Annotated in this window: 171 protein-coding genes, 3 tRNA genes and 3 pseudogenes (1 of these 177 cut by a window edge); 93 read left to right on the forward strand and 84 right to left on the reverse strand. The window is 49.2% G+C overall.

Features of this window, described 5'->3' with window-relative positions:
* From T433_RS0103985 to T433_RS0104035, 9 genes are all read right to left on the reverse strand, one after another.
* A partial coding sequence (locus T433_RS0103985) for an MBG domain-containing protein (protein ID WP_162164164.1) occupies positions 1-2569 on the reverse strand: 2569 nt, incomplete at its 3' end.
* 94 nt (positions 2570-2663) lie between these two features.
* The gene (locus T433_RS0103990; protein WP_155808347.1) at positions 2664-3077 is read right to left on the reverse strand and encodes a hypothetical protein; all 414 of its coding nucleotides are present in this window, start codon (positions 3075-3077) and stop codon (positions 2664-2666) included.
* 49 nt (positions 3078-3126) lie between these two features.
* Complete coding sequence (locus T433_RS15805) at positions 3127-4812, reverse strand: leucine-rich repeat domain-containing protein (RefSeq protein WP_081778352.1); 1686 nt, start codon at positions 4810-4812, stop codon at positions 3127-3129.
* A gap of 94 nt (positions 4813-4906) precedes the next feature.
* On the reverse strand, positions 4907-6346 hold the full coding sequence (locus T433_RS0104000) for a hypothetical protein (protein WP_027454944.1): 1440 nt from the start codon (positions 6344-6346) through the stop codon (positions 4907-4909).
* Between the two features lie 149 nt (positions 6347-6495).
* A complete protein-coding gene (locus T433_RS16140) occupies positions 6496-8007 on the reverse strand; it encodes a ubiquitin-like protein (RefSeq protein ID WP_248616478.1) in 1512 nt (503 codons plus the stop codon).
* A 149-nt stretch (positions 8008-8156) separates the two neighbouring features.
* On the reverse strand, positions 8157-10901 hold the full coding sequence (locus T433_RS0104010) for an InlB B-repeat-containing protein (protein ID WP_155808349.1): 2745 nt from the start codon (positions 10899-10901) through the stop codon (positions 8157-8159).
* A gap of 59 nt (positions 10902-10960) precedes the next feature.
* Entirely contained in the window at positions 10961-12997 is a 2037-nt protein-coding gene (locus T433_RS15810) for an autotransporter outer membrane beta-barrel domain-containing protein (RefSeq protein ID WP_155808351.1), read from the reverse strand.
* A gap of 778 nt (positions 12998-13775) precedes the next feature.
* Positions 13776-13979, reverse strand: coding sequence for a hypothetical protein (locus T433_RS0104030; RefSeq protein ID WP_027454948.1), 204 nt, complete (start codon positions 13977-13979; stop codon positions 13776-13778).
* Between the two features lie 127 nt (positions 13980-14106).
* Positions 14107-15507, reverse strand: a complete 1401-nt coding sequence (locus T433_RS0104035; RefSeq protein WP_027450586.1) for an aspartate ammonia-lyase — start codon at positions 15505-15507, stop codon at positions 14107-14109.
* A gap of 521 nt (positions 15508-16028) precedes the next feature.
* On the opposite strand from T433_RS0104035, the gene T433_RS0104040 reads away from it, so the two are divergent.
* On the forward strand, positions 16029-17801 hold the full coding sequence (locus T433_RS0104040) for an AsmA family protein (protein WP_027454949.1): 1773 nt from the start codon (positions 16029-16031) through the stop codon (positions 17799-17801).
* A 7-nt stretch (positions 17802-17808) separates the two neighbouring features.
* On the opposite strand, the gene T433_RS16405 is transcribed toward T433_RS0104040, so the two are convergent.
* Genes T433_RS16405 through T433_RS0104060 form a run of 4 tightly spaced genes read right to left on the reverse strand, consistent with a single transcriptional unit; the run spans position 17809 to position 29184 of the window.
* Entirely contained in the window at positions 17809-17952 is a 144-nt protein-coding gene (locus T433_RS16405; RefSeq protein WP_155808353.1) for a hypothetical protein, read from the reverse strand.
* A 5-nt stretch (positions 17953-17957) separates the two neighbouring features.
* Positions 17958-18809 (reverse strand): fimbrillin family protein, encoded by an 852-nt coding sequence (locus T433_RS0104050; protein WP_081778353.1) that lies wholly within the window; start codon positions 18807-18809, stop codon positions 17958-17960.
* A 16-nt stretch (positions 18810-18825) separates the two neighbouring features.
* On the reverse strand, positions 18826-19605 hold the full coding sequence (locus tag T433_RS0104055; protein ID WP_155808355.1) for a hypothetical protein: 780 nt from the start codon (positions 19603-19605) through the stop codon (positions 18826-18828).
* A 12-nt stretch (positions 19606-19617) separates the two neighbouring features.
* Positions 19618-29184 carry a LamG-like jellyroll fold domain-containing protein gene (locus T433_RS0104060; protein ID WP_081778354.1) on the reverse strand — a complete coding sequence of 3189 codons (9567 nt, stop codon included), beginning with the start codon at positions 29182-29184 and terminating at the stop codon, positions 19618-19620.
* 409 nt (positions 29185-29593) lie between these two features.
* On the opposite strand from T433_RS0104060, the gene T433_RS0104065 reads away from it, so the two are divergent.
* The gene (locus tag T433_RS0104065; protein WP_027454953.1) at positions 29594-30250 is read left to right on the forward strand and encodes an AraC family transcriptional regulator; all 657 of its coding nucleotides are present in this window, start codon (positions 29594-29596) and stop codon (positions 30248-30250) included.
* A gap of 60 nt (positions 30251-30310) precedes the next feature.
* On the opposite strand, the gene T433_RS0104070 is transcribed toward T433_RS0104065, so the two are convergent.
* On the reverse strand, positions 30311-32344 hold the full coding sequence (locus tag T433_RS0104070; RefSeq protein WP_027454954.1) for an alpha-L-arabinofuranosidase C-terminal domain-containing protein: 2034 nt from the start codon (positions 32342-32344) through the stop codon (positions 30311-30313).
* 149 nt (positions 32345-32493) lie between these two features.
* Here T433_RS0104070 and T433_RS0104075 point away from each other — a divergent pair, with 149 nt between their 5' ends.
* Positions 32494-32844: a response regulator gene (locus T433_RS0104075; RefSeq protein WP_027449952.1), complete on the forward strand. Its 351-nt coding sequence runs from the start codon at positions 32494-32496 to the stop codon at positions 32842-32844.
* Here T433_RS0104075 and T433_RS0104080 read toward each other — a convergent pair.
* The 7 genes from T433_RS0104080 to T433_RS0104110 form a co-directional block, all read right to left on the reverse strand.
* A complete protein-coding gene (locus tag T433_RS0104080) occupies positions 32841-33992 on the reverse strand; it encodes an MFS transporter (RefSeq protein WP_027454955.1) in 1152 nt (383 codons plus the stop codon). The two genes, T433_RS0104075 and T433_RS0104080, sit on opposite strands and share 4 nt — an antisense overlap.
* A gap of 74 nt (positions 33993-34066) precedes the next feature.
* Positions 34067-36460, reverse strand: a complete 2394-nt coding sequence (locus T433_RS14575; RefSeq protein ID WP_044109198.1) for a GH92 family glycosyl hydrolase — start codon at positions 36458-36460, stop codon at positions 34067-34069.
* A gap of 42 nt (positions 36461-36502) precedes the next feature.
* Positions 36503-37696 (reverse strand): glycoside hydrolase family 76 protein, encoded by a 1194-nt coding sequence (locus T433_RS0104090; protein WP_231478014.1) that lies wholly within the window; start codon positions 37694-37696, stop codon positions 36503-36505.
* Between the two features lie 48 nt (positions 37697-37744).
* Positions 37745-38872: a SusE domain-containing protein gene (locus tag T433_RS0104095; protein WP_027454956.1), complete on the reverse strand. Its 1128-nt coding sequence runs from the start codon at positions 38870-38872 to the stop codon at positions 37745-37747.
* A gap of 48 nt (positions 38873-38920) precedes the next feature.
* The gene (locus T433_RS0104100; protein WP_027454957.1) at positions 38921-40522 is read right to left on the reverse strand and encodes a RagB/SusD family nutrient uptake outer membrane protein; all 1602 of its coding nucleotides are present in this window, start codon (positions 40520-40522) and stop codon (positions 38921-38923) included.
* A 13-nt stretch (positions 40523-40535) separates the two neighbouring features.
* The gene (locus T433_RS0104105) at positions 40536-43484 is read right to left on the reverse strand and encodes a SusC/RagA family TonB-linked outer membrane protein (protein ID WP_428837371.1); all 2949 of its coding nucleotides are present in this window, start codon (positions 43482-43484) and stop codon (positions 40536-40538) included.
* Between the two features lie 284 nt (positions 43485-43768).
* Positions 43769-45490 carry a class I mannose-6-phosphate isomerase gene (locus T433_RS0104110; protein ID WP_027454959.1) on the reverse strand — a complete coding sequence of 574 codons (1722 nt, stop codon included), beginning with the start codon at positions 45488-45490 and terminating at the stop codon, positions 43769-43771.
* A gap of 167 nt (positions 45491-45657) precedes the next feature.
* Here T433_RS0104110 and T433_RS0104115 point away from each other — a divergent pair, with 167 nt between their 5' ends.
* Entirely contained in the window at positions 45658-46386 is a 729-nt protein-coding gene (locus T433_RS0104115; protein WP_027454960.1) for a GntR family transcriptional regulator, read from the forward strand.
* A gap of 433 nt (positions 46387-46819) precedes the next feature.
* On the opposite strand, the gene T433_RS0104120 is transcribed toward T433_RS0104115, so the two are convergent.
* A complete protein-coding gene (locus T433_RS0104120; RefSeq protein ID WP_211249743.1) occupies positions 46820-47821 on the reverse strand; it encodes a DUF3667 domain-containing protein in 1002 nt (333 codons plus the stop codon).
* A 166-nt stretch (positions 47822-47987) separates the two neighbouring features.
* On the opposite strand from T433_RS0104120, the gene T433_RS0104125 reads away from it, so the two are divergent.
* From T433_RS0104125 to T433_RS0104155, 7 genes are all read left to right on the forward strand, one after another.
* The gene (locus T433_RS0104125) at positions 47988-49487 is read left to right on the forward strand and encodes a tyrosine-type recombinase/integrase (protein WP_027454962.1); all 1500 of its coding nucleotides are present in this window, start codon (positions 47988-47990) and stop codon (positions 49485-49487) included.
* Between the two features lie 74 nt (positions 49488-49561).
* Positions 49562-50725: a PDDEXK nuclease domain-containing protein gene (locus T433_RS0104130; RefSeq protein WP_027454963.1), complete on the forward strand. Its 1164-nt coding sequence runs from the start codon at positions 49562-49564 to the stop codon at positions 50723-50725.
* An 11-nt stretch (positions 50726-50736) separates the two neighbouring features.
* A complete protein-coding gene (locus T433_RS0104135) occupies positions 50737-51690 on the forward strand; it encodes a DUF6043 family protein (RefSeq protein ID WP_027454964.1) in 954 nt (317 codons plus the stop codon).
* 268 nt (positions 51691-51958) lie between these two features.
* Positions 51959-52231 carry a helix-turn-helix domain-containing protein gene (locus tag T433_RS0104140; RefSeq protein WP_027454965.1) on the forward strand — a complete coding sequence of 91 codons (273 nt, stop codon included), beginning with the start codon at positions 51959-51961 and terminating at the stop codon, positions 52229-52231.
* Positions 52232-52236: 5 nt separating this feature from the next.
* A complete protein-coding gene (locus tag T433_RS0104145) occupies positions 52237-53178 on the forward strand; it encodes an AAA family ATPase (protein WP_044109200.1) in 942 nt (313 codons plus the stop codon).
* Between the two features lie 70 nt (positions 53179-53248).
* Positions 53249-53929: a DUF6371 domain-containing protein gene (locus T433_RS0104150; protein WP_027454967.1), complete on the forward strand. Its 681-nt coding sequence runs from the start codon at positions 53249-53251 to the stop codon at positions 53927-53929.
* Positions 53930-54263: 334 nt separating this feature from the next.
* Positions 54264-55586, forward strand: a complete 1323-nt coding sequence (locus T433_RS0104155) for a plasmid recombination protein (protein WP_044109201.1) — start codon at positions 54264-54266, stop codon at positions 55584-55586.
* Positions 55587-55640: 54 nt separating this feature from the next.
* Here the strand turns inward: T433_RS0104155 and T433_RS0104160 are convergent, their stop codons facing one another.
* The 7 genes from T433_RS0104160 to T433_RS0104195 form a co-directional block, all read right to left on the reverse strand.
* Positions 55641-56303: a glycoside hydrolase family 25 protein gene (locus tag T433_RS0104160; protein WP_044109202.1), complete on the reverse strand. Its 663-nt coding sequence runs from the start codon at positions 56301-56303 to the stop codon at positions 55641-55643.
* Entirely contained in the window at positions 56300-57109 is an 810-nt protein-coding gene (locus T433_RS0104165; protein WP_027454970.1) for a tetratricopeptide repeat protein, read from the reverse strand. The genes T433_RS0104160 and T433_RS0104165 overlap by 4 nt, the downstream gene beginning before the upstream one ends.
* Before the next feature lie 14 nt (positions 57110-57123).
* Complete coding sequence (locus T433_RS0104170; RefSeq protein WP_027454971.1) at positions 57124-57519, reverse strand: DUF3127 domain-containing protein; 396 nt, start codon at positions 57517-57519, stop codon at positions 57124-57126.
* Between the two features lie 313 nt (positions 57520-57832).
* A complete protein-coding gene (locus tag T433_RS0104175; protein WP_027454972.1) occupies positions 57833-58366 on the reverse strand; it encodes a hypothetical protein in 534 nt (177 codons plus the stop codon).
* Between the two features lie 274 nt (positions 58367-58640).
* On the reverse strand, positions 58641-60290 hold the full coding sequence (locus tag T433_RS0104185) for a leucine-rich repeat protein (RefSeq protein ID WP_027454973.1): 1650 nt from the start codon (positions 60288-60290) through the stop codon (positions 58641-58643).
* 45 nt (positions 60291-60335) lie between these two features.
* Positions 60336-61820, reverse strand: coding sequence for a hypothetical protein (locus T433_RS15815; RefSeq protein ID WP_052356978.1), 1485 nt, complete (start codon positions 61818-61820; stop codon positions 60336-60338).
* A gap of 245 nt (positions 61821-62065) precedes the next feature.
* A tRNA-Met gene (locus tag T433_RS0104195) sits at positions 62066-62139 on the reverse strand.
* 199 nt (positions 62140-62338) lie between these two features.
* On the opposite strand from T433_RS0104195, the gene T433_RS0104200 reads away from it, so the two are divergent.
* From T433_RS0104200 to T433_RS16790, 17 genes and pseudogenes are all read left to right on the forward strand, one after another.
* A complete protein-coding gene (locus T433_RS0104200; protein WP_027454974.1) occupies positions 62339-62737 on the forward strand; it encodes an START-like domain-containing protein in 399 nt (132 codons plus the stop codon).
* 120 nt (positions 62738-62857) lie between these two features.
* Positions 62858-64765, forward strand: coding sequence for an LptF/LptG family permease (locus tag T433_RS0104205; RefSeq protein ID WP_027449942.1), 1908 nt, complete (start codon positions 62858-62860; stop codon positions 64763-64765).
* Positions 64752-65960: a bifunctional 3,4-dihydroxy-2-butanone-4-phosphate synthase/GTP cyclohydrolase II gene (locus tag T433_RS0104210; RefSeq protein WP_027449941.1), complete on the forward strand. Its 1209-nt coding sequence runs from the start codon at positions 64752-64754 to the stop codon at positions 65958-65960. The genes T433_RS0104205 and T433_RS0104210 overlap by 14 nt, the downstream gene beginning before the upstream one ends.
* 128 nt (positions 65961-66088) lie before the next feature.
* Complete coding sequence (locus T433_RS0104215; protein ID WP_027454975.1) at positions 66089-67282, forward strand: pyridoxal phosphate-dependent aminotransferase; 1194 nt, start codon at positions 66089-66091, stop codon at positions 67280-67282.
* A gap of 180 nt (positions 67283-67462) precedes the next feature.
* Positions 67463-68293, forward strand: a complete 831-nt coding sequence (locus tag T433_RS0104220; protein WP_027454976.1) for a MotA/TolQ/ExbB proton channel family protein — start codon at positions 67463-67465, stop codon at positions 68291-68293.
* 31 nt (positions 68294-68324) lie between these two features.
* Complete coding sequence (locus T433_RS0104225; RefSeq protein ID WP_027454977.1) at positions 68325-68936, forward strand: ExbD/TolR family protein; 612 nt, start codon at positions 68325-68327, stop codon at positions 68934-68936.
* 3 nt (positions 68937-68939) lie between these two features.
* The gene (locus T433_RS0104230) at positions 68940-69587 is read left to right on the forward strand and encodes an ExbD/TolR family protein (protein ID WP_027454978.1); all 648 of its coding nucleotides are present in this window, start codon (positions 68940-68942) and stop codon (positions 69585-69587) included.
* Positions 69588-69621: 34 nt separating this feature from the next.
* Complete coding sequence (locus tag T433_RS0104235; protein WP_027454979.1) at positions 69622-70443, forward strand: energy transducer TonB; 822 nt, start codon at positions 69622-69624, stop codon at positions 70441-70443.
* 15 nt (positions 70444-70458) lie between these two features.
* Complete coding sequence (locus tag T433_RS0104240; protein WP_027454980.1) at positions 70459-71403, forward strand: PstS family phosphate ABC transporter substrate-binding protein; 945 nt, start codon at positions 70459-70461, stop codon at positions 71401-71403.
* A 67-nt stretch (positions 71404-71470) separates the two neighbouring features.
* Positions 71471-72898: a tetratricopeptide repeat protein gene (locus tag T433_RS0104245; RefSeq protein WP_027449934.1), complete on the forward strand. Its 1428-nt coding sequence runs from the start codon at positions 71471-71473 to the stop codon at positions 72896-72898.
* A gap of 402 nt (positions 72899-73300) precedes the next feature.
* Positions 73301-76615: a beta-L-arabinofuranosidase domain-containing protein gene (locus T433_RS15820; RefSeq protein ID WP_052356980.1), complete on the forward strand. Its 3315-nt coding sequence runs from the start codon at positions 73301-73303 to the stop codon at positions 76613-76615.
* A gap of 71 nt (positions 76616-76686) precedes the next feature.
* A complete protein-coding gene (locus T433_RS15825) occupies positions 76687-80526 on the forward strand; it encodes a glycosyl hydrolase 115 family protein (protein ID WP_081778356.1) in 3840 nt (1279 codons plus the stop codon).
* A gap of 461 nt (positions 80527-80987) precedes the next feature.
* Positions 80988-81398, forward strand: coding sequence for a hypothetical protein (locus T433_RS0104260; protein ID WP_027454981.1), 411 nt, complete (start codon positions 80988-80990; stop codon positions 81396-81398).
* Positions 81399-81539: 141 nt separating this feature from the next.
* Positions 81540-82514: a DUF362 domain-containing protein gene (locus T433_RS0104265; RefSeq protein WP_027454982.1), complete on the forward strand. Its 975-nt coding sequence runs from the start codon at positions 81540-81542 to the stop codon at positions 82512-82514.
* Positions 82514-84379, forward strand: a complete 1866-nt coding sequence (locus tag T433_RS0104270) for a TonB-dependent receptor plug domain-containing protein (protein WP_027454983.1) — start codon at positions 82514-82516, stop codon at positions 84377-84379. The genes T433_RS0104265 and T433_RS0104270 overlap by 1 nt, the downstream gene beginning before the upstream one ends.
* Before the next feature lie 246 nt (positions 84380-84625).
* Positions 84626-86986, forward strand: a pseudogene (locus T433_RS14595) (GH92 family glycosyl hydrolase); the annotation flags it as partial.
* A gap of 105 nt (positions 86987-87091) precedes the next feature.
* On the forward strand, positions 87092-87745 hold the full coding sequence (locus tag T433_RS16790; protein ID WP_248616483.1) for a basic secretory family protein: 654 nt from the start codon (positions 87092-87094) through the stop codon (positions 87743-87745).
* 115 nt (positions 87746-87860) lie between these two features.
* Here the strand turns inward: T433_RS16790 and T433_RS0104280 are convergent, their stop codons facing one another.
* Both T433_RS0104280 and T433_RS0104285 read right to left on the reverse strand, forming a co-directional pair.
* Complete coding sequence (locus T433_RS0104280) at positions 87861-88940, reverse strand: DUF4831 family protein (protein ID WP_027454984.1); 1080 nt, start codon at positions 88938-88940, stop codon at positions 87861-87863.
* An 18-nt stretch (positions 88941-88958) separates the two neighbouring features.
* A complete protein-coding gene (locus tag T433_RS0104285) occupies positions 88959-90473 on the reverse strand; it encodes a bifunctional ADP-dependent NAD(P)H-hydrate dehydratase/NAD(P)H-hydrate epimerase (protein ID WP_027449931.1) in 1515 nt (504 codons plus the stop codon).
* A 92-nt stretch (positions 90474-90565) separates the two neighbouring features.
* Between T433_RS0104285 and hpt the strand changes: the two genes are divergently transcribed.
* From hpt to T433_RS0104315, 6 genes are all read left to right on the forward strand, one after another.
* Positions 90566-91105: a hypoxanthine phosphoribosyltransferase gene (gene hpt / locus T433_RS0104290; protein WP_027454985.1), complete on the forward strand. Its 540-nt coding sequence runs from the start codon at positions 90566-90568 to the stop codon at positions 91103-91105.
* Between the two features lie 42 nt (positions 91106-91147).
* A complete protein-coding gene (locus T433_RS0104295; protein ID WP_027449929.1) occupies positions 91148-91720 on the forward strand; it encodes an adenylate kinase in 573 nt (190 codons plus the stop codon).
* On the forward strand, positions 91710-92876 hold the full coding sequence (obgE, locus tag T433_RS0104300; RefSeq protein WP_027454986.1) for a GTPase ObgE: 1167 nt from the start codon (positions 91710-91712) through the stop codon (positions 92874-92876). Before T433_RS0104295 ends, obgE begins: the two co-directional genes overlap by 11 nt.
* A 20-nt stretch (positions 92877-92896) precedes the next feature.
* Positions 92897-96226 (forward strand): TonB-dependent receptor, encoded by a 3330-nt coding sequence (locus tag T433_RS0104305; protein ID WP_027454987.1) that lies wholly within the window; start codon positions 92897-92899, stop codon positions 96224-96226.
* Positions 96227-96359: 133 nt separating this feature from the next.
* The gene (locus T433_RS16900) at positions 96360-96491 is read left to right on the forward strand and encodes a hypothetical protein (protein WP_282706087.1); all 132 of its coding nucleotides are present in this window, start codon (positions 96360-96362) and stop codon (positions 96489-96491) included.
* Entirely contained in the window at positions 96488-98323 is a 1836-nt protein-coding gene (locus T433_RS0104315; RefSeq protein WP_027454988.1) for a heavy metal translocating P-type ATPase, read from the forward strand. Before T433_RS16900 ends, T433_RS0104315 begins: the two co-directional genes overlap by 4 nt.
* Here the strand turns inward: T433_RS0104315 and T433_RS0104320 are convergent.
* The 6 genes from T433_RS0104320 to T433_RS0104350 form a co-directional block, all read right to left on the reverse strand.
* Positions 98320-98916 carry a hypothetical protein gene (locus T433_RS0104320; RefSeq protein WP_027454989.1) on the reverse strand — a complete coding sequence of 199 codons (597 nt, stop codon included), beginning with the start codon at positions 98914-98916 and terminating at the stop codon, positions 98320-98322. The two genes, T433_RS0104315 and T433_RS0104320, sit on opposite strands and share 4 nt — an antisense overlap.
* A gap of 26 nt (positions 98917-98942) precedes the next feature.
* Complete coding sequence (folE, locus tag T433_RS0104325) at positions 98943-99509, reverse strand: GTP cyclohydrolase I FolE (protein WP_044109203.1); 567 nt, start codon at positions 99507-99509, stop codon at positions 98943-98945.
* A 10-nt stretch (positions 99510-99519) separates the two neighbouring features.
* Complete coding sequence (locus T433_RS0104330) at positions 99520-100131, reverse strand: SPOR domain-containing protein (RefSeq protein ID WP_052356983.1); 612 nt, start codon at positions 100129-100131, stop codon at positions 99520-99522.
* Positions 100132-100142: 11 nt separating this feature from the next.
* On the reverse strand, positions 100143-102059 hold the full coding sequence (gene tpiA / locus T433_RS16145; RefSeq protein WP_345938758.1) for a triose-phosphate isomerase: 1917 nt from the start codon (positions 102057-102059) through the stop codon (positions 100143-100145).
* Positions 102056-102601, reverse strand: coding sequence for a DUF1599 domain-containing protein (locus T433_RS0104345; protein ID WP_027454991.1), 546 nt, complete (start codon positions 102599-102601; stop codon positions 102056-102058). Before T433_RS0104345 ends, tpiA begins: the two co-directional genes overlap by 4 nt.
* A 77-nt stretch (positions 102602-102678) precedes the next feature.
* Positions 102679-103035 (reverse strand): hypothetical protein, encoded by a 357-nt coding sequence (locus T433_RS0104350; protein WP_027454992.1) that lies wholly within the window; start codon positions 103033-103035, stop codon positions 102679-102681.
* Between the two features lie 148 nt (positions 103036-103183).
* On the opposite strand from T433_RS0104350, the gene T433_RS0104355 reads away from it, so the two are divergent.
* The 5 genes from T433_RS0104355 to T433_RS16730 all read left to right on the forward strand — a co-directional run bounded on the left by T433_RS0104355 (position 103184) and on the right by T433_RS16730 (position 110691).
* Complete coding sequence (locus T433_RS0104355) at positions 103184-104740, forward strand: CCA tRNA nucleotidyltransferase (RefSeq protein WP_027454993.1); 1557 nt, start codon at positions 103184-103186, stop codon at positions 104738-104740.
* A 483-nt stretch (positions 104741-105223) separates the two neighbouring features.
* Entirely contained in the window at positions 105224-108304 is a 3081-nt protein-coding gene (locus T433_RS0104360; RefSeq protein ID WP_155808359.1) for a SusC/RagA family TonB-linked outer membrane protein, read from the forward strand.
* 32 nt (positions 108305-108336) lie between these two features.
* Positions 108337-109737 (forward strand): RagB/SusD family nutrient uptake outer membrane protein, encoded by a 1401-nt coding sequence (locus tag T433_RS0104365; RefSeq protein WP_027454995.1) that lies wholly within the window; start codon positions 108337-108339, stop codon positions 109735-109737.
* A 182-nt stretch (positions 109738-109919) separates the two neighbouring features.
* On the forward strand, positions 109920-110366 hold the full coding sequence (locus T433_RS0104370) for a hypothetical protein (RefSeq protein ID WP_027454996.1): 447 nt from the start codon (positions 109920-109922) through the stop codon (positions 110364-110366).
* A gap of 94 nt (positions 110367-110460) precedes the next feature.
* Positions 110461-110691, forward strand: coding sequence for a hypothetical protein (locus T433_RS16730; protein WP_155808361.1), 231 nt, complete (start codon positions 110461-110463; stop codon positions 110689-110691).
* A gap of 110 nt (positions 110692-110801) precedes the next feature.
* Here T433_RS16730 and T433_RS0104380 read toward each other — a convergent pair whose 3' ends face one another.
* Complete coding sequence (locus T433_RS0104380) at positions 110802-111224, reverse strand: hypothetical protein (RefSeq protein WP_155808363.1); 423 nt, start codon at positions 111222-111224, stop codon at positions 110802-110804.
* A 194-nt stretch (positions 111225-111418) separates the two neighbouring features.
* Between T433_RS0104380 and T433_RS0104385 the strand changes: the two genes are divergently transcribed.
* From T433_RS0104385 to T433_RS0104470, 16 genes are all read left to right on the forward strand, one after another.
* On the forward strand, positions 111419-111913 hold the full coding sequence (locus T433_RS0104385; RefSeq protein WP_248616479.1) for an RNA polymerase sigma factor: 495 nt from the start codon (positions 111419-111421) through the stop codon (positions 111911-111913).
* Positions 111910-113085: an outer membrane beta-barrel protein gene (locus T433_RS0104390; RefSeq protein ID WP_027454999.1), complete on the forward strand. Its 1176-nt coding sequence runs from the start codon at positions 111910-111912 to the stop codon at positions 113083-113085. Before T433_RS0104385 ends, T433_RS0104390 begins: the two co-directional genes overlap by 4 nt.
* Positions 113086-113536: 451 nt before the next feature.
* The gene (locus tag T433_RS0104395) at positions 113537-114715 is read left to right on the forward strand and encodes an efflux RND transporter periplasmic adaptor subunit (protein WP_027449912.1); all 1179 of its coding nucleotides are present in this window, start codon (positions 113537-113539) and stop codon (positions 114713-114715) included.
* A gap of 178 nt (positions 114716-114893) precedes the next feature.
* Positions 114894-118151 carry an efflux RND transporter permease subunit gene (locus T433_RS0104400; RefSeq protein WP_027455000.1) on the forward strand — a complete coding sequence of 1086 codons (3258 nt, stop codon included), beginning with the start codon at positions 114894-114896 and terminating at the stop codon, positions 118149-118151.
* 68 nt (positions 118152-118219) lie between these two features.
* Positions 118220-119653: a TolC family protein gene (locus tag T433_RS0104405; RefSeq protein WP_248616480.1), complete on the forward strand. Its 1434-nt coding sequence runs from the start codon at positions 118220-118222 to the stop codon at positions 119651-119653.
* A gap of 130 nt (positions 119654-119783) precedes the next feature.
* Entirely contained in the window at positions 119784-120563 is a 780-nt protein-coding gene (gene lpxA / locus T433_RS0104410) for an acyl-ACP--UDP-N-acetylglucosamine O-acyltransferase (RefSeq protein ID WP_027455002.1), read from the forward strand.
* Between the two features lie 191 nt (positions 120564-120754).
* The gene (locus T433_RS0104415; protein WP_027455003.1) at positions 120755-121408 is read left to right on the forward strand and encodes an HU family DNA-binding protein; all 654 of its coding nucleotides are present in this window, start codon (positions 120755-120757) and stop codon (positions 121406-121408) included.
* Positions 121409-122913: 1505 nt separating this feature from the next.
* A complete protein-coding gene (locus tag T433_RS0104430; protein ID WP_155808365.1) occupies positions 122914-124440 on the forward strand; it encodes a hypothetical protein in 1527 nt (508 codons plus the stop codon).
* 90 nt (positions 124441-124530) lie between these two features.
* Positions 124531-125328 carry a hypothetical protein gene (locus T433_RS0104435; RefSeq protein ID WP_027455006.1) on the forward strand — a complete coding sequence of 266 codons (798 nt, stop codon included), beginning with the start codon at positions 124531-124533 and terminating at the stop codon, positions 125326-125328.
* Positions 125329-125549: 221 nt separating this feature from the next.
* Positions 125550-126899, forward strand: a complete 1350-nt coding sequence (locus T433_RS0104440) for a hypothetical protein (RefSeq protein ID WP_155808367.1) — start codon at positions 125550-125552, stop codon at positions 126897-126899.
* A 136-nt stretch (positions 126900-127035) separates the two neighbouring features.
* Positions 127036-127734, forward strand: a complete 699-nt coding sequence (locus T433_RS16150; RefSeq protein ID WP_162164168.1) for a C40 family peptidase — start codon at positions 127036-127038, stop codon at positions 127732-127734.
* Between the two features lie 7 nt (positions 127735-127741).
* Entirely contained in the window at positions 127742-128734 is a 993-nt protein-coding gene (locus T433_RS0104450) for a hypothetical protein (RefSeq protein WP_027455008.1), read from the forward strand.
* A 59-nt stretch (positions 128735-128793) separates the two neighbouring features.
* Positions 128794-130200 carry a DUF4419 domain-containing protein gene (locus T433_RS14605; RefSeq protein WP_162164169.1) on the forward strand — a complete coding sequence of 469 codons (1407 nt, stop codon included), beginning with the start codon at positions 128794-128796 and terminating at the stop codon, positions 130198-130200.
* A gap of 37 nt (positions 130201-130237) precedes the next feature.
* Entirely contained in the window at positions 130238-131158 is a 921-nt protein-coding gene (locus T433_RS0104460) for a tetratricopeptide repeat protein (protein WP_155808369.1), read from the forward strand.
* A 140-nt stretch (positions 131159-131298) separates the two neighbouring features.
* Positions 131299-134043, forward strand: a complete 2745-nt coding sequence (locus T433_RS0104465; RefSeq protein WP_027455010.1) for a M16 family metallopeptidase — start codon at positions 131299-131301, stop codon at positions 134041-134043.
* Between the two features lie 45 nt (positions 134044-134088).
* A complete protein-coding gene (locus tag T433_RS0104470) occupies positions 134089-134619 on the forward strand; it encodes a hypothetical protein (RefSeq protein WP_155808371.1) in 531 nt (176 codons plus the stop codon).
* 140 nt (positions 134620-134759) lie between these two features.
* Here the strand turns inward: T433_RS0104470 and T433_RS0104475 are convergent, their stop codons facing one another.
* A complete protein-coding gene (locus T433_RS0104475; protein ID WP_027449896.1) occupies positions 134760-134927 on the reverse strand; it encodes a DUF362 domain-containing protein in 168 nt (55 codons plus the stop codon).
* 175 nt (positions 134928-135102) lie between these two features.
* Between T433_RS0104475 and porT the strand changes: the two genes are divergently transcribed.
* Both porT and T433_RS0104485 read left to right on the forward strand, forming a co-directional pair.
* Complete coding sequence (gene porT / locus T433_RS0104480) at positions 135103-135849, forward strand: type IX secretion/gliding motility protein PorT/SprT (protein WP_027455012.1); 747 nt, start codon at positions 135103-135105, stop codon at positions 135847-135849.
* A 164-nt stretch (positions 135850-136013) separates the two neighbouring features.
* Positions 136014-138302 carry a GH92 family glycosyl hydrolase gene (locus T433_RS0104485; RefSeq protein ID WP_044109205.1) on the forward strand — a complete coding sequence of 763 codons (2289 nt, stop codon included), beginning with the start codon at positions 136014-136016 and terminating at the stop codon, positions 138300-138302.
* Between the two features lie 132 nt (positions 138303-138434).
* On the opposite strand, the gene T433_RS0104495 is transcribed toward T433_RS0104485, so the two are convergent.
* The 8 genes and pseudogenes from T433_RS0104495 to T433_RS14620 all read right to left on the reverse strand — a co-directional run bounded on the left by T433_RS0104495 (position 138435) and on the right by T433_RS14620 (position 157297).
* On the reverse strand, positions 138435-139595 hold the full coding sequence (locus tag T433_RS0104495; RefSeq protein WP_027455014.1) for an AAA family ATPase: 1161 nt from the start codon (positions 139593-139595) through the stop codon (positions 138435-138437).
* A gap of 198 nt (positions 139596-139793) precedes the next feature.
* Entirely contained in the window at positions 139794-142631 is a 2838-nt protein-coding gene (locus T433_RS0104505) for an AraC family transcriptional regulator (protein WP_081778361.1), read from the reverse strand.
* 270 nt (positions 142632-142901) lie between these two features.
* A complete protein-coding gene (locus T433_RS0104510) occupies positions 142902-144989 on the reverse strand; it encodes a RagB/SusD family nutrient uptake outer membrane protein (protein ID WP_044109206.1) in 2088 nt (695 codons plus the stop codon).
* A 19-nt stretch (positions 144990-145008) separates the two neighbouring features.
* Positions 145009-148293: a SusC/RagA family TonB-linked outer membrane protein gene (locus T433_RS0104515; protein ID WP_052356985.1), complete on the reverse strand. Its 3285-nt coding sequence runs from the start codon at positions 148291-148293 to the stop codon at positions 145009-145011.
* Between the two features lie 30 nt (positions 148294-148323).
* Positions 148324-151902: a M26 family metallopeptidase gene (locus T433_RS14610; RefSeq protein WP_044109209.1), complete on the reverse strand. Its 3579-nt coding sequence runs from the start codon at positions 151900-151902 to the stop codon at positions 148324-148326.
* A 21-nt stretch (positions 151903-151923) separates the two neighbouring features.
* On the reverse strand, positions 151924-155892 hold the full coding sequence (locus T433_RS0104525) for a glycoside hydrolase family 38 N-terminal domain-containing protein (protein WP_155808373.1): 3969 nt from the start codon (positions 155890-155892) through the stop codon (positions 151924-151926).
* A gap of 547 nt (positions 155893-156439) precedes the next feature.
* A pseudogene (locus T433_RS14615) lies at positions 156440-156835 on the reverse strand (virulence RhuM family protein); the annotation flags it as partial.
* A gap of 45 nt (positions 156836-156880) precedes the next feature.
* Positions 156881-157297 carry a DUF1016 N-terminal domain-containing protein gene (locus tag T433_RS14620; RefSeq protein ID WP_027455020.1) on the reverse strand — a complete coding sequence of 139 codons (417 nt, stop codon included), beginning with the start codon at positions 157295-157297 and terminating at the stop codon, positions 156881-156883.
* Positions 157298-157847: 550 nt separating this feature from the next.
* On the opposite strand from T433_RS14620, the gene T433_RS0104545 reads away from it, so the two are divergent.
* The 20 genes from T433_RS0104545 to T433_RS0104640 all read left to right on the forward strand — a co-directional run bounded on the left by T433_RS0104545 (position 157848) and on the right by T433_RS0104640 (position 176169).
* Positions 157848-158744 carry an Abi family protein gene (locus tag T433_RS0104545; protein WP_027455021.1) on the forward strand — a complete coding sequence of 299 codons (897 nt, stop codon included), beginning with the start codon at positions 157848-157850 and terminating at the stop codon, positions 158742-158744.
* 718 nt (positions 158745-159462) lie between these two features.
* Complete coding sequence (locus T433_RS0104550) at positions 159463-159975, forward strand: hypothetical protein (protein WP_027455022.1); 513 nt, start codon at positions 159463-159465, stop codon at positions 159973-159975.
* Positions 159976-159997: 22 nt separating this feature from the next.
* The gene (locus T433_RS0104555) at positions 159998-163078 is read left to right on the forward strand and encodes a tubulin-like doman-containing protein (RefSeq protein WP_027455023.1); all 3081 of its coding nucleotides are present in this window, start codon (positions 159998-160000) and stop codon (positions 163076-163078) included.
* A gap of 38 nt (positions 163079-163116) precedes the next feature.
* Complete coding sequence (locus T433_RS0104560) at positions 163117-163800, forward strand: flagellar basal body-associated FliL family protein (protein WP_027455024.1); 684 nt, start codon at positions 163117-163119, stop codon at positions 163798-163800.
* A gap of 40 nt (positions 163801-163840) precedes the next feature.
* The gene (locus tag T433_RS0104565; RefSeq protein WP_027455025.1) at positions 163841-164776 is read left to right on the forward strand and encodes a hypothetical protein; all 936 of its coding nucleotides are present in this window, start codon (positions 163841-163843) and stop codon (positions 164774-164776) included.
* Entirely contained in the window at positions 164773-165513 is a 741-nt protein-coding gene (locus T433_RS0104570; protein WP_027455026.1) for a hypothetical protein, read from the forward strand. The genes T433_RS0104565 and T433_RS0104570 overlap by 4 nt, the downstream gene beginning before the upstream one ends.
* 7 nt (positions 165514-165520) lie before the next feature.
* Complete coding sequence (locus tag T433_RS0104575; RefSeq protein WP_027455027.1) at positions 165521-166486, forward strand: Cif family virulence factor; 966 nt, start codon at positions 165521-165523, stop codon at positions 166484-166486.
* Positions 166487-166497: 11 nt separating this feature from the next.
* On the forward strand, positions 166498-167916 hold the full coding sequence (locus T433_RS0104580; protein WP_027455028.1) for a PEGA domain-containing protein: 1419 nt from the start codon (positions 166498-166500) through the stop codon (positions 167914-167916).
* Between the two features lie 4 nt (positions 167917-167920).
* Positions 167921-168949: a PEGA domain-containing protein gene (locus tag T433_RS0104585; protein ID WP_081778363.1), complete on the forward strand. Its 1029-nt coding sequence runs from the start codon at positions 167921-167923 to the stop codon at positions 168947-168949.
* 119 nt (positions 168950-169068) lie between these two features.
* Positions 169069-169275, forward strand: coding sequence for a hypothetical protein (locus T433_RS0104590; protein WP_027455030.1), 207 nt, complete (start codon positions 169069-169071; stop codon positions 169273-169275).
* Positions 169272-169835: a hypothetical protein gene (locus T433_RS0104595; RefSeq protein WP_027455031.1), complete on the forward strand. Its 564-nt coding sequence runs from the start codon at positions 169272-169274 to the stop codon at positions 169833-169835. The genes T433_RS0104590 and T433_RS0104595 overlap by 4 nt, the downstream gene beginning before the upstream one ends.
* 44 nt (positions 169836-169879) lie before the next feature.
* The gene (locus tag T433_RS16415; protein ID WP_155808377.1) at positions 169880-170047 is read left to right on the forward strand and encodes a hypothetical protein; all 168 of its coding nucleotides are present in this window, start codon (positions 169880-169882) and stop codon (positions 170045-170047) included.
* A 74-nt stretch (positions 170048-170121) separates the two neighbouring features.
* Complete coding sequence (locus T433_RS0104605; RefSeq protein ID WP_052356988.1) at positions 170122-170490, forward strand: 5-fold beta-flower protein; 369 nt, start codon at positions 170122-170124, stop codon at positions 170488-170490.
* 42 nt (positions 170491-170532) lie between these two features.
* On the forward strand, positions 170533-170808 hold the full coding sequence (locus tag T433_RS0104610; protein ID WP_155808378.1) for a hypothetical protein: 276 nt from the start codon (positions 170533-170535) through the stop codon (positions 170806-170808).
* 13 nt (positions 170809-170821) lie between these two features.
* Complete coding sequence (locus T433_RS0104615) at positions 170822-171349, forward strand: hypothetical protein (RefSeq protein WP_155808379.1); 528 nt, start codon at positions 170822-170824, stop codon at positions 171347-171349.
* Positions 171336-171890: a leucine-rich repeat protein gene (locus T433_RS0104620; RefSeq protein WP_027455035.1), complete on the forward strand. Its 555-nt coding sequence runs from the start codon at positions 171336-171338 to the stop codon at positions 171888-171890. The genes T433_RS0104615 and T433_RS0104620 overlap by 14 nt, the downstream gene beginning before the upstream one ends.
* A gap of 602 nt (positions 171891-172492) precedes the next feature.
* On the forward strand, positions 172493-173449 hold the full coding sequence (metF, locus tag T433_RS0104625) for a methylenetetrahydrofolate reductase [NAD(P)H] (RefSeq protein WP_027455036.1): 957 nt from the start codon (positions 172493-172495) through the stop codon (positions 173447-173449).
* Positions 173449-174576 carry a DNA polymerase III subunit gene (locus tag T433_RS0104630; RefSeq protein WP_027455037.1) on the forward strand — a complete coding sequence of 376 codons (1128 nt, stop codon included), beginning with the start codon at positions 173449-173451 and terminating at the stop codon, positions 174574-174576. The genes metF and T433_RS0104630 overlap by 1 nt, the downstream gene beginning before the upstream one ends.
* Before the next feature lie 8 nt (positions 174577-174584).
* Positions 174585-175718: a PSP1 domain-containing protein gene (locus T433_RS14625; protein ID WP_044109212.1), complete on the forward strand. Its 1134-nt coding sequence runs from the start codon at positions 174585-174587 to the stop codon at positions 175716-175718.
* Positions 175702-176169: a gliding motility lipoprotein GldH gene (locus T433_RS0104640; RefSeq protein WP_081778364.1), complete on the forward strand. Its 468-nt coding sequence runs from the start codon at positions 175702-175704 to the stop codon at positions 176167-176169. Before T433_RS14625 ends, T433_RS0104640 begins: the two co-directional genes overlap by 17 nt.
* A 2-nt stretch (positions 176170-176171) precedes the next feature.
* On the opposite strand, the gene rodA is transcribed toward T433_RS0104640, so the two are convergent.
* From rodA to T433_RS0104675, 7 genes are all read right to left on the reverse strand, one after another.
* On the reverse strand, positions 176172-177641 hold the full coding sequence (gene rodA, locus T433_RS0104645) for a rod shape-determining protein RodA (RefSeq protein ID WP_027455038.1): 1470 nt from the start codon (positions 177639-177641) through the stop codon (positions 176172-176174).
* Positions 177622-179472, reverse strand: a complete 1851-nt coding sequence (gene mrdA / locus T433_RS0104650; RefSeq protein WP_027455039.1) for a penicillin-binding protein 2 — start codon at positions 179470-179472, stop codon at positions 177622-177624. Before mrdA ends, rodA begins: the two co-directional genes overlap by 20 nt.
* 12 nt (positions 179473-179484) lie before the next feature.
* A complete protein-coding gene (gene mreD / locus T433_RS0104655; protein ID WP_027449882.1) occupies positions 179485-179985 on the reverse strand; it encodes a rod shape-determining protein MreD in 501 nt (166 codons plus the stop codon).
* Positions 179986-179988: 3 nt separating this feature from the next.
* Positions 179989-180849: a rod shape-determining protein MreC gene (gene mreC / locus T433_RS0104660; protein WP_027455040.1), complete on the reverse strand. Its 861-nt coding sequence runs from the start codon at positions 180847-180849 to the stop codon at positions 179989-179991.
* A complete protein-coding gene (locus T433_RS0104665; RefSeq protein WP_027449880.1) occupies positions 180849-181871 on the reverse strand; it encodes a rod shape-determining protein in 1023 nt (340 codons plus the stop codon). Before T433_RS0104665 ends, mreC begins: the two co-directional genes overlap by 1 nt.
* A gap of 19 nt (positions 181872-181890) precedes the next feature.
* On the reverse strand, positions 181891-182484 hold the full coding sequence (locus tag T433_RS0104670) for an IMP cyclohydrolase (RefSeq protein ID WP_027449879.1): 594 nt from the start codon (positions 182482-182484) through the stop codon (positions 181891-181893).
* Positions 182485-182595: 111 nt separating this feature from the next.
* Positions 182596-183534, reverse strand: coding sequence for a UDP-glucuronic acid decarboxylase family protein (locus tag T433_RS0104675; protein ID WP_027449878.1), 939 nt, complete (start codon positions 183532-183534; stop codon positions 182596-182598).
* 190 nt (positions 183535-183724) lie between these two features.
* Here T433_RS0104675 and T433_RS0104680 point away from each other — a divergent pair, with 190 nt between their 5' ends.
* Positions 183725-185230, forward strand: a complete 1506-nt coding sequence (locus tag T433_RS0104680) for an SLC13 family permease (protein ID WP_081778365.1) — start codon at positions 183725-183727, stop codon at positions 185228-185230.
* A gap of 104 nt (positions 185231-185334) precedes the next feature.
* Here the strand turns inward: T433_RS0104680 and T433_RS0104685 are convergent, their stop codons facing one another.
* The 4 genes from T433_RS0104685 to T433_RS0104700 form a co-directional block, all read right to left on the reverse strand.
* Positions 185335-186276: a nucleotidyltransferase family protein gene (locus T433_RS0104685; protein WP_027449876.1), complete on the reverse strand. Its 942-nt coding sequence runs from the start codon at positions 186274-186276 to the stop codon at positions 185335-185337.
* 115 nt (positions 186277-186391) lie between these two features.
* Complete coding sequence (tamL, locus tag T433_RS0104690) at positions 186392-188785, reverse strand: translocation and assembly module lipoprotein TamL (protein WP_027455042.1); 2394 nt, start codon at positions 188783-188785, stop codon at positions 186392-186394.
* Positions 188769-193310, reverse strand: a complete 4542-nt coding sequence (locus tag T433_RS0104695; protein WP_162164171.1) for a translocation/assembly module TamB domain-containing protein — start codon at positions 193308-193310, stop codon at positions 188769-188771. Before T433_RS0104695 ends, tamL begins: the two co-directional genes overlap by 17 nt.
* Positions 193311-193985: 675 nt before the next feature.
* Positions 193986-194058: transfer RNA gene (locus T433_RS0104700), tRNA-Met, on the reverse strand.
* A 178-nt stretch (positions 194059-194236) separates the two neighbouring features.
* On the opposite strand from T433_RS0104700, the gene T433_RS0104710 reads away from it, so the two are divergent.
* From T433_RS0104710 to T433_RS0104720, 3 genes are all read left to right on the forward strand, one after another.
* On the forward strand, positions 194237-194830 hold the full coding sequence (locus tag T433_RS0104710) for a TetR/AcrR family transcriptional regulator (RefSeq protein ID WP_027449873.1): 594 nt from the start codon (positions 194237-194239) through the stop codon (positions 194828-194830).
* 24 nt (positions 194831-194854) lie between these two features.
* Positions 194855-195592 (forward strand): 3-oxoacyl-[acyl-carrier-protein] reductase, encoded by a 738-nt coding sequence (gene fabG, locus T433_RS0104715; RefSeq protein WP_027449872.1) that lies wholly within the window; start codon positions 194855-194857, stop codon positions 195590-195592.
* A 61-nt stretch (positions 195593-195653) separates the two neighbouring features.
* Complete coding sequence (locus tag T433_RS0104720) at positions 195654-196316, forward strand: RluA family pseudouridine synthase (protein WP_027449871.1); 663 nt, start codon at positions 195654-195656, stop codon at positions 196314-196316.
* A 120-nt stretch (positions 196317-196436) separates the two neighbouring features.
* Here the strand turns inward: T433_RS0104720 and T433_RS14630 are convergent.
* The 4 genes and pseudogenes from T433_RS14630 to T433_RS0104740 form a co-directional block, all read right to left on the reverse strand.
* A pseudogene (locus T433_RS14630) lies at positions 196437-197597 on the reverse strand (cyclodeaminase/cyclohydrolase family protein); the annotation flags it as partial.
* Positions 197598-197900: 303 nt separating this feature from the next.
* Entirely contained in the window at positions 197901-198335 is a 435-nt protein-coding gene (locus T433_RS0104730; protein ID WP_027449870.1) for a transglycosylase SLT domain-containing protein, read from the reverse strand.
* Positions 198336-198663: 328 nt separating this feature from the next.
* The gene (locus T433_RS0104735; protein WP_027449869.1) at positions 198664-199098 is read right to left on the reverse strand and encodes a transglycosylase SLT domain-containing protein; all 435 of its coding nucleotides are present in this window, start codon (positions 199096-199098) and stop codon (positions 198664-198666) included.
* A 187-nt stretch (positions 199099-199285) separates the two neighbouring features.
* Positions 199286-201874: an endonuclease MutS2 gene (locus T433_RS0104740; protein ID WP_027455044.1), complete on the reverse strand. Its 2589-nt coding sequence runs from the start codon at positions 201872-201874 to the stop codon at positions 199286-199288.
* Between the two features lie 109 nt (positions 201875-201983).
* Here T433_RS0104740 and T433_RS0104745 point away from each other — a divergent pair.
* A tRNA-Ser gene (locus T433_RS0104745) sits at positions 201984-202068 on the forward strand.
* Positions 202069-202509: 441 nt separating this feature from the next.
* Here T433_RS0104745 and T433_RS0104755 read toward each other — a convergent pair.
* The 16 genes from T433_RS0104755 to pfkA form a co-directional block, all read right to left on the reverse strand.
* Positions 202510-202854: a winged helix-turn-helix domain-containing protein gene (locus tag T433_RS0104755; RefSeq protein WP_027455046.1), complete on the reverse strand. Its 345-nt coding sequence runs from the start codon at positions 202852-202854 to the stop codon at positions 202510-202512.
* Between the two features lie 64 nt (positions 202855-202918).
* Positions 202919-203224 (reverse strand): DeoR family transcriptional regulator, encoded by a 306-nt coding sequence (locus T433_RS16155; protein ID WP_345938760.1) that lies wholly within the window; start codon positions 203222-203224, stop codon positions 202919-202921.
* The gene (locus T433_RS0104765) at positions 203221-203553 is read right to left on the reverse strand and encodes an Lrp/AsnC family transcriptional regulator (RefSeq protein ID WP_027455047.1); all 333 of its coding nucleotides are present in this window, start codon (positions 203551-203553) and stop codon (positions 203221-203223) included. Before T433_RS0104765 ends, T433_RS16155 begins: the two co-directional genes overlap by 4 nt.
* 64 nt (positions 203554-203617) lie before the next feature.
* Complete coding sequence (locus T433_RS16795) at positions 203618-203818, reverse strand: DeoR family transcriptional regulator (protein ID WP_282706089.1); 201 nt, start codon at positions 203816-203818, stop codon at positions 203618-203620.
* 21 nt (positions 203819-203839) lie between these two features.
* Positions 203840-204112 carry a hypothetical protein gene (locus T433_RS16800; RefSeq protein WP_248616482.1) on the reverse strand — a complete coding sequence of 91 codons (273 nt, stop codon included), beginning with the start codon at positions 204110-204112 and terminating at the stop codon, positions 203840-203842.
* Positions 204113-204148: 36 nt separating this feature from the next.
* On the reverse strand, positions 204149-205087 hold the full coding sequence (locus T433_RS0104780) for a hypothetical protein (RefSeq protein ID WP_155808380.1): 939 nt from the start codon (positions 205085-205087) through the stop codon (positions 204149-204151).
* A gap of 4 nt (positions 205088-205091) precedes the next feature.
* A complete protein-coding gene (locus T433_RS16625) occupies positions 205092-205325 on the reverse strand; it encodes a DUF3298 domain-containing protein (RefSeq protein WP_027455050.1) in 234 nt (77 codons plus the stop codon).
* 174 nt (positions 205326-205499) lie between these two features.
* Positions 205500-206483 carry a hypothetical protein gene (locus T433_RS0104790; protein ID WP_027455051.1) on the reverse strand — a complete coding sequence of 328 codons (984 nt, stop codon included), beginning with the start codon at positions 206481-206483 and terminating at the stop codon, positions 205500-205502.
* A 1-nt stretch (position 206484) separates the two neighbouring features.
* Positions 206485-207588, reverse strand: coding sequence for an SHOCT domain-containing protein (locus tag T433_RS0104795; RefSeq protein ID WP_027455052.1), 1104 nt, complete (start codon positions 207586-207588; stop codon positions 206485-206487).
* A gap of 5 nt (positions 207589-207593) precedes the next feature.
* A complete protein-coding gene (locus T433_RS15830) occupies positions 207594-208040 on the reverse strand; it encodes an NINE protein (protein WP_052356991.1) in 447 nt (148 codons plus the stop codon).
* A 508-nt stretch (positions 208041-208548) separates the two neighbouring features.
* Positions 208549-208977, reverse strand: a complete 429-nt coding sequence (locus T433_RS14640) for a hypothetical protein (RefSeq protein ID WP_052356992.1) — start codon at positions 208975-208977, stop codon at positions 208549-208551.
* Between the two features lie 104 nt (positions 208978-209081).
* Positions 209082-209885 carry an MBL fold metallo-hydrolase gene (locus T433_RS0104810; protein ID WP_027455053.1) on the reverse strand — a complete coding sequence of 268 codons (804 nt, stop codon included), beginning with the start codon at positions 209883-209885 and terminating at the stop codon, positions 209082-209084.
* 13 nt (positions 209886-209898) lie between these two features.
* Positions 209899-210300 carry a NifB/NifX family molybdenum-iron cluster-binding protein gene (locus T433_RS0104815; protein ID WP_044109214.1) on the reverse strand — a complete coding sequence of 134 codons (402 nt, stop codon included), beginning with the start codon at positions 210298-210300 and terminating at the stop codon, positions 209899-209901.
* Between the two features lie 437 nt (positions 210301-210737).
* The gene (locus T433_RS0104820) at positions 210738-212825 is read right to left on the reverse strand and encodes a tetratricopeptide repeat-containing sensor histidine kinase (protein WP_027455055.1); all 2088 of its coding nucleotides are present in this window, start codon (positions 212823-212825) and stop codon (positions 210738-210740) included.
* A 21-nt stretch (positions 212826-212846) separates the two neighbouring features.
* The gene (gene greA / locus T433_RS0104825; protein ID WP_027449865.1) at positions 212847-213311 is read right to left on the reverse strand and encodes a transcription elongation factor GreA; all 465 of its coding nucleotides are present in this window, start codon (positions 213309-213311) and stop codon (positions 212847-212849) included.
* Positions 213312-213334: 23 nt separating this feature from the next.
* Positions 213335-214312 (reverse strand): 6-phosphofructokinase, encoded by a 978-nt coding sequence (gene pfkA / locus T433_RS0104830; RefSeq protein ID WP_027449864.1) that lies wholly within the window; start codon positions 214310-214312, stop codon positions 213335-213337.
* A 164-nt stretch (positions 214313-214476) separates the two neighbouring features.
* Here pfkA and T433_RS16165 point away from each other — a divergent pair, with 164 nt between their 5' ends.
* The 4 genes from T433_RS16165 (at position 214477) to T433_RS0104850 (ending at position 219722) form a co-directional block, all read left to right on the forward strand.
* Entirely contained in the window at positions 214477-217155 is a 2679-nt protein-coding gene (locus tag T433_RS16165; protein ID WP_081778369.1) for an alpha-galactosidase D, read from the forward strand.
* Between the two features lie 81 nt (positions 217156-217236).
* Positions 217237-218013 carry a M15 family metallopeptidase gene (locus tag T433_RS0104840; protein ID WP_052356993.1) on the forward strand — a complete coding sequence of 259 codons (777 nt, stop codon included), beginning with the start codon at positions 217237-217239 and terminating at the stop codon, positions 218011-218013.
* Positions 218014-218709, forward strand: a complete 696-nt coding sequence (locus tag T433_RS0104845; RefSeq protein ID WP_027455057.1) for a DUF5020 family protein — start codon at positions 218014-218016, stop codon at positions 218707-218709.
* A complete protein-coding gene (locus tag T433_RS0104850) occupies positions 218697-219722 on the forward strand; it encodes a glycoside hydrolase family 53 protein (RefSeq protein ID WP_027455058.1) in 1026 nt (341 codons plus the stop codon). The genes T433_RS0104845 and T433_RS0104850 overlap by 13 nt, the downstream gene beginning before the upstream one ends.
* 104 nt (positions 219723-219826) lie before the next feature.
* Here T433_RS0104850 and T433_RS0104855 read toward each other — a convergent pair whose 3' ends face one another.
* Positions 219827-220591: a radical SAM protein gene (locus tag T433_RS0104855; RefSeq protein ID WP_027455059.1), complete on the reverse strand. Its 765-nt coding sequence runs from the start codon at positions 220589-220591 to the stop codon at positions 219827-219829.
* A gap of 142 nt (positions 220592-220733) precedes the next feature.
* Between T433_RS0104855 and T433_RS0104860 the strand changes: the two genes are divergently transcribed.
* The 6 genes from T433_RS0104860 to folK are packed head-to-tail and all read left to right on the forward strand — an operon-like array spanning position 220734 to position 225099.
* The gene (locus T433_RS0104860; protein ID WP_027455060.1) at positions 220734-221612 is read left to right on the forward strand and encodes a cell division protein FtsX; all 879 of its coding nucleotides are present in this window, start codon (positions 220734-220736) and stop codon (positions 221610-221612) included.
* 28 nt (positions 221613-221640) lie between these two features.
* Complete coding sequence (locus T433_RS0104865; RefSeq protein ID WP_027449858.1) at positions 221641-221883, forward strand: DUF3098 domain-containing protein; 243 nt, start codon at positions 221641-221643, stop codon at positions 221881-221883.
* On the forward strand, positions 221880-222755 hold the full coding sequence (locus T433_RS0104870; RefSeq protein WP_027455061.1) for an undecaprenyl-diphosphate phosphatase: 876 nt from the start codon (positions 221880-221882) through the stop codon (positions 222753-222755). Before T433_RS0104865 ends, T433_RS0104870 begins: the two co-directional genes overlap by 4 nt.
* Position 222756: 1 nt before the next feature.
* Complete coding sequence (truB, locus tag T433_RS0104875) at positions 222757-223470, forward strand: tRNA pseudouridine(55) synthase TruB (RefSeq protein ID WP_027449856.1); 714 nt, start codon at positions 222757-222759, stop codon at positions 223468-223470.
* A 26-nt stretch (positions 223471-223496) separates the two neighbouring features.
* Complete coding sequence (gene queA / locus T433_RS0104880) at positions 223497-224639, forward strand: tRNA preQ1(34) S-adenosylmethionine ribosyltransferase-isomerase QueA (protein ID WP_027455062.1); 1143 nt, start codon at positions 223497-223499, stop codon at positions 224637-224639.
* The gene (gene folK, locus T433_RS14650) at positions 224632-225099 is read left to right on the forward strand and encodes a 2-amino-4-hydroxy-6-hydroxymethyldihydropteridine diphosphokinase (protein WP_345938759.1); all 468 of its coding nucleotides are present in this window, start codon (positions 224632-224634) and stop codon (positions 225097-225099) included. The genes queA and folK overlap by 8 nt, the downstream gene beginning before the upstream one ends.
* Here folK and rpsO read toward each other — a convergent pair.
* Positions 225068-225337, reverse strand: coding sequence for a 30S ribosomal protein S15 (gene rpsO / locus T433_RS0104890; protein WP_027449853.1), 270 nt, complete (start codon positions 225335-225337; stop codon positions 225068-225070). The genes folK and rpsO overlap by 32 nt on opposite strands.
* A 216-nt stretch (positions 225338-225553) precedes the next feature.
* Here rpsO and typA point away from each other — a divergent pair, with 216 nt between their 5' ends.
* Complete coding sequence (gene typA, locus T433_RS0104895; RefSeq protein WP_027455063.1) at positions 225554-227356, forward strand: translational GTPase TypA; 1803 nt, start codon at positions 225554-225556, stop codon at positions 227354-227356.
* A gap of 177 nt (positions 227357-227533) precedes the next feature.
* Here the strand turns inward: typA and T433_RS14655 are convergent, their stop codons facing one another.
* From T433_RS14655 to mtnN, 4 genes are all read right to left on the reverse strand, one after another.
* Positions 227534-228220 (reverse strand): DUF6563 family protein, encoded by a 687-nt coding sequence (locus T433_RS14655; protein WP_155808382.1) that lies wholly within the window; start codon positions 228218-228220, stop codon positions 227534-227536.
* A 32-nt stretch (positions 228221-228252) separates the two neighbouring features.
* Positions 228253-229380, reverse strand: coding sequence for a porin family protein (locus tag T433_RS0104905; protein WP_027455064.1), 1128 nt, complete (start codon positions 229378-229380; stop codon positions 228253-228255).
* A 175-nt stretch (positions 229381-229555) separates the two neighbouring features.
* The gene (locus T433_RS0104910) at positions 229556-230050 is read right to left on the reverse strand and encodes an S-ribosylhomocysteine lyase (protein WP_027455065.1); all 495 of its coding nucleotides are present in this window, start codon (positions 230048-230050) and stop codon (positions 229556-229558) included.
* Positions 230051-230179: 129 nt separating this feature from the next.
* Positions 230180-230686 carry the 3' portion of a 5'-methylthioadenosine/S-adenosylhomocysteine nucleosidase gene (mtnN, locus tag T433_RS0104915; RefSeq protein WP_027455066.1) on the reverse strand. 138 nt of this gene lie beyond the right edge of the window, so 507 of the gene's 645 nt are visible here — the last part of the coding sequence; the start codon falls outside the window, past its right edge; it ends in the stop codon at positions 230180-230182.

The following is a 230686-nucleotide window of genomic DNA, read 5'->3' on the forward strand; positions in this document are numbered from 1 at the left end:
CGATGCCCTGGAAGTTGTTCTTACCTGTGACGGTCAGCTGGTAGTCTCCCAGGTCGGTCTGCGTATCATCGCTTACGGTGTAGTCGGTGGCGGGAACGATCAGTTCGCCAGCCTTCACCACGTCAACCTCAGCCGTCTGCGGCTCCGGACCGAAGGGGTTGAAGATGAACAGCGTATCCTTCAGTGTAGCCTCCGTCAGCGGGGCGGGATTGATGGTGAACGTCTTCTGTGCCTGTCCGCTGTAGTTACCCTGACCGGTGCAGGTCACGGTGGCGGTGCCAGCGTTCGTGTTGTTGCTGTAAGCCACGGTGTAGTCGGTGCCGGCTACGAGCGTCATCTCGTGGAATGTCAGTACGGGAGCAGGGGTCTGAGCCTCGCTGGTGTATGTCAGCGCGTCGATGTCGGCGATGAAGCCGTTCTCCAGCGCCTTCTCACCTACGGTCAGTGTGCCGTTGGCGAAGGTGATGGCATAGTTGTCAGAGGTGTATCCGCTGGGCGTGATGGTGTAATTACCCACGCCGCTCTGGTCCTTCACATAGTCGCAGGCCAGTGCCAGCTCGCCGCCCAGGACAGCGTTCGTCTCGTTGTTCACGAAGCCGTCGTAAGAAACGGTGTACTGAGGAGCATCGTCGCCATAGGTCACCTGCTTATTGTCGGCAGTGACGGTCAGCGGCTTCTTCGTGATGCTGAAGGTCTTCGATGCCGTGTCGCTATACTTCGTGCTGTTGGCAAGCGCGGTGACGGTAGCGGTGGCAGTGCCCACGTTCACGTTGTTCTCGTAGCTCACGCTGTAGTCCGTGCCCTTCACGAGCGTCATGCCGTTGAAGGTCACCACGGGAGCGGGCTCCTGTGCCACGCCGTTATAAACCAGCGATGCGATGTTAGCGATGAAGCCGTCCTCCAGGGCCTTCTTGCCCACGGTCAGCGTACCCTTCGTAAAGGTGATGTCGTAGTTGCTTGAGGTTAGTCCGCTGGGCGTGATGTCGTAGTTGCCGGCGCCGCTCTGGTTCTTCACGTAGCTGCAGGCCAGAGCCAGCGTGCCACCCAGGACAGCCTTCGTCTCGTTGTTCACGAAGCCGTCGTAGCTCTCGGTGTAGGTGGGAGCATCGTCGCCGAAGGTCACGCTCTTGTTGTCGGCAGTGACGGTCAGTGCCTTCTTGTTGATGGTGAACTTCTTCGTGGTCTCGCCGCTGTACTTCTCGCTGGTGCTGACGGCGGTGATGGTCACGGTCGGAGCATTCTCAGTAGCGGTAGCGAGGGCAGCGTTGGTGTTGTTGCTGTAAGCCACGGTGTAATCCACATCCTTGGTAAGAACGGTCTGACCGTCCTTCACAGTGACGACGGGCTCCTGTGCCTGGCCGGTATAGGTCAGGGCGGTGATGTCCTCGATGGTGATGTCCTGATTGGTGAGCAGCTTCTTGTACGTCACGCTGATCTCAGCGTTGGCGCGCTGCATGACGAACGACCAGGTGTTGTCCTGGCCCAGCAGCTTGGTGAGCTCGAAGTCCTGCAGCAGGCCGATGCCGGCCTGTGCGCGGCGGGGAGCCTTGGCAATGGCTGCGCCCCACTGTCCGCTGGTCTGGTTGACCACCCAGCCCGTGTTGGGCGTAACGACGACAGTGACGGTCTCGCCTTCCTTGGCCTTTGTCACCTCGTTCTCGCCCACGTAGAACTTCACGCTACCCTGAGCGTTCGTGCCTACACTCAGCGCATAGTTCACACCGTCGCCAGTGGGAGCGGCAGGTTCATCTCCACCGGTGCAGACAACATGCAGGTACTTCTGACCTTCATACTTAGAAACGTCCGTAGCTGATGCTTCATTGTCGCCGGCTTTGAACAATGTAGGAGTCACGCCTTCGGCAAAAACCAGTGCATCGCCACCAGAGTTCTTTATGCCTTTCGAATATCCATACGCTTCGAGTTCTCCGCTTTTGATTGTTACATTATTCTTGACATTAACGCCGCGACTTTCACTTGTCGTGCTACCGGAAGCCTTCAGCGTACAACCGTCAATGGTTAATGTGCCCTGCGGAACCGATACACCTAAACTTTTAAATTCAGCTCCTGCACTGCCTGCATTCGCTGTCACAGTTCCACCGGCTAATACGAGATCGGCCTGCTGAACAAAAATGCCATTCGATAAATTGCCATCTCCCACTGTAACAGTCAGGCTGCCAGAGCCAGTGATGGTGAAAACATGATCACCATTACCGCCATATAAAAAGAGGCCGTAAAGAGATTTATCTGTGCCACCGGGTAATGTAATTTCGTTGTCACCTTCTATCTTGATGATAAGAGGGGTGTTTCCGTTTGCATCACTTTGATAATAAATGCCACTGTCGTTATAGCCGCAACCATTAAACTTGAAGTTGTTCAGCGTGAGCACCATGCTACCGTTTTCAATGGCTACCGATGCCGTACCTTCAGTGGCACCTGTGCCAGTAATAGTGCCTTCGCTCGTTACTTCTTCAGAGTTGCCGACCCAGAGCTTAGCAATCGTGGCATCGGCCCACGCGCCCGTCACTGCGGTTAGCAGCAGCACAAGCAAACTAAATAATTTCCTTTTCATATTCATAGTTTCTTTATTGTTATTTCTCATTAACTGTTTTCTGTAACAAAAACCTTGAAAACCCCTTGCTGAGAAAGATACTCTTGTCAGCGTATTAACGCCATCTGTCGTAATTCTGCTTGTGTGCAAGGGTTTCACCCCCTCCGTCGCAAATGGTGATTTGCTCCCCTTTGTGGGGCCGTAGACACATTTGGTGTCTACTCTGAAGACCCCAGTCGCCCAGCAGCCTTCCACCAAATACCGTTATCCCTTTCAGGGACTCTTTTCTCATCAAGGAAAAACCGAGAAAACCGGCTGCGCAACCACTCATAACAGCAATGTACTGAGAAAAATGGTTTTTCAGCGAAGCGGGGTTTTTCCACTCGTGATGACCAAGTTTGGGAACCAAACCGTGGTGGGCTTCCACGTTGTGCGAGAGCTCGCTCTCAGGCACAAACGCGGAAGGACAACACGTAAGGTCGAAGACCGTGGTCATCATGAGTGGGGTTTTTCTTGTTTTTGTTTTCATCTTTCTAATTACTCCCCTCCCTCCACAGGGAGGGGTTGGGGGTGGGTCTTTACTTAACCACGACCTTTTTACCATTGAAGAGGTAAACGCCCTTCTTGGTCGGAACACTCTGCAGCTTACGTCCGTTCAGGTCGTACCACTCGCCATTCGTGAGATTCGTGAGATTCGTGTTCGCAATCTTCGTTGCATCCTCGAATACGAGCGTGATTCGTGCGCTGGGCTCGCCAGTGTTGACGCTCAGCCATGCCTTGTTGGCACCGATGGCGAGGTCGTTCTTCACGAATACGAAGGCCTTGCCGTTGAAGGCGTAGTTGGTCTGGCCCTCGGTGCTGGCGGCGATGGTGGTGGCGGTGAGGGTGCCCTGGAACTCAGGTGCTACGGTGATAGCCATGTCGGGCTCGGCGCATGGGATGAGGAGGATGACCTTCGTCTCATTGCTCTTGTTATAAACCAGCATTGGAGTGTTGCTTGGCATGGCGTCGCTCCTGTCGCTGAGCACGGCCTGGTCGCCGTTTACGCTGCTGATGGTGTAGAGCTCGGCGGCCTCGTCCTCCACGTAGAGGGGCTCGTCCTTATAGTAGGTGATGAACTCCTTGGCGGCCACTTCTACCTCGTAGCCCATGAAGAGCTTAAAGGTGTTGCTGAAGGCGGTCTCGCCGGCGTAGTCGCTGTCGTCCTGGGCGAAGGCCTTGAGGGCGTAGAGGCCGGGGGCGAAGTCGAAGTCGTAGAGCATGACGCCGTCGCCTTCGGGCTGGAGTGTCTGCTCGTCGAGCTTATAGATGCGGCAGTAGTAGTCCTGATCCTGTGTGAGGGCTTTCTGCTCGATGCCGTCGTTCACGGCTACGAGTGCCAGCACCTGCATCATGTCCAGGCCGGCGGGCTCATAGCCGCCGCCCTGCTGTGCCTTCTTCACGCGGTAGCGCACGCCGTCGGTGCCGTCGCCCATGGTGGCGGTCATCTGGATGCTCATGTCGCGCACCAGCTCGTACTCGGCCGTGGCGTCGAAGGCGGGCATGTTGAACCAAGCCTCGGTGAAGACGGTATCGTTCTCAGCCTTGTTGGTGGTCACCTCGATGGTGGAGGTAGCCAGCGGCTGCAGGTCGCCCACGAAGGTGACGTTGGCGCTGCTGAATTTGTTCTGATAGGTGCTCAGGTGCTCGGCGAGCACGTGGCACTGGGTGGCCTTGCCTGACTTGAAGTCCATGCCGGAATCGCCCCAAGTCAGGTTGTCCGGGTTGGCGTAGAGATTGACGTCCGATATGGCTGAGCAGAACAAGAAGGCATTATTGCCGATGCTCGTCACCGTCGAGGGGATGGTGACTGATGTCAGGCTGCTGCAGCTTATGAAGGCACCAGCGCCGATGGCCGTCAAACCTGAGGGCAGGGTGATTGATGGCAGGCTGCTGCAGTAGCTGAAGGCAATACCGCCGATGGCCGTCAAACCTTCGGGCAGGGTGACGGAGGTCATGGTTGAGAAGCTGCTGAAGGCATTAAAGCCCAAGGATGTTACGCCGCTCTCCACCACCACGCTGGTGATGTCTCCACTGTTGCCGTCCCATGGCCGGTCGGAATTGTCAAGGTAGTCCGCCATGGTACCGTTGCCGCTGACGGTCATCGTGCCGTTGTTGAGTGTTACGGTGCAGTCGCCGCTTTCCCACTGCGTCTGCGCCCATGCGCCCGTGACTGCCGTGATGAGCAGTGCGAGCGTCATTATATATCTTGATATTGTTTTCATATATTGTATTTCTTTATGTTGTTTATACCTTTTATATTATATACGCGCGAGAGAGGGCGCTCTGACGAATCAGAGAGCCGTCGCCTGATCAGCGCTAAATGCTGCCATTGCTGTATGACGCGTTGGGGTCAATCTTAGCGGTGCCGAGAACAAAATCATCGTTTTGGAACAGGTATCCTAAGTTTTCATGGGTCACATCGCCATCGAATATCTCCCAGCCCTGGTTCTCGGTGGGGTGGTTCTGGATGGCCTCGGCCCATGTCTCGCCCTCGGCGTAGTAGATGGTCTTGCCGCAGACGGTGAGGGTCTTCAGTGCTGACCCCTTCTTCACCTCCACCTTGCGGAACTTGTAGCCGGTGTTGGCCTTGACCTTCACCTCGCTGCCCATCTTCACGCCCTGGAGCTTGCCCTCGGTGACGGTGGCGGCTGTGCCACCTACAGTGACGGTGGCCTTGCCGGCCTCGATGGTGTTGGCGTTGGCAGCGTTGAACTGGATGTCGAACTTGTTGGTGAGCACGGTGACCTTGATTGGGGTCTCGCAGATTTCCGAGTCGTTAAAGGTGTTCTCGGCAGTAGCCTCCTGGCCGTCGGGAGTACCAGCACCCTTGATGTAGTACCATATCAGGACGTCTGCGCCCTCGTCAGCGATATCCTTAGCTGTGGGCACTGTGGCGCTGAAGGCGGTGAGTGCGGGGGCCTCGGTGGCTGAGGTGCCGATGGCGTACATCAGCGTGCCCTGCGTAACCTCGGTGCTCGTTCCGGCGAAGGCCACGATGCCGGTGCCCTCGGCGATGAGCGATGCGTCGGTGCCGGCGATGACGCCTTCAGCGGCTTCGGGCAGCAGCGTCTTCACTTCGGGCTCGGTGCCCGTGGTGGCGAATGCGGCTGCCTTGGCGTAGATGGGTGTCAGCACGACGTCGCTGCCGGGCATTGTGAAGGTTGCAGTCTTCGTTGCTGCGTCCCATTTCACCTCAGGGGCGGCAGAGGCTATGTTGAATTCGAGGCAGGCACGAACATAACAACTACTGTTGTTAGTCTTAGGGTCAGTGCTAAAACCAAATTGGCTTCCACTGTAGGGTATGTAGTAATATGCGTTATTGGAATCGTACTCGTCCTCCGTATTTACCCAATAGCGTTGGGTCAAGTTCGCCATATTTTTAAAGGTACTGTGGCCATTATGTTCGTCGTTTTGATAGTTTTTCGCTGCTTCTCTCATATTGGTCCACTCGTCCATGGTGGCCAACTTCCATGTGCCACCGGTGACGGCCGGAGTGTGAGCGGCTGCGGTTGTTTTGGCCGTACTCCAATCCATAGCGCCTGATTCATCTGCCAGCGCCAGGGCGAGGCCTTTCTTATTCACATTGTCGATGAAAAATATCTTGGCCGCAGCGGTCTTGCTGGCTGCAGTTGCTTCACCTTCCGTAGCGTAGATACTGCCGTCGGTGCAGATCACCTTTCCGAAGTCTTCAGTGGTGACGGAAATGCCGTCCGCCCACGCGCCCGTGACTGCCGTGAGTAGCAGCGCGAGTGTCATTATTATCTTATATTTGGCTTGCAGCCGAAAATTCTTCCGTTCGGCAAAGTTCAAGCAAGCTTGACTTTGCTCTCTCTTAATCGAATTTTTCATATATTGTATTTCTTTATGTTGTTTATACCTTTTATATTATATACGCGCGAGAGGGGTTAGAACGCGAGGCAGGCACGGACATAGTCAGTGGTATAGTCGTCCGCATAGTCGTCAGTCCAATTGCCGGTGGAGAAAGTGCAGCTCCACGCGCAGTCATAACCAGTTGTCGTAGACGACCAGTAGTAATTCGACCCCGACAGCATATTCGTGCCGCCGACACTGCTGAATCCATCGCGCAGGGCGCTGAAACCGCCTGCAGCGTTAATCATATTATTCCACTCGTCCTTGGTGGCCAGTTTCCATGTGCAGCCAGTAACGGCCGGTGTCTTGCCAGAGCATGTGGAATTGGCTGATTTCCAAGTCATTTTTTCACTCTCGTCGGCCAGAGCGAGTGCTAGGCCGTGACCGTCACTAACGTAGCATACCAAAGCCACGGCGGTCACGCCTTCGGGCAGGTTGTTCTTGTCGGCGGCTGCGTAAGTCTTGCCGTCGGAGCCTACTAACATGCCAACCGTTGCCTCGGCCAGGGTCTTGCCTTCAGTAACAGACTTCTTCTTCTCGGCCTTCACGCCGATGACTTTCTTCGTGCCGGTGTAGGTGACGGTGACGTTGGTGCCCATCTTGGCCTTTTCGGCAGGAGTGGTGCTCCAGAGTTCGAGCTCGGGAGTTTCATCAGAGAAGCGAACGCCGTAGATGTTCTTCAGCACGGTGACTTCGATGCACTGGGGCTCGCTGTCGGCATAACCTTCGCCAGCCTGGATGTAGTACCATACATAAACGGTGAAGTCCTCTGTGTCGGCATAGCCGGCTGCGGTGGGCACGGTAGCGGTCCATCCCTCAGCGGTGGTGGCAGGAGCCTGCTCGAGCTGAGCGGTGGTAGCGAAATACTTCACGGTGCCCTGCTCGGTCTGACCGGCAGTGACGATGGCCTTGTCCTCGCCAGCGATGATGCCTTCAGCGGCTGCGGGAGCTGTAGCGAACTGTGCCACGGGGATATAGTTGGCGCTGATCTTTGCACTGGATGCAGGCATGGTGAAGGTCCATGTGTTAGCGGCCTGACCAGCTGTCAACTCGATGCCGTTGACCACAGGGATGCTGCTGGGAGCCCTTTTTGAGGCTGCCGACCATGTGGTGTAAGCCTTGGCAGCAACGCCGTTAACAGCCCAGCCATCCTGTGGGGTGACGATGACGGTTATCACGTCGCCCTCTTCGGCACGGGTCGCGGTGTTCTCGCCTTTCTTGAAGGCTATGTCACCATGAGCGTTGTCGCCGACGGTAAGGTCGAAAAAGGTTTTCAATACCAGATGGAGTGTTGACTCCTTCTGGATGTTGTAGTCGGCCAGTGTCTTGTTGTCCTCGAGGACTTGGCTTGCAAAGATGAGTTTCTGCATTTCTACAGGGATGCCTTCCTTGTCCTCGATCTTGGCTTTGACGTTCTCGAAGCTGTCACTGGGTTCCACCTCAACGGTGATGGTCTTTCCCGTCACTGTCTTGACGAATATCTGCATGGCGCTCATGCTCATGGCAATCATGAGTAGGGTGAGCAATGAAAATATCTTTTGTTTCATATTCATATATAAATTTTAAGGACCCACCCCGTCCCTCCCTGTTGAGGGAGGGGGAAGTCACTCTGTACGTATTTTATTTACTATCAATCACGCATTATTCTTTTCTAATTACTCCCCTCCCTCAACAGGGAGGGGTTGGGGGTGGGTCTTTACTTCACCACGACCTTACGTCCGTTGTTCATGTAGATGCCCTTCTTCGTAGGCATGCCATTGATCTTGCGACCGTTCAGGTCATACCAGTTGCCATTCAATTCTTCAATTCTTGAATTCTTCAATTTTTCAACAGCGGTTGTCTCGTCGTCGAACACGAGGTTGATGCTGCGGGCACCTGACGTCAGCTCGTGGTTGAACTGCAGCCAGCACTGGTTAGCGGCAAGTGTGCCCTCGTCCTCTACCTGTACGAAGATCTTGCCGCCAGAGAGAGCGTAGAAGTCGGCAGCTTCCATGTCGGCAGCGGTGAACTCCTTGTCGATGGCGGTGCCACGGAACTGCTCAGCGAATGAAGGAGTAGCCTCTGCAGTCTCTGTAGTAGGAACGATGGTCACCAGCAGTACTGTTTCGGTGCCGTTGTAAACCAGCAGAGGAGTCTGACCAGCCACAACGCCCTCGAGAGCTGTGCTCAGCACGGCGGTCTCGCCGCTAACGCTGGCGATGGTGTAGAAGTTCACACCCTCAGGCGTGTCCTCGTCGAGCTTCACGTTCCAGTCCTCATAGAAGGTAGCGAACTCGCCGGCGCCGATAACTAACTGGTATGTGTTAGGCATGAAGGAAGCGACGAGGATCTTGTTCTCGGCAGTCATGGTGAAGGTGTTAGTGTTCTGCTCGTTAAGCTCGGCACCATCGCTCCAAGACTGCAGATGACATTTCTCTGCAGGTGTTGCAGTTACGGTCACTTCGGTGCCGGGAGCCACAGTGTAGATGCCAGCCTCTGCGTTAATTGCTACAACGCCATCAGGCAGCACTGTGCCGTTGCCGTAGATCTCGATGCGTGTCACGCCGCCCTTCCACAGCAGCTGGGTGCAATTCCCGTCTCTGTAGGTGTTGCCATCCTTGAGATAGACTCTGCCGCCCATGGCAGATATTCTGCGGGGAGCCGCCTGGGGTTCCATCGTGCGTGAGGTATACATATCGTTGTCACACTTCGAAACATAGCGGCCGTTGCGACCGTAGAAGACGACGCTAGAAACCTTTTGGTCCTTGATTGAGATTTGATCTGGATAATCAGTGGCACCGATTGTCCATTCCGTTTGTTCAGCTGCAATGTAGGGCGCATGTATGTCGATACCTTCTACATTAACAGATCCTTCCACGTTGGCAGCCACGACTTCTGCTATCAGGCCTTCGCCCTCAACAGTCTGTATGCTTACGGTACCCATCTCAGCACTGTTTGGGGCAATGGTGAGCACTGGGTTAGCCACGAAGCTGGCGGTGAGGATCGTTGTCTCGTTGACGGTCAGTTCAAAGGCAGCCTTCGTCTCGCTGTTGCTCCAACCGCTGAAACTATATTGTACGAAAGGAGCAGCCTCTACAGGCACCTTCGAACCGGGAACGACGTAGTATGAGCCAGGTGTGGTTGTCTCGCTCACGCCTTCTGGAAGAGCATACTCAGTAGCATAGACATCGAGCTTGCGAACGCCACCCGTCCACAGCAGCTCGGTGCAATCCCTGTCCTTATAGGTATTGCCGTTCTTGAGATAAATCATTACTTCATAGCCACTGACACTGGCCTCGTAGCTGTTATCGCCAGAGCCATAGAATATGACACGGCTCACATTTAAGTTATTACTCTTACAATAAACACCAATATAATTATAATTATCATTGTTGTTGACCCAGTAACCATTAACAATGTCGTTATAATTATCGAAATAAGTCACAGTTCCATTGGTATGTTCAGTATCGAACGTATCAACGAGCTTTTCTTGTGCGTTGACAATATAAGCCACACCCATGCTGGCGTCGTTGGCAGCGATGGTCAGGACGGCACAATTATCGAAGATGGCTGTGAGCGTTGTGTCGCTTTCCATAGTGATGGTGCGGATGGCCTCATTGTTGGTCTCGTCGTCGCTCCAGTTCTTCAGGTAGTAGCCCTCGGCAGGAGTAGCCTTGACTGTAATCTGTGCGCCGGGTTCCACCTCATACGTGCCGTCGCCATTGTCCTTGATATTAGGATCGTCATAGGCGAAGGTGACCTTAGGCAGGAATCCCTGCTTATTATAATTGTCACCATGGCCTCCCATCGAAGCATTTTCTGCTTCGATGCCAAAGAAGCTTAAACCGATATAGTTACCTTTTTCAAGGTTCTCAAGACCCACGAGCAGGTTGCCGCCGTTGTAGGTGTAGGGCGTAGCGAAGGTGATAATCGCCTCGCCGTTAGCAACCGTCAGCTTGCCGGTATAGAGCGTGGTGCAGTTGGCCTTGTCCTCCAAGGCTGTCATCGTGGTATAGTCCACCTCTTTCACATAGACGTCGATGTCCTTTTCAGAAGTCCAACTGCGGTTTTCGCTGACATAGTACTTCATGCTCTTGATTTTGCAGCCGTTAAGCGTGCTCAACTTAGCAGCGGGAATGACATATTGCGATTTGGTCATTGCATCGAACCAGCCAGTGTAGGCAGGAACAACATTGTTGACAATTGTTCCGTCGTTGACGGTCAGCTCATTGATGACCTCCACGGTACCCTTCTCGTTAGCATTTGCACCCAGGGTCAGGGCAAAGGTGTTGAAGTATTCCACCTGCAGCTCGATGTCAGAGCCGGGCATCGCAGCCAGCGTCCATATCTTACCCGTTGCGTCGGGGGTGAGGTCGATTGGAGTTGGGTCTTGTGCCCACGCTCCCGTGACTGCTGTGAGCAGCAGTGCGAGCGTCATTATATATCTTGATATTGTTTTCATATATTGTATTTCTTTATGTTGTTTATACCTTTTGTATTATATACGCGCGCGAGGGGGCGTTAGTTGCTCGGCTGGTAGGTGTATGGGCTAGTGGTAATAGCACCCACATTGCCGCCGATGGTTACTGTGCCGCAAGTGCCGTAATAGCCTGCGCCGATACTGTTGGTAGCATCACTTCCTTTTGTAGCAGTCACTTCGGTTACGCCTGTAGTAATCGTGATGTCGCCGCAACTGCTAAAGTTTTTGTTATTGTTACCTCTACCTCCGCCAATACCGGCCGCATTATCACCGCCTGTAGCAGTGACGGTTCCACCGCTGATGATAATATTACCACAAGAGAAACTCGCTGGACCTCTTTTACCGCCTCCGATTCCAGCACCATATTGTCCGCCTGTAGCAGTGACGGTTCCACCGCTGATGGTAATATTGCCCCAACTAGCGTTGTATCCGCCACCGATGCCAGCACTATTATTTCCGCCTGTAGCAATGACGGTTCCACCGCTGATGGTAATATTGCCGCAACTAGCGTTGTATCCGCCACCGATGCCGGCACCAAGTCCTCCACTAGTTGCGGTGATTGTGCCGCCCTGGATCTCAATATCGCCGCAAGCAACACCACTTCCGCCACCGATGGCGGTAGCGTAGCCGTAGCTGCTGGCCGTGAGAGAACCTGTGCCATTGATGATGAGCGTCTTGCCAGCAGCAGCCTGGATGCCAGGATAATCCTCATAGAATCCCTTCACAGTATTCGTACCGCTGAGGATAATGGTGGCATCGCCAAGACAAGTGATGCCGGCCCACTCGTAGTTGATGTCGTTCACGCCGTTGATGGTCACGCCGTCCAGTGTCACGGTGGCTCCGTCGGCAATCGAAATCTTGTAGTTGCCAGCGAGCGTGCCCGTCAGCACTTCGCCGTTCTGCGCCTCGTAGTTGCCCGTCAGCGTCGACAGGTCAACGATGTTGCCAGTCGGAGCCGACTGCTCGACGGTGAACGCGAGGCAGGCACGAACTCGGAATGCGTTGCCCTCGTTGGGGGCGTAGAATTCAGCATTGCCGCCGCCATAAATGTACACGCCCCAGGCGTGGGAGCCGGGATTGCTCTCCGTAGACGACCAGTAGTAGCATTCAGCCTGCAAGGCATCACCCTGAGCCGTAGTGAGCTTAGATGCCAACCCACTGTAGCTCTTCTTCATACCTTCTGTCGGAGCACTGTATGATTCGCTTGATCCACAGCCGATGAATATATACTGCCAATCTTTCTCGGACGGCAAGCGCCATGTGCCACCTGTAACGGCTTCCTTGCCGCTGCAAGCTGTACCTGCATCCCCATATTTTTTCGTGTCACTCTCGTCGGCCAGTGCGATAGCCAGACCGTGGGTGCAGTCGCTTGCTGTGCCAACGTAGGCAATCATGGCCACGGCATTTCCTGTAGCCACAGCCTCGGCATCGGCCTTCGTGGCGTAGATTTTGCCGTCCTTTCCGACTATCTTGCCAATATCACCTGCAGTAACCTCAGCAAGAGTTTTAGCAGCACTCTTCTTCACAGCCTTCACGCTCTTCACTCTCCTGGTGCCGCTGTAGGTGGCGGTGACGGTCTGACCTTCCGCAGCAGGATTAGGATTGATGGTCCACTTGTCGGCATCCTCGGTGCCTTCCTTCATGGAAACGGTGTAGCCGGCAGAGGCGGAAGAGGCTGAGCCAGGTGCGAAGACGTAAGGATCGGCCAGTGTTCCGCTGCCGCTTGCTACATGCACTACGGTTGCATCTCCGGTGCTTTCGCCGACACAAGGAATAGCCCCTGCAGAACCTCCTGTTGCAACACCATCAGGCAGATAATACACGGCGTCATCACCGTTAAATTCAAAGGAATCGTCGAATATCATAGAGATTGTCAGCGGCTGTGTGCTGGTAATCTTGACACCCATCTTTTTGAGAGTGCCTGATTGTTCACCATAGTAGACGTAAACATCAGTGGTGCTGGTAATCTCGTCGCCAACTTCATACTCCACGTTCAGGCCGATTGGCTTCGACTCTGCCCACGCGCCCGTCACCGCCGTCATCAGCAGCACGAGCATGGTTAGAATTCTTTTTTTCATAAGCAATTGATTTAATTATGTTATTATTGTTGTTGTTTCGTTTTTGTTTGGTCGCCTCCGGCGATGCGGTGACGATACGTGAGACAGTGACGGAGCAGAGTAATCGACGAAGTCGCTTGCCAAAGCAAGAAGGTTTAGCTCGACGACCCGCAGGGGGAAGTCCGCTCGGCTCTGCCGCTTGCCTAAAGCAAGAGCCGTCCACGGATTCTTTTGTTATACGATTTTTATGATGTTTTGCTTGATTTTTGTGATTTGTTGTAATACAAATACAATAATCAGGACTGTCATCCCGATAAATGGGATGGCAGTCCTGAGAAAGTTATTCATTGGTGAAACATTCATAGGAAGTGGTTAAAATGATAAAGATAAAAACTATGTTATATATTTGTTTCCTCAGCAGAATCTCAGGTTTTGTCTAAGATGTCAGCATCGGTTAGTTACGCTATTCATGATTCTGCTGCAAATATAAATAACATTTTTTAAATATGCAACATTTTATTTAGTTTTTTTTAGATTTAACCAAAAAAGTTATTTCACCATAGAAACAGGCTCTACCTGAGGCGCATCTATCTGGACTTCAGCATGTTCTTGGGATCGAGTGCCTCGTTGAGCGCCTCTTGGGTCATCAGGCCCCCTTTGTCTTTCGTTCGTTGAGACCAAACGGATATCGCCCCGCCGCTCCGCGCGCCGGGTAGAATACGCAATCCGCCGAGTTCATCTTTCGATGTCTCGGCGGATATTCGGCATAGCTCAAGCAAGATTGGCTCTGCTCTCGCTGCTACCTCATGTTTTGAGCATGGCATGCATCGACCACCTTGATAGTGTCGCCCTCAATGATGTAGGCGTAGATAGCCTTGATGTCCTTCATCGTCAGTTCGTAGGCCTCCTCGGGTGTGTACAGTTCCTTGTCCATGTCCTTCAACAAGTTGCGGTAGTAGCTCATGGGGTGCGCACTGCGTCTTCTTGCGGTTGTTGTTGCCATATTCGTTATTATTTATATTGCTTCACGGCTACAAAGATACAACTTTTTCCGAAATTAACGCAAATTCCCTCGGTTTTTTGATATCCGTTCGTCTCAGTAAGTCAAAGAACGATGGGGCGATATACATCTATCTGGACTTCAGCATGTTCTTGGGATCGAGTGCCTCGTTGAGCGCCTCTTGGGTCATCAGGCCCTTCTCCAGCACGATGTCATAGACGGAGCGGTTGGTTTCAAGTGCCTCCTTGGCCACCTTTGTCGATGTCTTGTAGCCGATGTAGGGGTTCAGGGCTGTGACGATGCCAATGGAGTTCTTCACCATCTCCATGCAGCGCTCCTTGTTCACCGTGATGCCCAGCACGCACTCTTCGGTCAGGGTCTCGATGGCGTTCTTCAGCCATATCAGACTCTCGAAGAGCGACTCGGTGATGATGGGCTCCATGACGTTGAGCTGCAGCTGACCGGCTTCGGCGGCAAACGATACGGTGGTGTCGTTGCCGATGACCTTGAAGCACACCTGGTTGACCACCTCGGGGATGACGGGGTTCACCTTGCCAGGCATGATGCTGGAACCAGGCGCCTTGGGCGGCAGGTTGATTTCGTTGAGGCCGCAGCGCGGACCCGATGCCATGAGGCGCAGGTCGTTGCAAATCTTAGACAGCTTCACGGCCAAGCGCTTCAGGGCTGATGAGTAGCTGACATAGGCGCCCGTGTCGGGGGTGGCCTCTACGAGGTCGGCAGCTGATACGAAGGCCTCGCCCGTGAGCTTCGACAGGTTGGCAGCACAGAGCTTGGCAAAGCCCGGCACGGCATTCAGACCTGTGCCGATGGCGGTGCCGCCCATGTTGATCTCGTGCAGCAGCTTCACGTTGCGCTCCAGGTTCAGTATCTCTTCCTCCAGATTGTTGGCATAGGCATTGAACTCCTGGCCGCTGGTCATGGGCACGGCATCCTGCAGCTGCGTGCGACCCATCTTGATGCAGTCGCTGAACTCGTCGCCCTTGTAGCGGAAGGCGCTTATGAGGCCCGTCAGTGCACCTATCAGACTCTTGTTCATATGGATCAGTGCCAGACGGATGGTGGTGGGATAGACATCGTTGGTGGATTGACCGCAGTTGCAGTGGTCGTTGGGCAAACAGTACTGGTAGTCGCCCTTCTCGTGGCCCATGATCTCGAGCGCCCGGTTGGCTATCACCTCGTTGGCATTCATGTTGACCGATGTGCCGGCACCGCCCTGCACCATGTCGATGGGGAAGTTGTCGTGGTGCTGGCCGTCGATCAGTTCGCGACAGGCTTGCGAGATGGCTCCCGCTATCTCGTCGTTGATGACGCCCAACGTATGGTTAGTCTCTACGGCAGCCAGCTTGACGTAGGCAATGGCCTTGATGAAGTCGGGATACATAGACATGGTCTTGCGCGAGATGTGATAGTTGTTGATGCCGCGCTGTGTCTGTACGCCATACAAAGCATTGGCAGGTACGTTGAGTTCGCCTAAGAGGTCAGACTCGGTTCTGAATTTCTGGTTAGTCATAAGTATTTTCGTTTTGAGTTAATAATTTAAGTTCGGCGTGTGTAAAGCCAAGATGTTGGCAGTCTTCATTTCACAAAGATACAATGATTATCTGACACGCTGGCTGTTGGACAACAGGCATTTTTGTACATGGTATAGGCATTTTTGCACAGAGACGATGAATTATGGACGGTTTTTCCTATCTTTGCAGCAAACTTTTCGAATAGACGAAAGCAGACATGAATAATAACAATACTGCCCCCCCCCCCTGCCCCTCCCCTACAAGGGAGGGGAGAACCTCAGAGGAAGCCGCCTCTCTCCCCTCCCTTCAAGGGGAGAACCGCAGAGGAAGCCGCCTCTCTCCCCTCCCTTCCGCTCGAGCTCTGCTCGCTTGCTACCGAAGGGACGCAAGAAGGGGAGAACCGCAGAGGAAGCCGCCTCTCTCCCCTCCCTTGTAGGGGAGGGGCAGGGGGTGGGGTCAGTAACCTTAGTTATATAGAAGTCAACAATCTATTAATACGCAAATAAAAAAACGGAACCTGATGCGCAAGACGATTTTCAAGATACTGGCATGGAGCATTGCGCTGGTTGTGGCTTTGGTGCTGACGGCAGTGCTGCTGCTCAACACCCGTGCTGTGCAACAACACATCTGCCGACGCGCCACTGCTATGCTGAGCGAGCGGCTGCAGGCTCGCGTCGGCATTGACAGCATCGACGTGAGTCTGGCGCACCAGAACCTGCGATTGTTCGGACTGCACATCGACGACCAGCAGCAGCGCCCGCTGCTGATCATCGCCGAGGCTGGCGTCAGCATGGACCTGTGGGCTTTGTTGAAGAACAGGGTGGTGGTGCATGGACTGGACATGAGAGGCGCCCACGCACAGCTCTTGAAACCTGGGAAGGACGAGCCTGCCAACTTCCAGTTCCTGATAGATGCCTTCAAGCCTGGGAAGCCACAGACGGATGCCGAGAAGGACAGCCTGAAGAAGAAAGAAAAGCTGGCGTTCGATGTCCGCCGGTTGACCATGAGCGACATCTTGGTGCGTTATAACAACGCCACGCTACAGCTGGCCTCGCTCAGCGCCAGCGGCAGCAATCGGCACTACCAGGCCAAGGCCCAGCTGCACATCAAGACCGACAACCACCGCCCGCGGAAAAATACGGGTAAGCCGCACCGCGGCTACTTCGACGTAGGCCATTTCGACGTGAGCACGCAACTGCAGCTGCAACTGGACCTGAGCCATCCTGACACCATCTGTGCCGACCTGGTCAGACTGAATGCCACCGACTCGGTCATGGGCATCGACATCGACACCGTGCGCGCATATATTAAATATGTGGATCATAGGCTGCTGCTGAGCAACATACGCATCAAGCAGAAACGCACCGTGCTCGACATTGACAGTGCCACCATGGTGCTGCCACGGAAAAAGGGCAGGGGAGGGAATGCCGATGAAAAACAACAGTTTGGTTTTCAGACGGGCACCATCGTTGGTACGGCCTATCTGCAAGACATCTCGCGAGCCTTTGCACCTGTGCTGAGCCGCTTCTCGATGCCGCTGCAGCTGACCTGCACCATGAGTGGCAACGACAGCACCATGGCATTTCGCAACGTCAGGGTGAACACACGAGACAAGCGACTGACCATTGCCGCTAAGGGCGACATGGTGGGACTGAAACACAAGGAGACCTTCAACCTGACCTTTCGCGTGGGCAGTATGAAGGCGCGAAACGGCGTCGCGGAAGAAATCATCAGGCAGTTTCCTGTGAAGAAGATGATGATGAAACAGCTGCGCAACCTGGGCGACATCAGCTATAAGGGACATTTCCGCGTGGTGAGGAAAAAGCAACGGTTCTGGGGACGACTCAACACGGCGGCCGGCGCACTGGACTTCGACTTTTGGCTGGATGGCCGCCAGAAATATGTGGAGGGAACGGCTTCTGCCGACAGCCTGCTGTTTGGACAGGTGATGGACTTGCCACACTTCGGACCCCTGAAAGCACGGGCCGAGTTCAAAATAGACATCAGCAAGCCTCGCACACGGGCCATGCGCCAGAAACTGGGTGGCAAGTTGCCCATAGGAAAAATAGAAGCCACCGTCGTTGACTGCAAATATCGCGGTGTGCGACTGCGCAATTTGTCAACAACGGTGGCAAGCAACGGTGCCGTGGCCACTGGTAAGCTGTTTCATCATGGTAAGCGTCATGAGCTATTTTTCTCGTACTCGTTTACCAATACCGACGAAATGCGGAAAATGAAAATCACCAAGCCTGGCTTCCGATTCCGTAAGAAGAAAGACGATTACTCTTCATAGACGTCGCCTATGGTATGGGTATGTCTTCATCATCGCCGCCTACGGTCTGGGTCTCACCCACTTTGTATTCGGTGACGCTGTAAGACAACAGATGGGCATTGCTCTCGCAGGCGATGACCACTACTGCTGGGGCGATATATGTTTTCTTCATAACTGTTATTTGATGTTGCTTGTTCCTAATTTAATGTCGATGGTGTAGGATACGCCTGCCTCCCAATTGATGTTGAGTGGAATCACGGCAGTCTTGCTTTCGCCATTGTTGTAGTTGACCTCCAGATGGACGTTATCGGTGCCGTTGGCTAGGTGTGTCTGAGGAATCATGAAGAGGTAGCCACACGACAGCGGTTGGGGGGTGGTGGTGACATTGATAGCGCTATTGCTCAGAGCGTAGGCTTCAGAGCCGCTCACACCAGACCAAGAGTGGGTGTTATAATTGTAGTTGCCCTGGTTGTTGACATTCTTGAGCTGAATGCCGGTGACGGTCAGTGAACCTTTCAGTTGGGCGTACAGCGTGTTCGACAGGTAAACGTTGAAGCGTACGGCAGCACAGGCATGGTCGAAGCGCAGGCTGACGTGACCAGCAGCATCGCTGTAGGAGATGTTCTGATGCTCGGCCACCAGCAGGTCGTGATGGTAGGTGGGATTGCTCTCAACGGTGAATGATACACAGGGGTCGTCGTTGTCGTTGTAGTAGAACGTGCCACGCGTGTAGGCATAGAAGTCTATGGGCTCGTTGTTGACCCCCGATGGCCATTCGTTGGTGTTCCAGACATTATTAGTCTTCGTGAAGTCGTACTTGTAAGCGCCAAGACAGTTCATCGAGAAACTGCTCAGTGAGGATGTTGTGGTCACGGCAGCAGCACGGCTGTTGGCTGTGGGGGCGTCCATGGGGTTCTCTGTCACGTCAACGATCATCATTCTGGGAGCCTCGCTCTCTGTCTCTTCGTCTGATGAGCATCCTGCCAGACAGGCTACCACCAGTAAGAAAATTAATTTTAATGGTTTCATTTCTTTTGTTTATAAATTAAAAGGATATATACACTTCTTGCGGTTTGCCCGTCAGCTGGATGCTTTCCTGGATGACAAAGATGCCACGCTTCTCGGCACTATAATAGTGGATGTGGGCCGTCTCGCCAGTCTCAACTCCGCAGGCGGTGATGGTCCACTGGTCGGGATTGTCGGCATCACGTTGCCCCACACCGCGACACTCGTTATCAACGAATACGGCCATCATGTCGTGGCTATCGACGGTGAATGGCAACTGACGAGGGAGCGAGACGGTGAGCGGACTGACAACGGGATACTTCGTGCTGCCATCGCAGATGGCGAGGTCTTGCTTGTAGGGCTGGAAAAAGTTGTTGGGCGTGAAGGGTACCTCCAACTGCATCTTGTTCAAGTGGTGAATTCCGCCGCAGTAGTAGCGCAGCTCCATGGGTTGGCCGTTCTCCTCGCTGGTGGCCTTGACGTGAAGCAGGAAGGCCGCACGGCCATTGGAGAGCAGGTTGCGCGAACTGGCACCACGACATTCGTCGCCGATGAATACGGCCATCTGGTCGTCGTCGGTGGAGTGGGCAGACAACTCCTCGCTGAGTCTTATCAGCAGGTACATGCTACACTCGAACATGGTGGGGTCGGGGGACTGCCAGTTGGGCTTGCCCACATCCGATGACCAGTCTATTGACCACGTGGGTTTGACAGACTGTGTGAAGACCGAACCAGTCCACTTGTTGTCGTCACTGTCGGATGAGCAGCCCCACGCCAGGGTGAGGGCTGCCATCAGTATCATTGTCTTGAATGTTTTCATATCGCTTGTCATTTACTTAATCACCTGTTTACGACCATTAAAGATATACACGCCAGCGCGCGTTGGCTTGGTGCTGAGCTTGATGCCCTGCACGGTGTACCAACCATGCTGTGGCCACTGCTCGGCAGCGACGAAGCCAATCTTGGTGGGCTCGTTGTAAGAGCCACTGATGGCGTTCACTTCGAAGTTCATCACCTGTCCTGTGGCGGCAATGATCTCGCCATCACGCTCGACGGCAAACGAGAGAGGCATTCGGCGGTCGCCTGCAATGGTCATGTAGATGCGGTCGCCCTGAATGGTGGCCTCGCCCACATTCTCAGCATCGGCATAAGCTATCAGCTTGTCGCCCTCCTGCAGCTCGATGCCCTCGGCAACGGCTGTCAGCGACATGTTGCTGCTGTAGGCATACTGCCTGCTGCTTGTCTCTTCGAAGAACGTGGTGTTGGGTTCGAAGTAGGGATAGATGAACGTAGCCTCGCCAGCACGTTTGCGATAGAGCATGTAGCCCTCGCCGGGAATCATGTACTGCAGGTCGCCCTTCCATTTCCTTGAACCGTTGGCATCCACGGTGAACATGGCAAAGGCGGTCTTGCTCTTCACCACATCGCCATCCTCGGCCTCGTCCAGATAGTCGGCAAGAGCCGTGGCTACGGGCAGGTTGAGAACGGGCGTGTAGCCAATGGAGTTCCAGCCATGCTTGACGGTGATGGTGCGGTCGCCCTCGTTCTTCAAGATGGCACCCGTGATATCGAAGGATGCTGGACGGCTTACCTTGATGCGGTAGCTCTCGCTCACAGAGGCCTTCATGTTGTCGAACGATGCTGTGCCCTTGTTCGACAGCCATTCGCCATACTTATAGAGCAGCGAGGTGCTGCTGTTCTCGTTGGTCAGCATGTCGCCCTCCTGCCAATTGAAACTGTTCAGCAGGGTTTTCACATCGCGGAAGCTATCGTTCAGCACGTTCAGTGATACCCAGTTCCAACCTCCCATCAGGTTGATACGCTGGATATACAGGTCGCCAGCTTGCAGGACGAGTGGCTCCTTGGTGGTGCCTACCGAGCCCTCGGGATGGAAGGCCACATCCTGCAGTGACTTCAGGGCCATGATCTTGCCCGTCTCGTGGTGCCATAGGCGGAACGAGAGTGGCGTGGATACCGTGGTGCTGTCATAGACCGACATAAACACCAGGCTCTCGGAAGAGTTCTGGTCGTAGGTGATGTTGCTGACACCCATGCAGCGTCCCTTCGCATCGAAGGCTGCAACCTTGTCTTCCGTGTCGGTCACAATGTCGTCGTCGATCTCTACGCGCGCCACGATGCTCATGGAGAATTGCTTCATGTTGTTGGGAACCGTCCATAGAGGTTGTGTTCCCTCCACACTGATGTCCAGAGCCAGAGGTTCGGTCAGACCATTCTCGTCGGTGAGATAGATGACGTTGTCGTAGGTGCCGACGTTGGTGTCGCGACTGATGGTGAACGTCAGCGTCTTCTCGCTTCTGGCATCGATGACACCAGTCCCGTTGTTGACGACGAGCCACTTAGGCAGGTTCTCCACGGTGTAGGTGTGAGACACACCGCTATTGTTGACAATGTTGACGTCGAACGTGACATCTACGACAGAACTGCTGCGGATGGTCTTCTTGAAAGTCTTCTTGGCCCAGCGCAGAGGATTGAGGTCAACGAAGACGGCCACCGTGGCAGGCGAAGCCATGAAGTTGCCGTTCAGGTCGGGAATGTCGCGAACGGTGGCATAGACGGTGCGCTTGTTGATGCGCTTCTGCAGCTCGTCAATGTTGATGAGGATGCGGTTGTCGCGGCCAACGAAGCTGAAGTTCAGGTTGCGCAGTTCCTCGTAGGCATGTACGGGCGCACCCATATTGAGGTCGATGCGGCTGATGATGTCCAGTACGGGGTTGACGAAGACACTGTCGGCCTGTTCGCGTGGGTTGCCCTTGTCATCGTGCGTGATCGTCTTGTTCATGGCGTAAGGCTGCAGCTCGATGGCATTGTTCTGCTGGCGTTCCTGACGCTCAAAGTCAATATAGGTGAGGAGGCCCATCTCAGAACCACCAAGTGCCTTGCTTGCATAGCGCTTGATGAGGCTGAAGGGCAGTGCCTGCTCAAAGAGTGTCAGACCGTCGATATGGCCAGAGAAGGCATTCTCCTGATGAATCTTGTCGTTCTCCTTGCCCGTTTCTTTCCATACCATGTTGCCCATGTAGAAGTCGCCGGTCATGCCTCCCAATGAGTCGGTGGCAAACTGTGCCTTCATTTCTTCATCCACATAGATGCTGGCCACCTGTGACGAGCGGTTCACGGTCATCACATAGTGGTGCCAACGGTCGTCGCTATAGTCATCGCCCAGACTGAACTCCTGTCCGTAGGAGCGGTATTTCAGCGTGGGGCCTTCGAAACCGATGAAGAACTTGTTGATGGCAGCGACGTCGGTCTTACGGCCTGAGCCATTGCTGAGCAGGGCACCACGACCGCTCTCGTTGGTCTTGAACCAGAACATCAGCGTGTAGTCTTGCTCTGCGGTGCGCATAAGAGCTTTCTCCAACAGCTGCAGACCCTTGATGGGTTTCTCTTCGTTCTTGTCGAGTTTCAGCGACATGCTGTTGGGGTGTGACCAGTCAACGCCCTTGAGCGTCAGGTGGGCACCCTGTGCCAGGTCGGTGGCGTAGTCGCCCTTGCCCTCGTTCATGGGATAGTAGTCGGCCAGTCCCATCTCGTAGCCCGTCAACATCTGTTCGCTATAGCTATTGAGGGTGACGATATCCATGGCGCGATTCCATATGCGACCTTGGATCATACGGCCTTTGAAGAAAGACCGCTTGCTGATGTCGATCTGATTGGTGGCACCGAAGATGAGTGGGCCGTAGCCGCTATATGTCACGTTGCTCAGAGAGCCCTCTTCCTTGTTGGTGTAGAGGGTCAGCTTCTGGCGGTCGTTGTCGAGCACGAATGCCACACGCTGGAAGGACTTGCAGTCGAGCACACTCGTTCCGAGCAGTTCGCGGCCGTCAATCAGCATGCGCAGACGCCTGTCGGCCGTCAGCCACAGTTGCAGCTGCTTGCCGTCGCGGCCATGCGAGAAGATAGGCATGGCTTGCGCGGTGGAGTCGGGCTGGATCATCACTTCAACGGTGATGTTCTTGTCGGTGAAGTTGCGACGAGCTTCACTCTGGGCGTAGCCTTGACCATTGAACTGCAGTGAGGATGCCTCCTGGAGGTTGGTCTCGTTGGTCTCGCCTTTCACCTCGAAGTTGGTGGCCTCGCGCAGGTAGTTGTGCTCGATAGCCTCTGAGAAGTGGAAGATGATGTTGTCGCCCATCACCAGTACACCGTCTTTCGGATCGGGATTGCCGAACAGTTGAGGACGGCGCGTATCCTTGACGCCTGAGAGCACCTTCGACTCGTGTGTCAGGAAGGCGTTGCCGTTGCGGCAGAAGAGCACGGCTCTAAGGTCGTAGGCCTTCTCCATGATATCGCTTTCACCGAAGAAGCGAGTGGTGATGTTGCCGTTCTCAGGTATCATCTCCTTGGTGCCGCTGGCAGCGGCATAGAGTGTAGAGTCGGCATAATAGCCGCAGAGGTTCGTCCAGTAGTCGTCGCCACGCGTCGTCTCCTTATACTGGAACTCGATGTGGTCGAAGTTATGCTGGTTCTTGTCGAAACCGGCGATGACGACAGGCAGATACCAGCCCTTGTCGCCATCCTGCGGAGCATCGCAGTTCATGATCCACTTGTCGCCAGGCGTCGTGATGGAGACGGGGCCTGCCGTTTGCAGATAGTGAACATCGAAGGAAACCTCCTGGTACACCGTCATGTCGCCCACCGAGATGATGCCTATCTTCATATCCTGATAGTCGAACTTCTCACTGGCATATACCTCCAGGGTCTTCTCAGTGATCTGGCCCGGACGAACCTCTACCGTACGGCCGTCGCCTGTCAGAGGAACGCCGTCCACCACCAACTTGGCACCGTCGGGATTGGACATCTCCGACTGGTAGATCTTGAAGTAGTTGTAGGCAGCCTCGGGCGCCTCGCTCTCGTTGGCAAGATAGAGCTTGAAGCGGGCGGCCTCGCCGAAGGGCACACCGCTGACGCTCTGCTTGTCCATCTTGATGATGGGATTCTCAATCTTCTTCGTGCGTTCGTCGATGACGGTTTCGGGATTATAGAACAGCGACTTGCGCTCATCCTCGTAAGGACGGCAGGTGGCTCCGCCGCGGGTGCGATAGACAAAGCTACGTGGCTGACGGTAATTCTTCAGGTCCAGGTCGCGCTTCAGATAGTTGTAGTCGTGGGCTGCCTGTTCGTTGAAGTTGCTGCCTACAAAGACGTCGAGCACGTCGTTGCAGGTCACATCGTCGGTGCTGGTCTCCACACGATAGACATCGAAGTTCAGATGACTCTTGCGGTCCATGCCGATGGCGAAACTCTCTTTGCGGCTGAATGCCTTGCTCTCCGTGTCTCGGGGCTTCACGTTGAAGCTGATGGCTGGCTTGAGGTCAATTTTCGTCTCAAAGCCGGGAGCCTTGATTTCGACGGTGGTACCCTTGCCTTCCTGGCTTCCTTTATCTTCGCCAGTTTTTTTGGAGAGTATTTGGGAAAGAATCTTAGCCACCATAGGTCCAACAGTGCCTGCAAGACCTGCCAGTCCGCTACCGGCCTCGCTGTCGAAGTAGCCTTCGGTTAATGGGGTCATGGGATTGACAAACGAGTTGGTGTTGGAATAGTCGCTAGTGAACGTCTCGCCATAGTTAATAGCGGAGCCACCGTCCACGTCGAAGTTCTGCACCAGGTCGCGGGCAGTCAGCTTCTCGCGCTCGTTCTGGGCTATCATCTCCATCCACTTCACGATGTTTTCGTGATAGTGGGCCACCTCGTCGATCTTATTGCCCGTGTATCCGTCGGGCGCTACCAATTCGTATTCTGCGCCAAAAGTCTTGGCTTCCTTTTCCACCTTCGACCAGTACACCAGTTCGCCCGTAGCGTTGGCACGCTCCTTGGCCTGCTCTTTGCTGCCAGTGAACATCATCGATCGACATTGATCTTCCAACGACGGGATCAGTTGTTTGACGATGTAGTATTGAGAGTGTACGAAATTAGAGTTGATGACAGGTCCATAGGTCACCACCTCATCGCGTACCAGGTGCAGCAGTTTGCCCTCACCATCGCTGCCCTGAGCAATCTCTACCATGCGTCCAGCCATCTGCTGACCGCCCATCTGCTGGAATATGCTGTCGGGGATGACACGGATGGCGGTGGCGGGCTTGACGACGATGTTCTGGTCGATACCAATATACAAGTCGGCATCGGCACCTACCATGGTGGCTGCAGAACTGGTCGAGATATCCTCGGTGGCAGTCATCGTGTAGTTGAAGGCACGGTTGCCGCTACCTGAGAACATCAGGTCGATAGAGAAAGACAGATCGTTCTTGGAACTGAAGTTGAAACCGCCCACGCCACCGGCGCCCATCGGCGCTGCCACGACACCGGTGAAGGTAGCCATCTGGCCACCCATGGTGATACCGATATCCATTCCAAAGTTCCAGGTCATGTCCATCTGGTAGCTATACTTCAGCGTGGAGCCCTTGCTCAGCGTAGCCTTTGAGGCACCTCCAGGCGGGTCGCGCAGTACATCGACCAACAACGGAGTGGAGTAGTTCAGAATGTCCTTGGCACCCTTCAGCTGCTGTATATTTAATATGTATGCGCGAAGTGGCTGTGCCTCGTAGTGCGTGCCGTCCAGCAACAGCGTCATCGTCACCGTGCGCAGGGCGTCTTTGCTTGTCAGCAAGTAGGGCACCTGTGCGGCTTCCAGGTTGTAGGTAGCCTCGCCCACACTGTCAAGTTCGACAACGTCACGATGCGTCGAACTTACCATGCCGTTGTGGATGGTTACCTCGCCACCCGACAGACGGATGATATCGATGGTGTCGCTCTTGATATTGTTATTATAGTAGTAGCGCTCTGTGGCCGAGATCTTCACGGGGTACTTGCGCTCAATACTGAAGACGGGATAACCGAAGGTATAAAGGGTCTCCAGCGAGTCACGCTTGCCCTGCGGCCAGTTCTTCTTCTTCACGCCATAGGCCAGCGTCAACTTTTGTTTGCCGCCGCTGACGTCCTTGTAGCTGTAGTACTGGTCGCCGAAGAAGTCAAACTTATCGTAACCTATCTGCTTGTAGTCGATAATCACCGGTGAGTGATAGATGCGGCTGTACTGGGCGTTATACTCTACAACAGCTTCGTGTATCGGCGCCTTTTCGGCGTTCATCCACGAACCCTCGATGGTGTCGGTGTGCAGGGTCAGCGAGTCGGTGAGGTCTAGCACGTCGCCCACCTGTCCGCTCTGGAACAGCGTAGCATAACCCTTGGCGGTGATCTGCTGTATCTTCCACTTCACGGGTGGCAGTAGCACTTCGTACTCGCCGGTATGGACATCGGGCGTCACCACCATGCGGTTCAGCGTGGTGTGTACGGTGGTCTGGTATTCATACCTCGTGTCGTGGGCTTTGTGGGTGAAGACCTCATTGCGCTCCTTCAGGTCCGTATTCTGAACATCCCATACCAGGCGTGAGGCATTGTCACCCTCCAAAGCGAAGACCAACTGCAGGTTGTCACCCAGGTTGTTGCGTGACAGCGAGTTGCCCAGAGGAATAGCCCCCTGCTCCTTACCACCGGCCACACGGCCGATGAGCTTCACGCGGGTCTCGTCGTAGAAGTAGATGCCTGCCTGGTCGCTGGTAAAGTTGTATTCAATAGCCTGATCCTTGTCTTTGTGGTAGAAGCCATCCTGAGAGAACACGTGTCCGTCCTTGACGGCCTGGATGGTATGTTTATCCGCCAGCATGCGGAAGGAATACTTACCATCGTGGTCGGTCACCACCTTGCTGCTGCCGTTGTGCACCTCGCGACCGTCAACCAGGAACGACACACCCTGCACGGGGATACTCGTGCCTTTATATAGCACCAAACCTGAGAATTTGACGCTCTCCTTGGCGGTAAATATCACGCCCGTCACGACGTTGCCGCCTGGCGTGGTCTTGAGGGTGGCTGGCTGCACATCGCTGAAATTCTTCAGTTGGGGCGCCACATTAAAGGTCGTCTCTGTGCCATCCACGTAGGGCAGGTCACTGATGCGGAAGAAGCCACTCTCGTCGGTAGTGGTCTTCCACGAGTTGTTGTCTGCCGAGGTGATGTTGATGTCAATACCTGGGATGCCCGTGCCGTCGTCAAAGCGCAGATAGCCTTCTATGCTACCGGTTTGAGTACAGTTGGCGGCAACGGTCTTCGTGTCCTCGAACTTCAGACCCTCACAGCTGTTCACGCCGCGTACATAGTATTTATATTGGTGGACAGGACTGGTGGTCTTGTCCTCAAACTGCATCTCCGTCAGTTCGCCGGCAATGAGTTCGAATGTATTACTATTGGCATCGCATCTCCATACCTCGTAATAGTCAACGGGCTCTTCGTCCACGTTAGACCACGTCAGCAGGACGGAGCTCTGCAGTTCGCGGGCCACCAGCGACTCCTGGTCGATGCGACCCATATTCTCGTGGTAGAACTTGTCGGCAGGCACCTGAACATCGATGTGTGTGGTGTCCTTGCCTAGTGCCGTCTTGCTGGCATCGACAAGCAGTGTGATCTGGTAATCGACACACGAGCGGTTTAACAGCAACTCTGCCTCTCCAGCACGCAGCTGTTCGGCCGTGATAGCCGTCATCGTGTTGTCCACAGACTTCTTGTCGCGGTTGTAGGTATTCACCTGGAGCATCATGCTGACGCGGTCGTCCCACACATAGCGATGGCTGTCGTCGTTCTCCTTATAGCTCCATGTCACCTTGGCCAGATGTTCCTCCTGGTTGCTCCAGGTGGCCTTCACGTCCGTAGGCTGCACCAGGGCAAGCTTATCCAGCGTGGGCTGAACGGTAGCCACCGTGGGGTTCTTGCTGGCATCCAATCCCCATAGCTGCTGGGCGGAAGCACGTACCACCCAATAGGCCACCTGTGCCGTACCCGTCGCGAGGTCTATCTGCTCAGCCGTGAGGGTGCTCATCAGCGTGGAGTCCTTATATTCATAGTTCGTCACCTCGCCGTCGAACATCACAGCACCGATAGATGACGCGTCTTCCAACTTGCCCGTCAGTGAGCGCAGCACCACAAACTGGTCGCCCTCCACTGCGTCGTTAAAGGCAGGATCCTTGGTCTCCCATTGCAGGCGCACGGCACCGGCATCCGTCAGACTCTGTTTCGAGTGGGTCAGCACGTCGCACTTCAGGTTGCGCGGATTGTGTAACACGGCATCGTTCTTAGCATCATGGTCGTAGATGATGATGTCGGGCGTCAGCCTGACAACCATCCGCAGATCGCGGTGAATCTCGCTCGCTGGTAGCTTTAGGAAGCCCGAATAGCTATTGTCGGGCAGCGTCAGCCGCGGCAAGTCTTTCCGGTTGCCGTTCTCGTCTGTGTACCACATATCTATCCATTTCACCATCTGGTCGCACGAGAACGGAATCTTCAACATGCCTTCCTCGCCGCTCTCCGTGCCAGGAACGATGTCGTAGCACTCAAAGGTGGGGTTGGCCGTAATAACAGGCACCGCCTTACCATCGACAAGCTGCCATGAACCGTTTTCGTTTTCATTCATTTTGTTCATCAAAGCAGCCTGGTCAGTGAAATTCTTATGGTCTCCACACTCGCTCCAGTCGTGAATGGTGTAAATGCAAGGATGGTCATAGCCTCCCCAGGCATCGCCATCGTAGTAGCAAATGCTGTAACGGTCTATCTTTTCTCTGGAACCTTTCTCGTAAAGGCGACTAAGATCGAATGAGGCCCCTTTTTCACCCCATCCGACAAAGGCACCCGCAAAACTTTCTTTTTTCTTGTTTTTAGGGGCATAGACAATCTTACCATCAAACAGACAGTCTCTCATCACAATCGCGTTCTGACGCGCATGTCCGATGAAACCGCCGAGAATCTCACCTGTAGTAACGATTTTTCCGCCTTCTTCTTTATCATAGCCTGTGATGGTAGCGGAAACCCACACCCTCTCTACGGTGAGGCTATAGTCCTTATATTCTTTTCCGACAAAGCCCACCAGTCCGGCAGAGTGCTTTCCGCCAGATATATTACCCGTGACGTGCAGGTTGCGGATGGTGGCGTTGGACGCAAAGACGAATGGCGCCATGTAGTTATCATTGTAGGGATTGGCAATCTCTGCATTCAGCGTATGTCCATTACCGTTGAATGTTCCATGGAAAGGTGCATCCAAGTTCAGGCCTACCCAGTTTGTCACCGTGAAGTCAGCATCCATAATGGCATTGACCTCCTGACCACCGGCCTGGTCAACCAGCAGTCTGAAGCGCTCCCAGTCGCTCTCATTACGCAATACGTGGTAGCTGACTCCATCTACGATGATAACATCGTCATTAGGATTGTCTGCCCATGTCGATGTAGGTGACACCCACATGATGGCGGACAACAAGGCTGCCAACAGGAAAGACAGGCGTCTTCCCTTCATGATCTGGCGCAACTTGTTGCACATCTGTTCTTTCTGAAATTGTTTCATAATGATTGTTATTTATTAGGTTTTCTTTTCTCGTTTTTAGTCAGTCAATCGTTGATAGGAGTGTTAATAGTTCTCTAGACATGTATATTTTTTCTTTTTTTAAGATTGCTTTTAATTTGCAAAGTTATATAAATAATGTGTATGTTGTATATTGTTGTATAGGCATTTTTGCACCGCGTATGGGCATTTTTGCACATACAGATGCCTGTTTTGTCAACTTCCTGTGATGCGAAGAAATGCAGAACTTGCTCTGTTTCAGTAAAAAAAGTGATGAGTTTGCTTGTTCGTATGGTAATTTTTTGTAATTTTGCGACGGAAAGTTATAGTGACAACTTCGCAGAAGTAAATAGAATGGAAATTTTGTTTTATACTTGGCTTTCTGTGTCTTTACCGTTAAAAGAAATTTGAAATGAAACTACGCTACCAACAGATATTAACCGCCGTCATTGTTGTACTGACGACTACGGCCTGTGAGAATCAGATGTCTGATAGACAGATTGTCCTGCGGCATAGTCATATCGTCTTGCAATGGCTCGTGCTGGTGCTGTTTCTTAGTGTTATAGCTATATTGATCTTTTTTCTTTGTCGGATTCAAAAGCAAAACTATCAACTGCATCGTGCCATCAAATCGTTGAAGCAGTTGCAGCCACTGTCAGATATAAAGACAGCTTCGGCAACTGAACCACAGCAGCTCACTGACGATGAGGACCTGCAGAACTATCTGAAGATGGAAAGCCTGATAAACGAACAAAAGGTGTTTCTCAACCCGTTGGCAAACATCGATATGGTGATGGAGAAAGCAGGCTATAGCCGTAGGACTTCAACAAGACTTATTCAGCAGTTTGGCAATAGCAACACACGTTTGGACTACTTGAACCAAAAGCGCGTGGTATATGCCGCGCAACAACTGTTGGCAGACCTGTCGGCATCGACGAAGGAAGTGGGCGCTCGCTCGGGGTTCTATGATGACAGCACGTTTCGTCGTAATTTTAAGAAGTACTACGGCGTGACGCCGGCTGCCTTTCGGACCTTGCATGGCGCTGGCGGTGCAGAGGCACCTGACTGAAGAAAAAAAAGCTATCACCGTTGAGATGATAGCTTTTTTTATGTTGTATCGAAACAATACTTATTTCTTGATTCTGTAGAGACGGAACGACATGGCGGGAAGCTGGTCGTTAAGCAGTACGGACTTCTTGGCAGCTTCGCACTGCACACTGCCTGCCACCGGTGTGATCTTGGTGGGGTTGTCCAGTGTGTTCTCATCGTCCATCGAACCATTGTGGCTCAGCGTCAGTGTGGTGGCTACGGGGGCGCCCGTCATGCCCTGCAGGTTGAGGGTGATGTCCTGCGCCTGCTTGGCGGTGTTGATGACCTTCACGATGACCTCGCCAGTGGTCTTGTCGAAGACAGATGAAGCAAACAGGCCGTCCTGACCGTCAAGACCTGCCACGGGCTGTGTCTTCTTGCCCTTGGCATCGCTGGGATCCTTCATGGTGAGCTTCAGCACGTTGGTGCCTTTGTTCATGGCATACATCTGCTGCACGTAGTAGCTTACCGACTTGAACGAACGCAGGTTGTCGTACCAGATCATGTCGGGACGCCACTGCCAACCGTCAACGTGGGCGAAGAGGGGAGCGTAGGTGGCCATCTCTACGATGTCGGCATTGCGCTCGATGCCCGTCATGAAGGCTGCCTCGTAGAGCGATGTCTCGTAGTGGTTCCACTTCTTTCCCTTGCCGTGGCAGGCATATTCGCCAGCAAACACCTTGGGACCCTTGCGGTCGTAGCTGTCGTAGCGCATGGCACCGCAGTTGCCATATTTCTTCTTTGCTTCGGGGGTGGCCAGGAACCACTCCTCGGGACGATAGAAGTGCTCATCGACCAGGTCGGCCTTCTGGGCTTTCATAGCCTCCCAGCCCTTCTCAAACATCTTGCCCTCGGAGTCGGGACCACTGGTGCCGATGATCTTGATATTGGGATATTTGGCTCGGATGGCCTCTACGAAGGGCTTCAGACGCTCGAAGTAGGGCGTGTCCCACTGTTCATTGCCCACACCGATATATTTCATGTTGAATGGTGCGGGGTGGCCCATCTCGGCGCGAATCTTTGCCCACTTAGAAGTGGCGGGGTCGCCATTGGCAAACTCGATGAGATCCAGACAATCATCAATGAAAGGCTGCAGCTCGTCCATCTTGGCATGAGCCTCCAAGCGATTCTGGAACTGACAAGCCAGACCAACGCTGAGCACGGGCAGTGGCTCAGCACCAATGTCCTCGCAGAGCTGGAAGAACTCGAAGAAGCCAAGGCCATAGCTCTGGTAGTAGTCAGCATAATAGCGGTAGTCGAAGGTGTCCTCCCAACGGTTGCGGTTCAGCGGACGGTTCTCAACGGGACCGATGGTGTTCTTCCACTGGTAGCGGGTGTCCAGTGTGGTGCCCTCGACGATGCAACCGCCAGGGAAGCGGAATACGCCGGGATGCATGTCCTGAAGTGCCTCGGCCAGGTCGCGGCGCATGCCGTTCGTACGACCTTTATAGGTGTCAACGGGGAATAGTGAGATGTGCTCCAGCGCTACGGGGTTACCGTTGCTCAGGAAAATGCGCAACTGGGCCTTGGCATTGGTGCGCGTTGACTTCAGAACGATTTCGTATTTCTGCCACTCGGATGAGGTGATGTCCAGCTTCTGTTCAACAAACTGCTGGCGCTCCTCCATGGTGTTCTGGTCTATCAGCTGTACGCGAATCTGCGACTTGCCCTTGGGTGCCTTGGCCCACACGCTGAAACGGTATTCCTTGTCCTTCTCCACGCCGATGCCAAAGAAGCCTTCGTTCTGCAGACCGGTGCGGCGCTCGCGGTGACCAGGGTCAGAGAGTACGACGTAGTGTGGACAACGCTCGAAGGGACCATCGTCCTTCAGAGCCACATTGCCAAACACGCGCCAGCCCATGAACGACTGCGGAAATTCGAACGAACGGTTTTTTACCAGTTCGCCATACAGGCCGCCGTCGGCAGCAAAGTTGATGTCTTCAAAGAAGATGCCGTACATGGTCGGCGACACAGAAGCACCCATTTTCTTGGTGTTTACGTCCATCACATGGCCCGCATGGGCAGCCAGCGATGCAGCAAGCAGCATGGTGCAGGAGATTAGTTTTAGTTTCATATAAATAGTTAGTTGTATGAATAGTTCGATTGTCTTTTGGCCATTTTAGGCCCTTTATCGTGCAAAATTAGTTAAAAAAAGACAAAGAAACAAATCATTTACGGAAAAATGACTACTTTTGTAACACTTTAACGAACACACTAACGAATATGAAAACAATTCTCGTAGCTGAAGACAACGACAGTAACTACCTTCTGATGACTTATATCCTGAAAAGAGACTATCAGGTTGTACGTGCAGCCAACGGACTGGAGGCCGTAGAGAAGGTGAATGCTGGTGGCATCGATCTGGTGCTGATGGACATTAAGATGCCTGTGATGGATGGATTGGAGGCTACCAAGAAAATTAAGGAAACGCATCCAGAACTTCCTGTTATTGCACTGACGGCAAATGCTTTCGAAACCGATAAGCAGCTGGCACTTGACGCGGGAAGCAATGACTTCCTGACGAAGCCTGTCAACAGCAGGAAGTGTCTGGATACGATTGCAAAGTTTATTTAATCAGAAGAAGCACTCTTGACAAAGAATGCGCAGTAGGTGAGATAGAGCACGCAGCACAGTGTGACCATGATGCCACCTACAATACCTACCGTACCTATAGCGAAGCCTATGGCAGGGGTGACAACGCCACCGCCTGCTACTGCTGTAATCATAAGGCCGGAAATCTGATTGGCCTTATCGGGCTTTGCTTGTAATGCCATGGAATAAATAATCGAGAAAACGGATGAGGCGAAAAAGCCTACAGTACCGATGCACACCATGTTGACCGTGGCATGGTGCCAGAAGGTCATGACCAGTAGTGAGGCGATGCAGCAAAGAATGTTGACTCTGAAATAGCGGATGCTGGACATGCGCGCCAGGGCGAACACGCCAATGAAGGCACCAACGGTGCGACAGAAGAAGTAGATCTGGGGCGCAAACTTCACCTGACTCTCGCTCCAACCGAAACGTATGGCCATCAGTTTGGAACTAATGAAATTGGTGGCTACATCGACACCCACAATAAAGAAGATGCCAAGGAAGAGCAGCAGGATGGTGTTGTCCTTTAGCAGCGCAAACGAGCTGGACAGCGAAACCTGCTGTTCGGTGCTTGGTGTCTCGCGCTGAATGGGCGTGAGCATCAGCCATAGGGCCGACAATAGTGTGATGAGTCCCAACAGGGGGAAACAGTAGTACCACTTGTCTTCGCCGCCATAGTTGACTGCAAGCAAAACAATCTCTGGACCTACCAACGACGAGAGGGCCTTGATAACCTGGCCAGCAGTCAGACTACTGGTCAGGAGTCTGCCATCGCTCACAACATTGTTTAATAATGGATTTAAAGACACTTGAAGGATGGCATTACCAATGCCCAGCAGGGCGTAGGCCAGCATACAGGTGATGCTATTGTAGGTGAGCAGTGGCAACAGCATGCCTACCACGGTGATGCCCATACTGAGCAGTACGGTGTTCTTGCGGCCCCATTTGTTCATCTGGTTGCCAATGGGGATGCCGAGGAACAAGAACCAGATGAATACCAGCGAGGGCACAAAGCCTGTCATGACGGGCGACCAGCCGAAGCTGCGCTGCACGTAGTCGGACGAGATGCCGACAATGTCGCAAAAACCCATCACGAAGAAGGCAAATAATACGGGGAGGGATTTTTTCATCTTTTATTCTACTGAAAGTTAAAATGGGAGTTCTTGGACAAGCCAAGCAACTCCCAATTCTTTTTTTTGTTCTGTTATTTTAACTGAGGACATGGCACGGGTGCCGCGGTGCCCCATGTCTGATTGGGCTTTGATCCCATTTGGAACTTCAGGGTGCCTCCCTTGTAGAGTTCGTCGCGGAACAGCCAGCACTGGTTCAGGGGCTTGCCGTTTAGTTGAGCCGACTGTACATAGTAGGCATCGCTGCCGTTGCCCTCGGTCTCGATGACGAAGGTCTTGCCCGAGGCATAGCGGTCGCTGAGCTGTATCTCGATGCGGTCGAACAGCGGACTGCCCAACTGATAGGTGGGACGCTGACAGGCACCGCCTTGCACGTCGAACAGGCCCATGGATGACATGACGAACCATGCACCCAACTGTCCCTGGTCTTCGTCCTGACCATAGCCATAGCCATGTTCGCCGGTGGTGCCGTAGAACTCCTCGCAGATGAGGCGTGTCCACTTCTGGGTGAGGTAGGGCTTACCCGAGAAGTTGAACAACCAAGGGATGTGTAGGCTGGGCTGGTTGCCATGGTTGTAGGGACTCGATACGCCCGAGAAGGCGTTGGTCACCTTACCGCCACCAAAGACGGTCTTGCGGGCCACGGTGAAAATAGAGTCAAGACGATGGTTGAACATGTCCTTGCCTACACGGGTCACCAGCCCTTCGGGGTTCTGGGGTACAAAGAAGGTGTACTGGAAGGCGTTGCCCTCCTGGAAACCGCGCCATGACTCTAGCGGATTGAAATGGTCGATAAAGTCGCCATTTGCCACGCGTGGACGAACCATCTTCAGATCATCGTCGAACACCTTGGCCCAACCGTCAGACAGTGACATCAGCTTCTGGTAGTCGGCCTCCTTGCCTAGTGCCTTGGCCAGTTGTGCCACGGCATAGGCGCTGAAACTATATTCAAGCGTGTGAGACACAGAGAACTGTGAGCCACCGGCGTGGGTGCCATAGAAGACACTGTCGTCGAAAGGCACATAACCTTTGGCCACAAACTGGCCTACGTCCATCTTGCCTGCACCCTCGATACGGTGGTCGGCACCCAACTCGTTTTTCAAGGCTGCCTCATAGGCCGTGGCAATGTCGAAGTCGCGGATGCCGCTATTATAAGCACCGGCAATGGCAATGCTGGTCATGTTGGTTCCTACGCCAGAGACGTACTTGCTGTTGGCAACGCCGTCGCCCAACCAGCCGGCATCCTGATAGATGCGCAACTGACTGTTCACCCAGTCGTTGTAGTACTCGGGAAAGACCATCGCCCACAGTGGTGTGAGGTTCCAGTAGCCACCCCAGATGGCGTCGGTATTATAAAAGTTGAAGGCAGGTTTGCCGTTTTTGTCCTTGGGAAGGGTGCCCACGGTGCCGTCGTTCTTGGGATAGGCACCATTGACGTCGTTGGCCAGACCGCGACCCAGCAATACGTGGTAGAGACCAGTATAGAACTTGACTTTGTTCTCTTCGCTGCCGCCCGACACCTTGATGCGGTTCAGAGCCTGATGCCACTTCTTGGTGGTGGCGGCCAGCGCTTGGTCGAAGGTCAGCTGCTTTGCCTCGGTCTGCAGGTTCAGTTTGGCATTGGCGATAGAGGTATAGGAAAGACCTATCTTCACAGTCACCTGCTCGTTCTGCTTGGTGGCGTAGTTCAGACTCATGATGGCACCTGGACCGTGTATTTCGGTGCCACTCTGAAGCTGACCTCCCTGGTGGAATACTTCTACCGAGGCAGGGGCTTTGTCGAGCACGGCATAGAAATACATCGACACAGTGGCACCAGCCTGATACTTCTTAACATATTCGGGCTCGGTGATGACAAAGCCCTCGATGGTCTTGTCGTCCACCTGACGGATATAGGCATCCTTGACGGCTCCGCTCTCACCTTGGCGGTTGCCGATGTTGAACAGGATGTGCGACTGCTCGGAAGCTGGGAACGTGTAGCGCTGGAAGCCCACACGGGCGGTGGCAGTGAGCTCGGCACGTACTTGATAGTCTTTCAACAAGACGGAGTAGTAGCCGGGATGGGCGCTCTCGTCAACCTTGTCGAAACGTGAACGGAAACCTTCGTCGGGCGTTTCCATCTTGCCTGGAATGGTCTTGACCGTACCCGTGACGGGCATCAGTGCGATGCCGCCCACCTGAAACTCGTGCAGACAGGGAAAACCGTCGATAGAGGTGTGCCCGTCCTCATAGCCCACGGCCTCCCAGCCCTGATTGTTGCCGTAGGTGCCATTGGTTGAGGCACTCAGCTTGGCCAAGCCGAAGGGTTCGGCAGCGGGGGTGTAGAAGAACCAACGGCTGTGGACGGTGCCCAGGTTGGGTTTGACGTAGCCTAACAAGGTGGTGTCGAGTTGCGACTTCTGCTGTGTAGAACAGCCTGTCAGACAGGCAATCGACAGAATGCCAAAGATGAATCTGATTTTTCTCATTATTACTATACTATATATACTTATATCGGTTTTTCGATGTCTTTATTGTCCTACCACCTCACCTTTGTAGAGTGCGATGAGGCTCAGACCGTCGAGCGCAGCAGCCTGCATGAGCAGACTCTCAATGCGCTTGGGCGAACCGCCGGTCCAGTCTTCGTAGAAGAAGCCTGTCTGGTTGCGTGCCTTCTCGTAGGCATGGTCGGTGAAGTTGATAAAGGTGTCGATATAGTTCTGAGCGGTCTTGTAATAGGGACGGATATCGACGAATGCGTTGATGAGCTTGATGGTGAACCAAGGGTCGTTGGCAGGATAGGCCAGTGCCATACCATTGGCTGGACGTACGAAGTAATTATAGGCCCCCTCGGCCGATGCTTTGGCATGGTTGAGGTACTTCTCGTCGCCAGTGATCTGGTAGAGGCGCACGCCATTAGAGATCATGGCACCGGTGTTGTAGGTCCACTTGGTCTTGTTGATAGCCCCCGTGGCCTGTTTGTCGTTCCAGTAGTTGTTGTCCTCAGGGTCGCGCAGGTTTGTGTAGAGCCAATTGTAGAGTCGTTTGGCAAAGCTCAAAACGTCGGCTTTCTCTTCTGACGTGCAAACACTGTAGTATTCCAACAAGAACAGTGTGCCGAAGCCATTGGCACAGGCCGGCTTGTTGGAGTCGCCCACACCAGCCTGGTTCTTCTGTGATTCGTTCCACCACATGGCACCTCCATGGACATTGTCCTCGCCCGACTTCAGGAAACTGACGATGCGCTTGGCGCGCTCCAGATAGATCTTGTCGCCCGTCAACTTATAGGCATGTACCAAGTCGATACCCACAATAGAGTTGTCGTCGTAGTAGCGCGTGCCGCCACCGCTCACGCCATTGGTCTGAGAGCCGTAGCCGCCGATGTTGACATCGCCAGAGGTGCGCCAGTAGCATTCAAACTTGTCAACCATGCTCTTGTAGTCGATGTCGTAGCCCAAAGCATAGAGGTTGGCTGCAGCCGAAACCAGTCCGTCGTAGGGCCAGAGGAACGAGGCCGACAGGTCGCCAGCGGCCTTGGGATAGTTCTCGTTGTAGAGTCCACTGGTGGGACCGTTCTTCACCTGATAATACTGGTTGATGAGGTCGAACAGCTCTTTGGCACGTTCGTGATAGACAATCTTCTCTGCGGGCTCGTCGGGAACGGATGGAGAGGCGGGAGGAGTGAACTCCTCCACGCCTGATCCACCGCAGGAAACTAATACCATTGTTAAAGTCACTAACAGGACCTTGATTCTCAACATATTGCTGCGTGTTTAGATAGATGTGATGTTTGTAAATGTGTGCATAAACAGGTTATCCTTGTTGGTCTCGATGGTGATGGTGGCATGCTTGTAGTCCAGGCTGCCAGACATCTTCCACAGGTGATCCCACTGACTCCAGCCGAACTCATAGAGTGAGTAGAACGAGGGATCCTCGCCACCAACGGGACGTTCGGGGCTGACGCTGTCATGACGCCCCCAGCACATATCGCCGCCATTGACGTTGGCAATGAAGTAGTAGCGCTCTTCGGTCCAGCTCAACCAGCTTGGTGGATTGGTGTCGGGACGCGACTGGTCGATGAAGACAATGTCGCCTTCGCCCTGGAAGCGGCCGTTGCCGATATAGTCGAGCACGGCGATGTTGTTGAACGTAGCACCCCAGATGCAGCGCACCTGCGAACCGATGGCGTCCACCTTCATGCTCATGGTGTTGAAGTCCACTGTGATGCGCGAAACCCCGGTAGAGGCATTGGCTGCGGTGGTAGAGGAACCTTCTTTCAGTTTGCCGGTGGTGTCGATGTAGTAGGCAAAGGCATCATCCGTAGTGCCCGACTTGAAGTAGATGGCACCATCCTTCAGTTGGGTGAAGATCTGGTAAACACCCTCTTCGACGGTGCGGAAAGCCTGACCCTCAGCCTCGGCAGCAGAGCCATAGAGGTACAGTTTGGTGGGGATGTTGTCGATGCCTTCACCACGTGTCACGGTGAGATGTCCCACCTGCTGACAGGTCTTGACGTTGCCACCCTTAGACGCTCTGACGGTCCAGAGTAGGGTGCCGGTGGCTTCAGGCTTGATGCCGGCGTTGCGTGCCATCGTGTTGATGGCAGCCTGTGTCAGCGTGAGGGTGGGCAGGGCGCCTTGGTCGCTCTTCATGACGGCCAAAGGATTGGTGAAGTCGCCTCCCTGCTTGTCGAAAAGCACCTCGTAGAGCACGATGCCGCCATCGGCAGCGCCGCCACCCGTCCACGACAGTTCGACGGGGGTAGGTGAAGTGACATCTAATACGAGGTCGGAAGGACCACTGAGTTCGGTGGGAACCGTGAAGTCGGTGTTCAGCTCGTAGGATTCCTGACAGCTCACCAAGGCAAGCAGGAGAGCGCCAGCAAGAAATATCTTTTTCATAGATTTTTTATTTTATTCTTCCTTTTAAAAATTCCAGTTAATTAATCACTACCAATTAGGATTCTGATCCAGGTTTTTGTTCAGGTCTCTCTCTTTCTGTGGGATGGGCCATAGGTAGTGCTTCTTGGCGTCGAACTTACGCTGTTCTACGCGGATGAAACCATTGTCGGCACCCACAATGTCGCCTGTCTGAAGACCGTGGCACCAGCCGTTGAGCACGTTCTCGGCAATCTTCCAGCGGATAATGTCCTTATAGCGGAGACCCTCCATGGCCAATTCAGATCGACGCTCTTGGCGCACGATGTTGATCAGCTCGTCCTTGGAGGCAGTGGGGAAGGCTGTACCATCAGCAGTGAAACCAGCACGGCTGCGGATTGCACCGATGGTGTTGTTCCATACGGTCTCGTTGAGTGTGCCAAGTTCTGCGTGAGCCTCGGCATTCATCAACAGGATGTCGGCATAGCGAATCAGGATGGTGTTGAGGCTTGATGTGCCTACTGAAGAGCGATACTGGTTGTCCCAATACTTCTTGACGTAGAAACCAGTGGCAGAGCAGTCGGAACTGAAGCCGTAGCCGTCTTTGTCGGCTCCTTTCTCGCAATTGATGGTGACCTCTGAGCCATCGGCCATCTTGTAGCTGTTGCCAGTGTACATGACCGTGGCAGCCAGGCGGGGATCACGGTTCTCATAGGGCTTGGCGGGATTAAAGCCCGAGCCAGCCTCGTCGGTGGCCTTACCGTTGTTCATGAGGTAGCTGTCAACCAGTTCCTGCAGGGGCGAAAGCTGTGAATATCCACCGAGGCTGGGAGGCAGAAAACTGTACTGCGTGCCCTGTTCACGGGTAGAAGGAGCATATTGCACGTCGAGGATCACCTCGCAGTTGCCTTCGTTGGCTACCTCAAACAGACCTGCATAGCTGGGGAACAACTGGTAGGTCTTCGTATTGATGATGTCCTGAGTGAGTTGTTCCACCTTGTCCCACTGACCTTCGAACAGATAGACTTTGGCCAGGATGGCTTTGGCAGCGCCGCTGGTGATGCGACCTTTGTTGTCGGCATCGTAGCTGGCGGGCAGGCTGTTGCTCTCGATAACCTCCTTGAGGTCAGTCACGATGTTGTTGACAACGGTCTCGCGTGGAGTGCGCTTCATGGTCTGACTCTCAGCGATACTGATGACGTGCTCGGGGTAAGGAATAGCGCCAAAACGCGTGTAGAGCTCGTAGAAGTGATAGGCACGGATGGTCTTGGCCTCGGCAATATAGCGCTGCTTCAGTTCGGGTGTCAAGGATGACACCTTGTCGATGTTGTCCAACAGTTGGTTGCAACTGCGGATGGCAGAGTAGCGCCCGTCCCAGATGGCAGCCACATAGCGGTCGGCGGTAGAGAACGAGCCATTGCCGATGTTCTGCGTGTAGTCGTTGGGCTGCTTGGTATAGGCATTATCCGACATGCACTCGGCGTAAAGTTGCTCATCCATGCTGGAAAGTTGCGTGTAGCAGGTGTTGAGCGCGGCGATGGCCGCATTCTTGTTGTCTTTCCAGAAAGTCAGGTCTGTCTCTCTGTCGTATGGTGCAGTGTCCAAGTCAATGCACGAGGCATTAACCATGGCTATGGACGCCATGAACACGATATGTTTGATGGTGTATTTCATTGTTTTACGGATTTTAGAATTTAACATTAAGACCAAATGAGTAAACGCGGGCAACGGGATAAGCACGACCACTGCCGTCGGCGTTGTATTCGGGATCCCAACCGCCCTTCATCTTGGTGAAGGTCAATGGGTTCTGAACGGTGGCAAACACTCTGAGGTGGTTGATGAAGGTGTGCTTCAACAGTTTGTCAGAGAAGGTATAGCCGATCTGCACGTTCTTCAGACGCAGGTACTTGGTGTCCTGAATCCAGAAGTCAGACTTAGCGGCGTTGTTGGCCGACTCGGCACCCATGGTCAGACGGGGATAAGAGGCGTTGGTGTTGGTGGGCGTCCAGCGGTCCAGATGGAAGTTCATCACAGGACCCTCGTTGTTGTTGTGGAAAGCCTCTACCGACTCACCGCGCATCCAGTGGTTGCGCTTGCCCACACCCTGCCACATCATAGAGAAGTCAAAACCTTTATACGTGGCACCATAGGTGAAGCCGAAGGTGTAGCGGGGGAAGCTGTTGCCTACCACGAAACGGTCATCATCGGGCTTGATCACATTATCACCATTCTTATCTACATAACGGATGTCACCGGGTTTAGGCGTGATGCCCTCGAGGTGAGGACCTTTGGCGCACTCCTCCTCGTTCTGGAAGAAACCGTCCGACTTGTAGGCATAGTAAGAATACAGGGGATAACCCTCCTTGATGATGGTGTTTACATCATATCCGCCGATGATCTCTTCGCCATGGGTGTTGACCACCTCATTGTAGCTGTCGGAGATGTTGCCGGCGATGTGATGCTGCACGGGACCGGTAGCGAAGTGATAGTCCAGCGAGAGTTCCCAACCACGGGTCTCAACCTCGCCGGCATTCTGGATAGGAGCACCATTGCCAAACAATCCGGGCACGGGCAGGTTAACCAGGATATCCTTCGTGCGGTTGTTGAAGATATCGAACGTCAGTTTCAGGTTGTCGTTGAGAATGCCCATCTCAATACCAAGGTTCAGCATGCGGGTGGTCTCCCACTTGATGTCGGGGTTGGCAGATGCGAAATAGGCCGTCTGTGCCAGTTTATTGCCAAAAGAGATGCCGTTGGTCACCGACACGGTCTGCATGTACTGGTAGGCACCGATGCGGTTGTTGCCCACCAGACCCCAAGAACCGCGCACCTTCATGGACTGCACGTAGGGTTTTACGTAGTCCCAGAACTTCTCCTCAGACAGGCGCCAGCCAGCAGAGAATGAAGGGAAGAGACCCGAGCGGTTGCCCTTGGCAAAGTAGGAAGAGTAGTCGTTACGCATATTGAACTCGAAGAGGTACTTCTCATCGTAGTTGTAGGTGGCACGTCCGAAGACAGAATAGATAGACCAGTCGCCGGCACCACCGCTGTTGCTGACGTCGTTGCCGCTCTGACCGCCTACGAAGATGTCGTACTTGCTGTCGGGCGTGATGCGGGCCGTGTTGAAGCTATGATCCGAAAACCCTTCATAGGTATAACCCAGCAGGGCACCGATGGCGTGCTTGCCAATCTGGGTGTTGTAGGTGCTCATCACGTTGGTGGTGATGTTCTTCGAGCGGTAGAAGTTCTCGGTGAGCTTGTTCTCTGCATCACCAGTGCCCTCGAAGGCCTTGCGGTTCTCGTGCATGTGGTTGTTCCACACACGTCCGCCCACGCTACCGATGAGTTTCAAGCCTTTGATAATCTCCCATTCGGCCTGCAGGGTGCCCAACAACTCCTCGTTGGCGTTCTTGCGATAGCCTCCTTCTTCCAGGCGCTGCAGAGAGTTAGAGTTACTGCCCGAGGGATAGGTGTAGGTGCCATCCTCGTTCTTGATATTATAGATTGGTGGCATACGGTTGGCCTGCTCAATGATCCAGTCTGTCCAGTAGGCGTGCTCTTTGATATCGTTGCGGGCATACTGTGAGGTGAGGTTCAGGGTGAAGTTGTTGCTCAGCTTATGGCTCACGTTCAGACGGGCGTTGTAGCGCTGGTAACCATAGTCAGGGCCCTTGAACATGCTTTCCTGGTCGGTATATCCCAGTGAAGCCAGATAAGATAACTGCGCATTGCCGCCAGTGACCGACAGGTTGTGAGAGCTCTGAGGAGCAGACTCCTTATACAGCTCGTCCATCCAGTTGACATTGGGACCCTCGCTTCTGAATCTGGCGATGTCCTCGGCGGTGAACTTAGTAGAGCGGCCCGAGTTGACAGCAGCCTCGTTGTACATCTCAGCATACTTCCACGAGTCGGCAATGTCGGCCAACTGTGTGGGCTGCTGAACACCCATCAGGAAGTCGTAGGCCACCTCTACACGACCGGCCTTACCCTTCTTAGTGGTGACCAGCACAACACCATTAGAAGCACGCGAACCGTAGATGGCGGTAGAAGAGGCGTCCTTCAGGATGGAGATCTGCTCGATGTCGTTAGGGTTGAGGTTGGCCAGCGAACCCTCGATACCATCGATGATGACCAGAGGGTCGTTGTTGTTCATGGTGTTCAGACCACGGATGTTGATAGAAGGTGCACTACCAGGAGTGGAAGAACCCTGCTGGATGATAAGACCGGCGGCGGTACCCTGCATAGCCTCCAGAACATTGGATACGGGCTTACCGGCCAAGTCATCGGTGGATACGGAAGAAACAGCACCGGTGAGGTTGATTTTCTTCTGGACGCCATAGCCCACAACCACAACATCCTTCAGCAGGATGCCCGACTGCATGGTGACGTCGATCTGGCGCTGGTTGCTGATCTTTACTTCCTGCGTCTCGTAACCTACATACGAGAAAACAAGAGTACTGCCCGTTGGGGCTTGCAGAGAGTAGTTGCCGTCAAGATCGGTGACGGTACCGTTGCTGGTGCCCTTCACCAATACGGTGACACCAATCACGGGTTCGCCTTCGGCTGTCACATGGCCAGTCACAGTTCTCGTCTGTGCAAATGCCGTCATGCCAACCAGATTCATTACTACAATCATGATGGCTGCTAATAGATGTGATGCAAACGGGTGTTTGCCTACAAGCAAGTTACATAATTGTTCTTTTGTTTGCTTGGTCCTTTTCATAAAATAAGGTTTTTAAGTTATTAATAAGTTAATATCAAAGAGGTTATGCTAAAGCTTAGGGGGCATCTTGGAAAAAGATGCTGTGCGCGGGTTCTTCACCTTGGATGCAGAAAGAAGCGATCGGCCTCTCCTGCATCCTGGGTTACTTATAATTAACTGTAATGATGAAACTATTTTTTAGGTGGAGAACGACATCACTAACAACGCACGTAGGCCTTGATAGTGACACACTGCTGGTGCTCGGCTAGTCCGTAGGGGCGAATGGTGTATTCACCTACGCAGGCCGGGATGATAAAGGTCTCGGCATAGTGCACCACGAAGGGCTCAAAGGCGTTGGTGGGACTCTCGATGATGGCTTCCTCGCCTTCCAGCAGGTTGAACACGTTGACACCGTTGTCGGTGTGGTGGGTAACGGGTTTGGTGAAGGTGTGACGGCGCGTCTCAATAAACTCGTTGCGGTGAAGGCCGGTGCGCTCTTCTACCCAACCGTCGCCTTCGGCTACCACCTCAAACTGGTTGCGCAGGTGTTCATAGACATACTTGGTGTCTCGCCCCCAGTCGATGACGTCCTTGCCGCGCTCCACGTTGATGGGGCGGGGTTTGCCGTCGAGACCCAGGCGCTGCCAGTCCCACAACTTAAAGGTAAAGATGTTGGGCGTAGAGCTGATTTCGAGTACCATGCTCTCGGAACCGGAACAATGGACGGTGCCGCCGGGTATCAGGAAATGATCGTGCTTCTTGGCGGGAATCTTGTTGACATACTTCTCGGCATCGAACACAAAACCGCCCTTTTGGGCTTTGCGCAGGTCGGCAATCATGGCATCCTTGTCGATGCCCTCTTTCAGTCCCAGGTAAACAACGGCCTTTTCGCCTGCATCCAGCAGGTAGTAGCTCTCGTCCTGGGTGTAGTACATGCCAAAGTTCTCGCGGATGAACTGTGTGGTGGGGTGTACCTGCAGACTGAGGTTGCCGCCGCCCATCGTGTCGAGGAAGTCGAAACGGATGGGGAAGTCCTTGCCAAAACGGGCTTCAACGGGTTCGCCCAGCAGCTGGCGACTCTTCAGCAATACCAGGTCAACAGAGGGAAGCTCGAAGCGGATGCCGTTGACCTCGAACAACAAGCTGTTTTCCTCGGGCACACAGTCGAAACACCAACCGAAGTTGGCCTTGCTGCGGTCGAGGTCGCAGACTTCTTTCATCCACTGACCACCCCAGGGGGCTGGGTCGAAGAAAGGCACCACGCGGAAGGGTGTCTGCGATGTGCGCTCAATACCGTCGAAGAACGTGGCCTTGTCTATCATCTTCGGTTCGCCGGCCACGTTAGTGTCTATCCACCAGTCGATGCGGTCGAAGAGCTTGTCCTTGTACTTGTCGAGCACGCGCCAGTCGATAAACAGGCCGCGCTTGTACTGGATAGAGACGGCATCATCGCGGTTGTCAACGCCCAGTGCCATCACTTCATGGCGACGGAAGCGCTGCTGTATCTCCCAGCGAGCCATATCTACATAGACCTTCAGGGCATCGACCGTGGCCAACTGACATGCGCCAATACCTATTATTATAATGGTATCGGTTGTTGTACTCAGTTGCTCGCTGACTGCCTGCAACTTCTCCTGACAGAAGAAGTCGGCCATCTTGAGGTTGGTGACATAGCCGAAGAGCACATCGTCGGTCATGAAAGAGTCGGTCATCTGTCTGATCTCCGACTCGGACTTCATCAGGTCACGCGTGTTGATGACGGTGCCCATGCCAGAAAAGGCATTGATAATCTCGGTTTCATAAACGCCGGTGTATGTGTCAATGCACAACACATGACCTTGCATCGAACGCTTTAGTTGGGCCAAAATGGCGTCCCACCCTTGTATGATAGTTCCGCTGAATTTGGTAGAGGGGAACTTATCATAATTTGCTTTTCTCATTATTACTACTATTAGTGTATATGTATGAACATATTGATTTATGTGCAAAAGTATGATGAAGGGCTGAATTAACAAAATAAATTTGCATTTTTTAAAATAAAAGTGATGTTTATTTGTGTTTTTCGGAAAAATGGCTACCTTTGCAGTGTAAAAAGGACTGTAGAAAGATGAAATTAGATCCAAAAAGCACCAAGCCGCTTCATGTGCAGGCAGAGGAACTGCTTCGTGAACTGATAGAGGATGAGGCTTATCAGAATGGTAAGCTATTGCCCAGTGAGGTTGAATTGTCTGAACAATTGCATATCTCAAGGAATACGCTGCGTCAGGCCATCAATAAGCTTGTCTTTGAAGGAAGACTGGTGCGAAAGAAGGGCTTTGGCACACGTGTAGTGAAAAAGGCTATTGTGGGCGGCGTGAAAAACTGGTTGAGTTTTTCGCAGGAGATGAAGATGCTGGGCATTCAGATCCGCAACTTCGAACTTCATATTTCCTTGAAACTGCCCAATACTGAGATTGCCAACTTCTTCGAGTTGGAAGATGAGAATCCCCGTCGCTGCGTGGTATTGGAGCGCTTGAGGGGCAACAAGGAGTATCCCTTTGTCTATTTTGTGTCTTATTTCAATCCTGATATTCCGCTGACTGGCGAGGAGGACTTTACCAAACCGCTTTACGAACTGCTCGAGACGCAATTTGATATCGTGGTGAAGACCAGTAAGGAGGAAATCTCTGCACGTCTGGCAGGCGATGCACTGGCTGAGAAACTTGAAATAGATGCCACGGATCCTATCCTGGTGCGCAAGCGTTTTGTGTATGATGTGGATGGGAAACCCGTAGAATATAATATAGGTTATTATAGAGCAGATAGCTTTACTTATAGGATCGAAGCGGAGAGATAATGTTCATACATAATGTGGGGACCCCCTCCTGACCTCCCCAAGGGGGAGGAAATAATGGGGGGAGTCGTGCGTTTCTTTTTGTGGTTTGGGCTGAATGGATGGGGTATTCTTTCTGTTTGGAAAGATAAGAGTATAGCTTTTGACTTCCAATAGTTACTGTTTTGGTCTGAATCTAGACTCTAGAATTGTGAGTTCTAGACTCTAGATTGCACGTACGTAGACTCTAGAATGATGGAATCTAGACTTTAGATTTTGTGTTTCTAGAGTCTAGTTCAGGTGCAATACTTACTGAATTGCTTGGTAAAACGGCCACTATTGTGGAGCGAAAGGGTTGCTTTTAGGTTGCAAAATCGTTACTTCAGGGTTGTAATACCACTGTTTTTTTGTTTGTAAACCGTTCTTTTTTCAAAGCGTTGTCCCTAGTTTCTGTGCTCTATGTATAGATGACGGAAGCGATGATGAGGGCAATGGCAATGAGGGTGATGAAGACGATGCAGGTGATGACTGCCGCTGCGAGAACTTTTGCGGTGGTGCGAGCGGCGGTGCAACCAGAGAACTGCTTGAGGGTGATGACGAACATCACGAGGGCAAAAAACTGGATGACGGACTCGTGCGTGATGTCTCCGACAATAGAAAAGATGGTGTATGCATTTGCGGTATAAACAAGGGCAACGGCAAATTCGGCATATCTCAGGTCGGCTAGGCGAGGAGAATGGCGGAATAATAAATATAAAGGTATAGAGAAGAAAGCGAGCATCGTCAGCGCAAAGATGGCGGGGTTGGCTTCGCTGAGCCTGTAAAGAAAGTCTGATACTTCCGCTGCTTTCTGTATTATGATCTCGTTGACGTCGGAAGTGTTGGCGGAGAACTTGACGGGGGCTGACGGAGCAGAAGGGGTGGCGGTGAGGTGGATGCCGTGCTCTACGACGAAAGAGAGTGCTGTGAGCAGGAAGAACATCTTGAAAGGTGGGAAGTAGGCCGACTGCATGCCGTGCAGGTAGTCGTGGATCATGTGGCCAGGGCGCAGTATCAGGTCGCGGATGGTGCGGAACATGCTGCGATTGCCGATGCCCCACACATCGAGAAACAGCAGGAAGGCGTTCTTGAAAGAGAAACGACCGATGCTGGCCGACTGTCCACAGCGCGGACAGTAGTTGCCTTGATAGGAGGTGCCGCATGAGCAACACTGGTGGATGTCGGCTGTGATGGGTCTTACCTGGTGTGGACGACGCTGCCAGATGCGAAAGGTACGAAGCAGGATGGGGCGCTTCTTGCTGTCAGATAAGTATGTCCACGTTCTCTTGATGTCAATCATGTTAGCTTGTTTTAGGGTTGAAAAAACAAAAACGAGACTGATAGGATGACCTATAGTCTCGTTGCTTGTAGCGGGAGCCGGGATTGAACCGGCGACCTCATGATTATGAATCTTATCCATATACATTTCATAAAATTGCATGAAATCGTAAATATCTGAAAATTAAAGCTTTAAAAATTTGGCCATTTGCAGGAAATTGCGTAATTTTGCACCAGTTTTCGGTCGCGAATTTCACCTGAATTTCACCGAATTGATGTCAAAACACCTTTAAATAGGAGGTTTTTATATGAAAAGAAAGAACGCGAATTTCACCGATGAGGCAAAAACCGAGGCAAGGAAGTACTCCAGCCGTGGTTCATCGAGCCTTGCCAAGTTTACATCCTCTAATGGCAGTGCATACGGAACACTGGCACTCGATACCAGACGAGCTACCGATGACGACACACAAGCACTGCCTGTAGCTGTCAGAGTTGCCTATAACGGCAAGTCCATCTATCTGCGTATTGGAAAGAAGTATACCAAGGATGAGTGGATGGATCTTTGCGAATGCGAAAGACAGGCAAGAAACAAAAAAGCTGGTGAACGAAAGGAGCTAAAGACTCTGATGCAACGGGTTGAGAAGATGATCAATGAGATGATTGATAACGAATCATTCAGTTTAAACAAACTACAAGAGCGATTTACAGGGTTTGCTCCTGAAGGAAAGACCATTTATTCTGTCTGGGAGAAATACATCGAGGAAAGGGCTGAGACGAGCCTTGGCACTGCAAAGACCAACAAAGATGTGATGAACAGTTTTATCAAAGACATGGGAAGTAACGTGTCTTTCGCCGACATCAATCGCTCATTTATCATGAAATGGGTGAAGAAGATGAAGAATCGGGAACTGAGGGATTCTACCATTGGCATCCGTCTGAGGACTTTCAGGGCAATAGTCAACGTATGTATAGACGAGGGACTGATCAAAGGCGACACGAAGGAAATGTTCAAAGACAGTGGCTACAACAAGTCGAACAGCAGGAAACACGAATTTCTCGATGTGCCTACGATGAAGCGCCTATATGACTTCTGGGAAAAAGGAGAAGCAAAGGATGATGATGGCAAAGAGCTATTCTATCCACAAGAGAAGGAGGCTATGTTTCGTGATCTTGGCTTATTCTTGTTCATGTATCTTGGCGACGGCCAGAATCTGGCAGATACACTACGACTGGAATACGATGAGTGGTATTTCGCCACGCATGGTCAACAATTCCGTTTTTTAAGGCACAAGACGGAAGGTCGCAGTGAAGATGACAGTGAGGTGATATTCCCCATCACGCCAGAGATAAAAAAGATACTGGACAAATACGCAAATCCTCCCCTATTGGGCAGTCGTGTATTTCCGATCATGAAAGAAGGCATACCAGCAGAAACGGAGTTGTGGACGATACAGCGATACAATAAATATATAGGTAAGCATATGGCAAAAGTGGCCGAAATTCTTAAAATGGATCAGGAACCAACCTCAACATGGGCCAGACATAGTTTTGCCACTAATCTGAACAACTCAGGAAAGGTGCCACATAAGTACATTAGCGACAGCATGGGCCATAGTGGTGGAGGCGATATTACGTCAATCTACATTGGCACCTACCCGTATGAGAAGATGACAGAATACAATGCCTACTTGCTCTACGAACATGGTCTAAAGAGCGAAGACGATGTTATACTGGAGATACTGAAAGGGCTGAGTGCTGAAGAGAGAAAAAGAATTATAAAAGCGGCCTCTAAATTAAATAAGTCATAAAACTGATACGGAATGCCACTGCATAAACAATATTCTCCAAGAAATTGATTAACTTTGCACAAAATTTTAGAAAGATGAGCAAACTTATACATATGAATAATGAATATGCTGAGTGGGTTAAGTCTCTCAGCCAGCGTTTCCGCCAGAGCCAGATAAAAGCATCGGTAAAGGTAAACAGTGAGATGTTAAGATTCTACTGGTCACTGGGCAGAGACATTGCAGAGAACAGCATGGATAACAAATATGGATCGGGATTCTTCAACAATCTAAGTAACGATTTGAAGGACTCGCTTCCTGGGGTTAAGGGCTTCTCGCCAAGAAATCTGGCCTACATGAAGAGTTTTTATGTTCTTTACAGCCCTCTTATAAGCCAGCAGCCACAAGAAGCAGGTGGAAATGAGTTTTTGCAACAAGTTGTTGCAAAATTCAAAACGCTTGATTCAGGTCGTGATAAATTGCCACAAGTCGCTGATAATTCTAGCGACTCACAGATTTTGCAACAGGTTGTTGCAAAATTAGCAGAATCAATCTTTAGTATTCCCTGGGGACACCACACCCTTATAATAAATAGGTGTATGAACCAGCCAGAGAAAGCACTCTTCTTTACCCAAAAGACCATTGAGAATGGATGGAGCCGGAATGTCCTGTTGAATTTCCTTGATACAGACCTCTATGAACGGCAGGGTAAGGCCATTACAAATTTCACCAAGACGTTGCCATCGCCATTAAGCGATCTTGCACAGGAACTGACACGTGATCCCTATGTATTTGATTATGCACAAGTGAGAGAGAAATACGATGAGGCAGAGCTGAAGGAGGCATTGATGGCTAATATTCAGAAGTTGCTACTTGAACTAGGGAACGGCTTCGCCTTTATGGGAAAAGAGTATCGTATGGTTGTGGGAGGCGATGAACTATATTGCGATATGCTTTTCTATAATACCCACATCCATAGTTATATCATTACGGAGGTCAAGACCCAGAAATTCGAGCCTTCTTTCCTTGGCCAATTGAGCGGTTATGTTTCCTGTGCCAATCACATATTGAAGAGAGAGGGCGATAATGACACGATAGGATTACTCATTTGCAAGAGCAAGAATGAAGTAATGGCTCGTTATTCGTTGGAGGGGTTCAACCAACCACTTGGTATCTCTGAATATGAACTATCAAAAGTGTTCCCTAAAGACTTCAAAGGTTCACTCCCTTCAATCGAAGATATTGAGAACGAGCTAAAGTAGAAACAGGCGTTATGAAATTTATTCAAAAGCTGAGGGCTTTCTATAGGTCATGGAAACTCATCAGACTAATAGATCCAAAAAAACTTGAGGAAATTAACGACATTCTGGAGAATATCTACCCAGGAATCAGGAATGAAATACAAAAACTTGTTGAGCGTTATGATATTCACGCTATAAGCAAGACCCTCCAGTATATCAATACCCACGGTGGCCCACAGAAGATGGCAGACTATTACAATGTTGCCGACAAAAACGGTAAGGATGCTATGCTGTCTGCATTCAACAAGGCATTCAAACCTGGTGCCCCTTTTGAAGATGCTGTTCTAACATTGGATGGCATTGCAAAACAGAAGAGGTTAGGTCTTTATACGCAGCTGATTGGCGATGTGAAGGACAGTATTGTTACAACCAGTATCCAACTCCATTATCGGACAATTGATGATTGGCGGACATTCGTTCGAAGACAACATGAGGCCAATAAGGATGTACTTCTTGGTATCCTTGATGAGATACAAGAGAATGATGCAGCAGTTCAGGACACATATATAGAAGAGGAAAACTCTGTGCAACCAGATGATTTGCCAGACAATAATGCTGGCAAAGAAGCTGAATATGCTTTCCCCATGGATCTTTTTGCAGAACTATATAAATATGACAATAAGGTCTTCAAGCATATCTCTTCTGAATATGAACTATTAAGCATCATTATGAGGAAACCCCACAAGGAGAAACTGGCAGAGTGTACTGGCAAAAAGGTATTGGTTTACCATATCTTGTGGAGATTGCGCAACTTGCTACCAGATGACCAGAAAGAGGTCTGGATAGAAGACATTGCTGCCGAATGCGACTATAAAGTCGAAACCATCAGCAAGAAATACAAAGACGAAACAAACATGAAAAAAGATAATAAAGAGTTGTTGGATGAGTTAAGCTCATTATTCGATGACTACGATACCAAGAAATAGTATCAGCCTTCTTCAACGCAAAACGGCGTATATTCACATCGAATATGCGCCATTTTTCATTTCATGCAATACCATGCAAACACGTTTCCACGCATTTCCACGCAAATGACCTAAGATTTAACGATGCTATGGGATAGTGCTTTTACGGAAAGTCTTGAAACACAACAGATTCCGTGCTTTTGATAACTTTGCTATTATTTTGCGTGCCACTTGCAAGCACTTTTCCACGCATGACCTTTGCAGCCGTTAAACCAATAAAAATACGTTTATGACAGGAAATTTTATTATGTTGCAAAAGGAAGATCTCAAGGAGGTCGTTGCAGAAATGGTTCAGGAGGTGATTAGTAACGGTGTGTTCAAAGAGCAACGCGTTACTGAAGACAATGTTTATTACGACAGAGATGAGGCATGTGCACGCCTGCACATTACGCCTACTACTTTATGGAGAATGGAGAAAGCAGGCAAAATCAAGGTCCATAAAGTAGGACGGCGTAATCTATACTCCAAGCAGGATATTGATGAACTTATCAAGAAAGGTTAATTGCGATGGAAAAGGACATTATTAAACAATCATTCAAGGAACTCCAAGAGGCTGAGCCTGTGAATGAAGGCGGGTTCATAATTGAGCCGATGAACAAGTGCATTGACGAGGCCCACAAACTGCCACCGCTCATATCACTTTATCCAGAAGTCGTGCTCGAAGGTGATCTTTGTATCATCTTCGGGCAGTCCGGTATCGGCAAGACGATCTACGCTATGCAGATAGCCCGCTATATCGCAGAAAATGGTAAGCGACTGTTATACGTTGATTGCGAGATGACGCCTCGCCAACTTGGTAATCGCTATGAAACAGCCAACTTCCCTCCCACTTTCTTACGTGCTGAGATGGATAGGGAGCATCCTGACGAGGATGTACTTAAAGGGATAGAGAAAGCGGGAGCAAAAAATAATGTGGATGTTGTATTCATCGACAACATCACCGCCCTGGGACAGTCGCTTGACAGAAGTGCTGATGCTGGTACACTAATGGCATCGCTAAATACCTTGAAGAAGAAATACAACTGGACGTTAGTGGTTCTCAACCATGTCCCCAAGATGTTCTCAGGCAATGTCCCTCTTTCCCTTTCGGCCATGCAGGGATCTGCCAAGATAAACCAACTCATTGATGACGCTATAGGAATAGCACAATCCAGTATTGACCCAAACCTCGTTTATGTCAAACAGTGCAAGTGGCGAAATGGTGAGTTGACGATGGGCGCTGACCATGTGGCTATCTATGAGCGTTGCAAGGATAAATATGGCAATCTTGGCTTTGTCAGTCGTGGCTTTGGAACAGAGCAGGAGCACCTTAGTATTGAGAGTGGAAACGATAGGGATGAGATGAAGATTCGTGTAAGGGAACTCTCTGGCAAGGGGATGACGCAGACAGCCATTGCCGAACAGCTCAGGATCTCGCAGAGTAAGGTTTCAAGACTTCTAAAAGAGTAATCCAAGATTATTCATTATTCACATTATTCATGCTGCATAATTGCATAATCTGCATAAATTGAATAAAGAAATGGATAAACAAGAATTGAAACAGATACTCGCAACCAAGGCTCCAGCCTATCAAAGGTCTCTCATAGAGATTCCAAAAGACAGCTTTGTTACCTGGCATTCCTCCTTGACCGACTATCTGGACAGCGTGCTAGGAGACAGCCCGAAGATGCAAAACAGGATTGATCATCTTGTCATGCGTTATCGGTTGGGAGCGACTGATGAAGTGAAGGGGGAGCATTATGGCACTGTGCTGCCTCGGATTAACCGCAAGGGTATGATTGTTGGAGGTAATGTCTTACACTTCAATGTAGATGACGGATCAATCCTCAATCATGATGCACTTGTCAATCATCTCTATTCTTGGTATGCCTTCGACTATTATGTTGACCCTGACGTGTTCTTTGGTGAACACCTGTTGTATGGCAGACAGGCTGTCATTGTTCAAGAAGAGAAGACTGCCCTGCTTGGCAAGTTGGCCTATCCTGAAATCGAATGGTTGGCAGTAGGTGTCGGCAATAATCTGACGGACGGGATGATGAAAAAACTCATGGGCCGACAAGTAATCCTGTTCCCTGATGACTTCAGTTATGAGTTTTGGTCAGAACACTTCGGCAAAAAGTTTAAGGTGGATGACAGCTTTACCCATTGCGACATCAACCAGTATTTGATAGACTTCATCCATAGTCAGCAAGTGCCGTAAGCCGTAACGAGGGTGCGGAGAGAGATGAAGGGCTTGCCCTTGATATAGCCCACTATAACTACACGCTACGCTTTCGTAGTTAGTGGGCTCTTCCGAGGGACTCAGGACTTTGTCCTAAGAACCTACCAAGGGCTACTTGCCCTATGGAACCTCGCAAGGGGGTGACCCTCCCCCTTGACCGCCCCGCTCAGTGGCATCTGCCCCTAAGAACCCTGAGCAGGAAGTGACTTTCTCCCTGCACCCACCAATCAGGGCTACGCCCCGATACCCCAATGGGAAAATGTAGAAATATATAATTTCATAAAATCATAATAATATAAAATCGTAAATTGATATGGAAACAATAGCAAAAGCATCTGACCACGTAAAGCCGTGCAACATTGAGCAGAGCGAACGTCACAACAGACGGGATGCTGAATATATCGCCTCGCTCAATCCCCGAATATTGTATGTCCGTACCGATCTAAGTCCGGACAATGAATCGTATGTCGCACCCGACATGCAGGGGATCACACTCCAGCAGCACTATGATGCTATCAAGGCGATGGTGAAGCAGAAGACAGGCCGAGCCATGCAAGAGAAGAAGATCATGGTGACTGGCAAGAACGGCAAGCAGAAGGAACGCAATGGCAGCAGCCCCATCCGTGAGAGTGTTGTCAACATCAAGCCAGACACGACAATGAATGATCTCTTGAAGTACACAAAGAAAGTACAAGAGAGGTGGGGCATAAGAGCTATCCAAATCCACATCCATCGGGACGAAGGCCACTACGAAAACCCTGACGATCCATCCACATGGAAGCCGAACCTTCACGCACACATCATCTGGGACTGGATGAACCATGACACGGGCAAATCCTATAAACTCGGTAAGAAGGATATGGAAGAGTTACAAGACATGGCAGCTGATACATTGGAAATGGAACGGGGCCAGCGAAAGTCCAAAACAGGTCGCGAACACCTGGAGCATAATGACTTTATCCTATTCCAGCAGAAAAAGCAATGTGCCGAGCTGGATATCGAGATTGCCGAAAAGAGAGATAGACTCAACGCAGAGAACGGCAATGCTATCAAGTCTGGTGTGGCCAACCTCTTTGGAAAGGGTAAGTATGCTGACATGGAGAAAGAGAACAAACGACTAAAAGAAGAACTGCCAAAGCAAAAAGCGACCCTACAACGGAAATATCAGCAAGCCTTGGAAGCTGAACGAGACAGACAGAGCCAACAACTCGCAGAGAAGGACAAGATAATCGAAGAACTTCAGGCCAAGTATAAAGGCGAGGTATTTCAACATCAGCAAGATAATCAGGAAAAAGACAGGATCATCAGACAAAAAGATAGCATCATCAATGATTATCGCGAACGGCTTGGCCATTATCTGTCAACCCTCTCTGAACTTCTTCGAGGTGCAGTAAAAGCAGTTATCGATTATGTTCAGGCTGGCTATCGCAGTTTCAATTATCGTCAGGATTGCGATGTTAGGCGCTATATGAACGGTCAGACAGATAAGGATGAAGCCGCAAACACGGTGCTTAATGCCTCTCGCCCCTTTTTGAAAGCCAATGAATGTGAGCGGGTAAAAGGACAGCTCTCCTATATCGTTAATGACATGAAAGAAGAACAACAGCAAAGCCGAAGTCGTGGATTCCACATGTAAGTATGGCTAAACTTAAAAAAAGAACCAGCTGGTAAGGTTATCAGCAGGTTTATACTACTTGGCTAAGAGGGCATCATCTATTTGTACTCCTTCACGGAAAATGTCAATGTCTACATTCTTTGGTATTCCCGATAGCTTCCCCGTTTGAGATTTCTGCCATATTGTGTATGTTCCCTTGCCTTTAATAAAAGGTTCGTCACTTCCGTACCGGCCAATCATAAGATGGAAATTATTAAACCTTGGGGCGCAATATCTGTTGTAGAAAGTATTAACGGAGTAAATCATTGGAGCCTTGCCATAGTAAGACTTGACAAGTTGGATGAATCGCATGAGACTATCTTGGAATTGAACAGTTGACCATTTCCTACATTCCTCCACGTCCACCATTGGTATCAGGTCTATATCATTCTTCTTAACATGCTTCTTATAGTTCTCAAATTGCTTTTGGACTGAACTTGTTGTTCTGAAATAGTGATATGCTCCCACTCGAAACCTTTTTGCTCTGGCTCCTTTTATGTTTCGTTGGCACATTGGATCCACATAAGTTGCTCCTTCAGTTGCCTTGATATAGACGAACTCCACATCTGGAACTTTTTCCCAACAAATTATCCCATTATGATGCGACACGTCAATGCCAAAAGGATTTTGCTTCTTGTCTTGTCCCCATCCATGTACCAACAAAGTTACAGCAACAATAAATAGTAAACATCTTCTCATAACATACCCCTTATTTCTTCTCTCAATTCTGTATTTCTTGGTTGATCCAAACAAACATAGGGTGTATGCTCCATTAGGTCTAATATATCTTTTAAGTTCACATAACTATGCTTTTCTGTCAAGAATCTAACTTTTGCTAGATTATAGTTGGCCCATGTTTTCAAATTCACTTTCAGAGAATTATCGTACTCTATCGCCTTCATGTCGTCTTTCAATATCAACGACATCATTCGCTGATACAATTGTTTTGCTTTATCAATATCCTTTTCACGCCCCATATAACCAAAGTGATATGCTAATGCACAATTATACATGCCAAGTGGATTACCTTTTCCTGCAAGCTTCTCAACATAATAGAATTGCCTTTCAGCATCCCCTCTTGAGCCATAATAGCCCATAAGGTTCGTCAAACCAGAAACTTGCCCAGCGTCAGCTGCACCTTCAAACCACGGAATTGCTTCCTCAATCCTGTCTGTCATTCCAAGGTACACACCTATATTATTATATGCTTCCATCACCCCTTCTTGTGCAGCATAACGATAACAGTCCATCAGAAAATCTACTACGTTAGGAAAAGCTTCGTAATTTACCTGCATTGTATAGATATCGAAGTCAAGTACGCATTTCCTTGCCTCCTGATAGGTAAATAATTCGTGGCTGAATGGTGTTAGTTCCTTTCCATTGAACAATATATCCTCAATGGGTTTCAAGTGAGAAGTATTCAACGGTTTCTCATAATAGAACGATAGCAAGCGGTCATGAATCAGATCACAATAGAACTGTTCTTTGTTATAAACTTCTTCCATAGCCTTCACTTTTGTCAGAACGGTAATTCACTTCCATCATCCATCTTGAATGGATCTTCCACATCCGATGTTGGCGCATCAAACGGCAAATCACTAATAGGCGTTGTCCCCCCTATTTGCACTGGTTGTGGAATCTGCAGACCTCGGATTACGTTATATGCTCTGAAGTCATTATACCAGCGTCCATTATATTCCCTCGCGTCGATGTCAAATTGAATGGTAAGATCTTCACCATTCTGGATATTCAACTGTTTAATCTTATCCTCGCCAAACACTGTGAAAGCACAACGCCTTGGGTATTGCCCAGGCACCTCAATTACATACCCCTGCATCATCCACGGATTGCCCGTTTTTGATGATGTCCCACTCTTTGCCTCCAATACGGCAATAATTCTTCCTGTTAGTTCCATACTCATTCACGTTAATCTTCTAAACAATAGAGTCCTTGGTTTTCAAGTTCACCACCACATTCAGGACATTTGTCTGCTGGTTTCCAGTTTTCAGTACTGAAGCCCTTGCAGTTCGGACATGATATAGGCCCCTCTACGATGGTACCCAAGTCATAATAGCGACTAAAAACACTCTTGCAATCGTGACACACAAAGTATGCCACTATACTATCCATTAACATATCTGACCCATCTGACGGAGCAGCTATTTCCCATCCGCATTTCTTGCATTTATATAATAGGTATTCTGCCATAATCAACATTTCTTTGTCAGTTAAGCATCATATAAAACCAATGCCCTATCTTTTCTAATGAACAATCTCTCCTTATAGAATTCATATTCATTACCATATTTGCGAGTCAAATGGTATAATAGTTTTCCGGAATGACACTCGCCGACCATGATTGCTTTCTCAATATTCAATGAACTCTCGAAGGACCAGTCTTTCTTGTCAAACTTACTCAAATAACTTGGTTCTGACAGAAGTTCAGCCTTTTTCTTTATCCTTATTGTATTATATGTGTTGACTTTCTTGGGATTAACTTCATCATATTCATCATAATATATGGTGGTGAATGCTTCTTCTCCGTCAAGCGGAGTAAATTTGTTCTCACTGCTATAATATGTGCTCAGAATATGTAGAATGTGTTCTACACCTTTAGCTGTTTTAATCACCATAGCATTGAGCAATCTTTTGTCATACTGTACTTTGTTGTCCTTGTCTCGACCAGCATAATATCCGAGAAATTCAGAATCTCTGTGTACCTTTATAACAGATACGTAACGTCTATAAACCTTTGTCTCCATAACACCAATACTTTTATTCAATAATGCAATGTTGAGGCAAAGATACGACAAAAAACAATACTCACCAAGCGTTTTCCATTTGCAAGGCTTGCAAATGTTACATATAATTGCGCCAAATGCTTATCCTCTATAGTTCAGATGATCATTCCATCTTTCGATATCATCTCTCTTGTCATTATTCCTATCAGGAACAATCTTGTTGAGAATCTTATATAATACAACTAAGAGAAACGCAAATAAAAGTCCAAATAGTTCCATAATTATTCATCAATAGTTACTTACCTAAGAATTCAAAATCTGTATCGGTATTTGGATAATCTCCATGCATACCATCTGTCATAGCATACCACGACTCTCTATCATAATCCTCACCATATATTGGACCACATTTAGCCTGGTATAATTCATGATTAATAAAATAGAGTTTCTTTCTTATGCCTTTTTCATCAATATATACACAGAAGTCTTCTCCCATTATGACTTTGGGATATATTATAGGTAGTATTATAGCACCATCAGTTCTTATCACTCCCCACTTGTTTCCTTTTCTAACTCTTAATGCTCTCCATCTACTGGAATAATTCCCCAAATAGTCATATTGGCCATACCTCAATACGTATACTTTTTCATCTATATCATATAGAGCATGAAGATTCCATCCTTTTTCTATAATCAAATATCTATTGTCGAGCAGTTTTATAGGCTTTCCTTCAATATCTATAGAGATTTGATACCCCGTTTTATCTACGGCAAACCATTGGTTACATTTCTTTGCAACAATTCTTGGCGTATTATCATTAAAATCTCCAATAATACTATCAAAATCTGCAGTTATAACTATTTCGCCAAAATCATTTATGAAGCCAATCTTCTTATTGTAATGGACAGCATACATTTGGCATGAATGTTTTTTGGTGCATTGCTCTTTATCTAAAGGAATATCTATAGGTATATATTTGCTCTTTTCGATAAGACAATCTGGATAATGAGACATAGCAATAGCAAAACTGTTTTTCGATCCATCTGGAATAATAACATTAATCAAACCGCTGTATGCAAAAGCATCAGGATGAATTTTGCTAGGAATACCGCAAAATTCGATAACTTGCAGTTTTCCACAACATGCAAAGGCTCTGTCACAAACTTCATCAACAGTATATGGAATAACAATTCTCTCTAAATTCATGTTTTTATAGAAAGAATAAGCTTCGATTATAGAAACCTGGGGAGTAACAAGAAACGACTCGTTACTTATAAATAGTTCTTTTTCTATACAAATTGTAGGTTGAGCATCTTTATCGAAGTATCGTATCAATGAGAATTTTTCCAAATTTAATATATCTACAAGTTTCTCTGAGGTACAGCCATCTTGAGAATATTCATTTTCGGCATTCACAAGAATCTCAGTATCGCTATATATCAATTGATATAATGCACCCTTGGAAATTACAAAGTGGTCGTTGTCGCATTCAACATCATAGATTCTCCCGTCTTTACAAATCGCTTTCCCGACCCCTTCTAAAGTCACGAAATGTATGTTATAATGTGTTTCTCTTATTATTGAAAACACATAGTCTTTCTCATGTAGACAGGTCTTTTCTGATGAATTGTAGTATGCATAGAATCCAACAAAGCCTGTTGCTATTTCTCGATAGAACTGAATACAAATCTTCTCTTTGTCAATAACATCTAGCCAATTTTTAAGTTCCAAATCTAAGAGGGGTTTAACTACAGTCTTATCCAATATAACTATCGCTTTATCTGGAAATACCATACAAAAGAAAGTCCCATTTTCATCATCTTCATGACAGATTGAAGGAATGCCATGTATTGTAATCATCTCATTCATGGTACTAGGAGTTTCTTCCCATCTACCAATTATGTTTGGCCAATTCTGGTTAAACAAACTATTGTAATATTCCATATTTTGATACTTATATAAGTAAACCTTTCACTTCTTAGAAAAAAATCATTCCCAAATTACATATTCTCTATCAACTTTGATTACATATACTTCACCTTTACTGCCAATGGGGATAAAGGCATCGATAGAATCGTCGCAATCCTCGATAGCATCCCTAAAAGCCTTGCCAATACGGGATATCTTCTCATTGGCAGAGTTATTGGTGGGATCAGTCAGATCGTCTATGCTCTTGTCTAGTTTATTACGATTTGAGAGTTTACGGTACCATGATAAAAGTTCCTCACGATAGTCGATGAGGTGTTTTAAGGGGAAACCTTCCAGATGGCTTAGAAACACAAAGTAAAGTGCTTTTGGCAGAGCCTTTAATTTTATCTCTGCGATATCCAAGCCATTACTATCCTTCAGGAATATACGATACTCCTTATTAATATATAAGGTGGTACTGGGTGGTAGTGACCGTTTCCTTTGAGTCTCAACGAATGGGATGCCAGCCACATAATCAAGGAAAGCCGAGAAAGCTTTTTCCCAATTAGTGCCAGAACGATGAGGGAATTGGATATACTTATAGTGTGACCTCTCCGAATGTCCTTCAGGATCAGGGAAATACCGCAAGAACCCCGCACAATCATAAGAAAGATCCTTATCCATTTCGAAAAAGGCGTTCCAATAATCCGACTGCGTAGCAAAATAGGCCCTATGAAAAACTTCATAAACATCCTCACCAAACACATTGAAATAATAAGTCTTATCCGCAATTTCATTCAGATTGCCGGCATGGGATGGTAGGTAGCGTAGATTGTAGCCACATTTTTGGAACGCACTGCGTAGTTGTGGCATATGCTGTTGAATATACTCATTCAGTTCTTCGTGCCTATATCTTTCTAAAAACACCAGTTCATGCTGATCTTTGCATGCCATCTCGTCACGAATCATAACACGTATGGATGGAAAAACGAAATCATCTTGCCGGTATTTTGTCCTGAGTCTATCCTTCTCACGCCGTTTGGCTGCCTGTCTTTGTTCCTCGTAGTCGGCAGGATCTACTTTCAGCGGATCATCAGGCTTCCAAGGTTTATTGGTCTCAGGAGATGGATGCTTTAAGATAAGGCGCTTGGGGCGTTCCTCAAAAGGTAATGATAACAGTTGACGACAGGAATCTATGTTTTTAAGCAGAGATAACGAGTCAAAACAGTCCAAATGTGGTCGGATATTATCACGCTTTTTGTGAGCCTCCTCAAACAGACGCAATGCAGTATGCAAATAGTTGGATTCTACATAGAGTACGCCCAGATTGATGTAAGCATAGAAATTTTTGTATCTCTCGATAAGGTTTCGATAGAAGTAAACTGCCATATCCAAGGACAACTCAGTCAAAATACCATATTGGCAGCAGATAGCCATAATAAGCATGGGTCTTTCCGCGTTCAACAAAGCAGCCCTCTTCACTTCAGAAAGATTGAAAGGTTGTTCCCAAGTGATGAATTCAGGACCAAGATTGTTGATTGTATATAGCAACTTTTTCTCCTCCATGCTGCAAAGATACACATTTTTCTCTATATTCACCTTGATAATTCATAAAAATATTATTTGCAAGGCTTGCATATATCCTAAGTCCTCGATTAAATAGGCCAGATGATATCGCATGAAATGCCACAAAATTCGGATATATTGCACTGAATTTCACAAGCTTACTTTTTCGTCGCGAATTTCACCTGAATTTCACCATGCACAAAATAAAAACGAGCCACATCTCTGTAACTCGTTGATTTTCAGTGTAGCGGGAGCCGGGATTGAACCGGCGACCTCATGATTATGAATCATGCGCTCTAACCAGCTGAGCTATCCCGCCATCATCTTTCGTTAAGCGGGTGCAAAGGTACAAACTTTATTTCAAAATAATGAAAGGAATGTGAATATTTTCGCTCTGCTTAACATTTTTTATTAAAATAAGAAAAAAATGAGTGATGTCTTCGTCGAAATCTAATCTTTTTAGTAACTTTGCGGCTGTAAAACGGAACCTGAAACCGATAGTAAACTAACCATAATTTATGCGTAAAAAGAAACTGGCTCTTGAATACCCTTTGCGTGCTGGCAAGCAAGAACTGCTCTGGCAATTATTGAGCACGGATCACGGCTTGGAGCGATGGCTGGCAGATAAGGTTGAAGAAGAAGATGGCGTGATGCACCTCACGTGGGGTGATCCTTGGGGAGAACATCACACAATGCATGCCAACATACTTGAGAGAAATAGAAATAACAATATACGTCTGAGGTGGAGCGACGAAGATGATCCCGATGCCTTTTGGGAAATGCGTATCGTGAGGAGCGAACTGACAAATGAACTCTGTCTGTGTGTGGTTGATTATGCTTATGCCGACGATATAGACGACCTTCAAGAACTCTGGGACGGAAACCTGGAACGACTGCATCAGTCAAGCGGTTTTTAGCTGCTTTATAATATATAATGTGTAATTGGGAATTGATAATTTATGTAAAAAGTATAGGTAATTATTAATTCTCAATTACTTATTATCGATTTTTATCACTACCTTTGCAGCCAAATTTGTATGTTTCGGATTAGAAAATTAGATATATTCGTAGCAAAACAGTTTGGTGTGCTGTTCGCTGGCGCTTTCTTCATTTGCCTTTTTGTGCTGATGATGCAATTCTTGTGGCGCTATGTGGACGAGCTGATCGGAAAAGGTTTGTCGGTGGATATATTGGCACAGTTCTTCTGGTATATGGGACTGATGCTGATTCCACAGGCGTTGCCTCTGGCCATCCTGTTGTCTTCGCTGATCACCTATGGCAACTTGGGTGAGAGCAGCGAGCTGACTGCTATTAAGGCTGCGGGTATCTCTCTGATGCAATCGATGCGTTCTCTGATTGTTATTACGCTGATGATTGCAGGCATCTCATTCTATTTTCAAGATGTGATAGGCCCCTCTACGAACAGGGCTTTCGCACAACTGCTCGTCTCGATGAAGCAGAAAAGTCCGGAGCTGGAGATTCCTGAAGGTGTTTTCTACGATGGTATTCCCAATGCGAATATTTATGTGCATAGGAAAAACCTGGATACGGGCAAGCTTTACGGTATCATGATCTACCGTCAGACGGGCTCTTACGAGGATCAGGCCATCATCCTGGCCGATTCGGGCATGATGCAGACCACCGCCGAGAAGAAACATCTGCTGCTCACGTTGTGGAGTGGCGAGTGGTTCGAGAACATGCGTTCGCAGGAGCTGGGCGGGTCGGCAGAGGTGCCTTACCGCCGCGAGACATTTGGTAACAAGCGCATTCTGCTGGATTTCGATAGTGGCTTTAACCTGGCCGATGCTGCCGAGATTGGTGGTCGTGCTGTAGAGAAGTCGGAGCGACAGATCCTGCACGACATTGACTCTATCCGTCAGTATAACGATTCTGTAGGTCGGCAGTTCTATGAGGAGGCCAAAACCTATATTCTCAATATTCCTCGTCTGGCCCCCAAAGACTCTGTTCGCTTAAAGAGACTGGCGGCTCAGCCGATGCCACAGCCTGACAGTATCTATGAGAAGTTGAGCGATGAGAAGAAGTTGGAGGTGGTGAAGCATGCCGCTCGAGCTGCTCAGAATGTGACCAGCGATCTGGCGATGAAAAGCGATTATGCCCGTTGGATGAACAGACAGGTGAGAAGTCACCAGATTGAAGCCATCAACAAGTTCACCTTGTCGCTGTCGTGCGTCATCTTCTTCTTTATTGGCGCTCCCTTGGGTGCTATCATCCGTAAGGGCGGCTTGGGTGTGCCGGTCATTATCTCGGTAGTCGTCTTCATCGTCTATTACATCTTCGAGAACTCAGGCATGCGTATGGCGCGCGATGGCAACTGGACCATCTGGTTTGGTAAGTTGATCTCCACAGCCGTGCTGTCGCCCCTGGCTGTGTTCTTCACGTATAAGGCCAACGGCGATTCTACGGTGTTCAATATGGATGCCTATCGCATGGTGGCCATGCGTATGTTGGGACTGCGCCTGAAACGAAACATCACGCGTAAGGAAGTGATTATTGAGGATCCTAACTATACCGAGGATGCTCAGATGTTGACACGCGTCTCGCAAGAGATTCAGCAATATACAGAGCAACATAAGCTGCTGCGCTGGCCTTCACCCATCCGGGTGTTCTTCAGACGTGGAGATGACCATGCTATTGCGCATATCAACGACGAACTCGAGGCAGTCATAGAAAACCTGTCTTATACGCGTGATAAAGTCATTCTGCATCAATTGAATAACTATCCCATCATGGCTACACATGCTCACACCCGACCCTTCGAACGTCGCTGGCTGAACATCGTAGTCGGTTTGTTCCTGCCGCTGGGCATCTTCTTCTATGTCAGAATGTTGCGCTTCAGAGTGCGCCTCTATCGCGACTTGAAGGCCGTGGAGCAGACCAATGTGAAAATTTTAAAACAGATTAAAACTAAGTATTATGGAATATAAGCTGTCAAGTATAGAAGAAGCCATTGCCGATTTTCGTGATGGTAAGTTTGTGATTGTGGTCGATGATGAAGACCGTGAGAACGAAGGTGACCTGATCTGTGCTGCCGAGAAGATAACGCCAGAGATGGTGAACTTCATGTTGAAGGAAGCCCGCGGCGTGCTTTGCGCACCTATCACCATCAGTCGCAGTGAAGAGCTGGATTTGCCTCGTCAGGTGAGTGATAATACCTCCATGCTTGGCACACCCTTTACGGTGACTGTTGATAAGTTGGAAGGTTGCACAACAGGTGTGAGTGCCCATGATCGTGCTGCCACGATTAATGCGCTGGCCGATCCCAACTCAAAGCCCGAGACCTTCGGTCGTCCCGGCCATATCAATCCTCTCTATGCGCAGGACAACGGTGTGCTGCGTCGTAGTGGTCATACCGAGGCCGCTGTCGATCTGTGTAAGTTGGCAGGACTCTATCCCGCAGGTGCACTGATGGAGATTATGAATGACGACGGTACGATGGCGCGTATGCCCGAGCTCCATGCGTTCTCAGTAAAGCATGGCCTGAAGATTATCACTATCAAGGATCTGATCAGCTATCGCTTGCGCCAGGAGTCGCTTATCGAAGTTGGTGTCGAGGCCGATATGCCCACTGAATACGGTCATTTCCGTATCATTCCTTTCCGTCAGAAGAGCAATGGTCAGGAGCATTTCGCACTTATCAAGGGTGAATGGAAGGAGGACGAGCCAATCCTCGTACGAGTACATTCCTCTTGCATGACGGGAGATATCCTCGGTTCGCGCCGTTGTGACTGTGGCGAACAGCTGCATCGCGCCATGCAGAAAATCGATGAGGAAGGAAAGGGCGTTATCGTCTATATGCAACAAGAGGGTAGGGGTATCGGCTTGATGAATAAGCTGGCAGCCTATAAGTTGCAGGAAGAAGGCTATGACACCGTAGATGCTAACCTTTGTCTTGGTTTTAAGGCCGACGAGCGCGATTATGGTTGTGGCGCTCAGATGCTTCGCCATCTCGGTGTACACAAGATGCGCCTGATGACTAACAATCCCGTGAAGCGTGTTGGCCTCGAGGCTTACGGCCTTGAAATTGTAGAGAATGTACCTATCGAGATTACCCCCAACGAGTATAATCTTCGCTATCTCAGAACCAAGCAGCAGCGCATGGGACATACCCTTCACCTTTGATGGTAATCCGCAACTATCAAAATAATGTGAAAATCCATGGATTTTATGAAAAAGTGAAGTGATTTTTTTCGCTGTCACGAAATAAATGATTAATTTTGCACGTTGATACAAACAAACTGACAAAATTTATGGCACAATTATCCAACCGTTTGCAACGCCTCGCTCCATCAGCAACACTGGCTATGTCGCAGAAAAGCTCTGAGATGAAAGCGCAAGGCATTGACGTTATTAACTTGAGTGTGGGCGAACCAGACTTCAATACTCCCGACCACATCAAAGAAGCAGCTAAAAAGGCTATTGACGAGAATTTCTCTCGTTATTCACCTGTAGCAGGCTATGCAGACCTGCGTCAGGCTATTGTTGATAAACTCAAGCGCGAGAATCAACTCGATTATACCGTCAATGAAATCTGTGTTTCTAATGGTGCAAAACAGAGCGTTTGCAATACTGTGATGGCATTGGTCAACCCCGGTGAGGAGGTGATTATCCCCACACCTTATTGGGTCAGCTATCCTCAAATGGCACTGTTGGCTGGTGGTGTGCCTGTCTTTGTGCAGGCTGGCTTCGAGCAGAACTTCAAAATGACGGCCGAGCAGTTGGAAGCTGCTATCACGCCCAAGACCCGTCTGCTGATTCTCTGTTCACCCAGCAACCCCACAGGTTCTGTCTATAGCAAGGAGGAACTCAAGGCGCTTGCCGAGGTGATTCTACGTCACGAAGACCTCTATGTGCTGGCCGACGAGATCTACGAGCACATCAACTATACGGGTCGTCATGAGTCTATCGCTCAGTTCCCCGGCATGAAAGAGCGCGCCATCGTTGTTAATGGCGTTTCTAAGGCTTACGCCATGACCGGCTGGCGTATCGGTTATATCGCTGCTCCCGAGTGGATTGTTAAAGGTTGCAATAAGCTCCAGGGTCAGTACACCAGCGGTCCTTGCTCAGTGAGCCAGAAGGCTGCCGAGTTCGCTTACACCGAGAGTCAGGCTTGTGTGGAGGAAATGCGTCAGGCCTTCGAGCGTCGTCGCAATCTGATTGTTGACTTGGCTCGTCAGATTCCTGGCCTGGAGGTTAACGTGCCTGAGGGTGCTTTCTACCTCTTCCCCAAGTGCAGCTCGTTCTACGGAAAGAAGGTGGGCGACCGCGTGATCAACAACTCCACCGACCTGGCAATGTACCTGCTCGAGGAGGGTCATGTGGCTACTGTAGGCGGCGATGCATTCGGCGATCCAGAGTGTTTCCGCATGAGTTATGCCACCAGCGATGACAACATTCGCGAGTCGATGAAACGCATTGCTGAGGCGTTAGGAAAACTGAAATAAAAACGCATATAGTTACGTTAAAAGTAGTTAATCGATATTGAAATATACAATTATTTGCTACCTTTGCGAGTTGAACGGCCTGGCGAGTTCTGCTCGTTTTGCAGTGTTCTGTTCGCTAAGTAAGCATTAAATTGGAATAAAATCAACTTAATTTATAACTTAAAACTAAATTTTAAAATTATGGCAACAACAACAAATGCTGCTACAGCAGCTAAGAAAAATTCAGGCTTCAAAGGCGTAAAGGATGCATGGATCATTCTCGTACTCTGCTGCGCAATCGCTTATTGCTTCTACTTCTTTGTACTCGGTGATCCCAGTCACTTCCAGGGTGGCGACCGCACTGGTCATCCCGCTGACCTGATGGGTACCGTATATAAAGGTGGTTTCGTAGTAGGTTTGATCATCACCTTGCTGCTCACCGTTATCGTACTCGGTGTAGAGCGTTTCTTCGCTATCAAGAGCGCTTCTGGTAAGATGAACCTGGCTAAGTTCACCGCTCAGGTTAAGGAGGCTATCAAGGCTCAGAAGTTCGACGAGGCTAAGGCTCTCTGCGACAAGATGCAGGGTTCTGTAGCTAACGTAGTATTGGCTTCTATCAATATGTATCAGACTGTTGAGAGCGACTCTACTCTGAAGAAGGCTCAGAAGATCTCTAAGATCCAGCAGGCTCACGAGGAGGCTACTCAGCTGGAGATGCCTACTCTGACCATGAACCTTCCTATGGTTGCAACTATCGTATCTCTGGGTACTCTGACCGCTCTGTTCGGTACTGTGCTCGGTATGATCGGATCATTCCAGGCTCTGTCTGCTGGTGGTGGTGCTGACTCTATGGCTCTGTCTGCAGGTATTTCTGAGGCCCTGGTTAACACCGCATCAGGTATCTTGACTTCTTGGGTTGCTACTGTTGTTTACAACTACTTCTCAAACAAGATCGATAAGCTGACTTTTGCTCTTGACGAGGTAGGTTACACAATCGCTGCTACATACGATTCTAATCACGTCGAGGCATAATTTGTTTTACCTTTTAATTCCTTAAACGATTATGGGTAAAATAAAAATTGAGAAAAAAGACATCTGGATTGACATGACACCAATGTCAGACGTGATGACTTTGTTGCTCTGCTTCTTTATGTTGACATCAACATTCTTGACGCCAGAGCCTATCAAAGTCAACACGCCTAGTTCGGTGTCCGAGGTCAAGATTCCCGAGAATGTCCTCAATATCCTTGTCAGCCCTGAAGGCAAGATATTTGTGGGCACCGAGAATAAGAACACCATGGTGGCCATGATGCAGGAAGTTACCTCTAAGTTTGACATCGCGCTTACTGCTAAGCAGATGAAGAACTTCAAAGAGGATGCCATGATTGGCGCTGCATTGAGCCAGTTTGATGCTTATTACAATCTTGATCCCGAGAAAATGTCTGAAGCTGTCCAGAAGCTCGGTATCCCCACCGATAGTATCGATGGCGGTATGAGCGAGTTCCAGGAGTGGATCAAGGCTGCACATCAGGTTGATCCCGATATGAAGCTGGCTATCAAATGTGATGCCACAACTCCATACCGTGTGATCAGAACCATGATGTCTGAGCTCCAGGATATGAACGAGAACCGTTACCAACTGATTACCAATCTTAAAACATCATCGGAGGATTAGTATATGGCTAAAAAGAAAGCTAGCAAGCAGAAAAAAATGGATACCCGCGTGAACTTCACGCCGATGGTAGATATGATGATGCTTCTGATCACCTTCTTCATGCTCTGTACTACACTGAGTAAGCCTCAGGCTATGCAGTTGACCATGCCTAGCAACGATGAGAACATGCAAGAACAGGATAAGTCGGTAACGAAAGCTGACCAGACTATCACCGTTTATCTGGCTGCCGACAACAAGCTTTATTATATTGAGGGCCTGCCCAAATATGATGATCCTACTTGTCTGAAGGAGACCAACTACGGCCGTGATGGCTTCCGCAACGTGCTGATTCACCACACCACTGGTGCTGGTATCGCTCCTGTTGCTCGCATCATGAAGGCTAAGCAGGCTCTTGACGAGAAGAAGACGGCTTATGGTAGCACGATGACGGAAGAAGAGTATCAGAAACAACTGAGCGAAATCCGTAATGGTGTGATTGACGGTGAGAAGATTCCTACTGTCACCGTTATTATCAAGCCACTTGACACTGCTACCTACGACAACATGGTAGGTGCTCTGGACGAGATGCAGATTTGTACTATTGGTAAGTATGTCATCGACAAGATTAATCCCGACGACGAGAAGCTTCTCGCTTTGAAGGGTGTTAAGTAATGATGACTAACAATTTAAAAACAGAAAAAGAACTATGTCAAAAGTAGATCTAATAGACAATAGCTGGGTCGACCTCGTCTTTGAAGGTAAAAACCAGTCTTACGGTGCCTACAAGCTCCGCAAACAAACTGGTGCACGAAATGTAAAGGCTCTGGTGACGGTGATCACCGTTATCGCCCTGATTTTTGTGATTGCCATTGCCAAGGTTGCTATCGAGAACGCCCTGCCTAAAGCCTCTGTCAACACTGCCGATGTAGAGCTCTCTAAGATCGAGCAGAAGAAGGAGACCAAGGTTGAGCGTAAGGAGCAAGTTAAGGTTGAGCAACAGCAGGTTGTTGAGAAAGTAAAAAGCTCTGTGAAGTTTACAGCTCCTGTCATTAAGGAGGAGGTTACACCTGAGGAAGAGATGAAATCGCAAGAGGAACTCGCTCAGAATAACACCGCCATCGGTGTGTTCGACGTTCAAGGTAATGACGATGCAGAAGGTGAGGTGCTGAAGGCTAACCAGCAGACTGTGGAAGAGGCCAAGGTTGAGGACACCAAGGTGTTCACCGTGGTTGAGCAGATGCCATCATTCCCTGGTGGTGATGCAGCTCTGATGGCTTACCTGAGCAAGAATATCCAGTATCCTCCTATTGCTGAGGAGAATGGTATTCAGGGTCGTGTAGTTGCTACCTTCGTAGTAGAGCGCGACGGTTCTATCACCGATGTACAGGTGATGCGTGGTGTTGACCCCTCACTGGACCGTGAGGCTATCCGCGTGCTGAAGGGAATGCCCCGTTGGATTCCTGGTAAGCAGAATGGTTCTGCCGTACGTGTGAAGTACACCGTACCTGTAACCTTCAAACTTCAGTAAGCTAAAACGCTAAGTATGAACAGAACTCAATTCAATATAATTGGATTATCTCTTATTTTAGGCTTGTTCCTCGCTTGTGGGAACAAGCCTAAAACTGATTATAACTATGAATCGGCTGCCATGGTCTTTGCGGCCGACGAAAGCTTCTTCCCCATTCTGGATGAAGAACTGGAGATTTTCGAAGCCCTCCATTCACAAGGCGTGCTGAAACCCATCTACACCAATCAGGAGGAAGCGATCACAAAATTGATGAAGAACGAGACTTGGCTTGCTTTCACCACGCGTCGCCTGAGCGATCGTGAGATGGAGAACTTGAAAGCACGTAAGTTTGTTCCCCGCATCATCCCCATTGCTTACGATGGTCTGGCGATTATCGTCAACAACAGCAATCCTGACACATGTATCACCGTGAAGGACTTTGCACGTATTCTCTCGGGCGAGGTCTCTCAGTGGAAAGACATCTATCCCACCTCTAAGTTGGGCGAGATTGATGTTGTGTTCGATCATGCCAAGTCGAGCACAGTGACTTGGTGTGTGGACTCTATCTTGGGTGGAAAACCCATTAACAGCAAGAACATCGGTGCCGTGAAGAAGAGCAGCGAGGTAATTGACTGGGTAGAGAAACACCAAAACGCTATTGGCATCATCGGGTCTAACTGGCTCAATGACAAACGCGACACTACCAATGTGACATTCAATAAGAACGTCACTGTCATGAAGGTATCACGTATGGACACTGCTACACCGCAAAACAGCTGGCGTCCTTATCAATACTACCTATATAACGGCAACTATCCCCTCATTCGTACAATCTATGCACTGCTCAACGAGCCACGCAATGGTGTGCCTTCCGGCTTTGCTCATTTCTGCCGTTTGCCCAAGGGCCAGCTGGTCATTCTGAAGGCCGGTCTTCTGCCCATTCAGGCCAATATGAATGTACGTGAGGTATCGGTGAAATAAACCAATAGCCGTTTGATGCGTCAAATAGATTAAAAACAGGATATTCATTATATAAATTAAGAAGATTATGATGACAATTAAATATTTAGCAATGAGCCTTGTGCTGGCAGGTTTCAGCACAACGGCAATGGCACAGGACGGCACTAAGGCCGACGTTGCTGCCGTGAAGGAGATTATCAAGAGCAACCCCGCAGACCTCGACAAGCAGTTGAAGGCCTATCTGGGTAAGAACAAGAAGAATGCAGACAATCTGGTTGACTTCGGTCGTGCATTCTACGAGGTGAAGGACTATGATCATGCTGCCAGCATGGCTGCCATGGCACTGTCTGCCAAGAAGAATGCTTTCGGTCCTGCCTACCTGTTGTTAGGTGATATCGCTGCCATGAAGGATGATCCAGGTGCAGCAGCTCAGAACTACGAGCAGGCCATCCTCTTCAATCGCGAGGATCCAGAGCCCTACCGTCGTTATGCTTCTGTTTATCGTGTTGTTGACCCCGTTGGTGCTGTCAACAAGCTCGAGGAGCTCCGCAGCGTGCGTCCCGACTTCCCTGTTGATGCCCTCATCGCTCACATCAACTACCTGTCTAATCGTTACCCCGAGGCTATCGAGGCTTTCGAGAAGGTGCCTGCTGACCAGATGACAAAGATGGACATCATCGAGTATGGTTTCTCAGCTTATGTATCTCAGAAGTATGCTCAGGGTATCAACATGTTGAACCGCGGTTTGCAGCTGGAGCCCAAGAATGCCACACTGAACCGTCTGGCTATGTACTGCTACACCGAGAGTGGCCAGTTTGACCAGGCTCTCGAGCGTGCCGATATGATGTTCAATCAGATTGATAAGGACAGCGTGAAGCTGAACTATCGTGACTATGTTTATTATGGTAACGCCCTGAATGGTGCCAAGAAGCACCAGGAGGCTATCGACGTTTATAAGCTCGCTCTCGATCAGGAGTTCGACTCACAGGACAAGCGTGCCGGTGTGATCAAGCAGTTGGCCGATGCTTACAAAGGCATTGGTGACTTTGAGAATGCGTTGAAGTACTACGATGATTATCTGACTGCCGTTTCATCTCCTTCTTTGAATGATTTCGCAGACCTCGGTCGTCTTTATGTACAGTATGCTTCTAAGCTCCAGGGTGATGCTAAGACTACCAACCTGCAGAAGGCCGACAAGATCTATGCAGAGCTGGCCGAGAAGAACCCCGATGCCCTTGAATATTCACTCTTCTGGCGTGGTCGTGTAGGCACCATGCTCGACCCCGATGCTTCTCAGGGTTTGGCACAGCCTTACTATGAGCAGTTGTGGGACATCATCGTTGCCAAGGCTGAGCAGGACAAGAGCGATGTCGCTCGTCTGAAGGAGTCTGGTAACTTCCTGATGGTTTACTACCTGAAGATCAAGGACGATGTAGAGAAATCTAAGGTCTTTGCAACCAAACTCGTGGAGGTTGATCCTACCAACGAGACTGCTGCACAGATCGTCGCAATTTGATTTATTTTTTTTAGGTTTATGGTTGAGGCTGCAGTGATGCAGTTAAAAACACTTTGAGAAATATCTCTGCAGAGTATGCGCAGTGATTGCGCGTACTCTTTTTTTTGTTTAGTAAAAACCAAGAAAAGAGACCCCCTCCCAACCCCCCCCTGTGATGGGGAGGAATGAATAGTAAACGGAGGTGGAGAGGGCTGGGTTTTTATTTGGTTTTTGTCAAATCATGGGAGAGTGAATTAGGATAATTTTATCACTATATTTATAATAGACTAAAACAAATTGTTCAACAGAGGAAAAATTCTAGTCAAATATTATAGTTGTGTTATCAAAAAACACAGAATTGACATTTCTGTTGCTCCTTTTTTAATAACTTTGCATGCGTTGATAATAACAAAAACCTAACTCATGTCAAAGCGTTTATACTTACTTTTACTAGCATTCCTATCTTGTGGCCCAATTCTGTCACAAGACTATAGTGTTTATCATGAGGGACTTATCCAAAGCATCTCGCCCAAGGGATGGTTGCAAGAGTTTCTGTTCAGACAGCGTGATGGTCTCACAGGTCATCCCGAAGCCATGGCCTATCCTTATAACTCCTGTCTCTGGGCCGGCGACATCCCTCGTGTCAACGAGAACCCCGATGCCAAAGACTGGTGGCGCTACGAGCAGACGGCCTATTATACCGATGGCTTGTTGCGTCTGGGCTACCTCATTGACGACCCCACTTTCATCGAGAAAGGTGAGAGTGGTATCAGTTATACCATAGAACATGCCCAGTCTAATGGACGTCTTGGCAACAGTAAGATAGAGTCCCTTTGGCCTATGGCCGTTTTCTTCCGTGCTATGCAGGCCGACTATTGGGCCACGGGCAATCAGGATATTATCACGGCCCTCGAGCGTAACTATCTCAGTTTGAGCACCGACCTGCTCGTCAATGGCCGTCGCCACATCTGTAATGTGGAGGGTATGCTGTGGGTCTATGGCCACACTGGCAATAGTCAGTTGCTACAGATGGCAGAAGACGCCTATAACCGCGGCGGTTTCGAGCTCGATGCCCCTGTGGCATCTTCGGCCGATGTCATCACCATGCACGGTGTCACCTATGCCGAGATGCTTAAGATTCCCTTGCTTCTCTACGCCTATACCGGTAAACAGCAATACCTGGATATCGCCATGAATGCCGAGCGCAAGTTGGAGCGCGACCATCTCTTGCCCGATGGTCTCTATTCCAGTTCTGAGTTTACTGCCGGTCTCGATGTGGACAATGCCCACGAGACCTGCGACATCACCGACTACACCTGGTCGTTGGGTCACTTCCTGCAAGTCACCGGTCAGGCCGAGTGGGCCGATCGCATCGAGCGTGCCGTCTTCAATGCCGGTCTGGGTGCCATCACCAAGGACTTCAAGGCCCTGCAGTATTTCTCTTCCGTGAACCAGCTCATCTGCACCGGCACGTCAGATAATAATGCCTTCAAGCGCGGCAGCACCTGGATGGCCTATCGCCCTGTCCACGAGACCGAGTGCTGCGTGGGTAATGTCAACCGCCTGATGCCCAACTTCGCGTCGCGTCTGTGGATGCGTGGTAAAGACGATGCCGTTGTCGCTGCCCTCTATTCGCCCAGCGACATCACCGTCGAGGTCAATGGCCAGTCTGTCACCATCAGCGAGCAGACCGCCTATCCCTTCTCCGATGTCATTCGTTTTGTCATCACTTCCCAGTCGGCTGTCACCTTCCCCTTGTCACTCCGCATCCCCGGCTGGTGCCAGCAGGCCAGTCTCAAGGTTAATGGCGCTGCTATCGATATGCCTTTGACCCCATCCACCTTCGTCACCCTGAATCGCACCTTCCACAATGGCGATGTCATCGAACTGCGCCTGCCCATGGAGGTGCTGGTTTGTCAGGCCGCCAATCAACAAGGATGGTATGTCGAGCGTGGTCCACTGCTATTCACCTATGCCATCCCGCAGACCAAAGTCGAGGATACCCAGGTCTATGGCAACATGAATGGCAAGCATTCCGACAATGCCGACTTCAAGTGCTGGAGTATCACCCCCAGCGGTCCCTATAACTACGGTTTCGACCCCACACTGCTCACCGATGAGTCCTCGCTCACCGTCACCACCAAAACGATCCCCGAAGGCGCCTATCCTTTCGATCTACAGGAAGCCCCCGTCACCATCAGTATGCCCGTGCGCCAGATCCACTGGTCCATTCAGAATGGTCGCAACCCCTTCCTGCCCGGTGCTGGCAATGTGATTGCTACCGACAAGACCACTACCATCACCCTGGTGCCCTATGGATGCACCGAACTGCGCCTCACCGTGTTTCCCGAGGCACATGCCGACGACATTCCCGATGAGACGCTGCTTGTGAATCCCGACTTCGAAATGGTCGATGCCGAGACCTATAATGCCGGCGGTTCCGAGAAAAAGAAATGGGTGCCCTATGGCTGGAGCGTGCAAGGACAGATAAATGGCGAGTCGTATGGCATCAACAGCGATGCCCAGAATCCTCATGGCGATAACATCTGCTGGTTTCGCATGCTGCCATTCTCACAGAACTTCGAACTCTATCAGGTGGTGCCAGCCTCGAAACTGGGTGCTGGCACCTATCGTGTGAGGTGTAAGTTGTGGAATAACCACAACCAGAAAGGCAACTGCCGACTGTTTGCCAATCAGAATGTGCAGTATTTCGGTTGTAAAGACGAGTATGCCAACAATCAGGTAGACGGCGAATCGGCTACCTATGCAGGCTATGGCGGAACACCCGATGGCATGTTTCTTCTCAAGGATATGCAGGTTTATGTCACCCTTGCCGATGGCGAGGATCTGCGTTTAGGCATTCGCTCCGACGGGCGTAAGTCAAATGGTACGCGTGCCAGCGATGGCACAGGCTGGTTCAAGGTCGATTATTTTCGTTTGGACAAGGTCGATGGTATTCCTGCCGACAATGGCGATGATGACCTGTCGCTGACCGAGTCACTGATCATCAATCCTGATTTCGAACTGGCTGTCGATGGAACCCCGAACCCTCAGGGCTCTACCTCTCGCGGTTGTCCTTACGGTTGGCAACTGGCCACCGAATTCAAAGGCACGTCGTTTGGCGTCAACGGCGATGCACTTAACCGCCACCAGAATAATGTTTGTTGGTTTAACAACCAGCAGGGTCCCATGCCCAACAACTTTGAACTCTATCAGGAGATACCTGCCGAGAAGCTTGTTCCCGGTTGCTATCAGATTCGTTGTCAGCTATGGAACGAGAGTGGCCTGTTTGGCAAGTGTCGTCTCTTTGCCAATCAGTCGGTGCAGTATTTCGGTACTGCCGCCGACTATCTTTCCAATCAGACCGAAGGTGAGACGGCCACCTTTGCCGGTTATAGCGGTACGGGAACCAACAATCTGGTGATGCACGACATGGTGGTCTATGTCGATGTGGCCAAAGACGAGAACCTGCGTTTCGGCATTCGTTCGGGCAATCAGCGCGGCAATGGCACTTCCGACGGCAGCAATTCCGGTTGGTTCAAGTGCGACAACTTCCGCATCAAGCGTGTCAGTGAGTCGGCCGATGTCCCTATGGCCGTCATCCCGAGTTCCATTTTGCATCCTTGTGCAGCGGCCTCTCCGGCCTATTCCTTGTCGGGCCGCAGTGAAGTCGCCCGTCAGGGCATCCGCATTCACCGCTTCCCTGATGGCACCTACCGCAAAGTCATCGTGAAGTAACACTACTTTTTCGATCCCTAACCAAAGACTAACGGCAACATAGAAACATAACCTAACAATCATTATAATTTATGTCAAAACCAATTATTACTTTTTTAGCGGCATTGTTGTTGTCAGCAACGATGTCTGCACAGAACGTCACGCTCAGTAAAACCGTTGTTGACGATGGCTTCCCCATCGTTACAGCCGATGCTGCGGCTCCCATCGTTGTGTCCGACAATGATGCCGATGTCGTGAAGACCGTGGCCCAGTGTCTCTCCGACGATGCGAAGGCTGTCACCGGAAAATCACTTCCCGTCAAGAACCAGTTGGATGCTGGCGACCTGCCTATCATCGCTGGCACCCTGGGACAGTCCACCATTATCGATCAGTTGGCTGCCAGTGGCAAGATCAGCGCTACCGAGGTAGCTGGCCAGTGGGAGGTCTATGGACTCCAGTTGGTAGAGCAACCTGCCGAGGGCATCGCCCGTGCACTGGTGGTCTATGGCTCTACGCCTCGTGGCACCGCCTACGGTCTGTTTGAACTCTCTCGCCAGATGGGCGTGTCGCCCTATATCTGGTGGGCCGATGTGTCGCCAGCAAAGGCCGACGTGCTCTATGCCACTGGCCTGCAGACCATCTCGAAGGAACCCTCGGTGAAGTATCGCGGCATCTTCATCAACGACGAAGACTTCGCCCTGTTTCCCTGGGCCGCCAAGGGCATCGACAAGAAGTACAACAACATCGGTCCCAACACCTATGCCCGCGTCATGGAACTACTGTTGCGCCTGCGTGCCAACACGCTATGGCCAGCCATGCACCTGTGTTCTGAAGCCTTCTGGGCCAACAAGGACAACCTGCCCGTGGCGCGCAAGTACGACATCATGTTGGGTTCCAGCCACTGCGAACAGATGCTGCGCGACAACGAGTGGGAGTGGCGTCATGCCCCCTGGAATGGCAACAACGAAGACTGGAACTACGTCACCAACAAAGCCAAAATCCAACAGTACTGGGAAGAGCGCGTAGCAGAGAGTGCCGACTACGACGGCATGTACACCCTCGGCATGCGCGGTGTGCACGACTGGGGCATCTCGGGCTATCCTTCTACAGAGGACAAGGTGCGCGGACTCACCGACATCATCGGCTATCAGCGCGACCTGCTGGCAAAATACTTCGACGATGTGACCAAGGTGCCACAGCTCTTTATTCCTTATAAAGAGGTGCTCGACGCCTACAACGCCGGTTTGCAGGTGCCTGAGGATGTGACCCTCTGTTGGGTGGACGACAACCACGGCTACATCCGCCAGTTGCCCAAACCTGCCGAACAGGCTCGCTCGGGCGGTAATGGTGTCTATTACCACCTCAGCTATTGGGGTTCGCCTCACGACTACCTGTGGATTGCTTCCCACTCACCCTCGCTCATCAGTTACGAACTGTCGCGTGCCTACGACCAGGGCGTGCAGACACTGTGGGTGATCAACGTGGGCGACATCAAGCCTGCCGAGGCCGAACTGGAGTTCTGCATGGACCTGGCATGGGACATCAACGCCTGGAAACCCGAAGAGGCTTACCGCTACAACCGCCATTGGGCTGCCGAGACCTTCGGCGAGGACCTGGCCGACCGTATTGCCGATATCAAGTTGGAGTACTACCGACTGGCTGCCGGTGGTAAGCCCGAACATGTGTTCGACGTGTCGTTCACCAATGCCGAGAAAGACCAGCGCATAGCCGATTATCAGGCCCTCATGGCCCGTGTCGATGAGGTGAAGGGTGCTGTGCCTGCTGCCTTGCAGGATGCCTACTTCCAACTGATAGAATATCCCGTCAAGGGCGCTGGAAATATGAACATCAAGACCTTCCGCGCTGCCCAGAGTCTGCAGTTGGCCAAGCAGGGCAACCGCGACAAGGCGCTGGCTTATGCCGCCGAAGCTCGTCAGGCCTTCCGCCAGATTGTGGATCTCACCACCTATTATAATAAGTCACTGGCTGGTGGCAAGTGGGACGGTATGATGAGCTATAAGCCCCGTGACCTGATGCAGTTCGGTATGCCCGAGACGGCCACACTGTCAAACATCAACAGTGTGGAGGTCAGCGCTAAGCTCGAAGCCCCCGTCACGGTGATTCCCGCCACGCAATACACTGCCAGCAACGGCACCTTCACCACCCTGAAAGGTGTGGGCGTCAGCGATGAAAGCGTCACCGTATGGCCCCTCGATATGAACAAGTATAGTGCTGCTCAGGCACCCTATTTAGAGTATGAGGTCCCCGTGAAGGCCGGCAAGAACAGCATCTCGGTGCGCTGCCTACCCACGTTCCCCATCAACACCACCTACGACCTGCGTGTGGCTTTGAGCATCGATGGCGGTTCAGCACAGGTCAAGTCGCTGAAGACCACCGCCATGGAGGGCAAGTGGAACCAGACCGTGCTGCAAGGTTATAACGATGCCACCGAGGAGTATGTGGCCGATGCCGACAAGACCGTCAAGGTGCGTGTGTCGCTGCTCGACCCCGGTGTGGTGGTCAGCGATATCTATGTCACACTGCCCGTGGTGGAGGACAACAGCCTGACTGAATCACTGATAGCCAACTACGACTTCGAGTATAATCACGACTGTCAGCAGAATGCCGCAGGCCAGATCGGTCGTGGTGTGCCCTGTGGCTGGAACCAGAAAGGCACATTGAAAAAGGGTGCCAATGGTCTCGACTCGTTCGGCGTCAACCAAGATGCCACCAATTATCACGGCAACAACGTATGCTGGTTTAACTCGGTGCCCATGCCCGAGGAATTCGAACTCTCACAGACCATTCCTGCCGAGAAACTGGAGCCCGGCGTCTATCGTGTCACCTGCATGCTGTGGGTCGAGAATTCGAAGAAGACCACCTGTCGCCTCTTTGCCAATCAGAATGTGCAGTACTATGGCAGCGAGAGCGACTATACCAACCTGCTCGTGCCTGGCGAGATCAATACCTATGCAGGCTATGCCGGTGGCACCACCGAGAATATCGTGCTGCGCGACATGGAGGTCTATGTCACCGTGGGACAGGGCGAGTCGCTCACCCTGGGCATCAAGACCAGCAACCGCAAGAATGATGGCACCCATGCCAGCGATAACGCCGGCTGGTTCAAGGTCGATTACTTCCACATTGAGCGCGTCAGTAAGGCACCCAATCCAACGACAGAAGATCTGACGCTCACCAAGTCGCTCATTGAGAACTACGACTTCGAACTCTATCGCGATGGTGGCACCGTGAAGCAGAACACCACGGGCGACACCCGTCGCTATACGCCCTACGGCTGGAACATCGTAGGACAGTTTCCCGGCCAGAGCTATGGCATCAATAAGGATGCGGCCAATGCCCATGGCACCAACATCTCCTGGTGTCTGCCCCAGGGTGGTCATTTCCCCGCAGACTTCGAACTCTATCAGGAGATTCCCGCCGAGAAACTTACCCCTGGCCGCTATTTGGTAGCGTGCAAACTGTGGGTAGAGGAGGGCTATCTGGGCACCACCCGCCTGTTTGCCAACGACCAGGTGCAGTACTACGGCATGGAACAGGACTACAGCAACAACCTCACCGCTGGCGAAAACAACACCTTTGCCGGCTATGTCGGTGGCATCAACGGCAACTTCCTGTTGCAAGACATGTTCGTGTATGTCGATGTGGCCGAGGGTCAGAGCCTGCGTCTGGGCATCCGTGCCGACGGGCGTCAGGGCGACGGCACCATGCATCCCGAACAAAAGAACGGCTGGTTCAAGGTCGATTATTTCCGCATTCATCAAGTTGACAAAGACAATAACATCATCAATACCATTCATCATACAAAGTCTGCCGTGATGGCCGACACCAAAAGCTATACCCTTGGCGGACGCTGTGTTCAGCGTCTGCAAAAGGGTATCTTTATTCAGAGAGGACGTAAAGTCTTGAAATAATTCCTAATCTACATATATATAATCAGAGGGCAGTATGTGCGGCATTCGTGCATACTGCTTTTTGTTTGCTCATTCGGCCACTTTTACGAGGTCAAAGTGCTCCTATGACGGCCTTATAGTGGCGCTATTGCTTGCCAATACTTATCCTTTTGTCTCAATTCTAGACTCTAGAAACGATAATTCTAGACTCTAGAAGTGGTAAATCTAGACTCTAGAACCGACAAATCTAGACTCTAGAAAAGGTAATTCTAGACTCTAGATGAGCACCAAAACGGTTACTCTTGCATCACAAAACCTCTTTTCTTGGTTGTTTAAAGTGTCACTCTTCAGTGGTTAAAGTTCAGCTTTTGCAGCATGCCTCTTTGACCCTTATTCTACAATTATGCGCAAATTGTTTGCTTGTTTAATCAAAAATATATACTTTTGTGGAACAATTATTAATCAAACTAACTAATCATCTTATGAAAAAAACAGATTTTAGAACGTGGGGCTTGTTGGCTCTAGTAGGTGTCGTGGTATTGTCTTTGTCTTCGTGTGCTACAATCGTTTCTGGTGGTAGTCCTAAAATCATCCTGGACGGCGATGTTGATGAACATGTAACCATTGTAACAGAAAAGCAAGTCTATAATGATGTAACCCTGCCTTATCAGGTGAAGGTTAATCGACATGCTATTGACGGACAACGTATTACGATTAAGTCTGATAACTATGAGTACAAAGATGTCATGCTCGAGAAGAAAGTCAACGAGTGGGCCTTTGGCAACATTATCTTTGGTGGTCTGATAGGATGGGGTGTTGACCTCTTGACCAACTGTGTCAGCAAACCCTCACATACAAGATATTCGGTGATAAAGACTGAAAAACAAAAATAGTCAGCGAGTATCATTAAATATAATGTTGTAAAGACGCCCATTCTCACCGGTGGAGGGCGTCTTTTTTTATATAGAATTCATTCCGCTTAATTCTGATTTTTTTTATATCTTTGCAACGGAAATTAAATGAACGATAGGAATATGAAAAAAAGAACATTGATGTTGACCGTGATGGCATGTCTGCTGACATTGACCTCATGGGCCAAGAAACCATCAACCCCCGTGGTTTATTTCACCAAAGAGATAACCCCCGAGGCATTAGTGAAGATTTACAAGGCGCTTGGTGTTGAGCCACAAGGACGCGTAGCCGTGAAGATATCTACTGGCGAAGGCGGCAACACCCACTACCTGAAGCCCACGCTGATACGCAATCTGGTGGAGCAGGTCAACGGCACCATCGTAGAGTGCTGCACGGCCTATGGCGGTACACGTCAGGACCCTAAGCGCCACTGGCAGACCATCCACGAGCATGGTTTCGACTCTATCTTTGCCGTCGATCTGATGGACGAGTTCGGACAGATACGTATTCCCATGAAAGACCAGAAACACCTGCACTATGACATCGTGGGCGAGCATCTGGCCAACTACGACTTCATGATCAACCTGGCCCACTTCAAGGGTCATGCCATGGGCGGCTTTGGCGGTGTGCTGAAGAATGCCAGCATCGGTGTGGCTTCTACCTCAGGCAAAGCCTATATCCACTCTGCCGGTAAGACCGACGATGCCAAGCTGGCATGGAACAAAGAGTATCTGGCAGCCGGTCCTACACAGGACGACTTCCTCGAGTCGATGGCTGCTGCCGCACAGGCCGTGCACAACTATTTCGGTGGTAAGATTATCTACATCAACGTGATGAATAACATGTCGGTGGACTGCGACTGCGATGGCCATCCAGCCAAACCCGAGCTGCAGGACATGGGCATCATGGCTTCGCTCGACCCCGTGGCACTGGATCAGGCCTGTCTGGACAAGGTGTTCAACTACAAAGGTAAGCCCGGCGACGACAACAAACCGCTGATCAAGCGCATCAACCGTCAGCATGGCACCTATATCACCGACTATGCCGAGAAGATAGGACTGGGTAAGAAAACATACACATTGATAAATATAGACTAATGAAAAAGCAAGTCTCTATGGTGCTGGCAGCCCTGGCTGTGAGCACGGCAATGATGGCCCAGACAGACAGTCTGGCGCTGCAGGAAGTAGTGGTGACAGGCACCCGCCAGGCCGCAGATGTGCGTCATCTGCCCATGACGGTGACCGTGATAGATCGTAAGACCCTGACGCAGAACCAGCAGCAAAACGTGCTGCCCACGGTGATGCAGCAGGTGCCCGGCGTCTTTGTGACCAGCCGTGGCGTGATGGGCTATGGCGTCAGTGGTGGTGCTGCTGGCGGCATCAGCGTGCGTGGCCTCAGTGGCGGCATAGGACAGATGCTGGTGCTGGTGGACGGACACCCACAGTATAACGGCGTGTATGGCCATCCCATCAGCGATAGCTATCAGACGTTGATGGCCGACCGCGTGGAAGTGCTGCGTGGCCCTGCCTCTGTGCTCTATGGTAATAACGCCATGGGCGGTGTGATCAACATTGTGACCCGCGGCATGCACCAGGATGGTGTGAAAAACAATGTGAGTCTGGGTGCCGGCAGCTATGGTACAGTGCAGGCCGACGTAGCTAATCAGGTGCGCAGCGGTCGCTTCAGCTCTACCGTGGCCCTGCAGTATAGTCGCTCGGACAACCACCGTCCCAATATGGGCTTCGAGCAGTATGGCGGTTATGTGAAACTGGCCTACGACCTCAACGAGCACTGGAATGCCTATGCCGACCTGGATCTGACGCACTTCAACGCCAGCAACCCTGGCAGCACCGACAAGCTGAAGATTGAGGCCGATCAGTATATCACCCGTGGCGTGGCCAGTCTGGTTCTGGAGAACCATTATGGCAACACCAGTGGTGCGCTGAGCGTCTATGATAACTTCGGTCGTCATAAGATCAACGATGGCTACAATGCCGTGGGCGGCACACCGCAGAGCGACTATTTCCGTTCGAAAGACGCCGTGGCTGGTGCATCGTGGTATCAGACCATGAGCCTCTTCGCAGGCAACCGCCTGACCGTGGGTGCCGACTATCAGCACATCTACGGACGTGCCTATTATACCAACCGCATCACTGGCGATGTTAACATGAGTGGCAACCGCAAGAAGCAGAGTGCCCATGCTCACGAGAATGAGGTGGCTGGCTATGTGGACTTCCGTCAGGACCTTTCTGCCTATGTCACCGTGGATGTAGGCTTGCGCTATGATCATCATTCTCAGGCTGGTGGCGAATGGGTGCCCCAGTTGGGTCTGGTTCACCGTTCGCTGGAAGGTGGTGAGCTCAGACTGTCGGTGGCTAAGGGCTTCCGCAATCCCAATGCCAAGGATATGTACCTCTATGGCACGGCCAACGACGAACTGGAACAGGAGCGCCTGTGGAACTATGAGCTGTCATGGCGCAAGCGTGTTGGCGATTTCCGCTATGGTATCAACGTGTTCTATGCCAAGGGTGACAATCTGATTCAGACCGTGGCAGGTAAGAATATCAACACCGGTGAGATAGAAAACTGTGGTGCTGAGCTGGAAGCCAGCTATCGCCTGAACCAGCACTGGGCCATCAACACCAACCACTCGTTGCTTCACATGGAGAACAAGGTAGTGGCAGCCCCCACCTACAAGGGCTTCCTGGGTGCCGACTATCGTCAGGATAAGTGGACGGTGACTGCCGGTCTGCAGTACTTAGACCACCTCTACACGGCTGTTGGTGCCAACGAGCAGAGCGAGAACGTGACACTGCTGAATGCCACTATCAACTATGCGCTGACCAAGTGCACAGCCCTCTGGGTGCGCGGCGAGAACCTGTTGGCACAGAGCTACGAGCTCAATGCCGGCTTTCCCATGCCTCGTGCCACCTTTATGGGTGGTGTGAACATCCAGTTCTAAAGGACGGGCAACCCCTAAAAAACATACAGAAGGAAGCATCAGACGTGTGTCTTGTTGTTTCCTTCTTTTTCTTTTGTGGTATTCTACGGTGGTCTTTCAGGTCCTTCAGCATGGTGTCAGGACCATTAAGATTGTAAGATTTGTTAATTCCTTTTCGAATTACAGCAGTAATTTGTAACTTTGCAGTCCCACAGTATGCGAACTGCGGGCACGTGCGTAAATAATAATGATTATACAATATCAAGAATGAAGAACAATTACCTTAACTGCTGTGTGACATTGCTGTTGGCTTGTCTCACAGGTGCTGCTATGGCACAAAAACCGAAAACCGCTGCCGCCACGCAGCGTTCTAAAGTAGATTATGTGAACCCCTTTATTGGTACCGAGGGCATGGGACACACGTTCCCAGGTGCTTGTGCGCCCTTCGGCATCGTGCAACTGTCGCCCGAGACAGACACCATCCCTCACAACGTGAACGGGCGCTACCAGGGAAAGGTGTACGAATATTGCGCAGGCTACCAGCACACCGACCAGACCATCGTGGGCTTCAGTCATACACACCTCAGCGGCACAGGTCATTCGGACCTGGGCGACGTGCTGATCATGCCCCAGACCGGACAATTGCAACTGAACCCAGGAACAAAGGAACAGCCCGACGGCGGCTATCGCCAGCGCTTCGACCATGCCACCGAACAGGCCCGTGCCGGCTACTACGAGGTGACACTGGCCGACAATGGCGTGCGGGCGCAGCTCACCGCCACTCAGCGCGTGGGCGTTCATCGCTATACCTTCCCTGAGAAGGCCGACCAGCAGCGACTCATCGTGGACTTGCTGCATGGCATCTATAACTACGACGGCAAGGTGCTGTGGTCGCAGTTGCGCGTGGAGAACGACACACTGGTGACGGGCTATCGCCTCACCAACGGTTGGGCGCGCGCCAACTATACCTACTTCGCCATCTCGTTCAGCAAGCGCATCAAGGACTATGGCTATCGCGACCGTAAGGCAGAGCGCTACCAGGGCTTCTGGGGCAAGTTCGACAAGCATCACCGTTTTCCCGATATGGGTGGCCGGTCGATGGTGGCCTACTTCGAGTTTGACACCGACGACAACCAGCTGGAGGTGCAGGTGGCCCTCTCGGCCGTCTCTACCGAGGGCGCCAAGGCCAACTTGAAGGCTGAGGCCAGCGGACGAAACTTCGACGAGATTGCTGCTGCTACCCGTCAGCAGTGGGAGAAAGAGCTGTCGGTCATCGACTGTCAGGGCACCGAGGCCCAGAAGACCATGGTCTATACCTCGCTCTACCACACCATGATCAACCCCTCTATCTATATGGATGTGGACCGCAAGTACCGCGGACTGGACGGCAATATTCATGTGGCCAGCGACTTTGATAACTATACCGTGTTCTCTGTATGGGACACCTATCGTGCTGAGCACCCCTTGCTGGGACTGCTCAAACCTTCGCGCAACACCAACATGATTCGCTCGATGATCAAGCATCAGCAGCAGAACATTGTAGGTATGCTGCCCGTGTGGAGCCTGATGGGCAACGAGGGTTGGTGCATGACGGGCTATCACGCCGTCAGCGTGCTGGCCGATGCGCTGGCCAAGGGTGCTAAGGTGGATGGCGAGGAAGCCTTGAATGCTATGGTGGCCACAGCCAACAATAAGTACTTCCCCAGCATCAGCGACTACCGTCGTTATGGCTATGCACTCTACGATAAAGATGCAACGGCTGCCTCAAACACCCTGGAGTATGCCTACGACGACTGGACCATCTATCATGCTGCCCAGCAGTTGGGCCGCGATGATATCGCCATCCAGTTCCAAACCCGTGCCACCAACTACCAGAACGTGTTCGATCCCACCCGTGGCTTTGCCTCTCCACGCTATCGCAATGGTAAGTTCAAGGCCGACATGGATCCCTACCAGACCTATGGCGAGGGCTTCATCGAGGGTAACAGCTGGAACTTCTCGTTCCATGTGCCTCACGACGTGCGCGGACTGATGAAGAGCATGGGCGGTGAGAAGGCCTTTGTAGAGAAACTGGACGCTCTCTTCGGTATGAGTCTGCCCGAGAAATACTATGCTGACAACGAGGATATCACGGCCGAGTGTCTGGTGGGCGGCTATGTGCATGGCAACGAGCCCAGTCACCACGTGCCCTATCTCTATGCCTGGACTTCACAGCCCTGGAAGACCCAGCAATGGCTGCGCACCATCATGAACAAGATGTACCGCAGTGAGATTCGCGGCTTGGGCGGTAACGATGACTGTGGACAGATGTCAGCATGGTATCTGTTCTCTGCCATGGGCTTCTATCCCGTATGTCCTGGTTCCGACCAGTATGTGTTTGGCGCGCCCTACCTGCCTGAGATGAAGGTGACACTGGAGAACGGACGTACCATCGAGATTCGTGCGCCGAAGGTGAGCGACAAGAACCGCTACGTGAAGTCGGTGCGTGTGAATGGAAAACCTTACAGCAAGTTGTATATCACCCACGATCAGCTGGTCAATGGCTGCGTCATCGAGTTTGAGATGGCTTCAAAGCCCAATAAGAGCCGTGGGCTATCGGCTTCCGACAAACCATACTCACTGACCGACGAGATGCAGTCGGCCAGCTCTTCAATTGCCAGTCGCATGAGCAATAAACTGACGGAGGAGGATAAGCGCTGGAACAGTCATCTGCGTGATATCACCTTCGTGGATATGAACCCCGAGACCAAGGGCTCGAAGATCTATCATGCCCTGATCTCGCAGCCCGACCCCTACATACGTAGTGTGGCTCGCGAGGTGATGAAATGCCTGTACTTCACGCCCGAGGACAGCATCCCTATGCTGAAACGTCTGGACTACATCGTCCGCAAAGCCGATGGCGTGTCGTGGAAAGGTGGCGGCAATGGTTTTGTGAACATCACATATACAACTGGACACATAGAACGCTCGTTTGAGAATAACGACACAGCATGTGTGGACTTCGAGACCCGCGGCGTGCTGCTCCATGAGTTGACCCATGCGTTCCAGTTGGAGCCACAGGGCATTGGCCCTTATGGCGGTCCCAACAAGGCTGTGTGGGAAATGGTTGAGGGCACAGCCGATGCCGTGCGTGTGGCCTGTGGCGGTTTCCACGGCGAGAAAGACCGTCCGAAGGGTGGTAGCTATCACGATGGCTATCGCTACATCGGCTATTTCTTCAACTGGGTGCGCGAGACGAAGGATGCCGACTTTATCCGCAAGATGAACCGCTCGTGTCTGGAGGTGGTGCCCTGGTCGTGGAACGGTGCTGTGACCTATGCTCTGGGTAAGGGCTACACCATCGACTCGCTCTGGGATGAGTACATGCGAGCCATGGGCGACAAGTAAGTATGTATAAAAACAGTTTGGCGGCGCTATTCCTTGAGAATAACGCCGCCAAACGCATTGTATAGGGCCACTAAACGTGGCGCATGATGCCGCCAAAAGTGGCGGATGCGGTTGCTTATTTCGGCTGTTCGGCCTCCAGACGCTCCACGGCACCCGTCAGACGGTTCAGCCAGAGGTGTGTGGTGTAGCGCTTGTTGAACAGTTCGCCGCTGAGCAGTTCTACGTTGCCAAACTGCGGTGCGGGGTGCTCCTCGGTCTGAATAGGGGTGATGCCATCGAAGAGTGTGACGCGCATGCGACCAGGCACGTTCACGTAGATGCCTGCTTCGAAAGGCTTTTTCTTGGCCTTGGCAGCGGCCTCTTCGTCAACAGGAGGCACGGTGTTGAGGTCTTCAACGCTCAGATAGAATGGAGCGCCAGAGAGATCGTCCTTCTCCACCACACCATTGAGGTCGGAAAGACGGAACAACAGCTGATGGCTGAAAGGACCGTCGGGGGTGGCGGTGACCACATACTCGGTGGTGTCCTTGCGGGTGGTGCCCACAAACAGAGAACTGAGCGCACGGTCCTGTTCCTCCAGCTGGTTGAGCATCAGTCGGAGCTGGACACCGTCTTTCGGCATGAAGTCGGCCTGACCCTTGATGAGCAGGTTGCGGTTCTCGCGCAGGTCGTAGATTTCGCGGGCGGTGAGCTCGGCCATCTTTGATGTGCTTCCTGCTGCCAGAATCTCTTCGTTGAGCAGCGTGCGGGCATTGATGGGCGCCTGACGGGGAGCAGCCTCGAAGGGTACAAAGTCATCTTCTGGCTTGGCGGGAGCTGCGTTGATGGCCAGCAGACAACCGTCTTGCGAGAGGGCTACATTGGCAGCCACGGTCTTGGCGTTGAACTTAACGGCATAGGCCTTGGTGGTGTCGGCAATAGCCACGGCTTCCTGGCGCACGCTGAGCAGGCGACTGCTGACGCTGGGCTCCTGAGCCACATCGACCAAGCGCAGGTAACGATGGGCATAAGCCGCGAAATCGCCTGGCTGGAAGGTGGTCTTCTCTACTAAGATATGAAATTTAATAGCAGTCTTAGGGAGAAAATAAACGGCTCCCTCGGGCGTGACGCCTGGCTGATAGCTGCTCAGTTGTGTCTGTGCCAAAGCTGCTACCACGCAACAGTGGAGCAGGGCAAGAAAGAAGTATCTTTTCATGTGTGAGATATGTTTTCGTTAACCTTTTAGTCTTAAGAATGCTTTGGGCAGATACTGGATGATGTCGCTGGCAATGAGACTCTCTTCACCCAGGTCCTTGGCGGCCAAATCGCCGGCCAGTCCGTGGAGATAGACACCCAGCACGGTGGCCTCCTGTGGCGTATAGCCGCGAGCCAGCAGACCGGTCAGGATGCCCGTGAGCACATCGCCGCTGCCTGCAGTGGCCATGCCGGCATTGCCAGTGGGGTTGAACACCACATGACCGTCGGGCATGCAGATGGCTGTATAGTGACCTTTCAGCACGACATAGCCTCCGATACGCTCTGCCAACTGGCGAGCCTTGCTCAGTCGTTCGTAGCTATCTACGCACTGTCCCTCCAGTCGTTCCAGTTCTTTGGGGTGGGGCGTCAGGATGGCTCCCTTGGGCAACTGCTGCAACCAGGCACGGCGCGTGGACAGGATGTTGAGTGCATCAGCATCAATCACGACGGGACATTGCGCACGGCGCAACTGAGCTATCATGGCAATGCTGGTCTGTTCGGTGGTGCCTATGCCGGGACCGATGCCCAGAGCCTGGAAATCTTCGGTGGCAACCGCCTCCGAGAAGATGGTCTCCTCGCGGTCCATATGCAGGATGGCCTCGGGAACGGCCGTCTGCAGAATCATGGCGTTGCGCTTGGGTGTGTGAATGGTCACCTTGCCAGCACCACTTCGCATACAGGCTCTTGAGGTCAGCACGGCTGCACCTGCCATGCCATAGCTGCCAGCTATGACCAGGGCGTGGCCCATGGTGCCTTTATGTACGAAGGCATCGCGGTTGTGCAACAGTTGGCGCACGTCGTTCTCCTCAACGATGCGATAGGGGGCATCGGTCTTGCTGATGGCCTCCTGACTGAGGCGGATGTCCAGGATGCGAACCTCGCCCAGGAACTGCTGGTGCTCGGCGAAGAGAAACGATAGTTTGGTCTGCTGGAGTGTCAACGTCATGGTGGCACGAATGATGTTGGCACGGACGTTATAGGTGTTGTCCTCGGTCATCAGTCCTGAAGGGACGTCGAGGCTGACAATATCTGCTTGAGAGGCGTTGATATACTTCACCAATGATGCAAAACCGCCTGCAAGGGGCCTGTTGAGACCAGCTCCGAAGAGACCGTCGATGACCAGCATGCCCTTCTCCAACTTAGGCGGGTCAAATTCTTGAGTGACCTCGGTGAACAGCGAAAAGCCCTTCTTGGAAATCAGACGCTGCTTGTTCTCGGCACAATCGGCTGAAAGGCTGCCAGTGATGTTAAACAGGTAAGTCTGTACCTGGTAGCCCATGTCGGTCAGCATGCGTGCAACAGCCAGCGCATCGCCACCATTGTTGCCCGGTCCAGCAAAGACCACGACGGGATAGATGGTGGGCCATTTCTCGGCGATGACACGTGTGAAAGTATGTGCAGCGCGTTCCATCAAATCAATAGATTTAATGGGCTCGTGTTCGATAGTATATTTGTCAAGTTCGCGAATTTGCGCGCTAGTGAATATTTTCATAACGCTGCAAAAATACTAATTTATTGTTAATAAGTGGTCGGTTTTCCCAAATTTTTTGTATTTTTGCATCAAAATTCAAATAAATCATTCGAATGAGTAGAGTAACTATCAAGGATAAGACGTTCGAAACGTCTATTCCTGAGGCAGAAATCCACGAGCGCGTGAAGGCTGTTGCTGCCCAAATCAACAAAGATATGGCTGGTAAGAACCCTTTGTTCCTGGCCGTATTGAACGGGGCTTTTGTCTTTGCAGCCGACCTGCTGCGTGAGATTACAATTCCTTGTGAGATATCGTTCGTGAAGCTGGCTTCCTATCAGGGAACCACTTCTACGGGTAAGGTGCATGAGGTGCTGGGCGTCAACGAAGACCTGGCAGGACGTCACATCGTGATTGTCGAGGATATCGTGGATACGGGTCTGACCATGAAGCAGATGGTGGAGTCGCTGGGCACACGCAATCCCGCCTCTATTCATATCTGCACGCTGCTGCTGAAGCCCGACAAACTGAAGGAAAACCTGAACGTGGAGTACGTGGCACTGCGCATCCCCAACGACTTTATCGTGGGTTATGGACTGGACTACGACCAGCAGGGACGTAATCTGCGTGACATCTACACCGTGGTAGAAGAATAATCAATTGTAAACACACATAAGCTAGAAAAATTTATTCAGGAAATGAAGAACATTGTAATTTTTGGAGCCCCTGGCTCAGGTAAAGGAACACAGAGTGACAAACTGATTGAGAAGTACGGACTGGAGCATATCTCTACAGGTGACGTACTGCGTGCTGAGATTAAGAACGGCACCGAGCTGGGCAACACTGCCAAGCAGTTTATTGACAACGGACAGCTGATCCCCGACGAGCTGATGATCAGCATCCTGGCATCGGTATATGACTCATTCGGTCGTGAGCATAAGGGTGTAATCTTTGATGGTTTCCCTCGCACCATTCCACAGGCTGACGCCCTGAAGAAGATGTTGGCTGAGCGTGGCGACAAGGTGGCTGCCATGATCGAGCTGGACGTTCCCGAGGACGAACTGATGAAGCGTCTGATTCTGCGTGGACAGCAGAGCGGTCGCGCTGATGATAATGAAGAGACAATCAAGAAGCGCCTGGTGGTTTATCACAACCAGACACAGCCACTGATCGAGTGGTACAAGCAGGAAGGTCTGCACCACCACATCAATGGTCTGGGCGAGCTGGATCGTATCTTCGCAGATATTTGTGATGTGATAGATGGAATCTAATTTTGTAGACTACGTAAAAATCATGTGCCGCTCGGGTAAGGGCGGCAAAGGGTCGATGCACCTGCGCCACGTGAAGTACAACCCTAACGGGGGACCTGACGGTGGCGACGGGGGTAAAGGCGGTAGCATTATCCTGCGCGGTAATCATAACTACTGGACGCTGTTGCACCTGAAGTACGAGAGACATATCTTCGCAGAGCATGGTGGCAACGGTGGTCGTGACAAGTGTCATGGCACCGACGGAAAGGACATCTATATCGATGTGCCTTGCGGTACGGTGGTGTATAATGCCGAAACGGGAAAATATATTTGCGACGTGACCTACGACGGACAGGAGGTGATGTTGCTGAAAGGTGGTCGCGGCGGACTGGGTAACTTCCAGTTCCGCACGGCGACGAACCAGGCTCCGCGCTATGCGCAACCTGGAGAACCCATGCAGGAGATGACCATCATCCTGGAACTGAAGCTGCTGGCTGACGTGGGACTGGTGGGATTTCCTAATGCAGGTAAATCAACGTTGGTGTCGGCTTTGTCTAATGCGAAGCCGAAGATTGCTAACTATCCGTTTACGACGATGGAGCCTTCGTTGGGCATTGTGGGCTATCGCGACGGCAAGTCGTTTGTGATGGCCGATATTCCCGGTATTATCGAGGGCGCCTCCGAGGGTAAAGGACTGGGACTGCGCTTCCTGCGCCATATTGAGCGCAACTCACTGTTGCTCTTTATGGTGCCTGGCGATACCGACGACATCAAGCGCGAGTACGAGATTCTGCTCAACGAGTTGCAGCAGTTCAACCCCGAGATGCTGGACAAGCACCGTGTGCTGGCAGTGACCAAGTCCGACCTGCTGGACGAGGAACTGATAGAGATGTTGCGCGAGACGTTGCCTCAGGATCTGCCTGTGGTGTTCATCTCGGCCGTGACAGGCTACGGACTCGACGAACTGAAAGATGTGCTGTGGCGCGAACTGAATGCTGAAAGCAACAAGATTCAGGGCATCATGGCAGAGGATTCGTTGGTGCACCGCGACAAGGATATGTCGATGTTTGCACAAGAGCTGGCCGATGAAGGCGAGGATGAAGACATCGAATATGTGGATGTAGAAGATGTCGATGACTTGGAAGATTTTGAATACGAAGACGACGAAGAAGTTTAGTTGATCAGTTTTCTACTAACATGAATAAGAGATTTTTGATGATGCTTGCAACGCTGCTCACCTTTACGGTGGCAGTTGTTGCTCAGATTACCAATTCAACTTTAGCAGGTACAGTGACGTATGTGGGCAGTACGGAGACGGTCATTGGTGCCACAGTGCAGGCTATGCACGAACCTTCGGGAACGCGCTACACGGCCATCACCAACGTCAACGGATTGTTTACCATCCAGGGCATGCGCCCCGGTGGACCGTATGTGGTGACGGTCAGCTACATCGGGTGTAAACCTTCTGTGTCAAAAGACATCACCCTGGTGCTGGGCGAGACAACCAAGCTGGACACCAAGCTCGCTGAGAGCACTACCGAGTTGAGTGAGGTGCTGGTGAGCGGCAAGGCTACGAAGTTTACGACGCAGAAGACGGGACCTTCTACGAACGTCTCTGCCCGGCAGATTGAGAACATGCCTACAACGAACCGTTTGATTACGGACATCGTCAGACTGTCGCCCTATGGTGGTAGTGGTATGATACTGGCTGGACGTGACGGACGTACGTCAAACTTTACCATTGATGGTGCCAACTTCAATAACGATTTTGGTACGACCATGGATCTGCCTGGTGGCGGTAATCCTATTTCAATAGATGCCATCGAGGAGATGCAGATTCTGATATCGCCCTTCGATGTGCGTCAAACGGGCTTTATCGGTGGTGGCGTGAATGCCATTACGAAGTCGGGTACAAACACGTACAAGGGAACGGCTTATGTGTATCACCGCAATGAGAATATGCATGGTGATGCCGTGAACCGCGAGCAGTTGACTGGCACACGCGAAAAGGACCAGAACACCATCTATGGTTTTACGCTGGGCGGACCTATCATTAAGAATAAACTGTTCTTCTTTGCCAATGGCGAGATGGCCAAGACACCGACGGTGGTGAATCGCTGGCGCGGTTCGGAAGACGGCGTGGCTGATCCTACGAACTATATCTCGCGCGTAAAACTGAGTGACCTGGAACAGGTGTCGCAGTATGTGGCCGACAAGTACGGCTATAACACGGGCTCGTGGACGAACTACCCGGCTGTGGACAACAACTATAAGTTTCTGGCACGAATAGACTGGAACATCACGGACCGCCATCATCTGGCACTGCGCTACAACTTTACGGACAACGCTTTGTGGAAGGCCACCAACGTGAACTCTATGGACGGCGCTAAGCGTTCGTCATACGGTCGTTTGTCGCAATATGCCTTGTCTTATGCGAACTCGCTCTACCAGATGAAGAACAAGGTGCACTCTTTCTCTATTGATCTGAACAGCAGATTGACGGAGAATATCTCGAACCAGTTCCTGGCCACGTTTACGAAGAAAGATGATGTGCGCGAGACGGACTCTTCCGACTTCCCGTTTATTGATATCATGGACGGTGCTGGTGGTAACTATATGTCACTGGGACATGAACTGTTCTCGTGGAAAACGGGTATTCATAATGACGTGTGGAATGTCAAGGATGACGTGACCTACTATCTTGGCACACACAAGATTATGGCGGGCATCAGCTATGAATATAAGATGGCCGACAATATCTATATGCGTAATGGTGCGGGATACTATCGCTATAAGTCGTTGGACGATTTCCTGACGGGGGCAACTCCCGAAGTGGTGGCATTGACTTATGGCTATAATGGTGAGATGGAGCCTGCCGTCAGAGTGCGCAACCATCGTCTGGGCGTTTATCTGCAGGATGAATGGGAACTGCTGTCAAACGTGAAGCTGACCTACGGTCTCAGACTAGACAACTTGATCTTCGATGATAAGGATATAATGACCAATAATGCCATCGCGGCCATTGATTATAACGGTCGTTCGCTGGATACTGGTCGTTGGCCTAGCAGTAGTTTGACGGTGTCACCTCGTTTAGGCGTGATATGGGATGTGTTTGGCGACAAGAGCCTGAAGGTGCGTGGAGGTACGGGCCTGTTTCAGGGTCGTCTGCCTTTGGTGTTCTTTACCAACATGCCGTCGAGCTCGAACATGTTGCAGTATAATGGCATCTGGAATGCAACAGGCCTGAACAAGGGTATGAACATCACTGAAGAAGGCATGAAGCAGCATTTTGCCGGCGACATCAAGACACGCACAGAATTGTATAACTATGTGACAACTCATGGACTGGGTCCTGTGAATATCACACCTGCAGACGGACAGGCGGGTTCTACCATCAGTGGCGTGGTGACCAACTTTAAACTGCCACAGGTGTGGAAGACGTCGCTGGCTGTTGACTATCAGGTGCCCGTGGCATTCCCTATGACGGTGACCGTTGAGGGTGTCGTGAACAAGAATATCAACGATGTGTATATCTCAGACTGGAGCTATTACAGTTCCAGCGAACAGCCTCGGTTCAAAGGGGCTGACTGTCGTCCTGAGTTTGTCAACGTGAAATATAAGGATGCTAACGGAAAGGCGCTGCCAAATGCTTACGTGCTGTCAAACACCAGCAAGGGCTATGGATGGCTGGGTAATATTACCGTGACGGCTCAGCCTTTCGAGTGGCTTGACGTGATGGCTGCTTATACGCACATGGTACAGAAAGAGGTGTCGGGCATGCCTGGCAACGATCCTTCTTCTACGTTTGCGAACATTCCTTCGTATAAGGGTCCTAATGAGGTCGGACTTCACAACTCATTGTTCGTGATTCCAGACCGCTTCGTGGCTTCGGCATCGTTGCACGATAAGTCGGGCAACCATTATAGCTTTATCTATGAGGCCTATCATGGCGGTGTGCGCATAGATGCTTCTACGGGCTATACGATGACTAACAATGTGTCGTATATGCTGACCAACGACATGAACCAGGATGGTTATAATTATGACCTGGTCTATATACCAAAAGACGATCAGGTGGGCGTAGGTAAAGGTGAGTTCCGCTTCGCCTCTGAAGATGATATGAAGCGCTTCATGGATTTCGTGCATAACAACGACTACCTGAAGAAACACCAAGGTCAGTATGCAGGAACCTATGCCGATCCTTCTCCCTGGGTGCATCGCATTGACTTCAGCTATAAGCACGACTACAACTTCAACGTCAAGGACACGAAGCATAAGTTGCAGCTGAGCTTCGACATGAAAAATGTACTGAACTTCTTTGATTCTACGTGGGGCGTGGCAAAGTATCTGAATCCTGCCATCGGAAATGATGCCCGCATCCTGACTTATAATGGTAAGGATGGTGACGGCTATCCCACATTCTCTACGCCTGCTAGTATTAATGGCAAGACAGAGACGTGGACGTACAGCTATGACGTAGGACAGTGCTGGTACGCAAGCATCGGAATAAAATACTTCTTCAACTAAGAGATAGGAACCCGCCGGTTTGACGGGTTCTTTTTTTGCAACTTGGTTGCAAACGAAAGTTCTTACCTTTGCAACCAGAAAAGATAACATATATAATATAATAAGGTAAGAACAATGGCACACAATCATCATCATGAACAAACGTGTTGTTCGCACGAACATCATCACGAGCCTTCTTGTTGCTCACATGAACATCAACATGAACACCATCATGACCATCATCATGAAGGACATGACCACCATCATGAGCATCATCACGGATTGAAAGGACAGTTGGCGTTGATCGTTACAACGGCAGCATTGCTGGTTGTCGCTTATGTGATGGAACAGCACTTGGCATGGCCGCAGTGGCAGTTGTTGCTGGTCTATCTAGTCCCTTACTTGCTCGTAGGCTATGGCACTTTGCGAGAAGCGGTAGAAGGACTGGCACATTGTGATGCTTTCAACGAGCACTTCCTGATGTCGATAGCTACCATTGGTGCACTTTGTATTGGTGAATATCCTGAGGCCGTCTTCGTGATGCTGTTCTTCCAGGTAGGCGAGTTGTTTGAGGGCTATGCCGAAGGGAAGAGCAGAGAGAGCATAGCACACCTGATGGATATACGTCCTGACGTGGCCCATGTGGAGCGCGACGGTGCAGTGCTTGATGTGATGCCCGATGAAGTGGGGGTAGGTGAGATCATCTTGGTGCGCCCCGGTGAGAAGGTACCCTTGGATGGCGTCGTCGTAGAAGGCTCTTCTGCCTTGAATACCGTGGCGCTGACAGGCGAGAGCGTGCCTCGTGATGTAGCAGTGCAGGATGAGGTAATATCTGGTTGTATCAACCTGCAGGGAGTGATTCGAGTGCGTACCACTAAGGCCTTTGGCGAGAGTACGGTCTCGAAGATTATCAATCTGGTGGAGAATGCGGGTGAGAGCAAGTCGAAGAGCGAGACCTTTATCACGCGTTTTGCGCGTATCTATACGCCGGTAGTTGTGTTCCTAGCCATAGGTATTGCTGTCTTGCCACCACTGTTGGGCGCAGGCAGCTTCACGACATGGCTCTATCGCGCCCTGATGTTCTTGGTAGTCTCTTGTCCTTGTGCATTGGTCATCAGCGTCCCATTGACGTTCTTTGGCGGTCTTGGTGGCGCCTCGCGTAGGGGAATTTTGATTAAGGGAGCCAACTATATCGATGTGTTGTCGCGACTGGACACGGTGGTCTTCGATAAGACTGGCACGCTGACCCATGGCCAGTTTGCTGTCACGGCTGTTCATCCCGAGCAATACGATGCCCAGCAGTTGCTGCATCTAGCTGCTCATGTGGAGCACTTCTCTACGCATCCTATTGGAGCGGCTCTGCGTGATGCCTTCCCCGATGAGGCTACTGATGGCTGCAGCGTCAGCGATGTGCAGGAGATATCGGGCCACGGTGTGAAGGCTAAGATTGGTGAACTGGAGGTATCTGTTGGTAACACGAAGATGATGGATAGCGTCGGTGCCAAGTGGCACGACTGCCATCATGTGGGTACCATCATCCATGTGGCCATCGACGGACAATATGCAGGTCATATCGTGATCAACGACCAGGTGAAGGCAGATAGCGCTGAGGCGATTGTACGATTGCGTGAGTTGGGCATCAAACAACTGGTGATGCTCACTGGCGATAGAGAAGAGGTGGCTGCAGATGTAGCTGAGAAACTTGGGCTGACAACATATCACGCCGAACTTCTTCCAGAAGATAAAGTGAAGATTGTTGAGGCTTTGGCACCCGGTCACCAACTGGCTTTCGTGGGCGATGGTATCAATGATGCGCCTGTGCTGGCACGTGCAGATGTCGGTATTGCGATGGGAGGACTGGGTAGCGATGCGGCTATCGAGGCAGCCGATGTGGTGTTGATGGATGATCAACCTTCAAAGATTGCTCTGGCCATACGCATTGCTCGCCGAACCATTGGCATCGCTCGTCAGAATGTGCTGTTTGCCATTGGTGTAAAGACGCTCGTACTGATATTGGCAACCTTCGGTCTTGCCACGATGTGGATGGCTGTCTTCGCTGATGTGGGTGTGACGGTATTAGCTGTTCTCAATGCGATGCGCGCATTGAGACAGCATTAGTTGTCGTGATATTCAAAGACACCTCCGAAGTCGGGGTTCTCTCCAAATACCTCACCTTCGTCCGTTTCTTCAGTTCCTTCCTGATTGGCGTTAGGGTTGTTTTCGATGATAGGCTGATTATAGTCTTTACGGAGTGAGCCTACCACAAGCAGGAAGTCGTTGTAGTGGATGGTGGGAATAACAACGCCGAGGATGCCGATGCCACAACGAACACCGTCAGGACGGAAGTTGTTGCACAGACTCATGGTGGCAAAGATGGTGTGGTCGTTGTATTCCAAGCGGTTGTTCTTCTTAAACAGCTTGTACATCTCTACCTCACTGATGGTGTCGGCAGTGGTGAACATATAGCTGAAGTTGTTGAGCGCATTGTCCATCCAGTCGCCATTGATACTGTCATGAGCGTTGATACACTGACGGATGTCGTCTTCCATGACAGTGCGCATGCGTTCTTCCGACGGGCAGAAGATGGCCAGAATGATAGACAAGACACCAAGGATGGCACCTAAGATGACGAGTCGACCGAAACAGCTGTGGGTGAACTCGTAACTGAGTGATTCTCGCTTGCGGAATGAACCGCCACCTGACTGATACATATGCGTTGTTTGTTAATTGGTTTGTCTTAATGATGAATCAGGTTCATGAACTCCTGACGAGTCTTTGCCTGTTCGAAAGCACCGCTGAACTCGCTGGTGGTAGTCACCGAGTTCTGCTTCTCTACGCCACGCATCTGCATGCACATATGCTTGGCTTCCACCACTACCATGACACCTAAGGGGTGCAGTGTCTCTTCGATACATTTGCGAATCTGCAGCGTCATGCGCTCTTGCACTTGCAGGCGGTGACTGTAGATATCTACCACACGGGCAATCTTTGAGAGGCCGGTGATGTAGCCATTGGGGATGTAAGCCACGTGTACCTTGCCGTACATGGGCAGCATGTGATGTTCGCACAGTGAGAAGAAGTCGATGTCCTTGACAATGACCATCTGACTGTAGTCCTCCTTGAAGAGGGCATCTGTCAGCACCTTGTGCGCATCCATTTCATAACCGCGTGTCAACACCTGCATAGCCTTGGCTACTCGGGTGGGCGTCTTCAGCAGACCTTCGCGCTCTGTGTTCTCGCCCAGCAGTTCTATGATACTTTTATAGTGTGATGCAAGTTCTTCTGTTTTCTTTTCTAGTTCCATGATAACATGTTTAATCTGCAACGCTGATTTTGCCTTTCACGATAGTGGCAGACTCATATCCCAGTTTGCGTACTTCTTCTACTTTTGCTTTGGCATCCTCGTAGTTGCGATAGTTGCCCATACGGCAGATCCATCGGGGAGAGTAGAAGTGCACATACACCTCTTCTCCTGGGAACAACTGTTTGAGTGCGTTGCCTGTTTTCTCTGCTTTCTGGCGATCACTGCGTGTGTTGCCTCCAGCAAATACCTGAATACGATAGCCTATGGCTTTGTGATAATGTTTGGGTGCAGCAACGGTATCGGCTGATGGTGTTGCTGAGTTGTTACCGACCTCGTTTTGTGTGCCATTGCTGGCTGAAGTCGTCTTTGTGGCGGCTGCAGCCGTCTTGGTTGTTGCAGCCGGTTTGGTGGCTGGCTTAGTGGCAGGCTTGGTTATAGTCTTTGTCGGTTTGGCCGACGAATGCGTGCCGTTCACCAGGTCTTCAATCTCTTTGTCCTGATGGATGGTCACGGTACCTCCACCCGCTGTGGTCTGCTGAACACGTTGGGTAAAAGTCTGTGCGTCGGCATTGATAGCAATGCCGGCACACAGAGTTAGTATAGTGATGAATAGCTTCATCATATATTCATTTCTTATTTGAAGGCGTCGATGATGCCCTTGAAGTCTGCGCACTTCAGTGAAGCACCGCCAATCAGACCACCGTCGATGTCGGGCTTAGCGAACAGCTCAGGAGCGTTAGAAGCCTTGCATGAACCGCCATAGAGGATGGTGGTGTCGTCGGCAACAGCCTGACCATACTTCTCAGCGATGATAGAACGGATGTAAGCGTGGATCTCCTCAGCCTGCTCAGCAGTAGCGGTCTTACCAGTACCGATAGCCCAGATTGGCTCGTAGGCGATCACGATCTTGCGGAAGTCCTCCTCAGAGAGGTTGAATACGCTGCCCTCGAGCTCGGCCTTAACCACCTCGTTCTGCTTGCCAGCCTCGCGCTCCTCGAGTGACTCACCGATACAGAAGATCACCTTCAGATCGTTCTTCTGTGCCAGCAGCACCTTCTCCTTCAGGATCTCGGGAGTCTCCTTATAGTACTCACGACGCTCTGAGTGACCCAGGATCACGTACTGAGCACCAGTGCTCTTTACCATCTCGGCAGAAACCTCACCAGTGAAAGCGCCCTTCTCCTTGTCTGCGCAGTTCTCTGCACCCAGACCGATGATAGACTGATCGAGGAACTGAGCGATAGAAGCTAAGTGAATGAATGGGGTGCAGATTACTACACCGCAGTTGGGCTTCTCTGCCTTCAGTGTCTCGTTCAGCTCTTTTGCAAGAGCAATACCATCCTGGAGATTCATGTTCATCTTCCAGTTACCTGCTACAATTTTCTTTCTCATTTTCTTTTCTTTTTTTATTGTTGGTGTTAAACGATTGGTTTTAATTCTAATCCATTTTGTCCACATCCACATGCGGTCGGCCAGGCTGAGCAGCGTCAGTGGCAACACGAACCATAACATGAGCATGGCGATGCGGCGTGCCACCGAGTCTTCCTGTATACTGCCTTCCTGCAGCTCATGCAGTGGCTTGCTGCTGTCCAGTTCAGGCAGGCGGTTGTGGCTCCATTTCTGTATGATGACGCCATCGTGCAGCAGCAGAAGTCCTGGGTTGCTGCGTATGACGGTCTTCAGCAGCACATCGTCGGTCTGGTAGAATGCATATTCCGCACCAGTTCTGTCTCTCCACTGGTTCACGGCTTTCTCGCCGCTTGCTGTGAGTCCATAGAAAGCATAGCCGTTGTCTTTGGTGTACTCATAGAGCTCGTTGATGACGTCCAGCTGTGAGTCGTCGGCTTGCTCCAGGTGGGGCGAGATGAGCAACATGGTGTAGCTACTGTCGTTCAGTACCTGTTCGGTGATGTCTTCGCCGTCGCGCTCCATGAACAAGTCGGCGTAGGGCGAGTCCTCACCTTCCATCATCCGTTGCCAGCCCGCTCTCAGGTCTGTGCCTATGCGATAGGGTCGGAAGTCGAACAGCGGTTTGTCATAAAGACACCATGTTGAGGTGATGAGTATGAACAGCGCCGTGTAGTTGATCACCAGCCACTGGTTGGGCTCGCTGATGAAGCGAAACATCCGTGTGGGCTTGTGGGCCACGATGATGGCAGCCGACAGCAGGACCACGTTTTTCCAGAATGTCTGCCAGTTGGTGAGAATGATGGCGTCGCCAAAGCATCCGCAGTCTCTGATGGGGTTGCTGATGGCCAGCCACAGTGTCAGGGGTGTCATCACCAGCATGATGGCTAATGCCAGTCGTGAAGACAACTTCCTTCTGATTGCAAACAACAGAAAGATGCCTAAGCAAAATTCCGTGGCGCCCAGCAGCACCGACAGCCCCAGTGTTGCCATGTCGGGCAGCCAACCTCCCAGATGCATGGCTGTCAGGTAGTCCTGTATCTTGTATTGCGTGCCGAGCGGATCGATGGCCTTAACAAATCCAGAGAGGATAAAGACCAGCGCCAGCACCATGCGGGCTATGTTTACAATCAGTATTCTCACTTCTCCAACTTAATCAGTCCGAAGACTGCATAGTTGATAATATCCATATAGTTGGCATCAATGCCTTCGCTCACCAGCGTGGCTCCGCCTAAGTCTTCTATTTCCTTGATGCGCTCAATCTTGGTCAGGATGAGGTCCGTGTAGCTGCTCACGCGCATGTCGCGCCACGCTTCGTCGTAGTCGTGGTTCTTGCGTTTCATCAGTTCCAGGGCCTCTTTGGTATAGTGATCGTAGAGCGTCATGGCTTTGTCGTTGTTCATATCCACGCAGTCGGCAAAGCCTTTCTCCAGTTGAATCAGTCCCACGATGCCATAGTTGATCAGCGCCATGAACTCCGGGCGTATGCCTTCGCCCACCAGCGACTCCTGTTTAATCTCCAGCGAACGGATGCGCTTGGCTTTGATAAACAACTGGTCGGTCAGCGATGAGGGTCGCAGGATGCGCCACGAGGCACCGTAGTCGTGCAACTTCTTCGAAAAGATGTCGCGACATTCGGCTATGGCAGCCTCAAACTGTGCATTAGTTTTTTCAAATTTGTTCATATTTCGGGTGCAAAGTTACTAAATAAATATGAATTACACATTAATAATAAGGATTATGAACCTCGAATTATGAAATATTAATCATTTTGTTTTTTGCGGATATACTTGATTTTTGCACCAAGTGTGTTCCATTGCACCTGCAGCGAGTCGCGCTTCATGCGTAGCAGTGTCAGCTCGGTCAGTTCCTCGGCGGTGGCTTTCAGTGCTCGCTTGTGCTCCTCCACGATGGTCTTCTTCTGCTCATATTCAGCCTTCGTCGCCTCCAGTGCTTCATCGACGCGTGCCAGTTCCTCTTGTGAGGCCAGTAGGGTGGAGTCTTGCTTGTTCTTGAGGGCAGCCCGGCGCTGTTCTATTTCGTCTCTTCTTGAGTTGCTACAGGCGGTGGCGACCAGTGCTAAAGCGATAGTAGCAATGAGTAATCGCTGTTGTTTCATACTTCAATCATTTAGGGACAGTCCGCGTAAAATCAGGACTGCATATTTGGGTACAAAGTTAATCAAAAAAAGACTAAATGCCAAAAATAACTTGTTTTTTTGTCTGAAAGTTCGTAACTTTGCACCCTCAAAAGAGTTATATACGTAAATGAAGTTGTATTCTGACGAAGAACTGGCCAAGATTCTTGACCAGGATATTTTCCACAAAATTAGCGATGTGGCCGATCATCTGGGCGTAGAGTGCTACGTGGTGGGTGGCTATGTTCGCGATATCTTCCTCGAGCGCCCCAGCAACGACATCGATGTGGTGGTGGTTGGTAGTGGTATCGAGGTGGCCAAGGCCCTGAAGAAGGTGCTTGGTCGCCATGCTCATCTCTCTGTTTTCAGGAATTTCGGCACGGCTCAGGTGAAGTTCAACGACACCGAGGTCGAGTTCGTAGGTGCCCGCCGCGAGAGCTATAGTCACGACTCGCGCAAGCCCATCGTGGAAGATGGTACGCTGGAAGACGATCAGAACCGCCGCGACTTCACCATCAATGCGATGGCCATCTGCTTGAACCGTAGCCGTTTTGGTGAACTCGTCGATCCTTTCAATGGATTGGCCGACCTGGAAGATGGTATCATCGCCACCCCTCTTGATCCCGATATCACATTCAGTGACGACCCGCTTCGCATGATGCGTTGCATACGTTTCGCTACGCAGCTCAACTTCCAGATAGAGGAAGCTACCTTCGATGCCCTTCAGCGCATGGCCGATCGCATCAAGATTGTCAGTGGCGAGCGTATCGAAGTGGAACTGAATAAAATTATGATGGCTCCCCATCCCAGCAAGGGCCTGGTTGACCTGCAGCGCTGTGGCCTGCTGAACATCATCCTCCCCGAGGTGGCAGCGCTCGACATCGTGGAGCAGAAGAATGGCCGTGCCCATAAGAATAACTTCTATCATACGCTTGAGGTGCTGGAGAATGTGGTGAAAGCGACTCACGAGACCCACCCCCAACCCCTCCCTGTGAGGGAGGGGAGTGAACGCTCTCAAGATGGAGTAGGTGTTGAGGGGAGTGAATGCTCTCAGACGAATGCTTCTGCTTCCCGTACCGATGGACTGGGTGAAAACCGAATTCTTTATTTGCGCTGGGCTGCTTTGCTTCATGATATTGGTAAGACGAAGACCAAACGATGGGATGCTTCCATAGGTTGGACGTTCCATAATCACAACTATGTGGGCGCCAAGATGGTGGCCGATCTGTTCCGTCGCTTGAAGTTGCCCCTCGGTGCCGAGATGAAATACGTTCAGAAGCTGGTTGATCTGCACATGCGTCCTCAGGTGATTGCCGATAGCGAGGTGACAGACTCGGCCGTTCGTCGCTTGTTGAACGATGCCGGTGATGACATCGACGACCTGATGACCCTCTGCGAAGCCGATATCACCTCGAAGAATGAAGTTAGGAAAAAGATGTTCCTCGAGAACTTCCGTATGGTACGCGAAAAGCTGGCAGACCTTAAGGAGAAAGACTATAAGCGTCTGTTGCAGCCTGTTATCGATGGCAACGAAATCATGGAGCTCTTCCATCTCTCGCCTTCGCGCGAGGTGGGCACCCTGAAACAATGCTTGAAAGACGCCGTATTAGATAATAAGGTAGAAAACGAGCGCGAACCTCTGATGCAGCTCCTCATGGAGAAAGCGCGCGAGATGGGAATCGCCTAATATGAGCGTTATATTCTAAAAGTGCCACTTTTCCACAAGAAGAGTGGCACTTTTGTTGTCATCGCCCTTTGTTAATAGCTTTTCTATGAGGATAGCTCCCCTCCCTTTGGAGGGGCTGGGGGAGGCTCCCCCTGTTGTTTTTTGTTAAAGTATCACTTTGTCTTGGGGTAAAATCGTGTTGTTATCGCAAACAGACGTTTTGTTTATTTGATAATTTTATCATTTCGGTGGTAAAAAAGTCCGTTTTTAATAGCAAAAATGGATATAAATTAAGAAAATGCAATTAAAAAATGAATTTTTTTTGTAATTTTATTGATTATTCCGTTTTTATTGTTAATTTTGCACCCCGAAACCAAACTACACCGAATTGACATCGGTTTGTAAGTGAGAAAGCAGATGAAGTGACAATTTGTAATTCATTCTATTTAATTTTATATTGGTTATACACAAACATTTATTTAATATTAACTTAATAGAAGTCTTATGAGCAAAAGACTAGCATTGCTTCTGATGACCCTTTTCCTCGTAGTAGGTGGGGCATTCTCTCAGACGAGAGTCAATGGTACCGTCATGTCAAAGGACGATGGTGAGCCCGTTATCGGCGCATCAGTTTTAGTTGTTGGCACCAATGTCGGTACAGTTACTAACAGTGAAGGACAGTTCTCTCTGAATGTTCCTGCAGGTAAGAAGACACTTCGTATTTCTTACATTGGTATGGAAACTCTGGAATTGCCCGCAAGCGCAAACATGCGCATTTTGTTGACCAGCGATCACAATTCTCTGGACGAGGTGATTGTTGTTGCTTACGGTACAGCAAAGAAATCTTCATTCACAGGTTCGGCTACTGCCATGAAGGAGAAAGACATGTCAGCCCAGAAGGGTTCGCTTGTTAAGTCTCTCGAAGGTAAGGTGGCTGGTGTACGTGTAGGTTCATCTATTGGTGACCCAGGTGCTGACCAGAACATCCAGATCCGTGGTATCGGTTCTATCAATGGTTCTACTCAGCCTCTGTATGTTATCGACGGTGTGCCCGTACTGGCTAACTCAGACGGTTACATGTCATCAAGCATCAAGTCTCAGTCTATTTTGGCTACCCTCAACCCCAACGATATCGAGAGCATGACCATCCTGAAGGATGCTGCTGCAGCATCACTTTATGGTTCACGTGCTGCCAATGGTGTTGTTATCATCACCACTAAGAAGGGTGCTAAGGGTAAGACCAACGTACACTACGATATGCAGATTGGTACTCAGCAGATTGCTAAGAAGAGCGCCATGAACACCATGAATGCTGCTCAGCTGAAGGAGTACTATACAGACGCTTTGACACACTTCTTTGAGTTGAATTATACTGAAGACGATCTGTTCGCTGATTATGGTACAAGAGATTTTGCTGAAGCCGGTAAGTTAGAGGCTGCTTCTGGTTGGTTCCATGACTATGATGGCACTACAAGCACAGACTGGTTTGATCAGGTTTATCACAATGCTCTGACTCAGGACCATCAGCTCTCTATCGATGGTGGTAACGACAAGACCAAGTTCTATGTTGGTTTGGGTTACAATGATTCTGAGGGTGTCGTAAAGGGCACTCAGTTCCAGCGCTACAGTGGTCGTGTGAACTTGGATCACCAGGTTAACGACTGGTTGAAGATTGGCGTTAAGCAGATGATTTCTTTCTCTGACACCAAGGGTCTTCGTGACCAGGGCGATCAGGAGCAGGGTTTCGGTACAACTACACCTTGGTCTGTACTGTACTCTTTGGACCCCACAGCTGTGAATAAGAATGCTGATGGTTCATATAATAATGATGTTGCTTTCGGTAAGGTTGCTAACCCCAACAACATGTTTGGTGTTGAGAGCGGTGAGTATGCCGAGTTCGTGAAGTCAAACATGATGCGTAGCATGAGCAACCTCGAGGCTGAGGTTAAGCTGCCTTACGACCTCGTTGCTCGTACCATCTTCGGTTATGACTACACCAACAATAAGTTGCAGGAGTTCTGGTCTCCTCTGAGCGTTAACGGTGAGTCACTTGGTGGCTTGGGTCAGCGTTGGGACTTCACCAGCAAGACTCTGACCTCTTCTACCACTCTGGGTTACAACCATCAGTTTGGTAAGCACTCGGTAAGCGCACTGGGCGGTTACGAGTACGAGAAGCGCCAGATGCCTTATCTGACAGCATCTGCAAAGGGTTATGGTACTTACAAACTGCCAGAGCTTTCTAACGGTCAGTCTTATCAAACTGGTAGCGCTATCTATGAGGCTATGCTTTCTTCTTGGCTCGGTAAGGCCGACTATAACTATGACAACAAGTACTATGCTGGCTTGAGCTTCCGTCGTGACGGTTCTTCTCGTCTGGCTAAGGACAATCGCTGGTCTAACTTCTGGTCAGTATCTGCTGCATGGCGTATCTCTCAGGAGTCTTTCCTGCAGGACAATCCTCTCTTCTCTGACTTGAAGCTGCGTGCTTCTTACGGTACCAATGGTAACCTGCCCACCGGTATGTATCAGTACATGCCTCAGTATGCTACCAGCGGTGGTTATGGTGCAAACGGTGCTTACTACTGGTCAACTCCAGGTAACGAAGCCCTGACATGGGAGAAGTCTAAGAACTTCAACGTTGGTTTCGACTGGACACTCTTCAACCGTGTATCACTCACTCTCGAGTATTACAAGAAGATGACCGATGATCTGATCTTCTCTACCCCTGTATCTTACGTAACTGGTTTCGGTTCTAACATCAACAATATTGGTAAGCTGGAGAACAGCGGTCTCGAGTTCAGCGTTTCTTCTCAGAACATCCGTACTAAGGACTTCAGCTGGACCACCGACTTCAACCTGACATGGCAGAAGATTGAGGTGAAGGAGCTGCCTGGCGGCGATGACGTTCAGTATGGTGATGGTAACATGTACCTGCTCCGCGAGGGCGAGTCTATGCACACCTTCTACCTCCCCGAATGGAAGGGCGTTGATCCTGAGACCGGTCTTGGTGAGTTCTGGCTCGATCCCTCTGATCACTCAAAGGGCACAACCAACTACTACGCAAAGGCTGGTAAGGGTAAGGTTGGTAAGGCAGTTCCCGATGTACTCGGTGGTATGACCAACACCTTCCGCTACAAGGACTTCGATCTGTCGTTCATGATTTCTTATCAGTTCGGTGCCGATATGTTCGACTATCCCGGATACTTCCTTACCTTCAGTGACGGTGTACGCGTTGGTTCATTCAACGTTCACGAGTCTGTTGCTGGCAACTACTGGAAGCAGCCTGGTGATGTAGTTGAATTCCCCAAACCTATCTATGGCAACCCCTATCGTTCAGATAGGTTCTCTTCACGTACCATCCGTTCTACCGACAATATCCGTGTTCGTGATATCACTCTGGGCTACAACGTGCCTCTGTTCAAGCAGTACATCAACAGCCTGCGTGTGTACTTCCGTACCACCAACCCATTCATGATCTACTGCGCAACTAAGGACGTAGATCCCGACGTTGATGTAAACGGTTATCGTCAGACCGATACACCTCCTACACGTCAGTTCCTGTTTGGTCTGAACCTGACTTTCTAATATTCAATACATCAATAATAGAATCATAACATATGAAAAAGATATATTTAGTTTTAGGTCTGGTTGCTGGACTGAGCCTTTCATCTTGCAGCCTCGACTCAGAGCCAACAACTTCGCTTGGCGAAGGCGTGGCTATCACGACAGAGTCTGATTTGCAGTACGCTGTCAATGGTATCGGTTATCTGATGTCTGAAGATCGTATGCTCTACGGTTCTGAGTTCGGACTCTATGCCGACCTTCTTACCAACGAGTTTAAGTATGTTGATGACTACGGTCAGAGCACTGCTATTGCTCGTTACACTTTGACCAAGTACGATGAGCTGCCCGATTATGCTTATGCTGATATGTATGGTGCTATCGCCAACTGTAACAAGGCACTCGAGTTGTCTGAGGCACTCGAGCAGACCGAGACTGTTGACAAACTGCGTGGTCAGCTTTATGCATGGCGCGCACTGCTGCACTTCGACTTGGCTCGCCTTTTCGCTCACATTCCAACAGCTGTTGATGATGTGAACGCAGCTAACTCTGGTATCGTTCTCTCTGACCATGTCGTAGCTCCCGACTTCAAGGGCGATCGTGCTACTCTGGCACAGACCTACAAGCAGATCACCGACGACTTCACACAGGCTATGAATCTGCTTGAGGCTTCTAAGGACGAGAAGAAGGAGACTGGTTACTTCAACTACTATGCAGCTTTGGCTCTGCGTGCACGTGCCAACCTCTATGCTGGCAACTATGCAGAAGCTCTGGCTGATGCTAAAGAGGTAATCAAGAATGGTGGCTACGAACTCTACACACCTTCTAACTATGTAAAGGCTTGGGAGCAGGAGGGTACTTCAGAGTCAATCTTCGAACTTCTGATCACCGCCAACTACAATGCTCAGCGTAACTCGCTTGGTTATTACACCGATGCTTCTGGTTACCCCGAGGCTGCCCTGGATGAAGATGGAAATATTCTGACCTACCTGAAGGCTAATCCCGCTGACGTTCGCTCTAAGATGATCAAGGAGCAGGCAGTTAAGGGCGTTGCAGGCACTCATTTCTTCCCCGCTAAGTATCCCGGTCGTGATGGTCTCTACGTTAACAACCCCAAAATCATCCGTCTCTCTGAGGTTTACCTCATCGCTGCAGAGGCTGAGCTGAAGGGCAACAACGATGGCGCTAAGGCTGCTTTCTACATCAACGAGATTGAGAAGAACCGTGTAACTGGTTACACCGATGTTGCTACTGTTACTATCGACGACGTGATTGCTGAGTACGAGAAGGAGTTCTTCGCTGAGAACCAGATTGCATTTGCTTACTGGCGTAACAAGAAGAGCATCACCAACCAGGTTAACAATGTTATCAACTGCAATGATAACCAGACCATCCTGCCTATCCCACAGCGTGAGATTGACTTCTATCCTGGACTGGTTCAGAACACAGGTTATTAATCCTATGAGTTTATATTGCAAGTTTCCTTGTTGATAGATTCTTGCAATCATCATAAGACACTCCGCACTGTTTGTGTGCGGGGTGTCTTTTTTTTTATATAAACTTTTGATAGATTAGAAATTATTTTATATCTTTGCATTATAAAACAATTAATTATTAATCTCTTTTTAACTAAATTGCGATGAAGCCTTTTTTATTATCAGTAAGTTTGTTGTTCATCATAGGTTTGTTCTATGGTTGCAGTAGTAATGATGAAATCGATATCAAAGACAGGAATATTCTGGGCTACTGGGAAAGTACAGAAATTTTTGAAAGAAGAGGAGGCTTGTTGTTTACTGCAGATGGTAAAGTCAAATGGTGGGAATTGCAGCCGACATTTGATACAAAATCAAAAAAAATTGATGAAGTGTACTCCGAAAGCCTTTGGGGGTATTTCTGGTTCGAGGATAATGGTGCGATGCATATGCAAAAACGCCCCAAAGACAGTGCCCCCAATCCAGATGAACTGTATTACAAAGTTGTGAGTCTAACAAGTGATTGTATGGTTATTCGTACTTTTGGTGGCATTATGGGAACTTCGTTAAAAGATGGTTATGACCGCACGTACAGGAAATTGCTAAGCCGCTGAGACCATCCTTTTAGCTAATCATGGGTTCACTTCAGTTCCTTCTGTCGCTTCGCATTCTTGCTTTGCAAGCGTCCATCTGGAAGACGTGGTCGTGGTGGCAGATTCCGGACTGATGACCAAGAAGAATGTGCAGTTACTGCAGACCGGGAAATACAAGTACATTCTCGGGGCGAGAATCCGCAATGAGGCCAAGGAAATCAGGGAGTGGATTCTGTCTCAGGAGAAGGAGGAGAATACATATCCGGAATATGAGAAGACGCACATCTTGATGATTTACGTCTCAAAAACGCTAGTTCGAGCATTTTCGTTGATGTCGTTTTGTTAAGAATTTCATTGTTTTTGTGTGAAAAAGGGAAAGGGATGTTAATGATATCATCTTTCACCTAATACCATAACCCTTGCAACCTAAGAAGTTGAGTGCATGCGAAACTTCAGTCAATTAATATATACAGGTCCAAATTTCATTTTCTTATAAGTAGTCTTGACGTGGGTGTTAGACCAATAATAGTATGTTTCAAACACGAGGTAACGATCATTAATACTGATTATACCGAAGCCTGTATCACTGATAGAGGGTCTGAGATGATAGCCTTTGTCGGTAACTTCCCATTTCCCCATAGGCATTTCTTCGAATTTTTCTGGTGTGACAGACCATTCGCCAAAGGTTCCATTTGCCCAAAATGCCATTCCATGCTGATGTTGCATGTCTTCCTCATCACATTCTATGCTTAGCCAATAACCTACGGGATTGATGGGATTGTTCTCGTCATCTTTGCTGCATCCTACTAATATGAGAGCAATGACGCTCATCCACAACACTTTTTTTGATGATTGTAATAAGAATGTTGTTAACTCCATAATTACTTGTTTTTGATTTCGTCTGCTATTATAATGCAAAAAAGAGAAAATCTTGCATGGAAAAGCGTTAAAGAATACAAAAAACACACATTTCCATGCAAGGTTTACGTATTTTTGAATTATTAAAATAGGAACGCGATAATAAAATGGTCGGAAAACTTATAGAGCGTGTACGGAAGAATGACCGACGAGCGATGAATCAGTTATACCAAATGTATGTTGAGGAGCTTTCATCGGTCTGCTACCGCTATGTGCCTAATAGGAACGACGCGAAAGACGTGCTACAAAATAGTTTCGTGAAAATATTCACGTCAATCCCGACCATTAGTTACCGCGACGAACCAAGCTTTAAGGCATGGATGAAACGATTGGTAGTGAACGAGACTCTCTATTTCCTAAGAGAACGAAAGAAACTCTTGTTCGTAGAACTTGATGAGTCAAACCTTCAGTTGTCTGATGAAGAAGAGCCTCAACCAGAATACTTGTCTCCTAACGAACTCCATCGACTCATCAGCGAATTGCCAGACGGCTATCGTACCGTGATAAACCTGTTTGTTTTTGAGGGGTACACCCACCAACAAATTGCAGAGATGCTGGATATCAAGGAGACAACTTCCGCTTCGCAACTCTATCATGCAAAACTGACATTGGCAAGGAAAATCAAGGAATTAATGAACGAGAAACAATGAAAGAGGATTGGACAAAAGAAATGAAACGAAAGTTGGAGGAACATCGGATGGATCCGCCTTCTGGGTTATGGGAAGACATCTGTGAACAGATGGACCTCTCGACGAGCCCTGTCCAAAAGCCAACTCTTATCAAGCGATGGCACTTAGCTTTTGCCGCTGGATTGTTGGCACTTGTTGGGTTCTTCACGTTCTATCATCAAGATAACAGCCTACCGCTTTCACAACCAAGTGCGACAACACAGGTTTTGGAAGAAATTAGCCATGAATCGATTCCTTCTGCCTCCACGCCATCAAAACCGTTCTCTTCAAACCCCGCGAATCTAATCGCCCAGAAACGACAGACCAACATATCTGTCAGGGAAGTGGCACATAACGATACGATAATTGAATCCATTCATGAAAAAGAAAAGGAGACAGAACAAGTTGCCGTTGAGAAAGCAGAAAACAAACCTTCTGTTGAGCATCCAACAACATCTGTAATAGAGAATGACTTCATGACATCCGAACGCCCTATCAAACGTTCCACAAATTCCGATAATTGGTCTTTGGGCATCAACGCTTCTGGCGGATTGTTTGCCTCCAACAACATTGTTAACGGTACTTCATACGGCTCATCCCCAAATAACTTCTACTATGTTGGAATCATTGGAAAATACCCAAACTCAGGCTATGAAACACCACTCGGTGATTACGTATGGAAGCATCAGCTTCCCTTGCGCATCGGATTGAGTTTGCAATATCAACTGAACCAACATGTGGCAGTGGTGAGTGGCATCAACTACACATATCTCTCTTCTGAGTTCTCCATCCCGTCTATTCAGAACGCCAACTATGAACAGAAGTTGCACTACCTTGGTATTCCACTCGGCATCTCATGGCAACTGTGGGCAAATCGTCACTTCCACGTCTATCTCTCTGGAGGGGGAATGTTGGAAAAATGTATTCGCTCAACGTTATCACTGGAACATCGTCAAGAAATCGAAAAACCGTGGCAGTGGTCTGTCTATGCAGCTGCTGGTGCAGAATATACCTTCACCAACCAATTCGGTATTTACTTCGAGCCCTCACTCAATTATTTCTTCAACGATAATACTTCCTTAGAACATTACTATAAGGAGCATCCACTCACACCTGCCATCGAGTTTGGCATTCGCTTACATTTGAAGAAATAATACCGTCTTTCATTCCACTTTTATGGAATGTTACATTATGGTGCGTAGAAAGCACCGTGTCTCTATTCACTCAGAATAGTTGCACTGTTTTTTTTGTTTGTTCTTTCTGTCGTTTGCAAGACAAACTAAAGCCCGATAGCTATTTTAAAAGTATGTTCGTTATTAAAAAGTATGTCCGTCTGTTCTTTCAGTCGCTCCGCTTTGTGAAAGCGGCAGAGCCGAGCGATTCTGTCTTTCCCTCTGTTATTCTGTCTGTATCAATGCACGTCTCCTTATGCTTAATATACAACTAATTTACTAATAAAATGTTAAATAAGTGAGCCGTATTTATTGTATATTTGTCTTTTTTTGTAATTTTGCATTTTGAAAACTAAGTATGGCTAATTAAGTTTTCCTCAACAAAGGAAATAAAGGAATAAGAAATATAACAATTTAAGCTTAAAGAATAATTATGAGTAAGAACAAAATGATGCTGGCTGCGGCTGTTGCAGCCATGTTGGTTTCATGTGGCGGAGGCGGTGGCCGTCCGACTTTTGGCGATAATGAGTTTCCCGTGGAGACCGTTTCTTCGCAGTCGGCTGCTCTGCAAACAAACTATCCCGCTACGATTAATGGTATTCAGGATGTAGAGATTAGACCAAAGACTTCAGGCTTTCTGACACAGGTCTGCGTTAAGGAGGGACAGACCGTCTCTGCCGGTCAGTTGTTGTTTGTTATCGACAACGAGACATTCCAGGCACAGGTGCGCCAGGCACAGGCAGCTGTCAATACGGCACAGAGCGGTGTGAACACTGCTAAACTTACTTTTGAGAACTCAAAGCAGTTGCATGCCAATAAAGTGATTGGCGACTACGAGTTGCAGACTGCCGAGAATACATATCTGAGCGCACAGGCACAGCTGGCCCAGGCAAAGGCTGCGCTGGCTTCAGCCAAAGAGGCGCTGAGCTACTGCTACGTGAAGAGCCCTGTCAAGGGCGTTGTGGGCACCCTGCCTTTCAAAAAGGGCGCCTTGGTGAGCGCATCAAACGTGCTGACCCACGTGGCCGACATCAGTCAGATGGACGTTTATTTCTCAGTCACCGAGAAAGACCTGCTGTTGCTCTCAAAGGCTGAGGGCGGTGTCAGCGGTGCCATCGATGCCTTCCCTCCAGTGAAGCTCTTGCTGGCCGACGGTAGCGAGTACGGCTATCCCGGCAAGGTAGCTACCGTCAGTGGTGTCATCGACAAGAGCACCGGTTCTGTTCAGTTGAAGGCCCAGTTCCCCAACCCCGACAAGCTGTTGAAGAGCGGCGGTTCTGGTACTATCGTTGTTCCCCAATCAGCCAACGATGCCATTGTCATCCCCCAGTCGGTGGTTGTAGAGGTACAGAACAAGAAGTTCGTCTATCTGCTCAACGACAGCAACAAGGTGGCCTACACCGAGATTACTGTCAACCCTCAGAACGATGGCAACAACTATATCGTGACCAGTGGTCTGAAGATTGGCGATAAGTACGTGACCAACGGTGTCACCAAGCTGACCGACGGTCAGGAGATTGTGCCCATCACTCCTCAGCGCTACCAAGAGAAGATCCAGGAGCAGGCTAAGGCCATGAGCGCTGGCGACATCGTGGGTGCCATGAAGAAATAAGTAGAATTGAAAAATTGAAAAATTGAAAAGTTGAAGTCTGAGAAAAACTTTAATTCTTCAATTCTTAAATTCTTAAATTTTTAAAGATAAGTAGAATTGAAAAATTGAAAAATTGAAAAGTTGAAGTCTGAGAAAAACTTTAATTCTTCAATTCTTAAATTCTTAAATTTTTAAAGAAATGACATTTACAAACTTTATCAAGCGCCCAGTACTCTCTACGGTGATCTCTATCCTCATCGTGCTGCTGGGTGTCATCGGACTGACCTCGCTGCCTATCGAGCAGTATCCCGATATTGCACCGCCTACCGTGGTGGTTTACACCAGCTATCCTGGTGCCGATGCTGAGACCGTCAAGAACTCAGTCATTACTCCTCTGGAGGAGAGCATCAACGGTGTAGAAGGTATGGACTACATCTCTTCTACCGCTTCGTCGGGTTCGGCACAGATCAGCGTGCTGTTCCGTCAGGGCATGAATGCCGACATGTGTGCCGTCAACGTGCAGAACCGCGTACAGCAGGCTCAGGCCTTGCTGCCTGCCGAGGTGACCCGTATTGGTGTGACCGTCATGAAGCGCCAGACCTCTCAGGTTATCATGTACACCCTGACCAGCGACGGTCGCTACGACGACGAGTTCCTGACCAACTATAGTAATATCAATATCGTGCCCGCCATCAAGCGTATCCAGGGCGTGGGCGACGTGCAGAGCCCAGGTCTGAAGACCTACTCTATGCGTATCTGGCTGAAACCCGATGTGATGAAGCAGTACAACCTGATGCCTTCCGACATCAGTGGCGTGCTGGCCGAACAGAACATCGAGGCTGCACCTGGTACCTTCGGCGAACTCTCTGACGTGGCCTACGAGTATGCCATGCGCTACACCGGTCGCTTCAAGACCGCCGAGGAGTTTGGCAACATCATCATCCAGAGCAATGCCGACGGCACCACGCTGAAACTGAAGGACGTGGCAAAGATCGAGCTGGGTGGTCAGCAGTATTCCGTTGCCATGAAGAACAACAACGTGCCTTCGGTGCTGGGTATGGTGCAGCAGATTGCAGGCTCTAACGCCAACGAGATTGCCAAGAACGTGAAGAAAGAGCTGGAAGAACAGTCCAAGCTGTTCCCTCCAGGCATGACCTATAAGATCAACTACGACGTCACCGAGTTCCTCTATGCTTCTATCGAAGAGGTAGTGTTCACCCTCGTGTTCACCCTTCTGCTCGTGTTCTTCGTTATCTACATCTTCTTGCAGGACTGGCGTTCTACGCTCATTCCTCTGATTGCCGTGCCTGTGTCGTTGGTAGGTACTTTCTTCTTCCTCGAACTGTTTGGCTTCTCTATCAACCTGCTCACGCTGTCGGCCTTGCTGCTGGCCATCGCCATCGTGGTCGATGATGCCATTGTGGTGGTCGAAGCCGTGCATGCCAAGTTGGACCAGGGCTATAAGTCAACCCTGACAGCCTCTATCGATGCCATGAACGAGATCTCTGGCGCCATCATCTCCATCACGCTGGTGATGTCGGCCGTGTTCATCCCTGTATCGTTCATTGGCGGCACCAGCGGTACCTTCTACCGTGAGTTCGGTGTCACCATGGCTGTCAGCATCTTCATCTCGGCACTGAACGCTCTGACGTTGTCGCCTGCGCTTTGTGCCATCTTCCTGAAGGCCCACGACGAGAATGGTCATGAGAAGAAACTCTCACGCATCGACAAGTTCCACATGGCCTTCAATACCGCCTACGACGGCATTCTGGGCAAGTATAAGTCGCGTATTGAAAAGCTGGTACATCGTCCTGTTGCCATCCTGGTGACGGTGGTCATCGGTATTGCCGTGCTCGTTGTCTCGCTGGTTACCAGCAAGACCGGCCTGGTTCCCGACGAGGATACCGGCACCATCTTCTGTACTATCTCTATGCCACCTGCCACCTCTGTGGCCCGCACCCAGCAGGTCATCGCCGAGGTTGACAGCATCTTGGCAGCCGACCCGGCAGTACAGAACCGCGAGCAAATCCAGGGTTACAACTTCATCGCCGGTTCTGGTTCCGACCAGGCCACGTTCATCGTGAAGCTGAAGCCCTTCAGCGAGCGCCAGAAAGGACTGTGGTGGAAGATCTCTGGCCTGTGGCAGGGCGACGGCATCTACCGTTTCTTCCTCAACCCCTACGAGTCTAACGGTGTGCTGGCTCAAATCTATCTGAAGACGGCCCACATCAAGGATGCCCAGATTCTGGCTTTCGCACCGCCTATGATTCCTGGCTTCTCGGCCAACAGCGGTGTGTCTATCGTCATGCAGGACCGCACCGGCGGTTCGCTGGATAAGTTCTTTGGCGTGGTCAAAGACTATCTGGCTGAGCTCAACAAGCGTCCTGAATTCCAGATGGCACAGACCTCATACAATCCTAACTATCCACAGTATATGGTGCATGTAGATGTGGCCAAGTGTAAGCAGAGCGGCATCTCGCCTGCCACCGTCCTCTCTACGTTGCAGGGTTACTACGGTGGACTCTACGCCTCTAACTTCAATGCCTATGGTAAACTCTACCGTGTCATGGTGCAGGGCTCGCCCGAGACCCGCATGACGCCCGAGTCGCTCAACAGCGTCTATGTGCGCACCGCCGCAGGCATGGCACCCGTCAAGGAGTTCTGCCAGCTGGAGCGCGTCTATGGTCCTTCAAACATCAACCGCTTCAACCTGTTCACGTCTATCAACGTGACTGCCACCGTGGCTGATGGCTATTCCACCGGTGAGGCCATCAAGGCCGCCCAGGAAGTGGCTGCGCAGGTGCTGCCCACGGGCTACACCTACGACTATCAGGGTCTGACGCGTGAAGAGGCCAAGGCTTCAAACACCACTGGCATCATCTTCCTGCTGTGTATCATCTTTATCTATCTGATTCTTTCGGCCCAGTACGAGTCTTATCTGCTGCCGCTGGCCGTTATCCTCTCCGTACCGTTCGGTCTGGCAGGCTGCTTCCTGTTCACCATGTTGTTCGGCCATGCCAACGATATCTACATGCAGATCTCGCTCATCATGCTGATTGGTCTGTTGGCCAAGAACGCCATCCTGATTGTACAGTTCGCCCTTGAGCGCCGCAGCACCGGTATGGCCATCACATGGTCGGCAGTGTTGGGTTCTGCAGCGCGTCTGCGTCCTATCCTGATGACCTCTCTGGCCATGATTATCGGTCTGCTGCCTCTGATGTTTGCCAGCGGTGTAGGCAAGAACGGTAACCAGACGCTGGGTGCAGCAGCCGTGGGCGGTATGCTTATCGGTACGCTCTGTCAGCTCTTCGTTGTGCCTACGCTGTTCGTCATCTTCCAGACGCTGCAAGAGAAGTTCAGACCGATGAAGTTCGAAGGCGACGACGAGAATCCTGATGTGGCCACCGAGCTGCAGCAGTATGCTAATCGCCCCGTTGATTATACGCTTGAAAAATAGCAGTCCCTGCCTCCATTCCCCAATCGGGGAGGGGAGGCAGATACCCAAAAACCAGAAGATAAAAGATTATGATGAAAAGTAATTTTCTAACGAGAATATTAAAGCCCTTCCCTTCGGGAGGGGTTGGGGTAGGCCTCCTGTTCAGCCTGCTGCTCTCCAGCTGTGGCCTCTATAATAAATACGAGCGCCCTGAGAGCATCAACACATCCGGACTGGTTCGCGATATCGTGAGCGATGGCGATACACTCGTGGTCAACAGCGACGAGAATTTTGGCAACCTGCCCTGGCGACAGGTGTTCACAGACCCCCAGTTGCAAGGACTCATCGAGACTGCTCTCGAGAACAATACCGACCTGCGCAATGCAGCCCTCAACGTGAAGATGATGGAGACGGCCCTCACCGTGTCTAAGCTGGCCTTCCTGCCCTCGCTGGCCATTGCCCCTCAGGGCACCATCAGCCAGGTGCAGATGGACGGTGCCTCGGTGTCGAAGACCTATCAGTTGCCCGTCTCTGCTTCGTGGAACCTCGACCTCTTCGGCAACCTGCTCTCGCAGAAGCGCTCGGCACAGATGAAGCTGCTGGCCACGAAAGACTATCAGGTGGTGGTGCAGACCAATATCATCTGTGGTGTGGCCAACCTCTACTACACGCTCATGATGCTCGACGAGCAGATGCGCATCGTCACCGACATGGAGCAGCTCACCAAAGAGACCTGGGACATGATGAAACTGCAAATGGAACTGGGCCGTGCACGTTCTACCAGTGTGCAGAGCGCCGAGGCCAGCTACTACAGCGTGCAGGCACAGAAGGCCACGCTGCGCCAGCAGATCCGACAGATGGAAAACTCTATGGCACTGCTGCTCAACGAGGCCGGCCATCAGATACCCCGTGGCTCGTTCTACAACCAGTCGCTGCCCTCTGAGTTTGCAACAGGTGTAGGCATCCAGCTGCTTTCTAACCGTGCCGATGTTCATGCTGCCGAGATGGCGCTGGCTCAGTGCTTCTACGACACCGAGACGGCTCGCTCGCGCTTCTATCCAAACATCACCATCACGGGCAATGCCATGTTCACCAACTCGCTGGGCTCGGCCATCGTCAACCCTGGCAAGTGGATCCTCTCGGCTGTAGGTTCGCTCACACAGCCAATCTTCGCCCACGGACAGATCGTGGCCGGACTGAAAGTGGCCAAGTATCAGCAGGAACAGGCCCTCAACACCTTCCAGAACACCATCCTGAAGGCTGGCAACGAGGTGAGCAATGCCCTGGTGGCATATGCCACCTGCGATGAGCTGAGCCAGATCGACGACAAGCAGGTGAAGCTCTACGAGCAGAACGTGGAGGACACCCGTCAGCTCTACACCTCTAAGGGCAGTAGTTATCTCGAGGTCATCCAGGCACAGAGCGGACTGCTCAACGCCCGCATCTCGAAGGTCACCAACGACTTCAACAAGATGCAGGCTGTGGTCAACCTCTATCAGGCTCTGGGAGGCGGAAGCCATTAACCCATTAACCCCCTAAGTTAGGGGGTAGGGGGTCTGAACAGGCGCAGGTCCCCTAATAAAAAAGTCTAATTAAATGGTCTGATAAACGCTTGTTCAGACCCCCATCCCCCTAACTTAGGGGGCTTAGATTATGGCAAGTGAAATTAGTCCAAAAGCCGAGATCAGCCCAAAGGCGAAGATTGGCGACAACTGTAAGATATTCCCCTTCGTGTATATCGAGGACGACGTGGAGATTGGCGACAACTGTATCATCTTCCCCTTCGTCAGCATACTCAGCGGCACACGCATGGGGCGCAATAACAAGGTGCACCAGGGTGCCGTGATCGGTGCGCTGCCTCAGGACTTCAACTTCCGTGGCGAGAAGTCTGAGTGCATCATCGGCGACAACAATATCATTCGCGAGAACGTGGTCATCAACCGTGCCACGCATACTGGCGGACAAACCCGACTGGGCAACGACAACGTGTTGATGGAGGGTGCCCACATCTCGCACGACACCAAGGTGGGCAACCGCTGTGTCTTTGGCTATGGCACCAAGATTGCTGGCGACTGCATCATCGAGGATGGCGTCATCTTCTCGTCGTCGGTCATTGAGAATGCTAAAACACGCGTAGGCCAGGGCGCCATGATTCAGGCTGGCACCACCTTCTCTAAGGATGTGCCTCCCTACATCATCTGCACCAAGCGTGCTGAGTATGGCGGTGTCAACTTCACCATGGGTCGTTCCTATGGCGTTGACGAGAAGGTGCTCAAGCACATTGCCAACGCCTACCGTCTGGTGTTCCATGGTCAGACCTCGCTCTTCGATGCCATCCTGCAGATCGAACAACAGGTGCCCGACAGTGCCGAGATTCGCCACATCATCGAATTCCTGAAGACCACCGAACTGGGAATCATCACGAAGTTGTAAGAAATAGTATCTCTCTCTCTCTCACAGAAGTGCCGCTATTCATCTCGAATGGCGGCACTTCTTTTTGTCACTATGTAGAATTGTGTATTCTTGTTTTTCCTTGTTTTTTTTTCTTTTTGATGGATCATTTCTATTTCATTTTCAATTAAAAGTTATATCTTTGCACAACGAAAACCAAAACAATAACCATTATGAGCAAGACCATACAATTTAGCGTACACCGCAACCCACTGAAAGATGCCGATGGAAAAGTCACCTTCCAGGTGAGACACGAGAACTTCTATACGGCACGAAGAAAAGACCTGATGCAACACCTGCAGGTGCACAACACCATGAACCCGGAAGTCATGGAACTGGCTCTGAACGTGCTGGCCACAGAGATTGTTGATTTCCTGACCGACAACAAGCGACTGCACCTGGAGGGCATCGGCACGTTCTCGCTGAAGGTGGGATTCAGAAAGCGTCCAGATGAGGACGGCAACCTGCAGAAATTGCAGTTCACCAACGCTGCCGACATCACTGGCAACGATGTGGCCATAGAGACCATCAACTTCGCACCCGATAAGGCGCTGCTCGATAAACTGAACAACAACGGTTATCATTTCATCAATAAGACCGGTCGCGGCAACGTGGGCCATTCTGCCTCCTACACCAAGGCACAGGTCGTCAACCAATTGAATGCCTATCTCGACGAACATTCATTCATCACCCGTTCGCAGATGAAGAGCCTCTTCGGCATGACGCAACACATGGCGTTGAAATGGCTTGACGAGCTCGTCGCCGGCCCAGAACCTATGCTTGTGTGCTCTAAGGTGGGTAATTCTTTGGTGTATAAGCGTAAGTAATGCGACCTAATACTTACGCTTTCGTAACTTACGACTTAAGTCAACAGATCTTTCGACTTAAGTCAACAGTTCTCACGACTTAAGTCAATAGATCTCACGACTTAAGTCGAAAGATCTCACGACTTAAGTCGAAAGATACCAAACTGCCACTTTTCAGTTGGTAAAGTACTATCATTACTTCATGATAGCGCCACTGTCAGATACCAATCACGTCGTTTTTGAAACTTAAAAAACGTCGGTTTCATCGAAGATTTTGCTGAATGTTCGTTTTTCATGTTCAAAAATGTTCGTTTTCTGTGTTCGGAAATGTTCGGAAATGTTCAAAAATGTTCAAAAATGTTCGGAAATGTTCGATTTTTAACAGGGAAGTTTTTTTGGCGGAATCAAAGTGCTGCTATTGTTTTGACTAGCGAATTAAATGATATGGGTACGAAAAAACAAAAATATTGAGTATGAGAATGCAAAATATTGGTCAAAAGGGTTCTTTGACTTATTTTGACTTATACATTCGTTTTAATTTTTTGACTTGCGTATTCTCTTTTTTGCTATATTTGCACCGAAAAATTACTCATAGCATATAAACCTATAACTATAAAAAATAAATGAACAAGAAACTGTTTTTGCTTTGTTTTGTTTGTTTGCCGTGTCAGAAGCAAGCATATGGGCATGTAGTATGGTTGGCGCGAAATATTGTGCATTAGCAGGATGTTCTTTCGGACCCGTTGGCGGTTTAGTTGGAGGAGTTGTTGGTGCGGTGGCAGGTCCTGCAGCAGTTGACTATCTAATAATAAAATAGCAAATTAGGAAACAAGTGGACGGATATCTTATAATCTACAATCAGTTAAATTGAAAATGAGATTCGATATTTTTTATAATAGAATATATTATTGTACTTATGTGATATCATTATTCTTACATAATTATGTTATTGGGAAAATTTACGAATGGTTCTTGTTTCGGCCGTTATACAAATTCCGATTTGTGCGTAGAAGATACCAAAAACTATATGGATGGAATAGTTTGGATGAGTTTATTAAAGGACTAAATTGTCCTCATGCAGATTTTAATTCGGTATTTTTGAATAATCATTCAAATATGCTAATGGGTTATATAGAAATTGTTACTCTGTTATTTCTTATAAATATAGTGATGATGACGCCAAGAGTCGGAACATGGTTGAGAAATATAGTTTTCAATCACGTTTTTCTTTTTCTTATGATTCTTGGTAGCTTTGTTTTAATTATTGATTATAATTTTTTATGGAGTAACAATAAACACAAAAAATACTTTGAAGTATTTGACAAGGAAAGTTCTTTGAAGAGAAAGGTTTGGAGCCTTGGGGTATTCCTATACTGTGTCATTATATTTATTGGTTCATTATGGACTTTTGGAAAGCTACTTTCTTAAGTGATGATGCTGTTATTAATGTTGCTCGCATAGGTGGTGAACTGAGAATAGACGAGATTATTCGGAAAGAAAATGAAACTAAGTAAATGACTATAAATATGAACAAGAAACTGTTTTTGATATGCTTGCTGTGTATGGCTGTGTGTCGTGGTTATGCTCAAGAGGTGACGATGGACCTTTTGAAGTCCAGTTCGTGGCTCTGGAAACGACTCGACCTTAGATATGCATTCACTGATGATAGTATTTATAGGGTCTATAACTCAGCATGCTATGGCACAATGTCCCAAGCTTATTATCTTTCATCTGAACCACATCGCAGGTTCCGTGATGAATTGGTTGGGAAAAACAAAAAAGGAAACTATGTCATTGTAAAGAGTTTTAGTACGGGTGATACTTACAGCTATAGGATAATGTCTGTTTCTGATAAAGAAATTATTTTTGATTTTGAATATCCTAAAATGACTCTCTCGAAAAACGTTAGTGAGAAATATGATACACTGTGTCTTTCTAGCTCCTATAAAGAATTGTCCTATAAGCATGGCAAACAATATCAGCAGGCCTACTTTAATAGGTTCCCATCCACATGGTATGACTTTGAGCGCACGTTCAATGGCGCTTTTTTCAAAAAGGAGATGGAGGCAATCTATAAACAGGACTTCTCGCACGAATACAAGAAATATCTTGATGCATTTAGCAATCTAAAGGACATCGACACCAAGGAGTACTATCGTAAACTCATTGACGTCACCATTGGAATGCCGATACAAAGCACACCGGCATCGGACATGTGGCAGAAAATAGTGGCAGCAAAGGTGGCTCGTAACAAGAATCTGGTTTCGTTGTTGCTGAAAGAAAAGACAGAACTCCAACAGGCTCGTTTCTGGCAGTTCGTACAGAAAGATAATGAACATTTAAAGAAAGGTCGTGTAGTCAGTGAAAAGCATAGTTGCATCAAAGAAGTCTGGAGGTATGGCATGTCCATTGATAAGGAATGTATCTATTTCACAGACTCTCTTTGCTATATCATCAAGAATTGCGTGCCTACTAGAACACCGGAAATCATTATCATTGCTCCTTACCAGATGTCGGATAGTGGAAACAAAGTTGATGGCGCCATTGCGTTTTCTCATGTTCAGGTTGGAGAACATACAAAACTTCAGATGCACCTCCCTGCAAATGATGGTAAGTTTCCTACTTACTACAAGAAGGAACCTTCACTTGTTACAGACACCCTTCTCATGGCAGCAACATATCGTTGCTTGTTTAGACATAGCCCGACACTGGAGATACATGAGCGTCCGTTCTTTGATACGTTCCCATCGACGTGGAGTGAATTCTATGCCGTGATGATATCAGATGAGTATGGAAATAACGGTTTTCGTAGCAAAGCCGATGCATACATTCATGCTTTCGAGTTGTTGAGTTGTATTCCTGTACGTGAGAAGCTCCGCAAGATGGTAGGTATCTCTATTGGTGCGATGGCGCAAGACCCCACCTCAGAACTGTGGCGTACGGTAGTAATTAATCTCAGCAATAAATACAAGGATGAACTGAACAGTGTGCTTCGGGAATTCGAGCCTTGGCAACAAACCTCATTCCGACAATTCGTGGAGAATAAGGAGTGATCGAATGAATGAAAGGGGATGGCTCTTCAGACCTCTGCAAGAGCCATCCGTTATAAAAACATTAATTAAATAATTCATTATCTTGTAACTATGAAACGAAAACTAACCAAAGCAACGCTCTCCGAATTGGAGTTGCATGCAGAGATCATGAAACTGTTTGAACAGAAAAGAATTGTGGGTGGTGGAAATGGCACCTACCAGGATCCATTTACGTATTCTGAATGGCTGCAATATAGTGCAAGGGATGAGGTTTATTATTATGACCAAATGGGTCATCTCTGCTGGTCTGGTGTAATATATTCTGGTTATATTCCTGGTAAAGATTATGGTTATAGTTCAGGTTATGATTCTGGTTGTTGGGGGTGTTCGTATAGTTGTGTAATTACCCATGAACCGACTTGCTTGGAGTCTGATGTCATACATAGTGGAGGTAGTACTTGCGATACGCAGGAGAAAAGAGGTACTTGCGTACCACACGTGATGTCATGGGCCGCAACAATACTTGGACAAGATTGGAGGGATGAAGGATGGTTCGTAAAGGAATACCGGAATTGTTTTAACAAAAACTTTGATATAAAAAAAGGAATTGACCGTAATGAATTAGACCCTTATTTAAAAGCATATTTTAGTGTTGAAGAATTGAATAATAGTGCAAATTCCATTCAGCAGGCACTAACCTCAAAATTGCCCGTTATTGGAACTTTAAAAGATGGTGTTTGTCCATCAGTCAATGGACTACACGAGGTTCTGATTAACGATTGTGATGCATCTGGAAAGATAGTGTGTACAAATCCTGGCAACGACAAAAAAGAAACTTACTCTTTAGATGATTTCGAAGGAAACTATTTTTATAGGATAAATAGTATATTGCCGTATTATGGTATGTGATAAACAATTAGATTAGTTTTCTTTTAATCGTTATATTGACTATGAAAAAGAAATATTGTATTTTGTTTTTAGCACTGATAATTTCTTCAGTAAATAATGCTCAGGAAGTAACCATGGATTTCCTAAAGTCCAGTTCGTGGCTCTGGAAACGACTCGACCTTAGATATGCATTCACTGATGATAGTATATACAGGGACTATAACTCCGTGAGTTATGGCACAATGTCCCAAGCTTATTATCTTGCATCTGAGCCACATCGCAGGTTCCGTGATGAATTGGTTGGGAAAAACAAAGAAGGAAACTATGTCATTGTAAAGAGTTTTAGTACGGGTGAGCCTTACAGCTATAGGATATTGTCTGTTTCTAATAAAGAAATTATTTTCGATTTTGAATATCCTAAAATGACTCTCTCGAAAAACGATAGTGAGAAATATGATACACTGTGTCTTTCTAGCTCTTATAAGGAACTGGCTTATAAGCATGGCAAACAATATCAGCAAGCGTTCTTTGATAGGTTCCCATCTACATGGTATGATTTTGAGCGCACGTTCAATGGTGCTTTCTTCAAAAACGATATAAAGGCGATCTACAAACAGGACTTCTCGCACGACTTTGAGAAGTATCTCAATGCGTTTAGCAACCTAAAGGACATTGATGCCAAGGAGTATTATCGTAAACTCATTGGCATCACCATTGGTATGCCGATACAAAACACCCCGGCATCGGACATGTGGCAGAAGATAGTGGCAACCAAGATTTCCGAAAACAACGAACTGGTTTTGCAATTGTTGAAAGAGAAGAGCGAACTCCAACAGGCTCGTTTCTGGCAGTTCGTAAAGAAAGACAACATGCGATTAAAGGCGGGTAGTGTAACCGGTGAAAAGCGAAGTTGTATAAAGGAGATATGGAGAGTACCAGCTTCCTATATAGATATAGAACGTATTTACTTGACAGACTCTCTTTGCTATGTCATCAAAAATTGCGTACCTCGTAAGACACCGGAAATCACGATCATAGCTCCTTACCAGATGTCAGATAGTGGAAACAAAGTTGATGGTGCCATTGTGTTTTCTCATATTCAGGATGGGAAGCATACGAAACTACAGATGCACCTACCTGGAGCCGATGGTAAATTTCCTACTTACTTCAAGAAGGAACCTTCACTTGTTACTGACACCCTTCTCATGGCAGCAACATATCGTTGCATATTCAGACAGAGTCAAGCACTGGAGATACATGAGCGCCCATTCTTCGATACGTTCCCATCGACTTGGAGTGAATTCTATGCCGTGATGATATCAGATGAGTATGGCAATAACGGTTTTCGTAGCAATGCCGATAGATACATTTATACTTTCAAGCATTTGAGTTGTATTCCTGTACGCGAGAAGCTCCGTAAGATGGTAGGTATCTCTATTGGTGCCATGGCCCAAGACCCCACCTCTGAACTGTGGCGTACGGTAGTAAGCGATCTCTCTACTCGTTACAAAGAGGAACTGAACAGCGTGCTTCAGGAATTCGAGCCTTGGCAGCAAACCTCATTCCGACAATTCGTGGAGAATAAGGAGTGACGATGAATAGACATAATAACCTCTTTTTAAAGACATACAAACAAACGAACATACCTGATTTTACAAACAGACTTATTATATGAAACGAAAGTTAACACGTGCAACGCTCTCCGAATTGGAGTTGCATGCAGAGATCATGAAACTGTTTGAACAGAAAAGAATTGTGGGAGGGGGAGATGGTTCGATTAATAACCCCTATACCTATGAACAATTCCTTGGGACATTAAATTTCCCTGGAGGATGGGTAGATATTGGGGGTGAATTAACATATTGTTATCCAGAAGTTGTTGTTGTGCCAAATGGATCAGATTGTGGCAGCGGTACGTGGGATGACGAAGGTTATCTCTCTGGTGGAAATAATTATGGATCTCCAGCTCAAGATTATACACTAACAGATAGCACTTATATCTCAACAGGAAGTGTTGGCTCTTCAACATATTCTAGCAGTGGCTCGTCGCTATCAGGCTCGATAATTCTTGAAAATGCACGAAAATATGAGGGAACGAAGTATGTTTATGGTGGTATTTCTGCTACTGGTATAGATTGTAGTGGACTCATCATGAGGGCTTGTAATCTAAATATAAGATGGACAACTTCTTCGAGGCTCCCTTCTGAACAGTTTGAGATTATAAAACCAAGCACATCTTCACATGATTCTTTTGTTTCATCATTACACAAAGGTGATATTTTAGTTTGGCCTGGTCAGCATGCAGTTATATATGTGGATGGTTATAATATATATCACGCACATTCATCTGGAGTTAATCAGACGGGAGATTTATCCTCATATTGGATAAAGACAAAAGGTTATCCAGTTGTTTATAGAGTAAAATAAGATATCTATGATTAGATTATTAATAAGTGTTCTTCTCTTACAATTATCATTTTCGGCTTTTGCAGGTGATGATATTATAAGACGATGGGAGTTTGAGATAAATACACAAGATGGTGTGTCTTGTACTTATGATTCTGAGAGCAACAAATTGTTACTATCGGGTTTTGAGGCTTCGGATGACAGCTTGTTCTATTTCGCAGGGGGAACCCCGCTTCGCCTTGTTTGTTTCGATGGTACGAAAATAGTGTTCAGTAGAACCATTGGTGATATAAATTCTGCTTCTGCTTTCCTAAAGCTAAGAGGCGATAGTATCTACTTATTCAATAATGAAACTGTAAGCCTTCTTCGAGTTCATAAAACAGGTACGGGACCTGTGAACAGACTGCCTATCATGATATCTGAGAGTCATTCTTCGACTGAAACCGCATTTGTTCCTACTGACTGTTATATGAGTGATGACGATGTCGTCTTGCTGAGACAGCGAAACACCATAACGGTAAATGATACTTATGTATTTCCTGGGTATGATGTCATACATGTTGGCTATGATGGTCGTTTTGTCAAATGGAAGTGGGTGGGGGATAATGAAAGTACTATTGGTAACTGTTATTTCAACAACGACATCCTTAATCAGTATCTATATCCATCGAAAACACTAAAGTTGAAGGATTTCGTAGGTCTTTATAAGGGCGACTGGAATGGATATGGCATTTATTGGGGGGAAACTCTTCATGCTGATAAGGCTTCGTGGACCGTTGTTTTTACGAACAAAGACAATGATGTAATTGACTCCTATCATATTTCATATCATGTTGATGATAAGTATGCAGTTATTCCCCTGCCTGTATTAACCCATCGGATAGATGACGAGACGGCATACACATCCCCCTCTTATTGTATCCTTCGTGGACGCTATCTGTACATGGTGGGCTATCAGGGCGAAAAAGGAAGAATCATAGTTTGCAGAGTAGATTTGCAAAAAATAAAGGAAGGGAATTAAGTGACACTAGTAAACAAATAATCGTAGGTCGATAAGAAAAAAACTAAATGACTATAAATATGAAAAAATTTCTTTTAGCATCGTTGCTTGCATTGCCATTAACAGTGAGCGCAGATAATGAAAAGGTAATAGCCCAAACAAAGGGTAGCATTACTTTTGTGGTCGATGAGAATCTGGAGGCTATTCCGGATTGTGATCCGTATGATACCGGTGAAATGTCTGCCAGCTTCTTGCTTGGTAATAAAAATATAAAACTAGAGGACCGACATATCATTGCCACCAGCTTTGCTGATGCCCAATGCATGAGAAATGCTTTCGAGGATGCCTTCTATTGTAGTGTTGTTGATGCATACGCTAAACACAAGTCGCTGACGCTTTCACCCGATATGATGTGGCTGCTCATCAGCCAAGGCTTCGCTCGCTATGTGAACGCTCATCCAGAGGAGTTGCGCCATCAGCTGGTTAATCATAAAAAAAAGAAGACGCTGGTGGTGATAACTTCTGAGGACCTGCTCACAGGCCATCCCGACTGGCCAGAGCTTATAGATAACTTTGCATCGCAGATTGACCAATGTACCAAGGGTGACATTGCAAAGACCATTACGGCCGACTTTTCAACAACAGGTTCTGCAGAGCGGGTGGCTTCGCAGATTACACTGATGGAGAGTGTGAAGTCTTACTTCAACTATCTGATTATCTACATGAGTTGTGGCATTCCGACAATCACACTGAAAGGAACGCCCGATGACTGGCGTCAGGTGATGGAAAAGAGCAAGAGATTAGAAAAGTACGGCCTTGGCGAGTGGACCAAGAGTCTGGAGCCCATACTCGCAGAGTTCGTTTGTGCAGCGGAAGGCCGACCTAACCAGAGCTTTTGGCAGGACATCCTGAAGAAGAATAGGTTGAAAGAACTACAGAGTGGTGGTGGTTGTATTCCTGGAGAACCAACACATTTTGATGGTTGGATACTCAAATTCTTTCCCGATGAGAACGGAAAGACGCTCGATGTGATTGATTATGGAGAAAGAATGCCTGCAGAACAGGTGAGCGTGGGCTTCAAATACCAAGTTGTTGATCCATTTAATAATTCTGTAGTGAGTGAGACTCCCATGGAATTATGGGCAGGATTCGTTGGTGTAGATGTAGATACGCTCACCAATACCTATACACCAAAAATTGGCTGGCTCGTGCGCAAGTCTCCTAGCGATGAGGATCAGATTAAAGAACTACGAAAGCAGGATGATGCATATGCTATTAATCTCACTGTTGATGAGGTTCCCGAGATACTTTCTCGCATGGAACACATTAAGAGATTAGGCCTTTCTTTCAAAGGTGATGTAAAGCTGCCAGACTGGTTCTTTAAATTGAAGATTGACAGATTGACTATCGATGGAAAAATGACCGATAAGCAGAGAGCTCTTATCAAGAAGCACTTCCCACAAGTGGCATTCGAAGCTGTCTATTAGTTTCGAAGTGACAGACTGTATTTAAATGATAGCGATTATGAAAAAGAAAACGATTATTATCACATTGTGTTTAATTGTGGCTGTAGTCACTGGCGCCGCCTGTATGCTGTACGTCCATTCAGTTGTTAAGTCCGATGAGGAGGTGGTGACACTCTTGTCCAAGCTAAAGGCCGACGAGATGTTTCCTCTGTATGCCATTCATTCAGAATGTGACAGCGTGTTTGTTATTAAGCCTTATGCTACGGACTTTGCAGAACGCCATGCTCATATTGTGATGTCTGATAAATTGAAGAACCAAATAATAAATGTAGCAATAGGTAATGAGGAGTGTTGTCAGCTTCTGTTTGTCAGAAACAATGAGGTGGTGTCTTATGCTAAAGTAGAAAGAGCGGTTGCAGACTTTGCGCATTTGGAATCTGATGCGTATGGTGTGGAGGATAAGCTGTTTCTTGACCAGAAAAGGGATGTAAAAGAGAATAAACCAGAGGCACCCATTTCAGCGGAGCGTCAAGCAGCTATAGATTTTAAGAATAAGAACGCTGGTCGCTTGCGTAGCTATCTGGGAACCGGGAATTATGTTCATGCCAAGCAATTGTTGGATTCCATTCTGGTGAACTATCCCAACGACCCCCAGTCAAATTTCGCGTATGGCTATATAGCGGAGATGGAAGGAGACGACAGTAGTGCCAAGAGGTACTATCAGAAATCTATTTCGATCTATGATTCCATTATCGTTTCAAAACTTGATGTATGGAATGATATTAATCGTGCATATACCATTCTGTATATGTCTGGAAGGAATGCATACTTAGCAACGTTGGATTCCGTCAGCGAACTGAGAAAGTACTCCTCTGATAGAAGAAATTGGGAAGTCATCGAAAATATGAGGCAACTGGGGCTCTCTATAGAACACAAAGGTGTAAGCTTCGGTGCAGAAGAGGGTAAGCCATTCGACTGAAATCCCATAAAACATGAATTTTGTTAATAGGCTATATAGCTTAATAACTTATAATTAACCAAAACAACGTTATTTTGTAAAACCGCATCAAGAACGATATACTGAGCTATCTAGTGTTCAGATATTATAATTATACTTTTATGAATAAAAAGAGAGTGTTTGTTATTGGTCTTTTAGCCTTCTTGTGCATACCTTTATCTGGCCTTGCTCTGGATTTGACGCAGCCGATACCAGAGTCTAAGGCAGTGAAGAAAGGGGTGTTGAAGAATGGCATGACGTATTATATCTGTAAGACGGCAAAGAACGAAAAGGCCAGCTTCTACATCATACAACCAACGGGATCGTTGGCGGAGCGGGAAGGCGAATACGGTCTTGCCCATTTCGTGGAACATCTTGTGTTTTGCGGCACAAAACACTATAAGAATAACGAAATCGTAAATCGGATTCAAAGAATGGGTCTGCAATTTGGACCAGACCTCAATGCCGGGACTAGTTTCGAGATGACATTCTTTAGCTTCAAGAATATTCCTTCAGGAAACGATCGGATGACAACAGACTGTCTGCTGATGTTACGCGACATGATGTATGATGCGGAGCTCAATGATAGTGACATAGAGAAAGAACGGAATGTCATCATTGAAGAAGGACTGCTGCGTCAGGAAAGCAATGAGGAACTTGCAGGCACTCCGTTCTCCCGACCTATCATAGGCGACACCAGTACGATTCTTCATTGCTCGCCACAGACCATACGTGATTTCTATCATCGCTGGTATCAGCCACAGATGCAGGCTGTTGTGGTAGTGGGGCCTTTCGACGTGGAACGGATGTATGAAAAGATACGGGCTATCTTTGAACCAGTTCCGGCTGGGACAAGTGTGGTTCCTGCACGAGCCGTGATTCCACCCTACAGTGAGCCAAGAGTATTTGTCGAGCGTCTGGATAAAACAGATGAAACGATGAATATCGAATTGACTATCCGTCAGAAAATGCTGGCGGATAGTCTGAAAAACACGGTTGAAAGCGTTCTGCCGAGTACTGCTGTTTTAAGCCTGATCAGCCCTATCGTTGAAACATTTAAAAGACTGTATGGCAAAGATATCAGTTGCTTTACCTCTTATAGGAAAGATATAGATAATGTGCCAATTCTGCATTTTGATATCAGGTCAGATAAATATGGTCCCAAAGAGCTGCTGTCAAAATCAATAAAAACGATTAGAAGTATTGCCGATTATGGATTTCCAGAGGAAATAGCCGATGAATATCGTGCGGAGATGACGGACACATTGGAGATGACGGGCTCACAGGTATGGGAGTCTAATGATTCCGTGGTTGTATATCCTTCCAGTATATTTAAATATTGCTTATCAAACTTTCTCTACGGAACTCCGATTGTGGACAATGATGTGAATGTCAAAATGAGCCAGATATTAACGAATGACTGTGGCTTTGATGGATTCGCCAAGCAGTTCAGACAGTTGTTCCATGCTTCCGCCCCGAGCTTTCAACTCTCTGTCTCGAAAAGATGCGAGATTACCAAGGACGAGCTTCAAGAAGTAATTGACAATACTTATCAAGCGGCTGTAGAGCCGATACGTTTGCCATTAAAGAAAGATAGCACAGAGAAAGTCAAGGAATCTCTGACACTTAACGTTGATCCCATACCAGGAAGGGTTGTGAAAGAGAAAAAGTTGAAAGATAGTGATGTATGGAAACTTACTCTTTCAAATGGTGTCACTGTGTTGATGCATGAGGTTGATAGTTTGGAGCGAAAAGAGATGGGGAAAAACAACAGAATTGAGTATAGCCTTTTGTCTGCTTACCGTGTGGGTGGAGATAGTAAACTGGACGAATTACAGCATGAGGGACTTTCCTGTATTACGAAATATGATTTTGCTTATCCAATCGGTTATTCTTGTGATGGGGCTAATGCGGAGTGGACTAAGCATGATGATGTTGAGGGGAAGTTCAAAGAGATCTACCACGAATTAACCAATTATGAAATTAATAGTGAAGATTCTATTCAGCTTGATAAGAAATGGAGAGAAAACTATAACGCTAAGCATAACAACGCTAGTCAACTATTTAGAAAGACAATCTTTGCGCCCCAAATGAACCCTAATAAATATGTACCTGACAGTATAATAACTGCCGATGAATATAAAAAAATATGTGAAGGGTTGAAAATATATAAGTCGAATTATAATGGTATGGTCGTTGCCATAGACTATGTGGATAAGAAGGACTCAATCATGCCGCTTGTTCTGAAATACATTGGTGGCTTGCCTTCAAAGAACGAGCCGACGAAGCAGAACAATAAGAATTATTACATTAATAAGGATTCCATATTGGTAGAGCCTTCTGTTGACCCCGAAAGTGATTATTACTCCATGATTCTGTTCCAAGAACATGGCTTGGCATTCACGGCAGAGAACTATATGCTGCATAAGGCACTCGAAGCGGCATTCAGTACTGCCGTAATCAATAGAATACGCCTGGAGAATGGTGATGTCTATTCACCATATGTACGTGCAAACATTGAGCTTCTTCCAGTAACTCATCAGACGTATTGTATCTTCTTCTCGTGTGCTCATGGAAAGAGCAACAAAATAGAGAATGATATGAAACAGCTCTTGCAGGAAATGGCTTATGGTAATGCCATCACCCAACAGATGATTGATGATTACATTAAGTCGGTCTATGTCAGCGGTGGAATATATCCGCAGGGTGGGGCAGCTTCTCTGGAGTTGGAGAAGATAATAAATAAAGGTGTAGTCGTTGACACGCGAACAATGAAACTGGAGAAGGTCATCACGCTGAACCGTGTGAGAAAGTATCTTCGTTCGTTGTTGAAGCATGGTCATCGCTATGAATATAAAAATGTATAATGAATGCAGTCAATTAAACGTAAATCAATTACAGCAATGATAATTATGAAAAAACTATTATTTGCAGCGATGCTGCTTCTTTCAACTGTGGCTAATGCCCAGAAGATTTGTGGCGTGTATGTCAATCAGGTGGAAGATATGTATGAAGACCAGTATCTGGTAATAGAGCAAGATGAGAAAGGAAAATTGTCTGGCTACTATTATGGTACCACTGATGATTTCGATGAAGTGCGTGAAGGTTATAGACCAGGTTTCTTCGTGGCAGAATTAAAAGATATAAAGTCAGATGCGAAGTCGCTGGATTTCTCAGTAGAAGTTCAAACGGAAGACCTCTTTTCTTTACCAGTTCCACTTAATGTACGATCTTCCAGAGTGGCAAGTAAATTTTTGAAGCCATGGACGGTTTATCTAAGTGGGGTAAAGAAGCGTATTTCGTTTCATTGCTTATTTAACAACGGCAGCTTGATTTATCAAGCAGGAGATAAATATTCATCAAAAACGTTTGTGAAGGTAACAGATGTCCGCATCTTGAACGTTGTGTCTGAAGGTAAGGTGATTAACTGGAACAACAATTAAATAATTCATTATTTTGTAACTATGAAACGAAAGTTAACACGCGCAACGCTCAAATTTTTTGGTTAGAGAAGATACAAAAGAAATGGCGAGTCTCCATAAGGATGACTCGCCATTAGTGGTTTATGAAAAGCTAAATTGAATTAGCCCAGGTGGATGGCCTCAGAAGGACAAACACTAGCGCAAGTACCGCACTCGGTGCAAGCATCAGCATCGATTGAATACTTCTCGCCCTCAGAGATTGCCTCTACGGGGCACTCACCCTGACATGTACCGCATGCGATACAGTCGTCACCAATTACATATGCCATAATCTTTCTAAATTTTGATTAGTTAATACTCAAATATTGTGATGCAAAGATACATAGTTTTTCCGAATAATACCAAACTTTTGGTATCTTTTTTCTCCAATTTATACGGTGTCGAAATTGTGATTTGCAAGCGGGATATATAATAATAGCGCGCATTCTGCGTTATAAATAAACAATGAAACGACTATTCTTGATACTCATCATACTGGCCGTGGCCGTGGCCAATGGCGCCGCCCAGAAGCGCAAAGTGCAGAACAGACCCTATGTGGATCTGCGACCCATGCACTTTGGCATCAGCATAGGCATGAACATGCAGGATGTGAAGATGAAGAACGTGGGGCCGCAACTGGTGTCGCTGCCCGACGTGGGCGACACGGAGCGCACGGTGTATTGCGATGCCGACACGTGGAATCCGGGCTTCAGCGTGGGTGTGGTGGGCGATCTCAGACTGAACCAGTACCTCTCGTTGCGCGTCACGCCTTCGATGCACTTCGGTTCGAAGCGCCTGGTGTTTCGCGACATGGACAACCTGAGCGAGAACGGTACGCCGCGCGAGACGACACAGGACATGAAGAATACCTATGTGTCGGTGCCCGTGGATGTGAAGTTTGCTGCCGAGCGCTTCAACAACTACCGCCCTTACATGCTGGCTGGCGTGAGCCCCATGCTGAACCTCTCGGGCAAGGATCAGGACTATAGTCATCTGAAGCCATTCGACGTGATGGTAGAGGTGGGCATGGGCTGCGACCTCTATCTGCCTTTCTTCAAACTGATACCCGAGATTAAGTTCTGCTACGGCCTGACCAACGCCTACGACAAGAGCCACGCCAGCGAGTTGCGCGACGTGGGACAGCGCGTATTCTCCAATGCCGTGCAGTCGGCACGTAGCAGTATGTTTGTGTTTACGCTTTACTTCGAGTAGCCGCATTCTCGGCTCTCTCTTGCCATTTGTGCCAGAAAAACATCATTTTGGCACAAACGGAAAGCCCTTTTTAAAATATAATGGCTATCTTTGCACCGCGTTTCTGCCGCTGTGGTAGCGACAGGGCGTGATTGAGACATTACCATCAACTAAAAATAGTAATAATGATTATGAGACGAAAACTTTTAATGCTTGTTGCAAGTACCTGTATGGCATTTGCTGCACAGGCCAAAGGCAACTATGCCGACTACGTGAGTACGCTGGTGGGAACAGACTCGAACTTCGAGCTTTCTACCGGTAACACCTATCCCGCCACAGCCATGCCGTGGGGCATGAACTTCTGGACACCGCAGACCGGAAATATGGGTGACGGATGGGTGTATAGCTACAGGGCCAACCGCATTCGCGGTTTTAAGCAGACGCATCAGCCTAGCCCGTGGATGAACGACTACGGACAGTTTGCGCTGATGCCTACCACCGGCACCCCTGTGTTTGCCGAGGCCGACCGCGCCAGCTTCTTCAACCACAAGGCTGAGACCGCCCTGCCTTACTACTACCAGGTGTATCTGGCCGACTACGACATCAACACCGAACTGGTGCCGACGGAACGTGCCGCCATGTTTCGCTTCACGTTCCCCGAGAACGAGCAGTCGTGCGTGGTCATCGATGCGCTGGACCGCGGTTCGGCCGTGACCATCATCCCCGCTGAACGTAAGATCGTGGGCTACTCGACCAAGAACAGTGGGGGCGTGCCGGGCAACTTCAAGAACTATTTCGTGATTGTCTTCGACAAGCCGTTCACCTATACCGCTGCCGTTCCTAATGGCGACATCCGCCAAGGCGAACTGGAAGCCAGCGGCAACCATGCCGGTGCCATCATTGGCTTTGCCACGAAGAAGGGCGAGCAGGTGCATGCACGCGTGGCGTCATCGTTTATCAGCACCGAACAGGCCGAGCTGAACCTGAAAGAGCTGGGCAAGCTGTCGTTCGACCAGCTGAAACAGAAAGGACGCGAGCGCTGGAACGAGGTGCTGGGACGCATTGAAGTAGAGAGCAGCGATGTGAACGAGTTGCGCACATTCTATAGTTGTCTGTATCGCAGCACACTGTTCCCACGCATGTTCCACGAGAAGAATGCCAAGGGACAGATTGTGCACTACAGCCCCCACACGGGCGAGGTGCTGCCAGGCTATCTGTTCACCGATACCGGCTTCTGGGACTCGTTTCGCGGACTGATGCCACTGGTGAACCTGATCTATCCCGAGATGAGCGCACAGATGGAAGAGGGCTTTTATAATTCCTATAAGGAGAGCGGCTTCTATCCCGAGTGGGCTACGCCCGGTCACCGCGGTTGCATGGTGGGCAACAACTCAGCCTCGGTGGTGGCCGACGCCTTTGTAAAGGGCAATATCAAGAAGGATGCCCTCGAGATGTATCAGGGACTGCTGAAGGGCGCCAATGCCGTTCACCCCACGGTGTCGTCGTCGGGCCGACTGGCTTTCAAGGAATACAACGAGCTGGGCTATGTGCCTTCTGACGTGGTGGGGCAGAGTGCCTCGCGCACGCTGGAGTATGCCTACGACGACTGGTGCATCTACCAGATGGGCAAGAAGTTGGGCCGCCCTGCCAGCGAGACAGACATCTACAAGCAGCGCTGCCTGAACTACAAGAATATCTATCATCCCAAATACGGCATGATGAGCGGACGCGACTCGAAGGGCAACTTCCCCGACGACTTCAAGGCTGATGAGTGGTGGGGCCCCTTCACCGAGGGCAACAGCTGGCACTGGACCTGGTGTGTGTTCCACGACATTCGCGGACTCATCTCGCTGATGGGTGGCGACCAGGCCTTCATCAACAAGCTAGACGCTGTATTCACCACACCTCCCACCTTTGGCGGCGCGGTGGACACACGCAAGCAGCTGATTCACGAGATGCGCGAAATGCAGGTGGTCAACATGGGACAGTATGCCCACGGCAACCAGCCCATACAGCACATGATCTACCTCTATAACTATGCCGGCGAGCCCTGGAAGACGCAGTACTGGGTGCGCGAGGCCATGCGCCGCCTCTACTTCGCCACGCCCGACGGCTACTGCGGCGACGAAGACAACGGACAGACCTCGGCATGGTATATCATGTCGGCACTGGGCTTCTACTCCGTTTGCCCCGCCACCGACCAGTATGTGCTGGGTGCCCCCCTGTTTAAGAAAGCCCGCGTGAACCTGGCCAACGGCAAGACCATCGACCTGTCGGCCCCCGCCAACAGCGACGCCAACCGCTACGTGCAGAAGCTCACGGTGAACGGCAAGGCGTACGACAAGAACTACTTCACCCACGAGCAGCTGATGCGCGGCGTGAAGCTGAACTACCAGATGGGCAGCACTCCCAACAAGCGTCGTGGCACCACCCCCTCTGCCTATCCCTATTCATTCTCAGATAACAACGAGTAACTCCAAAGGCTCCGCCCTTTGCCCCATAACAAAACCAATGCCGGTTTGAACCATCACATAGTTCAAACCGGCATTCTTTACCTCTCGCCTCTCAGTTCTCACCTTCAAAGTTTGTCTTCTTGTCTTTCATTTCTAAGCAAAAAGAATCTTATTCAACATGCTGATGCTTTCATCTACCCAGTCGGAAACGCCATCCAAATCGTTGCCGCTAAGCATAGGAATATCGTTATCCATGATGTTCTGGAAAGTACCTTTCTCATCGATAAAGTATCCAGAGATGTTCTTCGAGGGGATAATGTATTCCTTGCTGATAATATCCTGCTTCAGCTTTTTCTCCTCTATTATGGCAGCTGCCAGTAAGACATTCACCACTGACATTACATACGGACTGTGGGTAGTTACGACGATCATGCTTTGTTCAGAACCGTTCTCCAACGCCTTCTTCAGCGAACGAACAAGGCTCATGACTACAAGCTTCTGTGATTCGGGATATAGATTCTGCTCGGGCTCTTCAATAAACAACTGAGCAGACTGATATTCGAGCCTTCTGTGTGAGTGACCGTTATCAGTATTGCTTATCTCATTACGTTCACGCATAGACAGTGAAGCATTCTTTCCGACACGTTCTGTGATGTAGTTGACCATCACATCCAGGGGCATCACACTCTGCATACCACTAGAGGCATAGAAGGCTGGCGTCTCTGTACCGTCCTCACGTAAGAGAACATCGGCACCTGACCTGTTAACATAGCTAAAGCCACCGGTTGCTGACAACCGGAATGGGTGTTCGCTGGTATAAGGACTCTTGGCTTCGTCCCACTCGTAAATGAAATTAAACAAGACGTCCCTTTCTGTGGCCTTATAGGTCTGGTCCACATTCTGAATAGCTGAAATCAGATTTCTCTCGGCAGGGATGTAGCTCAACTTGGTGTTAAACCTATTCTCTGCAAATGATTTCTTTCGCACAATCTTTACGTTGCCATTCTCGCCTTTGTACTCTATAGTCAGGTTGTCGCCATCATACAGCAACTCTGTCTCTTGGGTAAAGTACTCGTCGTTTAAGCGATGGAATTGCTTCAATTCTTTAATAAACCGATTGTCGTGAGTGAACAAGTCTATCATGTCGTCGGTAGAGACCATGATCTTCTTCTCTAGCCAGCGGCAAAAACAAAGCACCTTCATGAAAGTACTCTTACCGGCACTCTGACGGCCTATAAGAACAATCAGGGGTGTCAGCTCAATTTTTGTCGAGTCCACTATCGGACCAAAAGATTTAATATGCAACGACGTCATACGATAGTATCGCTTGATGTGAGATCTTTGAGAATTAGAAATATGTTTTGCAAAAATACTAATTTTATTTAGATATGAAAGAAAAAGATTGTGACATTCTCTTTATTTTATGCATTTTTAGCGGAAATGGTGGCTTCGGTTTTCAAAAAGAAGTATATCGTGGGAACAGAGGTATAGAGCAATAAAGTTGCGACTTACTCAGCACTTGGAAGAAAAACTCTCATCTTGCGGCAAAGCCGCACCCCTCTCACTTTTCCTTCTCTCCCGATAGCTCTTTGGTGTCTCATCGAAATGTTTGCGAAACTCCTTGTAGAAGGTGGACTGCGTATCATAGCCCGTTTTGTACATCACCTCAGAGATGGTCATGTGGGTAGAGGCGAGCAGGCGTGCCGCCGTTTTGACACGATAGTCCTTGATGAACTCCTTGACGGGTGGCAACTGGGCTGTCTCAAACTTGCGGTAGAGGTTGCGACGACTAATCTTTAGGATGTTGGCCAGCATCTCGGCATCCAGGTGCGAGTTGCCGATATGCTTATCGACGGCCTCGGTGACCTCTTCGAGGAAATCGTGTTGCTCTTTTTCGATGAGTGATTCCGTAAAACTGCCGTTGACCATTTGCGACTTTTCGCTGTTGATGATCATCTGCTGCAGTTGTGCTGCTTCCACCTCTTGCTTGCGACGCTGCTGTTGCCACCAGCGATGCAGCAGATAGCCGACGACAGCTGCACAACACAAATAGAGGGCGTAGGCCCACCACGTGCGGTACCAGGGTGGGGTGATGATGATATGAAGCAGAGCTTCGCCACTTTCCTTGCCGGTGCTGATGTTGCGTGTCTTCACATACAGCGTGTAGTGGCCCGGTTGCATATCGCTAAAGGTAAACTGGTTGCTATGGCCGTTGGCTGTCCACTCGTCGCTGGCAGACAGACGATAATAGTAGTCTAGCATGGAACCGCCCAGATAGTCGTAGGTAGCTACGCCAATGGTGAAGAAGTTCTGCCGATGGTCCAGACGTAGGGTGCTGACCGCTGCTTCTGGATCCATAAAGTCGTTGATGTCCTGTTGGATGCCTTGAATGCTCAGGCGGTTGAAGTCTATCTGCAACTTGTTGGCGCAGGGCGTTGCATGGGCATTGTAGCTAATGGCTGCAAGACCATTGATGGAGCCGAAAAGCAGCGTGTTGCCTGCATGGTAGGCTGCGCCGTCGCAATATTCCTTGAACCCTGGGATGGTGTTGCTGTCAACGACCTTGATAACGTCGCCTTGCAGACTAAGGGCAGCCAGACCAGCACTTGTTGAGGCCCACACCTCGCCATGACTGCTCAATGTGAAGGCATGGATGGTGTTGGAGGGGAGACCGTGGCTGGTGTCTATATGTTTGACGGTGCCTTTATGGTCCAGGATGATGATGCCGGCACTGGTGCCTATCCATAGGTTGTTGGCAATGTTTCTCAGAGCGAAGACGTCGTTGATGTTGGGTGTCTTCTCGGTATCGCCGAAGGGCACATGCTCCAAGATGTCGCCCTTCAGTTTGTAGAGTCCCTTTCCGCGATTGCCGAAAAGCAGATAGCCCTGTGGCCCTTCGGCCATGCAGAAGAAGTAGTTGGACGACATGCTGCCGCCGTCAAGACGGTAGGACTTCACATCGCTGAGTTCCGGTTGTCCGTTCTTCTCGTCGATGTGTGCACTCACGATGCCGTTGCCCAGTGCTGCCAGCCATAGCCTACCGTCGCGCTCGGCCATGGCCATCACGTTGGCGGCATAGCCCGGCAGTGACATTCTGATAAAACGCTGGCTCTTTCTGTCGTAGCAACTCACGCCACGGTCGTGACCTATCCAGATGTGCTGTCCGTCTTTGCTGTCCAGTATGCTGAAGATGTTGCGACTCTCCAAGCCCGGCGTAGCGTCGTTGAAGTGGGTGCCCTGTGGCAGCGACTGACTGTTGGCGGTGCTGAAGTGCGGAACACGGAGCAGACCATCGCCCTTAGAACCAACCCACAGCGTGTTGTCGGCATCGAGCAGCAGGGCGCGGATGGCCTGTTGCTGCTTGGTGAAGATGCTTTTGCCCGTGTAGGTGCAGTAGGTATATGCCTCGTCGCTCAGCATCATGGCGCCTTCGCCATCGGTGCCTATCCAGACGATGTCGTTATAGCGGTCTTTGGTCAGGCAGAACACGCCTGTGTTGATGTTCAGGTCGGTGATCTTCGGTGTGTCGTCAGGACCTTTCGGCAGCACAACGCTGATCATGCCGCCCGTGCCAAAGGCCATCAGCAGTTCGCCGTTGAACTCCACAATGTCGTTGATGCTGCCTCGCGTGGCCAGTTCGTGGCTCAGTGAGAACAGTTTCTGAAAGCGTCGGGTGGCGTAAGAGTAGGTCAACAGCATGCCCTGATCGTCGATGATATACTCTCTGTCGCCAACCTCTACGGCAGTACGGATGTTGGCAGCCCGCTGGTGGTATCGCCCTATCTGATACGTGCCGTCGGCATGGCGCAGCAGTTCGTAGGTCATGATACGGTTGTTTTGGAATACCAGCACTTGGTGGTTGGTCACCACATAGTCGCATGGCCAGGGTACATTGTCGCCCAATCCTAAAGAAAGAGAGTGGAAGTTGCCGTCGGATCCCATGTAGCAAAGACGTCCGTTGTCAAGAATGAAGCCGTCGCCCTTGGGGTTGCGCTTCATCTTTCTCAGTCCGGCAAACTGAGAGAAGAATTTATTCTCCTTCTTGTATCGTGTGAACACGTTAAGACCATAGTTGGTCAGCACCCATGTCTGGTTGCCATTGACGCACATCACGTTCTCGACAACACGTCCACGGATGCTATTCTTGCCATGGGTGTCGGCACTCCACACGCGTACACCATCGTAGCCATCGAGCCCGTCGAGGGTGCCAAAGAGCATCTCGCCACAGGGTTTTTGTTCTACGGACAATACAAAACTATTGGTCAGTCCTTGGATGTGCTTGATATTATAGGCACAGGTTGACTTTAGGACGCATGCCAATAGGAATAAACCATACAGCCTTCGTCGCATCTTACTATTTAGTTCAAGCTTTATGTATTTAGCTTTGCAAAATTAAACATTGTTTTTCGGTTGTACGAATACTCCGGGTTTATTTAACTTTATTTAGATTGCTATCAGTCCTACAGGCCGTTCTTTGTCATATAAAGATGTCAAAGGATGATAGACCTGTGTTGAAGACGTATGGCGCATGACCACCAGAAGAGCGGTGGGACATAAAGAAAGAGCGTGCACCGCTAACAAATGCGGCACACGCTCTTGATATAGGATTATGGATGATGATTACTGTTTGTTGTGCTCGTCAACCGTGCTCTCCCAACCCTTGTTCTGAACACAGAGATGGTTGCGGTTCAGCTCCTCCTGAGGAATGGGCAGCAGCGACATGCGCTTAGCAAAGATACGGTGCTGCTGTACTACGCGCTTGTAGAACTTTAGGTCGGTAGCGGTGTTGCTGCCATAGAGGTTGTAGCCATACAGGTCGCCACCTTCACCACCCTTGTGGTAAGGAGCGTAGATCCAACCGTCGGTGAGTTCCTCGCCATTGGTGCGCCACTTACCTTCGGCCACACCCCAACGACGAACGTCGTAGTAGTACTTGTTCTCGAATGCCATCTCGATGAGGCGCTCGCGATAGACTGCCTTCAGCACCGTGGTCTGGTCGTAGGCAGGCAGCGCGATGCGGTCTTCGCCACGAGCACCCTTGGTGTCGTCGCTGGCATTGACCTTATACTCTGCCACACCGGCACGTGCACGGATGGCATTGACGGCCGTCAGTGCTTCCTCCAGTTCGCCCAGCTCGGCGCAAGCCTCGGCATAGTTCAGGTAAACTTCGCCCAGACGCAGCAGCACACAGTAGCTCCAGCCGCCCAGTGCGCTACCATACTGACAGCTCTTGCGGCAGATGGTACCGAAGACGGGATAGTCGTGTGTACCAGATGAGTTAGGACCAGAGTTGCCCGAGTAGTTCATCTCGCTGGGAGCGTTTTTACCATTGCCAATGTTCCAAGGACGATTCTGGAAGGTGATGCCCAGATAGAAACGAGCCTCACGGTCGTAGAACTGCTTCATGATAGGATGTGCGTTCTGCATGGTGAAGTAGTTGTAGCCAGAATAGGGATCGTTGTAGGTGGTCTTACGCAGGTTCACCAGTGCGTTGGTGTATTGAGTCTCGTCGCCATACTCGTCATACGTGAAGTAGTCGGGGTCTTCCTCGATGCGCAGACCCTTGTTGGTGAAGTAGAGGTCCACGAACTCCAGGGGCACGGTGTAGGCACCGGCACCGCCGTCAACAGTTCCGTAGGGAGCGGGCAGCGAACCACCATTGTTGCGCGGCACCATGGGATAGGTGTCGGTAGAGTTCTTGGTGGTGCCTACGATCATCTCCTCGTTGTCGCTGTTGCCGATGCAGGCATAGAGAACAGAGTTGTAGGGACATGACTGATCAACCGAGTTGACCAGCTCGCCACTGCTGTTGCGCAGCACCAGTCGCCACTGGCCGTCGTCGATCAGTTCCTTGGCAGCATCGCGGGCGTCAATCCATTTCTGGTTGTCGCGAGCTTGGGGGAACAGCTTCTTGCCGTCGGGATTAGTAACGTCGGCATAGAAGGGATCGCCATTGAACAGATAGCTGGCGCGGAACAACAGCACCTCAGAACGGATACCGCGAACAGTCTCTTCGGTGAAGTTGCCGGCATACTGACGAATGAAGGTGTTCTCGCTGTCGTACTTGGTCAGCAGGTCGCCACTGCTCAGCACATCGTCGAACTCGCTGAGAATGTAGTCGAAGCACTCGTCCACGGTGCTACGCTCTTCCATCATGTTGCCCAGGTCGTCTTCTACACCGTTCACACGGTCGCCAATGATTGCCACAGGACCGAAGTGCTTCATCAGACAGAAGTAGAAATAAGCTCTCAGTGCACGGCACTCGGCTTTGGTGGTAGCCTTCTCAGCATCGCTCAGAGGGTCGCACTCGTCCACATGCTGCAGGTACACGTTGGCATACTGAATGCCACGATAATAGTTGGTGAACATGTCGGCCACCCAACCAGTAGAAGGCGACAGCGTACCGTTGATGATGTTCAGATGCTTACCATTACCACCATCGCTCCAAGGCTGATAGCCCGAGAGTGAGGCATGTAGCATCATACCGTTGCTGGTACCTCCCTGATAGCGGGTCTGCAGGGTGTTGGGGATATAAGAATAAACGTTGGACAACCAACTGAGAGTCTGCCCACGGTTAGAGAAGACATCCTCGAGCGAAGTGGCGTTGTTGGGCACGTCGTCGAAGTAGTCGTCGCATGAGCTGAGTGTGAACGCAGTCATGGCGGTCAGCAAGACTCCAAAGCAATATTTCTTTGTTTTATTAATCATGATTATCTATATTATACTGTTAGAGGTTGAAGTTGACACCAATAGAGAATGTGCGTACGTTGGGATAAGAGATACCATTGTCGGTATTCAACTCGGGATCCCACAGCTTGAATTTGCTGAAGGTGAGCACGTTCTCGCCCATCAGGTAGAAACGACCACCGCTGATGAAGGTGTTGCGAGTCCATGACTTGGGGAAGTAGTACGAAATGGTGAACTGCTTCAGGCGCATGAAGCTGAAATCGCGTTTCCACCAGGTGCTGGTCTTGAAGTTGTTGATGTTGTGAGGGTCATTCTCACCCCATGCCAGTAATGGATAGAAGACATCAGTATTCTCGGGATCGTCTGCACTCCAGCGGTCGGCAATGTTTGAGTAGAGTGTACCACCGCCCGAGGTAGAGGTGAACGGACGGATACCGTTGCCGCGCAAGATGCGTTCGGCGTCAGCCACACCCTGGAACAGGATGCCAAGACCAACGTTCTTCCAGCGCAGGTCGCCACCGAAACCGTAGTAGATGCGTGGCACGTCGCCACGGCTGATGCATACCTGGTCGTATTCGTCAATGTGGCCATCGCCGTTCATATCCTTATACATGATGTCGCCAGGAGCCACCAGCTCGCCGGGATAGGTCTCACCGAACTGGGTGATGTTGCGATCCTTGATCTGCTGGTCGCTGGTGTAAAGACCTTCGGCTACGTAGCCCCATTCAGCCAGCACGTTGTGACCGCGGCGGTCCAGCCAGGGATGTGCGGGATCGGCCTGAGCATTCTCGATGACTTTGTCGTCGTTCATGGCCATGTTGCCACGCAATGACATGTACAGGTCCTTGCCAAACTGATGGTGGTATTCGAACGATGCCTCCATACCCTTATTCTCTACCTTACCTACGTTGGCCGAGATATTGGTGGCGAAACCTGCAGAGAGGGGCACGTTGTCGCGCGATACGAAGATCTTAGAACGGTTCTCCTTGAAGAGGTCCACGATGAAGGTCAGCTCATTGTCCAGGAAGTTGATCTCGATACCCAGGTCCTGCTTGTGAACCACAGACCACTGTGGGGTGTAGCCGTAGCGGTTGAAGCCCAGACCATCGTTGCCCCAGTAGCTGCTATACTTACCGCCGTCGCCCGTTCCACCAATCTGTGTGAAGTAGGTGAAGCGACCGTCGGTAGAAGAGTTACCTACTTTACCGTTAGAATAACGAATCTTGAAGAACGAGATGTACTTAGAGATGGGATCCCACCATTTCTCGTTAGAGGGTACCCAACCGAATGCCACAGCAGGGAAGAAGCCGAAGCGATGGCCTGGCTCGAAGTTCTCAGAACCGGTGTAACCACCGTTGAGCTCTACGAAGTAACGGTTGTCGTAGTCGTAGGTCAGACGTGTAGAAAGGCTCTGCTGTTTGTAGGGCAGAGTCTGCAACAGGTCGTTGTTGTTGGCATCCAGATAGCTGCGCATGTTGAACAGCAATAGACCGGTGACGTTGTGGTAGCGGTTGAATGTGCGACGATAGTCGAGAGCACCTTCAAAGTAGAATGTACGATACACCCACTTGTCGGCTGTCACGTTCATGGAGTTGTTACCACGATATTGCTCGGTGAGCAGCAGCATCTCTGGACGAGTGTCCAGCAGTGGCGTGGTGGTATCGTTGCCGTTGCCATCTTTCACCCACAACAGGTTGCCGTTCTCGTCGGTAAGCTGAGGATAGAGGCTGGTGTCTTCAACCCACACACCATTCTGCTGACGACCGGTGGGCTTCCAGCTTGAGTTGCGCACCTGGTACTTCAATGCCTGAGTGGCACGGAAGTCGAAGGCCACCAGTGCACGGGCTGTCAGACCCTTGCTCCAGTCAAAGAAGCCTAAGTCTTGCGTCAGCTTCAGGTTGGTGTTAATCTGTGTTTGGTGCTGCGTCTGATAACCACGGCGCGTCAGTGTCTCCCAAGGAGAGTCCAGGCTGTAGTCGTGGGGTGACGAGCCAGGGCTGCGACCATCGGCATACTGCACGGGGAAGATGACGGGGTTGGTGGTCATGGCACGGCTGAAGATGTCTTTCAGCGACTCGTGAGGATAGTTGCCGCTGGCCAACCATCCGCTGACACCCACGTCCAGATTGGTGGTCTTGGTGGCCTTCAGGTTGACGTTGGTCAGGAAGTTATAACGGTTGTAGTCAATCTCAGAGCTGAAGTCCTGTGAAGGATCGTCTTTGGTCAGACCCTTCTCGGTATAGTACGACAGAGAGATGTAGTAGCTGGCGTTGGGCGCACCACCACGGATGTTGACGTTGGCACGACGGTTCCATCCATACTTGTGATACATCTCGCGCATCCAGTCCACATTAGGATACAGGTACTTGTTGATAGAAGCGGGCAGCTTGCCGCCATTGCCGTCAATCAGTCCCTGTTTGTAGGTCAGCTCATCGGCAGTCAGAGGCATGCCGTTGGCAATCTTTGTGTTGATAATCTGGTTAGCACCATAGTAGTCGTAGCCACGGCTGGTCTGATAGGCCTCGTTCACGGCATGCATGTATTCAATACCATCGACCAGGTCGGGCACCTTGGTCAGCGAGGTGATACCCTGGAACACGTCGAAAGAGAACTTAGGCTTGCTCACCTCACCAGGCTTCGTGGTGATGATGATGACACCGTTACCACCACGTACACCATAGACAGCCGTAGAGGCTGCGTCCTTCAGCACGGTGATAGACTCGATGTCCTCGGGCGACAGGTTGTTCCAGCTACGCTCGATACCGTCCACCAGCACCAGAGGACCCTCGTTGCGGTTGGTCAGCGTAGAGATACCACGAATCCAGATGTCTGAGTCGTCTTGTCCGGGCACACCGGTACGCTGTACCGATACCACACCAGCCACACGACCGGCCAGCACAGAGGTCATGTTGGCAACAGGTGCCTTCACATCGTCCATCTTCAGTGTGGTCTGTGCACCCAGCACCGAGATCTTCTTACGCGTAGAGTAACCTACTACGGTTACCTCGTCGATGTCGTTGACTTGCTCGTGAAGGATGATATCAATCAGGGTCTTGTTGGCCTTGCGCTCTTCAGCCTTATAGCCCACATAGGTGGTGGTAATGATGTCACCCTCAGAACAATTGATGGTGTACTGGCCGTTGACGTCGGTCATTACACCATTTGATGTGCCTTTCACTTGTACGGTGACGCCAATGAGCGGTTCGCCGTTGACGTCTTGTACGCGTCCCGTCACTTTGATGGGACCTGCGAGTGCGCAGGTCACCATCATTGTGGCAAAGAACGATAGCAGCGTTTTTTTGATACAATCTGCTGTTATTCTCATATTTACTTACTGTTTTTCAAGTATAAATTATTATTTAATCACTACCTTGTTGCCATTCACAACATAGACACCCTTCTTCAGGTTGCCCTTCATCTGGCGTCCGTTCAGGTCGTAGATGTGCTTCTTGGCAACAGTTGTTTGCTGTCCGTTCAGTTCAACAATGCCGTCGGGGTTGTTGTTCTCCTCTGACAGGGTGAAAGGAACGTAGCCGATGTTCTTCAGAACAGGATACTTGTAACCAGATTTGGTGTCGAAGGTCCAGATGTTCTCGAAGTCCCATCCAATGTTTGTGTAGGTGCTCTGCTCCTCCAACGTCTGTGTGGGAACGTCGGTCTGATATTCTACAAAACCACCCTCGGCAGTCTCGTTGCTGAAGGGCCAAGGATTCTCGGGTACACCTACGAGGTCCTGGAACTGGTTGGCAATGTTGTTGGTGAAGGTAATCTTACCGTTAGGCGTGTCGCCAGCACCATTCTTTCCGATGAACGAACCAGCGTGGCTCCAGTTGTTGGAAGAAGACCAGATGTCGCCGATAGATACACAACCCTCGATGGTGATTTCGCTGTTGGCTACATCGACCAAACCAATGAAACCACCGGCGCAACCGCGGAACACGGCATCCATCTTACCATTGTAGTATGTGTTGCGGATGGTTGCACCCTTGTCAAGTGTACATCCGAAGATACCGCCAATCTGCTGGTTAGCAGTCACCTCACCCCATACATAGCAGTTCTCAACGGTAGCATTCACACCGTCGCCGGCCAGCAGAGCAACGTGGTCGTTACCCATAACCTTACCAGTCAGTGCTACGTTCTCGATGGTGCAGTTCTCTGCACGGCCGATGAAGCCGATGTGGTTGGCACTCTTATTGGGCGAGATAACCTGGAAGTCCTCGAAGGCTACGTTTTTGATGATACCACCGTTCACGTTGCCAAAGATACCCTTGTTGTCGCCGCTGGCTACGTTTACGGTAGCGTTCTTGATGCGGTGTCCCTGTCCGTCGAAGGTACCAGAGAAGGCATTGCCATCGTTGAAGAGACCCTCGAACTCAACGTCCTTCATGTCTATGTCGGCAGTCAGGAGAAACTTGCCTGAAGGCATCTTCTTCATGTCCTTCAGATCTTCTACTGTAGAGATCTCGGTAACAATATCGTTGGCAGTTACGGGGATAGAGAAGCTGTTCTCACCAACCACGGTGAACAGTTCGGCCAGGCCGCTAGGCATGTTGGCCTGGATGGTCAGTGTACCCATGCCGAGGAATACGCCATTCTCGTCAGAGCAGTAGAGCTTGGTGCCGTCAACCACGTCAACCAGGTTCTCACCTTCAGTGATTTTGATGTCAAGAGCCTGACCCCATGAGGCGTGAACCTTGGTCAGATCCTTGAACTCAGAACCGGCCTCATAGACCAGTGCAGAGTTGAACTCGTCGTCGATGATGCGAGTCTTCAGTGGGGTCTTCATGATCTTCAGTATGGGGAACATCTTTCCTTCGGCGTTAGGCAGGAAGGTCCAGGTGTTCTCGAAGTCCCATCCCAGTGTAGTGGTATAGAAAGCCTTGGTGCGTGCGGTGTTGTCGTCGATCATTGCGCCCTGCTCGTTGTCTGCGCTGCCGGAAACAGTGCTGAACGAACCGTTGCAAACGGTAGAAGCCATCACGTAGTTGTTAGAGAGCACGGTGTTGTTGCGCTTAGACTGTGCAATACGTGGGGTGTTGGGATCGCCACCATTGATGTGGGCAGCTCCAGAGAAGCAGTTCGTGATGGTGGTGGGATAGGTGTCAGAGTCGATCAGAGAGATGAAGCCATTATTGCAAGAGTTGTTTCGCAAGTCTTCGGCGGTACCGCTGAACAGACAGTTCTTCAGTACGCCACCGTTGGCCACACCAACCATACCGCCCGACTGGTACTGACGGGTCTTTACCTGTGCATCAGAGATACAGTCAGAGATTTCGCTCAGAGCGCCGAAGTCGTTGCTCATGTCGCCGGTGAAAGAACCTACGTGGTCGCGACCTTCGATGTATGAGTTCATGACGAAGATGCGACGAACGATACCGCCATAGACGTGACCGGCTACGGCACCTACGTTCTCGTTACCTACCAAGTAGGCATCCTCGAAGCCCAGGTCCTCGACAAGGGCGCTGCGGGTGGTAGAGAAGAGACCCACGTTGGCCTGACCGGAATTGTCGAAGCGCATGCCACGAATCACGTGACCGTTACCATGCAGCTTACCGGTGAACTCGGGCAGTGGGGTGAACTCAACGTCTGTCAGGTCGATGTCGGCCACGATGTCGAACTCGCCACTGGGGTTCTGTTTCAGTTTGGTCAGCAGGTCGTCGGCCGTCTTGATGTCGGTATCCATGCTGTTGACAGTGATGGTGTAGCTCTTGCTGAAGCCTTTGATGTAGTCGTCGCCCTCGGTAGAGATGGTAACGACGGCCTCGCCGGTGGTCAGAGCTGTTATTTTTGTACCATCAACGGCAATCACATTGGGGTTGCTGCTGCTGATGGTCACCTGACGGTCTAAGGTAGAGAAGGGAGCCAGATCCACAGAGGTGCCCTTGAAGAACTCAGGCAGGCTGTTGTGAACCACGTAGTCTCCATCGAAAGGCACTGACATACCCTGCAGTATAGGGAAGCGGCCGTCGGCCATATCCCAGGCGTCCTCGTTCCAACCAATGGCTGTGTAAGTGGCTTTTTGCTTCAGTTCAGCCTCGGTCTTGGGAATACCATTATATTGACTCTGCTTGATGGTGTCCAGTTTGCCACCGGTGATGTCTGCACCTGTGCGGATACTACCAACATAGTAGCGTGTGGGCTCAAGAACCAAGCAGTTGTTCAATACTGATTTGGGGTCTGGGTCATTGTTACCAACAATGGCATGAATGTGATAGTTGGCAACACCGTCAGCTACACCCAGAGAGACAGGTGCAGCCACACAGCCATTGATAGTACAGCTGCCAGGACCTTCCTGCAGACCAACGATGGCGCCGCAACCATTCCAGCTGTTGCCGGCATACACCTGACCCAGGAACAGGTTGTTGGTGTAGCTACCATCGTAGTTGTCGCCAGCAATACCGCCAGCCTGATAGCCTGAGCTATAGACCGCCATGGTGCTCAGACAGTTGATGATCTCTGTGCCGTTGCGCACGTCACCAGCGATACCACCCACGTGGTCGTGGCCATAGGCTACACCCGACGTGAAGCAGCTTTTGATGGTGACGCCCTGGGCGTTACCCACGATGGTACCTACGGCCTTGCCGTTGCCGTATTGTCCAACTTCAGCGTTGGTCAGTCGAACATTCTCGATGATGGCACCGCTAGCCGTACCGAACAGGCCAAGGTTCTCACCGCCGCCGATACGGAGACCGTTGATGGTGTGGCCCTGTCCGTTGAATGTTCCGCAGAATGGATTTTGGGCATTGCCGATAGGTGTCCATTCTTCACTCAGGGTGATGTCGCTTGTCAGCACGTATTCACCCGTTAAATCATTAGCCATTGCCTTCAGACCTTCAGCGGTGCTGATTTCGGTCTGTGCGCTGGTTCCCAGTGATGCCAGCAAGACAAGTGCTAAACCAAAGGATTTTTTTAGTCCATGTAATGATTTACACATAGTTTAAAGATTAATAATTAATTAATGATATGAAGCAAAAAGTCGCTTTGCGTTGGTATGTAATGTTCCGTTCTTGCTTTGAGCGGTCAGGTAGTAGAGATAGATGCCTTCTGGCAGCATGCCTCGCCAAGTGAGCTGTTGGTCGCCGGGGCCGACGCAGTAGTCTTGTTGACAGACCTGCCTACCGTCTATGGTGGTCAGGTGCAGCGTCAGCTTGTCAACGCCTGGCGGCACCTGACAGTGGATGTGTGTCATGCCGGCGCAGGGGTTGGGGGTGTTGCCATATAGCAATAGGGAGCGGCGGTGGTTGGTGTCCGCCACTGTTAAGTCTTCTATGCTGAGTGTGCTTGCGGGTGTGCCAAAAACGGCAAACTCGTTGATGCGTGTGGTAAAGTTCTGCTGTTCGCCCTGTGTAATCTGCAGGCGCACGCGACTGGTGGTGAATGGTGTCACGCCGCGCACTATCTTGTTCTCGCGGTTGGCCGTCACTACATCCACGTCTACCCATCTGCCGCCCTCGTAGCGCTGCAACTTGCAGGCCTTGGTGATGTAGTCGCCAGCCTCGTTGCCGGCATTCAGCACCATCCATTGGCAGATCTGCATGGGTTCACTGAATCGATATTCCAGATAGGGCGTTTGATTCTGGTTGCCGCTGACGCACCATTTGGTCATCTCGTCGTTGTCGGCAGCCATCTTGCCTGCTTCGTTGTTGTTGATTTGCTGACTGGCTGCAATGGTCTGTGGCTCCAGTCGTTGACCACAGTGACCTTCTTCCAAGTAGTCCAGCTCCTGATAATTAATATAGGTGTTGAGTGCTGTCAGCGGTGTGATGTCGTCGCTGGGGTTGTCTGACGTGGTGGCAGCCAACAAGTAGAGGGTGTTGTTGGTGGGCAACTGCAGTGTCTGGGCGTGTTCGGACAGGGCCAGTGCGTACTTGTAGATGTATAGGAAACGATAGGCCTCGTTGCTGTTGCCGCTTATGTTGTGGCTGTGTGTGGTGCAGAGGGCTACGTCTTGTTGGCGATAGTGGGTGCCGGTATTGTAGGGCGAAGCCAGCTGACCTGTCACGCCACCATAGTAGGGCACTTCGATGTGGTAGGTTTGACCGTCAATCTTTATCTCGGCCATTGCACCGTTCTTGTTGGTTGAGGCCATGAGCAGGTATAGCTTGCGCCCTTTAGCCGTTGTGAGGTCGATGGTCTGCTGGTTGCAGCGCACCGCATTCTTATCGCCACCTGCGCGACTGCCCATGGTGAATGCCACACCACCCGTGGTCAGCACATCGGGTATCTGCTCGGCAGGATAGGCCTGGTCGCTGATGCCCAGCACGTCGTTCTTCTTCGAGTCGTAGCTCATCACGTCGGCATTGTAGGGCAGGGCGATGGCTGTTGAGGTCTCGTCGGTTGACGAGGGCTGCACGCTGGTCGTCTGCAACTTCACGGCAAAGGTCTTAGGTTGGTATTTCTCGATGTTGAAGACCAGCGTACGACCGTCGTAGGTGGCTTCGCCAAGTGATTCTTCCAGTCCGTTGACCTCACGAGCCGAGAGGATGTCGGCGGGGAATGTCATGCTGACGCGGTCGTGGTGCTGTCCGCTCCATTCATAGACGCGTACAATCAGCTCGTCGCTCTCCTCGGCTTTCTTCACAGCCTTCACCGATACCTGGTCGGTGCTCAGCGAGACGAGGCTGGCCTCGGTATTCAGCGTACCGTCGTGTTTCGGCGCAGTGAACGCCAGCAATGGCTGGTTGAGCTGTGCAGCCGCCATCTGTGTCTGCTGGCTCCATGCCCCGTCGTGGGGGAAAAGGGCGTAGGTGAATAGGTTCACACCTAAGTCCTGATCGGCCTGGTAGGTGTAGTTGTTGCCTGTAGATGGCGTGTGAATCAGGGTCAGTCGAAGGGTGTAGTCGTCGGGCTTGTCCCAACCATATTTACAGTCGTTGAGAATAGACAGGCCATAACTGCCGTCGGTGGTCGAAAGGTCGGCCCACTGGTGGCCTTGCACCTCGTATTGGTTGCTGTTGCGGTTGCCACGCTCGATGGTGCCCAGCGAGAGGTCGTAGGTGGCTTTCGGGGTGCCGAAGGGTGTCTTGAAACAGGCTTTCAGCATACGTCCACGCGACTGCCAGTCGGCCTCGGTGTCGATGTCTATGCGGTTGTTCAGCGCGTTCATGCGCACATACTGCACAAACGTAGAACCGTTTTTCTCTCTGACCACGCGGAAACTCTTGCGCAGCGGACCGTCTTCGGCCAGTTCGATGGTGACATTCTCGTCGACAAGCTCTGGTTGGCGCTGTATGTCGGTATAGGAGATTTCCCACGAGGGCCATGCGTCTTCATGGTCGTAGATCATCTGCAATTGCGAGCTGGCGAGCAGGTTGGTGCCTGTGGCCATGTTGATAAGCTGCATGGGGTTGCCCGTGCTAGAGAGTGTCAAGCGGTATTGGCCGTTGGACAACTGGCGGGTGCGCTTGCTGGCCTGCAGGTCGGATGTCATGGACGAGGCTTCGCCCAGTCTGACGTCGTAGGTGGCGTAGCCCAGCGAAGGTACGGTGGCGGCAAAGATGAACGTCAGTTCGCCGGTGGTCTCGTCGTAGTGGCTTATCTGTGAAAGAACCTCGGTGCCGTCTTTGCAGAAAACGGCGATTCCATCGGGTTTCTCGTCGGTTTTTAGCTTGCCTTCCACAATGTCTGTACGGGCGAACGACAGAGGGTTGAAGACAACCACTGGTAGTCCTTCTGTCTGTGTGTTCATCCTGCTGACGATGCTGCCTGCTGTTGTGGCCATGGTCTGTGCCAGCGATTTGTTGACCAGCACGTAGTCGCCTACGGAGTAATAGTAGGCGTTGGGGATGCTGGTGCCCGTGATGCCGTCGTGGTGCGACTGCCATAGATTGCGCACCCAAGCCTCGTTGATCTCTGTCTGTGGGTAGGCTTGAACGCCCAACCACTGGGCCAGCGAGGCAGCCTTTTCACAGGCGTCAGCCAACAGCTCGTTCTTGCGGTTCCAACGTTTCAGCATGGTGCGCGAGGTATAGGCACCTACACCGTGCGTGCGCATGGGCAACTCACCATTCTTTACGTGATATTTACTGTTTTTGTGCAGGTCAAGGAAGTCGAAGATCTCATCGGGTGTAGCCATCTTGACGGTGGTGGCACCCTCGGTCTTGGCGCTGAGGTTCAGCCAATAGGGGGTGTTCTCACCTTGCTGCGAGGCATTGTCTTGCAGACCGCCGCCACGGTCGCTTCGCGGACCGACATAGCGAATCTCGGCAGCCACACCATATTTATTATAGTTGTTGGCAATGATGCTTGCCATCTCGCTGTCGGTGGCCATGTTCTTGTTGTATTGCTCGTGACTATCGTAGGCACCGGGCTTATAGATGGCATACACCTGCGAGCCATCCACGCCTTGCCAGATGCCGAAGGGCGGCAGCTGGTCGTAGTCGGCCGAGCCCCATGCCAGCTTAGCGGTGTGGAAACCTTTGAAGCCACAGTGGTGCATCAGCGAGGGTAGGGCGTATGAGAAACCGAAACAGTCGGGCAGCATCACGTCGTAGCCACCGCGCACGCCAAACTCTTTCTTAAAGAATTGGTTGGCATAGAGCCAGTTGCGCATCACGGACTCGGCCGACGGCACCATCACGTCGTTGGCATCCACCGCGCAACCGCTGATGTGCCAGCGCCCTTGGGCCACCTGCTCTTTCAGTTGTGCATAGAGATCGGGGTAGTATTCTTTCATCCACATGTAGCGGATGGCTCCTTCGTGATTGAAAACAAGATTGGGATATTTGTCTAGTAGTGTGAAGTTCTGTTGCAACGTGTTGCGCACGTACTCATTAATAGTGGTTCGCACGTCCCAGTTCCACTGCGTATCTAGGTGCGCATTGGAAATGAAGAAGAGCGTGCCATTAGTAGTCTGACCCAACATGCCTTGGGGTATGGCCAATAGAAACAATAATAACCTAATTAAGGTTTTGTGTTGACTCATTATTACTATTTAGCGATTTTTAGTTTTTTTTCGACCGCAAAGTTATGCGATTAGGAATTAATTCGACTTTCCGTTTGTGCCAAAGTTGTTTCCGTTTGTGCCAAACGCGAAAAATTGCGATATTTCTGACCTGTAATTTTTGTTTTTCGCCCATTTTATCGCTAAATTTCCATTTTCCATTTCTAACGTCTTTGTTGAGGAAAATAGCCCTTTTGGTGGGCTTAAACCTACACTTTTCCTCACTTAAAGCATCCGTTTTATCTTGCAATACCTTTACTTTTAGTTTGATTCTAGACCCTAGATTACCCAATTCTAGGCCCTAGATGAGTCCATTCTAGCCCCTAGATCAATCATTTCTAAACTCTAGAATGGTCAATTCTAGACTCTAGAATCATTTCATCTAGACTCTAGATTTATCATTTCTAGACTCTAGATTGCCACCAAAAGTAATACTATTGCACGCCTATTCCTTAACTCTTATCTAATAATAGTTGTCCTTTTATGCCTTAAAACTGCCACTTTTTCCTATTATTTCTTTTGTTCTTCACTTCTTTTTTTTCGTCGCTTGGCCTTTTTGAATAAATTCAAGCGAATGAATAGTGGCCCACTGACGGAAACGAGTAGCCCGGATGCTATTGACACGATATCCCACACTTATGATGGCATCGAGGTTGTAAAACTGAGTCATATAGTTCTTCCCATCAGAGGCAGTTGCCGAGATTTTCTCGGTAACTGAATCCTTAACCAGTTCACCGCTTTTAAATATGTTCTTCAGATGAAGTCCCACATTGTCCGTTGAGCAGTCAAACAGCATACCCATTGTTTTCTGGGTACACCACACTGTTTTGTCCTTATAGTACACCTCTACGCCTTGTCCCTTCCCTTCTATCTGAAAGATAAGGAACTCAGCCGTGCTATTTCTTATTTCCTTACGTTTTGCCATATTTACATAACGTGTTATTCCTATTCTAAAGTTTTTCAAACATAATCAGCAGAAATCCCCATGATTTAGAAAGGCATCTAATGTCTCCGGAGGTAATTCGTCCGTTGTCAATGGACGAATTTCGATATGTTCTTTGCCGCCTACAGGAATGATGCTGTTTTGTAAATCGTCCGCTGACAATGGACGATTCTCGAACATACTGCACCATGCCTCATAGAAGATGCGCATACGTTTGATGCTGGTCTCAGAGAAACCCCTTAGTCCAGGTAGTTCCTGTTGCAGCAATTCTGAGATAGTGCCAATAGCATTGCTGCCCCATCTTGCAGCTCTGCTTTGGGCGGAAATATACCCGCCAATAGCATAGTAAAGAGCCAACACTTCCTTGTTTACTAAGCGTGCTGCACGATAGCGACTTTCCAATATCGCCTCTTTAATTGCTTTTACTGCCTCAGCATACGTCACTGTTATTTGTTTGTATTTCTCTCGACTTTTCGTAACTTTGCAAGAATTCTCAGCTTTTCTTTATATAAAGGCAATTTGGTGGATTGAAGAAAATCTGGGTTACGAATTGGCAACCGTACTCAACTCCACATTTTGCTACTTGCTTAACACATTTGAACTGACTGCGGCATCTTTTGTGGCACCTGCCAAAAAGGTGCGTATTAGGCTACGTTCTATTACCCAATGACAATGTGGTTTCAAGTTTTCTTCTATCCTAAATTATCCCATTCTCCTTTGTCACCACCCTTGCGACGTATCCTTTTATCACGCAAGACATCGATAGCCTTTCTCACCAGACGCCCACTTCTTCCAAGTGCCTTAGCCAGTGCTGCCCTGGATATAGAATGATTCTCTTGCCGCTCCAAAAGTATGGATTTTCCTTAAAACATGCAAATAATTCAATGATTTCTTTGGAAGTTCGGAAATTATTCGTATCTTTGCACTCAACAAGCTCACCCCGCTTCTCGTCAGATCAGCGCGCTCAGGGTGAGCCTTTTTATTTAATAGAATTATGCCCAAGGTTCCCTATCCGAAACAAATCCAGACTTTTGTCAGTCAGATTGGCATCCTGAAGCAACGTGGTTTGGCGTTCGCTGACGAGGCGGCAGCCGAAACATGGCTGCACCGTGTGAGCTACTATCGCATGAGCGGTTACTGGTATCCATTGTTAGCTGATCGTGTAAACCACACTTTTAAGCCGGGTGCTACATTTGAGCAGGCCGTTAGCCTCTATGAGTTTGATAGTCGTTTGCGCGAGCTTGTATTTCGAAATATCGGACGGATTGAGGTGGCAGTGCGTACGCAGATGGCTTATGTGATGTCGATGGCTAAAGGCGGCACGTGGTTCGCTGATGCATCACTATTTAACAATACCGCGCAACACGCCAAAATGCTTCAAAGCATCGCTGATGAATACCATCGCAGTGACGAGCAATTTGTACGGGCCTTCAAACGGAAATACAGTGACCCCTTGCCACCAAGTTGGATGACGCTCGAAGTGACATCGTTTGGTACCATGTCTATACTCTATCAGTATTTGAAGCCAGGTATTCCCAAGCGCGACGTGGCGGCTGTTTTTGGTGTAAGCGATACGGTGTTTGCCTCGTGGCTTCATACTCTGGTCTATGTACGTAACATTTGTGCTCACCATGCGCGTCTGTGGAACCGCACACTTGGCATTCGTCCACTGATGCCGCGTCATCCTCATGGAACCTTTATTGCGCAGCCTGCAACAGGTACACAGCGTGTCTATTTTGTACTTGCCATCATTCGCTATTGGCTGAACGTCATAGACCCTCAGAATACGCTGACGCAGGATTTGCAGCTACTCTTCTCCAAATTCCCGAGTGTTCATGCGGGCGCCCTTGGTTTCCCGCAGAACTGGGAGCAGGAACCATTATGGCAATAATCTCCATTTAGGGCGGAAGGTAATACAATAATTAGGCGGCGTTTGGCTCTCAAATGCCGCCTATTTGACTCTAAATGTTTAAAAATTCTTAAAAAGTTCCACCTTATTATTTATCATTAAGAAAGATTTCTTAATTTTACAGAAGACTATGCCAGTCCATGCAGCCTTGGTTATACAATGACTGGGGCAGAAAGGACAAGGGCGGGTCGAAATAACATCGATGGAATCCTGAGGCCGACGATGCCGTTTCTTGCTTAGGCAAGCGACCATAGGTCGAGCGGTAGGGCAGGCTGATGGGAAAGGACGTTTTCTGAACGTTACCTGTTTGTGATCTTCAAACTTCGCAACTTTGAAACCACTTCACAGAGGTAATGCAACGAAGCGTTCGCGTGGGTGTATTATATCCCGGCTATTCGTTGCTATCATTTTATTTTTGATGGAAACGTCTACGCTGAACTATATAATCACTCGGCGTGGGCTGGCTTGCGTTGCTTATCCTTGAAGTGGGGGCAATGCGAAGGCCTGAAGATCAGGGATAGGCGCGGAGGAACAAACTCCCACGTCTTTTTTTGTTTCCAAACCTAAACATAAGTATTAACGCTGAATTGGGGATGTTATAGGCTTACAATTAAAGGCTTGTGCAATGTGGGCACTCTATGACATTCTTTATTACTCTTTTAGTAGTGTAATCTGGGGATTACTGATAGCTATTGCTTGTATGGCTTTATTTGTATTCCTCATCAAGGGTTGGTATAAGGATGCCACATTCTCACCTGTCAGTTACATCGTAGGTACAGTCTTATTCCTGCTCCTTAGCTTCCAGTGCGTCTTGATTGTTGGCTCACTAAAGATACTCGACACTACAGACGTTTATGAACAGGAGATTTCGAACATTGTGAATAGTACTTATGATGCAACAGACGAAATCACCATGGGACAGGCCGACGATATCATTCAAGTATTCATCGAGCGTTTTCCTCTCCTACAATATTATATAGGCGGAGGCGAGTTCTCTGGCTATACAGCCAAAGAACTGCCCCATGCTATGGCAGATACTCTCCGCTCTTTTATGCGATGGTACATTTTCCGTCGCATACTGTGGTGTCTTGGCTTTGTAATTGTGGGTGCCATTTGTGTCATTCGTAGCATGTCAAAACAATATAAGGGCATTCGCTCAAGGCCTGCTATCAGCACAGAGAGGAGACGTGTTAGTAGGAGACCAAGAAGATAATAATACTAAAACAAAAATCAATATGAGTACAACAAGTTTTTGCAACAGCAACCACATTTTGGTTGGATTAGGTGGAACGGGAGGTAAAATACTCCGTGCCTTCAAGATGAGAATGTTCGAAGAGTTCCCTACAGATGAAGAGCGTAAGAAGCAACCAGTAGCTCTTCTCTATGTTGACTCTACTGAAGAGATGATGCCACAAGATGGCAAAGCACGTCCTGACTTCCGCGTAATGGGCCAGGATGCTTCATTTACTCGAAATGAGTTTTTGAACATTAAGGCAGTAGACGTAGAGCACATCTTAGATCATATAGGAAACTACCCCTCTGTAAAGGGTATCGTTAACAATGTGTCGGCCGTGAAGTCTGCTATCGGCTCTTTGGGTCAGGCTGCAGGTCAGAAGCGTAGGGCTGGTCGTTTGCTTTTTGCAGCAAATGCTGTAGGCTATGTAAACAGCCTTCGCGACGCATACGCACGTTGTGAGAAGATATCAGGCGATGCCAGCAACACCAATGTCCACATCTTTGCAGGACTTTGTGGTGGTACAGGTTCTGGTTCTATCATAGACGTGATAGTTCAGAGTCGTAAGGCATTCCCCGATGCCAAGATTTCTGTGTATGCCATGATTCCTGAGATGAATCTCCCCAAGAGCGATATGGATCAGGGACGCTATTACCAGAATGGTTATGCTGCTATGAATGAACTGAATGCCTTACAGGCTGGACGTTGGTTCCCGCAGGATGTTACCGGTGGTGGAGAGGCCAACTATTACAATGATCGCGTAAAGGGCGTAGCTGATGGATTGACAATTTATAGTAATGTTAACGAGAATGGCCTTACAATAAACTCTCTTCAGGAACTGCCTAAAATTGTAAGTGATTACATATTCGCTCGTTTATTCTTCATCAACGAAGAGGATCAGGTGAACAGTGATATGATTCGAGCTTACAATTTTGAGAATATGGATGATTTCGCACTAGAATATGACGAAACCGCCAATCCCGGGCCTGATGGTCGTATTCCTGTGGCTCGTACGAAGAAGGTTAATTCCTTTGGAATTAAGCGAGTCATGTATCCTGAGCTTCGTGTTTTAAAGCATATCACATATACTGTAGGAGAAAGTGTGCTATATCAGTTCAAATATAACAACTGGCGTGAGAATCAAGGTTATATTAACGAAGAACGCAACAAGGACTATCGTAAAGACTATCTGAACAGTGATAATATTCAGAAATGGATGCTTGATGATCTTCATCTCACCTATGAACTGAAAGTACTGGAGTCGGACACAGACTATCCTCGTTTCAATGATTACTGGCATGATAAGGCTATAGGCTATGCTGAAGAAGCCAAGAAGGCTGACAATCCGCTCAACGAGCTTGACAATATCATGGGAGAGTTCTATACAAATCATTTCCGTGAAGAAGGTGTGGAAACATTCTTTACTGGCAAGGAAAGAGCAATACCCGAAATTGCCAAAGAGATTCGCCATAACGTTGAGAACGAACTCTATGAAAAATGGAAGGTTGGTGATGTTTCTATTGTGGAACTTCAGAAAGTATCAAAGCTCTTACTAGAGAAAGTAACAGAGATTCGTGCCGATTTAGAGTCAAAATCCAAGGAAGAGAAAGAGAATTTCGAGGCTGTTGATCAAGACAGAAGCGACAACGTAACAGAATGGAGCCGCTTAGGCATCCTTCAAAGAATGGTGGGTGCAGGTGCTCGCAGATATGCAGAGCATCAGGAGATTTTGACAGACTACTACACTTCGAAGACAATGCTTGTCGCTTGGGAGTTCGCCAAGAAACTGGCAGCCCGTATTTATGTGGAATTAGGCAAGATGGATGCAGACATCTCGGCATTTGGCCAGAAGATTAACGATGCCATCGATGAAACTGAGCGTTTGGTGACTGCACAGCGAAAGTTCAACAAAGGTTTGGAAGACATGAAGGGAGCCATCATCGAAGTAAGTGAGGATGAGACTATGAGCGAATTTGAGGTTGAACTCAAGGTGGATAAAGTTGATATGCCAAATATTGCCCGTCAGATTCGCGAGAGTGTTTTGCCAGAAGGTGATTTTGTTAATTTTGGAAGACTGGCTACTGATATTAGCGTAGATGATATCAAGGATGCATTCGACATCAAGTTATCACAGATAGTTAAGACAAAGCATGATGAGAAAGCTGAAAGCGACAAGAAGGTGCTTGGTCTCAACATCCTTACTCAATTGCAGCAGAAGTTAAAGACTGAGGATGATATTAAAGCATTTGCATCCAAGATTGTTAATCAGAGCGGTGTATATCTGAAACTTAACAACGACCAGATCCAGCTCCATCTCCGTAATAATGAAGGCAATCTGAGTCCTACCAACCCGGCAAGTATCAATAAGAAGACCATACTGGTTTCTATCCCATCACCAGATGACAATGAAGGACTCAAGAAATTTGCAGATAAGCTTGAAGACGCATTTAAGAACTCGTTTAATCAGAGCACAGCGCGTACAACGATTGTTGTTAATCGTAAAAGTCCACGAAAAGATGAGTTATCTATTATAACGGTAGCATATTGCTTCCCAATCCGAGCCATTGATTGGATGAAACCATACAAAGAGCGTTATGAAAGATTCCTGAATACGGGTAACCCTGCAACAGATGCAGGCAATGCCATCCTTCTTCACAGTGAAGGCGACGGTTCACAACTCCCATCGTTGTTTGCAGTTGATAATGCAGAAGAGATTGCAGCTAAAGCTGCACAAGAGGCAATGGCTGCACAGGCTGCAACAACTCAGCCCCAGGCTGGCCCTGCCGTACCGCCACCAATGCCTGGTGCTGCCCCTGTACCACCACCCATTGCACCACAGCCCGAAATAAAACTCTTCATCGCAGTTGCAGGACAGCAGTATGGTCCTTATAATATGGATATGTGTAAACAGATGGTTCAAGGTGGTCAACTGACGCCTCAGAGTATGGTATGGATGGAAGGAATGCCTGCATGGGCTCCCGCAAACCAGGTTCCTGCATTGCAAGCTCTATTTGCTCCTGCTGCCCCAGCCATGCCACCATTGCCTCCAACAGGTGGCCCGACCCCTCCACCAATGATGTAATAAAGTATAATGTATAACAGAATAAAAAGAATACGATTATGGCAGAAAGAAATACAGACCGTATACGTTACAGATATGGTATTTGTCTGAACGACAATTGTGAGAAATGTAAGTCAAAAGAAGTACAGGAAATACCTGCACGTAAGGAATTCGTTTGCCCTGAGTGCGGTAAGCCTTTGCGCGAATGTCCTCCTCCAAAGAAAGGCGGCAACACTAAACTTATCGGCATCATTGTAGGTGTCGTAATCTTGCTGGCTATCATTGGGTGTATTATCGCCTTTAGCGGAGGTAGTGAGGAAAAGCCTGTTCCAGCACCTGTACCTGAGGTAAAGGAGAATACTGACAGCATCAAGGCTGCTCAGGAAGCTGCAGAACAGCAGCGCATCAAGGACAGCCTCGACGCAGTTGCTGCAGCAGAAGCTGCTAAGAAGCAGGAGGCGGAGAAGAAAACCGAGCCCGCCCCTGCAACACAAAAGCCAGCTAAATCTGCTTCAGGTTCAAAGAACCTTGGCTATGCAACCTTCAAGGGTTCTTGGCCTAATGATGTGAATGGCCGCATGGTGTTCACCTCTTCACATGTCATTGACAGCAAAGACCCCAAAAAGCGTGTGGCAGAGGCTGGTGACTATGTGATTGGCGAATGGGCTGACGGGCACCTGGTTCAGGGTATCTGGTATGGCTCCGACAATCAGGTAAAGGGTAGTGTAATTATAGGAAGATAATAATATGCAAGTCTTAAACCGCAGCATCATAGTATTTGTTATGACAGCGTGGACAATGTTCTCGCCTGCTCAACAATTGAAGTTGTTCAATCCGGAAATACGTGATGCTGCGGCCTATCCTCATCGGGTTGTAATGGATTTCGTAGAACGATATTTTAACATAGACCTTCCTAATCAGCGACAGACAACGCGAGAACACAAGATGGCTGATGACAAAGTCTATTTTAGGAAAGGCAAACCTGCCGACTTGTATCAAGTCACAGATAGCATGCCTTTCTCGATAAATCTACTTGATCGTTACTACGAGATACAGTGGATGAAGAATGAAGAACCTATTATAACATTAGTATTTCCTGCCCAGTATGATTTGCTGATGGGAATGCAGCAGAATGAATCGCAACTAAAACTAAAGGAGAGAATTCTGGCAGCACCAGAGCGTCTAGACTCCATTGAAGAACCTGTGAATTTGACGATACTTGAAGATAGTATCTACATGATGAAGACAGACATGTTTGAATTGGAAAGTCTGAATGATGCTACATATTATAGTAAGGTACGCGAAGATTACATCCCTGTTTTCAATGATTCACTCTTGGACTATTCGGCAGCCAATCTGTTTCATGGATTGATCGCAGATGCCAACTATCGTATGTACATTGAGCAGTCTGTCTATGGCATGAAGACGATTAATTATTCTATTACGTTGAAACAATGGCTCAATTACTGTTCAAGATGCAACATGAATATATTCTTTGCCGTTGAGGAGGAACGTGAGGATGGTATTTTGGCAATTGTTGTTGCCCAATGTAAAGAACTGGGCTTCAATCATTTGCTGTCAGTGGTGATTCCTGATAAGTTCGTAAACGATCAGAATGCAGTCCTGAAAGTTCGACTGACGCCCTACATACCCACACATAACGTGAAAACGCTTTATCAGCAAGAGACAGAGAATCATAAAAAAGTAATCTGGCAATGAAGAAAATATTTCTTACTCTGTTTTTGACCTTTTCTCTTGTAACCATTTCTAATGCCCAAACGGCAGCAGAAGTTAACAAGAGTATTAACAAGGTGAAACGAGATACGATGTATATCTACGCAGAGTCCACCACCAAGGATTTAAACGAGGCATACACTAATGCTCGCGCTATTTTGGAAATGCAGGTTGGAGAATGGGTGCAGAAGCAACATCCTTCAGATGGCATTGAATTGTGTATCGTAAAAGCTAAAGAGCATTTCATGCAACTTGACACTCGTAGAGGTGAGCTGTATCGTGCCTTTGTCTATGTCAAGAAGAGCGATATTATGCCTGTTACAGACAAAAGTGAAGTGACCGTTTTCGAGGTGGCTCCTTCCACACGTCAGAGTCAAGTTGAAGTTGCTCCAGCCATCATTGTGACAGAAGAAGCTCCTAAAGAGGAAAAAGCTATTGTTCAATTGACATCTGAGGAAATACAGATGAAACAGGTAAAAAGCTTCTACGAAGTGGAGCCATATATCAAAGGACTGAAGAGTAAAGGAAAACTGAATGGCTATGGTAAATATGCCACAATGCCTCAAGGGCAAGACTGCCACCTCTTTGTATATGACAAACAAGGAAACATTTCCGCATTGATTCGAAAAAGCGGTAATTTGCAGTACAATTTGAATACACTCAAAGAAGATAACGTTAAGAATTACAAGAATTGTGGAGCCATCTGGTTCCAGCTAAAATAATAAAGGAATGAGAAAGCTACTTTTATTTGTTATAGTGGCTCTGTTTGCCATTCAGAGTCAAGCAGACAATGTTAAATTTACAGTTTCTGACGGCATCGACAATGCAGGCATCAAATCCAAGATTGAGAGTGGAGTTAGTCGTATGCTGACAGAAATTAATGCAGCCCAAGACGCTGGTCGCAGTCTCAATTTCTCTGCTATGGGCAATATTGGTACTCGTGTTCAGCAATCAATGGCGATGTTGTGGGAAAATTGTCCTTTTGAGTGTACAGACGAAGAGATTATCGAACATTGTATCACAACAGGTTCTGGCTATCAGGTCCGTAATATCCCCCTGATGATGAAGCCAACTGGCGAACGTGAGTTTGGCGAAGATGAATATCAGGAGGCTGTTATCAGTTTTGATAAACAGGGTAATGTGGAGAGCTTCTATCTTAGTATCTCCATGAACCTCTACATGAACGTTATCAAAAGTAATCTGGAACTGACAGACCTCCGCCGTCGTCAGCTGATTCTTGACTATGTGGAGCAATTCCGCACGGCCTATAATCAGAAAGACATCAACTTCCTCAATCAGGTGTTTAGTGAAGATGCTCTGATTATCACAGGTAAGGTCATCACCACAAAGCATGCAGAGGGCTTCACTTCTCAGAAAATCCTGTATAACAAGCAGAGCAAGGAACAGTACATCAAGAATCTTCGTGGAGTATTCCAGCGTAACAGCTATATCAAGGTGACATTTGATGAGATTGAAGTGATGCGCCATCCTGTCAATCCTAATTTCTATGGTGTTACCCTTCTGCAAGGTTGGACCAGCGGTAAGTATCATGATGACGGTTATTTGTTCCTCCTGTGGGACTTTACCAATGAAAGTTCTCCTCAGATTCACGTTCGTACTTGGCAGCCAGACAAAATTGGTGGCAAACCTTTACCAAAGGATGAAGTCTTTAGTTTAAGTGATTTTGATATCTAATAACAAGAAACATGAAAAAAAAAATATTAATCTTTTTGATGATTTGTGCATCTTTATCAACATATGCACAGCAGTTAACTGTAAAGAGTGTTAATTTGAGGCCTCAGGATGCACGAGCAAGAACGAATCCTCGCGATGATGCTAAAGGTAAAAAATGCGCAATCATTCGTGTAGGAGTTGTGGGAGTTGAGAATCTGGTTTTTCCTGATGCTGTAGGAAATGTAGAACGTTCTCTGAGTGAATATGTAGTATATGTTCCTGATGGACTTAAATCTTTGAATTACAAAAATAAATCTGGACAAGAACAAGGTTCAATAAACTTTGATGACTATGGGCTTGAAATAAACTCTTTAGCATCATATGATGTAGTTTTTGAATCTGAAGATCGACTCCGTTCTGCTATTTTCTCCATACAACCGGCAAATGCAACTCTGGCGTTTGATGGTAAGAAAGTCGATGTCAATAAAGATGGAATCGCGATGATCAACAAGCCTGTTGGAGAGTATTCATATATGGTAATGGCTGACGGCTATTTAGGTCAAAGTGGCACGGTAACGTTAACAGAGGATGATATTTCAACTGTCACCGATATTATTCTGGAACAACAGTTATACCCTGTCACAATTAATGTATTTCCACAAGAATCAACTGTGTTTATTGATAATGTTCCATATTCGAATGAGCTACTATCTAATTTAAAATTGTCTGAAGGGAAACATTCTGTTAGAGTGACTGCATCGAACTATCAGGATGACGAACGCTCTATTACAGTCAAATCTTCAATGGATCCTGTCTATGTGGTACTGAAAGAGGCCAAACATGAGGTCATAAAGCATAAGGAAGAAAGGTCAAGAACCAATATAAGTATCCGAAATGCATTTTATATTACTGGTGGTTTTGCTTTTACGAGTGCATCAAATGTTGGTAATTTGTTTGATGGAAAGAATGCTTTTGATTTTGGATTAGAGTTTTCTGCTGTCCAGCATTTTGGTGGAATCTTTGCCCTTCGTGAAGGTGCAAGCATAGGAGCAATCAAATCAAATAAGAATGAAAGCTATATAGATTTTGCATATGATATTGAATCAGATAGTTTAAAATGGATGTGGCGAGTAGATGTACCTCTGCAATTTGGAGTAAGTTTGCCTTTTGGCTCATATAATAAACATTTATTCAGTATATTTGGTGGAGGATATGCTAGGTATATTGGGCTGACCGATATCTCTGAGTCTGAATATAAATTTCCTGATGGATATGCAAAGAGAGGAGATGTTGATGATTATATTTTCGATTATGGTATCCGGTTAAGTGCTAAATTAGATTTTTCATCTTTTACCATTGGAGCCGATTTTAGCCAAAGTTTAAATGACTTGGGATTTTCTGCGGGAGTTAATGTAGGCGTAAAATTGTATTCATTAGGAAAGAAAGATTAGAGATATGAAAAAAAAACAATTGAATCTCCAACTGGTATTGACAGCACTCTTTTGCTCTTGTTTTCTTATTTCTAAAGGGCAGAACATGACAGTAAAGAGTGTCGCACTACAGCCAAGCGATCAGACTGCGATACAATATCCATGTCTAGACAATAATGGTGATACCTGTGTCTTATTGAAAATAAAGACCGATCGTTTAGAAGGCATTGAATTCTCAAATCCGAATCAGTATATTAAGGTGGACTACAGTGAAGGAATTTATTCTGTATACGTGCCGACAGTAACTCGGAAATTGGATTTTCTGCATAAGGATTTCATGCCTGTTCAACTTGATATGGCAGAATATGGATACAGAAGACTTAGGGCGGGCAGGACTTATCTGATAACTCTTGATGCTCATCGCATTAGTGAGCTAAAAAGTTCTGTTCTTATTAAAGTGGAGCCGAAAAGCTCTAAAATCATTATAGATGAACAAAATTATAATCCCAATTCAAACGGTACCATAGAGTTGCCTATTGCCTTTGGAAAACATCATTATACTGTTTTAGCAGATAATTATTCATCGCAAAAAGGTGACTTTACAATAGGCAAATCAGAAGCGAAGACTTTAACAATCAAGTTACAACCTATCATACATGAAGTGTTGGTGGGTAGTAATGTTGGAAATGCACGTGTTTTTGTAGACAATTTGGATTATGGAGGGGTTGGTAAATTGTTGATCCCACAGGGTAATCATACCATACGCGTGCAGGCAGAAGGATATGTTGATGAAGAAAAAGAAGTGAGTATTAACTCCTATACTGGTAGCCTTTCTTTTATTCTTAAAGAAAACAAGCGAATTACTCATATTCATGCGACTCCTGTTACCATTCGTTCTTCTTCATCATGTATATACAAAGATAACAAAAAGATTAAGGAATGGGAAGATGGCGCAACCATTATGTTCATGCCTGGTAAATATTTGCTTTCAGATGATGACGGGAATACAAAGAAAATTGTAGTGGGAAGAGAGCCAATGGAAGTGCGACTATAGATGATGACATTTTCTTTAGATTTACGTCCGCACCTAGCAGCCCGACAAAATCGGTGGCAAGCCATTACCAAAGGATGAAGTGTTTAATTTAAGTGATTTTGATATTTAATAGTTTGGTTATGACTTTTGAAAGATTTATGCGTGCCATCCTAACAGCAATACCATATATTGGTAGTCCTTTAGAACAATTGTTATTCGGCACAAAAGATGATGAAAAAGCAAGTAAAATAGTGAATAACATTGAAAAGAGTGACAAAGCTTTACGTATTAAAAGAGATAAAGAAGGTAATGTGATAAATAACCCATACGATTTTGGTGAAATATGAATGAAATAAGAAAGATTGTGCTAAGTCTTTTGCATAACTCCGTTGAGGATGTATATACACTCGATGAAGTCAATTTGAATGATGGGGTTTCTGAATGGAATATTTGTGCACGTGTGGCTATGTATATGGAAAAAAGAATGAGGGCTTATGATTTTGTGCACAGGACTTCATTGTTTAAGGATTATTATGTTGATGTTGAATATAATAGAAGTTATGGAGGAAATCCGAAAATTGTAGATGGGCATAATGTTAGGGTTGATTTAATAGTTCAAACGCGTGAAGAAACAAAGCCTAATTATTTGGTGTTAGAAATGAAGAAACCAGAAAATCCAGAGAAACGAGTTGATGATGAAAGAGAATTAAATAGAATGGTAAGACCACGAGAAGAAGGAACTCCAGATTGTTATAATTGTGGTTCGTATGTAGGTGTGTTTATTGATTACAATAAAGATAAATATTGGGGGAAGTTCTTTTGGTACGATGATCTAAAGAAAGATGTCGAAATTAGGGACTTCGATAGAAATGATATGTTAAATATAATTGAAGAGTTGTTCGGATGAAAACAGGTTTCTTTTTGACAATACTCATTTTTTGCACAGTTTCAATGTATGCCCAAGACATTGAGGTAAAGAAGTTCGAGCCGTTGGAGAAAGACCAGACGGCGGCATTGAGTCCTCGAAAGGATATCAATGGAGTGACATGTGGGTTGGTGAAGGTCGCTTTGAAGGAGCCTGGAGCCAGGTTTGAAAGAAGTATGATGGGCGATGTGTAGTTCAGGGAGAGTCAGTATTTGGTATATAGATGAAGAGATCATTATTGGTGCTCATGACATTGCAAATGTCTTGCATGGCAAGTTACTCACAGGACTTGCGGAATAGTTCGAATATGCTCATTGGTAAGATTGAGTCAGATGGTATTGTGCGTGACCAATCAAACATGATGATTGGGAATATTCGTTCGGATGGTACCATTGCGAACCGGAACAACATGACAGTGGGGAAGATTGAAAAAGACGGTTCTATAAGAGACCGCTCGAACATGAAGATAGGGAAGGTGGATAGTGATGGAGAAGTGAAGGACAGTAACAATATGCAGATAGGACGGGTGAAAGCCGATGGAACGGTTGTTGACCGCAATAATATGACTATCAGCTATGCTAAAGGCATTCCGACGACTTATGCTGCCGTGTTTTTCTTCTTCAAACTATTTGAATAAAAAAGTGATAGTCATATTTGGAAATAAGTAATAAAAAAGGTTATGAATACAGTAAAATCAGAAGAACAGTCGCAACTGATTGTGCCAGAGAGTGTTTTGCCAAAAGTAATGAATATCATAAACGGCTATAATAAGAAAGCTGCGAAATGGGGTTATGAGCTATTGACATACAATGCCAGCAATCACACTATTTCGGGCAAGTTCACACCTAAGGATGATTCTATTGGAGACTTTATGAAGCAAATGAAAGATGCCTATAAGAAAGGTGATTTAGGTGAAGGGTGGAAGAAAATACTCAAACTGTGCGGCAAAGATTAGACATACTCTTTTTATGCGACGATTGAAGATTATGTCTGACGACGTGCCGATGGCATGTGGGGATGTTTTTGGAATAAATGACATGCTGGACAGACTGAAGGTGTTTTGCAGGGCACAGGGGATAGAGGTGCCTATCATGAGATTGATAGAGGTGGATGGTGTCCTCATACCATACGCCGTGGCGCTGCATTTAATAAGGAATGACCAGATGTGTCAGTATGATGTAGAGGTTGTTTTCTTGTTGGTTGATTTTCCCGACAAAGAGGACAGGGAGGCGGAAGCGTGTCGGTTGAGGGTGATGGCAGAGGAATTCGAAATGCCTTGCCTGCTGACGACGAGGGCGGCTTTCTCGCCTCGGCAGGATAGCTTCTACAAGAATCTGGGTTTCATGAAGATGCCTGTCACATGGTCGGACGAGGCGCAACGTGACTACGAGGTGTATGTGAAGGGCGACATCCTGATGGACACCTTTGCTTACGCGATGGAACAAATGAAGTATATCGGACGGGAAATTGTATATCTGGAAGATGGTGGAAAGTGACCAGTTGTGGATGGACAGTTATGGCTTCATTTATTCAGCAGACGGGAAACGGTTGCTGAAAGGGGCCAATGTGGAGGGAGCTTATTGGATACCTGAGGGTGTGGAGGAGATTGAAGATGGTGCATTGATAGGATGCCGGATAGGTACACTACACATTCCTTGGACGGCTCATGTACATGAATATGATCAGTTGAAGTTTAGCAAGGATCCAGAAGAAAATGAGAATCTGATGCCTTGTGTATATTTCTGGCAGAAAGACTATTCCTGTCGCGATGAGCAGACGGATGCCTTTGAGGATGATGGAGAGTACCGCATGGATGAACATGACATTGCTTATAGTCTCGACAGGCATCGGTTATTGTTCGCAAGGGCTGGATTCAAAGATAACGAATACCATGTACCGGAAGGTGTAGTGACGATATGTTCTATGGCATTCGCTACATGCCGCCAATTTGTTACGCTGTATATCCCTCGATCAGTCCGTCTGATTGGCGACTATATTTTTGGTCCAGGTGGAGGAAAGATAATTATAAGAGATTAATGCTTTCGAGACAATGAGAGAAGAATTTATAAGATAGATGTGATGGACTGACGATCGTGATGTCGTAATGAATAAAGCTAAGGTGCTTGCAGCATGTTACAATAGAGGGAAGTTGTCTACCCCAGATAGCTTGCAAAACCACAAATAGATTCCGTAGAAAGGTGTAGCCTAATACACAGTTTTCTGTGGAGTGCCACACAAAGATGCTTGTCTGCTTTCTGATGAGCAAGTTCGGCAGACATTAGGTCTTCGTTTCCTTGAATTGAGCGCAGTGCCTACGAGGTAATCGGCTTGCCGCTTCGCTCGTCGAAGAACTGCTGACAAGTTTCAACAGTTTCGTCACAAAGATGAAGGAGATGGCTAAATGAGGTTACGATTTAGAAGCCTAACTTCTTCACCGATTCTCCCCAATTTGCATATCCCTGCATTATAGCCGCCCCTTATCAAGGGGCTCTAAATCCCTGTCTTTCCTATATTTTAGGCCGAATTCTTGCTTTGGCAAGCGTTTCTTAGAAACGGTTAGCGTTAATCTTCCAAAATCGCTTCGCTTTTACAAGTTTTTTTCGTAACTTTGCACCAAAATGTGCTAAGAATAACAAAGAATGGCAGTAGCAAAGATTATCAACCAGGAAAGCCAACAGCGGCAGTTCTCATTCGAGGTGCTTCCACCACTGAAAGGAACAGGCACCGATAAGCTGTTTGGGGACATCGCTAAACTGTGCGAGCTGAACCCCGCCTTTATCAATATCACTACACATCATAGTGAATATGTATATAAAGAACTGAGCGATGGACGCTTCGAGCGTCAGAGACAGCGTCGACGTCCCGGAACGATAGCTGTTGCAGCCGCCATTCAACAGCGCTTTAATGTGCCCGTACAGCCACACGTGATCTGTAGCGGTGCGACGATAGAGGATATTGAATATGAGTTGCTGGACCTGCAGTTCTTGGGTATCACAGACCTGCTGTTGTTGCGTGGAGATAAGGCTAAAGAGGATAGTATCTTTAAGCCAACACCCGGTGGACATGCACATACCACAGACCTGATACAGCAGGTGATGCGCTTCAACGAGGGTTTCTTTGCAGACGGGACGCCTATCAAGAACCCCGGAAAGAGGTTTGATATTGGTGTGGCTTGCTACCCCGAGAAGCATGAAGAGGCTCCCAACCTGGAGATGGATATGCAGTATCTGAAGCAGAAGCAGGACCTGGGCGCACAGTATGCGGTGACGCAGCTGTTCTACGACAACGAGAAATACTTCCAGTTTGTGGAGAAGGCCAGAACCATGGGTATCACCATACCCATCATCCCCGGTATTAAGCCACTGGCCAAGTTGACGCAGTTGACCGTGGTGCCACGCACCTTCCACTGCGACATCCCCGAGGCGCTGGCCCGCGAGATAGTGAAATGTAAGACCGACGAGGACGCCCGACAGTTGGGTATAGAATGGACCACCCAGCAATGTCGAGAGTTGTATGCACACGGTGTGAACGACATTCATTTCTACACCATCAGTGCCGTTGACTCGGTCGTGGAGATAGTTAAGCAGTTGGCATAATGAGACTGAGTGAGGTCATAGGACAACAGGAGTGCAAGGCGCGCTTGAAACAGATGGTGGCAGAAGACCGTCTGCCGCATGCCATCATGCTGTGCGGTCCGCAAGGTGTGGGCAAGCTGGCGCTGGCCGTGGCCTTTGGCTGTTACCTGTTGGAAGGCAATGACGACGACAGCGTCGCAGAGCCACCGATGCTAGCAAAGCTGGAGCACCCCGACCTGCACTTCACCTTCCCCACCATCAAGTTGCCCTCGATGAGTAGTGATCACAAGCCCGTGAGCGATGACTTTGCACGCGAGTGGCACGAGCTAATCATGCAGGGACCCTACTTCTCGATGGACCAATGGATGACGGCCATGGGCGGCGAGAACCAGCAGGCTATCATCACGGCAGGCGAGAGTGACGAACTGGTGCGCAAACTCAGTTTGAAGTCAAGTCAGGGCGGCTATAAGGTGTCTGTCATCTGGTTGCCTGAGCGTATGAACATTGAGTGTGCCAACAAGTTGCTGAAACTTATTGAGGAACCACCCACGCAGACGGTGTTCCTGATGGTGTGCGAAGAGCCCGACAAGCTGTTGGAGACCATCCGCAGTCGTGTGCAGCGCATCGACGTGAAGCGACTGGCCAACGAAGATGTGCAGCAGGCACTGGCCGAGCGATATGGCATGGATGCCGATAAGGCCACACGCATCAGCCGACTGTGTGGCGGCTCGTGGCTGAAAGCCCTGCAGGAGATGCAGGTGGGCACAGAGAATGAGCAGTTTCTGGACCTCTTCAAGATGCTGATGCGACTGGCATATAAGCGCAATGTGAAGGACTTGCGCAAATGGAGCGAGACGCTGAGCGCCTTCGGACGCGAGAAGCAAAAGCGCTTCCTGCAGTTCTTTATGCGCATGCTGCGCGAGAACTTTATGTATAACTTCCAACAGCAAGAGCTATGCTACATGACGCAGGAAGAGGAAGAGTTTGCCCGCAACTTTGCACGTTTTATCAACGAAAACAATATATTACAGCTTTACGACCTGGCCAACGTGGCCATCCGTGACATCGGACAGAATGCCAATGCGAAGATTGTGTTCTTCGACTTCGTGCTGAGAATCATCGTACTGCTGATACCGCCTAAACAATAGAAAGTGAAATGGAAAAAGAATTAGAAATACGTACAGGCTGTGACCGCGGACTCTGTCATCAGGCTATCGGCCGACAGGATCGCCAGTTGAACACCTATGACTGGCTGGCCGACGTGCCAGGCAATGCCGACTCGACCGATCTGGTGGAGGTGCAGTTCAAACATACACGTAAGGGCTACTACCACAACATCAACCGTCTGCCCCTGAAGAAAGGCGACATCGTGGCTGTTGAGGCTAGTCCTGGTCATGACATCGGCGTGGTGACACTGACAGGACGACTGGTGGCACTGCAGATCAAGAAGGCTAACCTGAAGTCGGCCGACGACATCAAGCGCATCTATCGCTTGGCTCGCCAGGTGGACATGGACAAGTATCATGAGGCAAAGGCCCTGGAGCATCAGACCATGATTGAGAGTCGTAAGATAGCGAAGGGACTGGGACTTGACATGAAAATCGGTGATGTGGAGTATCAGGGCGATGGCAACAAGGCCATCTTCTACTATATCGCTGACGAGCGTGTGGACTTCCGCCAGCTGATTAAGGACTTGGCTGCCGCTTTCCACGTGCGCATCGAGATGAAGCAGATTGGTGCCCGTCAGGAAGCCGGACGTATCGGTGGTACGGGACCCTGCGGACGTGAGCTGTGCTGCGCCACATGGATGAAGAACTTCATCAGCGTGTCAACGGGTGCTGCGCGTCATCAGGATATCTCGCTGAACCCACAGAAGCTGGCCGGCATGTGCGCCAAGCTGAAATGCTGCCTGAACTACGAGGTGGACGAGTATATGGAGGCAGGACGTCAGTTGCCTAGTCGTGAGATAGTGCTGCAGACGCTCGATTCGGACTACTATTACTTCAAGGCCGACATCCTGGCCGGACTGGTCACTTACTCTACCGATAAGCGCATCGCTGCCAACCTAGAGACGATCACGGCGGCACGCGCCAAGGAGGTGATAGAGATGAACCGACGTGGTGAGAAGCCTGAAAGCTTGCAGGAGGCCGGCAACCAGAAGAAGGAGAACGGACCTGTTGACCTGTTGGCAGGCGACAGCATCACGCGCTTTGACAAGTCTAAGAAGAAAAAGAAGAAAAAGAAGAAGCCGTCTGACAGACGCAACAACAATAATGAGCAACAGCAATAAAGGGCTCATCCTGATAATGCTTACGATTGCGCTGACACTTGTCGGGTGCAATCGTAAGACTGTTTTCAGCCATTACGAACATGTGGAACTGGATGGCTGGGAACAGGCAGACACATTGTTTTTCAAGATTGCGGGCATACCTGCCGGTACCTATGAGGAGGAGCTGGGCATACGCAACAGCGTGGAGTATCCGTATATGCAGTTGACAGTGGTGGCCTATCAACAGTCGGTGTCGGGCATGCAGCGCACCGACACGCTGGAAGTGGACATGGCCAACCGTGCCGGTAAACTGACGGGTACGGGCATCAGCCGCTATTACCACGCCTTGCCGCTGGGACAGGTGACGCTGTGTGACAGCGATACACTATATGTACGCGTACACCATTATATGATAAATAATGATTTGCCCGGTATCTCGGATATCGGTGTCACGCTGAAGAAACTGAAGTAGGATTAACGATGGGCCATGTTTCTGCCGGCATCAATACGTAGGAAGATGAACAGCAGGAAGGTGAAGCCCCATAGCGACGAACCGCCGTAAGAGAAGAAGGGCAGGGGAATGCCAATGACAGGGGTCAGTCCTAACACCATGCCCACGTTGATGAACACGTGGAAAAGGAATATAGATACCACACAATAGCCATAGACACGACCATAGGCTGTTGATTGACGTTCGGCCAATTGTATCAAACGTAGAATCAACGCCAGAAACAGAAGCAGCACGCTGGCTGCACCAACAAAACCTTCCTCTTCACCCACTGTGCAGAAAATGAAGTCGGTGTCTTGTTCGGGCACATACTTCAGCTTGGTCTGCGTGCCGTTCAGGAACCCCTTGCCTCGCAGTCCGCCAGAACCAATAGCAATCTCACTCTGATGCACGTTGTAGCCCGCACCCTTGAGGTCTTCTTCAAGGCCTAGCAGCACATTGATACGTGTGCGCTGATGAGGCTCGAGGATATTGTTGAGCGCATAGTCGGCCGAGCTAAAGAACAGAATGGAACCCATGGCAAACAGGGCTATCCAAAGGTAGTTCTGAAAACGGGTGAACAGTGCCTGCCACAACAGATAACCCACGAGAATGAGGCTGAGAGCCATCTGAACCCAGAAAAGGTCGAAGGGAATGACGTAAACAGAGAACAGCAGACAGATCAGGGTGGTGCCCAGGCACAGTCCCAGACAGTGAAGGGCTTGTTTCTGATTGCGACAGTAGATGCCAATGAGGGCAGAGGAGAATATCTGGATGAGCAGCAGGACAATGAACCTGCCAATGGATGTGGGTGTATCGAACAGCAACGGTTCGGCATAGCGGATGCCAATGACAAAGTAGATCACCATTGCAGCACCGGTGAACAAGACGCTGCCGGTCATGCCTTCACGATAGAGCATGAGGAAGAATGACAGATAGACCAGGGCGGAACCCGTCTCGCGCTGCATGATGATGAAGAACATGGGCACGAAGATGATGGTCAGCGTCAGCAGGAAGTCCTTGGTGTCGTGGATGTTATAGCGGAAGCGCCCCATGAACTTGGCCAGCGCCAGTGCTGTGGCAAACTTGGCAAACTCTGCTGGTTGCAGTCGTAGCGGACCTAACACGAGCCAGGAATGCGAGCCTTTGATGCTATGCGGATTGAAGATGGTGCCAAACAGCAGGAGTAGTAAGACACCATAGATGACAAAGGCAAAGGTGTCGTAGAACCTGTCGTCGAGCAGCAGCAGTACCAGACCCAGAAACAGTGAGGTGCCAATCCACACAATCTGCATGCCGGAACGAGCGGACAACGAGAAGAGGTTGGGTTCTTCAAAGCTGTAGCTGGCACCACAGACACTCAGCCAACCAAAGGTGAGCAGCGCCATGTAGATGGCGATGGTCCACCAGTCAATAGACCGCAATACACCGGGATGTTTATCTGTCGCCTGCTCCATAGTCAATACGTTTATGTTGTATCTCGTTGGCTTTGCTCTGAGATGCAGCCGAGAGCTCGCCATTGATAAATTGTTCCATGATAAGTCCGCCGATGGGCACACCATAAGTGGCACCCCATCCACCATTCTCTACATAGACAGCCACGGCTATCTTAGGCTCGTCCATCGGTGCAAAGCCCATAAACACGGAGTGGTCGTGGCCACGGTTCTGGGCTGTACCTGTTTTACCGCATGCCATGAAGTCGTAGCCGGCTAAGGCCTTACATGTACCTCCGAGAACGGCAGAGCGCATACCCTGTACCACATAGTCGTAGGCTTGCTTGTTGGCCTTGGTGTAGCGCTTGTTGGTATAGAGCGTGTCCAGCTTTTCGCCCTTGATCTTCTTGACCACGTGGGGGGTGATGAAATAGCCACGGTTGGCAATTGTGGCACCCAGATTTGCAATCTGCAGTGGCGTGGCGTTCACCTCGCCCTGACCAATGGAGATACTGATGATGGTGAGTCCGTTCCACGAGCCCTTATAGGCTTTGTCGTAGAACTGTGCGTTGGGGATGAGGCCTCGTTTCTCGCCGGGGAGGTCGATGCCCAGTTGATAGCCAAAGCCCATAGACACCATATAGTCGCGCCAGGTGTTCATGGCATCCTGTACGGTGTGGTATTTCTGGCGGTTGCCTATCATGTGATAGAGTCCCCAACAGAAATAGCCGTTGCACGAGGTGGAGATGGCTGGCACCAGGGGTAGGGGAGATGCATGACCATGACAACCCACGCGAAGACCCTTGAAGACAAATCCGTGGTAGCAGGGGTAGGCTGTCTGGGCGGTGATGATGCCCTCGCTCAAGAAGGTGAGTGCCTGGGTGGTCTTGAAGGTAGAACCGGGAGGATACTGCCCCATGATACTGCGGTTGAGCAGGGGTTTCCAAGTATTTCGACTCAGTTGGTTGTGACTCTTGGAACGCTTGCGACCTACCATCATGCGTGGGTCATAGCTGGGAGAGCTGACCATACAGAGCACCTCGCCCGTTTTGGGCTCGATGGCTACGATAGAGCCGATCTTGCCTTCCAACAGTCTTTCGCCCAGTTCCTGCAACTTATAGTCGATGCTGAGCGTTAGGTTCTTGCCGGCCACAGGCTTTCGGTCGTAAAGACCGTTTTGATAGCTGCCTTGGATGCGTCCATGAGCATCGCGCAGCAGAATCTGCACGCCTTTCTTGCCACGCAGCTGCTGTTCGTAGGAGCGTTCCACGCCTAACTTGCCAATATAGTCGCCAGGCTGATAATAGTCGTCGTTCTCGATATCGGCAGGCGATACCTCGGCAACGTCGCCCAAGACATGGGCGGCGAAGGGATAGCGATACTGGCGGATGCTACGTTTCTGTACGTAGAAGCCAGGGAAACGATATTTCTTTTCCTGGAAGATGCTGAACTCCTGATCGGACAGCTGACTCATGAACATCTGTTGGGTGAAACGTGAGTAACCGGGGTTCTTGTTGCGGTCTTTCATCATCTCCATGCGCTGGTCGAACTCTTCGCGGGTGATGTTCAGCGACTGGCAGAGCTCCAGTGTGTCGAACTGATCCTTGGCTTCGTTGACCACCACCATAATATCATAGGCGGGCTGATTGTAAACCAGCAGTTCGCCATTGCGGTCGGTGATGATGCCGCGAGCGGGATATTCGATACGTTTCAGAAAGGCGTTAGAGTCGGCATTCTTCTTATAGTCGTCGCTCATCAGCTGAAGTGAAAACAGACGAAGGATATAGATGGTGACGATTGCGACGGCCACCATAGCAATGACAAGCTTTCTATATTCGGCTGAGTTATCTTTCACTTTACTCTCCTTTTATTTCTTTCTGAGACTCTCTAAGGCCAGAATCAACATGGTCGTCAGTATGCTGCTTCCAAAGATGCACATGAGCCAATGGAAGAAGTTGAAGAAGCTGAATGCTTCGATGGTGTAGAATGCCACACAGTAGATGAGCAGCAGGATGTATGTCAGCGATAGGAACTTACCAAAGCCTAGTGTGCGGCTGGAAGTCTTGATGTAGTCGTCGGCATTGCGGGGCAAGAACAGCTCCAGCAGGTAGGGCTGCAGTGCGCCAATCAGCGTGAGTGACATGGCAGCCACACCGGGCGTGTTGGTGAACATGTCCATGGTGAGGCCCATGGCAAAGCTCCACAGCAAGATGGCCCATTTAGGGTAGTTGCGTGGAAACATGATGACGAAGTAAACATAGATAAGGGGAATGGCGCCATAAAGAATGTCCATGCCGTTGAATACCAGAACCTGTGACAGCCCCAGCAGCACGAATTGCATCACCCGTTTTAATAGATCGTATATCATAGCTTACTTCAGTTTTGATAGTGAGTCAGTGGCTGCCGTGTTCAGGCGTGCACGCTCGGCGATTGAAGGGTCGTCGAACACGCAGACATCGCGCAGCTTACCAAAATCTGTAGAGAGACGGACTTTCACTCGATAAGAAAGACCGTCGGGCGAGTTATAGATGGCCAGAATCCTGCCCACAGAGATGCCTGGAGGGAAGATGGTAGAGAAACCACTGGTCTCTACCCAATAGCCTTTCTTGATGATGGCATGACGAGGCACATCTTCCAGATAGGCAATGGCAGGATCCGTACCGTCCCATACCAGATAACCGAAATAGTCGCTCTCGCGGATGGTGCAGCTGATGTGTGAATGGCGGTTCAATACAGGCAGTACCACAGAATAGTGGTCGTTGACCATATAGACAACACCCACTATGCCTTTACCACAGATTACACCCATATCGCGTTTAATGCCATCGGCACTGCCACGATCAATGGTTATCAAGTTGTCGGGATTGTTTATGGAATTGTCAACCACCTTGGCGGGAATCCATCTTACCTGGCTCAACACTTGTTTTTCGTCGGGCAAGAACATGGTGGTATCTCCTCGTAGTCTGGCATTCTCCTTTCTGAGTTCGTGCAGTTTTTCTTCCAAGTAGATGTTGCGCTGCGTCAATTGTTCGCTGCGCTGGGTTAGAGAGAAAAACTGCCAGAAGCTGGACTGCCATTCATATACTTTTCCTGCTATAGCATTCGACGAGGATACCCACATGCTACCCTGGTAGTTGTTGTATCCAAACAACATCACACCACTGACGATTTCCAATATGAGGAAAATCAGCCAGTGGTAGTATTTGATGATGAATGCGAGCAGGTTATTCACTATCGCATCAGGAACGAGAATCGGTCAACATTCTTAAGTGCAATACCTGCACCCTTAGCAACAGAGCGGAGAGGATCTTCAGGAACGTGGAACTGAATGTTCATCTTGTCCGTCAGACGCTGGTCAAGACCGCGCAGCAATGCGCCACCGCCGCTGAGGTAGATACCGTTCTTGACGATATCTGCATACAACTCGGGAGGTGTGCTCTCCAGTGCAGAGAGAACGGCATTCTCAATTTTGGCAATGGTCTTGTCCAAGCAGTGAGCAATCTCCTGATAGCATACGGGCACTTCCATAGGCAGTGCAGTGATACGGTTAGGACCGCGTACGATGTAGTCCTCGGGAGCCTCATCGCCAAGGTCGGTCAGTGCAGAACCTACGTGAATCTTGATACGCTCGGCCATGCGCTCAGAAACCTTGATGTTGTGCTGGCGAAGCATGTATTCCTGAATATCGGTAGTCAGATCGTCACCAGCCGTGCGAATGGAGTTGTTGGATACGATGCCACCCAGTGAGATGACGGCAATCTCGGTAGAACCACCACCGATGTCAACAATCATGTTTCCTTCGGGGGCTTCAACGTCAACGCCAATACCGATGGCTGCAGCCATGGGCTCGAAAATCAGATAGACATCGCGGCCGTTAGCATGCTCGGCAGAGTCGCGTACGGCACGCAACTCAACTTCGGTAGAACCAGAAGGAACGCCGATGACCATGCGAAGAGAAGGCGAGAAGAAATGATGTCCTGTGTGAACCATGTTGATGAGTCCACGCATCATTTGTTCGCAAGCAGAGAAGTCGGCAATCACGCCATCGCGCAAAGGACGGATGGTACGAATGCTATCGTGTGTCTTTTCGTACATCAACTTGGCCTTTTGTCCTACGGCAATCATCTTGTCCGTACGACGGTCGAGCGCTACGACAGAAGGCTCGTCTACCACAATCTTGTCATCACTGATGATAATTGTGTTTGCTGTGCCAAGGTCCATGGCCAGCTCTTGTCTAAAACTGAAAAAACCCATTAATGTTATTAATCAATTATTATTTTTCAAACCAGCTGTGGATGGCTGTGTCGTAATGACTGCTGACGCCGAAGGCACGTGTGGCAAACATCTTACGGTCCTCGATGTCGGTCTGAGCACCCTTCTTGTTCAGGATGTCGAGCAATACGCTGTACTCTGCCTTTGAGGGAACGATAACGACGTCCTTGAAGTTCTTGGCAGCTGCGCGGATCAGTGAGATACCGCCAATGTCAATCTTCTCGATGATGTCGGCTTCGCTAGCACCGCTTGCAACGGTCTGCTCGAAGGGATAGAGGTCAACAATGACCAGGTCAATCTCGGGAATCTCGTACTGAGCCATCTGCTCACGGTCGCCTTCGTTGTCGCGACGTGCCAGAATACCTCCGAATACTTTTGGATGTAATGTCTTTACGCGTCCACCCAGAATAGAAGGGTAGGTGGTAACATCTTCTACCTTCTGACAATTGTAACCCAGTTCTTCAATGAACTTCTGTGTGCCACCTGTTGACAGGAAGCTAACTCCCTCTGCATTAAGCTTTTTTAGCAACTCGTCGAGTCCGTCTTTGTGGAAAACCGAAATCAAGGCAGTCTTAATCTTTTTTACTTCAGCCATAGTATTTTTATGTGATATATTATAACGAGCTGCAAAGGTACAAAATAATTCGTAAAACGCGGGTCTTTCTTTTCAATAATTAACGGTGCTTACTCTTTTTTTTATTCAAAGTCAAGTGTTTAGCTTCTTGCGGAAGTAATCGATGATATAATCAAGTCCTTCGTCAAGCTTGACCTTGGGCTCCCAGCCAAGCTTTTCTTTGGCTAATGTGATGTCTGGACGGCGCATCTTTGGGTCGTCGCTGGGCAGGGGCTGGAAGACAATCTTGCTCTTGCCGCCAACCTTTTTCAGCACTTTCTCTGCCAGTTCCAGCATGGTAAATTCGCCTGGATTGCCCAAATTCACAGGGCCTAAGAACGAATCGTCGGTGGCCATGACTCTGATCATGCCTTCAATGAGGTCACTGACATATTGGAAAGAGCGTGTCTGCTGACCATCACCATAGATGGTAATGTCTTCTCCACGCAGCGCTTGAACCACGAAGTTGGAAACGACACGTCCGTCATTGGCGGCCATGCGGGGGCCGTAAGTGTTGAAGATGCGTATCACCTTTGACCTCACACCATGCAAACGGTGATAGTCAAAGAATAATGTTTCAGCACAACGCTTGCCTTCGTCATAACAAGAGCGTCGGCCTATTGGGTTCACGTTGCCCCAATAGCTTTCTGGCTGTGGGTGCACATTGGGATCACCATAGACTTCACTTGTTGACGATTGCAATATCTTGCAGTGCGTTCGGCGAGCCAGGCCAAGCATGTGGTAGGCGCCGAATACAGATGTCTTGGTCGTTTGTATTGGATCGTTTTGGTAGTAGATGGGGGATGCAGGACATGCTAGGTTGTAGATCTCGTCGACTTCTGCCCAATATGGATTAACGACATCGTGGCGTACTAATTCGAAGTTGGGCTTGCCAATCAGGTGCCACACGTTTTCTTTTGAACCAGAATAGAAGTTGTCTAGGCATATTACATCATTTCCTTCATTCACCAGACGTTCGCAGAGATGTGAGCCGATAAAGCCTGCACCTCCAGTAACTAGAATTTTCTTCATAGTTTAATAGAACATTATTATATTATAGTATTTTCGCCTACAAAGGTAAGAAAAAAATAGGTTATCACAAAGAAAAAAGCTAACGAAAATAAAATGCGATAATAATTTGTGTTTATAAACTTTTTTTTTGTACCTTTGCGCTCGAATTTTAATAATCAAACTATAAAAATTACAAAAACAGTTAAACAAAATGGTACACCAACACATAGGTACTCATCTCGTTGACGTGGCCAGAAGATGGCGACATGAACGTAAATATCACCCTGGTAATAAATGTAAGATAGCGGCAAAGATAGCCATCGTGGCTATCGTTACGCTGTTGCTTTGGTTTATGCCAGCCGACTGGTTCGGAATTGCGGGATTAACAGTTATACAGCAGCGCATTATTGCTATCTTTGCTTTTGCAACGCTGATGTGGATTTTAGAGATTGTTTCTTCGTGGGCAACATCTATTGCTATCATCGTGTTGATGCTGCTATTCTGCTCTGACAGTGGTATTGCGCCGCTGGTAAATCCAGACGAAGTTGGTAGTGTTCTCTCTCACAAAGGTGTGATGGCTTCGTTTGCCGATCCTATTATCATGCTGTTTATCGGTGGTTTCGTTTTGGCTATTGCTGCCACAAAGACTGGTCTCGATGCACAGCTGGCAAAAGTGCTGCTCCGTCCATTCGGCACACGTAGTGAGATGGTGCTTCTGGGTTTTCTGCTCATCACCGGTCTGTTCTCAATGTTCGTATCTAACACTGCTACGGCAGCTATGATGCTTACATTCCTTGCACCTGTATTCCATCAGCTTCCTCCCGAGGGTAAGGGCCGTATTGCACTTGCAATGTCTATTCCTGTAGCAGCCAACCTTGGTGGTATGGGTACACCTATTGGTACGCCTCCTAACTCTATTGCCCTGAAGTACCTTAACGATCCAGAGGGACTGAATTTGGGTCTTGGTTTCGGACAGTGGATGATGTTCATGTTCCCACTTGTTATGTTGCTGCTGTTCATCAGCTGGCGTCTGTTGCTTAAGTTCTTCCCATTCAGTCAGAAAACGGTAGAGCTGAAGATTGATGGTGGTATGCAGAAGGGATTCCATTCGTGGGTAGTCATCATTACATTCATTATTACTGTAGTTCTTTGGCTTTCTGACCGTTTTACCGGTATCAATGCCAACACAGTGGCCATGATTCCTTTCTGTATCTTCGCCCTCACAGGTGTTATCAATAAGCGCGACCTTGAACAGATCAACTGGAGCGTGATTTGGATGGTAGCCGGCGGTTTCGCACTTGGTTATGGTCTTAACTCGTCTGGTCTGGCAGCTAATGCCGTAGAGAGCATCCCCTTCGGTGAGTTCTCACCGCTGCTTATCCTGCTCATCGGTGGTGCTATCTGCTATCTGCTGTCTAACTTCATCTCAAACTCTGCTACAGCAGCTCTGCTGATGCCTATTCTGGCAATGGTCTGCGGTGCAATGGGCGACAAGCTTGCACCTATCGGAGGTACACCAACCGTTCTTATCGGTGTGGCTATCGCAGCCTCATCAGCAATGATTCTGCCTATCTCAACCCCACCAAATGCTCTTGCTTTTGCTACGGGCTATGTCAAGCAGAAGGAAATGTCGAAGATAGGTATCATCATGGGTGTCATTTCTATGGTATTGGGTTTCGGCTTGGTTTACATGATGGGTACACTTCATCTCATTTAATGAAGCAAGCTTTCGTATCGTAAGTCCTTAAAGAGATAAAATAAATAGCGACCTCACTTCGAAGATGAGGTCGCTATTCTTTTTGTTGTTATCTATGTGAAAGCTTAGAACAGCTTGTTGGGATATACACCATCGTCAACCAACTTCTTGATGCGTGCTACGGTAGCATCACGGTCGGCAGCATAAGTGACGCCAAACCATACGCTGGTGGTGTCGAGTACCTCGCAGGTAGCGGTGCCTTCGTTGATGAGTTTGTTGACCATCAGAGGGATGAAGAACTCAGCCTTCAGGTTCTCCATGTTCTTTGGATCGCTGAGGAATTCCTTGAAGTAAGCCTCAGAGTGCTCGAAGTAGTCGGGAGTGAAGCCCCACATGTTCATAGACACGGGTACGTTCTCGCCGAGTGCCACCCACTTGCCGTTCTCGTCCTTGTAGCGGATGGGCTGGTTGGCATCGCCAGCATTAGAACCGTCTTCTGCGCAACGAACAATCTCTGTGCGCTCAACAACGTCAGTCAGGTGACGCTTGTCGTTATAAGCACATACGCCACGAGCTACAGTACCATTCTCAGAAAGTGTGTTGCTCACGCGGAAGCCAACCATGGCATACTGGTTCTTGGCGCCCTCGGGCAGGTTGCTCAGGTATTTGCCAATCTGCATGAAAGCATCACGGCCATAGAAGTCGTCGCAGTTGATAACGCAGAAAGGCTCCTTGATAACGTCCTTACCCATCAACACTGCGTGGTTGGTACCCCAAGGCTTTACGCGTCCTTCGGGTACTTTGAAACCTTCGGGCAGTGCGTCGAGGGCCTGGAAACAAAGTTCGCAAGGTACCTGTCCTTCATATTTAGCCAGAATCTGTGTGCGGAACTGCTCTTCGAAATCTTTACGGATGACCCATACGATTTTGCCGAATCCAGCCTGGATGGCATCGTAGATACTATAGTCCATGATAGTCTCACCATTGGGGCCCAGACCATCGAGCTGCTTCAGGCCACCGTAGCGGCTGCCCATGCCAGCAGCGAGCAAGAATAAAGTTGGCTTCATTGTTTCTTTTCTTTTTATAAAGTTGGAATTTTTAATGCTGCAAAGGTACTATTTATTGTTGAAGTAACCAAATGATTTTTTGGAAAAGTGTCATATGCGTCTCTGTCTCACGCCTTTAGAATGGGTATCCAATGGCAAAATGCAGTGAGTGCATGTCCTTGAAACGTGGGATGTTGAAATAGCCCCCTTTCGATGTCTCGTAGGGCACGTGCAAACCGAATCCCCAGTCAATGCGTACCACCAGGAAGTCCAGGTCATAGCGTAAGCCCAGACCTGTGCCTGTGGCCAGTTGCTTCAGCAGGTTCTTCGCCTCGAATTTCGTCTCGCTGGTAGCCTTGTTCCATGTCTCAATGAATGATTCTTCCTCACTGGTTGTGGCAGCGCTTTTGTCAAGACTGTAGTCCGAACTGCTCCACACGTTGCCGGCGTCCAGGAAGACAGCGCCATAGAGGCTGCCGAACAGTTGACAACGGTATTCCAGGTTCATGACCAGTTTCGTATTACCGTTCTGCAGTAAGTATGACATCTGCTTGTTGACATTACCTCCAAAGCCACCAGGACCGATGCTGCGCACCGTGAAAGCACGGATGCTGTTAGCACCGCCCACGTAGAAGCGCTCGCTGAAAGGAGCTTCGTTCGAATTGCCAAAGCACCACATGTGGCCAGCGTTCAGATGACCCACCAACTGTGATTTGTTGTCTATCTTCCATGTCTTGGTCAGGTCTGTCTCTATTTTGACATACTGTGAATATGGATTTTTGAAGAGCTTTTTCCCCTTCTCGTTCCAGCTATGCCCTTTTACCAGCACGTCATAAAGAGCCACCGCATTACCTGATTCCTCGACGACGGTTTCCCAATGCACTGGTGAACGGTGCTTTTTCGACGACCCTTGATAGATGTGCGTATAGCGCATCTTCGGGATGAAGTAGTCATCCATCGAGGTCATCAAGTACGGATTCTGGCTCAGCATGTCGTCGAATCGCTGGGTACGCGTGTTGATAAACTGATATTTCAGTGTCAGGGGCGAGAACTCATGTCGGGTGCTCTCTCTCTTCTGCCATCGATAGGTCCATTCGCCGCTGACGATGTGCATCTTGTAGTAGTCAGGACGGTTCACAATGTCGGTAGAAATCTTGGCGATGGTCCATGGTGTGGCAAAGAAGCGGCGAGGGCGCTTGAAACGTCCGTTCTTGTCGCGCTTCAGTCGTTCGCTGACAAATGGCGCCACAATGCGTGGAAACTCGACCGAGGCATCGGCACCATATTGATACGTGTTCATGTTGCTTTCCTGCGAACTTGTCTGCCATTCATACGAGCCATGCACGTTGATGTCTAGCTTTTCTCCGCCACGGAAGGCGTTTCTTCTCACAATACCAGCTTTTATGCCAGGTCCCATGCGCCCGATGGTGCGGTTGACGAAGTTACCTTCCACGTACACATCCCATGGCTGGTCGAAAGTGCAGTTCAATGTCATGTCCAGCGTGTCGCGGTCGCGCGGTGCAAACTGAAGATCCACCGACGAGAAAACACCTGTGGCATTCAACTTCTGCACCGTTTGTATGTAGTCGTCGTAACTGAAAGCCTTGCGCGAACGCAGTTTCATGTCGCGGAAGATGACGCGCGGTCTGATGGGTGCATGCTTCTTGTCGCCGCCCCAAAACACCTTCAGAAAACTACGTCCTATGCTGTCTGTCATCTCCTCGCGGAAAGATTTCTTAAGGTTCACCCTCACATTACCCACATACCAAGGGCGCAGGGCCTGTTGTGGCAGCGAGTCGGCCAGCTGCAGACGCAGCTTCGCACGGTTCGCGATGTCAAAAGTGTCTGCCAGATACGAGGCATATCCCGGTTGGTAGTAATAGTAGCCATTGTTTCTAAACAGCTGACTCAGTCTGCTTCTCTCGCCATCGAGTGATGCCACCGAGAAAGGCGAGCCCTTCACAATCTTTGCCTCGCTTTTAGTCGAGTCGATAAGTGCTTGCATTCCTTTCGGAAAGTTGACGTATTGCAGCGTGTCTATCGTGTAGAGCGTGTCGAGCACCACGGTGTAGCCAATTTCCATCTTCTTCCTGTTGCGCTGAGGCACCTCCTGATAATAGACGTCGCCATGCATGAAGCCGTTCTTTCTCAACACCGAACGAGCCACCGAGGCGCGCAGAGCCGGGTTCACCTGGCTCATCAATACCGGTGCCTTGCCAAACGATTTGTTCAGCCACTGTTTGAATTTTCCACTAGAGCCATGTGCGTAGTTGTATATCCACAGTCTGTAGGGGAACGGCGTGCGGTAGTAGCTCGAGCCAAACAGCGCACCGTTAGGCGCTGTGGCCAAGGCCGCTTCTATCTCCTCTTGTGTCTCGATGAAGTAGTCATCGTCCACATAGTTCTTATATTCAATCTTTGTGAGTCCTGTGAACAGTTTGTCGTCCTCAGGTACCATTTTCGTGGTGGAGCAAGCACCGGCAAGCACCATCAACAGTAAGCATGCTATATAGTTATTTCTTCTTTTCATATGGTTGTGGTGTCTTGATGCTGTCGTTGCTCTCTTTGCGTGGCAACAGCGAGTCCAGTTTGCGTTTCCAGATATAGCCACCGCCATATTCACCGGTGTAACCCTCTAGCCAGTCGTAGATGTTCTGATTGTAGAACAGCTTCACATACTGGTTGGATGTCGGCGTCAGTCGGTATTCCATGGACACGTTGTCAAAGAACGACTGGTTCTGGCCATTCTGCTGTGCCTCGCTTCCCGAAGAAACCTTTCCGCCAATCTGCACTTTCAGACGGTTGTTCCAGAATCGCTTTGCAAACTTAAACGAGTAGTCTGTGTGCATCTGTCCCGTGGCATCTGTGCTGTTGTCCAGACCAACGCTCAGGTCAACGGTCTTTAGGGCGTTGCCCGTGATGTTGTTGATCTCACTTTCCAGGAACGAGCTCAGTGCCGAGTTCATCGAGAAACCGCTGGTGTTTCCGTCGGCCAGATACATGCCTGTGGTCAGCATGGTGACTGCCAGCTTGCCGCGCTGTTCGGGCGTCATGGCCTGCAGTTCGCTGGAGATGCTCATGTCTTCAGGTGCGTTGATGATGAATTGCAGTCCCATGTTGTTCAGTGTCTGTGTGATCACTACGCCGCAGTCGAACAGCACACTTCTCGACGCCTGTCCCTCGCTGCCCACACTGGCACGGTTGCGCTCTGTTGCTGTGATGTTCAGCGTGGGGTTCATGGCATCGCCGGTGAATTCCACGTAGCTACCGTCTTGTATGGTGAAGGTCTTCAGCGGTATGACTGGCAGCGAGTATTTCATCTCGCCGCTAGTCAGTGTGTATCTGCCGTTCAGCGTCAGGCTCTCTGTGTTGTTGAATCGCATGCGCAGGTCGCCGCCGCCAAACAGATCCACATAGTTGCTGAGGTCTGCGTTGAGGCCGCACTTTACGTGTGCACCCGGGTCAATGCTGATGCGCAGGTCCATGTCCATGCCCTCGGGAGCCGGACGCTCAATGACCATCTGCGTGGAATCGCTGAAGTCGGTGAACTTCACCAGCTCGTCCAACTGGTTGTCTGTGGATAGTGGAGAGTCTAATAATAAATAGGTGAGGTCTGTGGTGCCCAGCACGTCGAGCTTGCCCAGCACCTTCAGACGGTCTATCGGACCACGCATCACGGCAAAGAAGTTCACGAAAGCCTTGCCGAAAGCCAGTGACTTGGCGGTCTGTTTAGCGTTGATAAGCTGATAGTTTGTGGCCCTCATGCGCACATCCATGCTCATGTTGTCCATGTCGCCAAAGTCGATGAAACCCTGGATGTTCAGCGGGTTGTCGTTGTAGGCATACATGGTGAAGTTCTCCAGCAGCAGTTTCGAGTCCTGTATCAGCACAGGGTCGTTGTCGAATCGCAGACGAATGCCGTAGGGGATGCTGATCAGGTAGGCCGAGTCGAGCATCACCTCACCGTCCATGTCGAGTTTATCCAGTGAGCCGTTCACGCTGATATCTCCTTCGGCATATCCCTCCAGACCAATCAGCTGGTCGGGTATGAATCCGTTGATGAGCGACAGTGGCGCATGCATCAGCGACAGGTTGGCATCCAACTGCTCTTTTCCACCCGTCTCCTTCTTGTTGCGGTAGTTACCCTTCAACTGGGCCACCTCTCGGCCGTTCTGCATCATGGTGCCTTCCACGGCATGCGTCTGGTCCTCACGTTGCAGATACACAAACTCCGTGGCGATGGTGCCCATCGGACTTCCTTCGTAGGTCATCTGTTTCACCTGCATGTCGCTGGCCACAGAGATCTGTCGTTGCTGGTCCATCATCAGGTGATAGTCGCCATCCAGCTGACCGGTGATGCGTGGTACGTAGGGTAGGGCTGCCGTGAGCTGTGCCAGGTTGATGTGGTGCAGACTGACGGTCAGGTCCTGCAGCAGTGTGGAGTCCTGACTCTCCGAATAGACCTTGATACCTGTTCCGTCGTCGGCTAGCAGGTCCACCTTTGCCTGCAGCTTGAAGTCGTTGCGCAGGAACAGGAAGTTATCTTTGTTCAGTGCAAACTCCTTGTAGCCGATGGTCGGGCGGCTAGGCATCAGTGTGAAGCGCAGACCGTCGCTCTCCATCTCTACCTTCGTGCCCAGTCGCAGGCCCATGTCGCCATTACTGTCGTAAAAGCGCACGCCCAGGCTCAGACCGTGCTCCTGCAGCAGTCCGTCGGCTGTGGCGGTGAAGACAAACTGCGGGTTGCGGCGGTTGTTGGCCACTCGGCTTTGGAAGGTCAGTCCGTGGTCGCTGTCTTTCAGCGTCACCATGATGGTGTCTATGCGGGTAGAGTCGGCATTCAGTCCGTAGATATGTGCCTGTCCGTTGATGCCATGCTCGGCAGAGGTGGTCAGGTCGATGCCCAGGTCTTTGAAATCAATGTTTTGCGACACGCGCAGAATATCGGCGAAGGGATTCTCGCGGCCACTGCTCACGTACAGGCGCATCGTGGGCAACAGGCGTTTGATGGCCTGCTGGTCTATCGCCCTGCGATTGTTCAGCTCCATGATGGTGTCGCCGAGTATGGTCAGCTTGTCTATCAGCTTCTCGTAGTTGCCGCTGGCATCAAACTTCACGATGAGGTTGCCGTTCTGCAGTCGGGCATAGGTGGTGTCGGGTTGTGCGCTGATCAGCACACCCAGGTTTTCCGGATGGAACGTGTTGGCCGAGTCGCGCAGGTAGATATCGCTGAACAGTCCGCTCAGCTTATGACTCTGCTTCAGGTCACTGTTCACGTTGAAGTTGCCCGCCAGTCCTATCTGCAGTGGCTCTTCCATGATGCCCAGCGCGTAGAGGTCCAGCAGGTTCAGTTGGGTGCTAACGCCCAGTTGCGAGATAGCCTCTTTCTGTCCGATGCGTGCATCCAGACAGATGTCGCCATCGAACACGCGGTTTCTGCCGTTCACCTCCAGTTGACCGTGACCGTTCTTCAGGTGTCCCATCAGCAGGATGCTGTCCAAGTGTAGCTTGCCGTATTGCAACTTGCTGATCTCGCCCTCGGCATCCATCCACGACTTGCGGTTCTGGAAGTCCAGTCCCTGTCCTTTGGCAAAGAACATAGCACTCAGGTCGTAGAGCGAGTCTTTGGGCAAGAAGGCATGCAGGTCCAGTCGATGTATGTCAATGTCGGCCTGATAAGCCTCAGTATTCTGGTTAAACTGCAGGTCGGCCATCATGCTGCGTTCCCCCGGCCATTGCTGTGCAAACAGGTGCGCATTGTATTGCGGACCGTTGATGTCGGCATCGCCGTTCAGTGTCAGTCCACCTGGGATGCGTATGTTGTTTGGCAGACCGAACATCGGTGTAAGGAAGCCCATGTTGAAGGTCTCGGCCCTCAGGTCGAGCTGTGCCAACAGCTTGTCGGTGTCCATCAGGTTGCCCACTTTTCCGTTGGCTTCCAGGCGGAATGCCGTTGGCAACTCAGCCACCAGCTCGTGTATCTCCGCCTCTTTCATGTTGCCATCCATGCGTCCTCTCAGTGTCAGGGGCATAGCAGGCCAGTGGCGCACCATCGTGGCGTCCAGGTCGGGCGCAAACACCAGCATATCTTTCATGGCCAGATGTGCCAGCATGTCGATGTGCATCTGTCCGGGGTTGACAGAGTCGGCTATGTTGAAGTCCACATCCACGTTGCCGCTGATGTCCGACTGCGGTGTGCAGAGCCTTAGCGAAGCCAGTTTCGCATTCGTGTCGCTCACGCTGACGGCGCCGTGCAGTTCGGTGATTTCCAGTCCGCCTTGCTCCTTCAGGGCCGCCTGTCTGACAATCAGTTTGGTCAGCGGGCTTTTGAAGGCAATCGAGTCGATGCTCACGTTGATGTCGGTCAGTGCTATATGACTGTAGTCCATGCCCCTTTGCTGGCGCGGTTCGTAGGGCAGGTCATAGTAGGCCCGGCCGTTTTTCCAGTCGAAATGACCTATTCTGTAGTCCTCTTTGCCCAGGTCGATGTCGCCATCCAGCATGTTTGCCTCGCCGATATAGCCACCCACGAGCATCGAGTCGCCAGGCATGTGCAGAGCCACCTGCGTGTTTCTCACGGCCAGCTTCTCTATGCCGATGCGCCATAGCAGCGGTTCAGACTCTGTGGTATCTACGGCAGCCGTGTCGCTCATCAGTATCGTCACGTTGGCATCGTCCAGCGCGATGGTGCTCAGGTCCACTTTGCCGGCCAGTAGGTGTATCTTGCTGGGCTCCAGTTGCAGTCGGCCCATCGCGCCCTTAACCTGGATGTCGGGTATCAGGCTCAGCGTGTTCACCTTGGCCTCGCTGATGCTTAGCTCGTCCACCACCACGTTGCCCACCAGCAGTGGCAACAGTCTGACGTCTATCACCACGCGCTTGATGTCGGCTATGGTGTCGGCTGTCTCGCTTTTCACCACCACGCCATCCACACCCAGATCCAGCGGGAAGTCCAGGTCCACATGTTCCACGGAAATATCGTAGCCCGTCTGCTCAGAAGCCACACGCGCCACCTGCTGTACCATCCAGTTTTGTACGGGTGGTACATATAACAAAATAAAGAGCAAAAGAAACAATAAAACCGGAATGAGGATCACTATCCCTATCCGTTTAACCGTTTTACTCATATTATACATATTTATAACGAGTGCAAAAGTAAATGTTTTTTTCGATATACACAAGTATTACAGACCCTTTTTATTGAGGTAATAGGAAGTATATGTCCATTTTTGTCTCTCAATACTTGCTGTTTTGCTCCCCAATACTTACCAAGCAGCATCCTTGTTTCGCCACTCTTGTCATCTCATACTTCCCCTTTTGCTCCGATTCTAGAGTCTAGATCTCATGATTCCAGACTCTAGAACCGTTCAATCTAAACTCTAGATCCGCCCCATCTAGACTCTAGAATCCCCGAATCCAGACTCTAGATCAGCATCAAAACTAAAGGAATTGCAGCGCAATACTGGCACTATTAGAAATCAAAACGCCTCATATTGCTGATGAAAAGTGCCCCTCCTAATTGCTAGTAGCTCAGATTTCCTCCCCTTTGGGGAGGTTAGGAGGGGGTCTGGTACGAAAAAAGCCCGATTAAATCGGGCTTCTGTAGTTGCGGAGGCAGGACTCGCGCTCGGCCCTTTGGGACGCTTCGCTCTGCGAAGAACTGCGACCGGGAGCATGTGAGAGTCTGCCGTAGCATACGAAAAAAGCCCGATTAAATCGGGCTTCTGTAGTTGCGGAGGCAGGACTCGAACATGCGACCTCCAGGTTATGAGCCTGGCGAGCTACCAACTGCTCCACTCCGCGATGTGATTTCTATGCTTTGCTGAGGGGTGTCCCTCATTTGCGGCTGCAAAGGTACGACTATTTTTCGAGATGACCAAATTTTTCTGCATCTTTTTTCATTTTTGGCATCTTTTCCACCCAAAAGCTTGGCTGTTTAAAATAAAAACCGTACTTTTGCACAATACTAAATTAGTGTGCAATGTCAATATCCAAAACCCGACAACTATTGGTTGATGTCGCCAGACAACTGTTTGCAAAGAACGGTCTTGAGAATACGACGATGAACGATATCGCCCAGGCTTCTGGTAAAGGGCGACGTACGCTTTATACCTATTTTAAGTCGAAGGAGGATATCTACTATGCTGTCATCGAGACAGAGCTGGAGCGACTGAGCGATAAGCTCGATGAGGTGGCTGCACGCAAGATTAGTCCGCAGGAGAAGGTCATCGAACTGATCTATACCCATCTGAGCATGATTCGTGAGACGGTGGTGCGCAACGGTAACTTGCGTGCCGAGTTCTTCCGCAATATATGGATGGTGGAGAAGGTGCGCCGCCATTTCGACGATGCCGAGGTGGAGCTGTTCCGCAAGGTGTTTGCCGAAGGAAAGGAAGACGGCGAGTTCGACATCGATAATGTCGATCTGGTGGCCGACATTACCCACTACTGTATCAAGGGCCTGGAGGTACCTTATATATATGGTCGTCTGGCACGAGGCATGACCGAGGAGGCTACGAAGCCTCAGGTGGCCAAGTTCGTGTATGGCGCACTGGGAAAGAAAAACAAGATTTAGTAATTTTAATAATTAAAACAAAAAATGGGATTGTTAGAAGGTAAGACTGCACTCATCACTGGTGCAGCACGCGGTATCGGTAAAGCTATCGCACTGAAGTTCGCCGCTGAAGGCGCAAACATTGCATTCACCGACCTGCAGGTCAACGAAGAGACAGAGCAGGAGATTGCAGCTCTGGGCGTAAAGGCAAAGAGCTATGCTTCTAATGCTGCCGACTTCGCTCAGACCGAGGAAGTGGTGAAAGCCGTTAAGGAGGAATTTGGTTCAATAGATATTCTGGTGAACAATGCTGGTATCACCAAGGACGGACTGATGCTTCGCATGACCGAGCAGCAGTGGGATGCTGTGATTGCCGTTAACCTGAAGTCGGCATTCAACTTCATCCACGCTTGTGTGCCCGTGATGATGCGTCAGCGTGGTGGTTCTATCATCAACATGGCATCAGTAGTAGGTGTGCATGGTAATGCTGGTCAGGCTAACTACGCCGCTTCTAAGGCTGGTCTGATTGCACTGGCTAAGTCAATCGGTCAGGAGATGGGCCCCAAGGGTATCCGTGCTAACGCCATCGCTCCTGGTTTCATCGACACCGCAATGACTCAGGCTCTGCCCGACGAGGTTCGCAAGGAGTGGTGCAACAAGATTCCTTTGCGTCGTGGTGGTACCGTCGAGGATATCGCTAACTGCGCTACCTTCCTGGCTTCCGACATGTCAAGCTACATCAGCGGACAGGTTATCCAGGTTGACGGTGGTATGAACATGTAATTGAAAAATTAACCCAACCCCAACCCCTCCACCATGGAGGGGCTTTTTGATTAATAGGACTATGGACGTAGTTTACGAGGACAATCATATTATCATCGTCAACAAGCAGAGCGGAGAGATCGTGCAGGGCGACAAGACTGGCGACCGGCCTCTTTCTGACATTGTGAAAGACTATATCAAAGAGAAATACCAGAAGCCTGGCGAGGTGTTTCTGGGGGTGGTGCATAGGTTAGACCGTCCTGTGAGCGGACTGGTGGTCTTTGCCCGCACGTCGAAGGCGTTGACGCGTCTGAACAAAATGTTTGCCGAGGGACAGGTGCACAAGACTTACTGGGCACTGGTGCAGGGCTGTCCTGAAAAGGATGAGGACTTGTTGACGCACTGGCTGACGCGCAACGAACAGCAGAACAAGAGTTATGCCTATCAGCGCGAGGTGCCGCGGTCTAAAAAAGCACAGTTGAAGTATCGGGTGCTGAGTCGGGGCGATAACTACTCGCTGGTGGAGGTGCAACTGATGACGGGGCGCCATCATCAGATACGCTGTCAGCTGTCGGCCATCGGCTGTCCTATCAAGGGTGACCTGAAATACGGCGCCAAGCGCAGCAATGCCGACGGCAGCATTTCGCTGCAGTCGCATCGGGTGGAGTTTGTGCATCCTGTGTCTAAACAGACTATCTGCCTGGAGGCTCCGCTGCCGCCTGATCCCCTTTGGAAGAAGTTTTAAGAACTATGATATGAGGAAAGTGGCACTTTACCATGCGTAAAGTGCCACTTTTCTTGTGGAAAAGCGGCACCTTACTGATATGATTCTTAGGTGTTTTTGCAGATAGAGGGGGTGGCGTGCTTAATGATAGCCCGATGTCAACTTCTCGTTGACGATAGCCAGGATTTCCGCCTCGTGAAGGTCGGACCGGCTGATGAGATCCTGTGCCTCTGAAATCAGTTCCTTGGCTTTGGTGTGGTCTTTCAGTTGTCTGGCGTTAAGCTTCACCTTCAGGCCGGCACCGATGACGGCCGCACGAGCAGCCAGTGCACCTATACCGGCATCGCTGGCATTGGCAGGACTGCCCTCTTTGGCCATGGCCTTGCAGATAATGAATGCCTGCATAGCGGATTTCATCGTGCGCAGTGGTACTTGGGCGGCATAGAGGGTGGCCTCCTGGATGGCTTCTGTGCGCAGGGCCTTCTCCTGTTCGTTGACGTTGGGCATGCCAATGGCTGTCCTCAGCCTGTTGTAGGCGATGGCATCTTCGTCTGTCAGGTGGAGCAGCGTTGTTGTCAGGTCTTGTCCCATGGCGGCCCAATCCGAGAATTCTTGCCATCGTTCCTCCCATCCTAGCTTGGCCGACGAGAGATTGGCAACCATCGTGCCTAGGGCGGCAGCCAGTGTTCCCATGTAGGCGGCAATGGTGCCTCCGCCGGGCGCGGGATTCTCGCGTGTGGTGTCTTCGGTGAATGCTTTCACGCTGAGGTCCACAAGTTTGCGAGGCGCCTCTTCTTTTTCTCTCTTCTCGTCCTCCAACAGGTATTCTATCACCTGTTTGCGCATGTTGAACGGCTTCACTGTGTCGAGTCCCATCGACTTGATAGCGATCTTGATGATGTCGTCTTCAGGCACGCCGAGCGAGCGATGCTGCTTCTCCAGGAAGTGTTTGCCGGCATCAATCAGGGTCTTTTTGCTCACGGCTCCCACCAGTTCAGTGCCCGTGATACGGATGCCACGGCTTTGAGCGTAGCGGCATACTTCGTCGAAGGCCTTGTGTATGGGGGTCACGTCCAGGTCGGTGATGGTCATTGTCAGTTCGGCAATGCCATATTCATCGACATATCTTCCGAAGGCTTCGGTACTTTTCAGTGTGCCTGGCTTCATCATGGGTTGTCCTAGGTCATCGTAGATGATGGCGCCCGTGGGTAGGTTGCCTTCGCGCATCGGACGTCCGGCCTCGCGCACATCACCTGCAATAGCGTTGGCACTGCGTGCCGAGGTGGTGTTGAGGTGGAAGTTGATGGTAGCCTTGTGCTGTTCCATGTCATGACAGGAAGCACTTCCGACGTTTCTTTCTTCGATTATCATACTGAATAATTCATTAGGTCCTTCTTATGTGTAGTTAATATCTTGTTGCAAAGATACATACTTTTTTTCTTTTTAACAAATATTTAGTAAAGAAAAAAGCCCCATCGTCAGGTTTTTGGTCTGACCATCGGGCTTGTATGCTAGCATCTTTTAGCAAAATGTTCTTTGTTTGAACGTTTGCGAGGCTTACTTTGTGTCCCGTTGGTGCTTCTGACCTGGATGTGACGGGCGAGCCTACTTCATGCAACGTATCACTTTCTTGTAGTAACTGTTGGTGGCCCTTATGCTGTAGCAGGGACCGCCGTTCCACAAACGTATCGCCTTTTCGATGTTGTTCGTCTTGTTGTGATACGATTGAATCAGGAGGAACATCTCTTTCGACTTTCTGACATCATAACGGTCGTTCATCGAGTACCTCAGTTTGCGGCCCAACTTCTCAAGAATCTTGTTGCACTCCTTGACACAGATGGGCGTGATCTGCATGGCGCCTACCGAGTTCCCACTCACGGCGTTTGGATTTCCTCCGCTCTCTACCTGAATGATGGCCTCCATCACGGGGGTCCAGTCAAACGGGGCTAAGCTTTCGCTTCTAGTTACTGCCTCAGCTCCGAGAGGCATCAGGGTTAGAATCGACAAGCTTAGACAGATTTTCTTCATTAGTCTTGTCATATACTTTATTTCTTTCGCTGGACCCCTGTGATAAGCGCTCTTCACCAACGGGAAGACATCGGCATGGCCTATGTTTTGGGACATGGGTGCTTCGTTTTATTTCGCGTATCAAAAGAGGAGTCCGTGGTTATGTAGTTATAGATCTGGTGCAAAGGTAGTTATAATATTTTGATTATACAAATTTTTCTTAAAAAAAAATCCGATCGTCAGGTTTTATCCTGCCAATCGGACTTGTTTATAGCATGTTTGCAAAATGTTCTCTTTTGAACGTTTGCGGGGCATTTTGAGTTTCCCATTGATGGCCTGTGGTCATCGCTTGTGGGAATGCCTACTTTATGCAACGCATCACTTTCTGATAGTAGCGATTAGTAGCCTTTACGCTGTAGCGGGGTCCGCCATTCCACGAACGTATAGCCTTTTCGACGTTGTTCGTCTTGTTGTGATACGATTGAATCAGGAGGAACATCTCTTTCGACTTCTTGACATCGTAACGGTCGTTCATCGTGTATCGCAAATCGCGTCCTAGCTTCTTCAGAATCTTATTGCATTCCTTCACGCATATAGGAGTGATCTGCATGACGCCTACCGAGTTCCCACTCACGGCGCGTGGATTTCCTCCGCTCTCTACCTGAATGATGGCCTCCATCACGGGGGTCCAGTCAAACGGGGCTGAGCTCTCGTTTCTTGTGGCTGCCCCAACACTAAGGGGCATCAGGGTTAGAATCGATAAGCTCAGACTTACTAGCTTCACAAATCTTTTCATATACTCTATTTTATGGGGCTTTGCCAAGGCCCTCGTTTTTTTGCGTACAGTGCGTATGCCCGTCACGGGGAACGCCTGTTATCCTGAATTGCGATGCAAAGTTAGGTATATTCTTTTGAAGAATAATCAAAAGTGAAAAGTTTTGTGTGCGTGCACAAAGGTTTTATTGACTTACATCAATTATTCGTTAATCCAGTTCGACCACGGTAATACCGGCGCCGCCAAACTGTACATGTTCGTCGCGGAAGTGGTTGATATTCGGAACTGTAGCCAGATATTGGCGGATGAGTTGGCGCAGAATGCCACTGCCTGTACCATGCAGAATGCGTACGCTCGACACGCCCATCAGGATGGCATCATCTATAAAGTAGGTGACGGCATTGATGGCTTCGTCGCCACGCATGCCGCGCACGTCAAGATCCTGGCGGAACTGGGTCTTGCGCTCGTCGATGGTGTTGCGTGTCATGCGCGAAGTCTGTATGGCCAGTCCCTCGTGCTTGTTGGCAGCCTGCTCGGCATGGGCCTTAGCCTTTTCTTTCTCCGAGGCGGTCTCCAGTCGGTCTGTTCGCATCTTGGTCTTCATGCCGCCAAAGATGACGGTGGCCATCTTGCCATCTATCTTTTCTACCTCGCCCAAAGAGGTGAGGCCTTTGATGCGTACCACGCTGCCCACCGTGATGGGGGCAGACGCAGTCGATGGTGCTGCTGCTTGGGGTTTCAGCGACTGTGCGATGCTTTCTGGCGTAGCGTCAGAAAGGGCAGCCTTCTTTTTCTTTTCCTCTTTTCGCTTCTTGCGCTCTTGTATCTGGCGCATCTTGCGTTCTATCATCTCGTCGTTGGCACGTGTGTCAATGTCGGTGACTTGCTGCTTGAAGGTTTCCAGCTCTTCGCGAATACGGCGTGTGGCCTCTTTCTCGGCTTGTTGCTCGCGTATCTCGCGGATGGCATTCTCAATCTTCTTGTTGGTTTGTGCCAACAGCTCTTCGGCTTGTTCCTTGGCGCGGCGCAGAATCTGTTTGCGTTCCTGCTCAATCTCCTCGATGCTCGCCTCCAGTTTCTCGCCCTTCTGCTCCAGGCGCTTCTCGTGCTGGTGGATGGTCTGGCGCTTGCCTTCCCAGTAGCGCTTGTCGCGCACGATGTCCTGCAGGTACTTGTCGCTCTGGATATATTCTGTTCCCACAATCTCTGAGGCATCGTTGATGACCTCCTCGGGCAGTCCGGTGTTGCGGGCAATCTCAATGGCAAACGACGAGCCGGGCTGACCGATGCTCAGTTGGAAGAGTGCTTTCATCTGATGACGGTCGTAGAGCATGGCACCGTTCACCACACCTTTATGGTCGTCGGCAAAGTGCTTCAGGTTCTGATAGTGGGTGGTGATGATGGCAAAGGCGTGCTTCTTCCAGAACTGTCGCAACACGGCTTCGGCTATGGCACCGCCAATCAGTGGCTCCGTACCACCGCCAAACTCGTCGATCAGCAACAGCGTGTGCTCGTTGCAGTTGCGAATCATCTGTTTCATGTTCATCAGATGGCTCGAGTAGGTTGACAGGTCGTCCTCGATACTCTGCTCATCTCCAATGTCTATCATGATGTTTCTGAACAAGCCACATGACGAACGCTCGCTCAAAGGAATACTGAGACCGCACTGCAACATGTATTGCAGCAGTCCAACGGTCTTCAGGCATACCGACTTACCGCCAGCATTAGGACCCGAGATGATGAGGATCGATGCTCCTTCGGCATCCTTCTTGTTGCCCAGTAGGGTGACGTCCAGTGGCACCACCTTCTTGTTTTGCTTCTCCAGCGAGTGGGCTAGCAGTGGGTGTACGGCTTGAATCCAGTCGATATGTGGCGTGTCGCCAACGTGTGGCTCATAGGCTTTCTGTGCTTTGGCCAGTTCTGCCTTGGCCCTGATCAGGTCTATCTGCGCTAAGAACTGGTAGGAGTCCAGGATGTCCTTTACGTGCGGACGAACCTCGTCCGAGAATACCGTCAGTATGCGGATAATCTCACGACGTTCCTCGGCTTCCAGTTCGCGGACGCGGTTGTTGGCCTCAACCACCTCTGTCGGTTCTATAAAGACGGTCTTACCGGTGGCACTCTCATCGTGCACAATACCGCTGATCTTGCGCTTTAGCCCTGGCGCAATAGGAATCATCAGTCGGCCGTCGCGTATGGTTGGTGCGGCATCTTTGTCCACCAGTCCGTCGCGCTGCGCACTGTGTAATATACTATATAATGTACGCGAGATGCTGCCTTCCGTCTTGGCCAACTCATGGCGAATGCTGGCCAGCGTCATGGTGGCACCGTCTTTGATCTTTCCGTATTTGTCAATGATAGAATCGATGCGACGAATCATGGCTGGAAACGTCATGATGTCGGTGGTCAGTCGTTGCAGGGCAGGGTAGGGGTAGATTGTTGTTTCGCCCTTCTCCTCGCCATCCTTGTTCAGGTAGGCCACAATCTTGCTGATGGTCTCCAGCGAGCGGCGCAGGTCGAAGAGCTCCTGCTCTTCAAAGTGTGTGCCAGCCATGCGGATGCGTGCCACGGCTTCGCGCACGTCAAAGAAATATTGTAGTGGGAAATCGTCGGTGGTCTCTTGCAGTCGGCGGAACTCACGAATCTGCTCCAGCCATTCGTTCACTTCGCTGGCAGAATCAGAGAAGTGGACCTCGTCAACTTTCTCGCGTCCCAGTGAGCTGAGACAGTGTCCACGCAAGAGAGAACGAATATCTTCAAAACCAATCTTATACTCGTAATTATTTGGATAAATCATGGTGCAAAGATACAAATTTACCATGATATTGCAAAAAAGTTGCTGAAAAATTTGCAGGAGTGAAAAAATACTCGTACCTTTGCACCCGCTTTGAAGCAGTTCGAGCACTGGAGAGATGGTAGAGTGGTCGATTACAGCGGTCTTGAAAACCGCCGTGCTGAGAGGCACCGGGGGTTCGAATCCCTCTCTCTCCGCAAAGAGCAATCCGAAAGGGTTGCTCTTTTTGCTTTGAGAGGGGATATCTCACCCCCGGTCGGGAGTTCTTGCTCCGTTTCTCTCCGCAAGCGCCCCTTCGGGTCGAGCACGAATCCCTCTCTCTCCGCAAAATAGCACAAATGGGAACCTTACGGGTTCCCATTTTTAGTATCTATTACCAGCACCTTATTAGTTTATGGCGGCCCTGCTTAATGGCTTTACTGATAGCCAGGATAAGGAATACACCGAGTTCAAAGAAGAATTGAAGAAAGTATTCGAGGAATCAGAGGAGACGGAACGGAAGAAACTTTCTATGTTCCATCGTGATTTGGATGAACCCCTGTCGAACGCAGGAATCTGGTTCTCTGCTCGGATTTTCTATCTGATGCTTGGCATATTCCTACCTTGCTTCGCTTTTACGATATTCATGTTGGCTTGGTTCATCGCAAGATAGATATGTAACTGTGTTGACAGCCGTCCTTGTCGCCTCCTATGCGACGGATGCGATTATTCTTTTTCAACTTTTTGGTATTCCAATAGACGCCATCCTCAGTTATTCCACATACTTCAGCCAATTCCTTATTAGTTATATAAGGGTTAGCCTTCATTAATCTTACAATTTTCTCCGTAGTAATCACCGTAGTTTTCTCCGAACTTTTCTCCGAACCAGAACCGTTTTTCTCCGAACCTATGGCACTTTTCTCCGTAGTAATCACCGTAGTTTTTTCCGTAGCGGGTTTATTGCCACATCCAGCATGAATAGGGATATGAATCAGGAAGGTCAAACGGTCTTCGGTAGTCTCAAAGGTGTCAAAGTCGTTGGCAAACGCACAGATACTGTGATAGATGTTACTTCTTCAACGCTTCAAGCATAGCCATGCCCAACTCCGTCACAATCCATTCACCATCCTTGCGGCCACCCTTACGAGTTAAGATACCACTTGACTGTAGGTTCTCTATATCGCGTTTAATAGTCCTTGTCGCAACACCAGTCTTTAGTGACATTTCTGGTATTGTCACAAAAGAATCTTCGGTAATCATTTCTAATATAACTGATTGTCTTTCAGTAAGTTCTTTGGTGACATCTTTGGTGACATTCGGCTCTTTTACGCCACCTTTTACGCCAATTTTACGCCACTTTCGGCATGTTGCTATTGTTCAATACCATTCTCTATCACTTCCCAATAGCCGCCCTTGTCGCCTCCTATGCGGCGAATGACACCATTTTCGCGCAAAGTCTTAATACGTTTTTCCACTGCACGCGAGGACACCCCAAGCTTCATGGCAATTTCAGCCGCAGTGACTTTGGGATTTAGCCTAATAGCAGAGATGATTGCTTGGTTTTTCTCCGAACTTTTCTCCGAACCAGAACCGTTTTTCTCCGAACCTATGGCACTTTTCTCCGTAGTAATCACCGTAGTTTTTTCCGTAGCGGGTTTATTGCCACATCCAGCATGAATAGGGATATGAATCAGGAAGGTCAAACGGTCTTCGGTAGTCTCAAAGGTGTCAAAGTCGTTGGCAAACGCACAGATACTGTGATAGATGTTACTTCTTCAACGCTTCAAGCATAGCCATGCCCAACTCCGTCACAATCCATTCACCATCCTTGCGGCCACCCTTACGAGTTAAGATACCACTTGACTGTAGGTTCTCTATATCGCGTTTAATAGTCCTTGTCGCAACACCAGTCTTTAGTGACATCTCTGGTATTGTCACAAAAGAATCTTCGGTAATCATTTCTAATATAACTGATTGTCTTTCAGTAAGTTATTTGGTGATATCTTTGGTGACATCTTTGGTGACATCTTTGGTGACATTCGGTTCTTTTACGCCACCTTTTACGCCAATTTGTTCTACCGAGAGCGTTTCTTTCATAAATTCTGGATGGCAAGGAATATCAATCAGGAAGTACGTCCTCTCCTCGTCCGTCTCGATAGTCGCTTTGGTTGAACCATTGGCTTCCATCTCTTCCCTGGTTAAAACACCTTGTTCATAGAGCTGTTTAAGCTCCATCAACTTGTCAATATTCGACCTTGCCATAATAAGAGTATTATTATCTTTTTTTGTGGTTTATTCTCATTTTCCTAAAAAATTGCGTATTTGTTCATCTGACAACATCCAGAATTTATACCTTATCAAAAGGTCACCATCTGCATCAATAATTTCATATTTAGTCGGCCAAAAACTTGAATCCAATTCATAGTCAAATGACAGGTCTTTTTTATAATTTTTCAAACCTGACTCATTAAATAATTCATCAATATTTATTTTGTCTGTTTGATTAGGGAAATCTTTCTTCAACTGATTTAATAAGAATTGTTTCCTCTCTTCTTGCGTCATGTCTAGTTTATCTTTAATTCCTATTTTTAAATTATGATTAACATCAAATGAGAGTAATTCAACAGTCCTTAGCATCTTTAAACCATCTTTTGCTTCATAATGATAATGTCGTTCGCTTCCAAATTCTTTACCATTCAGATGAAAAGGAAAGGGCGCTCCGCTCATCCAACTAATAAACCCTTCTTCCGTTAATCCAGAAAAAACAATATTATCTAATGCCAGCTGCGCAGTGAGATTGGGAAATTTATCAGGATATTCTACCCAAAATCTAATATCCCACTCATCTCCTAGAGTTTCTTTCCCTTTTTTCATTACTTCATCAGCATTTAGTAGGCTTGTGATTACACCATCTACATTCGTTTTGAACTTGTATATATTATTTTTTCTTGCCTTTAAGATTGTCCCTACTAAATCTGTTTCATAAGTTCTATGATCGTATTCTAGATCAATTTTTATAATTTCTGCTTCCATCGTAAATCCATTCTTATCTGCACTTAAGACTTTTATCCTCTGCAAAAATAATAAAGTATAATCTGTATCTCCTCCTTTTAATTTAGTACTTCCTAAGAAATATTTCTCTTCGCCAACTTCAAACTTTGGCTGTATTTTTACTATTTGTGCGTTAATCATACACACAAAACAAAGAAAAATGGGGATTAAAATCAACTTCTTCATATGCTCATTCATTTAAAATGTTTTTTGCCTCTTCGGTCATATACGGCTTTATCTTATCATAAGGAATTGTTATGCTGACTTGCCTTAAAGAACCAGGGCCTATTTCGTAATGCTGATAGTCAAATTGTACTCCATCCTTTACCAAATGAATTATACCAGCCACAGGAGATGACTCAAATTCTTCGTTGACACTTTCATAATCTTCTCCTAGTTTATTCTTTACTGCGTTAATAATCAATTTATGTAGTCCTTTATCATTATTAGACCTTATAATATTGATGTGCTTCCCATCTACTTTTCTAAAAGTAGAGGCATCGCAAAATTCGTTACTAACTCCACCGTGAAAATAGTATGAGTGAGCACATAAAGAAACACAATTCTCATTTTCGAAATCTTTTGTGAATTCGATGGTCTATACATAAGCAGAAGCCCCTTCATAAGCGTGTTCTTTCCATTCTCTATCCAATTCATCAAATTTTGCCTTTCCATAACTATTAATAACGGAATTCCCATCATTCAGACTTCCTTTATATTCATATCCTTCAATTTGAAACATATTCGCAATGACCTCTTTTATATATTTCCTCGTGTTCTGCAATAAAGCATCAGCTCCTTTAATAGGATAATCGGCAGATAATTCAACATTTGCACTAGATGTGTTTTTTTTATATACTATTTTAGTTGTCTCGAATTGTTTTTCTTCTTTCTCAATTCTAGCCAACTCGAATTCTGTCACAATATTAGCAGAGAATGGGAAAGTTTTTCCCCTTGAATTAATGAAAGAGCCAGAATAGGAAACTTCTCCTAGATTGCCATTAAAGGAGCCTGCCCTAACACCGCCATCATATTCATCAAGGATCATAACTCCATTGTCATCAATAGTTCCTTTGATTGAAATGGATGCGTCGGACTTTTGACTCTCATAGTGTTCAGTACCTTCTATTTTGCTTCCCATTCGTTGAAGGTGCATAGAGAAGCCTATATTATCTCCAATAACTCCCTTGAGAATAATATTTTGTACAACATCTTTCGTGTCAGAAGATGGAATAGTCACTGATTCTGAATGTGAAATGATTTTTGGTATGATAAAGATTCCTGCAACAACAAATAATAATGCAATACCACCAAAGATATATTTCTTATTCTTTTCAAAAAAAGAATCATCTGATGTTTCTATAGCTTCACTTTCTGACTGTTCAAAAGCCTCTATCTGTTCCTTTTGTGTTGTATGCGACAATGGAACATCAGTTTCTTGGCTCTCTTTAGGTGCCTCACTATTTGTTCCGAGAATTTTTTTCTTCTCGGCTTCCATTTCCTCTTTTGTGAGGACTCCTGCTTCAAAGAGTTGTTTAAGTTCTAATAACTTTTCAATCTGTGAATTGTAGGAATTAGCCATATTAATCACTATTTAAAATATCTATTTTCTGATAATCGAACTCTTTTTGTTCTAAAACACCTTCATCCAGCAGGGCCTTTAGCTCAATTAGGATTTCCACTTTTGTTTTCCCTTGGATCCACATTGGAATAGTTTCAGAGAGGAGAACATCTTGTTTCTGTTTGTCGTACTCTTCTGAAGTCAGAATCTCTGCATCATACAACGTTTTCAAGTTACGAAGCATAACCACCTTGTTTTCGTTGTTCGTCCGGACGGATTGGGGCATTATGTTCTTGACTTCTGTATCATATTCTTCTTCTGTGAGAATACCTGCATGCAAAAGTTCATCAAGTTGCTCAATGGTTGCTCCAATTGCATTTGTTTCTGGTAGCGAAGGCTTTATATACGCTTGGGGGGCAACTGGCATTTGTGGGGATCGAAGATGATGTGGCAACTGTGAAGTTTGCTCTACTGTTGCTAATTCGGGTTGATTGTAAAGGTAATCATCCTCATTCTCAAAATAGCGATTTGCACATTTATAATGGATTAGGTGAATCAATAGTAAAGGAACAACATAAAACGCCGCGGACATCAAGGCTACACCAACACTGTAACCGTCGCTTGTACCCCCTGTTAATGATAATATCCCGTAGGTCTTGGCATCTAATCTTGTTGCAGCAACTCCATATATTATCATTACACCTGAATAAGCAAGAAAACCAACGGCAACAGTAAATGCCAAACGCATGAAAATGAGGAATATCTTGTTGTCAGAACTGCGATTATACAAACAAAATATGTCAATAAAGATAGCTATTAGACTAGCATACATTAAAATCTGAGGCCATTTTCTGTAGTCAATCGCTTTAGCCAAATGTGCCATTACTTCTTCAGAATAGCTCTCATTCAAATGCTCTTCTATGGCTTCGCCAATAAAACTAAATACGCCTAAATTTTCACTCAGATAATGCCCAACAAGTTCTCCTTGATCCATCGTACACTGCATAATAGCTTCATTTGCAATGTCAATGACACAATATGCCGCTATAACATGAGCAATTGGCAAAGACAAAAGACCGAGGATCAGTAGTACATAGCCCGTTTTTGAGATATCCTTGTTAGGCATAGTAGTTATGAATTGAGGATTTTTTTCTTTTCTGATTCAAATTCTTCCTGGGTTAGAACTCCAGCGTCAAGTAAGGCTTTCAAATCTTTCAACTTTTCAGCTTTTGAACTAAAGTCGTTCTTTGGCTGTGCTTGCAGAGTTGGTTGTTGGGGGGCTGTATACTGTTGTTGTGGCTGCTGATAGAACTGCTGCTGTGGTTGTTGGTACTCGTTTGCATGAATATAGTCATAGTTGTATTCCTCATCAAAATCATCCTCGCTCTTGAAAATGAGAATAATAAAGTCAATCAATGATAATATTCCTGTAATAATCAATGGAAAGACAAAGAATAAACCAAGAGCTCCTATGCAGAGGTAAACAGCTCCTTTGGTACTTTTCCCTAAATAAAACCAATGAACGCCCCAACATCCAAGGAAGAACGTCAACAACAATGCAACAGCTTTTGTCTTCATACTCGCATTTAAATGTTGCCGTGTCAAGCCCAAACGTGGCTGTTAATAGCTTTAGGAATTTTGATATATACAAAAAGTGTGGGCTTCAACTTCACTTATCCCACACGCCAGGTCTCGCATTACCTCTCTAGTCAGGATAAGCAATGCGAACACCCACACCGAATATGATAAGTGTCTATAACATCATTAAACATAACGATGAAACACCTATATTCATACCCAGAGTGATGTCACTATTGCTTTTTGACTAGAGATCCAGACCTTAATGGCCAAGACCGTCCAAGTTGCGAGTTTGGCGTGTCAAATCAGCGTCGTAACACCAATCATATATATGCATCCCTCACCTCCCTTACAACGGGGGCTTTCAGTTTGCGGGGGTAAAGGTACGAATTTATTTTGAATTTAGATTCATCATGTATAAAAAATGCAGAAAAAATGTAATTTTGGGCACACAAAGAAAAAAGAAGAGATATAACACCGTTTTTAGTATATACCTCTTCTATTGAAATTAGTCTTCTACAATTGTGAACTCATGGAAGGAATAGAATATGTCTTCATCCTCATGCTCTTCCATATAATCCTCCAGTGTTTCGTCGATAGCTTTTACTGTTAGCTCCACCTCATGCCCGACAATTCCTGATACAAATTTGGCTGCATCTTCGATTTTTCCCCAATAGTACCAATCATCATAGGAGTCAAGAGAATAGCGGTCAGGGAAATACGTACCGCTGGAATCATTTGTATAGAATACGTCACATCCAGGTTCTTGCTCTTGATAGTAAACTTTGATGGATGGGTATTTCTTTTCAATACACTCCCGAAATCCTTCCTGTTCGCACCATGCCGTATTTTGGTTGATGGTGAGGATATTATCTTCAAGATGGTAATCAATTATCTCACCCCCGGTCGGGAGTTCTTGCTCCGTTTCTCTCCGCAAGCGCCCCTTCGGGTCGAGCGCGAATCCCTCTCTCTCCGCAAACTATATAACTTTGTACCCACGTAAGAAGACTACTGCAGAAGTCAAGTGGTGGTCAAATACGACTAACAGAAACGTGTTACATTTTGTGTTCCGCAAGAAAATGGATGTATTTTGTTTCCCATCACGTCTTGCAGAATGGCAAACGCTGCATCACCTGTGCAGTGACTGGTGTAGAAATGTGTCTGAGGATAGGCTTCCGTCAACCTGCTGGAAAGTGCTGTGAGTTTGACTTCGTCCTCATGATTGTCGAGCAGATGAAATCCTCCGACAACCATCTTTACCGGCAACGGACATGCTGCAAGGATGTTTTCCAACCCGCTGTGAGCACATCCCGTAAACAACAAACCTTTTGTGTACAAAGCCAGCTCGTGGCGGAAATCATCATGAACGTACAGCCCCTGCTTGTCTTGAACGAAAAGATGCTGATTGCCTTCTGGCATCGGATGAAGGTGGGGTATGTGTGCTATGACATAGATGTCGTCGCCTATGCTACCACTATGATTAATCTGCAGCAACCGCTCTTGCGGGAATTCCGGCCATTCGGTGGTAATCGAGTGCAGATAGCGGCGTTTAGAATAAAACATGCCGCTGATGGCATCGGGAGAGACAATGACCTTTGCCTTCTTGCTGATGTCCATGAAATGCTTCAGTCCTCCTGCATGGTCGCTATGTCCGTGTGAGATAAATACATAGTCAACACTGCTGAGGTCTTTCCCTAATCGCTCTGCATTGCGGATCAGTATGTCGCTGGCTCCTGTATCGAGCAGGATGCAGTGCTTCTCCGTTTCGAGAAGGATAGAAAGACCATGCTCTGTTTCAAAAGCTGGATTGATGGTCCTGTTATCTGATAATACCGTCCATTCCATGCTTCGATGCAAATCACTTGCCTAATGTCGGCATCACATACACTGGCTTCTCTTCGTGGTTGTTGCAGTCGTGATGATTGCAGGCTTCAAGAGAGTCTTTCAGTTCACCATTCAGATAAGCCTGGAGCACATCCTCAATTGTTCCATGACATCCCCTAACCACAGTGATGCCGTGAGCAGACAGTTTGTTGTAGGCTCCCATCCCCATGTTGCCAGCCAGCATCAGGGTGATGCCCATCTCTTGCATAACTGATGCTATGTTCGACTTGCAGCCACATCCTTCAGGCGAGTTTAGTCGCTCTTGTTTTACTACCTGGTTTTGTTCGTCGAGTGTTACTATGCTATAATAAGCGCAGTGTCCGAAATGGTCGTCAACCATGCCGTCGCGTGTAGGTATTGCTATTAACTTTGTCATTATTTCAACATTACAATTTGTTCAAGTGATAATATTTGTGCAAAGTTACTCACAAATCCTCGTTTACCATATAATTGCAGCTATATTTAACAAAATATGGCACAAACCTCGGCGGAATGCTATTGTGGTTTGGGCGGTTTCGGTTGACAATAGGGCCGCTTTGACAATGCAATAGTGGCAGTTTTGAGATGCAATAGTGGCAGTTTTGAGATGCAATAGTGGCACTATTGAGTTGATTCTAGACTCTAGAATCGTTGTTTCTAGACTTTAGAATTGATGTTTCTAGACTCTGGAATTGATGTTTCTAGACTCTAGAATGGTGCTTTCTAGACTCTAGAATGAAATCAAAAGCGCCACTCTTGCAGTGCAAAAGTGGCGCTATGGGTGTTTGATAGTGGCGCTATTGGGTGGTAATAGTGGCCCAATGACAGAATAGGTCATTGGTTTACGGGGAGCGTGAGCACAAATCTTGCGCCACCGGTATAGGTGGTGTCTAGCATCACGTCGCCATGCATGCTTCTGGCCAGCGAGCGGGCAATAGAAAGACCGATGCCGGTGCCATCGTAGTATTCGTTGAGCTGTACGAACTCTTTGAAGATGTGGGTGGCCTCTTCTGGTGGCACGCCAATGCCGGTGTCTTCTACGATGAAGCAGATCTGTTGGTTGACCACTTCTATCTGCAGCGTGACACGCTGTTTGAGCTTGCCTACCGACATGCCTGTGGCTTCGGCCGGGCGAGTGAACTTGCGTGCATTGTCAAGGATGAGGGTTAGTGCTTTGACTGCATATTCCTTGTTGGTTGTGATGTGCTGCACCTCTGCCTGTTGCGACAATTGGATGTTGAAGTTGAGGTGTGTGGCCTCTTTGATGCCACATTTCTCCACGGCCTGCGTTGCTATATCAATGGGCATCACGTCGTCTTCGCAACAGTTGCCTATCTCGCTGCTGGCGTCGCTGAGGTCCAGCATCTTGTCTATGAGGTCGGTGATGCGCTTGCTGTTTTCTTCAATCTTCTTTTTGGCTTCTTGCAGGTTCTCGCCGCTCAGTTCGATGTTTGGACTAGCCAGCACCTGGGTGAAGCCCGTCAGGATGTTGAGTGGGGTGCGTATCTCGTGTGATATCTGCTGAATGAAGTTGGTCTTCATTCTCGATGACTCCTCAGCACGCTTGTTGGCTTCAATGAGCTGGTGGTTGGTGGTGTCCAGCTTGTCGTAGGCATCCTCCAGTTTCCGATGCTCTTGTTTCAGCTTCTTCAGGTGGTTGCGGTGGTTGATGATGATGACGCCAAAGGAGATGACAATCAAAAACAGACAGACGGCGATGGCCACCAGTCGCATCTGGTAGAGCTTTGACCGCTGTTCGGCAATCTGGCGCTCCTTGCCCTGAATGTCATAGACGGCAGCCACCTCGGCAGCCAGACTCAGTTTCTGCTGGTTGAGTGCCGAGTCGTAGATCTGTGCCACTCGGTTGGCAATGTTCAGGGCCGAGTCGGTCCTGCCGGCCAGCATGTTAGCTTGATATTTCGGGATGTAGTAGCGACCAATATTCTCGAGGTCGTTTTCCAGATTGCCCTCGAGCATATATTGATCCAGCAGACGATAGTTGTCGGCCGCCTCGCTGTAGCGTTGCGTCTGCAACAAGTATTCGTTGTTGTTGATGATGTTGCCTGTCACCTTAGAAGTCTGCGTTGACAGGTAGTCGTTGTAGGCCTTTTCAGCTTCGTCGTTACGGCCTTGTGCATGAGCCAGCAATGCCTTGCAATAGCAGATTTCCGCTTTCATCTCGTCTTGAAAGACGCTATCCCTATGAGGATGCTTGTCGGCCAGGAGATAGAGCGAGTCTTGTCGCTGAATCCATGGTGCAGCCTCGTTGTAGAGCGCTTTCTCGATATAGATGCGAGCAATGGCATTCATCGTTTTCTGGCACTCGCGGTAGTCCAGCGGGTCGCTGTGAATACTCAGTCGGTTGTGTATTCCTTGCAGTGCCCGTTGATAGCTGGCGGCCGCCTTTTGTGTCTGTCCCAGGTTCAGCTGACAGTTGCCAATGATCTGAGCAATGTCGTGGTGGTCGATGAAAGAGTTATGACCAGCCGCCTTCAGCTTCTTATCTACGGTGAATGCCACGTTGAGAGCCTCGTCGTAGCGCTTCATCTCGCAGAGCAGACGTACGTAGTTGTTGTAGGAATAGACATAGCACTCCACGTCGCACAGGTCCGTCAGCTTCTTCACGTTGATGTTGTCTAGCTGTTCGTAGAGTACAAACGATGTGCGATACTCTTCTCTGAGATTATAAGCAACGGTCTTGTAGAAGATGACCCTGACCTTTGATAACTCTCCTTCCTGTTCCAGACTGTCGATGGTTGACAAGATCAGTGGCACGTTGCGCGTGTCGCCGACAGTTTGGATGACGGAGTCGGCATGATGCGGTATGCCTTCCTCCAGCATACATGTAGAATGCTTGTCTTTGGTGCAGGATGCGAGTCCCAGCACCACGATGACGGTTGGTAGCAGAAGTCTTTTTATCATGGCTAAGGTGAAATAATGAAGTTAAAGACTGATACTCTCTATGCGAAGCCGCTGTATGCCTGCCGGCACACGCACTTCGACGATGTCGCCCACCTTCTTGTTGAGCAAAGCCTGTGCTATGGGCGACTTGATAGAAATCTTACCTTCGCGCAGGTTGGCCTCGTGCGGGCTGGCAATGGTGTAGGTCATGCGGGCATTGTTGGCCAGGTTGGTCATCTCCACCTTGTTCAGCAGCCCGATGCCATCGTTGTTCAGCACCGCCTTATCAATGACGCGTGCATTCTCGAGCACCCGCTGGCGGAAGCGAATCTGACTGAGCAGTCGGCCCTGTTCGCGTTTGGCAGCATGGTATTCGAAGTTCTCGCTTAGGTCGCCTTTGTCGCGCGCCTCGGCGATAGCGTCTCGCACTTGCGGCAGCTCCACGTTCTCCAGGTGGCGGAGTTCGGCTACGAGCTTGTCGTAGCCCTCTTGAGACATATATTCCATAACGTACTCTCTCTCCTTAGTGATTAGATGCTTAGCTCGTCGAGCACCTTGATAAGCTTCTTATTGAAAGGCTTGTCTGTGCGGATACACTCAGAGAATGGCACATATACAATTTCATTGTTACGAATGCCCACCATCACGTTGCGCTGTCCCTGCTTGATAGCCTCAATGGCGCCAACGCCTGTGCGCGAAGCCAGGATGCGGTCGTGGGCAGAAGGTGTACCACCGCGCTGCAGGTGACCAAGGATAGATACGCGGACGTCGAATTCTGGGAACTCTTTCTTCACGCGGTCGGCATAATATAGGGCACCGCATTTTGGACTTTCGGAGACAATGACGATGCATGACTTCTTCGACTTGCGAATACCTCGTCCCATGAACTGTGATAACTGGTCCACATCGGTTACGTCCTCAGGGATGATGGCAGCCTCGGCACCGCTGGCAATGGCAGAGTTCTGTGCCAGGAAGCCAGCGTCGCGTCCCATCACCTCGACAAAGAAGATGCGCTCGTGCGAGTTGGCCGTGTCGCGGATGCGGTCCACACACTCCATGATGGTGTTCATGGTGGTGTCGTAGCCAATGGTAGAGTCGGTGCCATAGAGGTCGTTGTCGATGGTGCCAGGCAGACCAATCACGGGGAAGTCGTACTCCATGCCGAAGTTGCGCGCACCCGTCAGCGAGCCGTTGCCACCAATCACCACCAGTGCATCAATCTCTTCCTTCTTACAAGTCTCGTAGGCCTGCTGTTGTCCTTCGGGTGTCATAAACTCCTTTGAGCGGGCCGTCTTCAGGATGGTGCCGCCACGGTTGATGATACCACTCACGTCTTCGGTGGTGAACAACTTGACGTCGCCCTTGATCAGGCCGTCGTAGCCGCGATAGATACCTTTGATGTTGAAGCCATTGTAGATGCCGGCACGTGTTACGGCACGAATAGCAGCGTTCATTCCGGGAGCATCGCCACCAGAAGTCAGGATACCGATAGTCTTTATTTTAGTCATAATAATTGTGCAATAATGTTTAATTTACGTAAATCGGGAGCAAAGTTACACATTTTTTTTCGTTGAAGGGCTGATTAAAGGATTTTTAATGTAACTTTGCTTTGCAAAAAGCTGAAAACCAAAGTAATGAGATCTTAGTTTCATCAACCTAAACAATAGTAATAATGAGAAAATTCTTTTTGACAACGCTTGCTGTGGCAACTGTGATGTGTGCCCAGGCAAGAGGTGGAGCAGTGGCTCCGAAAAACGAGAAAGGACCTACGATGGGCTGGAGTTCATGGAACACGTTTTCTGTTCACATTTCCGAGGACATCATCAAAGGTCAGGCCGACGCTATGGTCAGCCAGGGACTGAAGGATGTGGGCTATGAGTACATCAACATTGACGATGGCTTCCAGTATGGTCGTACGCCCGATGGAAAGGTGTGCATCCATCCCGAGCGTTTCCCCAACGGACTGAAGGTGGTGAGTGACTATATCCACTCGAAAGGCCTGAAGGCTGGCATCTACAGTGATGCCGGAGACTGCACTTGCGGCAGCATCAGTAATGGCGATGTGAAGAACACCAATGTGGGACTTTATGGTTACGAGCAGATAGACTGCGACTACTACTTCAAAGAGTGTGAGTTTGACTTTATCAAAGTGGACTATTGTGGCGGCATCCACCTGGGACTCAATGAGCAGAAACAGTACAGCCGCATTCACGACGCCATCGTCAATACGGGGCGTGACGTGCGCTATAACCTGTGCCGATGGGCCTATCCGGGCACGTGGTGTCATGATGTGTCAACGTCGTGGCGCACCACTGGCGACATCTACGACGGATGGGAGTCGGTGAAAGGCATTTTGAACGAGAACCTCTACATGTCGGCTTACTGCTATGATGGCTGCTATAACGATATGGACATGCTGGAGGTGGGTCGATCGATGACGGCAGAGGAGGACAAGACACATTTCGGCATGTGGTGCATCATGGCCAGTCCGCTGCTGATCGGTTGTAACATGGCAACCATCAACGAGCGTGCGCTGGAGTTGTTGAAGAACCAAGAGCTGATTGCCTTGAACCAGGATCCGCTGTGCTTGCAGGCCTACGTTGTGCAGCATACAGGCGATACCTATGTCTTGGCTAAGGACATCCTGACGCTCCACGGAACGACACGTGCCGTGGCTCTCTATAATCCGTCTGACAAGCCCGTGCAGATGAGCGTCAGCTTCGGCGAACTGGACCTTGGGGGCAAGGTGGCCGTGCGCGATGTGTTTGAACATCAGGATTTGGGAACAATGGAGAAAGCGCTCTCAGTGCTTGTACCAGCCCATGGTACCCGTATCTATACCTTGACTGCCGAGCAGCGCTTGATGCGTTATTTGTATGAGGCAGAGACGGCCTTTCTTGGCGATTATCAGGAGGTGTCGAACAACGAGGCGCTGGGCACCGCCAACTATCAGACGGGCGATGGCGCCAGCGGACGAGCCTTTGCCGGTTGGCTGGGCGGTCGCCGCAGCAACTATCTGGAGTGGAAGGATGTCTATGTGGCTGAGGCCGGCGACTATGTGGTTCACTTCCGTGTCGCTACACAAGACAAGCGCTCGTTTACGGTCGAGGTGAATGGTAACATTGCCGGTGCAATTGAGGCACAAACGCCGGGATGGGGTGATTTCAGAGAGTATGAGATGACCGTCAGTTTGATGGCCGGCTCAAACAGTATCCAGCTGTACAACGAGGATGCCTGGATGCCTAATATTGACCGCATGACAGTGGAGAAGATGGGCGAGACAACAGTCGTGGACCGTAGCTTGGATGAGGCAGCCTCACGGTTGAAGTCGCTGGCCGACGAGAGTAGTCTGCCTGCAGCTTTCATGCAAAAGGTGAATGGACTGGTGGACAGGGCAACTTCCAACGAGCTGACGGCAGATGAGAAGCCCCGCGTGCTGACTGACGTTGACAATATGCTGAAGTCGGTGGTTGCAGTGGTTCCCCTCTGCGAAGAGTTTCAATTGTGGAAAGGCGCTGCCGAGAAGAATGCGGCAGTCAGTATTGAATCTACAGCGCTGAGCACCCTGAACACTTCGATGACTTCTGCCGAGACGAAACTTGCGCAGGCAGAAACACAAGATGCTGTTAATAGCGCACTGAACTCGTTGAAGACCGCTGTAAAAAACTATCTGAAGGCGTTGGATGCTCAGCCCAAAGATGGCGAGTCGCTCGACATGACATTGCTCGTTACTAACTATGACTTTTCATCGACCAGCGGTTGGATGGGTAACCCTACCTACCGTTCGGGCTGTGGCGAGGAGTTCAACAAAGATTTCGATATGTATCAGATGCTCTCTGGTATGAAGCCAGGCATCTATACCGTGAGGTGCAACGCCCTCTACCGTGTGGAAAAGAATGAAGGCGACGGGAAGTATAAGGCTGGAACGGAAGATGTGCAGGCCTATTTCTATGTGAACAACCAAACGCAAAAGGTGAAATCGCTGTACTCGGAGGAATGGCCAGAGGCAGAACAGTATGGCAGGGTGGACAACCTGAATGGTTATCCCAACAGTATGTATGCTGCCGAGATGCGATTTGCCGAAGGACATTATCTGAACGAGATGGAATACACGCAGACTACGAAAGCTTCGTTGCGCATCGGACTGAAGACCAGCGGACATCAGGACGATAGCTGGTGCTGCTTTGATAATTTCTCGCTTAGCTATAAGCCACTGCCCGTTGAAACAGGCATACGGCATAGCGAAATGGGAAAGCAGACTAGTCGGGCTTACACGCTCTCTGGCATGAAAGCCAAGGATAAAAGTTCGGCTCTGGTGATAAAAGATGGAATAAAGGTGCTCGCTCAATGAGCACCTTTTTTTGCGGCTTTTGTATAGAACATTAGCATTTATTTACTACCTTTGCACTTGAAATCAGTAAAATCGTTTACTATGAGACCTATTTATTACATCCGACTGGCAGCGCTTTGGCTCGGCATCTGTGCCGTGACAGCCTGCAATAATAACGATGAAAGCAGGCTGCTGCCCACCGACGACAGTAGCCAGTTTGCAAACCTGACGGACGTGGTGCCCGATGCTATTCTGGAGATACGCTACTATGGTACGTACAACTTCGTGGGCACTCGCATCGACGGCTATGAGCAGCCCACAGCCCTGATGACCAAGGTGGCTGCCGACAGTCTGCGCGCCGTGAGCGACGACGTGATGGTGCTGGGCTACAGACTGAAGATTTATGATGCCTATCGTCCGCAGAAAGGCGTGGACCACTTTGTACGCTGGGCAACAAACGTGGCCGATACGCTGATGAAACAGTACTTCTATCCAGACCTGGACAAGAGTGTGCTGTTCGAACAGGAATATATCTACGAGCGTAGTGGTCACACCCGTGGTAGCACGGTGGACCTGACACTCTTTGATATGAAAACGGAAAAGGAACTTGATATGGGCGGAACGTTCGACTGGTTCGGACCGGAAAGTCACCCAGACTTCTGTGGTAATCCTGAGACGGGCGAATATACCGGTGATAACAGCAAGAGCCCCACTGGGCGCTCTATCACCGAACAGCAGTTTGCCAACCGCATGATACTCCGCCAGGCTATGATGCGTCATGGCTTCAAACCACTTGACTCCGAATGGTGGCACTTCACACTGAAGGATGAGCCATTCCCAGATACTTATTTTACATTCCCTGTTAAACAATTAAACTAAATGAGAAAAACAATTTTGAGCGCGCTGATGATGCTCGCTACGTGCGTGAGTGCACAGAATGTACAGTTGCATTATGATTTCGGTCGTAATATCTACTCTAACGAGGAGGCTGGTCGACAGAAGGTGACAATGACCTTGGAGCAGTTTAAGGCTGACCAGTGGGGTTCGTGGTTCTACTTCGTTGATATCGACTTCAGTCGTAAGTTCACAGAGGCTGCCTATGCCGAGATCTCGCGTGAATTCAATATTGGTAGTAAGGGTTTTGCTGCCCACGTGGAGTATGATGGCGGACTCAACAAGGGAGGCAGTTTCCAGCAGTCGGCTCTGTTGGGTGGTGCCTGGAACGGACATAACGCTGACTTCTCGAAGACTTACTCGGTGCAGCTGATGTACAAGCGCTACTTCAAGAGTTATAATTATACCAACGCTTACCACTCGCTGCAGTTGACTGGCGTTTGGGGACTGAACTTTGCCGACAAATGGCGCTTCGCTGGCTTCATCGACTTCTGGCGTGGCGAGAAGGCCAACGGCCATGGACAGCTGGTTGTGCTGACCGAGCCTCAGTTGTGGTACAACGTGAACGATCATCTGAGCGTTGGTACCGAGGTGGAGATTAGCGATAACTTCGTTTACAACTTGTATAACGACAAGTCGTTCTTCGTGAACCCAACATTAGGTGTGAAATGGAACTTCTAATTCTCTTGCTGTTCTTGTTCCTGCCCTTTGGCAGTGCACAGGCTCAAGGCGACTTTGTGAAGGGTGCTGACATCGGTTGGCTGACCGCACAGGAAAAGAATGGACAGAAATTCTACGACAACCAGGGCCGCCAGCGCGACCTCATGGAACTGCTGAAGACCGACTACCAGATGCGTGCCGTGCGACTGCGTGTGTGGGTGAACCCCAAAGACGGATGGTGCGGACGCGAGGACGTGCTGCAGAAGGCACTGCGCGCTAAGGCGCTGGGCATGGATGTGATGCTCTGTTTCCACTATAGCGACTGGTGGGCAGATCCCGGCAAACAGCCCATTCCCGCTGCGTGGAAGTTCTATGGCTATCGCAAGATGCGCCGGGCGCTGGCCCAGCATACCACCGACGTCATCCAGTTGCTGAAGTCGCATGGCGTCACACCGCGTTGGGTGCAGGTGGGCAACGAGACCAGCAACGGCATGCTGTGGGACATGGGTCACATCAAGAAGCATCCGCGTCACTACGCCGGCTTTATCCGTGCTGGCTATGATGCCGTGAAGAAAGTGTCGCCAGAGACCATCGTCATTGTGCATCTGGATAATGGTTTTGATCCTAAGCTCTACGACGAGAACCTGGGCATCGTGCTGAAATACGGTGGTAAGTTCGACATGATTGGCATGTCGCTCTATCCCTACTGGGCGTTGGAAGCTAAGCGTGAGCCCACCGAGGAGCAGTGCATCATGGACTGTATGGCCAACATCCGCAGGGTCACAGAGAAATTCAATCGCGACGTGATGATCGTCGAGACCGGTTTCCTGGTCGATGAACAGCATCCGGAAGTGATGGAGAAGGGTAGGGAACAGCTCAGGCGCATCATTCGCGAAGCACGCAATGAGTGCAACGGGCGCTGCCGTGGCATCTTCTACTGGGAGCCACAGTGCCTGCCCAGTGCCTATAAGTTGGGTGCCTTCAGCAGTAAAGGTGCACCCACAGCTATCATGGATGGTTTCGTGGAAAAATAGAAACAAAAAGAATAGTGCCGCTAAACCTGCTGTTTGGCGGCACTAAAGTATCGCTTTGGCGGCACTAAACGATGGGTTTGGTGCCGCCAAACTATTTGTCTTGTTTAATAGGATGCTTGACAAGGAATTCCGGCAGCGATGACGCGATCGCGGATGGCATCCAGTTCTTCGTGTGTAGCTTTCTGCAGAAGCTTGTCGGGCGTCTCGCGGTCGATGGTGTAAATCATCACCTGGCGAGGGGCAATGGCCTTGACTGCCTCCAGCCACGGACCCACATATTCCTCTGAGGTGTTGTCGCTGTGGTCGCCATGCATGAACATGGTCTGGATGATGACGTGCCCGTTGAAGCGCTTCAGGTCTTCTATAATCTGCTGCACGTCGTAGTGGCCCGTGGGTCGATCTACCTTATTTATATATATAGGGTCAACAGTGTCCAGTTTCATGATATTGTTGTCCACACGCATCAACGCATCGTGAACGGCCTGACGGTGAATCATGGTCGAATTGCTCAGCACAGATACCTTCGCTTGAGGGAAGTATTTGTCGCGCAGGCGCAGCGTGTCGTCTATAATCTCAGGAAACTCGGGGTTGGCCGTGGGCTCACCATTGCCAGCAAAGGTCAGCACATCGGGGGTAGGGCCGTTCTGCTGCATGTCTTGCAGCTTGGCCTCAAGAGCCTCTGCCACCTGTTGACGATGAGGCATGGGCAGATGAGGACGGTGGTCGGCATTGAAGCCACACTCACAGTAGATGCAGTCGAAGGTGCACACCTTGCCATCGGCTGGCAGTAGGTTGATACCCAGCGATGTACCCAAACGACGACTGTGGATGGGACCGAAAATCGGAGAAGGATAAATAATCGTACTCATAATGGCGGCAAAAGTAAGTTTTTTCTGTCAGCTATGATAAAAAGTAAGGGGCTCTTTAACTCCTTTTAACGTGTTTGTGGTATAAAACTACCAAAAAAGACGTAACTTTGCAGACAATTTGGTGTATTACGCCTTAAAGCGAATGAAGAATAGAAAAAAGAAGACCCGCCGCCGTTATGGCTTGCAGGTCGTAACACTATGCATCAGCACTACTATGGTGTTGGTAATGTTGGGTTTGGTGGTCATGTCTGTCTTGACAGCACGAAACCTTTCTACTTTTGTGCGTGAAAACGTAACGATGAACGTGATGCTGGGCGATACGGTGTCTGTCAGCGAGGGTGTGGAACTGGGAAACATGATTTTGGCGCAGCCTTATGCCAAGCATGTGACCTATATCAGCAAGGAGCATGCGCTGAAGACCATGACCGAGGTGATGGGTGCCGATCCTAAGGAGTTTACGGGTGTGAACCCCTTTGAGGCCGAACTGGAGGTGCAGATGAATGCCGACTATGTGGACACTGATTCCATGCGAAAGATATCCGACCATCTGATGACCAACGAAAAGGTGACGGATGTGGCCTATATGGAGAACCAGATAGACGATGTGAATCGCAACGTGCAGCGCGTCAGTGTTGTTCTTCTTGTCTTGTCGCTATTGCTCATCTTCGTCAGCTACTCACTGATTAGTAGCAGTGTGAGGTTGGGCGTCTATTCCAGTCGTTTCTTGATTCACACGATGAAGCTGGTGGGTGCTTCGTGGGGCTTCATTCGTAGGCCATTCCTTCGCAACTCACTGTGCATCGGTGTGTTGTCGGCCTTTATTGCCTGTCTGGTACTTGGCGGTGTGGTCTATGGTCTGTTCCGCTACGAGCCTGGTATTACCGACATCCTGACGTGGCGCGAGATGGTCATCACGGGCTGCGCTGTGTTCTTGGCCGGTTTCCTGATTATGTTGTTCTGCACACTGTTGTCGGTCAACAAGTTCCTGCGCATGACGGCCAATGAGGTTTATAAGATTTAAGTTAATAGAAATATAGAGTTATCATTTCATGAATAAGAGAGATTTTGCATTTGGAAAGATGAACTACATCCTGCTGGCAGTGGGCATGCTCATTGTCATCATAGGATTTATTCTGATGGGTGGCGACAGTTCTACGGCGGACGCCTTCAATCCTAATATCTTCAGCGCTCGTCGTGTCAAGGTGGCTCCAGTGGTTTGTCTGCTGGGCTTCGTGTCGATGATATATGCCGTTGTCTATAAGTCGAAGGAAGATAAGGAGGAGGCCGAATGACCTGGATTGAGACCATCATCATAGCTATTGTCGAGGGACTCACGGAGTTCCTGCCCGTATCATCTACGGGTCATATGATCATCACGCAGAACCTGCTGGGACTAGACCCTGCATCGCTGAGTGAAAGCGATAAGGCCTTTGTGCATGCCTTCACATTCATCATCCAGTTTGGTGCTATCCTGTCGGTGGTATGCCTCTATTGGAAACAGTTCTTCCAGTTTGACAACAGTCCTGCGCCTGCCGGAAGTAGCTGCTTGCAGAAGCTGAAGCATCGCTTCAATTTCTACTGGTTGCTGGTTGTCGGTGTGCTGCCTGCAGTCGTTATCGGCTTGTTGGCTAAGAAGTCGGGAGTGCTTGACTGGTTGCTCGACAGCGTCGAGGTGGTAGCCGTCATGCTGGTTGTCGGAGGCATTTTCATGTTGTTCTGCGACAAGCTCTTCAACAAGGGTACCGACGAGAATAAGGTGACAGAGAAGCGTGCGTTCAATATTGGTCTTTACCAGTGTATCTCGGTGATTCCAGGCGTGTCGCGCTCTATGGCAACCATCGTGGGCGGTATGACACAGGGACTGACCCGCAAGCGTGCTGCCGAGTTCTCGTTCTTCCTGGCCGTACCTACAATGGCAGGCGCCACCTTGTTGGATTTGCTCGATTTGTTTAAGGAAGACACGGCATGGGCCACAACACACAACATCACCATGCTGCTCTTGGGATGCGTGGTAGCCTTTGTAGTGGCGCTGCTTGCCATGAAGTGGTTCGTGAACTTCCTGTCGAAATATGGCTTTAAGGCTTTCGGAGTGTATCGTATCATCGTTGGCAGCATTATCATCGTGATGCTGTTGACAGGTCATTCACTAGCAATGGTTGACTGATATGAACTTCCACGAAGGAGCTTTTGTTTTTGTCAACAAGCCTTATCGCATGTCGTCGTTCGGCGCATTGGCTTTTGTGCGCACCCGCCTGTCGAAGAAGTTGGGCGTGAAGCGCCTGAAAACCGGTCATGCCGGAACACTTGACCCGCTGGCAACGGGCGTGTTGATACTGTGCACGGGCAAGGCAACAAAGAAGATAGAGAGTCTGCAACTGCAGAGCAAGGAATATACAGCCACACTGCAACTGGGAGCTACGACACCATCGTTCGATCGTGAACATACGGTAGATATGACCTATCCCACCAAGCACATCACCCGCGAGTTGATACTCCAGGTGCTGAAACAGTTCGAGGGCGACATTATGCAGGTGCCTCCTGTCTATTCTGCCGTGATGGTCGATGGACACCGTGCCTATCATCTGGCCCGCAAAGGCGACGAGGTGGAGCTGAAGGCGAAGCCCGTGAGGATTGATGAGATAGAGCTGACCGACTTTAATCCCGACACCATGCAGATGAGCATCCGCGTGGCTTGTGGCAAGGGAACCTACATCCGCTCGCTGGCACGCGACATCGGTAAGGCACTCAATAGCGGTGCTTTCCTCACAGCCCTCTGCCGCACCCGTTTAGGCGATGTACGTATTGAAGACTGCGTCAAGCTTGACGAGTTCAACGAGTGGCTGGAGCAGCAAGATATAGAAGATTTGAAAAGTAAATAAACAGCAAACAATTAACATACACCATAATGAAGTTATCACAATTCAAATTCAAACTACCAGAGAGCCAGGTAGCTCTCTATCCCCCTCATCGCGCATTCGAGAATGAGGATGGTACGATTGATCGCGTTTATAACCGTGACCAGTGTAAACTGATGGTGATACACCGTAAGAGCGAGAAGATCGATATGTTCAAGAAGGATGCCGAGGGCAACGATACCGAAGAACTGATGACCTTCCGCAATATCGTGGACTACTTCGAAGAGGGTGATACGTTTATCTTTAACGATACACAGGTGTTCCCCGCTCGTCTCTATGGTACTAAGGAAAAGACCGATGCTAAGATTGAGGTGTTCTTGTTGCGTGAGCTCAACGAGGAACTGCGTCTTTGGGATGTGCTGGTAGAGCCCGCACGTAAGATAAGAATAGGCAACAAGTTGTTCTTCGATGGTGAAGGTCCTATGGTGGCCGAGGTCATCGACAATACCACGAGTCGTGGACGTACGCTGCGATTCCTATATGACTGTCCTCACGATGAGTTCAAGCGCGAGCTGTTCTCGCTTGGCGAGGCACCATTGCCACGCTATATCGTTGACCGTCGTCCGGCAGAACCTGATGATATGGAACAGTTCCAGACCATCTATGCACGTCATGAAGGTGCTGTGACGGCTCCAGCTACAGGTCTTCACTTCAGTCGCGAGCTGATGAAGATGATGGAGATTCGTGGTTTTAACTTTGCTTACATCACCGTGCACTGCGGCCTGGGCTCTTTCGATCCTATTGAGGTGGAAGACCTGACCAAGCATAAGATGAACTCTGAGCAGATGATTATCAGTGCTGAGGCTTGCGACATTGTGAACAAGACCAAGGCAGAGGGTCACCGCGTATGTGCCGTGGGCATCAGCACAGCACGTGCCACCGAGTCGGCAGTTGGCACCGATGGCATGCTGAAAGAGTTCGAGGGATGGACCAACAAGTTTATCTTCCCTCCCTACGAGTATGGCCTGGCTAATGCAATGATTACCAATTTCTATCATCCCGAGTCAACCATGCTGATGGCTGCCACAGCCTTTGGTGGTTACGACCTCGTGATGGAAGGCTATAAGAAGGCATTGAAGAACGACTATCAGTTCGGCTGCTATGGCGATGCCATGTTGATACTGGATGATTAAACTGCATAATGTATATCTAGGCCTGGGCTCAAACCTCGGACAGCGTGAGGAGAATATTCTTCAGGCCTATGAGCATATAGAAAGGCTGATTGGACATATTGCGTGCCAATCAGCCTTTTTCTATTCCGAACCATGGGGATTTCAGTCGGCCCATGGTTTTGTAAATACGGCTATTCGTGTGGAAACAGCCCTTTCTCCTTTCGAGGTGCTGAAGCAGACGCAGCACATTGAAAAGCTGTTGGGCAAGACGGCAGCTCATGCCACCATTCGTACTTCTTATGAGGAATGCCAGTATCAGGACCGTCCTATCGACATTGATATCCTGCTTTTCGACGACCTGACCATTGACGAACCGGCATTAAAAATCCCTCACCCGCTGATGCAGGAGAGGGAGTTTGTCATGATTCCGCTTCGCGAAGTGCTGCCGATTACTTACGCAGACCGAGAGCCTTCACAATAGCACGATAGCGGTTGATGTCGTTATCGTAGAGATACTTCAGCAACTTACGGCGACGACCTACCATCTTTGTCAGTGAACGAGCGGTACCGAAGTCCTTGTGGTTAGCCTTCAGGTGCTCTGTCAGGTGCTTGATACGATAGGTGAACAGAGCAATCTGGCTCTCTGCAGAACCGGTGTCTGTTGTTGACTTGCCATACTGGCCGAAAATCTCTTGCTTCTTAGCTTGATCGAGATACATAATTGAAATGTGATTAATTACTGTTTTTGCTCATACATTCTTCCGACGTCATGACGCCTTAATCACAGAGTGCAAAACGTCGTCGAATGCTTCGGACTTTCCGAAAAGCGGGTGCAAAGGTACAAAAAAAAGTGAAAAGTGAAAAGTGAAAAGTGAAAAATTTGCTTAAAACTATCATTTTTTGTAACTTTGCACCCGATTTTACGTAAAATAATTATGCAGGATATCAGAAACATTGCGATTATCGCACACGTTGACCACGGCAAAACAACGCTGGTGGACAAGATGATGCTCGCAGGCAATCTTTTCCGCGAGGGACAGAACCTGTCGAACCAAGTACTGGATGCAAACGACTTGGAGCGCGAACGAGGCATCACTATTCTTTCGAAGAATGTTTCCATCAATTGGAAAGGAACAAAAATCAATATCATTGATACTCCGGGACACTCCGACTTCGGTGGTGAAGTGGAGCGTGTTTTGAATATGGCCGATGGATGTCTGTTGCTTGTCGACGCATTCGAGGGCCCCATGCCTCAGACTCGTTTTGTGCTGCAGAAAGCACTCGAGATTGGCTTGAAGCCTATTGTTGTTGTCAACAAGGTGGACAAACCTAACTGTCGTCCAGAGGAAGTCTATGAGATGGTGTTTGATCTCATGTTCTCTCTGAATGCTACCGAAGACCAGCTGGACTTCCCCGTGGTCTATGGCTCGGCCAAGAATGGCTGGATGAGCGAGGACTACAACAAGCCAACAACCGACATTCATTATCTGCTCGATAAGATTATTGAGGTGATTCCCGCTCCTAAAAAGTTGGAGGGCACACCTCAGATGCTGATCACCTCATTGGACTATAGCAGCTATACGGGTCGTATTGCTGTGGGTCGCGTGCATCGTGGCACCCTGAAGGACGGCATGCAGGTCACCATTGCCCATCGTGACGGTTCGATGGAGAAGACCCGCATCAAGGAGCTCCACACTTTCGATGGTATGGGACATCAGCGCATCGACGAAGTGGAGTGTGGCGACATCTGTGCCGTCATCGGTCTTGAAAAGTTCGAGATTGGCGACACCATCTGTGACATGGAGAACCCAGAGCCACTGCCACCAATCGCTATCGACGAGCCTACCATGTCTATGCTCTTTATGATCAACGACTCACCTTTCTTTGGTAAGGAAGGTAAGTTTGTTACTTCACGCCATATCAACGACCGTCTGGAGAAAGAGCTGGAGAAGAACCTTGCCCTTCGTGTAAAACCTTTCGAGGATTATACCGATAAGTGGGTGGTTTCTGGTCGTGGTGTGCTGCACCTCTCTGTGCTCATCGAGACCATGCGTCGCGAGGGCTACGAGCTTCAGGTTGGCCAGCCACAGGTTATCTACAAAGAGATTAACGGTGTGAAGCACGAGCCTGTTGAGGAACTCACCATCAACGTACCCGAGGAGTTCGCCTCTAAGATGATTGATATGGTGACACGCCGCAAGGGCGAGATGACTTCTATGGAGAGTCAGGGCGAGCGCACCAACATCGAGTTCGACATCCCCTCACGTGGTATCATCGGTCTGCGTACTAATGTTCTGACTGCTTCTCAGGGTGAGGCTATCATGGCACACCGTTTCAAGGAGTATCAGCCATACAAGGGTGAGATAGAACGTCGTGTCAATGGTTCAATGATTGCCTTGGAAACAGGTAACTCTTTTGCTTATGCCATTGATAAGCTGCAGGACCGTGGTAAGTTCTTCATCGATCCAGGTGAGGACGTTTACATGGGTGAGGTTGTCGGTGAGCATGTTCACGACAACGACCTGGTGGTGAATGTCTGCAAGGCTAAGCAGTTGACCAACGTGCGTGCATCTGGTACCGATGATAAAGCTCGCATCATTCCAAAGGTTATCATGTCGCTAGAGGAATGTCTGGAGTATATTAAGGAAGACGAGCTGGTGGAGGTGACACCTAAGTCTATGCGTATCCGCAAGGCTATCCTCGATCACGACCAGCGTAAAAAGGCTGCGAAACAGTGAGCGTAATGATGCTTGCATCGATTACCGAACGCAAGCAGGCTCGACCGAAGGTCAAGGCTAACAAGCAGTAATACTGCTCTCCATCGTTCGGATGGCATACATAAAAAAGTGGCACAGAGGATCCATTCCTTTGTGCCACTTCTTTTATTCTGATAGTCTGACCTTTTTGCTACAGTCTTATTCCTGACTATCGTGTTTCTGGTCGAACAGGCCGGCTTGCTCCAGAATGGGGATGATATGGCTGGCCAGCATTCGTTTGTTGTCCTTTTCTTCCGAGTAGTATTTGTTGCAAAGATCGGTGTCCTTTTTCAACATCTTTTCCATTAGTCTGTCGTTTATCAGTCGCAGATCGATGACGCCCTTTTCATTGCTACCGTGCGAGATGAGGTAACATACCTGACGTTTCATGTGGTTGCTGGCACTGATGGCTCCGCCAATGGCGCCAAACATATAGGCAGATACGAATTCTGACTGGGCTATTTTCTTTCCGATTATTTTGTTTACGATCAGCAGACTGTGCTTGCCAATGCGTCTGGCCTTCACATAACCATTGCCAAAGGGTGTTCCCTCGAACCGCAGGTCGCGACAGTTCACGTAGAGTGTATTGTCGATAGCGATGGCAAAGGCTTCTTTTTTCAGTAGTTTGTCAATAGACTTGTTGCCCGTGGTGAAGGCAAAGTCACTGCCACCCCACCACATCTGATGCGACTTACTGTGGGTCTTGATGTGTATAGAGTCCAGTTCTTCCCATTTGTTGTCCATGAAATCTTCATAGGTCATGCAGAACTTCTTCTGTGCGGTGGTTGTCAGTGATACTAATAGCATGGCTATGCTTAGTATCCATCTCGCGTTGTTTTTTCTCATTGTCAGTGTGTTTTTGGTTTATTGTTGTAGTCTTACAAGTGTGTGCGTAGTGTCAGCATCACTGTTGCACATTTAAAGCCATAAGCTTCGTCCTCAGGTTGGTTGAATCCTTCTGGTCGTTTGAATGTGGCCATCTGTATAGCTGCATCAATGCCAACGCTAAAGTGGTTGTTCAGCATCACACCGAGTCCCACCGATTCCCTCATGCCAAATCCCACTTCGTCGGAACCACTGTCGTGATAATACCCCATGCCAATGCCCACGGAAAGGTCTGCATAGAAGTGTTGTGCGAACGTGCCGCCCATAACCAGATTAGGACCGGCATAGAAGAAATTATAACTCACTTTCGACGTGTTGAAGTAGTTGCCTATTGAAAGGTTTGTCTGGCTGCCATACAGGTCAAAGCCATAGCCCCAAAGGTCTCCTATGCTGTGGATAGACAGGTCGAAAGCAGTACCTCTGGCGTTAGAGATGTAGTCTCTACCGTCGTTCGAGAGGTACATTTTCGATAGAGTCCACATCGGCCCACCACTAATCTTAATGACGCCTTTTCGTGATTCTTTCTCTTTCTCGATGCTGAAATAGCTGCTTGCATCTTCAAAAGAGCTCTCTTCTATAGTGGTATCTTGCTGTTCTTCTTTATCTCCTACCTCAGCCAATGTGCTATATTTGCTCATTTCCTGCTGTGCGGCCTCCTCCTGACGCTGCTTCACCATCTGCTCTTGTTCTTTGCTCATGGCCTGTATGGGTGACTGGTTCTGCTGTATGCCCATGGCCAACAGGTTCTTGATACGTTTAGGTGATATCGTCAGGGCGCTGTTTGTTTCGCCGTCGTAGTAGGCCATCGTACCTTTCAACGTGTTCTTCTCCATGTCGCTATGGTCCACCACCAGGATGTTACCTCCCTGTTGTGCCGTCTCTTTCACAGCCAAGTTCAGTATTCGGGTGTAGCTTTTTTGCAGCGAAGAGTGTCGGCTCTTGATTTTTAGTTGTCCAATGCTGCGCGCTTCGTTGGGTATTGTGTCCCTATGGCCCAGTATCATCACTTGGCTGGTTGCTTTCGGTTCCAGCGCCTGTGTAGTCATTTCGGTCGTTATCTTTGGTGCACAGCCTACCATCAGGCTTGCGGCCATGACAACCATTGCGATATTTTTTTTCATGTAGTTATATGGTTAAAGTCGGTACAAAAGTAACGTATTTTGTCTTGATGTGCAAATATATTACTTAAATTTTTACCTCCCCCCAATATTTTTGATATTCTTATTAAGAATAAGAAAAAAGAGACATACTTACTGATGGTTTAAGTATGTCTCTTGTCAATATATTGTTGTGCTATTATGCGTCGGCAAAGATGCGCCCGTCTTTCAGTTTGATTTCCAGTTTAGTGTATTCACAGTGGAAATCGTTCTTCAAACGGTCCAGGTATCGGCGACTCTCCCAGTGACACATGGGCAGGTCGTGCAACAGATAGTTGCCGCAAGCCTCCGGACGGGTGGCGGGCACCTCTTTCTGTGTCAGTATCCACTCCAAGCATTCGATGGTCAGTTGGCGCATGTCCTCCACCGTATAGGTTCCGGTCATGATGATATACATGCCCGTCAGGCAGCCCATCGGACCAACATACACGACGTCGTCTTTTGCCTCGCTGTTGCGAAACCATGTCGCCATCAGGTGTTCCAGGCTGTGCATCGCAGCAGGCGCCACAGCTGGCTCCTGGTTGGGTTCGGTGATGCGCAGGTCGAAGGTCGTAAATCCTTTGTCCTCTCTCGATACATAGATGCCCGGCTTCAGGTGGGTATGGTCTATTGTAAAACTCGTTATAACTTCCATTTCTTTAATGCCCCCTAAGTTAGGGGGGGTGGGGGTCTGAACAAGCGTTTTCAGTTCCCCTATGTAGTTTGACTTGTTTATGGAGTCTGCGCTTGTTCAGACCCCTTTGCCTCTTAAGTTAATGGGCATTTACAGGCTTTCTACGAAAGCACGGGTTGTTTGGAAAGAATGCTCTGCCACTGTGTTCCAGAAGTCATGATACTGCGAGGCATCGGTGTCGCGCAGGGGGATGTCGCTGACCACACGGAACGAGATAAACTTCACTTTATTTATATAACACGTCTGTGCGATGGCACACGACTCCATGTCGATGGCTTTCGCCTCGGGGAAGTGACCCACAATCTCGCGAGCCTTCTCTTTAGAGTCCACAAACCAGTCGCCGGTCACGATGAGACCCCCGTGAATCGTGATGCCTTCGGTCTTCAGACTGAGGGCCTTGCGCAGCAATTCGGGGTCTGTCTGATAGCGGGCGGGCAGACCCTGCACCTGTCCGTAAACGGTGTTGTCGTCGATGGCCGTTCCACAGTACACATCGTGATAGCACAGTTCGGAACTCACCACGATGTCTTGCACGTTGATATCATCCCCATTGCCACCGGCGCATCCGCTGCTGATGATGATGTCGGGGTGAAACTC

This window comes from Xylanibacter brevis ATCC 19188 (assembly GCF_000621725.1).
GTDB lineage: Bacteria > Bacteroidota > Bacteroidia > Bacteroidales > Bacteroidaceae > Prevotella > Prevotella brevis.

Excerpts from the sequence above, each read along its gene's own strand:
- porT (WP_027455012.1), top strand. The coding sequence starts at position 135,103 with ATGAAACGACTATTCTTGATACTCATCATACTGGCCGTGGCCGTGGCC.
- T433_RS15830 (WP_052356991.1), bottom strand. The coding sequence starts at position 208,040 with ATGAAGACAAAAGCTGTTGCATTGTTGTTGACGTTCTTCCTTGGATGT.
- greA (WP_027449865.1), bottom strand. The coding sequence starts at position 213,311 with ATGGAATATATGTCTCAAGAGGGCTACGACAAGCTCGTAGCCGAACTC.
- T433_RS0104565 (WP_027455025.1), top strand. The coding sequence starts at position 163,841 with ATGACAGCGTGGACAATGTTCTCGCCTGCTCAACAATTGAAGTTGTTC.
- T433_RS0104905 (WP_027455064.1), bottom strand. The coding sequence starts at position 229,380 with ATGAAAAAAAATATCGCAATGGTTGTCATGGCCGCAAGCCTGATGGTA.
- T433_RS0104400 (WP_027455000.1), top strand. The coding sequence starts at position 114,894 with ATGACATTTACAAACTTTATCAAGCGCCCAGTACTCTCTACGGTGATC.
- T433_RS0104295 (WP_027449929.1), top strand. The coding sequence starts at position 91,148 with ATGAAGAACATTGTAATTTTTGGAGCCCCTGGCTCAGGTAAAGGAACA.
- T433_RS0104320 (WP_027454989.1), bottom strand. The coding sequence starts at position 98,916 with ATGTATCAGTCAGGTGGCGGTTCATTCCGCAAGCGAGAATCACTCAGT.
- T433_RS0104040 (WP_027454949.1), top strand. The coding sequence starts at position 16,029 with ATGCGCAAGACGATTTTCAAGATACTGGCATGGAGCATTGCGCTGGTT.
- mreD (WP_027449882.1), bottom strand. The coding sequence starts at position 179,985 with ATGATATACGATCTATTAAAACGGGTGATGCAATTCGTGCTGCTGGGG.
- T433_RS0104475 (WP_027449896.1), bottom strand. The coding sequence starts at position 134,927 with ATGGCATATGTAATTGGTGACGACTGTATCGCATGCGGTACATGTCAG.
- T433_RS0104590 (WP_027455030.1), top strand. The coding sequence starts at position 169,069 with ATGACTTTTGAAAGATTTATGCGTGCCATCCTAACAGCAATACCATAT.
- T433_RS0104060 (WP_081778354.1), bottom strand. The coding sequence starts at position 29,184 with ATGAAACAATTTCAGAAAGAACAGATGTGCAACAAGTTGCGCCAGATC.
- T433_RS0104870 (WP_027455061.1), top strand. The coding sequence starts at position 221,880 with ATGACCTGGATTGAGACCATCATCATAGCTATTGTCGAGGGACTCACG.
- T433_RS0104170 (WP_027454971.1), bottom strand. The coding sequence starts at position 57,519 with ATGGAACTAACAGGAAGAATTATTGCCGTATTGGAGGCAAAGAGTGGG.
- T433_RS16165 (WP_081778369.1), top strand. The coding sequence starts at position 214,477 with ATGAGAAAATTCTTTTTGACAACGCTTGCTGTGGCAACTGTGATGTGT.
- T433_RS0104130 (WP_027454963.1), top strand. The coding sequence starts at position 49,562 with ATGAGCAAACTTATACATATGAATAATGAATATGCTGAGTGGGTTAAG.
- T433_RS0104220 (WP_027454976.1), top strand. The coding sequence starts at position 67,463 with ATGGCAACAACAACAAATGCTGCTACAGCAGCTAAGAAAAATTCAGGC.
- T433_RS0104615 (WP_155808379.1), top strand. The coding sequence starts at position 170,822 with ATGCGACGATTGAAGATTATGTCTGACGACGTGCCGATGGCATGTGGG.
- T433_RS0104135 (WP_027454964.1), top strand. The coding sequence starts at position 50,737 with ATGAAATTTATTCAAAAGCTGAGGGCTTTCTATAGGTCATGGAAACTC.
- T433_RS0104235 (WP_027454979.1), top strand. The coding sequence starts at position 69,622 with ATGTCAAAAGTAGATCTAATAGACAATAGCTGGGTCGACCTCGTCTTT.
- T433_RS0104850 (WP_027455058.1), top strand. The coding sequence starts at position 218,697 with ATGGAACTTCTAATTCTCTTGCTGTTCTTGTTCCTGCCCTTTGGCAGT.
- typA (WP_027455063.1), top strand. The coding sequence starts at position 225,554 with ATGCAGGATATCAGAAACATTGCGATTATCGCACACGTTGACCACGGC.
- T433_RS15820 (WP_052356980.1), top strand. The coding sequence starts at position 73,301 with ATGTCAAAGCGTTTATACTTACTTTTACTAGCATTCCTATCTTGTGGC.
- folE (WP_044109203.1), bottom strand. The coding sequence starts at position 99,509 with ATGGAACTAGAAAAGAAAACAGAAGAACTTGCATCACACTATAAAAGT.
- T433_RS0104215 (WP_027454975.1), top strand. The coding sequence starts at position 66,089 with ATGGCACAATTATCCAACCGTTTGCAACGCCTCGCTCCATCAGCAACA.
- T433_RS0104035 (WP_027450586.1), bottom strand. The coding sequence starts at position 15,507 with ATGACTAACCAGAAATTCAGAACCGAGTCTGACCTCTTAGGCGAACTC.
- T433_RS0104245 (WP_027449934.1), top strand. The coding sequence starts at position 71,471 with ATGATGACAATTAAATATTTAGCAATGAGCCTTGTGCTGGCAGGTTTC.
- T433_RS0104810 (WP_027455053.1), bottom strand. The coding sequence starts at position 209,885 with ATGGAATGGACGGTATTATCAGATAACAGGACCATCAATCCAGCTTTT.
- T433_RS0104260 (WP_027454981.1), top strand. The coding sequence starts at position 80,988 with ATGAAAAAAACAGATTTTAGAACGTGGGGCTTGTTGGCTCTAGTAGGT.
- T433_RS0104515 (WP_052356985.1), bottom strand. The coding sequence starts at position 148,293 with ATGAGAATAACAGCAGATTGTATCAAAAAAACGCTGCTATCGTTCTTT.
- T433_RS14625 (WP_044109212.1), top strand. The coding sequence starts at position 174,585 with ATGGAAAAAGAATTAGAAATACGTACAGGCTGTGACCGCGGACTCTGT.
- T433_RS0104780 (WP_155808380.1), bottom strand. The coding sequence starts at position 205,087 with ATGAAGAAGTTGATTTTAATCCCCATTTTTCTTTGTTTTGTGTGTATG.
- T433_RS0104855 (WP_027455059.1), bottom strand. The coding sequence starts at position 220,591 with ATGAGTACGATTATTTATCCTTCTCCGATTTTCGGTCCCATCCACAGT.
- T433_RS0104465 (WP_027455010.1), top strand. The coding sequence starts at position 131,299 with ATGAATAAAAAGAGAGTGTTTGTTATTGGTCTTTTAGCCTTCTTGTGC.
- T433_RS0104385 (WP_248616479.1), top strand. The coding sequence starts at position 111,419 with ATGAATCAGTTATACCAAATGTATGTTGAGGAGCTTTCATCGGTCTGC.
- T433_RS0104550 (WP_027455022.1), top strand. The coding sequence starts at position 159,463 with ATGGCTTTATTTGTATTCCTCATCAAGGGTTGGTATAAGGATGCCACA.
- T433_RS0104360 (WP_155808359.1), top strand. The coding sequence starts at position 105,224 with ATGAGCAAAAGACTAGCATTGCTTCTGATGACCCTTTTCCTCGTAGTA.
- T433_RS0104270 (WP_027454983.1), top strand. The coding sequence starts at position 82,514 with ATGAAAAAGCAAGTCTCTATGGTGCTGGCAGCCCTGGCTGTGAGCACG.
- T433_RS0104395 (WP_027449912.1), top strand. The coding sequence starts at position 113,537 with ATGAGTAAGAACAAAATGATGCTGGCTGCGGCTGTTGCAGCCATGTTG.
- T433_RS0104150 (WP_027454967.1), top strand. The coding sequence starts at position 53,249 with ATGGATAAACAAGAATTGAAACAGATACTCGCAACCAAGGCTCCAGCC.
- T433_RS0104510 (WP_044109206.1), bottom strand. The coding sequence starts at position 144,989 with ATGATTAATAAAACAAAGAAATATTGCTTTGGAGTCTTGCTGACCGCC.
- hpt (WP_027454985.1), top strand. The coding sequence starts at position 90,566 with ATGAGTAGAGTAACTATCAAGGATAAGACGTTCGAAACGTCTATTCCT.
- T433_RS0104080 (WP_027454955.1), bottom strand. The coding sequence starts at position 33,992 with ATGAAAAAATCCCTCCCCGTATTATTTGCCTTCTTCGTGATGGGTTTT.
- T433_RS0104605 (WP_052356988.1), top strand. The coding sequence starts at position 170,122 with ATGGCAAGTTACTCACAGGACTTGCGGAATAGTTCGAATATGCTCATT.
- T433_RS0104280 (WP_027454984.1), bottom strand. The coding sequence starts at position 88,940 with ATGAAAAGATACTTCTTTCTTGCCCTGCTCCACTGTTGCGTGGTAGCA.
- T433_RS0104090 (WP_231478014.1), bottom strand. The coding sequence starts at position 37,696 with ATGGTATTAGTTTCCTGCGGTGGATCAGGCGTGGAGGAGTTCACTCCT.
- T433_RS0104120 (WP_211249743.1), bottom strand. The coding sequence starts at position 47,821 with ATGGATAAGATTCATAATCATGAGGTCGCCGGTTCAATCCCGGCTCCC.
- pfkA (WP_027449864.1), bottom strand. The coding sequence starts at position 214,312 with ATGACTAAAATAAAGACTATCGGTATCCTGACTTCTGGTGGCGATGCT.
- T433_RS0104110 (WP_027454959.1), bottom strand. The coding sequence starts at position 45,490 with ATGAGAAAAGCAAATTATGATAAGTTCCCCTCTACCAAATTCAGCGGA.
- T433_RS0104380 (WP_155808363.1), bottom strand. The coding sequence starts at position 111,224 with ATGGAGTTAACAACATTCTTATTACAATCATCAAAAAAAGTGTTGTGG.
- T433_RS0104115 (WP_027454960.1), top strand. The coding sequence starts at position 45,658 with ATGAAATTAGATCCAAAAAGCACCAAGCCGCTTCATGTGCAGGCAGAG.
- T433_RS0104185 (WP_027454973.1), bottom strand. The coding sequence starts at position 60,290 with ATGGAATATTACAATAGTTTGTTTAACCAGAATTGGCCAAACATAATT.
- T433_RS0104570 (WP_027455026.1), top strand. The coding sequence starts at position 164,773 with ATGAAGAAAATATTTCTTACTCTGTTTTTGACCTTTTCTCTTGTAACC.
- T433_RS0104075 (WP_027449952.1), top strand. The coding sequence starts at position 32,494 with ATGAAAACAATTCTCGTAGCTGAAGACAACGACAGTAACTACCTTCTG.
- T433_RS0104285 (WP_027449931.1), bottom strand. The coding sequence starts at position 90,473 with ATGAAAATATTCACTAGCGCGCAAATTCGCGAACTTGACAAATATACT.
- T433_RS0104070 (WP_027454954.1), bottom strand. The coding sequence starts at position 32,344 with ATGAAACTAAAACTAATCTCCTGCACCATGCTGCTTGCTGCATCGCTG.
- T433_RS0104440 (WP_155808367.1), top strand. The coding sequence starts at position 125,550 with ATGTCCCAAGCTTATTATCTTGCATCTGAGCCACATCGCAGGTTCCGT.
- T433_RS0104105 (WP_428837371.1), bottom strand. The coding sequence starts at position 43,484 with ATGATTGTAGTAATGAATCTGGTTGGCATGACGGCATTTGCACAGACG.
- T433_RS0104125 (WP_027454962.1), top strand. The coding sequence starts at position 47,988 with ATGAAAAGAAAGAACGCGAATTTCACCGATGAGGCAAAAACCGAGGCA.
- T433_RS0104820 (WP_027455055.1), bottom strand. The coding sequence starts at position 212,825 with ATGATAAAAAGACTTCTGCTACCAACCGTCATCGTGGTGCTGGGACTC.
- T433_RS0104230 (WP_027454978.1), top strand. The coding sequence starts at position 68,940 with ATGGCTAAAAAGAAAGCTAGCAAGCAGAAAAAAATGGATACCCGCGTG.
- T433_RS0104840 (WP_052356993.1), top strand. The coding sequence starts at position 217,237 with ATGAGACCTATTTATTACATCCGACTGGCAGCGCTTTGGCTCGGCATC.
- T433_RS0104355 (WP_027454993.1), top strand. The coding sequence starts at position 103,184 with ATGAAGTTGTATTCTGACGAAGAACTGGCCAAGATTCTTGACCAGGAT.
- T433_RS0104330 (WP_052356983.1), bottom strand. The coding sequence starts at position 100,131 with ATGATGAAGCTATTCATCACTATACTAACTCTGTGTGCCGGCATTGCT.
- T433_RS16790 (WP_248616483.1), top strand. The coding sequence starts at position 87,092 with ATGAACCCCGAGACCAAGGGCTCGAAGATCTATCATGCCCTGATCTCG.
- T433_RS0104175 (WP_027454972.1), bottom strand. The coding sequence starts at position 58,366 with ATGGAGACAAAGGTTTATAGACGTTACGTATCTGTTATAAAGGTACAC.
- T433_RS16800 (WP_248616482.1), bottom strand. The coding sequence starts at position 204,112 with ATGGCAAGGTCGAATATTGACAAGTTGATGGAGCTTAAACAGCTCTAT.
- T433_RS0104450 (WP_027455008.1), top strand. The coding sequence starts at position 127,742 with ATGATTAGATTATTAATAAGTGTTCTTCTCTTACAATTATCATTTTCG.
- T433_RS0104100 (WP_027454957.1), bottom strand. The coding sequence starts at position 40,522 with ATGAAATACACCATCAAACATATCGTGTTCATGGCGTCCATAGCCATG.
- obgE (WP_027454986.1), top strand. The coding sequence starts at position 91,710 with ATGGAATCTAATTTTGTAGACTACGTAAAAATCATGTGCCGCTCGGGT.
- T433_RS0104165 (WP_027454970.1), bottom strand. The coding sequence starts at position 57,109 with ATGGAAGAAGTTTATAACAAAGAACAGTTCTATTGTGATCTGATTCAT.
- T433_RS0104345 (WP_027454991.1), bottom strand. The coding sequence starts at position 102,601 with ATGAACAAATTTGAAAAAACTAATGCACAGTTTGAGGCTGCCATAGCC.
- T433_RS0104620 (WP_027455035.1), top strand. The coding sequence starts at position 171,336 with ATGGTGGAAAGTGACCAGTTGTGGATGGACAGTTATGGCTTCATTTAT.
- truB (WP_027449856.1), top strand. The coding sequence starts at position 222,757 with ATGAACTTCCACGAAGGAGCTTTTGTTTTTGTCAACAAGCCTTATCGC.
- T433_RS14605 (WP_162164169.1), top strand. The coding sequence starts at position 128,794 with ATGAAAAAATTTCTTTTAGCATCGTTGCTTGCATTGCCATTAACAGTG.
- T433_RS0104555 (WP_027455023.1), top strand. The coding sequence starts at position 159,998 with ATGAGTACAACAAGTTTTTGCAACAGCAACCACATTTTGGTTGGATTA.
- T433_RS14575 (WP_044109198.1), bottom strand. The coding sequence starts at position 36,460 with ATGAGAAAAATCAGATTCATCTTTGGCATTCTGTCGATTGCCTGTCTG.
- T433_RS15825 (WP_081778356.1), top strand. The coding sequence starts at position 76,687 with ATGTCAAAACCAATTATTACTTTTTTAGCGGCATTGTTGTTGTCAGCA.
- T433_RS0104815 (WP_044109214.1), bottom strand. The coding sequence starts at position 210,300 with ATGACAAAGTTAATAGCAATACCTACACGCGACGGCATGGTTGACGAC.
- T433_RS14655 (WP_155808382.1), bottom strand. The coding sequence starts at position 228,220 with ATGAGAAAAAACAACGCGAGATGGATACTAAGCATAGCCATGCTATTA.
- T433_RS0104740 (WP_027455044.1), bottom strand. The coding sequence starts at position 201,874 with ATGATTTATCCAAATAATTACGAGTATAAGATTGGTTTTGAAGATATT.
- T433_RS0104370 (WP_027454996.1), top strand. The coding sequence starts at position 109,920 with ATGAAGCCTTTTTTATTATCAGTAAGTTTGTTGTTCATCATAGGTTTG.
- T433_RS16405 (WP_155808353.1), bottom strand. The coding sequence starts at position 17,952 with ATGAAGAAAACATATATCGCCCCAGCAGTAGTGGTCATCGCCTGCGAG.
- T433_RS0104010 (WP_155808349.1), bottom strand. The coding sequence starts at position 10,901 with ATGAAAACAATATCAAGATATATAATGACGCTCGCACTGCTGCTCACA.
- T433_RS0104845 (WP_027455057.1), top strand. The coding sequence starts at position 218,014 with ATGAGAAAAACAATTTTGAGCGCGCTGATGATGCTCGCTACGTGCGTG.
- T433_RS0104205 (WP_027449942.1), top strand. The coding sequence starts at position 62,858 with ATGTTTCGGATTAGAAAATTAGATATATTCGTAGCAAAACAGTTTGGT.
- T433_RS0104405 (WP_248616480.1), top strand. The coding sequence starts at position 118,220 with ATGATGAAAAGTAATTTTCTAACGAGAATATTAAAGCCCTTCCCTTCG.
- T433_RS0104670 (WP_027449879.1), bottom strand. The coding sequence starts at position 182,484 with ATGGCTGAAGTAAAAAAGATTAAGACTGCCTTGATTTCGGTTTTCCAC.
- T433_RS14610 (WP_044109209.1), bottom strand. The coding sequence starts at position 151,902 with ATGTGTAAATCATTACATGGACTAAAAAAATCCTTTGGTTTAGCACTT.
- T433_RS0104720 (WP_027449871.1), top strand. The coding sequence starts at position 195,654 with ATGGACGTAGTTTACGAGGACAATCATATTATCATCGTCAACAAGCAG.
- T433_RS0104575 (WP_027455027.1), top strand. The coding sequence starts at position 165,521 with ATGAGAAAGCTACTTTTATTTGTTATAGTGGCTCTGTTTGCCATTCAG.
- T433_RS0104580 (WP_027455028.1), top strand. The coding sequence starts at position 166,498 with ATGAAAAAAAAAATATTAATCTTTTTGATGATTTGTGCATCTTTATCA.
- T433_RS0104795 (WP_027455052.1), bottom strand. The coding sequence starts at position 207,588 with ATGCCTAACAAGGATATCTCAAAAACGGGCTATGTACTACTGATCCTC.
- rodA (WP_027455038.1), bottom strand. The coding sequence starts at position 177,641 with ATGGAGCAGGCGACAGATAAACATCCCGGTGTATTGCGGTCTATTGAC.
- T433_RS0104525 (WP_155808373.1), bottom strand. The coding sequence starts at position 155,892 with ATGAGTCAACACAAAACCTTAATTAGGTTATTATTGTTTCTATTGGCC.
- T433_RS15810 (WP_155808351.1), bottom strand. The coding sequence starts at position 12,997 with ATGAAAAAAAGAATTCTAACCATGCTCGTGCTGCTGATGACGGCGGTG.
- T433_RS0104585 (WP_081778363.1), top strand. The coding sequence starts at position 167,921 with ATGAAAAAAAAACAATTGAATCTCCAACTGGTATTGACAGCACTCTTT.
- folK (WP_345938759.1), top strand. The coding sequence starts at position 224,632 with ATGATTAAACTGCATAATGTATATCTAGGCCTGGGCTCAAACCTCGGA.
- T433_RS0104505 (WP_081778361.1), bottom strand. The coding sequence starts at position 142,631 with ATGCGACGAAGGCTGTATGGTTTATTCCTATTGGCATGCGTCCTAAAG.
- T433_RS0104140 (WP_027454965.1), top strand. The coding sequence starts at position 51,959 with ATGACAGGAAATTTTATTATGTTGCAAAAGGAAGATCTCAAGGAGGTC.
- T433_RS16140 (WP_248616478.1), bottom strand. The coding sequence starts at position 8,007 with ATGAAACAAAAGATATTTTCATTGCTCACCCTACTCATGATTGCCATG.
- T433_RS0104680 (WP_081778365.1), top strand. The coding sequence starts at position 183,725 with ATGGTACACCAACACATAGGTACTCATCTCGTTGACGTGGCCAGAAGA.
- T433_RS0104495 (WP_027455014.1), bottom strand. The coding sequence starts at position 139,595 with ATGACGTCGTTGCATATTAAATCTTTTGGTCCGATAGTGGACTCGACA.
- T433_RS0104685 (WP_027449876.1), bottom strand. The coding sequence starts at position 186,276 with ATGAAGCCAACTTTATTCTTGCTCGCTGCTGGCATGGGCAGCCGCTAC.
- T433_RS0103990 (WP_155808347.1), bottom strand. The coding sequence starts at position 3,077 with ATGAAAACAAAAACAAGAAAAACCCCACTCATGATGACCACGGTCTTC.
- T433_RS0104155 (WP_044109201.1), top strand. The coding sequence starts at position 54,264 with ATGGAAACAATAGCAAAAGCATCTGACCACGTAAAGCCGTGCAACATT.
- T433_RS0104710 (WP_027449873.1), top strand. The coding sequence starts at position 194,237 with ATGTCAATATCCAAAACCCGACAACTATTGGTTGATGTCGCCAGACAA.
- T433_RS0104595 (WP_027455031.1), top strand. The coding sequence starts at position 169,272 with ATGAATGAAATAAGAAAGATTGTGCTAAGTCTTTTGCATAACTCCGTT.
- T433_RS0104350 (WP_027454992.1), bottom strand. The coding sequence starts at position 103,035 with ATGAAACAACAGCGATTACTCATTGCTACTATCGCTTTAGCACTGGTC.
- T433_RS0104485 (WP_044109205.1), top strand. The coding sequence starts at position 136,014 with ATGATTATGAGACGAAAACTTTTAATGCTTGTTGCAAGTACCTGTATG.
- T433_RS0104675 (WP_027449878.1), bottom strand. The coding sequence starts at position 183,534 with ATGAAGAAAATTCTAGTTACTGGAGGTGCAGGCTTTATCGGCTCACAT.
- T433_RS0104630 (WP_027455037.1), top strand. The coding sequence starts at position 173,449 with ATGAGACTGAGTGAGGTCATAGGACAACAGGAGTGCAAGGCGCGCTTG.
- T433_RS0104470 (WP_155808371.1), top strand. The coding sequence starts at position 134,089 with ATGAAAAAACTATTATTTGCAGCGATGCTGCTTCTTTCAACTGTGGCT.
- T433_RS0104265 (WP_027454982.1), top strand. The coding sequence starts at position 81,540 with ATGAAAAAAAGAACATTGATGTTGACCGTGATGGCATGTCTGCTGACA.
- T433_RS0104095 (WP_027454956.1), bottom strand. The coding sequence starts at position 38,872 with ATGAAAAAGATATTTCTTGCTGGCGCTCTCCTGCTTGCCTTGGTGAGC.
- T433_RS0104665 (WP_027449880.1), bottom strand. The coding sequence starts at position 181,871 with ATGGGTTTTTTCAGTTTTAGACAAGAGCTGGCCATGGACCTTGGCACA.
- T433_RS0104415 (WP_027455003.1), top strand. The coding sequence starts at position 120,755 with ATGAGCAAGACCATACAATTTAGCGTACACCGCAACCCACTGAAAGAT.
- T433_RS0104390 (WP_027454999.1), top strand. The coding sequence starts at position 111,910 with ATGAAAGAGGATTGGACAAAAGAAATGAAACGAAAGTTGGAGGAACAT.
- T433_RS0104240 (WP_027454980.1), top strand. The coding sequence starts at position 70,459 with ATGAACAGAACTCAATTCAATATAATTGGATTATCTCTTATTTTAGGC.
- T433_RS0104610 (WP_155808378.1), top strand. The coding sequence starts at position 170,533 with ATGAATACAGTAAAATCAGAAGAACAGTCGCAACTGATTGTGCCAGAG.
- T433_RS0104160 (WP_044109202.1), bottom strand. The coding sequence starts at position 56,303 with ATGAGAAGATGTTTACTATTTATTGTTGCTGTAACTTTGTTGGTACAT.
- T433_RS0104910 (WP_027455065.1), bottom strand. The coding sequence starts at position 230,050 with ATGGAAGTTATAACGAGTTTTACAATAGACCATACCCACCTGAAGCCG.
- metF (WP_027455036.1), top strand. The coding sequence starts at position 172,493 with ATGGCAGTAGCAAAGATTATCAACCAGGAAAGCCAACAGCGGCAGTTC.
- T433_RS0104790 (WP_027455051.1), bottom strand. The coding sequence starts at position 206,483 with ATGGCTAATTCCTACAATTCACAGATTGAAAAGTTATTAGAACTTAAA.
- T433_RS0104435 (WP_027455006.1), top strand. The coding sequence starts at position 124,531 with ATGAAACGAAAACTAACCAAAGCAACGCTCTCCGAATTGGAGTTGCAT.
- T433_RS0104860 (WP_027455060.1), top strand. The coding sequence starts at position 220,734 with ATGAAGAATAGAAAAAAGAAGACCCGCCGCCGTTATGGCTTGCAGGTC.
- T433_RS0104055 (WP_155808355.1), bottom strand. The coding sequence starts at position 19,605 with ATGAAAACATTCAAGACAATGATACTGATGGCAGCCCTCACCCTGGCG.
- T433_RS0104065 (WP_027454953.1), top strand. The coding sequence starts at position 29,594 with ATGAAACTACGCTACCAACAGATATTAACCGCCGTCATTGTTGTACTG.
- T433_RS0104460 (WP_155808369.1), top strand. The coding sequence starts at position 130,238 with ATGAAAAAGAAAACGATTATTATCACATTGTGTTTAATTGTGGCTGTA.
- T433_RS0104050 (WP_081778353.1), bottom strand. The coding sequence starts at position 18,809 with ATGAAACCATTAAAATTAATTTTCTTACTGGTGGTAGCCTGTCTGGCA.
- T433_RS0104000 (WP_027454944.1), bottom strand. The coding sequence starts at position 6,346 with ATGACACTCGCGCTGCTACTCACGGCAGTCACGGGCGCGTGGGCGGAC.
- T433_RS0104545 (WP_027455021.1), top strand. The coding sequence starts at position 157,848 with ATGCCCAAGGTTCCCTATCCGAAACAAATCCAGACTTTTGTCAGTCAG.
- T433_RS0104145 (WP_044109200.1), top strand. The coding sequence starts at position 52,237 with ATGGAAAAGGACATTATTAAACAATCATTCAAGGAACTCCAAGAGGCT.
- T433_RS16900 (WP_282706087.1), top strand. The coding sequence starts at position 96,360 with ATGAACAAACGTGTTGTTCGCACGAACATCATCACGAGCCTTCTTGTT.
- T433_RS0104225 (WP_027454977.1), top strand. The coding sequence starts at position 68,325 with ATGGGTAAAATAAAAATTGAGAAAAAAGACATCTGGATTGACATGACA.
- T433_RS0104865 (WP_027449858.1), top strand. The coding sequence starts at position 221,641 with ATGAATAAGAGAGATTTTGCATTTGGAAAGATGAACTACATCCTGCTG.
- T433_RS0104735 (WP_027449869.1), bottom strand. The coding sequence starts at position 199,098 with ATGAAAAGATTTGTGAAGCTAGTAAGTCTGAGCTTATCGATTCTAACC.
- T433_RS16415 (WP_155808377.1), top strand. The coding sequence starts at position 169,880 with ATGTATGCCCAAGACATTGAGGTAAAGAAGTTCGAGCCGTTGGAGAAA.
- T433_RS16150 (WP_162164168.1), top strand. The coding sequence starts at position 127,036 with ATGAAACTGTTTGAACAGAAAAGAATTGTGGGAGGGGGAGATGGTTCG.
- T433_RS0104430 (WP_155808365.1), top strand. The coding sequence starts at position 122,914 with ATGAACAAGAAACTGTTTTTGATATGCTTGCTGTGTATGGCTGTGTGT.
- T433_RS0104305 (WP_027454987.1), top strand. The coding sequence starts at position 92,897 with ATGAATAAGAGATTTTTGATGATGCTTGCAACGCTGCTCACCTTTACG.
- tamL (WP_027455042.1), bottom strand. The coding sequence starts at position 188,785 with ATGAAAAGAAGAAATAACTATATAGCATGCTTACTGTTGATGGTGCTT.
- T433_RS0104200 (WP_027454974.1), top strand. The coding sequence starts at position 62,339 with ATGCGTAAAAAGAAACTGGCTCTTGAATACCCTTTGCGTGCTGGCAAG.
- T433_RS0104640 (WP_081778364.1), top strand. The coding sequence starts at position 175,702 with ATGAGCAACAGCAATAAAGGGCTCATCCTGATAATGCTTACGATTGCG.
- T433_RS0104730 (WP_027449870.1), bottom strand. The coding sequence starts at position 198,335 with ATGACAAGACTAATGAAGAAAATCTGTCTAAGCTTGTCGATTCTAACC.
- T433_RS0104365 (WP_027454995.1), top strand. The coding sequence starts at position 108,337 with ATGAAAAAGATATATTTAGTTTTAGGTCTGGTTGCTGGACTGAGCCTT.
- T433_RS0104560 (WP_027455024.1), top strand. The coding sequence starts at position 163,117 with ATGGCAGAAAGAAATACAGACCGTATACGTTACAGATATGGTATTTGT.
- lpxA (WP_027455002.1), top strand. The coding sequence starts at position 119,784 with ATGGCAAGTGAAATTAGTCCAAAAGCCGAGATCAGCCCAAAGGCGAAG.
- rpsO (WP_027449853.1), bottom strand. The coding sequence starts at position 225,337 with ATGTATCTCGATCAAGCTAAGAAGCAAGAGATTTTCGGCCAGTATGGC.
- T433_RS15815 (WP_052356978.1), bottom strand. The coding sequence starts at position 61,820 with ATGGAGGAGAAAAAGTTGCTATATACAATCAACAATCTTGGTCCTGAA.
- T433_RS15805 (WP_081778352.1), bottom strand. The coding sequence starts at position 4,812 with ATGAAAACAATATCAAGATATATAATGACGCTCGCACTGCTCATCACG.
- fabG (WP_027449872.1), top strand. The coding sequence starts at position 194,855 with ATGGGATTGTTAGAAGGTAAGACTGCACTCATCACTGGTGCAGCACGC.
- T433_RS0104030 (WP_027454948.1), bottom strand. The coding sequence starts at position 13,979 with ATGGCAACAACAACCGCAAGAAGACGCAGTGCGCACCCCATGAGCTAC.
- queA (WP_027455062.1), top strand. The coding sequence starts at position 223,497 with ATGAAGTTATCACAATTCAAATTCAAACTACCAGAGAGCCAGGTAGCT.